Below are 228892 nucleotides of genomic sequence, written 5' to 3' on the forward strand. Positions count from 1 at the left end.
TGGGCGCCGGCCGCGCCGGTCTGCGGCACGAAGCTCGCCTGGCCCGCATCCGGGTCGGTCACATCCAGCTTGCCGCCGGTCGAGGTCAGCTTGTCCTCGGTCACCGCGCCCTGAGAGGCTCCGGCGATGATTGCTCGATCGTCGGTGCCCATTACGTTTACGACCAGTTGGTGGCTCGTTCCATCAACGCTGTGTATTGTGAATGTTTCGCGCTCGGTCTGCCCGGAAACCAGCGCCTGAACCGAGGGAGAGGCGTTTTCGAGCCTGTAAGTCCAACGACCCGACGCATCGATCTGCAAGCTACCGAAGCTTCCAGTCAAAGATGTGGGTTGAAAATGTGCTTCGCCCGGATCCGGATCGACGATCGTCAGCGCGCCGGACACCGTCAGAACACGATCCTCGGACGTCGTTCCGGTATCCGTTCCCGAGATCCTGGCTGCGTCGGGTTGTGGCAACACATTGAAAGGCAGCTGAACCTGTGCGGAGTGACCGTTTGGATCAACGACCGTTGCGGTTAGGTGCCCTGATCCGAACCAGTCGGTCGGCGGAGTCATGGTCAGGTTCTTAAGGTCGGTGCCGGGACCAAGGATCCACGTCCCACCCGGACCTGCGTGCCCTTGGTTCATGATCGTTCCGGGGGGCAACCCACCGATGGTCACGGTGGAGCCACCCTGCGTGTTGTTGCCGTTCACCACCGAGATCAGGACCGGCACAGGGTGGCCTTCCTTACCACCGGGGATCAACCCGGCGATGGCAGGCCCACTGGGCTGACCACCCGTCACGATGTGGCTTGGCGTCTGTCCCGAAGCGTTACCGCCACCGCCGATTGAACCGCCAGTTGAAACGGAGGGAATGATCACATGTCCGACATTTTGACCTGTGCCAATTCCCGGCAAAGCATGAGTGAAGTCGGGATGTCCTGCACCAGATTTCTGGATATGAGTTGGGGGCAACGGGGCCAGGCCGGACGAGGCCAACCAGTCGGAGCCGGACTCCGCCCCCGGACGACCCGGCTCGGAATGCAACTCGGAAAGGTCGGCGCCCATATGGCGTGCCAGGGCCGGCGCGGAGACCATCAACTGCCGGTTGCCGGAACCGCCGCCACCTTGCTCTACGCCATCCGGCGCCGCATGGGCGCCTTCGTCCTGTACATCCGGAAGATCGCTCGTGTCGGTCACAACCCAGGCAAAAACCTCTTCGGACAACTCGTCTCTGGGATCCGCGGTCGAGCGGGAGGGTTGGGATTTGCTCGGGCTCTGATCGGACATCGCGTCTCTCCTCACCTCTCAGTCAATGCCAGGTCGAGATTGGTGTAGATGGGTTTCCAGACATACTGAAACACGGTCTTGGCACCGGTCTTGATATCGGCCTCGCCGGTCATTCCGGCGATCAATGTAAGTCCGTCCTCTGCATCGCGGAAATGGTCGCTGTCCAGCTGCACAAGGACTTCGTAAAATGCTGTTCCTCGCTCATCGACTGATGTTGTTGGCGAAACTTCCTCGACCTTGCCGGGCAATGCGCCGAAGCGACTGTAATCGAAGCTGTCAATTTTCAATCGAACGGGTTGCCCGACTGAAACGAAGCCGACATCGCGCGGCGACAAGCGACCGCTGAAACGATAGCCGCCATCGGCGGGGACAATTGTGACGACCATTCCGCCGGGATCGATGACATCGCCGATCGTGTCGTCGGGGATCGACTGGACTACCCCGGAAACGGGCGACCGGATCTCTGTCTCCGCGACACGGCTCTGAAGGCCGGCCGCTTCGGCCTGCAGTGCACGCCGCTGGGAATCCGCTTCGGCAATCCGGCTACGGGCCTTGGCATACTCATCCAGTTCGACCTGTGTCAGAGACGCCTGCAGCTCGGTAATCTCGGCCTCGGCAATGGTTCGCCGACCGGCGAGCTGGGCAAGTTCGAATCGATACTGCGCTTCTTGCTCGCGCAGTTCCGCGAGCTTTGCGCGTCCGCTCAGTCCCCGATCCCGCAGGTCCTGTTGAACGGCACGCTCCTCCTCGGTGACTGCGATCTGTTGAATGAGTTGGGGGCGTTCTTCATCGATGGCTGCAATCTCGGCGCGGTTTTCTTCGATCTGCGACTGGATCACTGAGCGTTCGGCGCGAATGAAGGCACGAGTTGCCGCAAGTGCAGCCGTTTCGCGTTCCACGAGGTCATTGAAATCTTCGGCATGGGCCGAGAAATTCGGTTCCCGCCCCTCTGCAAGCGCGAGAAGCCGCTCGATTTCAAGCGACAATCCCGCAATACGCGCTTCAGCCGCCCGGAGTGCCGATTGTGCCTCCGCCTGATCCAGAAGCGCCACGATCTCGTTCGCTTCCACCATCTGACCTCGCGTCACCCGCAGCTCGGCCAGTTGACCTCCGTGCCGGCTTTCAACCCGCTTCACCTGCGCGATGGGTTCGATTTCCCCGCGCGCCTTGGAGATCTCGTCCACCGGCGTGTAGACCATCCAGATCACCAGTGCGGTCAGACCGAGCAAAACGACAATCGCCGCACGACGCATCCAGACGAAGGTCGACGTATCGTAAAGGTCGAAAGGTTGATCTCCGCGATTTTCACCCATCGCTCTTCTCCTCCGTCGAAGCTTCTGCTTCTGGCTTTTCTGTCTGAACGGGCCCGCAATAGACGACGTTGCCGGCGTCCAGAACGATAGCGATATCGGCATGCGCCGCGAGTTCCGTGTCGTGGGTTGCAAGGAAGATCGTAGCCTTGCCGCGCGTTTCGTCGATGAACTTCGCGATCTCGGTCACAGCGTCCTTACCACTCGCGGCAAGCGGATCATCGAGAACGAAGAAACTGCTGTCATGTCCGACAATTGCGGACCACGCTATACGTTCTATCTTGGCTTCCGCGGAAAACCCAGCGCCGGGCTCCGTTCCACTTTGATCCAGCCAAAAGCGCTTGTCACCACCGACGTAGGCGCATCGTGCGTCGATCTCGTCGGGATCATATTGGGACATCTGACGCCCGTTTAGTGTCAGGTTTCCGGATTGCGGGCTGAAATGCCCTGCCACGAGCTGCAACAAGGTCGATTTGCCCGACCCGTTCGGTCCCATCACAACGACGACGCTGCCGGCGGGCACATCGAATGTTACGCCGGTCACGGCAGGTGGCTGACCGGCTTCGTAGCGGTAGAACAACCCCTGAGCGGCCACAGCGGGCGCCTCAGGTTCAAGCGCGATTTGGAGATGAGCCTCTTGGCCTATCGTTGGCGCGCGGAGTTGTGTCTCAAGAGAGTTCCAGCCGTTGCGGATTGCTTTAAGTCGCGGGATCGCAAGGAACAGCGATTGCGCTGGACCGGTGATGCGCCAAGTCAGCAACATTGTTCCGATCAGTGTTCCTGGTGACAAATGGCCCTTCAGCGCGAGATCGATTCCTACGACCAGTGTTACGAGCGCGGTGCCGGATCCAAGCGTGGTCGCGATTGCAGACTGGGAGCCAATCTTTGTCATCGAACGGTGCGTGTCGCGCGCACTTGAGCGCAAGGCTGCATCGAACCGCTGAAGCCATTTCTCGCCCAACCCGGCGCGTTGAATAGCGCCGTTGGCGTCGACCAATTCCCCAATCATCTGCGTGCGCCTCATGGATTGGCGGGCGGCAAACGGGTCCCTACTGCCGGTTCCAGCGTTCATCAACAAACCGAAACCAAAAAACATCAGGAGGTAGATCGCGGGAATGATCGCCATGCCTCCGCCAACAATCACCAAAGCGGCAAAGGTCAACAGGATAAACGGTGCATCATAAATCGCCGTGATATTCGGGGAGGCGAACAGGTCAGCGGCGCGTTCACCTTGTCGGACCTTCATGACAATCGCACTGCCCGAGTTGCCGGCCGCGTTCGATACAGGCGAGCGGAGCGCCTTGCCGGCCAGCAATGTCGAAATTTGTCCAGAAAGCGAGGCGTATTCTGCGGCAGCAAAACCGGACCTGACGCGGCGCATTGCCAGCATCGTGATCAAAACAATCACTGCACCCGATAACAAGGCCGGAAGCGAGTCGACGGCGCCGCCTCCCAGTACCCGATCATACACCGTCATGGTGAAGAAGGGCACCGCAAGAGCGCATAGGTTAATGACCAGAGATTGCCACGAGACATGCACAAAGGCATCACGCGCGCGAGACAAGATATTGGAATAGGTGACCTTGGCGGCTTCGGCTTCGGGGAGCACACGCAGATACAGAAGCGGCCCCTCAAGTGATAGATTTTGAACAGCTTTGTCGCCCTCTCGGAACGAAGCGAGATCACCATCACGTCTTACGACGCCAAACCAGTTGGTGCCGTCTGTTGCAATCAGCGCGCCGTCGTGTCCGTCGCTCCAGGATGCCGGAACGCGCTTGTGAATTGAAGCGTGAAGCCCAATTAGGTTACCTGCTCGCGCCATATCGGACAGCGATGACGAGAAACCTCCGAATGCCGCCTCTACCGCCTGATCGGAGTGGCGCCCGTCTAGATATTTGAGAACGGTTTGGAGGAAGTTGGCGGCTGCTGACATTACTCGACCCCCTCGATCCAGTTTTTCGGGTTTTCGAGTCGCTTGGCATCTTCAAGACCGGCGAGAAGCTCTTCAGACGATGTCTGTAAGAGTATCTTGAAATCAATTGCGCGGGACAGCAGGAACTCCGACAGGTTCCTCACCGTATCGACATCGAGCAGCGCTTCGGGTGACTCGATAATGACCAGCCCGGGGCTGCCCGCGAATGCCTGTACAATCGCGGCGCGCTTGGTGGCGCCATCCGAAAGTGGCCGGCCGGAAGATGCGAGCACCGTGTCGTAGCCATGGGGAAGTCGACAAACGACGTTGTCCAGTCCGATCTCGCGCGACAGGGACAGTGCTTCTGGCTCTAGATCCTTGTCCAAGCGGGACAGGCAATCCATGAGCCTACCAGCCAACAGCCGTGGCCGAGCAGATACGATCCGAACTGTCTCCGAGTCCGACAGGTCGCAGGGCAAGTGGTCGACTATGGCTTCCAGCTTTTCAGACACCGTTTGATGCGGTGAAGCTTCGAGCACCCAGATGCCACCGCCAGTCGAGTTCAGGTATTCGGTCGTACGGTGCGACGGCTGACGCTCGCTCTCTCCACTGTTTTCAAGGATCGCCTTCGACTGCTCCGCCGCGACAGCGGCGGGCTGGGCACGCAGGCCCGTCGCCGCAACACCTATAAGCTGTGATGCCGCCCGAGAGCCAAGCAACGTGCAGGCGGCAAGCCCGCCGGTTGTCATCTGCCCTGCGAGCACCTCTACGGCGCCCAACCAGACAACGCCGACCGTCGAGATCAACGCGCCACTCTGCAAGAGGTCAAATTGAAAACTGCTGATGTTCTGCGTCGTTCTGTTTGCTTTCAACTGGACAGAGCGATCGTGAGTCAAACGGGCAAATGTCGAGCCGAGGCTGATCAGCGTCGTCGTGTTTGAGGAAGTGTTAGCGAGCGCCGTGACACTGGCCTCGTACTTTGCGCCCGACAGCAGTTCCTGCTGCAGGGCAGATCGATTCCGCGGCGCAACCACAAGGAACGCGATCACCGAAACGGCAGCGACCAACAAGGGCGCGGCGACAACGATTCCGCCGAGATAGGCGACCAGAGCGAGGAAAACGATCGAGAAAGGCGCATCGTATCGGGCCAGCATTGTTTGACCGACACTCTCATCACGCGCCTTGGCGGGGGCGGAAGCAAGCAAAAGAGCATCCTCCCGGCTGTGATGGCCTTTAAGAAGTTGTCGAGCGGTATGAGACCAAAGCCTGTGTTCTTCCAGTGCCGACCACCGAGCAAACACGCCGGACCTTACATATCGAAGCATTCCCGAAAACACCAACGCGACAACAACTGCCGAGAAAATGACGATTGCAGATCCGGCTGCCTGATTCGGCAAAATCCGGTCGTAGACCTGCAGGAGAGCCAAAGGAAGCGCCAACGCAAGTGCGTTGATTCCCAAAGAGACAAGGCACACAAAAACCCGCGAGTTTGACTTCATAGCGGGAGCGCGATTGGTTCGCTTACTTTGATATGCCGTGTTGGTACTCATTGGCTTTTTGATCAGATCTCAAAAAAAGATTTACCTAAACGTATCTTGAGAAAAAAAGGAATCAACCGGAGAACGCGGTTGGGCGAAGATACCAGTCCAATGCTCGGTCGCTTTTTCTTACGAGCTTTTTCTGCAGGAACGCCAGAAGAAGACTGCGGTGGGGCCGGGGTCTGACTTGCAGGTGCAGAAGTCGACGGCAAAGTGACGCTAGTCGATGCGAACAAAACAGAAATCAATCTGCAGAATTTTGAAACTGCGCTATTAGTTCGGCTGGTTCTTAAAGTCAGGTTCTAACTACTGCATTGGGTCATTTTGCGTGTCGAATAGTGCTGATACCAAGTGTAGATAACAACTTGATCGACCCCAATGCGAACCGAAAGTCAGACTATTGTTGGAACGTCCGATCGGCCTCGAGAGCCATACGTTCTCTATGTATTCCGAAGCCTCTTTCTCTATTTGATTATTTTGAACAGGAGAAGGTACTGGGGCCTTCCCTTCATTGCTTATACCGGCTCCCAAGTCCCTCAGCACCCATGCCAGATTTCGGCTAAAACCCCCACATGCGGCCAGTTCTCAAGTTAAACTCTTCTCCCACAGAGATGGTGCCGAAAATCGGATGTTTGCGCCTCGAAACTAACTCTATGTGGAAGTTTCCGGCCCCTTCTTGACCCACTCGGATCAGATCAAAGCAATTGCAAAAATTGACGTAAAGGGCCAACGAATATGGTGCTGGCTGCAATAACGCGGATCATGTCTTTCTTTTCAGTTTTCTCACTGAAGTCTGATATTCAATACGAGTGCTTTGAGCCGATAACATTGCGGTTACCCAGACTAAGGGTCATCGATCCTGCAGGACAATATCCCATCGCGCTGGTTCGTTGGGGTCTTGTGCCTCGATAAATGCGTAGTGGGTTTTGTTCCAAGGAAGCACCCGGTTGGTCAGGTTGTCCAACACATAATCTCCTTTGGATGTCCTAACGACTAGTACCGCATGCCCTTCGCGGTGAAGATCCAACACGGTAGCGAGAAGTAAGTGATCCGGAGAGATGCCCAATTTCTGAAGCTCTACCTTCTTGAGCATCGCGATGTCTTCGCAATCTCCGCCTAAGTGCGAGGGCAGTGCCCACTTTTCAAGAACGTGATACTGGCTCTTGTCAGACACCTCTGGAGTTTTTTGGTTAATGCTTTGATTTACTTTTTTTATCTTCTTCCATTCAGCATCGGTAATCTGATGAGGGTTCGGTGATTTTTGACAAATTGGCGGATAGCTCGAGCAAACACTTTCAAACCCTTTTGGCGCCGGCCATTCTCGACCCAAGTGCATGATTGTGTCCGCAATAGATGTAGTCGAAAGGGTACAAAGAACACCACAAAGACCAGCCAAAAAATCTAACCGCATAGTCATTTTTGACGATTCTTCCTCAAAATATCCAAACCAGTTTATGTCCGGCGAAAGCGCAAAATCAAATCTTGATCATCGGAAACTTCGATCTTGAAAGCGTTTGGTGATCGAATCCCAAGACAAAAGCAGACTGCACCACAGAACTTATCTGAAGGAAACCGCCAAGATAGCTGGGCACAGTTGCATCGCCTGAAATGAACGGCTGCTTAACCTGCCCACCTGATGGATTAATGCTCTCCCGTCTAAGTTCACGCACTGCGGCATCGGAAGGGTTGGCAATTGGCCGCTTGTGGGCAGTTTGCGTCACCTAGTGTAGTTCGACTGAATGGCAGCTTTGTCCGCATAGTGGTCGTTCATGACTTTTCAGCGAACGTCTGCATCAAGCTCAAAACGGACACGGATGAACGATTACCTTGCCACTGTCCGAGGTTTTGTATTCGGGGAAAATCAAATTTTTTTCGGAGGATTGACGGGCTGCGGGGGTGCCAAGCTCCACTCGCCCCCCGTGTTTTTGTCGGGGTGGGGGGGGGTATTTTCGGGATTATGCCCGGCCTGACAAAATCCACCCCGACGCCTACATTTCGATCAACGAAGCCTCACTGCATGCTGGTACCAAGTCTATCTCATTGTGTATCCTGATCGCCGTTGGTTTCGGGTTTCGCGGGTTGGATGACGCAGGCCACGTCTCGAGTAATCTCAATACGTCAGCGGCGCAGTAGCACTTTACGCCATTTCGCTGGATACACTCATGGTAGTCTGCCCTGACATATCTCCGGCCACGGCGCTTGCCTTCTAGAATGCGGATTAGGAGAACAGGTTGCAGGTCGTAACGCCAGCGGATGTCACAGGCCGCTCAGGCATGGATGTCCCTGCCGAGGCTACTGAACGCGAGTGTGGTGACTGCCACGGCGGCGGGATCACCATCCAGAAAATCGAGTATGAGGGGTGTCGCTTCAATGGTGACGACACCGGGCTTGCAGGCCTGTGCGGCGCGCTTCCTGCGCTCATGCGGTTCATGACGAAACCCCCGCGGGGCGGGTGTCCAGCCGTACGGGCCGGAAACGATCCTCAAATAGCGGGCGTTTCCGGCCCTCAACCGAAATACGGCCTGTTATTGGCCGAGAAAGGCTTTTTGGGGGTTTTCCCCAGATTTGGCGACTTTTTCACCCGATTTTCCCCAGATTTGGCGAATTTCCCGGTTTTCACGCTCGGGTGTGTGGATGTGGGGACGGCGGGGACGGATTTCCTTTACCCTTTGCCCTTGGGCGTTTTTAAACACATGAAACAGTAAAATGTGCACAATTTACACCTGTATATAAAGGGTAAAGCAAACCCGTCCCCACGCACATCCCCGAGAGACATCCCGAGGCACCTCTACCCCCTTATTCGACATGTTCATTTGCGTAGTTTCACCCCTGCCGCACCTCGGACGCGCCCGTCAAAATTTCGGGCGCGTTTGCCGACCTTCGTTTTCGTCACCTTCCGGTAGTTTTTGCGCCAGAACCGCCGCTCAAATGTTTTCTGTGTGAACTCCCCGACATCGTTTTCGTCCGCGAAATCTTCGAAGTCCTCGAACATCTCGTGCATGGCCAGTTTGTCCTCCGGGTTGCCGGTGATCTCGACGCGCTCCGCCACCCACATGCCGATGGGGTCGAGGTGGATGGTGGCGCGTCTGCCAATCTCAACGCTTGTATCGACCCGCGTGAAGTGCATTCCCTGCTCCCCAAGCCGGTCCATGCCGTCCAGCGCCCAATTCAACCACGCGGCGGGTTGGCTCCATATTTTGTCGAGCAGTCTGGCGTCCTCTTTCCCCAGCCACGACCCAAGCGTTTCGATGAAGTGAAACCGCGTGTAGAGCGCGCCGTCGAAGTCCTCCAACCATGGGACCGAGTTCGACATGATGAGGAACCTCGTGTCGAGTTTCCCGTGCCACGGGGTTTTGTATTTCCGTGGCACCTCAACCCAATCCTCGCCAATGACGCTGAGCAGCGTCTCCGCGACGGCGGCTTTATCGGTGTTCTTGCCGACCCTCATGTCCGGCATGATGCACACCGGCTTATCCAGTAGCCCCTCACGCCCGAATTGGCCCCCCATCGTCCGCGCACTCATGGACGCCATATTTCCCCCCAGCAGTGCTGCCAGAACACGCCCGTAGGTGCCTTTACCCGAGCGGGGTGGGCCTATGATCATCAGCGCCTTCTGTGCGTCTGTGCGGCCTGTCAGGAAATATCCTGTGAACTCCTGCAACAACGGGATTTGATCCACTCCGAACGCCTCCATGAGCCACGGCCCCGCCGGGGTGTCCATGAGGTCGGGCGCGTTCTGGTCACAATCCGCGTCCACATATTGCAGGTTGAACAGCGTCGGCGTATGCGGGTGTAGTGTCCGCGTTCCGAGGTCCAGAATGCCGTTCTTGACGGACAGGGGGTGCGCGGCAGGTTTCGTCCGTGTCAGCCACCCGGTGCTGTTTGCCCCCTGGTAAAGGGTCAGGGCTTTCAGAGCGGCCATGACCTCCTCCACGAGCCTGATTGTCGGTTTGACGGGGCCGAAACCCTTGTTGGTGGCCTCGAAACACTCCTCGGCGAGCCACAGCCGCAGGTCATGTTTCAGTTCGTTGGTGTCGGTGGGTGTCCAATGCGTGGTTTGCCACTCGTAGAAAACATCGCGCCAAAACACGAGTTTCCACCCCTTGGGGTGTTGGAACATCGCGCCAAGGAACTGTTCGGCGGTCGCCTCCTTGTCCTCGGTATCAACGCGCACCGTGCGCCCGCGCCAGACGCCGCTCTCGCGCGTTGCCTCTGCCTCGGCCTCAGCGGCGTCGTCAGCCTCAGCGCGTCTTGCGTCGGTGATCAGCTGGCGCAAGTCTGTCACGCGCTGCGGATATCCCCGGTCCTTGCACTCCCGGCTCAGGTTTTGGATCGCGGGTTCGATTTCGACCGTGCGTTCGATGCGGGCGACCCGCAGGATTTCTGCTTCAAGCCATGCGGCGTTGTTGGTGTCATTCAGCATGACCGAAAATCCTTCTCATTGCTTTCGTGGAGAGGGCGCTGGGAGCGAGGCGCGGACGCCGAATATCCCCAAGCACCAGAACCTCGGGGGCTCCCTGCCGCACCAGTTCCGTGCGGTAGTCACGGCTCCTGCGGTTTTTGCAGTGGCCATGAAAACATTTGAACGACCGCAGCCCATCCGCCTTGTTCGGGGGGTGGTAATAGGTGCCGGTCTCGTCCTGCCCCGTGTGCTCGTGAACAAACGGACACACGATGGGCACCCAGCCATCCCTCAAGGGAGCACCCAGAACGCGACCCTGAGCGCCCAACCACAACAGCAGGGGGTCGTCACTCTGAACGTCCACAGGGACGCCCTTGCGCCCATACACGGAGCGCGTGACGGTCTTTTCCACCACGGGCACTTGGAATGCCTTCTCGACCAGCACGTCCGGATTGAAACGCCGGGAAAAATCCGCGTAGACGATGCGCGCCGCGTGGGTCTTTTTCGGCGGGACGGACCCCGGCAACCGGAATATCCGGGTGCGGTCCACCGCCGCGGGGTCGGTCAGCCCACCCTCTTTCGCGCTATGCAATATCGTCGCCACAAGGCTCGGGTCGCGTTCAATCCGGTTCAGGGCGTACACCCACTGGGTGGAGCCGGGTTTGGTCTCCATGATGAACGTGGGCTTGACGGGCGGCTCCTTGATCCGGAAGCCGTTCTTCACCTCGCCCACGTCGTCCAGGCCGATCAGCGTCGTCCCAGTCCAGCGTTCCTTGCGCCGCCGGAAGTCACCCGCCGTGGCTGGCGTGTTGAACTCGAACAGGTGGAGCGCGTAATGCGTTTCACCCTCGGTCACCTCGGTGAAGGGCCATGGGCGGGCGACATATGCGCCGCCCTCGTACTGCGTGCCGATGCACACGCTCTCGGTCGGCCCTATCGGGTAGACCGACCGTGTGAACAGGGTTTTCAGGAACTTCTGAATTTCAGAACGCTGCATTACAAACCCCCTTTGTCGCGGGGTTGCGACGCGCTTCACTCGGACCCGTCGAGGCACTTACGTGATCGACGGTACATTGAGTGGGCGTCGTCCTTTTGGGCGGCGCTTATTCGTTCGTGCGACACGGTGGCACCCCCTTCGCATCTTTGAGCGGTCGGATGGTGAGCCGAGGCATGGGCAGTTTGAGGCGGCGCGCGACTTCACGCAGCCCTGCGGCCTCGCTATCGCTGTGGACGACAAGCGCGCACTTGAGCATGTTCGCGGCCTTGATGTGTTCGGCGAGATCAAGATCACGCGGCATGGTCATCCCTCCCAAACGTGTTGAGTGAGCGCGCACCCTCGACATCAACGCGGCGCTGGGCCTCGGCGAACAGGGCGCGTGTGTCGTATGTGGCTCGGCCATTCAGGTGGATTACAGGCAAGTCCCACCGCTCGAGGGAACGGGGCGAGGTTTCAAACCCAGCCATGGCCAGCAGTTTGGCCCCGCGCTTACGGGATACGCGCTCAGGGCATGGGTCGGGGAGGGGCAGGATATAAGCGCTCATGCAGCCACCCCTTTCGATTTCGGTGTGGCGTTGGGCTCATTGTTCTCGGGAATGTCGCCCGGTTGAATCCTGTTCCGCTCTTTGAACGCAACGATGCTCTCGCCCTCTATCAGGGTGAGGCCGTTGCGGCTGTAGGCCAGCAGTTCGCCCCGATTGATGAGGCGGTAAATCGTGGACGGATTACAGCGGGTCAGGGCCGCAGCCTCAACCACTGTACAGTCCGCCATGGGATGAAAGGAATAGGAGGCGTCCCGGCTAGGAACCTTGTTGCGGGTCTCGCTCCACGTTCGTTTGGGCATAGGGTGTCACCTTGTTCAAGACATTGGTGACACCCCATAAAAAGGACATATTCGCAGAAAGATACAGCTGACTTCGACAGGCCTTAGGCCCGTCGAAGAAATCTACTTGAGGGACTGCTTAAATGCCCGCCACTTACCTTTTTCGCTACCCGCTCGGGCTGCATCCGGCGATGCGCCCAGCGCGAGGGCGTCATAATAATGCCCCAAACGTTCGCGTTGGCGTTCCGATAGATTCGTCTCACTCGCTGCCTTGTTGGTGGCGTCAGCCCTACTCAACGTGTCGAACGTTTGGTCAACGATGGCGAAAGCTTTTTCTATCTTGTCTGCGGCCTCACGTTTGTTTTTTAGCGCCCCTGTGGAGCGCATCCGCTGCCTGACGATGGGTGCCGCCTCCTCATGGGCGCTGCGCGCAAACGTATAGGCCGCATTCGCTTCGATGTAATCCTCTCGGGGGTCAGACCCGTCGAGGTTCAGCAGACGCAGCGCAGCGAAGTCCAGCGCACTCACCTCACCCGGTGGCAGCGCCGCCAGCCGTTCGGCTTCCTCGCGGCTCACTTTCAGGCGGCTCATGATTTCGGCGGCGATGTCGACGCGCTGGGCGTTGGGTTTCGGCTTGGTCATGACCAGCCCCCCAGCCCGACAACCGTCTTTCGCTCGGCCTGTGGGTCTATGATGCTGGCAAGGAGGCGACCCCAGGCCATCATGACGGCGGCTTGTTCCCTGCGCCGTTCCGCGCGCTGATAGACGCCCAGAACCCCGCCGCGTGTGCCGCTCTGCATGTGGTTCAGAACCGCATCCACAACACTCTCAGGGAAGCTGGCCCCACTCTCGCCCAACAGGCTGGCGAATGTGCGGCGCAGGTCATGAATGGTCCAGTCGGTGACGCTCGGCGTTCCCTCGTGGATGATGCGGTTCAGGTTCGACTGGCTAGCAAACACGCGCCCCGACCGGTTTGGGAACACCGGCCCCTTGGGGTTGGCCTCCCGGCGACGTTCGAGGATTTCGCACGCCTGTGGTGGCAACGCAAAGCGGTGTTCCACCCCGTTCTTGGTCGAGGTGTCAGGCTGGGTCCATTCGGTCAGGTCCGCGTCCATCTGGTCCCATGTCAGGGCCAGCCCCTCGCTGATACGGCACGGGACGCAGATCATGAAGCGCAGGAAGTCACGGCGCACCGGGTCGAGGTTCTCAGCCTCGTGCCAGAGCGTGTGCAGTTCCTCGGCGCTCAGGACACGCGCGCGGGACGCACCCGTGGCAGGACGCTCCACCATCAGGGCGATGTTGCCGTCGATCATCTCCTCGGCCACGGCGTAGTCGAGGAACCGTTTGATGGCGAGGTAGCGAATATTCCAGTTCGTCCCGACACGGTTTCTGAATAGGGCGCGCAGCGGCTTGATGGTGATGCAGTCGGGTGTAAGGTCCATCACGCCCAGCGCGCTCAGGACATGCTCGGCACCGCGCCGGATTGAACCCACGTAAGCCTCGTCCAGTTTTCGACCCTTGCGGGCCTTGGAACGGCGCTCGGCGAAATCGGCCATAAACGGTTCTATTAGTGTGCGGCACGTCTTTTGTGCCTGTCGTTCGGCCACGCGCTGGGCGGTCTCGCGGCGTTGGTCCTCAACTGGGTCCGCACCACCACGCACCGCAGCCTTGGCGGTTACGGCGGCGGCTCTGGCCTCCTCAAGGGTCAGTTCCGCATGGTTGCCGAGGGTGAGGGTGCGGGTGGGGTAGCGTTTGCCGTCTGGGCGGGTGCCGCGCGGCTTATACTGAAAGCGCCACGCCTCGCTGCGCTTGTTCACAGCCAGCGCAAGGCCCTCCACCTGCGCGTCTCTCAATATGATGGGTGTGGGCGCACCAGCCTCACGTTTCCGCACGGCGGCGGCAAAGGTTTTCTTGTTAATCGTCATGGCGTCATCCTCGGTACATCATTCAGGTGCGGACACTATGCGGACAATATATGCGGACATTAGCGGAAATCAACGCGCGGCCTGCGGAAGTTATGGGCTTGTTAGAACCTTTTGATTGTTGGCTTTTTCGACTTTGGGTGCAGGGGCTTACGAGGTGTGGTGCATATGATCGGCTTCCACATGCCCTTCCCCGCAGCCGGGTTTGTCGAAACCCGCGGCGACGGGTTCCGCTTTGTCCCCGTCAGCTATCAGATGATGGGCTAACCCCTAATATCCGGGATCTGGCCGCACCTTTGAGCCGTCTGTAAACCGAGACAGACGGAATGCGGCCGGATCCACACATGGGGCGGCCCCGGTCACAAGATCGGCCATCAACCGCCCCGCCCCCGGTCCAATCCCAAATCCGTGCCCCGAGAACCCTGTGGCGATGAACATTCCGGGCATCTCATCAACGGTCGACATGACCGGAATTGCATCTGGGGTCACGTCAATCATGCCCGCCCAGCTTTGAACGATCTCTGCCTGTTTCAACGCAGGTACGCTTTGGCTGGCCCGTGACCAGACCTGTCTTAGAACTTTGCCGGATGGCTCGGGATCCAGAACGCGGCAATGTTCGAACGGAGTGACATCTGTGGGCAGCCATCTGCGGTCCTGTTGAGCCTCAGCCGCCCATCGTTTGGAAAAGCGAAACCGCAGCGACCGCCACTCCTGCCTGTAGGCCGGTAGAAAGCGCCGCGCCAATCGAAAACTGTCAGGCACGATATCGACTGTGTTTTCATGCCCCGAGGCTATCGTGTAGCCCCCGTCCGCGCGTTTTCTTATGGCGAAGTCATCAGACCACAGGGCGGTTTCAAGTCCGTCAGCAGGCGACGTGCGCAGCACCGTGTTCAACACCTTAAGCTGCGGCAGGTCGATCCCCGCGTTTCCGGCAAATAGGCGCGACCAGGCACCTCCGGCCAGCACGACATGTGCGCAGGCCACGCGCCCCCTTTCGGTGAAAACCCCTGCAACACGACCGGCTTGAACATCGACGCTGCGCACCGCGCAGTTGGTCATCACTGAAGCACCCCGGTCGCGGGCAGCTTCGGCTATTGCGGGCGCGGCCCATTGCGGCTCGGCACGGCCGTCCTGCGGCATATGCAGGGCCCATTCCAATTCTGTGGTACACCCCGGCAAAAGCTGTTGCAGCTCTGCGCCTGACACCATTCTTGCACCGGTCTGCAACCCGTCCACGTGATCCAGCCAGCGTTCAAGATTGCGCCGATCTCGGTCCCCCGATGCGCCAAACAAAATACCTGAACGGGTAAACCCTGTTTTTCGGCCAAGCCTTCGGTCCAGATCATCCCACAGACGCTGAGACTCGATCATCAGCGGAATTTCACGGGGGTCCCGCAGCCCCAATCGAACCCACCCCCAATTGCGAGAGCTCTGTTCGCCTGCAATATGTCCCTTTTCGCAAAGCAACACGGACAGGCCGCGTTCCGACAATTCCAAAGCAGTCGCAGAGCCGATAATCCCGCCTCCGACGACAACGACATCCACAGCTTTGGGTAGGCTCAGATCAGGCTCGACTGGGGTTGGTTTTGGGCCGGGCATATACCGCTCATTATTCATTGCTCCGACCGCAATGAATGCCCGTCAATCGTGCCGAAGCAATACGACCGAAGTCGTGTTTGACACTATTTTGATGATATGTGGCCGCCGCGCACGCTTCACGACAGGTCGCGTCCAATTGGCTTAGGCAGCGCCGACCAGTTCGGCCCATTTCTGGCGCAGGGTCGAAGTGAATCCGATAACCGTTTCCGAGGGTTCCTCGACCGTTGCATCGTCGACGTCCAGTTCCTCGGCTTCAGCAGCATCCACGCGTTTGGGTTCAACTGCCCGAGGAGAGGTCTCCTCGCTCAGGAGGTCGGCAATGACAGAGTCAATCTTGGCCTCGTCCAGCGCTTGCCCTTTGGATTCCATCGACTTCCACGGCAACGGCGAGTGGAGAGGTTTATCGTATTCCTCACGCATAATCGTACCAAACCATTACAACCAAAACCCAGATCAGTGTTCCGCATTCGACCAGAAAGCTGTCAAAGGCCCGTGGCCCCGTGCAATGCGTCACACCCGCCCCACATGAGGCGATAATTCAACAAAACTATGGCGAAAAGATGTCAGCGCATCAAGCAGACGCCCGCATTCCCAACGGAAACGGCCTCATACCCGCGGGATGTGGAAACAGTTCGATGAAAGAGGGGATTTTGCATCCGAATATGGGGTGCAGCGTGACCCAGAGTGCCCTTAAGACCGGTCGCGCCAACGGTTCACGATTGGGTATCTGCGGTCCAACCAAAAGGCGCGGCTGGTCAAACGCGTTCCCGGAGCGGACTGGAAGCGTTTGTATTCGCTGATATAGATCAGATGTTCGATCCGGCGCGCGATGTCGCCATCGAAACCGGCCGCAATGCAATCTGCAATCGACCCCTCCTGATCCACCAGAATATCCAAAATCGCGTCCAAAACAGGATAGTCCGGCAAGCTGTCGCTATCCTTCTGATCCTCGCGCAGTTCCGCACTGGGGGGTTTGTCAATCACGGATGGCCGGATCACCTCGCCCGACGGACCCGACATCCAGTCACGGTGATTGGCGTTGCGCCAGCGACATGTCTCGAACACACGCGTTTTGTACAGGTCCTTGATGGGGTTATAGCCCCCGTTCATGTCGCCGTAGATCGTGGCATATCCAACGGCAACTTCGGACTTGTTGCCAGTGGTCAGCAGCATCTCGCCAAATTTGTTCGAGATCGCCATCAACAGCAACCCGCGCAACCGGGACTGGATGTTCTCTTCCGTCAGGTCGGCCTCGCGGCCGGTAAATAGCGGCGCCAGCGTTTCCGTCACCGCCGCCCGGCTGTCCGAGATTGGCACATAGTCATAATGAACACCCAGCGCCTTGGCGACGGCCTCGGCATCGTCCAGAGACTCCTGACTGGTATATTCCGAGGGCAGCATCACGCAACGGACGTTCTCGGCACCTATCGCATCTACAGCGATCGCCGCAACAAGGGCTGAGTCGACACCCCCCGACAAGCCCAACAGCGCTTTCTTAAAGCCTGTTTTTCTCATGTAGTCGCGCAGCGATTGAACCATTGCGCGATAGTCTTGTTCCCATTCATCAGGCTGCGGCGCAGTATCGGCAGGTACGATCCGCCACCCTTCATCGCCGCGCTCAAGATCAATATGGCGAATGGCTTCATCAAAGACAGGCAGTCTGAAAGCCAGCGTGCCGTCCGGGTTCAGGCCGAACGTGCCGCCGTCAAAAACCTGATCATCCTGTCCGCCGACCATATTGAGGTAAATCAGCGGCAATCCCGTTTCGACGACGCGCGCAACCATGTGATTCAGGCGCACATCGTATTTGTTGCGAAAATATGGGGACCCGTTCGGGACAAGCAGAAATTCGGCCCCTGTCTCCTCCAGCGTTTCGGCAACATCCGGATGCCAACTGTCTTCACAGATCGGGCTGCCTATTCGCGTATTGCCGACGGAGTAAGGACCACCGAGCGGCCCGGAATCGTACAACCGGACTTCGTCAAAGACGGTCTCGTTGGGCAGGTGATGTTTCAACACCTTGCTGCCGATCCTTCCGTTCTTGAGGATCAGGTAGGCGTTGAAAAGGTTGTCCCCCTCGACCCAAGGTCCACCGATGGCAATCGCCGGACCGTCGGCACATTTGACGGCCAATTCCTCAACAGCAGCCATGGCAGCCTGATGAAACGCGGGCCTCATCACCAAATCCTGCGTATTATAGCCGGTGATGAACATCTCAGGCAGTGCAACCATGTCGGCCCCTGCCCCACGCGCATTTTCCCACGCGGCGATTGCCTTGGCAGCATTGCCCTCAATATCCCCCACAACAGGATTGAGTTGCGCCAGAGTGATGCGGAAACGGTCGGCCATGCTGCCCTCTTGCCCTCGTCTTGTCTAATGCCATTTAACAGATCGCACCGCGAGGAAAAGACAAATGCGGCAAAAGCCGTTGCCCTGCCCCCATCGGTATCTTAGTTTTGCGCAAAAGGACGATAACCGGGCAGGCTGAACAACCATGAACGCATTCCGCACTTCGATTGCCGCAACTGCGATGGCTTTGATGACACTGTCCGCTGCCGCGCAGGATGGCCAGGTGATTATCGCGGATGATGAGGTTGGCGGTGTTTACGAAGGCACTTTCCTGAATGGTTTGCGCCATGGCATCGGGACCTATCGCCTGCCAAACGGATTCGAATATTCCGGCGAATGGGCCGAAGGCGAGATTCAGGGCAAGGGCGTTGCGCGATACGTAAATGGCTCGATCTATGAAGGCATGTTCGCGAAGGGCCAGCCTGAGGGTCAGGGAAAAATCATCTATCCCGACGGCGGCAGCTATGTGGGCGAATGGGCCAACGGATCAATTAACGGCAACGGCATTGCGACTTATGCGAATGGCGCGATCTACGAAGGCGGGTTCAAAGACGCCCGCTATCACGGCAAGGGCGTTCTGACGGACCCGAGCGGCTATGTGTATGACGGCGATTGGGTGGACGGGCTCAAGCAGGGCAAGGCAAAGATCACTTCAGCGCAGGGCAGCCTGTATGAAGGCGACGTCCAGAACGGTCAACGCCACGGTCAGGGCACGCTGACCATTCCCGATGGCATGACATATACGGGTGACTGGACCGAAGACCGCATGACCGGCAAGGGTCGGTTGCTGCAGGCAAACGGGGACCTTTATGAAGGTGATCTTGTCGACGGTCAGCGCCAGGGAAAGGGCAAGGCAACCTATGCCAATGGCGCGACATACGACGGCGATTACCTTGACGATCGGCGCCACGGAAAGGGGCGTTTTCTGGGAACCGACGGGTTCGAGTACAACGGTGACTGGGCGGATGGCCAGATCGAAGGGTTTGGTGAGCTGACCTATCCGGACGGCTCGACCTATGTGGGAGATTTCAGCGCGGACCTGCCGCATGGCAAGGGGATGCATACCTATTCCGATGGAATCATTTACGAAGGCGACTGGATCGCTGGGGTGTTTGAAGGAAACGGCAAGGCAACCTATCCAAATGGCGCGGTCTATTCGGGACAGTTCAAGAACGGTCTCAGCCAAGGAACGGGCGTTCTGACTTTTGCCAACGGATACCGGTACGAAGGCGACTGGGCCGAGGGCGCGCGGCAGGGAAAAGGAAAGGCCAGCTTTCCCGACGGCACCGTGTATGACGGCGAGTTTTCCGACGGAAAACGCCACGGACAGGGCACCATCACAACACCGCGCGGCTTCACCTATACCGGCGGATGGGTCGACGGCAAAATCAGCGGCACCGGGGTCGCAACCTATGCCACCGGGGATGTGTACGAAGGTGGATTTCTGGACAACAAGCGCCACGGTGACGGCACCATTCGCTACGCCAATGGTCAGGAAGAATCCGGTGTCTGGGAAAACGGAGTGCTTCCAGAAGAAAACGTGGCAGAGCCCGAAGAAACACCTTCTGCTGAGACCCCCGAAGTGGACGCGCCCACGGCTGACTGAGCATCAGTCACCACGGCACGGTCTCTCCTTTCCAATCAAAAAATTCGCCTGTCTGGGCCGGGGTAAGGCGGTCAATGACGCCCAACAAGTTCTTGGCGGCCTGCTCTGGCGCCACAGTAGGATGGCGTCCGGCATATTTCCGGGTAAAGCCGGTGCGAACAGTCCCGGGATGCAAGGCAACGCAAATGGATTGCGGATGAGTGCGCGCCAATTCTATCGCCGAAGTGCGCACGATCTGGTTCAGGGCAGCCTTGGCTGCGCGATAGCTGATCCAGCCACCCAGACGGTTATCGCCGATCGACCCCACTCGGGCAGACAGGACCGCGACGACACATTGCCTGTCGCGCGACAACAACCTGTGTGCATGGCCAAGTACCAGCGCCGGTCCGACCGCGTTCAGTGCAAATTGATCCATCATGGCGGGGGCCGAAACTGACTTGATCGTCTTTTCCGGCTCTGCTCCGTTGATCTCCAGCGCGCCAGAGGCAATCAAGATCATGTCGAAGGGGCCATTCAGCTTACCCAACCCACGACTCACACTGTCGGGGTCCGCCAGATCAAACCGATCCACGGACCGGGACAAGGTCGTTACAGCAGCAGAGCGTTGGCGCAGGTGTTGTGACAAAGCGCTGCCAATTCCGCCTGATGCGCCGATGACAAGAGCTGACTTCATCATCAGTGACCTAGCTGTCAGGTTGCTTGGATCAACCGGACAGAAAAAGAAAACCTTCCGGCTACGATACGCAAATTCGTTCTTTTCATTCCCGGCATGGGTTGTATAACCTCAATCCCATGATCAACCGCGCAGATATCCTTGTTGCCGACACCGCCACCCGCGGTGCGTCACTGCGTGGCCTACTGATCCTAATCCGCCTCTGAGCGTGCCATCCGGCGCGCCCGCTCAGAGGAGGACGCCCGCGCGCCATAGGCTTTAGGACAGAAGAAGAAAGAGATTCCCATGACCAACGTGACCGACCAAAACCGCGTCTTGATCTTTGACACCACTTTGCGCGACGGCGAACAAAGCCCCGGCGCAACCATGACCCATAACGAAAAGCTCGAGATTGCCGAACTGCTGGACGAGATGGGCGTCGACATCATCGAGGCCGGTTTTCCGATCGCCTCAGAGGGTGACTTCAAGGCCGTCAGCGAGATAGCCGAGCGGTCGAAAAACAGCCGCATCTGCGGTCTGGCCCGCGCCAATTTCGCAGACATCGACCGCTGCTGGGAGGCTGTGAAACACGCCGAGAAGAACCGGATTCACACCTTTATCGGCACCTCGCCCCTGCACCGCGCCATTCCGAACCTGACGATGGACGAGATGGCCGACAAGATTCACGAAACGGTCAGCCATGCGCGTAACCTGTGCGAAAACGTGCAATGGTCGCCGATGGACGCGACGCGGACAGAATGGGATTACCTCTGCCGCGTGATCGAGATTGCGATCAAGGCCGGGGCCACCACGATCAATATCCCTGATACCGTGGGCTATACCGCTCCGGTCGAAAGCGCGGACTTGATCAAGCGCCTGATCGAGACCGTACCGGGCGCGGATGAGGTGGTGTTTGCCACCCATTGCCACAATGACCTTGGCATGGCGACCGCGAACTCTCTGGCCGCAGTCGCAGGCGGGGCGCGTCAGATCGAGTGCACCATCAACGGTCTGGGTGAACGCGCGGGCAACACCGCGTTGGAAGAGGTCGTGATGGCCTTGCGGACTCGCAATGACATCATGCCTTGGACCACGGGTATCGACACCACCAAGATCATGCATATCTCGCGCCGGGTGGCGACTGTGGCGGGCTTCCCGGTGCAGTTCAACAAGGCCATCGTCGGCAAGAACGCGTTTGCCCATGAAAGCGGCATCCATCAGGACGGGATGCTGAAGAACCGCGAAAACTTCGAAATCATGCGCCCCGAGGATATCGGCCTGTCCGGGACGTCCCTGCCGCTGGGCAAGCATTCGGGGCGCGCCGCGTTGCGCGACAAGCTGGAGACGCTGGGCTATGAGGTTGGCGACAACCAGTTGCGCGACATTTTCGTGCGCTTCAAAGACTTGGCCGACCGCAAGAAAGAGGTGTTCGACGACGACCTCATCGCCCTGATGACACTGGATGATGCGGATGATTACCTTCAGCTGGTGTCCATGAAAGTCACCTGCGGCACCGGCGGTCAGGCGGAATCGACGGTCGAGCTGGAAATGGACGGCAAGGACATCATCGCGACGGAACATGGCGACGGCCCGGTGGACGCGACCTTCAAGGCGATCCGGTCGATCTATCCCAACAAGGCGCATTTGCAGCTTTATCAGGTTCACGCGGTGACCGAAGGCACCGACGCGCAAGCGACCGTGTCCGTGCGGCTGGAAGAAGATGGCATGATCGCAACGGGCCAATCGGCGAATACCGACACGGTCGTCGCCTCTGCCAAGGCCTATATCCACGCGCTGAACCGGTTGATCATGCGACGCGAAAAGGCAGGCCCCGGCGCGGACGCCCGCGAAATCAGCTACAAAGATCTGACGTAAACTGGACGGCCCGCACAAGCGGGCCGTTTTTCGTTTGGCCGCTCAGGACAAACCGGCGATTTCCAAGCCCCGAACGAAATGGTGCAGGTCGTCTTCCTTGGAATAGTGCAGGGTAGCGACGATATCCTCGATACTGACATCAGGTTGCGCGGCGAGGACGGCCTCCGCATGCTCGCGCGCTTTGTCATCATTTCCAAGCCAGGCATGACAGGCCGCGACATAAGCGTTCTGAACCATGTCCAGGGTCGGCAAGCGACCGAAATCGTCAAGCGCCTGTTGATAGTTTCTGGCGCAGAACCGGGCCTTTCCCAGATGGCTCCAGAACCGGGCCGGATGATGCGGGTTCAGGCGCATGGCTTTCTGTATCCATTCGGCCCCTTCTTCTGGTCGTCCTGACCAGGTCAATAATTCTCCCATCTGGACAACGACGAGGTCGTAATTGGGGTTCAGCGACAACGCTCTTTCCTGATGGTAGCGCGCGCGCCCAAGGTTATTTCGCAAAATCTCGACCGCCGCCATCAGACGATGCACGTCAGCATCGTTGTCATCCAGAGACGCTGCCTTGAGGATCGCCTCTTCGCACTCAGCCAGCATCATTTCGCGGTCGTCGCACCAGCCATACCCCCAGGCCTGTCCGCGAATACAACCGCTCCAGGCGTGGGCATGCGCATAGTCCGGGTCCAGCTTGATTGCCCGGTCGATCAGCTCGGTCGCCTCGACATTCGCTTCGCGGGTGCTGCGATGGTGCAGTACCTTGGCCGCCAGAACGCATTCATACGCTGCAAAACTGGACGGCTTCTTGCGTGTCAGGCCCTCTTGCTGCGAGGCTTCGATCCGCCCCGGCAAAGTGGCCACCACCGCCGAAATCACTTCGTCCTGAATCGCGAATATGTCGTCCAGATCCCGGTCGTATTTCTCGGCCCAGACATGCCCGTCATTGTCGCTGTCGATAAGCTGAACGGTGACCCGCACCCGATTTCCGGCCTTTCGTACACTGCCCTCTACAATATATTGCGCGCCCAGTTTTTCGCCGACCTCTCTTACATTCACGGCTTGGCCTTTGTAGACAAAACTGGAATTGCGGGAAATGACGAACAGCTCGTGCCTGCGGCTAAGCTCGGTCAACAGGTCTTCGGTCAGACCATCGGCAAAGAACTCCTGCTCTGTGTCACCGCTCATGTTGGCAAAGGGTAGCACAGCGATCGAAGGCTTCACGACCTTGGTATCTGTCTCCTCCGCCTGATCGACCTCATCAACGGGCGCGTCCAATTCGACACGGTACGCGTGGACGGGTTGCGACAGGTTCTTGAGTTCAAGATTGCCCAGATCGTGGTAGTGCAGTTCAAGACGGCTGGACACCTGATCATGAACTGCGCCCGAAATCACCACGTCCCCAGCGCGGGCGGACTGCTCCAACCGAGCAGCGATGTTCACGCCGCTGCCAAAGATATCCCCGTCCTCGAAAATGATCTCGTCCAGATTGATGCCTATCCGAAACTGTATGCGCTGGTCCTTTGGAACATCTGCATTTCGCCGCAGCATCCGGTTCTGAACCTCGACCGCACAGGTGACCGCGTCGCTGGCGCTGGAAAATTCGACCAGCATCCCATCACCTGTGGTCTTGATGATCGTTCCCCGGTTCTTGTCGATGGCTGGGTCTATCAGTTCAATACGGTGCGTGCGCAACCGCGCCAGCGTGCCTTGTTCATCGGATTCCATCAAACGGCTGTACCCGACCATGTCGGCAGCCAGAACCGTAGCAAGTCGGCGATCCATGGCGCCCCTCCTCGCCGGAATTCTAGAGCCGAAAACCCTATTCTCATAAGGAAATTTCAAAAAACACCCAGTGCGTGTATATGGCAGCCACCAATGCGACCGACGCATGTATTCAGGCGTCTTCAAGCCCGGCAAAGAGTGAATCCAGAAGGCGGGTTTCCTCATCAAACCCAAATGGCGCGTTCACAACGAACATTCCGGAACCGATCATGCGGTGCCCTTCACGCGCGGCGGGAAACCGGACTTCATGACATTGGGCTTTCGGCAGGTTCTGTTTTGCAAGCGCCTCAACCATCGCTTTGTGCCGCCCATCCGACAGGATCGGATACCACAGCGCGATTACACCCACGTTCCACTTGCGGTGTAGTTTGGACATGATCCCGGGCAAGCGATCATATTCCGACTTCACCTCATAGCTTGGGTCGATCAGCAGCATCCCTCGGCGCGGTGTGGGTGGCAGCAACGACTGCGCCAGCTCGTACCCGTCCTGCCTGTAAACCTTTGCCCCGTATGCAGACATCGCCATCGACAGCGCCGCGTTTTCCTGTGGGTGCAACTCGGCAAAATGCAGACTATCCTGTTCGCGCAGCAGGCTGGCCGCAATCAGGGGCGAACCGGCATAGCTGTTCTCGCCGTGGCGCGCCCGGACACTGCTCAGCGCCTTTGACAGGGGATGATCCGGGCTGAACCATCCTTCGCGCCGCGCCCGTTCGATCCCGGCTGCGGCCTCGCCGGTCCGCACAGCCTCGGCCGCGTCCAACTGATACAACCCACGGCCCGAATGCGTCTCGAGATAGGTCAGCGGCTTGTCCTTGCGGGTCAGATATTCCAGCATCCATGCCAACAAAGCGTGCTTTTGCACATCAGCCAGATTTCCGGCGTGGTAAATGTGTTGATATGAGAGCATGATGCCTTCTAAAGTCCCTCTCAATAAGGCGGAAAGGTGCTGATTGACGCGGAATCAGCCCTTTTACCGGACGAGATGGCACCCTATAAGACATCCGTCCCGGAACCGTCGAGTCGCGGGCAGTAGAAATTCTGACGAACGGGATCAGTGAACACATGGGAATCTTTGGCAATCTGGGCGGCTTGTTCACAGCGGACATGGCCATTGACCTTGGGACAGCGAACACGCTGGTTTATGTCAAAGGGCGCGGTGTGATCCTGTCGGAACCTTCAGTGGTTGCCTATCACGTCAAGGACGGTGTCAAAAAGGTTCTGGCCGTGGGTGAGGACGCCAAGCTGATGCTGGGTCGTACACCGGGGTCCATCGAAGCGATCCGCCCGATGCGCGAGGGCGTCATCGCGGATTTCGACACCGCAGAGGAGATGATCAAGCACTTCATCCGCAAGGTGCATAAACGCTCGACCTTCTCGAAACCCAAGATCATCGTCTGCGTGCCTCATGGTGCTACACCCGTTGAAAAACGCGCGATCCGTCAGTCGGTTCTGTCCGCAGGCGCGCGCCGCGCCGGTCTGATTGCCGAACCGATTGCAGCCGCCATTGGTGCCGGGATGCCAATCACCGATCCGACCGGCAACATGGTCGTCGACATCGGTGGCGGCACCACCGAAGTTGCCGTTCTGTCGCTGGGCGACATCGTCTACGCGCGCTCGGTGCGTGTGGGTGGCGACCGCATGGATGAGGCGATCATCTCGTATCTGCGCCGCCAGCAGAACCTGCTGGTCGGTGAATCCACCGCTGAACGGATCAAGACCACCATCGGCACCGCGCGGATGCCCGACGATGGCCGTGGCCAGTCGATGCATATCCGGGGCCGTGACCTGTTGAACGGTGTGCCCAAAGAAATCGAGATCAGCCAGGCGCAGGTCGCCGAAGCTCTGTCCGAGCCGGTCCAACAGATTTGCGAGGCGGTGATGACCGCGTTGGAAACCACGCCGCCCGATCTGGCCGCAGATATCGTGGATCGCGGCGTGATGCTGACCGGCGGCGGCGCGCTGCTGGGCGATCTGGACCTTGCGCTGCGCGAACAGACGGGTCTGGCCGTGTCGATTGCCGATGAAAGCCTGAACTGTGTGGCTTTGGGCACCGGCAAGGCGCTGGAATACGAAAAACAACTGCGCCACGCGATTGACTACGAAAGCTAAGGCGCGCACCCTTTCGGGGTGAAAACTCGGGCAAGAGCAGCACGGGAAGGTAACCTGTGGCAAAGGACCGATCACAGCGCGACGAATACACAACTCCCTTGCGCCGCCTGCTGTTGGGGATCGTGGTTCTGTGTCTGCTGGGCATCTTTCTGGTCTGGCGCATTGACAGTCCGCGGGTCGAGCGGTTCCGCGCACAGGTCGTAGACACCGTCGTACCCTCAATGGAATGGGCCATGGTTCCCGTCACGGCAGTCGTGAACCTTGTGCGCGATTTTCAAAGCTATCAACGGCTGAGTGAGCAAAATCAGGAATTGCGCAGCGAATTGCGCCTGATGCGCGCGTGGAAAGAAGCGGCCCTTCAGCTTGAACAGGAAAACGCGCGCCTTCTTGACCTCAACAATGTGCGGCTTGATCCGCGCCTGACTTATATCACCGGCGTCGTAATGGCGGACAGCGGCTCGCCCTTCCGTCAGTCGGTTTTGCTGAATGTGGGTGAGCGGGACGGGATTATGGACGGTTGGGCCACGATGGACGGGATCGGCGTGGTAGGGCGCATCTCGGGCGTTGGCCCGGACACGGCGCGGGTGATCCTGATGACCGATGCCTCCAGCGCGATACCTGCAACGATTCAGCCCTCTGGTCAGACCGCTCTGATTGCGGGGGATAACACACCCTCTCCGGCGGTCGAGTTTCTTGAAAACCGCGAACTGGTGCGTCCCGGTGACCGGGTTGTCACATCGGGCGATGGCGGCGTTTTCCCGGGTGGTTTGTTGATCGGCCAGATCACGGCGGATCCCGGTGGGCGTCTGCGGGTTCGATTGTCGGCTGACTTCGAAAGGCTCGAGTTTCTGCGGGTACTTCGATTTCATTCTGCACCCCCGATTGAGGATTCCGGCGATATCGTCGGCCCAAGACGACCCGAAACAGCCGTAGCACCGGCCGAGGTCGGCGATGGATAGGCAGGTCTCGCAGCTTTGGACAAAACGGGCGCTGTACCTGTTTCTGGCCTTTCTGATCATGTTTCTGCATCTATTGCCGCTGGACACACAGCCAGGGCGCTGGCCATTTCCGGACCTGCTGATCGCCTTGACTTTCGCATGGGTTTTGCGGCGGCCAGAATATGTTCCGATCCCCTTGATCGCGATCGTGATGCTGCTGGCGGACCTGTTGTTGCAGCGTCCCCCTGGGTTACTGGCTGCGCTTGTCGTTCTGGGGGCATCCTATTTGCGTTCGGCTGCGCCCGGCATGCGCGATGCCGGATTTTTTGCCGAATGGACAACCGCAGCCGTCGCGATCACGGCCGTTTTTGTGCTGAACCGGATAATTCTTGCTATTCTAACCGTGCAACAAGCAGCATTAGGGCCGATGGTGATACAAGTGGTTCTGACAATTGCAGTATATCCGCTGATCGTTCTGCTCAGCCAGAGCGGATTCGGCGTTCGACGCGCCTCGGCGGTGGATTCCGCGGCAACGGGGCTTCGGTCATGAAACAGCGCAAGACCAAATCGCAGGGGCTTGCCTATAAACGCCTGCCACGTCGCGCGGTGATCCTGGGCGGATTGCAGGCGGCTTTCATAGGTGGGCTGGCGGCCCGAATGCGGTTCATGCAGGTGGATCAGGCAGACGAATACCGTCTGCTGGCGGAAGAAAACCGCATCAATATCCGACTTATCCCCCCAACACGCGGGCGGATCTATGACCGCAACGGACAAATCATAGGACAGAACTCACCATCCTATCGGATCGTGATGGTCCGAGAGGACGCGGGCGATGTAGATGCTGTTATCTCCAAGCTGTCCGATCTGATCCCATTGACCGATGATGAGATCGAACGCGCCAAGACCGAGATGCGGCGGTCCGCCCCGTTCCTTCCGGTAACGCTGGCGGATCAGGTGACGTGGGAAGATATTTCAAAGGTCGCGGTCAACGCCCCTGCCCTGCCCGGTGTCACCCCCGAAGTAGGCATGACCCGCCAGTACCCAAGATACGAAGACTTTGCGCATGTCGTTGGGTATGTCGGCCCGGTCAGCGACTATGACCTCAGCCAGATCGAGGATCCCGAGCCAGTTCTTCGCATTCCCCGTTTCCAAATCGGCAAGGTCGGTCTGGAAGCCAAGCAGGAAGGCACCTTGCGCGGCAAAGCGGGTGCCAAACGGGTCGAGGTCAACGCCACGGGCCGTGTGATGCGGGAATTGGACAGGCAAGAAGGTGAGGCCGGTGCCGATCTTCAACTCTCCGTCGACGCAGACCTGCAACAATACGCGCAGGCACGTTTGGCCGGGGAAAGTGCCGCCGCCGTCGTGATTGATTGCGAGACCGGGGATATCCGTGCCATCAGCTCAGCCCCCAGTTTCGATCCAAACCTGTTCGTGCGCGGCATCTCGGTCGCGGATTATCGGACGCTGACTCAGGACAACTACCGCCCGCTGGCCAACAAGACGGTGCAGGGCACTTACCCTCCCGGTTCGACCTTCAAGATGATCACCGCAATGGCCGCGCTTGAGGCCGGGGTGATCGGTCCGTCGAACACCGTGTATTGCCCCGGTCACCTGAAAGTCGGTAGCCGCAGATTCCACTGCTGGAAGCGCGGCGGCCACGGAACCGTCGATCTGGAAACATCGCTCAAACGCAGTTGCGATGTTTACTACTATGACGTGGCATTGCGCACAGGCATCGACAATATCTCGGACATGGCGCGCATTTTCGGGCTGGGCGTGAAGCACGACATACCGATGTCCGCCGTTGCCGCAGGGCTTGCGCCGAACCAGGAATGGAAACAGCGCGTGCACGGTCAGGACTGGCTGGTGGGCGACACAGCGAATGCCTCGATCGGGCAGGGTTTCATGCTGGCATCACCGCTGCAACTGGCGGTCATGACGGCGCGGATCGCCACGGGGCGCGCTGTCTCGCCGCGTCTGGTGCGGTCGGTGAACGGGGTCGAGGAACCCTCGGGCGCAGGTGAGCCTTTGGCGGTGAACCCAAACAACCTTGAACAGGTGCGCAAGGCGATGTTCTCGGTCTCGAACGACCGGCGTGGAACGGCCTATCGCAGCCGGATTATCGCCGATGACTTCCGCATGGCTGGGAAAACCGGGACCAGCCAGGTGCGCAACATCACCAAGGCCGAGCGCGCTGCTGGCGTCATCCGCAACGAAGACTTGCCATGGGAACGCCGCGACCACGCGCTGTTTGTCAGCTTTGCGCCCTATGACAATCCTAAATATGCCGTTGCCGTCGTCGTGGAACACGGTGGCGGGGGCTCGAAGGCGGCCGCGCCGGTTGCGCGGGATATCATGCTTCAGGCCCTTTACAACGGCACTCCTCCACTGGAAGCCTACCCGGTGGCCGATCGCGACCGCATCAAGGAACAGCAAAAACGGCTTGAGGGCGACCGCCGCCCCAAAGCGCGTCCGTCCGAAAAGGACCGCGCATGAGCTATCTAGAATACGCGGTCAAATCCACACCATCAGGGTTTCGCAAATTTCTGTACATGAACTGGCCACTGACCCTGTTGCTCATCAGCACAGCCAGCGCCGGGTTCCTGATGCTGTTTTCGGTTGCCGGTGGGTCTTGGACACCTTGGGCCGAACCTCAGATGGAGCGGTTCGGCCTTGGCCTAGCGGTCATGTTCATCGTGGCTCTTGTACCGATCTGGTTCTGGCGCAACATGTCAGTGGTGGCCTATCTGGGCTCAATCGCTTTGCTGGTATTCGTGGAACTGTTCGGCACCGTGGGGATGGGCGCACAGCGATGGATCGACCTTGGATTCATGCGGCTGCAACCCTCCGAAGTCATGAAAGTGACCTTGGTGATGCTGCTGGCGTCTTACTATGACTGGCTGCCATCGCACAAAACCTCCCGGCCGGTTTGGGTCATCATTCCCGTCATCCTGATCTTGATTCCCACCTTTATGGTGCTGCGCCAACCCGACCTTGGCACCTCGATCCTGCTGCTGGCCGCCGGGGGTGGCCTGATGTTTCTGGCGGGCGTCCACTGGGCCTATTTCGCTGCGGTGATCGCGGCGGGCGTCGGTCTGATTGCCACCGTGTTCAACAGCCGTGGAACGGAATGGCAGCTTCTGAAAGACTATCAATTCCGCCGTATCGACACGTTTCTCGACCCGTCTACCGACCCGCTGGGTGCGGGCTACCACATCACGCAGTCTAAAATCGCTTTGGGCTCTGGGGGATGGAATGGGCGCGGCTTCATGCAGGGCACCCAGTCGCGGCTGAACTTTCTGCCGGAAAAACACACCGACTTCATCTTTACCACGCTGGCCGAAGAGTTCGGCTTTGTTGGCGGCATCACACTTCTGACCCTGTACGGGCTGATCCTGATCTTTTGCATGGTCACGGCGCTGTCGACGAAAGACAGGTTTTCCTCGTTGGTGACACTCGGGATTGCGTTGAACTTCTTCCTGTTTTTTGCCGTGAACATGTCGATGGTTATGGGCCTCGCCCCGGTTGTGGGAGTACCCCTGCCAATGGTCAGCTATGGCGGATCGGCCATGCTGGTTCTGATGGCGGCTTTCGGCATTGTCCAAAGCGCCCATATCCACCGTCCCCGGTGATCTGAAAGGCCCCCAATGTCCGTGAACGTCCTGTTTTCCGCACGCCCCGAGCTTTGGCCGGTATATCAGCCTTTGTTGTCAAAGGGTCTGACTGAGGCCGGTCTGAACTTCCGACTGGCAACCGACATCGAGCCGGATCAGGTAGATTATATCGTCTACGCCCCAAATGGCGGTCTTCTGGATTTCACGCCGTACACGCGCCTGAAAGCCGTCCTCAGCCTATGGGCCGGGGTCGAAAAGATCGCGGGAAATGAAACCCTGACCGTTCCTCTGGCTCGGATGGTAGATCACGGGCTGACGCAAGGCATGACCGAATGGGTGGTGGGGCATGTTCTGCGCTATCATCTGGGGACGGATCAGCACATCACTGTTCAAGATGGCGTATGGACACCGGACGCCCCGCCACTGGCGCCCGAGCGACGAGTCTGCATTCTGGGCCTTGGAGCGTTGGGCGAGGCCGCAGCACGCGCCCTTTCCGCGCTTGGCTTTGATGTCACGGGCTGGAGCCGCACCGCCAAGGACATTCCGGGTGTAAGGTGCCTACATGGTGACGCAGGGCTGCGTTCTGCCCTATCACACGCCGAAATTGTCGTGCTGCTCTTGCCGGATACGCCTGCGACCGCAAACACGCTGAACGCCGAAACGTTGGCCCTGCTGCCGAAAGGCGCACGCGTCATCAATCCCGGCCGGGGACCCCTGATAGACGACGACGCGCTGTTGTCGGCCCTGAGCTCTGGCCAGATCGGGCATGCGACGCTGGACGTGTTTCGAGTGGAACCCCTGCCCGCCGATCACCCCTATTGGGCGCACCCCAATGTGACGGTCACACCACACATCGCATCGGAAACCCGCCCGGCCACGGCCGCGCAGGTCATTTGCGACAACATCGTCCGAGGTGAGGCTGGTGAAGCCCTGCTGCACATCGTAAACCGCGATCTGGGATACTGATCAGGCCGCGATCAGGCCACGCCCTTTCAGCAGTGCCTCAACCCCCGGCAACCGGCCCCGGAAGGCCAGATACAGGTCTTCGGCCTCGCGCGAGCCACCGGTGGACAGGATGTTCTCCTCCAGCGCTTTGGCGCGTTCTGGGTCAAAGGCGCCTCCGGCCTCTTCAAAGGCGGCGAAGGCGTCGGCGTCCATGACCTCGGACCACATATAGCTGTAATAGCCCGCGCTATAGCCGTCGCTCGCAAACACGTGCGCGAAATGCGGCGTCGCGTGACGCATCCCGATGGCGGGCGGCATTCCCAGGCCCTCCAGCACTTGTGCCTGTTTCTCCATCGGATCGGCGGGGGCCGCACCGTCGTGGAATTCCAGATCGACAAGCGCCGAAGCGACATATTCGACCGTCTGGAACCCCTGATCGAAGTTGGCGGCCTTCAGCACCTTTTCCAACATATCCTGCGGCATCGGCGCGCCGGTGTCGGCATGGGTAGCGAACTCGGCCAAAACTTCGGGCACTTCCAGCCAGTGTTCGTACAATTGGCTGGGCAGTTCCACGAAATCACGCGCCACGGATGTGCCCGAGATGCTCTCGTAAGTCACATCCGACAAAATCTGATGCAGCGCATGACCGAATTCATGAAACAGTGTCCGCGCATCATCATAGGACAGCAGCGCCGGGTCACCCTTGGCGAAGTTACAGACATTGATCACGACCGGAGCCTGCGCCTTGGGGAATTTCGCCTGCCCCCGCATCGCGCTGCACCACGCCCCGGATCGTTTGGACCCGCGCGCAAAGTAATCCCCGATGAACACCGCGATATGCTGGCCTTTGCGCGTGACCTCCCACGCGCGGCAATCAGGGTGGTAGAGGGGCACGTCCAGCGGCGCGAACTCCAACCCGAACAGACGGTTGGCGCAGGCAAAGGCGGCCTCGATCATCCGGTCCAGTTGCAGGTAGGGTTTCAGCGCCGCCTCATCCAGATCATGCTCGGCCTTACGGCGTTTTTCAGCGTAGTAGCGCCAGTCCCACGCGGCCAGAGGGCCGTTGACCCCATCCGCCTGCATCATCTGCGTCAGAATCTCGGCATCCGCATCGGCGCGGGCCTTGGCGGGTTCCCAGACCTGCATCAGCAGGTCCCGCACCTTGTCGGGGCTGCGGGCCATTTCGGTTTCCAGCTTGTAGGCGGCGAAATTGTCATAGCCCAGCAGCTTGGCGCGTTCTTCGCGCAGAGAAAGGATTTCGGCGGCGATCTCGCGGTTATCCGTCTCACCCCCGTTGGCACCACGCGCGGTCCAGGCCTTATACGCCACCTCACGCAGATCGCGGCGGGGCGAGAATTGCAGAAATGGCACGATGATCGACCGCGAAAGGTTCACAACCGGACCGTCTGCGCCCTTTTCCTGCCCGGCGGCGCGGGCGGCATCCACGACGAAATCGGGCAGGCCGTCCAGATCATCCTCGGACAGAGTCATGAACCAATCACGCTCATCCGCCAGCAAGTTCTGGGTGAAGGATGTGCCCAGCGAGGCCAGCCGCGCCTTGATTTCCTGCATCCGCGCGTCCGCATCCCCTGTCAGCGCCGCACCCGCGCGTACGAACCCGCGATGAGTCAACATCAGCACCCGCGCCTGTTCGTCGCTCAGGTCCAAATCATCCTTGCGCGCCCACAGATCGGCCACCCGCTGAAACAGCGCCTTGTTCGACGAAATGCCCGAGAAATGGGCCGCCAGCTTGGGTGAGAAGTCGCGTTGCAGCTCTTCACGCGCGGGGTTGCTGTCGGCACCGGCGACGGTGAAGAAGACGGACAGGACCTTGTCCAACTGCTCACCCGCGGCCTCAAGTGTCTCGACCGTGTTGGCAAATGTGGGCGCGTCGGGGTTGCTTGCAATCGCGTCGATCTGAGCGTTGTGGGCCTTTAGCGCCGCATCCAGCGCAGGGGCGAAATCGGTGTCGGCAATCGTGTCGAATGGCGCGATTTCAAACGGTGTGGTCCAGTCGGACAGGATCGGGTTGGTCATGAAACACTCCTTTGCCCACAACCTAGGAACGCAAGGGGGAATGATCCAGTGCGCGCGGTCACTTACCGCAAACCGGGCAATCGGCGCGGCGCGACAGGGTGATCTTGCGGCTTTCCCCATAAAGCGCGTCGTAGATCAGCATCTCACCGCGCAGGGCCTGCCCCGCGCCGGTGATCACTTTGATCGCCTCAACCGCCATCATCGAGCCCACAACACCGGGCAGAGGGCCAATCACCCCAGCTTCGGCGCAGGACGGAGCCAGTCCGGGGGCCGGGGCCTCGGGGAAGATACACTGATAGCAGGGCGCGTCATGGGCCGGATCAAAGACGCTCAGTTGCCCTTCCCATTGCGACAACGCACCCGAGATCAGCGGTTTGCCCAGCGCGACAGCAGCGCGGTTGGCCAAATAGCGGGTGTCGAAATTGTCGGTGCCATCAAGGATCAGATCGAAATCGGCAAACAGGTCTGCGGCGATCTCATCGGTCAAGCGGCGGTGATAAGGCAGGACGATCACGTTGGGGTTCTGCGCCTGCATCGCTTGCTGCGCCGAGAACACCTTGGGCATCCCGATATCCGCGTCGCGGTGTATGACCTGACGTTGCAGATTGGCATTTTCGACCTCATCATCGTCGATCACGCCAATTGTCCCGACCCCGGCTGCGGCCAGGTATTGCAGCGCAGGCGCGCCTAGCCCACCGGCACCTATCACCAGAACCCGCGCCTGTTTCATCCTTTTCTGACCCGGCCCGCCTAGCTCCCGCAAAACGATATGGCGGGCGTAGCGTTCCAGCTCGGTCTCAGAGAATTGGTCGGATGGCATGGTGGGCTCCTTGACGGCGGGCGCTGCGCGGTTTCGCAACGCTTTCAGCACCTTTCCGTAAACCAGAACCAGAACTGCGAAACCACCCAGTATGAGCCACATGGCGGCAGAACCGCCTGTTGCCGCGCGTAGAGGGTGACCGTCGGGCAGCACCAACTGGGCCGTAATGACCCCCAGCAGCAACACTGCAACCGAAGCCAGACGCGCCGTGCGGGACACTCCGGCCAGATAGCCGATGCCCCACAGCCCAGCGGCCAGAATGAAAACCAGCAGCATCAGCCGCGCCCGGTCGAGCCAAACCCGCCCGCACCGCGTTCGGTGTCGCTGAGTGTTTCGACCGCCTCAAAAGTGGCCTGCACCACCGGGGCCACGATCAGTTGGGCGATGCGTTCGCCATGCGTAATCTCGAACGCCTCTTGTCCGGCATTCAGCACAATCACCCCCAAAGGACCGCGATAGTCACTGTCAATCGTGCCCGGTGTGTTTGGCAGCGTGATGCCATGTTTCAAGGCAAGCCCGGACCGGGGGCGCACCTGCACCTCAAATCCCTGTGGGATTTCGATCCGCAATCCTGTTGGAACCAGCGCCCGTTCGCCCGGCTGCAACGTCACCGACACACCGTCCGGCAGATTAGCCCGCACATCCGCGCCCGCCGCCCCCGCCGATTCATAAGAGGGCAAGGGCACCGAGGGGTCCGCTCCGTCCTCGCGGATCACACGAATTGCAACCATCTGAGTTCCTTTTGCTTAGCGGTTCAGGGCATCTGCGATTTTTTCGGCCAATTGTTTGGCGACGGCGTCCTTGCCCATCCGGGGCCATTCTTCGGCGCCCTGATCCGAGATCAGGATGACCGCGTTTTCAGACCCGCCCATGATCCCCGTCGCGGGGCTGACGTCGTTGGCAACGATCCAATCACACCCTTTGCGTTTGCGTTTGGCCGTCGCGTGTTCAACCACGTCGTCCGTTTCAGCGGCAAACCCAACAACCAACGGGGGGCGTCCCTCCGTCATCTGAGCAACCCTTTTCAGGATGTCCGGGTTCACGGCAAACTCCAGCGCGGGGATACCGTCACGGGTCTTTTTCAGCTTCCGATCCGAGGCACTGGCTACGCGCCAGTCCGCCACCGCAGCCGCAAAAACTCCGGCGTCCACGGGCAGCGCAGCGTCCACGGCATCAGACATCTCCTGGGCAGTCTCTACGGACACGACCTGCACCCCCTCGGGGGTCGGCACATCGGCGGGTCCGGTCACAAAGATCACTTCTGCGCCCAGAGCGGCCAGCGCACGCGCCACGGCAGTGCCCTGCGCCCCCGAAGACCGGTTGGCGATATAGCGAACCGGATCAATCGGCTCATGCGTCGGGCCAGAGGTTACGAGTACGCGTTTCCCTAAAAGCGGGCCATCACCAAGCTGCACCTCAATCGCGGCAACGATTTCCAATGGCTCGGACATGCGACCGGGGCCATATTCCCCGCACGCCATGTCGCCTTCATTCGGGCCAACAAAGCCGACCCCATCAGATTTCAGGGTTTGCAGGTTGCGCTGCGTCGCGGGGTGGTCCCACATGCGCACATTCATGGCAGGGGCGCACAAAACCGGCGTGTCGGTTGCCATCAACAGGGTCGAGGCCAGATCATTGGCCAGCCCACTCGCCATCTTTCCCATCAAATCCGCCGTGGCTGGCGCAACAACAATCAGGTCCGCCGACCGGGACAACTGGATATGCCCCATCTCGGCTTCATCCGTCAGGTCAAACAGATCGCGATACACCTTTTCCCCGGCAAGTGCGGAAACGGACAGGGGCGTTACAAATTCTTCTGCCGCGCGCGTCAGAACAGGCGTCACAGACGCGCCGCGTTCCTTCAACCGTCGGATCAGGTCCAGCGATTTATAGGCCGCGATCCCTCCGCCAATTATCAGCAGAATGCGTTTCGATGCCAGCATGTTGTGCCCTTCCCATTCCGGTCGGCCCCGACATTAGGCAAGGCCGTCGAACAGTTCCAGCGGTTAATTCTGCGTCTCGAACGCAAGGCAGGGGTCTTCCCGTTCGACCGAAGGGCTGTCGATCACCGCATCGAATTCACCTTCGATGCTGCCGTCCTCGGACTGTCCCAGGACGAACACCTTCAGCCCCGGACGCAGGCGCGACAAAAAGGTCGGGATGCCCCAGTCCTTGCGCGCGTGACCATTGCCCGTGATCACAGCAACCGGGCCACCGGTTTCATCCATCGCGCGCAGGATAGCGCGGGTCAGAACGGCATCACGCAGGCGCTGAATGGCAACCATTTGCGGCAGCGCGCTTTCGGGAATGGCATCGCAATGCGCGGCAAGCTGATCGGCCTCACGCGCCATCTGCTCGGCGGCTGACAACGGGACCGTCAGACCATATCGCGCCGCATCCGCTCCCAATGCTGTCGCGGCCCCACGCTCCATCGCGGCGCGAGCTGCAGCACGCGGGACCATCGCACCATAGACCGGCGCGTCCGTTGCCTGAAAAACGGGATAATACATGCTCAGCGGTGGCCAGCCGGATTCGGCCCAACGCAGGATTCGCGACAGCTCCTCTGGGTTAGACGCCGCTTTCTGCGCAAGTCGCTGTGCCCCCTCCTCGGTCACCATTTCCCAAACCACAGCCGAGGGCGAGACGATCTTCAACGCCTCGGTCTGCACCATGTGGTGTTGGGGATTGTCGTGGATTTCACCAAGGATAACCACGTCCGCAGACCGCATCGCGGCCGCAACATCGTCTGGAATATCTTGATCGGCCCGGCCCTGACTGACCGTAACCATCAATGCACACAGCAGAATCGCAATCTGTTTCATGCGATGAAGTGTTGCACCTCGCGCGATTGCGCTTCAAGGTTCTTGCGCATTTTCACAAATGCCGCCGCTTCCAACTGGCGCACGCGTTCCTTGGACAAGCCAAGTTCCTGACCAAGACTCTCAAGCGTCCGCGCAGGTTCGCGCAGTTTGCGTTCGCGAACAATGAACCGCTCGCGCTCGTTAAGCGCCTGCATAGCGACAACCAGCCATTCGCGCAGCTGTTCCATGTCGTGGGTGTTTTCGACAGTCTCGGCTGCCTGTTCGCGATCGTCTTCCAGCGCATCAATCCATTCACGCCCATCTTCATCGGCAGACTGCACCGCATTCAGCGAGAAATCGGATCCGGACAGCCGCCCTTCCATCATCTCGACATCGCGCAGCGGCACGCCGATCTCGGCGGCAATCATCTGATGCAACTGGTGGCGATCCAACTGCATTCCCTCAGTCGCGGCTTCCCGTTCCAAGCGTGCCTGAACACGGCGCATATTGAAGAACAGCGATTTTTGCGACGAGGTCGAGCCCGTCCGAACCATCGACCAGTTCCGCATGACATAGTCCTGAATGCTGGCCTTGATCCACCAGACGGCATAGGTGGAAAAGCGCACGCCGCGATCCGGGTCGAACTTGTCGGCCGCTTTCATAAGGCCAAGCCCGGCCTCCTGGATCAGGTCATTCATCGGCGCGCCGTACCGTTTGAACTTGGCCGCCATCGAGATTGCCAGCCGCATATAGGCTGTGATCAGCCGGTGCAGCGCCTGTTCATCGCGATTGTCGCGCCATGCATAGGCGAGTTTCAATTCGGTTTCCGCGTCCAGCAATTCTGCCTTCATTGCCTGGCGCGACATTGAAAAATCGTTTGAATTGTCCAGTGCCATGGAAATCTCCCCTTTTCACAGGCGCAGCCCGGCCTTGCCTTGCCGACTCATGGTCGATACGCAGAACAAAACCGGGTGGATCACAAGGAAGGTAAGAATAGTGTATCCGGATTTAACCTTTGTGATAGGGGGCGCGGCCTCGGGGAAATCGGCATTTGCCGAGCAACTCGTTGTTTCATCAGGTAAAAACAGAATTTACCTTGCGACATCACAAGTGTTTGATGACGAGATGCGCCTAAAGATTGATCGCCATGTCGCGCAGCGCGGCCCAGATTGGTCAACGATCGAGGCACCGCTGGACCTTGAACCCGCCTTGTCGGGTCTGACCAAAGACGATGTGTGCCTGATAGATTGCGCAACACTGTGGCTGACCAACCATATGCTGGCCGAAAACGATCTGGCGCAGGCCCAGACCACCCTTTTGAACGCGCTCGCCGCCTGTAATGCCCCGGTCGTTGTTGTTTCCAACGAAGTGGGTCAGGGCATCGTACCCGAAAACGCCCTGTCCCGCCGCTTTCGCGAGGCGCAGGGGCGGCTGAATATCGCGCTGGCGGCTCAGGCTGACCTGGTGGTTCAGGTTCAGGTCGGTCTGCCGCTGGTCCTGAAAGGGCAGTTGCCATGACCCGCCTGCATCTCGTCCGGCATGGACCCACCCATGCGAAAACCATGGTCGGTTGGTCCGACTTGCCTGCCGACCTCAGCGATACGGCTGCTGTGGCGCGGCTGCATGACCATTTGCCACCCGAGTCACTGGTGATTTCCTCGGACCTGTCCCGCGCGGTCGATACGGCTTCGGCAATACAGGGCACACGCGCGCGATTGCCCCATCACCCCGACCTGCGGGAAATCAATTTCGGCACGTGGGAGCTGCGCGGGTTCAAGGATATCGAGGCCGACGACCCCGAACTGGCCTTTGCCTACTGGGACAGCCCCGGCGACGTGCGCCCGCCCGAAGGCGAAAGCTGGAATGAAGTACGGGCGCGCGTGGATGCCGTGGTTGACGAATTGATCACCCGGCACGCAGGGCGAGATCTGGTCATTGTCGCGCATTTCGGGGTCATTCTGACCCAAGTGCAGCGCGCGTTGAATGTAACCGCACAAGAGGCGTTCAGCCACAAGATCGACAACCTGTCCGTCACGGACCTGACCCATCACGGTGATGGATGGTCGGTTGGGCGGATCAATCACCTCCCGTGATCTATACCCGCACAAATGACTGATTTACGGATGGGTTTTCACGCGCCATCCTGAGGTCATGACCTATGATCTGTTTATCGGGGACCGCCTGTTTTCCAGTTGGTCCATGCGCGGCTGGCTGATTCTGGAAAAGTTCGGCCTGCCTTATCGAACGTATATGATCGGCCTTTATTCAGGCACAATGGCCGAGGATATGAAACCGCTTGCGCCAGCGCGCCTTGTGCCTGCGCTGCGCCTGCCAGACGGCACTGTTGTGGGTGAAAGCCTCGCCATGGCCGAAACGCTGGCCGAGCGACACCCAGAGGCCGGTCTGTGGCCCAAAGACCCATCAGCCCGCGCAACGGCACGGTGGCTGTGCGCAGAAATGGTGGCTGGGTTCACTGCCCTGCGCGGGGAATGCCCGATGCAACTCAAGCAGTGTTGGCAGGGGTTCAAGCCATCCTCAGAAACCGTGGACGATCTGGAGCGGATCGAAACGCTTTGGCACCACGCGCGTGATGTGTCCGGGGCGAAGACCGGTCCGTTGTTCGGTGCCTATTCTATGGCCGATGTGTTCTATACCCCGGTCGCAGCGCGCATCATCGGGTACGGGTTGCCCGTTTCTGACGCCAACCAGCAGTATTGTCTGGACCTTCTTTCTGACCCAACCGTCCGGCAATGGCGCGCGATGGGGCTGACAGTGAGTTACACGCCCTTTCCTTACCCGCAGGATCTTGCGTCGCAGCCGTGGCCAGTTGGCGGGCGCGCTGAAGCAAGCCCCGTCTCAGGAACCAATTCGATTAACGACGCTTGCCCTTACTCTGGCAAACCGGTCACGCATGTTCTTGAGTTGAATGAACAACGCTGGGGTTTCTGTAATGCGTTCTGCCGCGACAAAACCGTTGCAGATCCGGGAGCTTGGCCAAAATTCACCGCGATGGTAGCCAGCGTTAACGATTCCTAAACCGCCCGCGTGCCAGCAACGACCTGTTAACCAAAAAGGTCGTTCATGGTCGCCCGCTCACATACCGTCGCTTTCCAAGGGGTCGAGGCCCGCCCGGTCGAGGTGCAATGCGCCGTCTCACCGGGCCTGCCCGCCTTTTCCATCGTCGGCCTGCCCGACAAAGCCGTGTCCGAGGCCCGCGACCGCGTGCGCAGCGCGCTCAGTTCCATGGCCATCGCGCTGCCGTCCAAACGCATCACCATCAACCTCTCGCCCGCCGACCTGCCGAAAGAGGGCAGCCATTTCGACCTGCCCATCGCCGTAGCACTTCTATCGGCGCTGGAAATCATCCCGCCCGACGCCGCCGAAGGCGCGGTGTCGCTGGGTGAGTTGTCGCTGGACGGATCGCTGGTTCCCGTCGTCGGCGCTCTGCCCGCCGCCATGACCGCCGCCGCCGAAGACCGAACGCTGCTTTGCCCCAAAGCCTCTAGCGCCGAGGCCGCTTGGGTCGACGCCACGCAGGTCATAGGGGCCGGATCGTTGGGGGATGTGGTGCGACATTTCTCAGGCCAGGCCCCCTTGTCCGCCGCTCAACCCGGCGAGGTCAGCCTTGCGCCCAGCGCCCGGGACTTGCGCGATGTGAAAGGGCAGGAACGGGCCAAGCGCGCGCTAGAGATCGCCGCCGCCGGGCGGCACCACCTGATCATGATCGGCACGCCGGGGTCGGGGAAATCCATGCTGGCCGCACGTTTGCCGGGTATCCTGCCGCCGCTGACCCCGACCGAGGCGCTGGAAACTTCGATGATCCAATCGCTGTGCGGCTTGCTGGACGAAGGGGGCATCAGCCGTACCCGTCCGTTTCGGGAACCGCACCACACCGCGTCGATGGCTGCGATCGTTGGTGGTGGAAAGGGCGCGAAACCGGGGGAAATATCCTTGGCTCACAACGGTGTGCTGTTCATGGACGAATTCCCAGAGTTTCCGCGCACGGTTCTGGAAACCCTGCGCCAACCGATTGAGACGGGCGAGGTCATAGTGGCCCGCGCCAATGCCCATGTGAAATATCCCTGCCGCTTCATGCTGGTGGCCGCCGCCAACCCCTGCAAATGCGGCTACCTGACCGACCCCGCCCGCGCCTGTTCCCGCGCGCCGGTCTGTGGCGAAGACTATCTCGGCCGCATTTCGGGCCCGCTGATGGACAGGTTCGATCTGCGCCTCGAAGTGCCGCCAGTCGGCTTTACCGACCTTGATCTGCCCCCATCTGGCGACAGCTCTGCCACTGTTGCCACGCGCGTGGAACAGGCACGCGCTGTTCAGGCGAAGCGGTTTGAGGGCACATCGACCCATCAGAACGCGGATGTGGAAGGTGCTGTGCTGGAAGAAATCGCAGCGCCCGACGCCGAAGGCAAAGAGTTGCTGCTGAAAGCCGCCGAACGTTTCGGCCTGTCCGCGCGCGCCTTTCACCGTATTTTGCGGGTGGCGCGCACGATTGCCGATCTGGACGCGGCGCCGGATGTAAGACGGCCCCATGTGGCAGAGGCGCTGAGCTTTCGCGTCAGCGCGCAGGCCGCGTCTTAGACCTTGGCCTCAATCGCCTGCCAGATTTTTTCGGCGATGTTCACGCCGTCAAATCGCTCCAGTTCCTGAATGCCGGTGGGCGAGGTCACGTTGATTTCGGTCAGGTAATCTCCGATCACGTCGATCCCGACGAAAATCTGACCTTTTTCCCTGAGCAAGGGGCCGATGGCGGCGCAAATTTCAAGATCGCGCTCGGACAGACCGATCTTTTCGGGACGCCCGCCGACATGCATGTTGGACCGGGTTTCGCCTGCCGCCGGGACACGGTTAATCGCGCCAACCGGCTCTCCGTCCACCAGAATGACGCGCTTGTCGCCATTGCTGACGTCAGGCAGAAATTTCTGCACGATCAGCGGCTCACGCGAGAACCCCGTGAACAGCTCATGCAGCGAGGTCAGGTTGCGGTCATTCGCATCCAACCGGAACACGCCCGCACCACCATTGCCATAAAGCGGCTTGAGGATGATATCGCCGTGCTTTTCCTTGAACGCCTTGATGGTTTGCAAGTCGCGCGCGATGGTTGTGGGCGGGGTCAGGTCCGGGAAATCCAGCACCAGCAGTTTCTCGGGATAGTTCCGCACCCAAAACGGATCATTGACCACCGATGTCTGCCCTTTGAGTCGATCCAGCAAATGCGTCGAGGTGATGTAGTGCATGTCGAACGGCGGGTCCTGCCGTAGCCAGACAACGTCGAACTCGGCCAGATCAACCTCACGCTCGGGCCCCAGTTCAGCCGGGTTGCCGGCAACGCGCTGCACCGTCATGTCCTGACCACGCGCCGTTATACGACCTTCCTGATAGGCCAGTTGGTCCGGCCCGTAGAAAAACAGGGAATGGCCGCGCTTTTGCGCCTCTTCCGCAAGGCGGAATGAACTGTCGGCATTGATATCCACGGCCCCGATCGGGTCCATCTGAAAGGCGATTTTCATGGCGTGTCCCTCAGTTTCACGCCAGATACATGGCCCAGCGCGCCCAAGGGTTCAATGGGTGTCAGTCCTGACCAAAGGCGTTTTCGATGATTTGAACAGCGCCCGAGGCATCCACAAGCGCCGCATCAAACCGAACATTGGTGAGTTGCCCACCCGGTTCATTCTCCAGAAATTGCGCGGCAGAGGCGCAAATGCGGCTCATCTGTCGGCGATTGATCCGAGCGGCCGCCATTTCAAAGCTTTGGCTTTTCTTGACCTCGACGAAAACCAGCCCTTCGGCATCTCTGGCGATCAGGTCAACTTCACCGCCCGCGCCACGCCAACGACGATGCAGGATGGTGAACCCCCGACGCGCGTAATCCGCCGCCACCTGCGATTCCGCTGCCTGCCCTGCGTGATAAGACACCGAGCTTTGAACGGATCGTCTGGACATCTCATCCCTTTCCCAGCTTAAATGCCTTCTGGTAGATCGGTCGGCGTGGCAACTTGTACATTTCAGATACAAGATCAGCAGCATCGCGCACCGAATGCGTCTCCAAGGCACGTTTCAATGCCTCTTCTACGTCAGATTCGTTAACAGATTCCGAATGGCTGCGATCCACCAGCAGAACAATTTCACCTTTGACGGTTTGCCCCGCGATCTCGGCCGAAAGCGCGCTTAACGTGCCGCGCCGAACCTCTTCGAACTTCTTGGTTAGTTCGCGGCACATTGCGGCCTGCCTGTCCCCCCCTAGAACATCGGCAAGATCCGTCAGACACGCAGCGACACGTTTGGGCGATTCGTAGAACACGAGCGTTCCGGGCACATCCCTCAATGCTTCGATACGCGTTCGCCGCGCACCCGACGCATTCGGCAGGAACCCGGCGAAAAAGAACGCATCTGTCGGCAAGCCTGCAAGGGTCAGGGCCATCAACGCGGCCGAAGGCCCCGGTGCGCAGGTCACCATATGACCGGCCTCAGCCGCCTGTTTTCCCAGATCATACCCCGGATCGGCGATCAGCGGCATCCCGGCCTCGGACGCATAAACCACCGACTGACCATCCTGCAGAGCGTCCAGTATCTTGCCCCGGGCACCTGCGCCACTGTGATCGTGATAGGCCAGTATGCGACGCCCGTCCAAGGGAACGCCGTGGATCTCCATCAGCCGTCGCAGGCTGCGCGTGTCCTCGGCCGCGATCATGTCAGCCGAAGCCAGCAGGTCCAACGCCCTGAGCGTAATATCGCGCGCCGTTCCGATCGGAGTGGCAACAAAATACAGGCCCGCGCCCAATCTGACTTTTTGGTGATTCAAAGCTGGACCCTCACAGCGTGACGTTTATTATCGCGGCCTAACAGACTTGCGGTACTCCAAGCCGCCGGGACAGGGAGTTTTCATTTAGATGTTTATCGTTTGCAAGCCCGTTCGCAAACTGGCGAAAACCGCCGTCGTATTGGCAACTGCCGCATTTCTGGCCGCCTGTGAAGCAGGTAACCTGGGCGGCGGGCCATCAATCAATACATCCGCGCCTGTTCCCGTTGCCCTTCTGGTGCCCGCAGGGTCGCCACAATCCGGTGACGCAGCGCTGGCACGCAGCCTTGAAAACGCCGCGCGCCTTGCAATGGCCGACCTGCAAAACGTGACCATTGATCTGCGGGTCTACGACACTCAAGGCAGTTCCAACACCGCCGCCGAGGTCGCGCAACGCGCCGTGGCGGACGGGGCGAAAATCATCCTTGGCCCCGTTTACGCGCAGGCGGCAAATTCTGCCGGGCTTGCAGTCTTGAACAATAACGTCAACGTGCTGTCTTTCTCGAACAACACCAGCATCGCGGGCGGGAATGTCTTTGTCCTGGGTCCGACATTCCAGAATACGGCCAATCGCCTGGTAAATTACGCTGGGTCGCAGGGAAAAACCGGGGCCGTGATCGTCCACAGCAATGACGCTGCGGGTCAGCTTGGTCAGTCTGCGATCGCCAACGCGCTCAGCAGCAGCCGGTTGAACAACGCCGGAACGGTCGCCTATGACCGCTCGCAGCAAGGCGTCATCAACTCTGTGCCCACGATCAAGGCTACGGTCGATGCGTCCGGTGCGGATTCCCTGTTCCTGACAGCAACCACTGCGGGCGCATTGCCGCTGTATTCGCAATTGCTGCCCGAAGCGGGTGTTTCTCCTGCAACGACGCAGTTTATTGGCCTGACGCGGTGGGATATCCCGGCTCAAACGCTCGAACTGCCGGGTGTGCAAGGGGGCTGGTTTGCCCTGCCCGATCCGTCCAAGGCGCAAGCCTATCGCCAGCGTTACAACAACACCTATGGCGAAGCGCCGCATCCGATCAGCGGGTTGGCCTATGACGGCATCGCGGCCATCGCTGCTTTGGTCAGCCAGGGTAAATCGGATGCGCTGACGGCGTCGGCGCTGACACAAAATGCCGGATTCCAAGGGGTTGGCGGAATTTTCCGCCTGCGCTCGGACGGTACGAACGAACGCGGTCTGGCTGTCGCCACGATCCAGAATAAACAGGTAGTAGTGATTGACTCCGCCCCACAAAGCTTCTCTGGCGCTGGCTTCTGATCGGCCCGCGCTGACCCTTGTTCCGCGCGGCGAACTGATATGCCCGGCCGATGACATTTTCGACAGTGCCACTGTTTTGGCGCAGCTGTCGGAAGCCTTCGAAAAGACAACGGATAACGCCGCACGGCGCAATGAAACCGTGCGGATATTGCGTGACGCCCAAAAAGCCGGGCGTCAGGCCATTGCCGATGCATTTGCCAAACGACCTTTCGATGCACGCCCGCTGACCCATTCCTACACCTACCTGACCGATGGGCTGGTCTGTACGGCCATGCAGGTGGCCAGTCTGGACCTGCACCCACTGGCCACTCCGACGCAGGGTGAAAAAATCGCTGTTCTGGCGGTGGGCGGATATGGGCGCGGGGAAATGGCGCCTGCCTCCGACGTCGATCTTCTGTTCCTGACCCCCTACAAGATTACCGCCTGGGCCGAGAGCGTGATCGAGTCCATGCTCTACATCCTGTGGGATTTGCGTCTCAAGGTCGGACATTCTTCGCGCACCATCAAAGACTGCCTGCGGCTTGGCGGCGATGATTTTACCATTCGTACCGCGATGCTGGAACAGCGTTATCTGGCGGGGGACGCAACACTTGCCAACGACCTGAAGAAACGACTGCGCGACGACCTGTTCAAAGGCAGCGAGCGCGCCTTCATCGAGGCGAAGCTGCAGGAACGTGACGAGCGGCACAAAAAGCAGGGCCAGCGCTATATGGTCGAGCCCAACGTCAAAGAAGGCAAGGGCGGGCTTCGGGATCTTCAGTCTCTGTATTGGATCGCAAAGTACATCTATGGCGTACAGGACGTGGCCGAACTGGTGCCCCTTGGCCTGTTCACGCCGGACGAGTTCGCCACCTTCGTTCAGGCCGAGGATTTTCTTTGGGCGGTTCGTTCGCACCTGCATCTGGTGACGGGCCGCGCCACGGAACAACTGACTTTCGATCTTCAGGTCGAAGTGGCCGATCGCATGGGCTACGAGGACCGGGCCGGACGCCGCGGCGTCGAAGTGTTTATGCAGCGCTATTTCCGCGAGGCCACGAAAGTCGGGGAACTTACGCGAATTTTCCTGACCAAACTGGAAGCGAGCCATATGAAGGGCGCGGCTTTGCTCGAACGCATTCTGCGCCGCCGTCCTAGGGTCAAACCCGGTTTTCGCGTCGTTCATGGTCGTCTGGATGTTGCTGACCCGGATCAGTTCCTCACCGACAAGCTGAACCTGCTGCGCCTCTTCGAAGAGGGATTGCGCACCGGAATGCTGATCCATCCCGACGCGATGCGACTGGTTACCGCCAACTTGCATCTGATCGACGAAGACATGCGCGAGAACAAGGAAGCGCAGCGTATTTTCCTTGATCTGATGCTGAAGCACGGCAACCCTGAACGGGCCCTGCGCCGGATGAACGAGTTGGGGGTTCTGTCTGCGTTCCTGCCGGAATTCGAACACATCGTCGCGATGATGCAGTTCAACATGTATCACAGCTATACGGTGGACGAGCACACCATCCAGTGCATCGTCAACCTTGCCCAGATCGAACGCGGTGAGTTGGTGGAATCCCTGCCCTTGGCCTCGTCAATCCTGAAAGAGGGCGTCAATCGCAAGGTCCTGTATGTGGCGCTGCTGCTGCATGACATTGCCAAGGGGCGGCCCGAAGATCATTCCATCCTGGGGGCCCAGATTGCCCGCAAGGTCGCGCCCCGTCTGGGGCTGAACAAGAAGGATGCGGAAACCGTCGAATGGCTGGTGCGGTATCACCTGCTGATGTCGGATATGGCGCAGAAACGCGACATCTCGGACCCGCGCACGGTGCGGGACTTTGCCAAGGCAGTGAAAACGGTCAAGCGGCTCGACCTGCTGACAGTGCTGACAGTCTGCGATATCCGCGGTGTCGGGCCGGATACCTGGAACAACTGGAAGGCAACCCTGCTGCGCGCCCTGCATGCCGAAACAAAACGTGCCCTTGAGACAGGGATGGAAGACCTCAACCGTGCCAATCGCGGGGCCGGTGCCAAGAAAGCGTTGCGCGCAAAACTGGCCGGATGGTCCAAGGGTGATCTCAAGACCGAAACCGCCCGGCACTATGACCCCTATTGGCAAGGTCTGCACCTTTCAACGCATGTCGAGTTCGCCGAGATGCTGCGGGACCTTGATCGCAGCAGGGATTCAGGCGCGATGGAAATTCGCCTGCACCCGGACGAGGACCGCGACGCAACGCGCGCCTGTTTTGCCATGGGCGACCATCCCGGCATCTTTGCGCGTATCGCTGGAGCTCTGGCCTTGGTCGGTGCAAACGTGGTGGATGCGCGCAGCTATACCACCAAGGACGGATATGTGACCGACGCCTTCTGGATTCAGGATGCCGATGGGCACCCGTTCGAGTCCGGTCGGTTGCCACGCCTGACGCAGATGATCCACAAGACGCTCAAAGGTGAAGTGGTCGCGCGGGACGCCCTGAAAACCCGCGACAAGATCAAGAAGCGTGAGCGCGCGTTCAACGTGCCCACCCATATCATCTTCGACAATGACGGGTCCGAGATTTACACCATCATCGAGGTTGATACCCGCGACCGCCCCGGCTTGCTGTATGATCTGGCGCGTACACTGGCCGCAGCCAATGTTTATGTGGCAAACGCCGTGATCGCGACCTATGGCGAACAGGTGGTTGATACCTTCTATGTCAAAGACATGTTCGGGCTGAAATACCACTCGGAAGGCAAGCAGCGCACGCTGGAGGCCAAGCTGCGCAAAGCCATCACCGAGGGCGCCGAGCGCGCGGCCTCATGAAGCAGATCCGGCTGTTTTCGGGCCTGTTCACGGTCGGGTTCTGGACTCTGGCCAGCCGGATATTGGGGTTCCTGCGTGAAATTTTACTCACGGCCTATATCGGGCCGGGACCCGTGATGGACGCGTTTGTCGCCGCCTTTCGACTGCCAAACATGTTCCGCCGTTTCTTTGCCGAGGGTGCGTTCAACGCGGCGTTTGTGCCGATGTTCTCGAAACGACTGGAAGGCGAGGAAGACGCACAAGGCTTTGCGCAGGATGCCTTCAACCTTCTGGCCGCAGCGGTGTTGGCATTGGTCGGGCTCGCCATGGTTTTCATGCCTGCTCTGGTCTGGGTCACGGCCGAGGGGTTTTATGGTGACGAGCGGTTCGACCTGGCGGTCGACTATGGCTATGTCCTGTTCCCGTATATCCTGTTCATGTCGCTGGCCGCGTTGTTTTCGGGCGTTCTGAACGCCACAGGCCGGTTTGCGGCTGCGGCGGCCGCGCCGGTGCTTCTTAATGTCTTTGCCTGTACCGCTCTGATCGCCGGGGCCATGTCCGGTGGGGAGGTGATCCGCTGGCTGATCGCCGTAATCCCGCTGGCCGGTATCGCGCAACTTGCGTTGGTCTGGGTCGCGACCGAGCGCGCCGGGGTCCGCATCCGCCCCGGCCTGCCCAAGCTCAGCCCGGAAATGCGGCGCATGGTGCGCATCGCCGTTCCCGCAGCGCTCGCCATGGGGGTGACGCAGGTCAATCTTGTGGTCGGCCAGCTTGTGGCGTCCAAGACCGAAAAGGCCGTTAGTTGGCTGTTTGCAGCCGATCGCCTGTACCAACTGCCCTTGGGTGTCGTCGGTATCGCTGTTGGCATTGTCCTTCTGCCTGACTTGTCCCGACGGCTACGCGCCGACGACAAGGACGGCGCGCGCAACGCGTTTTCGCGCGCGGGAGAGTTCACGCTGCTGCTGACGATCCCTTCGACAGTAGCCTTCGTGATCATTCCGAATCCGTTGGTCTCGGTCCTGTTCGAACGCGGCCAATTCAGCGCCGAAGACACGGCGGCAACTGCGCTTGCAGTTGCGATTTACGGAATTGGCTTGCCCGCCTTCATGCTACAAAAGCTGCTGCAACCCTTGTTCTTTGCACGCGAGGATACCCGGTCACCCTTTCACTATGCTGTGGTCGCCATGATCATCAACGCTGGGCTGGCCTTTGGGCTGTATCCGGTGGTGGGATGGATTGCGCCTGCGATCGCAGCCTCAGCCGCAGGCTGGGCCATGGTTGGGTTGCTGATCATCGGGGCACGGCGCATGGGGGAAGAAGCCCGGTTTGACGACCGTTTCAAACATCGCGCGTGGCGCATCATGGCGGCGTCTGCCGGGATGGGGGTTGTTCTTTTCGCCGCCATTCACCTGTTCGGCTGGGCGTTCCACGTACCCGGCTGGCGGTATCTTGCATTGATGCTGCTGATCTTGGTGGCCGCCGTCACATACTTCCTTCTTGGCCACCTGATGGGCGCCTTCAAGGTGTCCGAGTTCAAGACGGCTCTGCGCCGATCGTGATCAATCCCGCCGGATGCGGCCCACGATCCGGGCCCAGCCGCCCGGAGCCAGAAAGAACGACAGGCCAAAACCGGTGACAAACCCACCCAGATCAGCGACCCAATCCAATGTCCCGCCGAAAAGAAGACCAAACAGCAACTGAATGCCCATCAACACCGCAATCAGGCTGAAAGCGCGCGACTGGTTCTCTCCGACCAGTGACAGCTTTCGCCACAAAATCCACGTGAACGCACCGATCAGGCCGTAGACCGGAGGGAAACCTCCGACCAGCGGATATTGCGGATCAAGCGGCACAGCATAGATCAGCGCGCCACCTATGCCAGACAGCACAAAGATCACCAGCATCTGCACGCTGCCAAACACTTCGGCCACCATCTTTCCCATGGCCAGCACAAAGACACAGACAAACACGGCCTGCGTGAAATTGGCCGACACGAACGGATAGGTCACAAACCGGATCAAATGCTCGAACGGCCACCGGCCATTCTCAACCATCCAGTCAAAGATGTCCGGCGAAAACGAATAGTGCTGTAGCGCGTCCAGTCGCCAACCAACAGCAGACGGCCCTCCGACCAGCCCGCGCGAGCCAAGCGTAAAGATCAGCTCGATCCCGAAGATGAACAGAACCAACGCCACCACAACGGGCGGCAGAGGGTTCACGGCAGGTGTATAATGCTCACTGCTCATTGGGCTGGCCTTTCGCGGCTGTTGACGTCCCTTGGCCTCATGGGTAAGCGACGGGGGCTGATTTTTCCAGACGGGAGTTCCCTTCGATGACCGACACCCAGTTCACACCGCGCGTGTTTTCCGGCATCCAGCCGTCGGGGAACCTGCACCTTGGCAACTACCTGGGTGCGCTCAAGCGGTTCGTGGATATGCAGGGCGACGATTTTGAGACCATCTATTGCATGGTCGATCTGCACGCGATCACCGTCTGGCAGGACCCCGCCCGCCTGCGCGAAAAGACCCGCGAGGTCTGCGCCGGTTTCATCGCCGCTGGTCTGGACCCGGAAAAATCCATCCTGTTCAATCAAAGCCAAGTGCCCGAGCACACGCAACTGGCCTGGATTTTCAACTGTATCGCCCGGATGGGCTGGATGCAGCGGATGACGCAGTTCAAGGATAAGGCCGGCAAGAATGCTCAGAATGCCTCACTGGGTCTGTTTGCTTATCCGGCGCTGATGGCCGCGGACATCCTGACCTACCACGCGACGCATGTGCCGGTGGGTGAGGATCAGAAACAGCATCTGGAACTGACCCGCGACATCGCCATCAAGTTCAACCATGACTATGGCGTAGAGTTCTTCCCTGTCACCGAACCCGTCATCGGCGGCCCTGCCCCACGCGTGATGAACCTGCGGGACGGGTTGCGCAAGATGTCGTCCTCGGACCCGTCGGACATGACGCGGATCAACATGACCGATGACGCTGACGCCATTGCCAAGAAGATCCGCAAGGCCAAGACCGACCCGGATGCCCTGCCCTCGGAAGTTGACGGCCTGTCTGACCGTCCCGAGGCGCGCAATCTGGTGAATATATACGCCGCGCTCAGCGATCAGACCGCCGAGCAGGTTCTGACTGAGGTTGGCGGCAAACAGTTTGGCGAGTTCAAACCCATGCTGGCGGAACTGGCCGTATCGAAGCTGGCCCCAATCTCGTCCGAAATGGCGCGTCTGATGGGGGAAGAGGCCGAGATTGATCGCATTCTGGCCAATGGTGCCGAAAAAGCACGTGCGATTGCGGCCCCGATCCTGCAACAGACCTACGACATCGTGGGCATGGTCGGCGCAAAACAGGGCTGATTGCGCTGGACGTTGCCGTTACGTCTTCCTAGGTTTGCGCAAAGCTTAGGAGGGCGTCATGGCAGTCGGCAAAAACATCCGCACCTATTTTGAAGGTCAATGGCATGACGGGGACGCGCCGATCATGCGCGCGGCTGATCATGGTGCGTGGCTGGGATCGTCCGTCTTTGACGGCGCGCGGTATTTCGATGGGCTGGCCCCCGACCTAAAGGCCCATTGCGCCCGCGTGAACCGCTCAGCCGAGGCGCTGATGCTGACGCCGACGGTTACCACAGATCAGATGGTCGAAATCGTGCGCGAGGGTCTTGAAAGCTATGCGCCCGACTCTGCCGTCTATATCCGCCCGATGTATTGGGGCATCGACGGGGACGCGACCGCGATTGTGCCGCAGGAAAACAGCACCGGCTTTGCCATCTGTCTGGAAGAAATTCCGATGGCGCCCGAGACGGCCTCGGCCACGCTGGGATACACGCGCTTCCGCCGCCCGGTTCTGGAATCGGCAGTGGTAAACGCCAAGGCGGGCTGCCTTTACCCCAACAATGCGCGGATGCTGCAAGAGGTCCGGTCCAAGGGTTTTGCAAATGCTCTGGTGGCTGACGCGCTTGGGCATGTGGCCGAAACCGCCACTGCCAATATCTTCATGGTTCGTGACGGCGAGGTCTTCACCCCCACCCCCAACGGCACTTTCCTTGCCGGGATCACGCGCGCGCGCCACATCGAAAACCTGCGCGCTGATGGCGTGACCGTGCACGAATCCGTCCTGACCTTTGATGATTTCCATAAGGCTGACGAAGTCTTCATGACCGGCAACATGAGCAAGATCACCCCGGTCACAGCATTGGAGGACACGCAATATCAGGTCGGGCCCATCGCCCAGCGTGCGCGCGAGCTCTATTGGGATTGGGCGGCCAGCACGCGATAGCCATCGGTTGCCAGCGCGCATCAGGTCGGGCATGATCGCCCGAAATGAATGAGGACCCCCATGCGTAAGTTCCTGGTCGTACTGGATGACAGCCGCGAATGCCTGAACGCTATGCGGTTTGCCGCGATGCGCGCGGCCCATACGGGCGGTGGCGTGACGATCCTGTCGGTTATTCCCCCAGACGAGTTCAACCACTGGATCGGCGTGGCCGAGGTAATGCGCGAGGAAGCCCGTGAACGCATCCACGCCCATTACGAGGTTTTCGCCAAGTGGATGCGCGACAAACAGGGCGTCGACCCCGAACTGGCCATTCGCGAGGGCGATCCTGTGCCGCAGATCATCGAACATGTGCAATCCGATCCCGAAATCGGGGTGCTGGTGCTGGGTGCCGGGGTCGAAAAGAAAGGTCCCGGGCCGTTGGTAACCCAACTCACCAAGAATTCGGGCAGCCTGCCCATCCCGATCACGATTGTTCCCGGTGATCTGAGCAAGGAAAAGCTGGAAGAAATCACCTAAGGCCCGATCATGCCGCGCAGCATTCAGTTCTGGTTCGAATACGCTTCGACTTATTCTTACCTCAGCGCGATGCGTGTCGAAGACATTGCAGCGGACCATGGGGTTACCGTCGAATGGCAGCCTTTTCTGCTGGGGCCGATTTTCGCGGCACAGGGATGGGACAATTCTCCGTTCAACCTGTATCCGGCCAAAGGTCGTTACATGTGGCGTGACATGGAACGACTGACGGCGCAGCGAAACTTGCCCTTCCAGAGACCCGATCCGTTTCCGCAGAACGGTCTGAAGGCGGCGCGGCTGACGCTGGCCATCGAAGATCATGGACAAAGGGCCGCGTTCAGCCGCGCAGTTTATTCGGCAGAGTTTGCAAACGGGCAAGACATCGCGGACGACACTGTTCTGCTTGCATGCCTTGCAGAGGCTGGATTGGCGCAGGATCTGCTCGCCAAAACGCAGGACCCTTCGGTCAAGGCCGCGCTGGTGACACAGACAAAAACGGCGCAGGATAATGGGCTGTTTGGCGCTCCCAGCTTTCTAGTGGGTGGCGAACTGTTTTGGGGAGATGATCGGCTGGAGGACGCGATAAAACTGGCGGCAACAATTTAGAACGGTTCCAAATCTTGACTTCCCGCGCGCGGACCCGCATATCAGAGACAACTGAAACGGAGCCGCGCCATGTTCATCCAGACCGAATCCACGCCGAACCCTGCAACGCTGAAATTCCTGCCCGGTCAGACCGTGCTGGAGGCTGGCACCGCAGATTTTCCAACAGCGGAAGCGGCAGAAAAATCGCCTCTGGCGAGCCGTATCTTTACGGTAGATGGCGTAACCGGCGTTTTCTTTGGCAATGATTTCGTGACTGTCACCAAATCGGATGACGTCCAGTGGGATCATATCAAACCGGCCATTCTCGGCGCGGTCATGCAGCACTATCAATCCGGTCAGCCGGTCATGGCGTCGGACGCGACCACAGCTTCTGGCCATGCGGAACACACCGGCGAAGATGCCGAAGTCGTAAATCAGATCAAAGACCTTCTGGACAGCCGCGTTCGCCCTGCCGTGGCGCAGGACGGCGGCGACATTACCTTCCATGGCTTTGACCGGGGCGTGGTCTATTTGCACATGCAAGGGGCCTGCGCGGGCTGCCCGTCCTCGACCCTGACGTTGAAAATGGGGATCGAGAACCTTCTGCGCCACTACATCCCCGAAGTGACCGAGGTTCGCCCCGTTGCCGTCTGACCCGATCATTCTGGCTTTCGATACATCGGCCGCGCATTGCGCGGCCGCTTTGTTGCAGGGCAACCATATTGTCGTGTCAAAGGTCGAAGCCATGACCCGTGGTCAGGCCGAACGCCTCATGCCCTTGCTGGAAGAGGTACTTGCAGAAGTCGGGCGCTCATGGAGCGATCTGTCTGCGATTGGGGTCGGGATAGGACCGGGCAATTTCACTGGTATTCGTATTTCGGTTTCCGCTGCGCGAGGGCTGGCCCTTGGTCTTGGCGTTCCCGCCGTTGGCGTGTCGGGGTTTGAAGCCCTATCCGCAGATTTTCAGGACAGAATTCCAGCGATCCGCGCACCGCGCGAGCAAGTGTATGTTTCAACCCGGGAAGCCGGTCCAGTGTTGCAGTCACTGGAATACGCAGAATCACTCGGGCCGCTGGTTTTCAATGATGACCCGGATCAGCAGGTCTGGGCCATCGCGCGCATCGCGGCACAACGGTGGCGCACCGTGACTGAACCCCCGGCACCTCTGTACATAAGGCCAGCCGATGCCGCCCCTTCAAGGGACGTGCCACCGGTATTGCTGGACGAATGACGCCGGAAGAGTTGGCCGAAACACACGCGGCGGCCTTCACGCAATCCCGCCCTTGGAGTGCTGCTGAATTTGCCGACCTTCTGTCAAACAGGTTCACGCATGTTGTTGGAAACGCAAGATCATTCGCATTGTTTCAGGTGATCGCGGATGAGGCGGAATTGATCACCATTGCAACGCATCCCACGCTGCAACGTCAGGGGCTGGCAAAACTGCGCATGGCCGAATGGCAGTCCAAAGCCAAAAAATTAGGCGCGTCCCGGGCATTTCTGGAAGTGGCCAGGAACAACATTCCTGCGATCGCATTATACGAACAGATCGGCTACCGCCCCTGCGGGGTGCGCAAAGGGTATTACCAGCAGGAAAACAAAGGAAAAATTGACGCCGTTGTCATGGAAATCGCCCTGACCTGACCTCGGGCTACAAATTTTTTCGACCAGATGGTCAAAAATCTATTGACCACGGCTGTTGCAAACGGCCTTAATTCCCGCCATCACAAGAGTTATGCTCGCTCATAGTGGGTAAACGGGGCTAATTTGGCCCCGACCGACAATAACCAACGGGAGTATGAAATGAGCCTGATGAAATCCTTGATGGGCGCTGCCGCCGCTGTCGCGCTGACGGCGGGTGCTGCAATGGCTGAACCTGCCTTGATCTTCGATCTGGGTGGCAAGTTCGACAAATCGTTCAACGAAGCCGCCCATAATGGCGCGCAGCGTTGGGCCAACAAGACCGGCGGCACGTACCGCGAGATCGAGCTTCAGTCCGAAGCACAGCGTGAACAAGCATTGCGCCGCTTTGCCGAAGCGGGTGCGAACCCGATCATCACCATGGGCTTTGCGATGGCCGATCCGCTTTCTGCGGTTGCAGGCGACTATCCGGACACCAAGTTCGTTGCTGTTGATGTGAACTGGCTGGATGCACCGAATATTCGTCAGGTCAGCTTTGCCGAGCACGAGGGCTCTTATCTGGTTGGCATGATGGCGGCCATGGCGTCTGAATCCGGCACCGTTGGTTTCATCGGTGGCATGGATATCCCGCTGATCCGTCACTTTGGCTGTGGCTATGCGCAAGGTGCCAAAGCTGTGAACCCTGATATCGAAGTGGTTGCAAACATGACCGGCACCACCCCGGCCGCATGGAATGACCCGGTGAAGGGCTCGGAACTGACCAAGGCGCAGATCAGCCAAGGCGCTGACGTGATCTACGCGGCCGCAGGCGGTACCGGCGTCGGCGTTCTGCAAACCGCCGCCGATGAAGGTATCCTGTCGATCGGCGTGGACAGCAACCAGAACCACCTGCACCCGGGCAAAGTTCTGACTTCGATGCTGAAACGTGTGGACGTTGCGGTTTATGACGCGATGACCGCAGGCGAAAACGTCGAAACCGGCGTGTTCACCATGGGCCTTGCCGAAGAAGGTGTTGGTGTTGCCATGGACGATAACAACAAGGAACTGGTCTCGGCGCAGATGGCGGATGCTGTCGAAGCCGCGCGCAAGGGCATCATTGATGGCGACATCAATGTGGTTGCGTATTACGAGAACGACAGCTGCCCGGCACTGCAGTTCTGATATCGCGCGAGGCGGGGGCTGGCCTCCGCCTCGCACCCACTTTGCCGCGTTGTGCATCGCGGCCCTTCGGCAACCCAAGGACAAGACATGACCGTCCCCGCCATTGAGCTCAAAGGGATTTCCAAAGCCTTTGGGCCGGTTCAGGCCAATAAAGACATCTCGATCAGCGTTGCCCCCGGTACGATCCACGGGATCATCGGAGAAAACGGTGCGGGCAAATCCACACTGATGAGCATCCTCTACGGCTTTTACAAAGCCGATAAGGGCGAAATCTGGATCAACGGAAACAAGACCGACATCCCGGATAGTCAGGCAGCGATCGCAGCCGGCATCGGGATGGTGTTCCAGCATTTCAAGCTGGTCGAAAACTTCACCGTTCTGGAAAACATCGTTCTGGGGGCCGAGGATGGCGGGCTGTTGGCCCCGTCACTGTCAAAGGCGCGCAAGGAATTGAAAGCGCTGGAAGAAGAGTATGAGCTGTTCGTGGACCCTGACAAACGCATCGACGAGATTGGTGTGGGCATGCAGCAGCGTGTGGAAATCCTCAAGGCCCTGTATCGCCGGGCCGAAATTCTGATCCTTGATGAGCCGACCGGCGTGCTGACGCCTGCCGAAGCCGATCAGTTGTTCCGCATCCTTGACCGCCTGCGCGCCGAGGGTAAGACCATTATCCTGATCACCCACAAGCTGCGCGAGATCATGGAAGCAACCGACACCGTGTCGGTGATGCGGCGCGGTCAGATGACGGCGACTGTCAATACGGCCGAGACGAACCCACAGGAACTGGCCGAGCTGATGGTGGGCCGCAAGGTCCTGTTGCAGGTCGACAAGGTGCCCGCACAGCCGGGCAAGCCCATTCTGGAAATCGAAAACCTGCGGGTCGTCGATGAGGCCGGCGTCGAACGCGTTAAAGGCATTGATCTGACCGTGCGCGCAGGCGAGATCGTCGGGATTGCGGGTGTCGCCGGAAATGGTCAGTCAGAGTTGTTGGAAGTGCTGGGCGGGATGCGCCCCGGCCTTGGTTCGATCAAGCTGAATGGCTCTCCGCTGGCGCTGAGCGGCGCTGGATCGGACGGGCAGGCCCGGCGCGCGCAACATATCGCACATGTGCCCGAGGACCGTCAGCGCGAAGGTTTGATCATGGACTTCCACGCGTGGGAAAACGTGGCTTTCGGCTATCACCGGGACCCGGCGTATAAGCGCGGCATTTTCATGGACAACGCTGCCCTGCGCGCAGATACCGAGCGTAAGATCGAAAAATTTGACGTCCGCCCGCCGGATGGCTGGCTGGCCGCCAAGAATTTCTCTGGTGGGAACCAGCAAAAGATCGTCGTCGCGCGCGAGATTGAGCGGAACCCCGACCTGTTGCTGGTTGGTCAGCCCACGCGCGGTGTGGACATCGGCGCGATCGAGTTCATTCACAAACAGATCGTTGCCCTGCGCGATCAGGGAAAGGCAATCCTGCTGGTTTCGGTCGAACTGGAAGAGATCTTCTCGCTGTCCGACCGGATCGCGGTGATGTTCGACGGACATATCATGGGAGAGCGCCTGCCCCATGAAACGGACGAAAAAGAGCTGGGCCTGCTGATGGCCGGTGTTGCGGGAGAGGCCGCGTAATATGGATAAAATGCCCAAATGGGCCGACGTCATTCTGATCCCGCTGATCAGTCTGATACTGGCCGCAATCCTGTCGGCGCTGGTCATCCTCGCCATCGGAGAAAACCCTCTCGAGGCTGTGAACCTGATGGTTACCGGCGCGCTGGGATCCACCTATGGCTGGGGCTACACCCTGTATTACGCCACCAACTTCATGTTCACCGGTTTGGCCGTTGCCGTCGCCTTTCACGCGCGGATGTTCAACATCGGGGGCGAGGGGCAAGCCATGCTGGGCGGCTTGGGTGTCGCCATGGTCTGTCTATATATTGACTGGCCACATTGGAGCATTGCGTTGCTGGCGGCCTGTGTCGGCTCGGCGCTGTTTGGCGCGATGTGGGCTGCAATTCCGGCCTATTTGCAGGCAAAGCGCGGCAGCCATATCGTGATCACCACGATCATGTTCAACTTCATCGCCGCTGCGTTTCTGAACTATATGCTGGTCAACGTGATGCGTCCGCAGGGCTCGCAAGACCCCGCGACCGCGCGCTTTCCGGAAACCGTGCATCTGCCGACCTTCCAGTCGATGTTCTCGACCGCCGAGAATGCCCTGTTCCGCGGCGCGCCTGCGAATATCTCGTTCTTTGTGGCTTTGATCGCCTGTGTCGTGGTCTGGGCGCTGATCTGGCGTACAAGGCTGGGGTACGAAATCCGCGCCTACGGCCATTCCGAAACCGGTGCTGTCTATGCCGGGATTTCACCCGTGCGGATCACCATCATCGCGATGCTGATTTCGGGCGCGCTGGCTGGGATGATGGCCATCAACAACGTAATGGGCGAAGCCGAACGGTTGGTTCTAAACTCGACCGAAGGCGCTGGCTTTATCGGCATCGCTGTGGCCCTGATGGGTCGGTCACACCCGTTTGGTGTTTTCCTGGCCGCGATCCTGTTCGGTTTTCTGTATCAGGGCGGCGCTGAACTGGCCCTGTGGACCTCGATCCCGCGTGAGCTGATTGTCGTCATTCAGGCCCTTGTGATCCTGTTCACCGGAGCATTGGACAACATGGTTCGGATGCCGCTTGAAAAGCTGTTCCTCAGCCTGCGGAAAGGAGCACAGTGATGGAGTTCTTCGTAACGCTCATCCAGGTCCTTGATTCCACCATCCGACTGGCGACGCCGCTGCTGCTGGCGTGTCTGGCAGGGCTCTATTCCGAACGGGCGGGTATTTTTGACATCGGTCTGGAAGGCAAGATGCTGATGGCGGCCTTCTTCTCGGCTGCGGTGGCTGCTGTAACCGGCTCGGTCTGGCTGGGCCTTCTGGCGGGGATCGGGGCATCGCTGATCCTGTCGGCGCTGCATGGCGTGGCCTCAATCACGTTCCGGGGCAATCAGCTTATTTCGGGGGTCGCCATCAACTTTCTGGCGTCGGGACTGACTGTGCTGATCGCCCAAAGCTGGTTTCAACAGGGCGGCCGCACCCCGTCGCTGTTCGGCGGCGGCCGTTTTGAGCCGATCAATTTCCCCTTCGCAAACGCCCTGAGCGGCGTTCCCATAATCGGGCCTATCTATTCCGAACTGCTGTCGGGGCACTCCATTCTGGTTTACGTGGCCTTCCTGATGGTCCCCGCGACATGGTGGATTCTGTATCGCACCCGGTTTGGCCTGCGCCTGCGTGCTGTTGGTGAAAACCCTGCGGCGGTGGATACGGCCGGAGTTTCCGTTGTTGGCCTTCGTTTCGCGGCCGTGGCCATCTGCGGTGTATTGTGTGGCATAGCCGGAGCGTATCTGGCCACCGCCCTGCAAGCCGGGTTCGTCAAAGAGATGACGGCCGGGCGCGGCTTCATTGCACTGGCTGCGTTGATCTTTGCGAAATGGCGCCCCTGGCACGCGATGTGGGCCTGCCTGTTGTTCGGCCTGCTGCAAGCCGTCGCGCTGCGGTTCCAGAATATCGACCTTGGCGGTGTTGTCATTCCGGTACAGGTCATGGACGCCCTGCCCTACATCCTGACCGTGGTCATTCTGGCCGGGTTCGTGGGCAAAGCAATCCCGCCGCGCGCCGGTGGCGAACCTTATGTGAAAGAGCGCTGATAAGTCCAGATATGGACATGTTTCAGTCCTGTTCGCTGCAGAGCGGCATGCAGAGTTGATTTTGCATGCCGCAAAGGTTCTAAAGAGGTATGCGTGTGTTTCCTGTGATATCCGACCCCGAAAAAAGACTCGCCGGGGTCCCTCAAGCACTGAAACGCAATTGGGATAAGGCGGTATCGCAATTTCCTTTGCATATCCCCGACGCTTTGATTGGGAGAATCACAACCGGTTCGCCCAGGCTCTTCGCTGCCCCGGAATGCATCAAAGCACAGCCAGTCTTTTTTCGCCGGACCGTATCGCCGCGCGCGATGCGTCCAGCCTCAATTGTTAAATAGTCATGCAGATTTATCTTCCAATCGCCGAAGTCTCCGTGAACGCCTTTCTGTTGCTGGGGCTGGGCGGGATGGTTGGCATTCTGTCGGGCATGTTTGGTGTCGGCGGCGGTTTTCTGATGACACCGCTGTTGTTCTTTATCGGAATTCCCCCGGCCGTGGCCGTGGCGACGGAAGCCAACCAGATCGTTGCCTCTTCATTTTCCGGCGTTCTGGCGCATTTCCGACGAAGAACCGTGGACTTCAAAATGGGCACGGTCCTTTTGACAGGGGGATTGATCGGCGCGGCGCTTGGGGTGGTCGTTTTCAACTATCTCAAAAGTCTGGGCCAGGTCGATTTGCTGGTGACGCTGTGCTACGTCGTCTTCCTTGGCGTTGTCGGCAGCCTGATGTTCATCGAAAGCCTGAATGCGCTGCGTAAGTCCAAGAAAGGCGGCAGCGCCCCTGCAACCCGACGTCAGCGCGGCTGGATTCACGCGATGCCGTTCAAGATGCGGTTCCGCACCTCGGGCCTGTATATCTCGGTTATCCCGCCCGTGCTGGTCGGCCTTTGTGTCGGCGTTCTGTCCGCGATCATGGGCGTTGGCGGCGGATTTATCATGGTCCCCGCAATGATCTATCTGCTGGGAATGCCCACAAAGGTCGTTGTTGGAACGTCGCTGTTCCAGATCATCTTTGTGACCGGCTTTACCACCATGCTGCATGCGACCACCAACTATACGGTGGATATCGTACTGGCCGTCCTGCTTTTGGTTGGCGGGGTTGTCGGCGCGCAAATCGGAACGGTGATCGGATCACGGATGCCTGCGGAACAGTTGCGCGTGCTTCTGGCGGCGCTGGTTCTGGTCGTTTGCGGCAAACTGGCCCTGGACTTGCTGATCGAACCCTCCGAGCTTTACTCGCTTGGCACTGAGGGGGGCCACTGATCATGCTGAAGCGCCTGATCCTGCTTTTTGCGTTATGCGTCAGCCCTGCGTTTGCCGAAGATGAGCAGGTGGTGCTTGGCCTAAGCCATGACCGCGTGGCCATCACTGCCACATTTGATGGCTCCGAAATCCTGATCTTTGGCGCGGTCAAGCGCGAGACACCGATCCCCTCAGGCCCGCCGCTGGAGGTCATCGTGGCCGTTGCTGGCCCCTCAAGCCCTGTCATGGTCAGGCGCAAGGAACGCAAGCTGGGGATTTGGGTAAACACCGACAGCGTTCTGGTTGACCTTGCGCCCAGCTTCTATGCCGTTGCCACCAGTGCGCCGCTTAAGGAAATTCTGTCAGATACCGAGGATCTGCGGTACAGAATTTCAATTGAACGCGCCATCCGCTCGGTTGGAGCAGCGATGCATATCCGCAGCGCACAGGACTTTGCCGATGCCGTCGTCCGTATCCGCGAAGATGAAGGGCTTTACTCAATCCGCGAGGACACAGTAGCCGTGGACGAGCAAACCCTGTTTCGAACGTCGATCGCAATGCCTGCCGACCTGACCGAAGGTGACTATACCGCGCGCATTTTCCTCACACGGGATGGCAGCGTGATTTCACAGTTCGAAACCACGATCGACGTCCGTAAAGTCGGTCTGGAGCGGTTCCTTTACAACATGTCTCGCCAGCAACCGGTTTGGTACGGGCTAATGTCGCTGGTGATCGCCATTGCTGCGGGCTGGGGCGCATCTACCGCTTTCCGTTTGCTGCGTGAGAACTGAAGCCTACCCGCGACCAATATAGGGCATGGTTGTCGCCATCACGGTCATGAACTGGACATTGGCCTCAGCCGGCAGAGAGGCCATGTGAAACACGGACCGGGCCGCGTCTTCAACCGCCATGGTTGGATCGGGTTGCTCACCCGCCGCGATCGCAGTGTCGACCAATCCCTGCACCATCTGCGTCCGCGCGTTGCCGATATCAATTTGGCCGCAGGCAATCCCGAAGTCACGCCCGTCTAAAGACAAGCTACGGGTCAGGCCCGTGATTGCATGTTTCGTCGCCGAATAATGGACCGAGTTCGGACGCGGCACATGCGCTGCAATCGAGCCGTTATTGATGATGCGTCCGCCCTGTGGCGATTGGTGCCGCATGATCCGAAACGCTTCGCGTGCTGACAGAAACATCCCATTCAGGTTGACGTTGACGCTTTGGTACCAATCCTCCAGCGCGATTTCGTCAATCGTTCCGCCGGGCGCAAAAATTCCCGCATTGTTGAACAGCACATCCAATCGTCCGGCCTTGTCCAGAAAGTGGTTGAACGCGCTCGAAACGGCCTCGGGCTCGGTCACATCCGCTGGCAAGGGAACAGCGTTGGATCGGCCAGTGGCCATCGCCTCCAAAGTGTCCGCGCTGCGCGCCAAAAGCCCAACAGTCCATCCCTCATCCAGAAAAAGCTCGGCCGTCGCGCGCCCAATGCCCGCGCTGGCCCCTGTGACAATGATCGTCTTCATGTTTCTTCTGCCTCCAATGTCAGCGAGGCCGCCGGATGCGCACGCAGATCATCCACCCGCAGCGGGTGGGTGGGTTTGGCCAAGCGGTTGCGCACCACCCAGATCAACCTCTCCTGCGCGCGCGTGATGGCCACGTATGCCAGCCGCTTCCACAACGGCTGCCCGGCCTCTGTCCGCCCCATCCGGGCCGCTGCATAGATGTCGGGCGCAAAAACCTGAACCGTGTCCCATTGCGACCCCTGCGCCTTGTGGATCGTTACGGCTGCGCCGTGCAGAAAGGTTGCGCCCATTCGCGCGGCATAAGGGATGAAAGGTTCTTCCTCATCCGGCATCTCAATTTTGACAATCGACGCAGCGCTGACCTGCGGGTCTTCGGCACCCATGACGTGCAACCGGGAAAACCCCGGCTTACGCCCCGGCCCCAGATAGATGACCTGCGCCCCCTTGATCAGCCCGCGCGCCTCAAGATCAAGACGCTTTTTGCGATGTTTCAAAGGCAACTCGATCCCATCGCAGATCAGCGGCTCACCCTCCAGTAACTCGGTATCAGGTGCACCGTGGACATGCCTGAACGCTTGTATCAGACGGATACGCGTCGCATTGCGCCAGACCAGAACGGGGCTTCGGGCCATCAGATCAACTTCGACTCTTTGCCCCCAGACAACGCGGTCGTCCCGTTGGGCGGTCTGTTCGACCAGACGTTCGAAATCCTCAAAACCCATCTGCGGGTCGGCCAGCGCATGAGCGAGGTCCAGAATAGGGTTATCCGCCGTCTGTCTGTGAACCCGGTGCAAAATCTGCTTTCGCGGCTCCGGCAGCGCGTCAAACACCATGCTGCCGGACTGATTGACCGGGGCCAACTGAGCGGGATCACCGAACAGTAGCAGCGTGGGGAAAATCTCCTGCAGGTCCTCGAACTGGCGATCATCCAGCATCGAGGCCTCGTCCACGAACCCGATATCAAGAGGTTCATCCCGACGTTTCCAACCCGTTATGAAATCGGACCCGCGCAACCCCGCAGCCGCCAAAGCACCGGGGATGGATTTGTTGTTCTGATAAAACGCAGCCGCGCGGTCCAGCGCTTCGTCCGTCAGCCCTTCGATCTCGGGCCGGTCATCATTGCCTGCCAACCACTCGGCAATGCGTTCGTATTCCGGGTCATATACCGGCGTATAGAGGATACGATGGATCGTCGTCGCAGGCACCCCGCGCAGACGCAACACGCTTGCTGCCTTGTTGGTCGGCGCAAGGATGGCCAAGCTGCGCTTTTCGCGGGCTTTGCGGCTTTCGAAATCGCCCGAGACAACCTGAACACCCGTTTCCGCAAGGGACTTGTAAAGCTCTGCCAATAAAAGGGTTTTCCCAGATCCCGCTTTGCCGATGACCGCCATGACACCAGATTTCCCGTTGCCCGGAAGCTTCAACAGGGCATCGTCGTCCAGATCCACTCCGGCGGATTTCAGCATCTCGGCGATGCTGTCATAGGCGGCGGCCTGATCGTCAGAGAAGGTCACGGGGGGCAAAGACATGGCGCGACCCTACAGGGCCACGCCAGCTATCACCAGATACGGAATGACGTTTTCGCGCGCTTCAGGCGGACAAGGCAAACCGGTGTTGCCGCCCGGTCCCGAACGCGGTTTTGAACCACAGCCGGGACAATTCACGCGGGATACCCGCGCGCTCTGCAACCCGATAGCAGTCTTCAGCCGAATAGGGCCACAGCCCGACAGAAATCTGGTCGCGACCTTTACCTTCGGACCCCAGCACGATTGGCGACGACCCGATGAGGCGATAAATCCGGATCATCCGCGCGTCAAAGACACCTGCGATGTGAGTCAGGCCGAACCCTTCCATGATCTCACCTCCGCTCAGCATAATTGCCCCAGCGGTATGAGGGCTGGCGGTCCGGGACAGGCAAAAGCGCGTCACTTCCCAGATCACGGGGCTGTTGATCGGCTCACCCCCTGTCAGATGTCCGAAAACCTCATTTACCATGACCCGGCCTGTTGTCGGCAGAACCCGCATGGACCCGCCATGGCTGCCGTCCTCCTCCTCCCAGATGACGTAGAGCGGGTTCAGATCATCGTATTGATCTCGCTCCTCTCCGTTTTCATTGACGTGAACATCCCAGCCCAGCCGGGTTTTGAACTGATCGGCGCGATCGCGGAACATTCCATCGGCCAGCTTCGGAAACTTGTGCAATTCATCTGCGAACAAATAGCGCAACATGACTTTTTCCCCTTGTCGTCCTGTGCAGGAACGAAGGGGGTACAAAGTCGTGGTTAATTTCCCGTTCGAGGAGCGCCTGACCGTTAAACCACTATTAATCCTCGGCTGAGTGCGGTGGCGATGGCGTGGGTGGTGTTCTGCGCTCCAAGCTTGGCCCGCGCACTCTCGATGTAGACGCGCAGCGTATGCTCTGAGATCGACAGGGAATGGGCCACCTGCGCCCGGTTATAGCCCAGCGCCAGCAAGGTCATGGCATCCACTTCTCGGGGCGACAATCCGCGCGGCGCGTCCGGCTGCCTGTCACTTTCGAACTCCAGCGCCTTGCGATTGAAAAAATGCGCGATCAGGATCAGCTCGCGGCCATGGGTTTCCATAAAACCTTTCCAGGTTTCATCGTCGCAAGAGTGATTCACTGTAAACAGGGCGAATTGCCCGTTCGGACCGCGGATTGGGATCGAATAGCCCTGGTTGCCTACCCCGTGTTCCAGGGCATCTTTATAGAAGTTCTTCGCGACCTTTCCCGACCAATCCAATGTCTTCCAATCGACGGGATGGAATCTTTGGAAGCACCCCAAGATCACGGGGTCAATTCGGTGGTAGTTTTTCTCTCGGTATCTTTCGGCCCAGCTATCAGGATATGTTGTATAGCCGTATTGATCACCAGCGCCGTCAACCCAATGGTAAATGATATGTTCGATCTGTAGCCTGTCGCGAAGCCGAACGGCGACATCGCCAAGTTCGTCAAGCGTGCTGGTGTTTTCCAAGTCCTCCAGAACCTGGCTCAAATCGAGTTGTATTCCCATCCGCGGGTGCCCGTGCCTCATTGCTTACGGACGCAATCTCGGCTGCGGCGATCAGTTTGGTGTCATCCAACTGCTCGGCAAGCGCGGTCAAACCGTTCTCAACCGCAAAGGCGTTGAGGTCCGACAAAACGTCCAGTATCCACTCATTTCTCGCCATCTAGGGTCGCTCCGAAAGGGTTAACGAAGGGTTAACACAACTATAGCATGTGGGAGGTTTTTGCCCTATTCACCGGTTTCTACTCCCCAAAAATAGCGGGCAACGCTTCGGCAACCCCTTGAAACCACTAAGTTGGGCAAGAAAAGAAAGCGCCCGCGAACCGAAACAACGATTCGCGGGCGATATTGTTTGGGGGTCAGCCGGTTTAGCTGCGTGCGTCCAGAACCTCTTCCAGTGTACGCATTCCTGTCCGTGGTGCCTGAACCAGAACAGACATGTTGCCGGGCTTATGCTCGTTCCGCATCATCTTCATGTGCGCTTCGGGCAGCTCGTTCCACGAGAACACTTCCGACATGCAGGGGTCCAGACGACGCTCGACCATCAACTGGTTCGCGGCTGACGCCTGTTTCAGATGCGCAAAGTGTGAACCCTGAAGACGCTTCTGATGCATCCACATGTAGCGCACATCGAAGGTCAGGTTATAACCAGTGGTGCCGGCGCAGATCACGACCATGCCGCCCTTTTTCACCACGAAGGTCGACACCGGGAAAGTGCTTTCACCGGGGTGTTCGAAAACCATGTCGACGTTCACGCCCTTGCCGGTGATATCCCAAATCGCCTTGCCGAATTTGCGGGCTTCTTTGAACCACTCGGCATATTCCGGCGTGTTCACCGTGGGCAGTTGACCCCAGCAGTTGAAGTCCTTGCGGTTCAGAACGCCCTTGGCGCCCAGACCCATGACGAAGTCACGCTTGCTTTCGTCCGAGATCACGCCGATCGCGTTTGCGCCTGCGGTGTTGATCAGCTGGATCGCGTAAGAGCCCAGACCGCCCGAAGCACCCCAGACCAGTACGTTCTGGCCGGGCTTCAGGTCATGCGGTTCGTGCCCGAACAGCATGCGGTAGGCAGTGGCCAGCGTCAGCGTGTAACACGCGCTTTCTTCCCAGGTCAGATGCTTGGGGCGCGGCATCAACTGTTGCGCCTGCACGTTAGTGAACTGCGCGAACGATCCGTCCGGCGTCTCATAGCCCCAGATACGCTGGCTGTCCGAATACATCGGGTCGCCACCGTTACACGCTTCGTCGTCACCATCATCCTGGTTGCAGTGGATCACGACCTCGTCGCCCACTTTCCAGCGCTTAACCTTATCACCAATGGCCCAGACGATGCCCGACGCATCGGAACCGGCGATATGGAAAGGCTGGCCGTGGCCGTCAAACGGGCTGATCGGCTTGCCCAGCGACGCCCAGACGCCGTTATAGTTCACGCCGGCGGCCATCACCAGAACCAGCACCTCGTGGCTGTCCAGCTTGGGAACATCAACCACTTCAAGCTGCATCGCCGTGTCAGGCTCACCATGACGCTCACGGCGGATCGCCCACGCATACATTTTCTTTGGAACAAATCCCATCGGAGGGATTTCGCCCATCTCATAGAGGTCTTTTTCCGGCGCGTCGTAGGACGCGATACCGCTGTCGGTGTCCAGAGCCATGTTGGCCTCCTATTATTGTAACCTTTTCGCCGCGATGCAGAATCGCGTGCATTAACAGATGAGATATTTGGCCTTGAGCAACATTGCAATAGAATTTGCATCCATTTTGTAATTTTATGACCCAGCGGATGCAGAAATTTCCTTCGCAATCGCAGCATTCATAGCTTCGGCGTCGATGGGCGCGGACGCCGCATAATAGTTCAACAGGTCAACCCTTTGGCCGGATTGAGATATTTTCCCATCCACCTGTTTCAGGATACGCCTCTGGACGAGCTGATCCAAAGCTTGCGTGATGGCGGTGTCCTCGGGGGCCACCAAAGTTCCGTCACGTCGCATGAGTTCGGACACGAGGATGCGCACCTCATCTTCCAGCAGTTCCCCGCGCTCGTGAATCAGTTTGCAGATGGCGGGCAGGGGAACCAAAGGAATCGCGTCGCGAATTTGGCCCATCAAAGCGCGGGCAAGGTCTGTCATGACATCCCGGTCCTGATCCGATCGGAAGTCGCGCAAAGAAATCGGCTGACCATACCGGACCGAGGCCAGACCGAAACGCGTATACCGGCCGATCAGCTTTCGACCGATTTGTTTCAGAATCCAGCCGGTGATCACCCCGATCCGGGCACGAAAGCGCCGCTCGCTTCCCAAGGCCGCTTTGGTGAGGATCGTATCCTCCAGCACCCGGTCGTAATTCAGTGCGACTGGAACAAAGACGACGTCTTTCCCTTCTGGTCGGGTGCCATCGAGGATGTATTTCAAAAGCCCCAGCTTCGGACGCCCCAGTGCACCGGTCAGACTTAAACCGCCTTCCGGGAACATGGCCTGCGTGACGCCAGCTTCGGTCGCATGCCGCACATAGCAGGCCAGCACCTGACGGTAGAGTTCACTCCCCGACCGGCGCCGAATAAAATAGGCCCCCATTGCCCGGATCAAGCGGCTAAGCGGCCAGACCCGCGCCCACTCTCCAACTGCGTAGGACAGGGCAGAATGCTGAGCCGCCAGATACGTCACCAGAACATAATCCATATTGCTTCGGTGATTCATCACAAACACAACGGTCGCGTCGGGATCAATGTTCTTGATGGCCGCCTCGTCCTGATAGCTGAGGCGCACATCATAGAACGCGTTGCTCAGCATCCGCGCCAATCGGATAGCAAAGCTGAAATAGGCCACCGCCGAAAAGGATGGCACGATCTCACGCGCATATTTTCGCGCCTGTTCGAACGCGACCGCCTCGGGGACACCTGTTTCACGCGAATGATCCTGCACCGCCTGCCCCACCTGAGGGTCGTAGATCAGGCGTTGAATCATGTCATGGCGTTCGGCCAGCTTGAAGGGCTGGATCGGTCGCTGCAGCCGTTCGTTCAGGCGCTTGACCGCACGTTCCAGACGACGCCGAAAAAACCACCGCACGGATGGGAACAGAAAATGCGAAGCCAGTGTGACCGCGGCAAACACCAGGATCAGCAAGAATAGCCAAAGCGGAAGCTCGACGGTCTGAGTCATGCGCGCACCCTGCCAGCAAACGTAGCGTCCTACAATCAGAAGAACCTCGAATGCCGCGACGCAGCGAATTGACATATCCCGAAAATTGCGCTTTAGAACCCAAGGACGTAATTTTCTTACCCACCTGTGATACGAGGCACGCTATGACGCAGACGCAGAAAGATCGCCCCTGGCTCATCCGAACCTATGCCGGTCATTCCACCGCCAAAGCATCGAACGCGTTGTATCGTGGGAACCTCGCCAAGGGTCAGACCGGGCTTTCGGTGGCTTTCGATCTGCCGACGCAAACCGGGTATGACAGCGACCACACTCTGGCACGCGGCGAGGTCGGCAAGGTGGGTGTGCCGATCAGCCATCTGGGGGACATGCGGGTTCTGTTCGATCAGATCCCGCTAGAGCAGATGAACACCTCGATGACCATCAACGCGACTGCGCCGTGGTTGCTGGCGCTGTATATTGCAGTGGCCGAGGAACAGGGCGCAGATGTGTCCAAGCTGCAAGGGACCGTTCAGAACGATCTGATCAAGGAATACCTGAGCCGCGGCACTTATGTTTGCCCGCCCAAACCGTCGCTCAAGATGATCGCGGATGTGGCCGAATATTGCTATTCCAACGTGCCTAAATGGAACCCGATGAACGTGTGTTCCTATCACCTGCAAGAAGCGGGCGCGACACCCGAACAAGAGCTGGCCTATGCGCTGGCCACCGCCATCGCCGTTCTGGACGAGCTCCGCCCACGCGTTCCGGCCGAGGATTTCCCGGCCCTTTGCGGTCGGATTTCCTTCTTCGTGAACGCAGGCATCCGCTTTGTGACCGAGATGTGCAAGATGCGCGCTTTTGTGGACCTGTGGGATGAGATTCTGCAGGACCGTTACGGTGTCGAAAACCCCAAGTTCCGCCGCTTCCGCTATGGCGTGCAGGTGAACTCTTTGGGCCTGACGGAACAGCAGCCAGAGAATAACGTCTACCGTATTCTGATTGAGATGCTGGCTGTGACGCTGTCAAAAAAGGCTCGCGCTCGCGCTGTGCAGCTACCTGCATGGAATGAGGCGCTGGGTCTGCCCCGCCCGTGGGATCAGCAATGGTCCATGCGGATGCAGCAAATTCTGGCCTATGAAACCGACCTGCTGGAATATGAAGACCTGTTCGAGGGCAACCCCGCCGTCGACGCCAAGGTGGAAGAGTTGAAAGAAGGCGCGCGCGCTGAGTTGGCCAACCTGGATTCGATGGGGGGTGCGGTTGCGTCGATCGAGTACATGAAGTCTCGCCTCGTCGATTCCAACGCCGAACGCCTGAACCGGATTGAGCGTAACGAAACCGTTGTGGTCGGCGTGAACAAATGGACCGATGGCGAGGCTTCCCCGCTTCAGACCGAGGATGGCGGCATCATGGTTGTCGATCCGGCGGTTGAGCAGGAACAGATCGACCGCCTGAACGAATGGCGCACCCAACGCGACGAGGCGGCCGTCACCGCAGCCCTCGCCGCCCTGCGCACCGCGGCGCAGACCGGAGCCAACGTCATGGAGCCGTCGATCGCTGCCGCCAAAGCGGGTGTCACCACGGGTGAGTGGGCCGAAGAAATGCGCAAGGTCTATGGCACCTATCGAGGGCCGACCGGGGTTTCGGGGTCTGTCTCCAATAAGACTGAAGGACTTGATGACCTGCGTGCCGCTGTTGACGCGGTCAGTGACCAGTTGGGGCGCCGTCTGAAGTTCCTTGTCGGCAAGCCGGGTCTGGACGGTCATTCCAATGGGGCCGAGCAAATCGCCTTCCGTGCACGCGATTGCGGCATGGATATCAGCTATGAAGGCATCCGTCTGACACCAGAGGAAATCGTGTCAGCGGCATCCGAGGACAAAGCGCATGTCATTGGGTTGTCGATCCTGTCGGGCAGCCACATCCCGTTGGTTCAGGACGTCATGACCCGACTGCAAGAAGCTGGCCTGACGGACATTCCGGTTGTTGTGGGCGGGATCATTCCTGATGAAGATGCGGCAAAACTAAAAGCGATGGGCGTCGCGAAAATCTACACACCAAAGAATTTCGAGCTGAATACGATAATGGGCGACATTATCACTCTGGCTGATCCGCAAAATTTGGCGGCGGAATAACGAACCCTCTCGTTTCTTTTATCGGCATGCCTATTCCCTTTGGTAAAGGGGACAGGTAAAACCCATGTCTGCACTAAATGTATGCCTTTAGGGAGGCTGCCCATTTGGGCTTGGCATGGAGAAAAAATATGGCAATTGATCTGGAGGAGATGTCGCGCAAGGAATTAATGAAACTGCGCGATCAGATCGAAAAAGCGCTTAAGAAAGCGGAAATGCGGGAGCGACAAGAAGCGTTGAAGGCGGCTGAACAGGCCGCGGCTCAATACGGATTCTCTTTGTCTGAATTGGCTGCGGAAGGCGCAGCGTCTGGAAAAGGGTTCAAAGCTAAGGCCAAGTACCGCAACCCCACCGACCCCTCGCAAACCTGGTCTGGTCGAGGGCGCAAGCCGCAGTGGATACACGACGCGCTCAAGTCTGGCGCAAGTATCTCGGACCTGGAAATCTGATTGGAATTTAATAGAAATGACGATTCATATTGGCGCCGAAAAAGGCGATATCGCAGAAACTGTTTTATTGCCGGGTGATCCGTATCGGGCAAAATGGGCCGCTGAAACATTTTTGGATGACGCGAAACAAGTCAATAATGTGCGCGGCATGCTGGGATTTACCGGAACCTGGAAAGGGAACCCGGTTTCGATTCAGGGCAGCGGAATGGGAATGCCCTCCTTGTCGATTTACGCGAATGAGTTAATTCGCGATTTCGGTGCAAAAACTCTGATCCGGATCGGATCGTGCGGGGGAATGCAGGACAGTGTCAAAGTCCGTGACGTTATCCTGGCGATGACCTCAACAACGCTGAGCACTCCGTCGCGCGGGATCATAAAAGAACTCAACTTTGCCCCCTGTGCGGATTGGGGTCTGCTGCAAGCAGCAGCCCAAGCTGCCGAGGCTAGTGGCACGACGACCCATATCGGGGGGATCTATTCCTCTGACGTGTTTTATGATGAGCGGCCTGACCTGAACGAACAGATGGTCCGCCACGGAATCCTTGGTGTCGAAATGGAAGCGGCCGAGCTGTATATTCTGGCCGCGCGGCACAAGTGCCGGGCCTTGGCCGTTCTGACCGTATCCGACCATTTGCTGACGGGCGAGGCCCTGCCCGCTTCCGAGCGGGAAAGCAGCTTTGGCGATATGGTTGAAATCGCGTTGCGGGCTGCGTTTCCGAACGCCGCTTGAACCGGGAAGGGGCGCTTAGGGTGCCCTTTCTTACTTCCTCAGGCAGGTTTTTGGGGTATCTGCCCCATCCTGCTGCGCGCCGCAAAAGGCACAGATCCAGACACCTTCCTTTCGGTGCTGACGCCATCGGCAGTCTCGTGTCAAAGATGATGTTCGTGACCGCCAGATGAAATACGCAAAAACGCCAGCGGCCAGCAAAAGCAACAGAATGGGCATGCTTATGCATTGCCCAATCTATGCATGAGTTCAAGCGGCGTTCGCGTATTCGAACAGGTCTGGTTCATGGGCGTCAGGCGCGACAGGTTCTGGCGTGTAATAGGCCCAAGCCTGTTCCAGCGCCTCAAGCGCTTCGTCTGCTTTGGTTTTTAGGTTTTGATCCTGCACCGGAGCGATCCCCTTTGTTGGTTGAATCACTCCTCCCTGCTTACAAAATAGTACTAAACTGAGGCGGTCGCATCGCCTTGTTTTGCAATCTTGCCATGCACTTGCCGCAAGGCGGCAAGTACTGAATTTACAAGGGTCGCTTAAACCGCGCGGTCGACCATCATTTTCTTGATCTCAGCAATCGCCTTGGCCGGGTTCAGACCTTTGGGGCAGGTCTTGGCGCAGTTCATGATGGTGTGGCAACGGTACAGCTTGAACGGATCTTCCAATTCATCCAAACGCTCACCCGTTGCCTCATCCCGGCTGTCGATGATCCAGCGATAAGCATGCAGCAACGCGGCGGGGCCAAGGTAACGGTCGCCGTTCCACCAGTAGCTAGGGCATGAGGTCGAGCAGCTTGCGCACATCACGCATTCATACAGACCATCCAGCTTTTTGCGGTCTTCGATGGACTGTTTCCATTCCTTCGCAGGCCGGTTGGTCTTGGTTTCCAGCCACGGCATAATGGAAGCGTGCTGCGCGTAGAAATGCGTCAGGTCGGGGATCAGGTCCTTGACCACCGGCATGTGCGGCAGCGGATAGATCTTCACGTCGCCCTTGATCTCATCCATGCCATAGATGCAGGCCAGCGTGTTGATCCCGTCGATATTCATCGCGCACGAACCACAAATCCCCTCGCGACAAGACCGGCGGAAGGTCAGTGTGGGATCAATCTCGTTCTTGATCTTGATCAGCGCGTCCAGAACCATCGGCCCGCAGCTGTCCATATCGACGAAATACGTATCGACACGCGGGTTCTGGCCGTCATCCGGGTTCCAGCGATAGATCTGGAACTTGCGCACATTGCTTGCGCCTTCGGGCTTTGGCCATGTCTTACCGGTGGTGATCCGGGAATTCTTGGGGAGGGTCAGTTGTACCATAAGTTCCTCTCCTTAGAACGTCCGCGCCTTGGGCGCGATTTTCTTCAGGCTGATGCCGCCTTCATCCTCGGTGGTCAGAGGATCGACGATAACAGGGCGATAGCTGAGGTCGACCTTGTTGCCCTCGACCCGGCTGACGGTGTGGACGCGCCAGTTTTCATCGTCGCGTTCGGTGAAGTCCTCATGCGCGTGCGCACCACGGGATTCCTTACGCGCCTCGGCCCCTACGATCGTGGCCAGCGCGCTTGGCATCAGGTTGGTGAGTTCCAGCGACTCCATCAGATCGCTGTTCCAGACCAGCGAGCGGTCGGAGACCTTGAGGTCATCCATCTTGGCAGCGATCGCGGTCATTTTCTCGACGCCTTCCGCCATTGTTTTCGACGTGCGGAACACGGCTGCGTCGGCCTGCATGGTTTTCTGCATCTCAAGCCGCAGATCAGCCGTCGGGATTGACCCGCTGGCGTTGCGAACAGCATCAAACCGGTCAAATGCCTTATCGACCGAAGCCTGATTCAGCACCGGGTTCGGCGCGTCGGCATCGACAACCTTACCTGCCCGGATCGCAGCCGCGCGGCCAAACACCACGAGGTCGATCAAAGAGTTAGACCCAAGACGGTTCGCGCCGTGGACCGAGGCGCATCCGGCCTCACCAACGGCCATCAGACCCGGCACAACTGCGGTCGGATCATCAGCGGTCGGGTTCAGAACTTCGCCCCAATAGTTCGTCGGGATACCGCCCATGTTGTAGTGGACGGTCGGCAGAACCGGGATCGGCTCTTTGGTAACGTCGACGCCGGCAAAAACGCGGGCCGATTCCGAGATACCCGGCAGACGCTCGGCCAGCGCTTCGGCTGGCAGGTGGCTGAGGTTCAGGTGAATGTGGTCGCCATTGTCACCATGGCCACGCCCCTCGCGGATCTCCATCGTCATCGAACGGCTGACATAATCTCGCGGCGCCAGGTCTTTGTACTGGGGCGCATAACGCTCCATGAACCGTTCGCCTTCCGAGTTGGTCAGGTATCCGCCCTCACCCCGTGCGCCTTCGGTGATCAGGCAGCCCGAACCGTAGATGCCGGTCGGGTGGAACTGTACGAACTCCATATCCTGCAGGGCCAGGCCCGCACGGGCCACCATGCCGCCACCGTCGCCGGTGCAGGTATGGGCCGAGGTTGCGCTGAAATAGGCGCGGCCATAGCCGCCGGTCGCCAGCACCACCATCTTGGCGTTGAAGACATGCATCGTGCCATCGTCCAGCTTCCAGCAGACGACGCCCTGACATTGCCCGTCATCGGACATGATCAGGTCGATGGCGAAATACTCGATATAGAACTCGGCGTTGTTCTTCAGCGACTGACCATAGAGCGTGTGCAGGATCGCGTGACCCGTCCGGTCGGCGGCGGCACAGGTGCGCTGCACCGCTGGGCCTTCGCCAAACTCGGTCGTGTGGCCCCCGAAGGGTCGCTGGTAAATCTTACCTTCTTCGGTGCGGCTGAACGGAACGCCGTAATGTTCCAACTCATAAACCGCCTTTGGTGCCTCACGCGCCAGATACTCCATGGCGTCGGTATCGCCCAGCCAGTCCGATCCCTTGACGGTGTCATACATGTGCCACTGCCAGTGATCCGGTCCCATGTTCGACAGGGACGCGGCAATGCCGCCCTGCGCCGCAACCGTGTGCGAGCGGGTCGGGAAAACCTTGGTGACACACGCGGTGCGCAGGCCCTGCTCGGCCATGCCCAGAGTGGCGCGCAAACCAGCGCCGCCGGCGCCGACAACAACCACGTCATATTCGTGTGTTTCGTATTCGTATGCAGCTGTCATTTGTTCTTATCCCTACCGCGCGTCACAGCGCCAGCTTCACGAGGGCAAACAGCCCCGCAGCCATCAAAGTGTATCCAAAAGCTGCGACTGCCAGCAGGCTCAGCTTTTCCGCGACGCCGTGCACATAGTCCTCAATCGCCACCTGCGCTTCGCGGACAAGGTGGATGATCACGACAACCAGCGTCAGCCCCGTCACGATCGCCGGGAACGGACGGCTGTAATAGGCCAAAACCTCTTCGTAGGTTCCGCCCAGCCCATTTGCGAAAGTGAACACAAACAGCGGCACAAGGAACACCAATGCCGTCGAACTGGCCATCATTTGCCAGTGGTGATGTGTCCCCTGCCGGCCTGCACCTGTGCCCTGCGCACGTTTGCGGTCTGTCAGATAACTCATGGTGTCCCCCTTAAACCGCAATCGCTGTGATGAACGAAAGAACGGTGGCCAGCACCAGCATGCCGATCCCCAGCTTTTCCGAAATGTTGACGTCCACGCAATACCCCAGATCCCAGATCACGTGGCGCAACCGTCCAAGCATGTGATAGAAAATCGCCCAGGTCGCACCAAACATGGCCAGATCGCCCAGCCAGCTTCTCATCAAGCCATCAATAAAGGTGAATGCGGTCTCTGACGTTGCGGCTGCCAGCAGCCACCACACAACAAAGAAAGACATCGCCAAGGCTACGATTCCAGTGATCCGCACCAAAATCGAGGTCGCGGACGTCAGCTGAGGACGATAAATCGTAAGATGTGGTGAAAGAGGGCGATTGCCCCGATTTACATCGGCCATGTTGGATTGGCTCCTTTTCGGTTGCTTCCGAAGGTTTTACTGTTTTTTGCCAGCCTGTCACGCGCTGCAACTGCAAAAAAGCTCATATTTGGCGCAAAATGGTGGATAATTTGAAATTGTGATCACACAAAATAATGACGTGATCACAAATGAAATCACAGCTTCCCGATGTTAGCGCCTTCAACTCCGAATCTGACATGAAGCTACTCCAGTTCAGCAGTTTGCTGCGTGACTTCGCGCAGCAACTTCTTGCGAATTCGCTCAGGGTAATCTTCGAAACCAGCCGCTGAAACAACAAATGCGCCTTCGCCGACAATGACATTCTCAAAGAAATATGCGGTCAGGTCCGGTTCGGTTTCCTCGATGGCTATCGCGTTCACTGTCACGCCGCGGCTGCGCAAAACGCCGTGGATTTCCGTCGGTTCGACCCCTTCGTTTGAAATCCCGTCGCCCGAAATATCAATCAAGTGCCTTTTGCATTCGGAAACCCTATCGAAACTGGTCAGTGTCATTTCTAACGCTTCGCCAATCGCCGTTGAAAAGTTGCGCCACACACGCGGGTCTGACGCCACCTGTCCGGCAAAAGCGTCCAGCGTTTCAAAACTGTCAATTCGGGTCCAAGGTATCGTCACTTTCTGACGCGATGCGCCAGTCCACTGCACCAGCATCAGGCGCGCGTCGCCGCGAACCAATGCCTCGGACACAATGGGATCGCGCAATCCAGCCGCCAGGCCGTCCATCTGGATGCGATACTCCGTAGAATCGACAGACCCCGAGACGTCCACAGCCAAAGCCAAGGCCAGATCACAAGCCAAAGCAGGCGGGGTCAGACAGACACAAACAGCAAACGAACGAAACAGGAGCATGATCGCAGCCTAGCACGTTTGGACAAGGCTGCGATCACATGAATGTGGGCAGTCTGATCAGACGGGCATCAACGCCCAATAGTCCAGATCAAGGAGGATGTTCGGCATATACCGACCATCTTCGTTCTTAAGCTCAAAGGGTTCTCCACCTTTGGTGGCCACCAGACGCAGACGTATCGCCCCGACTCCGGGAACATCAGTCTCGGCTTTGTCCAGAACCTCGGACCACGCCTTGATCGTATCGCCCGAGAAACACGGGTTGGCATGCGCACCACCATTCAGGCCCACCACCATCTGCGCATTGGCCAGACCGTTGAACGACAGCGTCCGCGCCATCGAGATCACGTGTCCGCCATAGATCAACCGCCCTTCGGGGCGGAAGGTCAGGTCGAAATGCACCTTGGCAGTGTTCTGCCACAGACGCGTGGCCAGCATATGCTCGGCCTCTTCGACAGTGACACCATCCACGTGGTCGATCTTTTCGCCGATCTCGTAATCGCCCCAGCGATGCGCCTCGCCCGACTGCGTGAAATCGTAGGTCGAGAAATCCAACCCCTGCGGAATGACCAGATCACCGGGCTCCAACGTCTTTTTCAACTGCGGTACAACCGCATCAGGCGCAGGGGCATCCAGGTTCGATTTGCGCACCATCACCCAGCGGACATATTCCATGACCGCCTCGTCGCGCTGGTTCAGACCACGGGTGCGCACGTAAACCACCCCGGTCTTCCCGTTCGAGTTCTGCTTGACCCCGATCACCTCGGATTCCGATCGCAGCGTGTCACCTGCGTAAACTGGCTTCAGCCAGCGCCCCTCGGCATATCCCAGATTGGCCACCGCGTTCAGCGACACATCCGGCACCGTCTTGCCAAACACCACATGAAACGCTGCCAGATCATCCAGCGGGCTTTGCGGCAGGCCGCAATTCCGGGCGAACTCATCCGAAGAATAGAGCGCATGACGCGCGGGATAGAGCGCGTGATACATCGCGCGTTCCCCATCGGTTACGGTGCGTGGCACCGCATGGCGCAACACCTGCCCGACGGAATAATCCTCGAAATAGCGGCCCGGATTGGTTTTTGCCATTATTGCTGCCCCAGTTTCATTTCGGGTGAATAGTCGGCCGCGACATCTTTGGTCACGGCCTGCGCACAGCGCATCACGCTGTTTGCGGCGTCATAGGCATAGGACGGGTCGCCATACAGCTCCCACCCCTTGGCCAGCGCGTCGGACACCTTGTGGCAAAAGGCCGAGGTGTCCTCTTCAGTCAGCAGACGATAGAGTTTTGCCATCCCCAGCCCCTCACGATCCAAAGGGCGACGGACCGACCAGCCCGTGAATATAGCCGATCACGACCAACAGCACGATCGAGGCCACAAAGAACATCGCGTCCTTGCCATAGGTCCCGGGTTCGCCCGGTGTCCAATCGGGTTCGGCGCGATTGATGACCACGACTTCGGCCAGTGCCCACAGGAACAGCCCGCCGAACAGGATGATCGAGGCCAAATCGCCATTCACCAGCAAATGCGCAAAGGCCCAGGCGCGGAAACCGGCCAGTTGCGGGTGGCGCATCTTGTTCAGCAGACGGCCCTTTTTACCGGCGGGGCTCATCATGAAGATGGCGATCAGAACCAGCAGGTTGTTGATATGGATCATGAAAGAGGGCGGCGCCCAGACATAGATGAAATCGGTCATGCGATAGCCGAAGATCATCAGCAAGATCGCCGCCACCAGCGCCAGCGCCACCGCGCCCTTGCCGCCATTGCCCATCGCCGCGCGCTGCGCTGGCATCACACGTTTGAACAGATGCGCGGCCCACCAAAGCGCCACGCCGAGGATCAGAAGAACAAAGCCCATGCTGGCTTACCCCGCTTGCAAAATTGAGATTGCCTCAGCTTTTGCCAGAATTTCACGGGCGGTTGCAACGTGCAGATTTTCAACGATCTTGCCATCGACCACAGCGACGCCCTGTCCTTGCGCTTCGATCTCTTCAAAAGCTGCAATCTGACGTTGGGCCAGGTCGATTTCCGCATCCGACGGCGCAAAGGCCGCGTTGGTGATTTCGACTTGCGCAGGGTGGATCAGGGTCTTGCCGTCAAAGCCCATATCGCGGCCTTGGGTACATTCTGCGGCCAGACCTTCGTCATCCTTGAAAGCGTTATAGACACCATCCACGATGATCAGCCCCTCGGCCTTGGCTGCCAGCAGGCACAGGCCCAGAGAGGTCATCAGCGGCAGACGATCAGGGCGGAAGCGTGTCTGCAATTCCTTGGCCAGATCATTGGTACCCATCACGAACCCTGCCATCAGCGGATGCGCCGCAATCTCGGCCGCGTTCAGCATTCCGCGCGGGGTCTCCATCATCGCCCAGATCGGGATATCTCCGGTGATCGCGGCCAGCGCGTCCACATCAGCGGCTGAATTGACCTTGGGCAACAGAACCACATCAGCATCCATGTCCCGCACGGCCTCGGCATCGGCGCGGCCCCATTCGGTATCCAGCCCGTTGATCCGCACGATCTTGACACGCGCGCCATATCCACCCGCGGCCAGCGCCGCCTTGAGCGTTTCGCGCGCGTTCTCTTTTTCATCGGCGGCGACGGCATCTTCCAGATCAAAGATGATCGCGTCCACCGGCAGGGTGCGCGCCTTGTCCAGCGCCCGGTCACGCGAGCCGGGAATATACAGAACAGAACGATAGGGGCGCTGGCGGGGGTCCATTGGCCTCTCCCTTGTGAAATAAAGTTGCGCGGAATGGGGCATTTTTTGTCGGAAAGTTCAAGGGCAAAATCGCCGCATTGCAGCATTCGAGACGCAACGTGCGTTTGCTTAACCAGATTTCGGTCACTCGCCCGCACCCTTTCTGGCAGATGGAATCGAAAGGGTGCGAGAATGAAAAAGACGCTAATCAAGATGACGATGGGGCTGGGCATCATGGTTCTGGCCGCCCAGCAGCTTCAGGCGCAAAGCTGCGCGCCCCGCAAGGATGTGATCAAGCGGCTGGCCGAAACCTATGGCGAAACGCGACGCGGCATCGGTATTGCCCGGCAGGGTTCTGTTATGGAGGTCTATGCCTCGGACACGAGCGGGAGCTGGACGATCACAGTAACATTGCCGGACGGGATGACCTGCCTGATCGCCTCGGGTCAGTCCTATGAGGATATGGCCGAGGCGCTGCCACCCAACGTCTAAACCAAAGCGTCCCAGATCAGTTTACTGCCCGTCAGGGTCAGCAGCACATAAGCAATCCCAAAGAACAAGCGCTCGGACAGCATGAAATGCGCCCGGACGCCCAGCCACGCGCCAAGAATGGCGAAGGGCGCCAGCAGTACGTCCGCCAGCGCCGTGTGCCATGTGAACAGGCCGAGATAGGCAAAGGGCACGAATTTCACCGCGTTGATAACCCAGAACACCAATACGGTGCTGGCTTGGAACTCTGTCTTCGACAGGCGTTGCGACAACAGGTAGACGGCAGCGGGCGGGCCGCCTGCATGACTTACGAAGCTGGTGAACCCCGCAACCAACCCTGCGAACAACCCGGCTGAGGGCGGGAGCCGATTGGCAAAGCCGCGAATCCAGCCCCTGCTTTGCCCCACATGCCAAATCACGAACCCGACCGAGATGCCCCCGATCAGCAGGCGCAGCAGGTCGTCATCCGTCACACGGTACAGCCACGCACCCAGCGCGATGCCCGGCACAGCGCCAAGGATCAGCAAGCGCGAATCCGGCCAGCTCCAGCGTTTCCAATAGGGTTTCAGCGTCGCCACGTCGATCACCATCAGGATGGGCAGCATCAGGGCCAGTGCCTGTCCGGGTGTCAGGATCAGCGCCAGAATCGACGAGGACGCAAAGGCCACGCCCGACCCGAACCCGCCTTTGGAAATGCCCGCAAAGATCACCGCAGGGATCGCCACCGCAAAAAACAAAAAATTTAACTCAAACATGCGGCGGTTCCAAAAAAGCGTATCTCAAAGGCCGTTTAGCGCAACCAAAGCGACCCAGCAACGGTATGCGGTTGTATGCCACGTCGTGAAACCCTTGCGTATTGCCGCTTTAGCGACTAGCACAACCGCGATTTCAAAATCCATCGGAGATATTCCACATGGCCAGACCCAAGATCGCGCTGATCGGCGCAGGTCAGATCGGCGGCACGCTCGCCCACCTCGCTGCAATGAAAGAACTGGGTGATGTCGTCCTGTTTGACATCGCCGAAGGCACACCGGAAGGCAAGGCGCTGGACATCGCCGAATCCGGCCCCTCTGAAGGGTTTGACGCCAAGCTGAAGGGCACCCAGTCCTACGAAGACATCGCGGGTGCTGATGTCTGCATCGTGACCGCCGGTGTCCCCCGCAAACCGGGCATGAGCCGCGATGATCTGCTGGGCATCAACCTGAAGGTCATGAAATCGGTCGGTGAAGGCATCGCCGCCAACGCGCCCGACGCGTTCGTCATCTGTATCACCAACCCGCTGGACGCAATGGTCTGGGCGCTGCGTGAATTCTCGGGCCTGCCCCACAACAAAGTCTGCGGCATGGCTGGCGTTCTGGATTCGGGCCGTTTCGCCCACTTCCTGTCGGAAGAGTTCAACGTGTCCATGCGCGACGTCACCGCGTTCGTTCTGGGCGGCCACGGCGACACGATGGTGCCGTCGGTGCGGTACTCGACCGTTGCCGGTATCCCGCTGCCCGATCTGGTCGAGATGGGCTGGACCACGCAGGAAAAACTGGACGCCATCGTTCAACGTACTCGTGATGGCGGTGCCGAAATCGTTGGCCTGCTGAAAACCGGTTCGGCCTTCTATGCTCCGGCAACATCGGCGATCGAAATGGCCGAAGCCTATCTGAAAGACCAAAAGCGCGTCCTGCCCTGCGCCGCCTATTGCAACGGCGAATTGGGTGTTGACGGTATGTATGTCGGCGTTCCCACCGTAATCGGCGCCGGTGGTATCGAGAGGGTGGTCGACATCAAGCTCAACGAAGAAGAGCAAGCCGGTTTCGACAACTCGGTCAACGCCGTGAAGGGCCTGATCGAGGCGTGCAAGGGCATCGACAGCTCGCTGGCCTGATTTCAGCCTTTTTAGACATTCCAAACCGGCCCACAAATTGGGCCGGTTTTCTTTTGCGGCGGCCACTTGATCTGCAATACTTGCGGGAAGCGTATTAGCGCAAACACCTCAAACACCTTTTTTGAATGTGTTTTCCAAGGCCCTTTACGATCTGTCGAATCATAAATTCATCTTTCGGCATTTTGTGATCACACCCCAAAATAGTGTGATCACAAACAGTAAAAATCTCTGTGAAAAAGGGCTGTGACAACAAAAAAGCCTTTAAATTTACCCCTTGGACATTTCTATAACGAAGTAATCGTAGTCAAACGGGACAGTTTCGATGAACATTCACGAATATCAGGCCAAGGCTCTTCTTCGCAGCTATGGCGCTCCGGTCTCCGAAGGTCGCGCGGTTCTGCGCGCCGAGGAAGCCAAAACCGCAGCCGGTGAACTGGACGGCCCCCTTTGGGTCGTCAAGGCACAGATCCACGCAGGTGGCCGCGGCAAGGGCTCGTTCAAAGAGGCCGACGCTGGTGAAAAGGGCGGTGTTCGTCTGACCAAATCGGTTGAAGAGGCAGCCGAAGAAGCCAAGAAGATGCTGGGCCGCACGCTGGTCACGCATCAGACCGGTCCTGCAGGCAAGCAGGTCAACCGCATCTATATCGAGGCTGGCTCGGGCATCGAGCGTGAATTGTATCTGGCCCTGCTGGTGGACCGCCAGACCAGCCGTATCTCGTTCGTCTGCTCGACCGAAGGCGGCATGGATATCGAGGAAGTGGCCGCTGAGACACCCGAGAAAATCCTGTCCTTCTCGGTTGACCCTGCAACTGGCTATCAAGCCTATCACGGCCGCCGCATCGCCTTCTCGCTGGGTCTGCAAGGCGCGCAGGTCAAGCAATGCGTGCGTCTGATGGGTCAGCTCTACCAGGCCTTCGTCGAGAAGGACATGGAGATGCTGGAGATCAACCCGCTGATCGTGGCCGAAGGCGGCGACCTCAAGGTGCTGGACGCCAAGCTGGGCTTTGACGGCAACGCGGTTTACCGCCACCCCGACATCGCCGAACTGCGCGACGAGACCGAGGAAGACCCCAAGGAACTCGAAGCCTCCAAGTACGACCTGAACTACATCGCGCTGGATGGTGAGATCGGCTGCATGGTGAACGGCGCAGGTCTGGCGATGGCCACGATGGACATCATCAAGCTGTACGGCGCCGAGCCTGCCAACTTCCTCGACGTCGGCGGTGGCGCGACCAAAGAGAAAGTGACCGAGGCGTTCAAGATCATCACCTCGGACCCGAACGTCAAAGGCATTCTGGTCAACATCTTCGGCGGCATCATGCGCTGTGACGTCATCGCCGAAGGCGTTGTCGCTGCGGTGAAGGAGGTCGGCTTGCAAGTTCCGCTGGTCGTGCGTCTGGAAGGCACAAATGTCGAGAAAGGCAAAGAGATCATCAACACCTCGGGCCTGGACGTGATCGCGGCGGACAACCTGAAAGACGGTGCCGAGAAGATCGTGAAGGCGGTTAAAGGCTGATTGTCATCTCGTAGGGCGGGCTTCAGCCCGCCTTTCCCAAGATTTCGGCGGGTCAAAACCCGCCCCACAAAGGAGAACGCCAGATGGCAGTCCTCATCGACGAAAATACCAAAGTGATCTGTCAGGGCTTTACCGGCTCGCAGGGCACATTCCACTCTGAACAGGCCATCGCCTATGGCACCAAGATGGTCGGCGGCGTGACCCCCGGCAAGGGCGGGATGACGCATCTTGACCTACCCGTGTTCAACTCGGTCCACGAGGCCAAGCATGTGACCGAAGCCAATGCCTCGGTGATCTATGTTCCGCCGCCCTTTGCGGCCGACTCGATCCTTGAAGCGATTGATGCCGAGATGGAAGTGATCGTCTGCATCACCGAAGGCATCCCGGTTCTGGATATGATGAAGGTCAAGCGCGCGCTGGAAGGTTCAAGCTCGCGCCTGATCGGGCCGAACTGCCCCGGTGTCATCACGCCCGACGCCTGCAAGATCGGCATCATGCCCGGCCACATTCATAAGCGCGGCTCGGTCGGTGTTGTGTCGCGTTCGGGCACCCTGACCTATGAGGCCGTCAAGCAGACCACCGATGTGGGTTTGGGCCAGTCCACCTGCGTCGGCATCGGCGGCGACCCGATCAAAGGCACCGAGCATATCGACGTGCTGGAATGGTTCCTGGCGGATGACGAAACCCATTCGATCATCATGATCGGTGAGATCGGTGGCTCGGCCGAGGAAGAAGCCGCGCAGTTCCTGGCGGATGAGGCCAAGAAGGGCCGCAAAAAGCCCGTCGCGGGCTTCATCGCAGGCCGCACGGCCCCTCCGGGTCGTCGTATGGGTCACGCAGGCGCGATCGTCGCCGGTGGCAAAGGCGGTGCAGAAGACAAGATCGAAGCCATGCGCTCGGCTGGTATCGTTGTGGCAGAAAGCCCCGCGACGCTGGGTGAGGCCGTGCTGGAAGCGATTGGGTAAGATGGAACAGGCGCTGATCTCAGAACTGAGGGCAGCGCCCGACCCGAGGGTGGGCGAGAAGCGCCCGCCCTGGGGGGCGGGTCGGGCGCTGCCCGGCGGTGCCCGCCGTGCGATTCCGTTGATTTTGCTGTCTTGTATGGGAACAGCCGCTGCATCCCAAAGCTCTGATATTGTTCCGATGGATCAATTCATTGTTCGCGCCATTCCTGGCCTTAATGGTGCCGAAACAGATATACTAGAGAACGACAAAATCGCTTTCACCTATCTTGGTATCCGGGTTGACGATGACGAAATGCGTGCAGCCGCCGAGTTGTGGTGTTCACAGTTTGACGCAAAAGCACGTTTGGTTTCAGACGTGACAGTGGGACGTTCCTACTGGTTGCTCGAACGTCGTCAAACTACGTTTGACTGCACCCGTGTGAACTGAAGAGGAGGAAGAGTTTAAATCGCCATGACCTTCTCTGACGCCATCCGCACCTGTTTCTCAAAGTTCTTCACTTTCTCGGGCCGTGCCTCGCGGCCTGAATACTGGTTCTTTTTCCTCTTCATCGTGATCTGGAATATCATTGCCGGGATCATTGACTGGCAGTTCTTTACTCAGGTCACCACGACGGAGACGGACACGACGAAATCCGTCGCCGCCACCTCAAGCCAGCCGGTGCAGTCGATCGTCGGCGTAATCGTCTTTTTCCCGCATCTGGCGGTCGCATGGCGCCGGATGCATGACACCGGGCGCAGCGGGCTTTATGCGCTGCTGCCGATCCTGCTGATCCTCGGAGCCGCCGCAGTTCTGATTTTTGGCATTGGTCTTGCGTCCAGTTTCCAGCACGGTGGCAATCTGGACATCCTGTTTACCCGCGCCACTTTGCTGGTCGTCATTCCGACGCTGCTGGTTCTGGTGGTGTCGCCTCTCCTGGTGCTGTGGTGGCTGACCCGCCCCAGTCAGCCGGGCACAAATCAATACGGTCCCAACCCATATGAGGTAACCCAATGACCGAACACTCGCCCAACTCTGCCTTTCATGCCTCAAGCTTTATGCAAGGGCATAATGCCGAATATCTGGAGCAGCTTTATGCTCAGTACACAAAGGACCCCAGCGCGGTAGACGCGGCCTGGGCCGAGTTCTTCAAGGCCATGGGCGACGCGACGCCGGACGTCCAGAAAGAAGCCGAAGGGCCATCATGGGCGCGGACCGACTGGCCGCCGATGCCGGCGGATGATCTGACCGGTGCCCTGACGGGGGAATGGGCCGAGATTGACGCAAAAGCGGCGGGCAAAAAGATCAAGGACAAGGCGGCAGCCAAGGGCGTTGAGGTCAGCGACGACCAGATCAAGCGCGCCGTTCTGGACAGTTTGCGGGCGTTGATGCTGATCCGGGCCTACCGGATCCGGGGCCATCTGGCCGCCAATCTGGACCCGCTGGGGATGCGGGCGGCCAGCACCCATCCGGAACTGGACCCCAAGACATATGGGTTCACCGAGGCCGACATGGACCGGCCGATCTTTATCGACAACGTGTTGGGTCTGCAGATGGCCTCGATGCGGCAGATCGTCGATATCGTGAAGCGGACCTATTGCGGCACCTTCGCGCTGCAATACATGCATATTTCCGACCCTGAACAGGCCGCGTGGCTGAAGGAACGGATCGAAGGCTATGGCAAGGAAATCGCCTTTACCAAAGAAGGCCGCAAGGCGATCCTGAACAAGATGGTCGAGGCCGAGGGGTTCGAGAAATTCCTGCATGTCAAGTACATGGGCACCAAACGGTTCGGTCTGGACGGGGGCGAGGCCCTGATCCCCGCGATGGAGCAGATCATCAAGCGTGGCGGTGCGCTGGGTGTGCGTGACATCGTGATCGGCATGCCGCATCGGGGCCGTCTGAACATTCTGGCCAACGTGATGCGCAAACCCTATCGCGCGATCTTCAACGAATTCCAGGGCGGAAGCTTTAAGCCCGAGGACGTGGATGGATCGGGTGATGTGAAATACCACCTTGGTGCCTCCAGCGACCGGGAGTTTGACGGCAACAGCGTTCACCTGTCACTGACAGCGAACCCATCGCATCTTGAGGCGGTGAACCCAGTTGTTCTGGGTAAGGTGCGCGCCAAACAGGACCAGTTGAAAGACACCGAGCGCACGTCGGTGATGGGTATCCTGCTGCACGGCGACGCGGCTTTTGCCGGTCAGGGTGTCGTGGCCGAAGGGTTCGGTCTGTCTGGTCTGCGCGGTCACAAGACCGGCGGCACCATGCATATCGTGGTAAACAACCAGATCGGCTTTACCACCGCGCCGCATTTCAGCCGCTCCAGCCCGTATCCAACGGATATTGCGCTGATGGTCGAAGCACCGATCTTCCACGTGAACGGTGACGACCCCGAGGCCGTGGTACACGCCGCCAAGGTCGCCACTGAATTCCGCCAGAAGTTCCGCAAGGACGTGGTCATCGACATCTTCTGCTATCGCCGGTTTGGTCACAACGAGGGCGATGAGCCCATGTTCACCAACCCGATCATGTACAAGAAGATCAAAACGCATAAGACCACGCTGTCTCTGTACACCGAGCGTCTGGTCAAGGACGGCCTGATCCCTGAGGGTGAGATCGAGGATATGAAAGCCGCTTTCCAGGCCCATCTGAATGATGAGTTTGAGGCCGGAAAAGACTACAAACCCAACAAGGCCGATTGGCTGGACGGGCGCTGGTCGCATCTGGACAAGAACAAAGAAGAATATGTGCGCGGCGACACCGCGATCACGCCCGAGACGATGGCAGAGATCGGAAATGCTCTGACCCATGCGCCCGCGGATATCGCCGTTCACAAGACGGTGGCGCGGTTGCTCGATCACAAGAAACAGATGTTCGACAATGGCAAAGGCTTCGACTGGGCAACGGGTGAAGCGCTGGCTTTCGGGTCCCTGCTGACCGAAGGTTACCCGGTGCGTCTGTCCGGTCAGGACGCGACGCGCGGCACATTCAGCCAGCGTCACTCTGGCTTTGTGCACCAAGAGACTGAGGAACGGTATTACCCGCTGAACAATATCCGCGCGGGCCAGTCGCACTATGAAGTGATCGACTCGATGCTGTCCGAATACGCGGTGCTGGGCTTTGAATACGGCTACTCGCTGGCCGAGCCCAACGCCCTGACCCTGTGGGAGGCGCAGTTTGGCGATTTTGCCAACGGCGCGCAGATCATGTTCGACCAGTTCATCAGTTCGGGTGAATCGAAATGGCTGCGGATGTCCGGGCTGGTGACGCTGCTGCCGCACGGGTTTGAAGGTCAGGGGCCGGAGCACTCATCCGCGCGGCTTGAACGGTTCCTGCAAATGTGCGGTCAGGACAACTGGATCGTGGCGAACTGCACGACGCCCGCGAACTATTTTCACATTCTGCGCCGTCAGTTGCACCGGACTTTCCGCAAACCGCTGATCCTCGTGACGCCCAAATCGCTGCTGCGCCACAAACTGGCCGTCAGCACGACCGAGGACTTCACCACCGGGTCCAGCTTCCACCGGGTCCTTTGGGATGACGCGCAACGCGGGAATTCCGACACCAAGCTGGTCGTAGACAAAAAGATCAAACGGGTCGTTCTGTGTTCCGGCAAGGTCTATTTCGACCTGTTGGAGGAGCGCGACGCACGCGGAATCGACGATGTCTATCTGCTGCGCATCGAACAGTACTACCCCTTCCCCGCGCATTCGCTGATCAACGAGCTTGAGCGCTTCAAAGGGGCCGAGATGGTCTGGTGTCAGGAAGAACCCAAGAACCAGGGGGCCTGGACCTTTATCGAGCCGAATATCGAATGGGTTCTGACTCGGATCGGTGCCAAGCACACACGGCCACGCTATGTCGGCCGCGCAACGTCGGCCTCGCCCGCGACGGGTCTGGCCAGCCAACACAAAGCCCAACAAGAAGCGCTGGTGAACGAAGCGCTGAGCATTGAAGGAAAATAAGCAATGTCCATTGAAGTTCGTGTTCCCACGCTGGGCGAGTCGGTCACTGAGGCAACGGTTGCAACCTGGTTCAAAAAACCGGGCGACGCAGTGGCTGTGGATGAGATGCTGTGCGAGTTGGAGACTGACAAGGTCACCGTCGAAGTCCCCTCTCCGGCCGCTGGCGTGATGGGTGAGATCGTTGCAGCCGAAGGCGAAACCGTCGGCGTTGACGCTCTGCTGGCGACGATCGCAGCAGGCGAAGGCGCGGCCCCGGCTCCGGCGGCGACCCCAAGCCCTGCCCCGGCAGCAGCGCCCGCAGCGTCGGGTGGCAGCGTGGACGTGATGGTTCCGACGCTCGGCGAATCCGTCACCGAAGCAACGGTGTCCACTTGGTTCAAACAAGTCGGCGACAGCGTCGCGCAGGACGAAATGCTGTGCGAGCTTGAAACCGACAAGGTCTCGGTCGAGGTTCCGGCCCCGGCCGCTGGTGTATTGGCCGAGATCGTGGCGCCCGAGGGCACCACCGTCGACGCAACCGCAAAGCTGGCCGTGATTTCCGGCGCGGCAGCAGGGGCAGCCCCGGCACCATCCGCACAGGCTGCAGCGCCTGCTGCGGGAACCGGTGATGGCGGCGGCAAGGATGTCGCCAACGCACCATCCGCTGAAAAAGCAATGGCCGAAGCAGGGCTGTCGGCAGATCAGGTCACTGGAACCGGGCGCGATGGCCGCATCATGAAAGAGGACGTCGCAAACGCAGTTGCGGCGGCGGCTACAGCGCCAGCGCCTGCGGCGGCTGCGCCTGCCCCCGCTGCTCAGGCGCCACGCGCGCCTGTTGCCGCAGAGGATGCCGGACGCGAAGAACGCGTTCGCATGACCCGTCTGCGCCAGACCATCGCCAAGCGCCTGAAAGACGCGCAGAACACCGCCGCAATCCTGACCACCTATAACGAGGTGGACATGACCGAAGTGATGGCCCTGCGCAGCCAGTACAAGGACCAGTTCGAGAAGAAGCATGGCGTCCGTCTGGGCTTTATGTCCTTCTTCACCAAAGCCTGCTGCCATGCACTGAAGGAAGTGCCCGAGGTGAACGCCGAGATCGACGGCACGGACATCGTCTATAAGAACTTCGTCCACATGGGCGTGGCTGCGGGTACACCGCAGGGTCTGGTGGTTCCGGTCATTCGGGACGCGGACAGCATGTCCTTCGCCGATATCGAAAAGGCGATCGCTGAAAAAGGCCGACGCGCCCGTGACGGCAAACTTAGCATGGCCGAAATGCAGGGCGGCACCTTCACCATCTCGAATGGCGGGGTCTATGGTTCGCTGATGTCTTCGCCGATCCTGAACCCGCCGCAGTCCGGCATTCTGGGTATGCACAAGATTCAGGACCGGCCTATGGTCATCAATGGTGAAATCAAGATCCGTCCAATGATGTATCTGGCGCTGTCCTACGATCACCGGATCGTGGACGGCAAAGGCGCGGTCACCTTTCTTGTCCGCGTGAAAGAGGCGTTGGAAGATCCGCGCCGCCTGCTGATGGATCTGTAATCATGGCGACTCATGTTTTGTGGCAGGCTGACGTGGCCGATTTCGACGCTTGGCTGACCGTGTTTCGTGAAGACGAGCCCGCGCGCAAGGCGGCCGGCATTCATGACCTGCATGTCTGGCGCGACCCGGATCAGCCCGACCACGCCATCGCAATGTTCGAGGTGCGCGATCTGGACAAGGCCCGCAGCTTTCTGGAATCGCAGGAATTGGCGATGCACCATGAGCGCGGCGGCGTGGCCCATATCCAGGTGAAACTGTTAGAGCCGGTCTGACGAAAACACTCCGTGTGCGGGGCATGCCTTGCACACGGATGCGCACATGCGCGTGACACCCGCCTGCTTTCGCCCTCTGTGGATGCTAGTCGCAAGACCCGTCTCTGATTGAAAAAAGGATACCCACGATGTCTTCCGAGCTTTCGATTCTTGCGCTTTATGGCCTGTTGGTCATGATCGTCGTTCTGGTAAACATCCTGACGGCGATGTCTCAGGTGGGTCTGATGACCCTCGGTGGCGCACGCGATGACATGCCGCCGCTCACCGGCGTTGCCGGACGTGTCGAACGCGCGCTTGCCAATTCGGTTGTGGCACTGGCCCTGTTCGCCCCTGCCGTTCTGATCCTGTCTGCCAAGGATGCCTTCACCGGCGGCACTTTGCTGGCCGCCCAGATTTTCCTGATCGCACGGATCGCCTTTGTGCCGATCTATGCCTTCGCCATCCCCGTTCCGTTCCTGCGCACTACAGTTTGGGTGGTAGGTTTCATCGCAACGGCTTATCTTTATCTGCAAGCTCTCTAGAGCCTGACCAGCCGCGCCGTGGAAAGGCGCGGCCAAGACACACCAAGGAGTGCCCTGAATGTCCAGCTATGACGTCATCGTAATCGGAGCCGGTCCCGGCGGCTATGTCTGCGCCATCCGCTGCGCCCAGCTGGGTCTGAAAACCGCCGTTGTCGAAGGGCGTGAGACGCTGGGCGGCACCTGCCTGAATGTGGGCTGTATCCCCTCGAAGGCGTTGCTGCATGCCAGCCACCAATTGCACGAGGCCGAGCATAACTTTGCCAAGATGGGCCTGAAAGGGAAAAGCCCTTCGGTCGATTGGAAGCAGATGCAGGCCTACAAGGATGAGGTGATCGACGGCAACACCAAGGGCATCGAGTTTCTGTTCAAGAAGAACAAGATCGACTGGCTGAAAGGCTGGGGTTCGATCCCCGCCGCCGGTCAGGTCAAGGTCGGGGACGAGGTCCACGAGGCCAAGAGTATCATCATCGCGTCGGGGTCCGAGCCGTCTTCACTGCCCGGTGTCGAAATAGACGAGAAGGTCGTCGTGACTTCGACCGGTGCGCTGTCGCTGGGTAAGATCCCGAAAAAGATGGTCGTGATTGGCGCGGGTGTGATCGGGCTGGAACTGGGTTCGGTTTATCAGCGTTTGGGCGCCGAGGTGACGGTGATCGAATTCCTCGACGTGGTCACGCCGGGTATGGACCCCGAGGTGCAAAAGACCTTCCAGCGTATCCTCAAGAAGCAAGGTCTGAAATTCGTCATGGGGGCTGCGGTGCAAAAGACCGAGGCCACCAAAACCAAGGCCAAGGTCACCTACAAGCTGCGCAAAGACGACAGCGAGCATGTGATCGACGCCGATACCGTGCTGGTCGCCACCGGGCGCAAGCCGTTCTCGGACGGGTTGGGGCTTGAAGCTCTGGGTGTTGAGATGACTCCCCGCGGGCAGATCAAGGTCGGCGCCGACTGGCAAACCAACGTGCCGGGGATTTACGCCATTGGTGACGTGACCGAAGGCCCGATGCTGGCGCATAAGGCCGAGGATGAAGGCATGGCCGCCGCCGAACAGGTTGCAGGCAAACATGGCCATGTGAACTACGGCGTTATTCCGGGTGTTATCTATACCTGGCCCGAGGTCGCAAATGTGGGCGAAACCGAAGCCACGCTGAAAGAACAGGGCCGCGCTTACAAGGTCGGCAAGTTCATGTTCATGGGCAATGGCCGCGCCAAGGCAAACTTTGCCGCAGACGGGTTTGTCAAAATCCTCGCCGACAAGGACACCGACCGCATTCTGGGCGCGCATATCATCGGCCCCGCCGCTGGGGATTTGATCCACGAAGTCTGCGTCGCAATGGAGTTCGGTGCGTCAGCCGAAGATCTGGCCCTGACCTGTCACGCCCACCCGACCTATTCTGAGGCGGTGCGCGAGGCTGCACTGGCCTGCGGAGACGGCCCAATCCATAGCTGATCTTTCAGCACTCAAAACATCAAAGGCGGGCCAAAGTGCCCGCCTTTTTTATTCCGCGACTCTGCCATAGTTTTGCTCTCGCTAAAGTTGATCACGGATGTGTGACCGCTGGACCTGTATCAGCGGCCAAGAGCAAACAGTTATTTTGAGGCAGATATGAGATTTCTTTCCCTATGCGCCGCGGCGCTGATTTTCACGGTATTCTTTGGACAAGAAGCACAGGCCGGGCGTGCTGGTGGTGTCTGGGGTACATCGGAACAGATGACCCTGATCACCCCAACCGATATTGAAGACAATGCCGGTCAAAAACTATCGCTGTGCCATCTGACCAAGAAGACGCACATCATGTTTGCCGGTGTGTGGCGCAGTTCCATCGGATACGTGATGGCGCCGAATAAATGCGACAGCGACAGTTATTACAACATGCCCGCAGACAAGTTGGAGCTTGGCAAGGCGCTGGGTGACTTTCCGTCGGATCTGCCCGCTCAGCCCAAAATGTCACGCGCTGACATGGTGTCCGGCTTCTGGGGGCTGGGCGCGATTGCGGTTCTGCTAATTCTGGCCGGAGTGAAGAAGGCAGGGCAATCCAAGCGTGCAAAACAACGCTATGCGGAAATGGGCACGGCGAACCCCGCAGCGTTGCAGGCAATGGATGCGATGTGTCACGCTGCAAAAGCGGACGGCTCGCTTGATGCTGCAGAAATTACGATGATGGCCAATATCGCCAAGCAGATGACGGGTGAGACCTTCGATGAATCCCGCATTCGCCGCATCTATAACATGGCCGAGGCCAAACCAACGGATGCGCAGTTTGCGGCATTTGGCCGGGGTTTGACCGCCGATCAGAAACGCATGGTCATGCAAGCCACGCTGATGATCGTGGGCGCTGATGGCGATCTGGACAAGGCTGAAACAGTGTTTATTCACAAATTAGCCAAGGGTCTCAGCATCAGTGTGGACGAGGTCAAGGCGATGTTCCAGCACATGGCCGGGCAACCCGCCTGACCTGCGCATTTACCACATCGTTTTCGCGGCGCGCGCTCCCCATTCCTGATCATAGCGCGCGCCGCCTTCTTCTCCGTTCGAGGCCTCGGCCAGAATTTCGCCGATCGTGGGAAGGTTGGCGCTTTCGTCACCGCTGCTCCAAGTGCGCGCCCGCATAAGCGCGCGGGCGCATTGTGTATAGACCTCGGCGATGTCGACAACGATCACCGTCGCTGGACGTTTACCGTTTTTCTCAAACCGCTCCGTCAGAGCCTTATCTGCTGTCAGTCGGGCCGAGCCGTTCACGCGCACGACATTGTTTGATCCCGGCACCATGAACATCATGGATACGCGCGGGTCGCGCACGATGTTGCGCAGACTGTCCAGCCGGTTGTTGCCCCTCCAGTCGGGCATCGCCAGCGTCCTGTTGTCCAGCTCCAGAACCACGGGCCCGTCATCCCCGCGCGGGCTGCCATCCACACCTTCCGGACCGACCGTGCTTAGGACGCATAAGCGCGACGCCATGATCCATTCTCGGTACAACGGCGTCAGCCGATCCGCCACTTTGCGCAGCGATGGCGCGCCCGGAGTACCGTAGAGGCTTTCGAGCGTTTCTATGTCCTCAATGAACTCCATCTGGATCAAACCCCACTTCCCGCATCAATGCGTCTGACCGAGTCTCGATTACCTCTTCCAACCGGCTCAGAAACGCCTCCCGCTCGACGCCCGGCTCGATCGGATCCAGGAAATCGACAATCGCCAGACCGGGTTTCCGCATCACCCCGGTCCGAGGCCAGAAAACCCCGGCATTGGTCGCCACCGGAACACAGGCAAAGCCCAGCCCTTCGTACAGCACTGCGGCGCCAACCTTATAGGGTTTCCGCGCACCCGGGGCGACACGCGTGCCCTGCGGGTAGATGACCAGTTGACCTGGTTCGGCAAACTCTTTCGCGACGTCCTTGACCATCTTGGCCACCGCAGCGCCTTTCTTGCCGCGATCCACAGGGATGCACCCAAGCCGACGGGCATAAAGACCAATGATCGGTGTCCACAGCAATTCCCGCTTCATGATAAACTTCCCATGCGGGATCGCGTTGAAGATTATCATGATATCCAGAAATGACTGATGCTTGGCCCCGATCACCACTTCATCGACAGGCACCGCACCGCGGACTTCGCAGCGAATACCAACCATCCAACGCGCCAGCCACATCGTTGTGCGGGCATATAGTTTGCAGGCTTTCAACGCGCCTTGCTTGGTGAACAGGGCGTAAGGCGCAAAGACGATACCCAGCACAAACATCCACGCATAGATCACGATCATGAAGATCAAAGACCGAATCCATTGTATCGCATCAGTCATCACGAAAGCTCCGTCAGTTTGCGGTTTGCCGCGGTCCAGGTGGCCAGAAACGCAACTGCAGCACCCATAAGGGGGATGAGCAGGGGCAGAAACCAACCCAGCCCCTGAAACCCGAGACCGGTCAGGAACCCACCCTCATCCGAGGCTTCGGGCAGCAGCAAGACCCCTGTCATCCCAAGCACCACCCCGACCAACGCACCAAAGAAGGCGCGATACGTAAAGCGGCGCACGAACGCATTTGCGATGAACCTGTCCTGCGCCCCCACAAGACGCAGAACTTCGATGATCTGCGCGTTGGCCGCAAGCGAGGCATTCGCGGCCAAGGTGATCATTGCTGCCGTCGCGCCTCCGATCAGCAGGATAGAGATCCACCCCAACCGTCGCAGCGACATGGCCGCTTCGACCAGCGGCTCGCGCCAGCGGGTATGGTCGTCCAGCACAGCACCGGGCACCTCGGCGCCCAGCCGCAAGCGAAGGCCGGTCGCATCCAGCCCCGGATCACCTTCAACGATTTCAATGAGTTGCGGGACGGGCAGCGTGTCCAGCGGAAGGTCCGAACCGAACCACGGTGACAGCAGCGCCAGTTGTTCTTCCGATGTCAAAGCGCGCGCCGATGCCACTCCGGGCGTTTGCGACAGCACCGTCAGCGCGGCCTTGGTTTGCGCGGCAAGCTGATCAGAAGGGGCATTGATGCGCAGCGTGGCGGCCCCTGCCAACTCGGTCGCCCAACGGTCAGCAAGCCGCCCCGACGCCAGTGACAAGGCCAGCGCAAACACGGCAAGGAACGCCATCGCGCCGGAAACGAACAATGTAAGCTGCGCCGTGTACCCCGTTGGGGGAACCACGCGATCGGCCCGCTTGTCCCGTTTCAGCAGATTGCGGATGGTGCCCTCGCTCATAGATCTGCTCCGGCCAGTTGGACCTGTCGTTGCGAGATGCGCAGAACACGCGCCTGTACCTGACTTTTGGCCGCACGGATGAGGCTCAGGTCATGGGTGGCGATCAAGACGGTTTTTCCCATCTTGTTCAGTTCCACCAACAGGCGCAGCAGACGCTGAGACATCTCCCAATCGACGTTACCGGTGGGTTCGTCCGCCAGAACTACATCCGGCGATAGGATCACTGCTCGGGCCAGGGCTGCGCGTTGGCGTTCGCCGCCGGACAGTTCAGGCGGGACCGCCTCCTGCCGCGTGCCAAGCCCGACCCAATTCAACAACTCGGTCAGGTCCTGCTGCTGCGCGGATTCGGCGCGCCCCGACACCATCAGCGGCAGGGCCACGTTCTCGGCCAATGTCATGTGATCCAGAAACCGGCAATCCTGATGCACGACACCGATCCGACGGCGCAGCAACGCCATCTGATCACGGTCCAGCGTGGCGACATCCTGTTCAAATGCCTTAAGCTGGCCTGAGGTCGGCAACAACGCGCCATAGCAGAGTTTCAGAAGGGTCGTCTTGCCAGCCCCCGACGGCCCGGTCAAAAAATGGAACGAGCCCGGACTCAACTGCAACGAGACATCGCTCAGCAAAGCTCCACCACCATAGGTATAGCTGACGTTTTCCAGCTCGATCACAGGCGCCCCCCCGGTTATTCTGTTGTTCTTCTTGCCCGAGCACGGTGACGGTTTCAATGCCTGCACCGGGTCGAATTGGTGACACTTGCGGCGTGAAACCGAAAACACTCTTTGCTGTCAGGTCTTAACGGAATATCATTCCTGAAAAAACTATCATCAGGTCAATACTATGGCCGGGAGTCAGCATGCGTCTTACCTGTCCGAATTGCGGTGCCCAATACGAGGTGCCAGACGAGGTCATCCCTTCGGAGGGGCGTGACGTTCAATGCTCCAACTGCGAAAAGACATGGTTCCAACCCAAACACCCCCAGCCAGCGGCCACGCCGGAACCAACTGAACCCAAAGCCGAAGCGGTTGAGCAAACCCCGGCTGAACCCGCGCCCGAACCACCGCAGGAACCCGCAGCGGAACCCGAGCCGGAAACACCCAAGGCCGAAGCCAAGGCGCCTGAGGAGTCTGCCTCGGGCAACGTCGATCCGGCTGTCGCCAACATCCTGAAAGAAGAAGCCGCGCGTGAGGCTGATCTGCGTGCAAAAGAAGCCGAAACTCTGGAGACGCAACCCGATTTGGCCCTGGACGCGCCACCAGAGCCAGAGCCAGAGCAGGCGATCAAGGAACTGACGGCACGGGAAACGGCTGAAGATGCCGGTCAGAAAGACGCGCTTCCCGATGTCGAGGCAATTAATTCCTCGCTACGCAGCGAAGAACCAGCCCCGAAGAAGAGAAAAAAGAAAAAGAAAGAAGAAGTGGAGCTTCTGCCGCGCAAATCTGGCGGTGGATTCCGGCGCGGGTTCCTGCTGATGATCATCCTCGGCGTTATCCTGTTCCTGGTTTATGGAAACGCGCAACGGATTTCCGAGGCCGTACCGCAGGCTGATCCTGTGCTGGATGGATACGTGACACTTGTTGACCAAGCGCGCGTTTGGCTTGAGGCACAGACCGGGGCCAAGACACCGCAAAACTGACCCGTTGGGTCAGAACCGCTCCAGCAATCGCTTGAGATATTCCAGTTCGATCTGTGGCCGGTCCGATTCTCCGGTCCGGCGGCGGATTTCGTCCAGTAGTTCGCGCGCCCGGCGATAGACGTCTTCGCCCTGTAGCAGGTTATCATCCGTCGAAATCGTCCCGGACGCACCCGGGCTACGGCCCAAAGGATCACGGTTATTGGCCTGCATATCGCCTTCCTGCGCGCCTTGACCGGGCTGGTTCTGCTGGTTTTGGGCCAGCGCCTCACCCAGTGAACGCATGCCTTCGCGCAGGGCTTCCATCGCCTCGGACTGGCGGTCAATCGCCTCGGCCAGATCGTCACCGCGCAACGCTTGCTCTGCCTCGTCCATGGCGCGGCCTGCACGACCCAGCGCGTCACGTGCCGCTTCGCCCTCGGGCGTTCCCGCGCCGGGCAGGTTCTGTTGCTGACGGCCCAACTCATCGCGCAGGGCCTGCTGCCGGTCAGCCAGCGATCCATCCCCCTGCTGGCCCTCTCCGGCCTGATCCGAACCCTGACCCTGACCGCCTTGACCTTCGTGGCTGTCACCACGGCCCTGACCACCATTCCGGCCTTCATTGCCCTGGTTCTCACCTGCTTGTGCGCCGGGATTGAACTGTTCCTGCAGATCGCGGAAGGCCTGATCACTCAGCCCCTGTTGTTCGCGCAGCGTTTCGGCCAGACCTTCCATCGCCTGCTGGCCTTCGGACTGCTGTCCCTGACCCTGACCTTGCGTGATGCGCATGTTCTCCATCATCTGCTGGAACTCTTCCAACGCCTGCTGCGCCTCGGCCATACGGCCCTGTTCCATCAGTTCCTGAATACGGTCCATCATGCGTTGCAGGTCGTCCTGCGTCATTTGCATGGTTTCACCGTTCTGGCCTTGCTGACCTTCCTCACCTCTATTTTCCTGCGCCAGCCGCTGAAGCTGCCGCATATAATCCTGCGTGGCCTCGCGCAGCTCTTGCATCAGTTCGGCGATTTCTTCATCGGTCGCGCCGTTCTGCATCGCTTCGGTCAGGCGTTCTTGTGCGCGTCGCATGCGTTCCAACGCATCCGCCAGCGTCCCTTCCTCGATCAACACCGCCAGATCCCAAAGGGACTGGGCGATCTCAGCCTGTTGTTTCGGCTTCAGACCGTAGTCGGTGAAGGTCTCAAGCCGCCGAAGGGTCACACGCAACCGCAGATAGGCCGTATCAGAACGGAACACGTCTTCGGGCAAATGGGACACCGCCCGCAAAAGCTGCGCAACGCGCGGGGCGTTCTCACGTGTCCACAACAGGTCGCGCCGCTGTTCGATAATCGCTGCCGCCAATGGGTCAAAAAAGCGACGGGCAGGCAGCGCCGTCATATACGGCTCGGACTGCGTTTCCTGATCTGCGGCATCGCGTGCGGTCAGAGTGATTTTGACAGGCAGATGCGCCCAAGGGTGTTCCGAGAAATCTTCGATGAAGTCCTCGATAAAGTCGGTGCGATCCCCGGTAATCGGCATCGGCAGTTCTACAGAAATGATGTCGCGTGGCTCTGGCTCGGGCGTCAGACCGTAACGGCGGTCGACAGAGGCGAGATCAAGCTCAATGGTGGCCGAACCGGATTGAACGCCATAGTCATCGCCAGCCGCGAAGGGCAATTTCATCTGCCCGCCAGCTTCGGCCTCGGCAATATCTGCAACAGCAATCTCGGGCGGTGTATCCGCTATGATATCCAGCGTCCAGTCTCGCCCCGAAGGGCCATCAATCCGCAATAACCCGGATCGGTCCGCAACGAATTCCTGTTCCGGCGCAGTTGCACCTTCTGTGCCCAGCGGAGTAGTTGTTTCAGTCAGGCTGTGCGCGCCGACCTCGCCATAAAAGCGGAGCGTCACACGGCTGCCCTGCGGGATCGACAGCGTGGGGTCGGACTGATCGGCCAGATAGAGCGTCGGCAGTCCAGTGTATCTTGGCGGCTCAACCCAGCCTTCCCAACTGGGCCCCTGCCCTGCTATCGCGGCCCCCGGTGTCATCTCGGCCACCGATCCGATGCGCCAGAACGACCCGAACAAGGCGGCGATCACCAAAGCCAGCAATGCCGAATAGCGCAAGGCATAAGGATCACGATCCGCAAGGCGCAAATTCGGTTTCACCGGCTCGGCCTCTGCCGCACGCTGGGCCATCCGTTTTTGGTGCGCGTGCCACAGTGCGACGGACTCTGCATCCATCGCGCCAATAGCCTGACTGTCCATAAGCGCCTGAATTGGTCGACCCGGAAGGGTCTCATCCAGACGCATCAACGCTTCGGCCCGGGACGGCAGGTGGAATCGCCTTGCCCCCAGCGCCAGCGCAGCCAAAAGGCCCAGAACGGAAAGTGATCCGACGATCCAGACTGTTTCAACCGTCACAAGATCTTGCAGGCCCAGCATCAACGCGGCCAGAATTGTCATAAGTATCGAGAAAAACGGCCAGAAATCACGCCAAACCCGCTCGGCCAGCATCCCTGCATGCGTTAGCCACAGGGACAGTCTTGGAATCGGTAAGGTCGGTCTTGTGCGCAAGGCGGGCCTCCGTCAGCGGGCCCGCGCGCCTATCGCGTCAAAGCCACTCTGGTATGGTATCGCGGTTTATGATTTCGTCAAAGCTCGGGCGTTCACGAATTACGGCGAATTGATCGCCATGCACCAGAACTTCGGGGATCAGAGGGCGCGTATTGTATTCGCTGGCCATCACCGCGCCATAGGCCCCGGCGCTGCGGAAGGCGACCAGATCGCCCGGCGCAAGCGGTGGCATGTCGCGCTGCTTGGCGAATGTATCACCGGTCTCGCAAACGGGTCCAACGATATCATAGGGTTGCTGGTCCACACCCGGCGCGGGTTCGTGAACGGCGACGATATCGTGATGTGCCTCGTACATTGCCGGGCGGATCAGGTCGTTCATGGCCCCGTCGAGGATCAGGAAATCGCGGCCTTCGCCCGATTTCACGTAAATCACCTTACTGACCATCAGCCCCGCATTGCCCGCGATCAGGCGGCCCGGCTCGATTTCGATCTCACACCCCAGATGGCCCAGCGTTTTCTGGATCAGCGCGCCGTATTCCACCGGCAACGGCGGCGCGTCATTGGCGCGGGTGTAGGGGATGCCCAGACCGCCGCCCAGATCGAGTCGGCGGATATTGTGGCCCTCGGCGCGCAACTGTTCGGTCAGTTCGGCAACCTTGGTATAGGCCAGCTCGAACGGCTCCAGCTCGGTCAGTTGCGAGCCGATATGGACGTCGATGCCAATCACCTCCAGCCCCGGCAGGGTGGCGGCATGGGCATACACCTCGGAGGCGCGGGCGATCGGGATACCAAACTTGTTTTCCGACTTGCCGGTGGCGATCTTGGCGTGGGTCTTGGCGTCGACATCCGGGTTCACCCGCACGGTGATCGGTGCAACCACGCCCAGTTCCAGCGCGATGGCGTTGATCACCTCCATCTCGGGCTCGGATTCCACGTTGAATTGGCGAATGCCTCCGGTCAGCGCGGTGCGAATCTCATCCGCTGTCTTGCCAACGCCCGAGAATACGATCTTGTCGCCTGGAACGCCTGCGGCCTTGGCCCGCAAATATTCCCCGCCCGAGACCACGTCCATGCCCGCACCCGCCTGCGCCAGCGTCTTCAGGATCGCCTGATTGCTGGCCGCTTTCATCGCATAGCAAACAAGGTGCTCCATCCCATCCAGCGCGTCATCGAACAGCTTGAAATGCCGCAGCAGGGTGGCTGTAGAATAGACATAGAACGGGGTTCCGACCGCGGCTGCGATTTCGGAAATGGGGACATCCTCGGCGTAAAGCGCGCCGTCGCGGTAGAGAAAGTGATCCATGACAGCGCGCTTAGACCAAAAAGGGCGCGCGGATCAATGGATTCTGCGCGCGCCTTTGCGTTGCGTTAGTTGGATGTTGAAACGCCGACCCGCCCATAGCCGGAAATCTTGATCCCTGACCCGCCCGAATTGGTCTCGGGCTCTGGACGAGGGCTGTACGAAGGATCACATGCCGCAAGTACTGCAAGCGACAGGATCAGGCCAAAAGTTCTCATTTGTATCTCTTCGGTGTTGAGGCGCCTTTGCGCGGGCTACCGGGTGCAAATGGGCGCGACGACAGAGAATTGCAATCTCAGGACATCAGCGGCCCAGATAAATCCCCAACCCGCCGCGTTGCAGGCCAATTCCGCCACCCACATGCGTGCCGCTGCTGCCGACGCCGATGCTGGCATTCATCGTCGGCTGAATCGGTTCGCCATCCGCGCCGCACCCGGCCAGTACCGCTCCGAGCGAGACCAAAAGCAAAACTCGCATGAACTGCATTACACCAGCGCCTTCCACCGCTTGATCTGGGCACGCACCTGATCCGGTGCCGTGCCGCCGTAGGACTGGCGCGAGTTTACCGAATTTTCGACGGTAAGGACAGAATAGACATCGTCGGTGATATCGCCATGGACCGATTGCATGTCTTCCAGCGTCAGATCGGGCAGGTCGCAGCCCTTGCTTTCCGCCTTCGCAACCAACGATCCGGTGACATGATGTGCATCGCGGAACGGCAGCCCCAGCACCCGCACCAGCCAATCGGCCAGATCGGTCGCCGTCGAGAAACCTGACCCCGCCGCCGCCGCCAGACTGTCGCGGTTGGCGGTCATGTCCTTGACCATGCCTTCCATCGCGGCCAGAGCCAGCATCCAGTTATCGGCGGCGTCAAAGACCTGTTCCTTGTCTTCCTGCATGTCTTTGGAATAGGCCAGCGGCAGACCCTTCATCACCATCATCAGCGCGGTATTTGCGCCGTAGATACGGCCAACTTTGGCGCGGATCAGCTCGGCCGCGTCGGGGTTTTTCTTCTGCGGCATGATAGACGAGCCGGTCGAGAACCGATCCGACAGCGTCACAAACCGGAACTGGGCCGAGGACCAGATCACCAGTTCTTCGGCAAAGCGCGAGAGGTGCACAGCGCAGATCGAGGCGGTGGACAGAAATTCCAGCGCGAAATCGCGGTCACTGACCGCATCCAGAGAGTTGGCAGCGGGACGGTCAAAGCCCAGCGCCTCAGCGGTCATGTCCCGATCAATCGGGAAGGACGTCCCCGCCAGCGCTGCAGCCCCCAAGGGGGATTCGTTCATCCGGGCGCGCGCATCACGGACGCGGGACAGATCGCGGCCAAACATCTCGACATAGGCCATCATGTGGTGGCCCCAAGTGACCGGCTGCGCCGTTTGCAGATGGGTGAAACCGGGCATGACCCAATCGGCCCCGGCCTCGGCCTGCGCCAACAAAGCGCGGATCAGGGCCAGAAGGCCGGTTTCCGCCGCGTCGAACTGATCACGCACCCACAATTTGAAGTCGGTCGCCACTTGGTCATTGCGCGAACGGCCTGTGTGCAAACGGCCTGCGGGTTCTCCGATCACCTCTTTCAGGCGCGCCTCGACATTCATATGAATATCTTCCAGTGCCGTCGAAAACTGAAACGAACCGGACTGGATTTCTGACAAAACGGTGAGCAGCCCTTCCCGAATAGCCTCAGCGTCATTATCACTTATGACGCCTGTGGCCGCTAACATGGCGGCATGGGCGCGCGAGCCTGCAATGTCTTGGGCTGCCATCCGCTGATCGAACCCGATCGAGGCATTGATTGCCTCCATGATCGCGTCTGGACCGGCGGCAAAGCGGCCGCCCCACATCTGGTTCGAGGATTGATCGGTCATGTAAGAAAACCCGGAGTTGATATGCGCCTATTTCGTCTGATCCCCCTTTATATGGCCCTTGCGCTGGGTGCAAATGCGGCTTTGGCCGCGGATGTTGAAACTCTGAAGCCGCTCCGCGACGGCACGCTGAATCGGCTGATCCTGCACAAAGAACCCAAACCCAAAGCCCCGGTCGAATTCCAGCTTGAAGATGATGGCGGCCCCGCAACGCTGGCGGATTACAAAGGCAAGTATGTTCTGGTGAATTTCTGGGCCACATGGTGCGCGCCTTGCCGGAAGGAAATGCCCCAGATCGCCGAGCTGCAGGAAGAGTTCGGTGGCGACAAGTTCGAGGTGGTCACGCTCGCCACAGGCCGCAACTCCGCCGCAGGGATCAAGAAGTTCTTCGAGGAAAACGGCATCGAAAACCTGCCGCGCCATCAGGATGCGGGGTCGGCCGTCGCGCGTGAGTTCGGCGTGATTGCCTTGCCGATTACCGTGATTCTCGACCCCAACGGCGACGAGATCGCCCGGCTGATCGGAGACGCCGAGTGGAATTCGGACAGCGCCAAAGCCATTATTGGCGCGCTTGTTGGCGCGGAAAGCTAGGCCCAACGCATCACAGTCCATTCTGTGCTACACTAAGACCGGCCCCAACGGGCCGGTTTTCGTTTGTAACCTGCAGAAAGGGAGACGGCGATGAAACCGGTAGTCTTACTGATCGGCCGTTTGCCAAATGTGATTGGTGATGTCGCACGGCAATTGGATCATATGCCCATTCAATGGCTCGGCGCGCATGATCAGGATGAAGTCAGGCGGCAACTGGACGCCGAACCACAGATAGCCTGCGCCATAATCGGGGCAGGGCTGGACGACAGAATACGCGGCGAAATGGTCGGAATTATTGCGTCACGCAGGCCGGACATTTGTATCCACCTCAAAGATCGCGCATCCGGCCCCGATGGGCTGGTTCCGTTCGTCAGACGGGTGGTTCAACATGAAGTCTTGACCGACGTCCCGGCAAGCTGACGCCACGCCACCTTTGACAGATTCCGCCGGGATTTGCACTCTGCGCGTCGGGAGGACGGCTATGCCGCTTGAATTACTGCTGGTTCTGGTGGTTGGAGGAATCGCCGGGATCACACTAATGATGCATCTCGCGGGCAAGTCCCGCGTGCGCGTACTGACGCCGGAAAGCGCGCGGTCGGAATGGCTGCGCCATGTGCCGGACGATGACATCATAGATGTGACGGTGGCCCATGACGGCCACAGCGCGCTGATCCGCACCCGCTCTGGGAACGGGCTGGTGTGGTCCTTTGGCGCGGACACTGTGGCCCGTCATCTTCTCGACTTTGACTGGCTGGACCATCCGGACGGGTTTGAAGTCTATTTTCACGAATTCGGAACGCCCAAAGTCCTTGTCCGCCTTGACGAATTCGAACGCCAGCACTGGCAGCACCTGTTGGAGCCTGCATGACCGATCAAGTTACATTTCCAGACGCCGTGCAATGGGCCATTCCCTTTTTCATTGCCGCCATTCTGGTCGAGTTCATTTGGATCGCCGTGAAAGGAAAAGGCGGCCGATACGAGACCCGGGATTCCGTCACTTCGCTGATCATGGGGGCGGGCAATATCGCCTCGGATCTCATGGTGGGGTTCCTGATCTGGGCCGGGTTCATGTGGCTGTGGCAAATCACTCCGCTCAATCTGGGCACGTCGATCCCTGTGGTTTTCCTGTGCTTTGTGCTGGATGATTTCCGATACTACTGGGTGCACCGTTTCGGACATCGCATCCGTTGGGTCTGGGCCAGCCATGTGAACCACCACAGCTCGCAGCATTACAACCTGACCACCGCGTTGCGACAGACCTGGACCTATTCATTTACCTTCATGATGGTCGTCCGCTCACCTTTGATCCTGCTGGGGTTCCACCCTGCAATGGTATTGTTCTGCGGCGGTGTAAACCTTGTCTACCAGTTCTGGATTCACACCGAAGCCATCAAGAAAATGCCCCGCTGGTTCGAGGCCGTGATGAACACCCCCAGCCATCACCGCGCCCATCATGGCCGCAACGCGCGCTATCTCGACTGCAATTATGCAGGCACGTTCATCGTCTGGGACAAATTGTTCGGAACCTTCGTCCCCGAGCAGGAAGACGACAAAGTCGACTATGGCTTGGTAAACAACATCGGCACCTTCAACCCGCTGCGGGTCGCCTTCCACGAATGGGTCGGTATCTGGCGGGACGCCACCCAACCGGGCCTGACAGTCCGGCAACGGCTGGCCTATTGCTTCGCGCCTCCGGGCTACAGCCATGATGGAAGCCGGGACAGCTCGGAACAGATCAAAGCCAAGCACATTGCCCGCCATCCTGAAGATCGCGGTTCGCCCGGATTTGAACAATTCGAATCAGAATTGCCCAATTCACAGGCAAAGCGCGCCTGACACGGCCATCCGGTTTATGTCTGATCTTGAAATGTGATGCGCGCAATCCATATCAACGGGATGCGCGGCACACACAGCAGGAGGCAGATCATGACCCGATTTATGACCGTATCGACCATTTTGGGTCTGGCAGGTTTGCTGCTTGCAATGATCACCGCTCTGACTGGAACTGCGCCCTCGCTCATTGCACTTGGGTTTTCCATGATGGCTCTTGGCTTTGCCGGAGCCGTGATAGGGGCCGCTGCATCCATTGGGCGGGCTTGGGAAACGGCGCGCTAAGACTGTCGCACTGATCCTTCCCATCCTCTATTAACCGCAAATTCACGAGTTTGCCTTGAAATCGAAACCTGACCGATGGCGGCAGGGATTGGCGGACTCATGCAGGACAAAACACTGGCAGACATGCCCGAGGGGTCGGAAAACCCCTTGAATGCGGCTGTGACCTCGCGCGATGCGACGGCGGTGCAAATGGCGTCCGAGGCCGTAAAGCACAAACAATGCAAACTGGCCTTCCAACCCGTCATGCAGGCCAGCCCCCCGCACGGCGTCGCATTTTATGAGGCGTTCATCAGGGTTCTGGACGAAACAGGCCGGGTCATTCCGGCGCGTGAATTCATGCCGCAACTGGACAACACCCCAATCGGCCGTGAGGTGGACTGCGTCGCGCTTGAGATGGGGTTGCGCACGCTGGCCCGGAACCCTGACATTCGAATGTCGGTGAACATGTCTGCACGCTCGATCGGATATGCGCGATGGTCCCGCGTGATGGAGAGGTTTCTCAAGAAAGACGCGAGCATCGGAGAGCGTTTGATTCTGGAGATTTCGGAAAGCTCGGCCATGACCCTGCCCGACCTTGTGGTCGATTTCATGGACCGCATGCAGCCGCGCGGGGTTGCGTTTGCACTGGATGATTTCGGTGCCAGTAATTTCAGCTTTCGTCACTTCCGCGAGTTCCTGTTCGACGCGGCCAAAATAGATGGCCAGTTTGTCCGGGGCATCAGCAACAACCCCGACAATCAGGCGCTTGTGCGCGCGCTGATCGCCGTCGCGCGCGAGTTTGAAATTCTGGTCACCGCCGAATCGGTTGAAACCCGGGAAGACGCGGAATTCCTGATCGACAGCGGTGTTGACTGCCTTCAGGGTTTTTTGTTCGGCGCGCCTTCGGTCAAGGCACCATGGAAGGCGGAAAAAACCTCTAAAACAGCAAGTTAACCAGGGACAACCCGTCCAATCCCCGCCTGAGACAAGCTGCCCATTGCTGCAACTGCAGCATTGCGCTATTCCAAGTGCAGTTGGAGCGGGGGATCATGAGGCGCTCTTATTGACAGGGGGCACCCCTGCGACCTGCGCCGTCACGTTTCCCACAGGACCTTGACGGTAAAGGATTGTCTAAATGACCAACGTAGTAATCGCATCCGCAGCACGCACAGGCGTCGGCAGCTTTGGCGGATCATTCGCCAACACCCCTGCACATGACCTCGGCACGGCAGTTCTTGAGGCCGTGGTTGAGCGTGCCGGAATCGAAAAAGGCGAAGTCAGCGAAACCATCATGGGTCAGGTACTGACCGCCGCTCAGGGTCAGAACCCCGCGCGTCAGGCGCATATCAATGCCGGTCTGCCCAAGGAAAGCGCCGCCTGGGGCATCAACCAGGTCTGCGGCTCGGGCCTGCGGGCGGTTGCGCTGGGTGCGCAGCACATCCAGCTGGGTGACGCCGATATCGTTGCCGCCGGTGGTCAGGAAAACATGACAATGTCCCCCCACGCCGCCGCCCTGCGCGCAGGTCACAAGATGGGCGACATGAAATATATCGACACGATGATCCGCGACGGTCTGTGGGATGCGTTCAACGGCTATCACATGGGTCAGACTGCGGAAAACGTGGCCGAGCAATGGCAGATCAGCCGCGACATGCAGGACGAATTTGCAGTTGCCAGCCAGAACAAGGCCGAGGCCGCGCAAAAGGCCGGCAAGTTCGCCGATGAGATCACCCCCTTCCCCATCAAGACCCGCAAGGGCGACATCGTGATGGATAGCGACGAATACATCCGCCACGGCGCAACGATGGAGGCGATGGCCAAACTGCGCCCCGCCTTCGCCAAGGATGGCTCGGTCACGGCTGCGAACGCCTCCGGTCTGAACGATGGCGCTGCGGCGACCCTGCTGATGTCGGCCGAAAACGCCGAAAAGCGCGGGATTGAGCCTCTGGCCCGCATCGCGTCATACGCAACCGTTGGTCTGGACCCGTCGATCATGGGCGTGGGCCCGATCTATGCCTCGCGCAAGGCGCTGGAAAAGGCGGGCTGGTCGGTCAACGATCTGGATCTGGTTGAGGCCAACGAAGCCTTCGCCGCACAAGCCTGCGCCGTGAACAAGGATATGGGCTGGGATCCGTCGATCGTAAACGTGAACGGCGGGGCCATTTCCATCGGCCACCCGATCGGCGCGTCGGGCTGCCGGGTTCTGAACACGCTTCTGTTCGAAATGAAACGCCGCGACGCGAAAAAGGGTCTTGCCACTCTCTGCATCGGTGGCGGCATGGGCGTCGCCCTCTGCGTGGAGCGCGACTAAGTGGCGTGAAATCCGAATATCAGAGGGCGTCCAATGGGCGCCCTTTTTTGTGACACTGGGGTCTACCCCACAGATGCGACGATATTACCGTACGGAATTTCGAAATTCAGGGCGAAATAATATTGCGCAAGATCACCTCTCAAAGTAACAGCATTACCAAGACGATATGAATTGGAGGAGTCCTAAATGGCACGTACAGCACTCGTCACCGGCGGTTCCCGCGGCATCGGCGCAGCAATTTCCAAGGCGCTCAAGGCCGAAGGATACAATGTTGCGGCCACCTATGCCGGCAATGATGAAGCCGCCGCAAAGTTCACCGAAGAAACCGGTATCGCCACGTACAAGTGGAATGTTGCCGACTATGACGAGTCCAAGGCCGGAATCGAAAAGGTCGAGGCAGAGGTTGGCCCCATCGACATCGTGGTCGCCAACGCGGGCATCACCAAGGACGCGCCGTTCCACAAGATGACCCCGGAACAGTGGCATCAGGTGATCGACACCAACCTGACCGGCGTGTTTAACACCGTGCATCCTGTCTGGCCCGGCATGCGTGAGCGTAAGTTCGGCCGCGTGATCGTCATCAGTTCGATCAACGGTCAGAAAGGCCAGTTCGCACAGGTGAACTATGCCGCGACCAAGGCGGGCGATCTGGGCATTGTGAAATCGCTGGCGCAGGAAGGTGCCCGCGCAGGCATCACCGCAAACGCGATCTGCCCCGGTTATATCGCGACCGAGATGGTTATGGCTGTGCCAGAAAAGGTGCGTGATTCCATCGTTGCGCAAATCCCGGCTGGTCGCCTGGGTGAGCCCGAGGAAATCGCGCGTTGCGTTGCGTTCCTGGCGTCGGACGAGTCTCAATTCATCAACGGCTCGACCATTTCGGCCAATGGTGGACAGTTTTTCGTCTAAGCCGGACACAGAAAACGAAAACGGGCCGGTCTTTTCAGACCGGCCCTTCTTTTATCCCGTAAGGACGCGCGCGCTGCGTTCAGCGGGAACCAAAAAGCCAGTTCAGGGCCTGTTTAAGCATCTGGCCGCGTTCAGCATGGGCCCGCTGAAAGGCGCGGGCGGCTGCGGGGTTTGTCGTCATCTCGATCATGGCAGTCATCCTTTCAGTTCAGCTTTGTTTGACTTGCACTCAATATGCGCCTTATCAATGATGGCGACAAACGAGCTTTCTGCAGGTTTCAGTTAAGAATTTCTTATGCTATGAGCGACTACCTTCCCCCGCTGACCGCATTGCGTGCCTTTGACGCCGCCGCGCGCCACATGTCGTTTGCGAAGGCGGCTGAAGAACTGCACGTAACACCTGCGGCCCTGTCCTTTCAGATCAAATCGCTTGAGGAACATCTGGGCCGACCGCTGTTTCACCGCCTGAACCGCGCCGTCGAACTGACCGAGGCCGGGCGCGCACTGGCACCCGGCGCAGCCGAAGGGTTTGCTGCATTACAGGCTGCTTGGCAGGCGGCCCGACGGCAGGGAAACGATACCAGCCTGACCGTGACTGCGGGCCCGGCCTTGACCGCCAAGTGGCTTGCCCCCCGCCTTTATGAATTCGCGCGGGCGCATCCCGAGATTGACCTCAAGTTCTCGGCCACCTTGCGCAATATGGATCTGGAACGCGACGATGTAGATGTGGCGATCCGGTTTGGTTATGGCGATGACGAGGGTCTGTATTCCCTGCCCGTGCGCAAAGAGTGGCTGACACCGGTCATGACCCCTGAATTGGCCGAACGGTATTCAACCCCCAACAGCCTAAGGGACGCGCCGCTGATCTTCGACGACTCGATTGCGTTTCTCCAACCGCCCAGCGACTGGCCTGCATGGTTTCGGGCGGTCGGCGTGAATTTCGCGCCCACCCACGGCGCGCATTTTTCGAATGCGGACCATGCGATCGACGCAGCAGTTGCCGGGGTTGGCGTTGTGCTTGGACGCCGCGCGATGATACTCAAGGACCTGACCGAGGGGCGCTTGGTCGCGCCGTTCAAAACCGCCATCGAAACACGGGGGCGGTTTCGGTTCCTATGCCTGCCGGGTGCCGAGAACCGACCCCAGATCGCTGCCTTCCGCGATTGGTTCATGGACGAGATTGAAAAAACCGCGCATATCTCGGATGAATTCGAAATCATCCCGGCGGAAGAGGTCCCCGCCCCATGACAAGAACCCGAGCAACGGGGATCGGATTTATCGCGGTCCTGCTATGGTCTTTGCTGGCCTTGTTCACAGTAGGATCCGCACCCACCCCGCCACTTCTCTTGAACGCCATTTGCTTTTCAATCGGTGGCACGCTTGGGCTGATCTGGACCTGGGCAAATGGTGGCTTGGCGCAGCTTCGAACAGTGCGCTGGACAACCTACCTGTTCGGTACGGTCGGGCTGTTTGGCTACCACGCGTTGTATTTCACGGCGTTGCGCATGGCTCCAGCGGCCGAGGCTGGCTTGATCGCCTATCTCTGGCCTTTGCTGATTGTCCTCTTTTCCGGGCTGCTGCCGGGCGAGAACCTGCGTCTGGGGCATCTGTTCGGCGCCTGTCTGGGGTTCGCCGGGGCTGCTGTGATCATAGCTGGAGGCGGAAGTACCGGATTCCAATCGGATCACTTGCCGGGATATGGGCTGGCCCTGCTGTGTGCGCTGACATGGTCCGGCTATTCGGTGCTGTCCCGGCGCTTGGGCGACACGCCGACAAGTTCGGTTGCCGTGTTCTGCGTCGCCACGGCCATAGCATCCGCTGCGTTGCACATAGCCGTTGAAGACACAGTGTGGCCGGACACCGCAACAAGCTGGGTATCCGTTCTGGCCTTGGGTCTGGGGCCGGTGGGACTGGCGTTTTATGTCTGGGATATCGGGGTCAAACAAGGCGACATCCAAATTTTGGGCACGGCATCCTACGCGGCACCCTTGTTGTCTACGCTTGTTTTGGTTGTGGCCGGGATCGCGGCCCCCTCGTGGGGACTGGCGATCGCGGCCGTTTTAATTACGGGCGGCGCGACAATCGCGGCCCGCGCCAGTATGAGCGGTTAACTGGACAGGCGCTCGATCTCTTCTTTCAGTTTCAGCTTCTGTTTCTTGAGTTGAGCGATATGGAGATCATCGATGCCTGGCGAGCGTTGGGCTTGTTCTACTTCGAGACCGAGAGTTTCGTGCTTTTTCTTCAGTTCCGTCAGATGTGCGCTCACGCTCATGGCGATACTCCTTTGTTGGTGTCTCAGGTTTACGTAAGAAGTTGACCACATCGTTTCCAGCCTGTCACGCTGCAGACGCACAGAATCTGTAATAAATCCGACAAATTCGGCTGGTTAATGCCTATCACTCCGGGAAACACGCCAGCGCAGCCCCGTCGCGCAGCACGGCGGATACGTGCGGGGTATAGCTTTCCCCGTCTTTTTCGTGGCGCTCTCCTGCGTGCAAAATCAGGGGTGCGTGCAGTTGAAACGCCGCGCGCCCCTCTTTTCTGGCCCGCAGAATCATCAGCTCGGCCTTGCGCCCGGATCGGGCTGCCAGCGGCACTACTTCGATTGATCCCAGCCGCCCTGAACAAGAGATCAGCATGTCCGGCAACCGATCCGCTTTTTGGATCATGTGCAGGTAACCCTTCGGTGCAAGGCGTTTGGCCGCAACGTCAAACCAGTGGTCCAGCGGCGTATCCTCACCAAGTGCGACGCTTCGTCCCTGATCCATAGACGGGCTATGCGCCCCTGACCGGTAATAGGGCGGATTGGCGATCACGTAATCAAACTGACGCTGTTTCAAGCCCGGCGGCAACGCGGTCAAGTCCGCCTGAATGACCTCCAGCCCCGCAGCGTTTTCAGCAGCGTTCCGACGTGCCAGATCAGCATATGGTGCTTGCAGTTCAACCCCAACGGCCTGCAATCCTGGCACGCGCGTCATCAGTGACAGCACGGCTGCCCCAGCCCCACAGCCCAATTCCAGCACGCTTTGGCCCCGTTTTGCCGGGACAGAGGCGGCCAGCAGGATCGGGTCCACCCCGGCGCGATAGCCACTGCGGGGTTGCCACAGGCGCATACGACCACCCAAAAAGTCATTCAGGGTCAGGTCATCATCGTCAAACCGGGTCATCGGCCCAGCGGGATTTCGTTGTCACGCATCACGCGCTCGGCCAGGGTCAGGTCATCGGCCCGGACCATCAGGCGACGGGGGAAAATTCCTATGCCGCCTTCGAGGATGCTCATATTTACGTCCATCTGAAAGCAGTCTATATCCTCGCCTTCAAGAAGGGCGGATGCAAACGCCAGGATCGTTGGATCGGTGCTGCGCAAAAGTTCTTTCATGGGGATGGATGTAAGGGCAAGGTACGGCAGAAGTCGAGCCTTGTATCAGGAGTGTGATGACGATCGGCACGGTCTCAAAACCGCATGAGCGGCTGGCGGAAATTCTCGCGGGTGAAATGGACTCAGTGAATGAGCTGATCCGAACCCGCATGGCGTCCGAGCACGCCCCGCGCATCCCGGAAGTAACGGCGCATCTCGTCGAGGCGGGCGGCAAGCGCTTGCGCCCGATGCTGACCTTGGCCGCAGCGCAACTGTTTGGCTATCAGGGCAGCCACCATGTGCGTCTGGCCGCGACTGTCGAATTCATCCATACCGCCACCTTGCTGCACGACGATGTCGTAGACGAAAGCGGCCAGCGACGCGGGCGTCCCACGGCAAACCTTTTGTGGGACAACAAATCCAGCGTTTTGGTGGGCGATTACCTGTTCTCTCGCAGCTTCCAGTTGATGGTCGAGACAGGATCGCTGCGCGTGCTTGATATCCTGGCAAACGCATCGGCCACGATAGCCGAAGGTGAAGTCCTGCAAATGACAGCGGCCACCGATCTGGGCACCAACGAAGCGATCTATCTGCAGGTTGTGCGGGGCAAGACGGCGGCATTGTTTTCGGCCGCGACCGAAGTCGGCGGCGTCATCGCCGGCGCGACCGAAGAGCAGGTTCAAGCCCTTTATGACTACGGCGACGCGCTGGGTATCGCCTTTCAGATCGCGGATGACCTGTTGGATTATCAGGGCGACAGCGCTGCGACGGGCAAGAATGTCGGTGACGATTTCCGCGAACGGAAGCTGACCCTGCCGGTTATCAAGGCCGTCACGCAAGCAACCCCGGAAGAACACGCGTTCTGGGAGCGCACGATTGGCCGTGGCCGTCAGGAAGAAGGCGATCTGGACCACGCACTGGGTTTGATGGCGAAATACGGCACGCTGGACGCCACGCGGTCGGACGCGCTGGGATGGGCGAACAAGGCCAAAGCGTCGCTCGACATGCTTCCCGACCATGAAGTTCGCACGTTGCTGCGCGATCTGGCAGATTACGTGGTGTCTCGCCTCAATTGAGCTGAACCGCGCGACACCACCAGTCGGGATGGGCTGCGCCAATTTCGTAGGCTGCGAAATGGGCGGCCTTCATGCTGGGGTAGAGCGCAAAACACGTCGATCCCGACCCTGACATCCGAACAAGCAGAGCGTCCTTGGTGGCGCCAAGTTCGTCCAGCACCCGACCAACGTCGGGCGCAAGACCCTTGGTCGGACCCTCAAGATCGTTTCGTTGACCCCGCAACCATGCGGCGCAGTCGTCAGGAGCAGTAAAAGTCGGAATATCGTCCGGCATGGGGCCATTTTCGCGACTGTCCAGCGCCGAGAATACAGCCCCCGTCGGAACCTCAACGCCCGGATTGACCAGAAGGGCTGGCAAGGGCGGCAAAACAACCGGTGTCAGCCCGTCGCCAATACTCCGCATTCGGCTTGCCTGCGCAGCCATGCAGACGGGGATGTCCGCCCCAAGTGACAAGGCAATCTCATCGGGAATGGTGCCCCCCTGATCTGCAACCATGCGCAAAGTTGCCGCCGCATCCGATGATCCGCCACCGATCCCGCCACCGTGCGGCAGCGCTTTGTTCAGGTCGATATGCCCTGCCCAACCTGCAGCCTCGGCTGCTTTCCAGACCAGATTACGATCATCCGCAGGAACCCCTGCCGCGTGCTCACCCGAAACCGTGATCGACAGGTGATCACCCGGAGTGAAGCGCAGCGTGTCGCCCACATCCGCAAAAACCACCAGTGAATCCAGCAGGTGGTACCCATCGGCTCGTCGGCCGGTCACATGCAGGGTCAGGTTGATCTTGGCGGGCGCGAAACCCTCAGCCTTCATTTGCGACCTTCAAAGGGTCAGCCCCCTCTTCGGCCAGAACTGCATCCAGCCCGACCTCAATCTTGCGACGAATTCTTTCCGGGTCGGCTTCGCCATCGGTGTCATCGGGGTCGATGAAGGACAGGGCGCGTTTCCATTGGAACTCGGCCTCGCGCGCGCGCCCGACCGCCCAGTAGACATCCCCCAGATGGTCGTTCACCACGGGATCCACCGGCATCAACTCAACGGCGCGCTCCATATGCTCAACCGCTTCGTCGTAGCGCCCCAGACGGAACAGAACCCAACCTAGGCTATCCACGATGTAGCCGCTGTCAGGCCGCGCAGCGACAGCGCGCTCGATCATGTTCAAGGCTTCGTCCAGCTTTTCGCGCCGTTCAACCAGCGAATACCCCAGATAGTTCAGTACCTGCGGCTGATCCGGGTTCAATTCCAGCGCTTGGCGGAAATCGGCCTCGGCCTGATCCCAGTTCTTGAGCCGTTCGTGCGAGATGCCTCGGGCGTAGTAGAGAAACCAGTTTCCCCCGACACCGCCTCCAATCAGTTCGATGGCCTTGTCATAGGTTTCCACGGCAGAGGCGTAGTTTTCCTGCCGTCGCTGAAGATCGGCCAGTGCGACATGCACGCTGGGCAGGTTCGGGCTTTGCGCGGCAAGGGTCTGCAAGACTTCGGCGGCCGCATCGGTTTTGCCCGCGCGTCCAAGAACCTCGGCACGGCCCAACTCGGCGGCATGGTAGTCACTGCTTTCGGCTGGCACCTTGCGGTAAGCTTCAACCGCCAGATCATATTGCTCGAGCTCATCCAGCAGTTCTGCGCTTAACAAAATTGCATCCACGTGGTCAGGCCGCAGGAATGTTGCAATTTGCGCGTAAAGCAGAACGTAATTCTCGGCCGCTTCGGTGCTCAGCGCAGCCCCCACGGAAAAGAACACTTCTGCCATGCCATCCTGCGCCGTTCGCACATGCGTGAACGGAAGGGTTTCATCCGCTGTCAGACGCGCTTCGTAGTTTTCGATGGATGGATCGCTGCCCGCGGCGAAAACGTCATCCAGAAAAGCCAGCGCATCCTGATTGCGATCAAGCTGTGAAAGCACCTCAACCCGCGCCAGTGCCGCGCGGCGGGTGAATTTGGCAACTGCCCCATCATCGGCTGCAAAAATCGCCTCAGCGCCTTCGAAATCCCCGACCGAGGCCAATGCCAGCGCCTTGTGGTAAAGCGCAAATTCCCGCAGCCCTTCCTGCGTTGCCACCTGATCGAACTGTTCCATCGCCTTTGTCATGGACCCCTGACCGATGTGGGCCCATCCAAGCATCAGACCATCGACCAACGGTCCGACACCCTGCGTTTCAGGATCAAGCGCCAGCAGTTCATCCAGCTTGTCATCGGCAACAAGGTTGGCGGCGATAACCATCCGAGCCGCCTGACTGGGAAGCTCCATTTCCACAACTGTGCGGGCCACGGGCAGGGCGCGTCGCAATTCACCCAGCGAAAGCCTGGCAACGACGACACTTTCCAGCAGCTTGTGATTTTCGGGATCAGCACGCAGAGCCTGCGCATAGTATCGCTCGGCTGCGGTATAATCGTTTTGGAAAATCGCCTGACGCCCGGCCAGGTACGACCCGGACCCGGTATCCGAAAAAGCCGGAAACGTGACTGACGAAGAAAGCAGCGCAACCAGCGCTGCGCGACGGAGGAGGGAAGCCACCAAAATCCTGCCTTGCTATTGTTTACTGCCTAACAAGCTAGGACTTTGGCCGGTAAGAGGCAATGGCAGAGCCTTCACGACCCTGCCAGTGCCCGTGTTTTCGCTTACATGTTGGGATAGTTCGGTCCGTCACCGCCCTGTGGCGTGGTCCAGGTGATGTTCTGGCTGGGATCCTTGATATCGCAGGTCTTGCAGTGAACACAGTTCTGGAAGTTGATGACGAATCGCGGTCCGTTCTCATCCTCGACCATTTCGTAAACCCCGGCCGGGCAGTAGCGCTGCGCCGGTTCGTCGAATTTGGGCAGGTTGACATTGACCGGGATCGACGGGTCGGACAGCCGCAGGTGGCAAGGCTGACTTTCCTCGTGGTTGGTCATCGCAAACGAGACGTTGGTCAAGCGGTCGAACGACAGCACACCATCGGGCTTGGGATAGTCGATCGGCGTGTGCTTGCTGGCCTCTTCGGTCGCTTCGGCGTCGTTCTTGCCGTGACCCAGAGTTCCGAACAGCGAGAAGCCCAGCGTGTTGGTCCACATGTCCAGACCACCAAAGGCAAGCGACGCTGTCAGGCCCCATTTCGACCACATCGGTTTGACGTTGCGCACCTTCTTCAGATCGCTGCCGATGGCACCGTCGCGCACGTCGGTTTCGTATGCCGTCAGCTCATCACCCGCACGGTCGGCCTTGATCGCGTCGAACGCGGCCTCGGCTGCGGCTTTGCCCGACAGCATCGCGTTGTGGTTGCCCTTGATGCGCGGCACGTTGACCATGCCCGCCGAACAGCCCAGCAGGGCCACACCCGGCGCGACCAGTTTCGGCATCGACTGATAGCCGCCCTCGGTGATCGCACGCGCGCCATAGGCCACGCGCTTGCCGCCTTTCAGCAGCTCGGCCACCATCGGATGATGCTTGAAGCGCTGGAATTCCATGTAGGGATAGAGGTGCGGGTTTTTGTAGTTCAGGTGCACCACGAAGCCGACATAGACCTGATTGTTTTCCAGGTGATAGATGAACGACCCACCACCTGCGTTGCTGCCCAAGGGCCAGCCCATCGTGTGCGTGACCGAGCCTTCCTTGTGCTTGGCCGGGTCGATCTCCCAGATTTCTTTCATGCCGACACCGTATTTCTGCGGCTCTTTCCCGGCTTGCAGGTCGTACTTGGCGATCACTTCCTTGGACAGTGAGCCCCGGACACCTTCCGACAGGAAGACGTACTTGCCGTGCAGTTCCATCCCTGGCTCTGTGTTGGGTCCGTAAGAGCCATCGGCCTCCAGACCGAAGACACCGGCGACCACGCCTTTGACTTCGCCGTTCTCGCCATAGACCAGCTCGGAACAGGCCATGCCGGGGAAGATTTCCACGCCCAGTTCTTCGGCTTGTTCAGCCATCCAGCGGCAGACATTGCCCATCGAGACGATGTAATTGCCGTGGTTGTTCATCAGCGGCGGCAACGGCCAGTTGGGGATGCGGATCTGTCCCGCCTCGCCCAGCATGTAGAAATTGTCCTCTTCGACCGGGGTGTTCAGAGGCGCGCCCTTTTCCTTCCAGTCCGGGATCAGCGCGTCCAGACCACACGGGTCCAGAACAGCGCCGGACAGGATGTGCGCGCCCACTTCCGAGCCCTTTTCCAGAACCACAACATTCAGGTCCGCATCCAGCTGTTTCAAACGAATGGCCGCCGACAGGCCCGCAGGACCTGCACCCACGATCACCACATCGTATTCCATCGCTTCGCGTTCAATCTCGGCCATCGCGGGCTCCTTAGCTAACTTTCCGAATTGGCGCTTTCACTGCGTGGTCTGCGCAATTTTGTTTCACGGGTGATTACATGGTCACGAAGACCTTGGTCAATCAAAACACGGCGTAACATTGCTGCAATGCGGCAGTTATTCCTCAGGAGCGTCACCCATCAGGTACCTGGGACCGCTACCATAGGACTTGGCGCGATCGTCTGGGTTGTAAAGCGCACATTTCGGCAGGCTCAGGCAACCGCAACCGATACAGCCGTCCAGATTGTCGCGCAGTCGTGTCAGCGTCTCGATTCGCTGATCCAGATGGGTCCGCAACCCGACACTGATCCTCTGCCAATCCTTGGGGGTTGGGGTTCGGTTGCCCGGCAAACCCGACAACACCTCGCGAATTTCGGGCAGGGTCAGGCCGAACTGTTGTGCGATCATAACAAAACTTAACCGCCGGATATCGGCACGCTGATAGCGCCTTTGCCCGCCCGCATTGCGCCACGGTGTGATCAGCCCCTGCGCCTCATAGTAGCGAATGGCCGACACCGCCAATCCTGTGCGCCGGGCCAAAGCTCCAATTGCAAGCCCCTCAGAAATCGCCATTTTGCCCTCATTAATATCTTGACCTAAAGTTAGGTTTAGAAATTACGGTGAGTCGGGACAAGCCTCAAAATGAAAAGGAGATCCCATGATGGCGACGCTTGAACACACAAACTTCACGGTCCGCGACCCGCAGGCCTCGGCCAAATGGATGCAGAACGTCTTTGGCTGGAAAACCCGCTGGGAAGGACCGGCCATCGCAGGCGGCTATACGGTTCATGTGGGCGGCGCGCATACCTATCTGGCGCTATACGCACCTAACGAGCCGAAACCGGCGAATGAAAGCGGCCATCACATAATAGGGGCACTGAACCATGTCGGTGTTCTTGTCGAAGATATCGACGCCACCGAAGCCAAGGTCATCAAAGCCGGGTTCACGCCAAAGTCGCATGCGGATTACGAACCCGGCAAACGGTTCTACTTTGACGACGAAAACGGCATCGAATTCGAAGTCATTAGCTACGACTAGGCTGTAATCCGCAGGTTGGGCGGCTTCGCCCCCTTGCATTTCCCGCGCCATTTGGGTCAGGTATTCGACGACCCATCACTTCGCCCCGACGCTTGTCTCATGCGGCGGGGCGAAACAATTTTATGCGTGGACGAAAAGAACATGGAAAAAATTCCGATGACGCCCGCGGGCAATGCCGCGCTCGAGGCGGAACTGAAAAACCTCAAGTCGGTCGAGCGTCCGGCGATCATCGAGGCCATCGCCACGGCCCGCGAGCTGGGCGATCTGAAGGAAAACGCCGAATACCATTCGGCCCGTGAAAAGCAGGGTTTTATCGAAGGCCGCATCAAAGAGCTGGAGAGCATCCTGTCGCTGGCCGATGTGATCGACCCGGCCAAACTGTCGGGCGCGATCAAGTTCGGTGCAAAAGTCACACTGGTCGATGAAGACACGGATGAGGAAAAGACCTGGCAGATCGTGGGTGAGTATGAGGCCAATATTGAAAACGGCCTGCTCAACATCAAATCCCCCATCGCCCGCGCCCTGATCGGCAAGGATGAGGGTGACAGCGTCGAAGTCCGCACCCCCGGCGGTGTGCGCTCTTACGAGATTCTGAATATCGAATACGCCTGACCGGAGCGGTAACCATGTCCGAGCCCACGCCAGAGCAGGAAGCCGAGCGGCCGACCGCACTGGGCATTTATGACAAGCCCGCAACGCCGTCGGTGACCGAAATCGAGATTGCCGCGATCGCGCTCAGTGTGATCTGGCTGATCGTATCGGTCGTGTTTCTGGTCCTGCCCGGCAAGGTGGAAGGCGGCAGCTTTGTCGTCACTTTGCTGGCTGTCTTCATGCCTGTCGCGATGATCTGGGTTGCGGCCACGTCCATGCGTGCCAGCCGGGTCATGCGCGAGGAAAGCGCCCGGCTGCAAACCGCCATTGACGCGATCCGGCAGACCTATGTGGTGCAGCAACAGCGTGCCGCCAGCGGGTATGAACCCGCCGTTACCAAGAAACTGGATGAAATCGCTCAGACCGCGAAAAAGACCGAAAGCGCCCTGGCAACTTTTTCGACCCAACGCACCGAACCCGTGCGCAGTGCGATCAACAGCGAAACCGGGGATCAGACCTCGCTGGAACTGGGCACACAGGCCGAAGACATTGCGCCACGGCTCAGTACCGATGTCTTTATTCGCGCGCTGAATTTCCCCGAAACACAGGAAGACACCGAAGGCTTCGACGCCCTGCGACTGGCCCTGAAGGATCGGAAAGCGGCACAGTTGGTGCAGGCGTCTCAGGATGTTCTGACTCTGCTCAGTCAGGAAGGTATCTACATGGATGACCTGCGCCCTGACATGGCGCGGCCAGAGATATGGCGGCAGTTCGCCCAAGGGGGGCGCGGTCGCGCAATCGCGGCATTGGGTGGAATTCGCGATCGGTCGTCCCTTGCCCTGACTGCGGCGCGCATGAAGCAGGACCCGATTTTCCGGGACGCGGCACATCATTTCCTGCGTCGGTTCGATCACATGATTGTCGAGTTTGAACCGGATGCCAGCGATGCCGACCTGACCGCGCTTGGCGATACGCGAACCGCGCGAGCTTTCATGCTGTTGGGTCGCGTGGCTGGTACGTTCGACTAAAGCCCAAAACTGCCATAGGGAATAAATCGCACGATGTCGCCCGGCTGAATGTGGCGGGCGCCATCCTCGATCTCGACCAGACCCTCCGCCCAACTCAGCCCGCTGATCCGACCGGACCCTTCTGAAGCAAAGACCTCGACCCGGCCATCGCGGACGCGACCGCGCAGATATTCCCGCCGTCCGGGTTTCTTGCGCTTTTCAAACGCGGCAGGCAGGTCAAAGCCCTGCGGCGTCGACCAGCCCTCGCCCGCCAAAAGACCAAGCGCTGGGCGCGCAAAAATCAGCGTGCAAACCAATGCCGCCACGGGATTACCCGGCAGGCCAAAAACCGGGGTTTCATTCCACATCCCAAGCGCCAGAGGGCGGCCCGGCTTCAAGGCAATCCGCCACTCCTGCATCGCACCGGCCTGTTTCAACAAGGCAGATACGTGATCTTCGTCCCCCGCCGATGCCCCGCCACTTGTCAGGATCACATCCGATTGCGCGGCGGCAAGGTCCAACCGGTCTCGCAGGGCTGCACGGTTATCCGGGACACGCCCCAGATCGACCGTTTCAAATCCCATTTTCCCAATCATCGACAACAGCATCGGTCGGTTGGCATCATAAATCTGACCCGGCGCCGCAACGCCTCCAGGTTCAATCAATTCGTCTCCTGTCGACAGAACAGCAACGCGCAGCCTGCGGCGGACCGGCACCTCGGCACTCCCCGTCGCCGACAGAAGCGCGAGGTCTGCCGGGGTCAACTGTCGCCCGGCGTTCAGAACCGTATCACCCTCGGTCACGTCCTCTCCGGCGCGGCGCGCGTTTGCCCCTGTCTTGAGCGGGCCGTGAAAGGCGATATGGCCGTCCTGAACGGTCACATCTTCCTCAAGAACGACGGTGTCCACGCCCTTAGGCAAGGCGGCGCCCGTCAAAACGCGCAGGGCATGGCCCGAGGCCACCCGCCCGTCAAAGGGTATCCCTGCTGCGGCACGTCCATCTTGCAGCGGCATCACCTGCGGCCCGTCCGGGGCAGGACCGGAAAACCCATACCCATCCACGGCGGAATTCGGCTGCGGCGGGTTTGAACGCAGCGCCTGAATATCCTCGGCCAGAATGCGCCCCTCAGAGTCCGAGATCGGCACCACCTCGGGCCCGGTCACCGCAGTCAGCCTGTCTCGTAACAGGGCCAAGGCATCGTCCACAGGTGTCCAGTTCACTCCTGCAGGCAGTGCAAAACAATCGTTGCTCAGTGGTGGCGGTGCGATGTTCGGTTTGCTCATAACCCGACTTCCTGCAGTATAAAATCCGCGATGGCCTTTGTGTCGTTCAGGTCGAAAACGGGCACTTTCAGGTCCAGCGGCGTGTCGCTGGCCACGGCGCGGATCGTGTCATTGTCATGCGCCAACAAACTGTTCCCCGCTTCGGCCCTGAACGCTTCGACCTTGGGGTGAGTTTCGCGTTTGAAGCCTTCGATCAGGACCAGATCAACCGGATTCAGGCGGGTCAGAAGAGCTTGCAAGGACGGCTCCGGCGCACCGCGCAGTTCCTGCATGATGGCGATCCGCTGGCCCGAGGCCAGCAGAACCTCGCTGGCTCCGGCTTTGCGGTGACGATAACTGTCCGTGCCCTTCTGATCGACATCGACGCTGTGATGCGCGTGTTTGACAGTAGACACGGAAAATCCGCGCCCGCTGATTTCCGCGACCAGACGTTCCATCAGCCCGGTTTTACCTGCGTTCTTCCAGCCGGTGACGCCGTAGATCCTCATGCCTGCTCCAGCAGTTCTTCGGCCCGTGCCAGATCGTCGGGCGTGTTGACGTTGAAGAAAGGGTCAAACGGATCCACTGGAAACAACGCCTCGCGCCCCGCGTGCTGATCCGTCCACAGGACAACCTTGCGCAAGCCACCGTTCAGAGCCGCCCGCAAGTCGTGGCGCAGCGCCACGGGCCACAGTCCGAATGTCGGGTGTCGATTGACCTTTCTACCACCGCCGGACTTGAGGGCCTGATCGCTAACGCGCGGCGTGGTTGCAAGAACCAGCGGGTTGTCCTGCCCCTGCGCAGCCGCCGTCAGGCGCGCGACCAGATCGCGCGGAAAGAACGGCGTGTCCGCGGCTGCCGTGACGATACACTCGGCACCCCGGTCAGCCGCCCAGTCGAGCCCGGCCAGAACACCGGCAAGTGGGCCTGCAAAGCCTTCGATCGTGTCGGGAACAATGGGCAGCTCATACCCGTCAAACCGGGCTGGATCGTCATTGGCGTTCAGTGCCAGATCAGCCACCTGCGGGCGCAGGCGGTCAATTACATGATCCAGAAGTCTTTTGTCGCCGATTTTCAGCAGGCCTTTGTCCCCACCCCCCATCCGGGTGGCCAGACCGCCTGCGAGGATAACGCCGAGAGGTTTGTTCATTCCTGTACCTGATTGGGATCAGTCGCTTGCAACCTTGTAGAACGAACTCAATTCAATTGGAACGCGGTTGGATAGAGGTTGTGCAGAACAAATAGCCACATGATCAGCGTTCCCACCGACAAAAACGACGTTGCAGAAACGATATGCGCGGCCAGTTGCGGTTCCTGATCGTAGTGTTTGGCCAGCAGAAAGATGTTCTTGGCCGTCGGAACCGCCGCCGAAACCGTTGCGGCGATTGTCCAAAGCGGATCCAGACCAATCAGATGCGCCGCCAACAGCACCAGCCCGGGCGCAGCGATCAGCTTGACCAGCGTCAGAAACAGGATCAAAGGCCCCGTCTGAATAATCGTCCGCACGCTGGTCGTGAAGCCAATGGCAAACAGTGCAACCGCGGCCAAGGCTTGGCTCAGAAGTTCGAGGTAATCGGACACCGAATCCGAAAACCCGATCCCGGTGAAGGAATACGCGACCCCCAGCAGAGTCGCTGCGATGATTGGGTTCTTCAGCACATTCATGAGAATCTTGTAGAGTGGCGTCTTGGAACTGGCCTTGTGTCCAGCCGTGCTCTCCAGAACGGTCGTCATGACCAAAAGCAATAAGGCGACAACCAAATTCGCCAGCACAGCCGGTAGCGCGCCCTTGGCTCCGAAAATCGCGTGCAGAACAGGCAACGCGACCAAGGCCGTATTCGATGCAACCCCGGCAAAGGCCGCGACCGTGGCCGAGCCGGTCTCAAATCCCGTGAAACTTTTCAGGCCTGCAAAAAGCAGCACGAACAAAATCAGCAACGTCCCGCCATAAGACAGGTAGAACCCGTAATTCAGAAGGTTCTGAAACTCCTCCTGCCCGATCAGATAGAACATAATGGCCGGGATCAGGACATAAACCGCAAACTGCACAAGCGCGTCAGACGTGTCCTGGCCCAAAAGGTTGGTCCAGGAAAATACGTATCCGGTCAGGATGACCGCGAAAACCGGCGCGATAAGATTGATCAGTTCCATGTTGCCATCAGGCGGGAATTTACCTGCGCTCCTGTTTGTCCTACCCCATATTAGGGCATATCTGTCGGAATTCGCAGAATTATTTTGCAAAGGGTCTAATCTAGCCCAGTGCGCTTTTCCGTTTGTGCTTTTTCTCTTCAACCGGAACGGTTGCCGGGTCCACGTCCCGCACCAGCCGATCCTCACCCGCCAGACACACAAACCTCTGCCCCCGCATCCGGCCAATCAGCGTCAACCCAACCTCACGCGCGATCTCTACGCCCCAGGCCGTGAAACCCGAACGGGATGCCAAAACTGGAATACCCATCATCGCCGTCTTGATCACCATTTCCGAGGTCAGACGGCCAGTGGTGTACAGAATCTTGTCATCTGCCGTTTCGCCCTCGGACAGCATCCAACCGGCGATCTTGTCGACCGCGTTATGACGACCCACGTCCTCCATATAGACCAGCGGCCGGTTTTCCCGGCACAACACCGTGCCGTGGATCGCGCCCGCCTCAAGATAGAGCGAGGGCGTGCGATTGATCTTGGCGGCCAGATCATAAAGCCACGATGTGCGCACGGTGACCTGCGGCAAGCGCACGTCTTCGAGACCCTCCATCATATCTCCAAAGACGGTTCCAACAGCGCAGCCACTGGTTCGGGTCTTTTTCTTGAGCTTATCCTCATAAGACGTCTCGCGCGCCGTGCGGACAACGACGGTTTCCAGATCGTCATCATAATCGACACGGGTAATCTGGTCGTCGGACAGCAGCATGCCCTGATTGCGCAGAAAACCCAGCGCCAGATATTCGGGGTAATCGCCAATGGTCATGGCGGTCACGATTTCCTGTGAGTTCAGGAAAATCGTCAACGGACGTTCTTCAACAACTGAAATCTGGCTGGCCTCGCCATTCTGATCCACGCCTTCGACGGCACGGGTCAGGCGGGCCGCTTTCGGGTCGGGGGCGATGATGTAGTCTGACAGGTTCTCTTCCGTGGCCAATTGCAACCCTTTCCCAAGACCGCTACTGCTGCGATCAACACCATAGGATTTAGCCATGGCAGACACCACATCCAAGTCATACTTCTGGAAAGGGTTTCGCGACGGGACCCCGTTTATCTTTGTTGCGATCCCGTTCGGCACGCTGTTCGGCGTGTTTGCGACCGAAGCAGGCTTGAACATCGTCCAGACGATGGCGTTCACCTCCACCGTTTTTGCCGGGGCCGCCCAGTTTGCCGCCCTGCAACTGTTGAAGGACCAGACGCCCACTGCGATCATTCTGGTATCCGCCTTGGCGGTGAACCTGCGCATGGCGATGTACTCGGCCTCACTGACCCCGTATCTGGGTGCGGCCCCGATGTGGCAGCGCGCTTGCGCGGCCTATCTGACTGTTGACCAATCCTATGCCAGTTCGATCGTTCAGTTCGAGAAAGAGCCGAACATGACCGTCCCGCAACGGATGGCCTATTTCGTCGGCTCGGTCACGCCGATCACACCTCTTTGGATACTGGCAACCTATCTCGGCGCGGTTCTTGGCACGCGCATCCCGGAAAGCTGGGCGCTGGATTTCGCCCTGCCGATCACATTTCTGGCGATGATCGGCCCGATGATGCGCACCCTGCCCCATGTGGTGGCGGCACTTGTGGCGATCATCGTGTCCCTGCTGACGGTGGCGATTCCGTTTAATCTGGGCCTGCTGATCGCCGGGTGCGCTGGCATGATCGCGGGCGCGCAGGCCGAATTGATGGCCGAACGCAGAAAGGCCGCCGCATGATACAGCCTGATCCGGTCACGATCTGGACCATCATCATCGGGCTGGCCGTCGGCAGCTATGCCCTGCGCTTTGTCTTTATCGGCCTGGTCGGAGATCGTCCGATGCCGCCATGGTTGCTGCGCCATCTGCGCTATACGGCTGTGGCAATCATTCCTGCGCTGATCGCGCCGTTGGTCGTCTGGCCCACAGCGACAGGCGGTCAACCCGACGCACCGCGCATGGCGGCGGCGACTGTGGCCATAACTGTCGGACTATTCTCCAAGAACGTGATCGCGGCCATCTTCAGCGGGGCCGCAACGCTTTACGGGCTGCTCTACCTATTGGGCTGAGTCAGCCTCCAACTGGTTCAAACGCGCATTGTTGAAGGCGAGACCGGTTTGAAGATCGGCGTCGTCATTTTCCCGGTATTCAGCGGTTTGAACGCCCGGTAGCTGGGCAAACTGGTCCGACAGCTTGACGGGATAGAACGTGGTTTCGATCTGCTCGAACCCCGGCACCTGTTGCAACAACTGGGCGGTCGAATTGGCGCAGAACGCACCCGCCACCGGCCCCGACTGCTTGGCAAGCTGCAGGGCAATCTCGGCCTGCTGGGGGGTCACTTCGACGGTTTGGATGCGCGCATAATGTGTTTCGCGCGCGTGGCTACTGCGATAGGCGCGTTCCACGTTTGGGGTAATGCCGTACAGGACGTCGTCCTTGATCGGCACCACATCCGCCCGGAATGAACCGGCGGGGTCAAAGATCACCCTTTCGCTGCCGCTGATCATCAGCGACGTATGGGCACCCGAACCCGTCCGGGTGCTGATCATTGTATAAAGGGTCAGGGTCGACGGCCCCGGATCACGATAGGACCGCGCCGAAATCTCTGTCAGATCCGCCTGAGGGCGCTGAGACCCGGCACAGCCCGCAACTGTCGCTGCCAACAGGCAGGCAATCAAAATCCTGATCACGGCCAACCCCGTATTTCGGATTTAAGCGGCAAAGACCGCCAGGAAAAGGCAGAGGAAGGCGATGGCAACCACACACCATGTGGTGGCCTTGATGAACCCGTTGAAGGTTTTGGTTTGGACGGTGATGTCCATTTCGCCGTGCTTGTGTTCAGCCATGATTGTCAGAATCCCAATTCGCGTGTTTGAGATGTTGGATAATCGAAAATCCCGGGCCTGTCACCACGTCATTCGCGCGCAGGGGTCAGGGGTGGAAACACCGAACATCCCGGATAGCCAAACCCCCAGCGCCACGGAAGCCCGGAACAGGGACCTCCGCCAAATCGGACCGCTGCGTGCATTGCCTCGGCGGTCACGGAATGCGCCAGACGAATCTGTTCGGGCGTCATATCATAGCGCAGCGCGTAATCCTCGGCGTGGTCTTCTCCGTGCCGTTTGACACAGGCACGCAGGGCACCGTCGGCGGACACGCGTGCTTGGAAACTGTCCTCGGCCGTAAGCGCGCCACCGGCATTGTGATAGGCGCGGTCGTGGGTGACACAGCACCCCTCCCATGGCGGGTGGGCTTCGTAGAGCGCGCGGAACTTGGGAAACGTATCGGCAACGAAACGCCAGCTTGCCGACAGACCGCCCGAACAGCCGTCTGTTTCAAACGGCGTCAGCGCCTCCTCATCCAGTTGCGCGACCAAGGCGCGATGCGCGGGCATTTCGATGCTGCGCAGGACATCCTGCGACTGCGCAGGTGATGCGATCAGCCCTAGCGCAACAATCAGGTTACGGGCTGTCATCTCGCATCGCCTCTGTGTCCACCGACAGGCCAAACGCGTTGGCCAGCCACAGCACCAACCGCTCACCCGGTCCCATTTCGGCGCGCACGCGCAGAACTTCGTTTGCCATAGCGGGGCGGTCCGTGATCAGCCCGTCCACGCCCATCGACGCCATCGCAGACATCTGTAGTGGATCATTGACCGTCCAGACATAGATGTCCTTGCCTGCCGCCTGAACCGAACGTACCAGCCCCGGTGTTGCCATCGCAGCATTTACCGCGACAAAGTCCCCTTCGAGCCCTGACAGATCCCCAATTGCGGTGGCCGCGAGAACCCCGGCGCGCCAATCCGGGCGCAGTTTCTTCATCTTTTGCACGGCCGGATATTTCAGCGACATCGTGGCAATGTCGTCCTGCATCTCGAATTCCTCGACCAAGGCCGCCACGCGGTTTTCCAGATCAACGTCGTGGCCATAATATTTCAACTCGATGATGACCTTCGCCTTGCCCTTGGCCGCAGCCAATACATCGCGCAGCGTCGGGGTGCGCTCATCGGCATATTCGGGATCAAACCAACTGCCGATGTCGATCTCGGCAATTTCGTCCATCGTCACGTCCCAAACCTTGGTGGGGACGCTCGCAAGTTTCATGAAATCGCTATCATGGGCAACGATTACCACATCATCCGCAGTTTCCTGCACGTCGATCTCGACCCAGTCGGCGCCGTCTTCGATCGCTTTCAGAACCGCCGCCATCGTGTTTTCGGGTCGCAAGGCCGCGGCCCCGCGATGGCCTATGACCTCGGCCCGGTCTGGGGCCTGTACCTGCTCCAACAGATGCTGCCCAAACCACAGACCGATCAGCACCGCGACGACAGCACCGCCGACGGCGGTGAATAGCGGCACCCGCAGGCTGCCCGGCTCGGGATGTGGTTGCTCTTCCGTTTTGATTTCAAAGAACCTGTCCAGAACCACGGCCAAAGCGCCCAGCGCGGTCGCTGCCAAAACCAGCCCTGCCAGCGACCACACTCCGGCAATCACCAAGCTGTAGGTCAGCGCCACACGCAGGTTCGAGCTGTCCTGAAGCGGCATGATAGCGAACAGCAGCCCCGCAACCCATGCAATCAGTGTCGCAATCAGCAACCGCATTATCAGCCACACCGCAAGTTCGATCTTTAGCTGACCCCGTTTCCCCTCCATCCTTTCGGTGCTGAGGGCGAAGGTCTCAGCCGGGCGCACCTGCTCGAACAGAACCAAATGCAGCGACAAAGCCCATCCCGATAACCTGCGGATCAAAACCCAGGCCATGACCAACAAAACGGCCCCGATCAGAACCACGGCCACCCAGAAGGAGGGCGGTTTGAAGGTCAGGTAGTAGTTGATGTCATATTCCGTCAGCGTCCACCAAGCGATCAGGGCAGACACCGCCGCGAAGGGCAAAATCAACAGCAAAACCCTTAGAACAAACCGCACCGCAAAACCAAACAGCGCGGGAAGGCGCGACAAAATCAGACCGATGGCGGCACTTCCTGCGCGCCACGGGTCGGACTCCCCCATGCGCAGCGATCCCGCCATGACGGAAAACACGAACACTTCGGCCAGCAGGAACAGGCTCAGAACGGCGACAGCGACCAGGAACCCGGCCGGAGACAGCACGAAAGCCGCGATGTCCTGATCCGTCAGCGCCGTCTGGCTGGAGAGTGACACTGCAAGGTTCGCGGCAATCGCCAGCCCCGGCGTGATCAGCGCGATCAACAGCAGGCGCACCACGATATAGATCGGAACAAACACGCGGCGGCGGGCCCACGCGCCTTTGTAGGCATTTGTAACGGCTGAGAAACTTGTCACCTGACGTCCCCCTGAATGATCCCCTCATTCAAGGCCGCGCCGTCGCGAATTGCAAGTCAGGCGATCAGCTTTCTTCCAGATTAGCCGCCAGCCGGAACCCGATGCGATTTGCGGGTTTGTCTTCGACCGATTTTGGCAGGGCGCGCAGCATCACGTTCAATTGGCTCACATGCTGCACAAGCTGGGTTCGCGCGCCCGTCGCGTCCGAGCCGTAGAAGGTTATGACATCGGGGTCGAAAAATCCCATCCCCTCGATCCGCATGACGCCTGCGTCACCGCCGGTGAAACCCATCGCGATCTCGTGGTCGCTGTCCAATGTCTGTTCAAAGTTCTGGATGTACAGGATCAGACGTTCATAGGCCCATTGCGCCGGGCTTTTGGTTTCAACCGGTGCCTTCAGCGGGTCGGGCAGGTCTTTTGCACCGGATTTCGCGTTGGGGTTGGCATGCACCTCGTAACACCGGGGAAGGGCTGCGGATTCCGCTGCTTCGGCTGAGGTTTCGATCTTGTCCATGCCTTTACCCTTTGCGCTGAAACTCCCACGCCCCGTCCGCGCGGCGCGTCCGGGTGACAGCACCAATGTGGTAAAGATGGTTGAGATGTGCAACCGACTCGACCAAGGCCAGCCCGTACTCGCCCTCGCCAATCTTGCGTTTGAACAGCGGGACAAAACAATCGGCGGCGGTTTTGGGCGTATCCAGATAGTCTTGCAGGCGATCCAGCGCGCTGTGGTGATTTTCGATCAATTGCTTCATCCGCAACGGCAACCCGGTGAAGGGCAGCTTGTGCCCACCCAGCGCCAGTTGATCGGGCCGGGCCAGACCTTGCAGACGCTCGCACGCCTCTAGCCATTCAGCGACCGGGTCGGCCATCGGTTCGGTGACAAAGACGCCAAGGTTGGGGCTGATCGAACTGAGGATCTGGTCCCCGGTAATTACCAGATTGTCGTCGCGGCTCCAGAATGTGGCATGTTCGGGCGCGTGGCCATTGCCCATATGAACGACCCAGTCGCGACCACCCATGCGGATCACGCCATCCTGCTTGATCCGGGTAAAGCCCAGCGGCATCGGATAAACCGTGTCGCAATAGTTGAAGGGCCGTTCGGTCATGCGCTTGGCCAGAATTTCAGGCGCCATGCCTGCGCTGCGATAGTAATCCAGCGTTTCCTGAGGCCAGGTTTCTTGCACATCCAGCGTCAGCATTCGCGCAAACAGCCAGGCGGTGCGGGTCGTGATCAGTTCCACGCCGTATTCGGACTGGAACCACCCCGCATTGCCGATGTGGTCCGGGTGGTGATGGGTGACCACCACACGCTTGACCGGCTTGCCCGCCAAGGGACCGGCCATCAGACCTTCCCAGATGGCACGGGTCTTCTTCGATGAAAACCCCGTGTCGATCAACGTCCACCCGTCGCCGTCATCCAGCGCATAGACATTGACGTGATCCAGCGCCATGGGCAGAGGCAAGCGTATCCACAGCACGCCCTCGGCGACCTCAATCGCTTGGCCCTGGGCCGGAGGCTCGGGCCATGGATAGCGGATCGCCAGAGGGGTATCGCCGTCCATCAGGCTGCCAGCTCGTCAGCGCTCAGGGCATAGACATCGTCCGCCCCGTTCTGCGCCTGTGCCAGAAGACCGGCAAATTCTGGCAGCAGCGCATTGATGTAATAGCGCGCCAGCTTAAAGCGGGGGCCCTCCGGTTCCGCCAGAGCCGCCTTGAGGTGATAGTGACCACCCAGAACACGCGCGAAGGCGTGCAGATAGGGCACCGCACCGGCAAAACGCGTATTCATGTCGGTCTGCGACACAAGCCATTCGGTGGCTTCACGCAGGCTTTCGGTGGCTTCCCAGACAGGTCCGGCCAGTTCAGGCATGGTCGCGCGCGCTTTTTCAGCGTGATCTTCAATCTCGTCCAGAAGGCGTCCGGCCGCTTCGCCACCGTCCATCATCTTGCGTGCTACAAGGTCCATTGCCTGAATGCCGTTGGTGCCTTCATAGATCGCGGTTACACGGACATCGCGGTAAAACTGGGCAGCGCCGGTTTCTTCAATGAAACCCATGCCGCCATGCACCTGAACGCCGGTTTCCGAGACGCGCATTCCGGTTTCCGTGCCAAACGCCTTGCAGATCGGTGTCAGCAACGCGGCCCGTGCGCTCCATTCCGCGTCGCCAGTGGCATTGGCCATGTCGATTGCAGCGGCATTCGCCAGCATGATCGAGCGCGCGGCAAAGGTATCGGCACGCATCGCCATCAACATCCGGCGCACATCGGCGTGGTCGATAATGGTTCCGGACGGCGTTTTGCCCTGCTTACGCTCCAGCGCATATTGCACAGCATGCTGATAGGCACCTTCCGCCGCGCCGACACCCTGACCGCCGACGCCCAGACGCGCGTTGTTCATCATGGTGAACATCGCGGCCATACCGCCGTGTTCCTTGCCCACAAGCCAGCCCTTGGCACCGTCATACTGCATCACGCAGGTCGGCGAGCCGTGCAGACCCATCTTATGTTCCAGTGAGACCACTTTCAGGTCATTGGCCACACCGGGATTGCCATTCTCGTCCGGAATGTATTTGGGCACCAGGAACAGAGAAATGCCTTTCGTGCCCGGCACACCATCAGGCAGACGCGCCAGGACCAGATGGCAGATGTTTTCAGCAAAATCGTTGTCGCCCCAAGAGATATAGATCTTCTGGCCCGACACCGCATAGGTACCGTCGCCATTGGGTTCCGCCTTTGAGGTCAGCGCGCCAACGTCCGAACCGGCCTGCGGCTCGGTCAGGTTCATGGTGCCCGACCATTCGCCCGAGATCATCTTGGGCAGGTAGAGGTCTTTCAACGCGTCACTGGCGTGATGTTCCAGCGCCTCGATCTGGCCCTGTGTCATCAAAGGAGCCAGTTGCAGCGACAGGCAGGCTGCGCTCATCATCTCGTTGACAGCCGTGGTCAGCGTCATCGGCAGGCCCATTCCACCGTATTCGGGATCGGCGCTCATTCCGATCCAACCGCCTTCGGCAATCGCTTTCCAGCCTTCCGCGTAACCCGGCGAAGTGCGCAGCACGCCGTTTTCCAGACGCGCGGGTTCCAGATCGCCGGGGCGTTGAAGCGGCGCCATAATCTCTTCGCACATCTTCCCGGCCTCGGTCAGGATGGCGCTGACAACATCCTCGCTGGCTTCTGAGAATTTTTCGGTCGCAGCGATCTGGTCAAACCCGATCGCGTTACGGAGCAAAAATTCATAGTCGGCAATTGGCGCGCGGTACGGCATGTCTTCCCTCGGAGTTGTTTCGTTCGGTTTAATATGGCGGGGTTGGAATTTCCACCGCCGACCTATATGCATCTGGGTTTGAACGATTACGTAGCTTTACCAATGTTTCACGCAATCAAAACGCGGCGTCACCGCCAATGAGTCCTAACGGCACACGGGAATATACTGCGACCCCCAGCGGAATCGCGCAGGCTGCGGACCTGCTGCGGCAGGGCCTGCTGGTCGCCTTTCCGACCGAGACGGTTTACGGGCTGGGCGGGGATGCCCGCAATGGCGAGGCTGTCGCAGGCATTTACGCCGCCAAGGGTCGCCCCAGTTTCAATCCGCTGATCGCACATGTCGCCTCTGTCGAAGCCGCGCAACGGTTTGTCGAATGGTCTGATCTGGCAGACAAGCTTGCTCGGGCGTTCTGGCCCGGACCCCTGACACTGGTGCTGCCTTTGCGCGCGGGGCATGGCATCTCTTCGCTGGTGACCGCCGGGTTGGACACTTTGGCGGTGCGCGTTCCGGCGCATCCCACGGCACGCGCGCTGCTGGGCGCATTTGACGGGCCGGTCGCGGCACCTTCGGCCAATCCGTCTGGTCAGATCAGCCCGACCACGGCCGACCACGTGCGGGCCGGGCTGGACGGTCGCATTGCCGCCATTCTGGACGACGGGCCCTGCGGTGTCGGACTGGAATCCACCATCGTCGGATTGGCTGGCTCTCCTGCCCTGCTCCGCCCCGGCGGAGTGGCACTGGAACAAATCGAAGACGTTCTGAACACTCAACTGCATCTCCACCTGCCGGGGGACCCGCTATCCGCGCCGGGTCAACTGCAGTCGCACTATGCCCCGGACGCACCTGTGCGACTGAACGTAAGCGAGACACAGGGCGACGAAGTTCTGCTGGGGTTTGGACCGGTCGATTGCGATTTGAATTTATCACCGGATGGAAATCTGACGCAGGCAGCGGCCAATCTGTTTGCCGCACTGCACAGCCTGAACGACACGGGCCGGCCCATCGCTGTGTCACCAATCCCCGATCACGGGTTGGGGGTGGCCATCAATGATCGCCTCCGCCGCGCTGCTGCGCCGCGCGATAGCTGATCAGGCGCGCCCAGCACTGGCCGACAAAGTCAGGGGGTCCACACCCAGCGTTGCAAGCGCGGCCTCCCATTTTTCATCATCGGGAACGTCGAAAACCAGCCGCGACGACGCCTCGGCCGTCAGCCAACCGTTGCGCGCGATCTCATCCTCAAGCTGCCCCGGACCCCAGCCCGAATAGCCCAGCGCCAGCGTGGAATTCAAAGGCCCCTTCCCCGAAGCCAGATCCTCAAGCACGTCCAACGTGGCGGTCATGCTGAAATCATCCGAAATTTTCATCGAATGCAGGTTGGCGTCGTAATCCGAACTGTGCAGCACAAATCCGCGGGACATCTCGACCGGGCCGCCGAAATGGACCAGACGTTCGCCCACGATCGGGACCTCACAGGCGATATTGAGCTGTTCAAGCAGGGCTTTGATCCGCAGGTCCGACGGTTTGTTCACAATCAGCCCCATGGCCCCATCTTCCCCATGGCTGCACATATAGACCACCGAATGATCAAAGCGCGGATCCCCCATGCCGGGCATGGCAATCAACAGTTTTCCGGTCAGGTCCATAAGATGACATCTCTTGCTGAGTACCCTTCAACAATGACCTTGGGGGGGTTGGATTGGCAAGGGATCAACGCAGATTTCCGCAGATTTCGTTCTGGTGACCGGAACGTGACTTGGATTCTGGCCCAACTCCGCGCATGTATTGGATATGAAAGTAAACCGGTCATTACCTGCGGTCGCATTGACCCTGAGCCTCATGACATCCGGGCCAGCATTGGCTCAGGTCACGGGGTCGGTGGTCGAACTGGACGTGCTGGATGGGGGGCGCACCGCGCAGGGCACCTATCTGGGGGCCATGCGTGTGACCTTGCAGGAGGGGTGGAAAACCTACTGGCGCGCGCCCGGAGATGCCGGAATCCCGCCTCAATTCAACTGGAGCGGCTCGGACAATGTGGGTGACATATCCTTTACCTGGCCTGCGCCCTCGGTTTTCGATCAGAACGGTCTGAAGTCCATCGGGTATCAGGATCAACTGGTTCTTCCCGTTGAAATCACCCCGAAGAATGCTGCTAAACCGGTCCGCTTGCGCGGAACAATGGATTTAGGCGTCTGCAAGGATGTGTGTATCCCCGAGCAGTTGAACTTTGATCACACGCTGAATGCCGATGCAGGCCGCAATCCCGCGATCGCCGCCGCGCTTGCACAGCGCCCGTTTTCCGCGAAAGAGGCGCGCGTGGCGCACACCAGTTGCCGCCTGACACCCACATCGGACGGAATGCAGATCGAGGCCCGCGTCACCATGCCCTCGGCCGGAGGACGTGAGATCGCCGTGATCGAACCCGGCAACCCGATGCTATGGGCCTCGCCCCCGGAAACGGAACGCCAGGGTGACACGCTGGTTGCCACGTCCGAGGTGCTCAGCGAGTCCGGCGGTCCCTTTGCGCTGGACCGGTCCGAGATTCGGATTACCGTTTTGGGCGCAAGCCACGCGGTTGATATTCAGGGGTGCAGCGCAGGCTGACAGGCATGACGCAAGCTCCTAAAATCGGCGCATTGGCCGTCGTCATCCATAACGAACAGGTTCTCTTGGTCCAGCGCAGCAAACAGCCCGATGCTGGACTTTGGGGTTTTCCCGGCGGCCATGTGGAATGGGGCGAAACTGTTTTGCAGGCCGCGCAACGGGAATTGCGCGAAGAAACCTCGGTCATTGCCGAGCCTTTGCGATATCTGGACAATCTGGACCTTCTTCGCCGGGACGCGCAGGGCGCGGTGCTGTCGCATTACCTGCTGGTTGGCGTCGCCTGCGCATACCGATCTGGAACCCCTATGGCCGCAGATGACGCGCTGGATGCGCGCTGGTTTCCTTTGGACCAAATCCGGCGCGGCGATCTGGCCATGAGCGACCGGGTGTCTGATTTGCTGGAAACCGCGCTAAACCGCGTTTAGGTCGGTCGACCTTTCAGACGCACATAGAGCAGGCTGGACAATGTGACGGAAAGCAGAAGGATCAGCATCGCCCCGGCAAAGAAAGCGCCAAGCCCCATCTGCAATACGGCGAGCCCATCCTCACCGGCATAAAGTCCCGACAGCGGTCCAAACGGTGCGCCCGTCGCGGCAGGCAGAACCATTGTCACACCGAGCCACAGCAACATGAACAGCCCCGTCACGGTCAGCGCACCGCGCACGACACGATCCGGCGCGCGTAGTCCCCGGCGCATGGCGGTCATCGGGCGGGACAGATCATTCAGAATGGCCAGCAGCGCAGGCACCAGCAGCAGAACCAGCAACATGCCAAAGGCCAACCCGTAGACCAGAGTAATGACCGTCGGCTTGAGGAATTGCGCCTGTTGCGACCCTTCATACAAAAGCGGCGTAAGCCCCAGAACGGTGGTCAACGTCGTCAGCATCACCGGCCGCAAACGGTCTGCCGTTCCTTCAATGATCGAAGGCACAAGCCCACGTTCTTGCCGATAGGCGTCAATGGTCGTCACCAGAACAATCGAGTCGTTGATGATGATCCCTGTCATTCCCAACAACCCCACTACGGTGAACATGCTCAGCGGCACGTCCCAGACATAGTGCCCCCAGATCGTTCCGACCAAGCCAAACGGTATGATCGCCATAACGACCAAAGGCCGTGTCCAGCTGGCGAAGACCCAAGCCAAAACCAGGTAAATCCCGGTCAGGCACAGGATCAGGCCGGTCCGCGCCTCGGACAGGAATTCATCCTCCTGTTCGCTCAGGCCTGCCATCGTCCATTCGATCTGACGTTCCGAGGCGATGCCGGGCAGAATTTCTTCCTGCATCGCGCGGGCGATTTCTGCGGCTTGGGCAGGGTCATCCTCGGAAATATCACCATAGACCGAAACCACCCGCAGGCCGTTCTCGCGCCGCACCGTCGAGAACCCGGATTTCCGTTGAACAGACACGATATCGGCCAAGGGGACATAAACGCCGTCCGGGGTGCGCATCAGCGTTCGTTCAAGGAAATCGGCGGTCAGTTCCCCCTCGGGAAGTTCCACGCGAATTTCGGCGCTTCGGGGGCCGTCGGGGAAGGTCGCGGCCTCAATCCCGTTCAACCGGTCACGCAGAACCCGTCCCAGCGTTTCGATCCGGAAACCCAGCGCCTGCCCCTGCGCCGTGAGGTCCAGAATGAACTCTTCCTTGTCATAGGCCAGATTATCCTCAAGGGCCGAAACTTCGGGGTATTTCGAAAGTTCGGACTGAAGATCCTCGGACGCGGATTTGAGCGTATTTACGTCCGCGCCATAAAGCTGAACGTCAATTGCATCGCCGCCGGGACCGGACCGCCAACCCCGGAAGCTGAGGATTTCCACCTTGGGATGGCGCGGAACAAAGTCCTGTAGTTCGCCCACAAATTCAAAGCTGGAATAGGGGCGCAGATCGGCGTCGATCAATTCTATGGAAATCCCGCCCAACAGGTCCGAGTCCTTGCCATCCGCCGCCGACAACCCGCGCCCTGCCGTGCCGCCCACTTCGCCCAGCACATATTCGATGGGGTTGCGTCCGTGGCGTTCTTCGTAAATTTCGCCCAGTTCCTCGGCTGCGCGCTGGATCTGCTGCATCATGGCCAGCGTATCTGCGCGGGTCGCGCCCTCGACCATAATGAAATTGCCGGTGATCGAGCCGCGCTCGGGCGCGTTGAAGAACCGCCAGTTCACATCGCCGCGAATAAAAAGCGCGATCTGGCTAGCCAGAAATACGATCATGACCGCAACGACGACATACCGCGCCCAGATTGCCCAGGCGATCAAGGGTCGGAACAAAGTGTCCCGAACCCAGCGGAACCCACGATTGACCACCCGGTTGGGCAAATCATACCAATGCTCTTTGGCCGAATGCGCGATTGCATGGGCCATGTGATTGGGCAGGATCAGAAAACACTCGATCAGCGAGGCGATCAGAACAGCAATGACAGTAAAGGGGATGTCGCGGATCAATTCTCCGAACCGCCCGCCTATGGCAGTCAGCCCGAAAAAGGCGATCACCGTCGTCAGGGTTGCGGCAAAGACCGGCATTGCCATACGCCGCGCTGCGCGCTCGGCCGCGATCATCGGGGCCTCGCCCAGCCTTCGCGCCCGGAAATCCGCGTGTTCACCAACAACGATCGCATCGTCGACAACGATGCCCAGCGTAATGATCAGCCCGAACAACGAGACCATGTTGATCGAAAGCCCGCCGATATACATGAAGGCGATGGCCGCTGACATGGCCACCGGAATACCCGCCGCGACCCAAAAGGCGATGCGCGCGTTCAGAAACAGGAACAGCAGGCAGACGACCAGCCCCAGCCCGACAAGCCCGTTGTCGATCAGAATATCCAGACGGTTGGTAATCGCCTGCGCCCGTGTGCGGATCAACTCAACCGTCACGCCTTCGGGCAGGCTGGCCTGCATCTCGGCGACCACATCTTCGACGGTATGCTGAATCTCAATGGCATCCCCGAGGTTCGAGCGGTCGACCCGCACAGACATGGCCGGGTTTTCGCCCACGTAATAGCTTCGGTTCCGGTTGACGCCCTCCACCCGGATCAGGGCGACATCGCCAATCAGAAGTTTTGAGCCGTCCTCGAAATTGCGCAGCGGAATGCCTTCGATTTCCTCAGGTGTCCGCTTTTCGGTGCCGGTTCGAATACGCGCATTGGCCCCACTCACGTCGCCTGCTGGATTGGCCGTGACTTCGGCGGCGATGGCCGAGGCGATTTCGGACAGGGTAATATCATTAGCAATAAGCTGCGCGGTTGGAACTTCGACCACGATGCGAGGCGCTGCAAGGCCACGGATCGTCGTCCTTGTCACACCCACTGCGAACAGGCGGTTGATCAATTCGTCCGTGAATTTCGCCAGATTGTCAGGCGCGACCGGACCTGTGACCACCACGTCGGTGACACGGTCCCGCCACGCGCCGCGGCGTATGGTCGGCTCATCCGCATCTTCCGGCAGGTTGGTCACGCCGTCGACGGCAGTCCTGACATCCTCGACCGCGCGAGACATGTCCCAGTTGGGCTCGAACTCCATCCGGATATTGGCGCGCCCCTCGCGCGAGGTGGTTTCGGTGCTGGCCACCCCCTCGACCGCCAACAGCGCAGGTTCGAGAAGTTGAACGATGCCATTATCCACGTCTTCGGGACCGGCACCGTCCCACGCGACGTTCACATCGACGCGCTCAAGGATGACATCGGGAAAAAACTGCGCGCGCATGTTCGGGATGGCCGCTGCGCCCAGAACAAGCATGACAAGCAACAAAAGATTGGCGACCGTCCTGTGCCGGGTAAAGTAGCTGAGAACGCCGCCTGCCGCACCGGGGATGTCGCGCATCATCGGGCCTTACCCCCCTGCCCGGTTTTCCAGACGCCGCACAAGCGACGCTGGCACTTTCGCCTCACGCAACTGTCCCAGAACGCGGTCTTTCACCGCATCCGGCATTTTTTTGCTGGCCTCGACCTGCGCCATGAACCGTGTACGTTGCTCTTCGGTCAGTTCGACCATGTCGGCCAACGCGCCCGCATTGGCCTCAACCCGCAGGGGACGCACCCGGACACCCGCCCCCAGCAGAGGCGTTCTGCCGACCACTACCTCGCGGCCTTCCAGCCCCTCACCGCGTAGCAGGACTTCATCTCCCTGACGGCGAATAAGCTGCACAGGCAGCGCCTCAAGCCGATCCCCATCGCCCAGAACCAAAACCGTGCCGACCGCATCCAGAACGGACGAGGGCAGGCGCACGACGTTGTCCAACGGTTGTTCCTCGACAGTCACCGTCACGAAATCTCCGGGCTTGAATCCGGATGCATCGTCCAGACGGGCATAGATCAATCGTCCGGTCTGCCCTTCACCCGCCGAACCGCTGTCGCGGCTGATGCGCCCTTGCGCCATCAGGTCGGTGCCCGTCACCTCAAGCGATACAGTAACCGGCGCGTTGATCAATGCGCCCTGCGCATCCAGCAGACGCACATATTGCGCAGTCGAGACGCGGAACGCGACCTCCAGCGCATTCGGGTCGACCAGTTCGGCCAGCTTTTCATTGGCGGACACCAAGCGGCCTTCAACCAGCGTCACATCCGTCAGCGTACCGCCAAACCGCGCCTTTACTGTCATGTCATCCAGATCGCGCTCGGCGGCCTCCAGCGCGATACGCGCACGCGCCAGCAGGGTGGTCGCCTGATCCACGCGCGATTCCGCCTGCGCCAGTGCAATCCGCCGCGCCAGAACCGACTGCTGGGCAGAGGCCTCGGCCAGTTCAGCCTCTTCCACGGCGGCCGGGGTTCCGACGCCCCGGCTTTGCAGGTCTTTCTGGCGCTGCAAGGCACGACCGCGCAGACCGGCCTGCGCTTCGGCCGAATTCAATTCATCCTGCGCCAGCAGCAAAGACCGTTCGGCATCACGCTCCTCGAACTGGGCATCCAGAAGATCGGATTTGGCACGATCCAGTGCAGATTGCGCATCGGCGGGGTCAAGTTCGACCAACACTTCGCCTTGAGTCACCACGCCGCCATCCTCGAAATCTTCGGACAGGGACATCACCCGCCCCCCCAAGGCGGCGCGAAGTTCCAGCCGTCTGCGACTTTGCACTTCGCCGAAGGCTTCCAGGTAAGGGGTGACGGTCGTAAGCTCGGCAGGCTGGACGGACACGGCAAACACACGTTCGCGCGCCTGCGGAGCTTCATCGTCGCGCGTCAGCACATCCTGAACAGCGCCCGAGATCATTTGAACAGCCAAAAACAGCAGGGCCAGCGTCAGAAACGCCAGAAAAACACCGACAAGGCTCTGCCGTAGAAATCGCATTCACTTTAACCCCGGTTGCATCAGGCTGCCATGTGCAAAAGGTAGCTGGGCTGTCGAAATTGCCAAGCTACAAAGCACGTTAAACGCTTAAACGTGTGAACAGTTTACTTCCGTCGCAGATGTTCGTCCAATCTGGGCATTATTTCCACGAAATTGCAGGGCCGGTGCCGGTAATCGAACTGTTTTTCCAAAATCCCATCCCACGCATCCTTGCACGCGCCGGGGCTGCCGGGCAGCGCAAACAGATAGGTTCCTCCGGCTACGCCACCCGTTGCGCGGGACTGCACCGCTGAAGTGCCGATTTTCTCCATCGACACAATGGTGAAAACGGTACCAAACGCGTCGATCTCTTTTTCATAGACGTCGCGATGCGCCTCGACCGTTACATCGCGCCCGGTCAGCCCGGTGCCGCCGGTCGAAATCACGACGTCGATTTCCGGGTCCGCGATCCAACTCTGTAATTGCGCAGTAATCTCGGCACGCTCATCCCGGATGATCTTGCGATCCGCGACTGTATGGCCAGCCCGTTCGATTCTGTCGACAAGCGTCTGGCCCGAGCGATCTTCCTCCAGCGCGCGCGTATCCGATACGGTCAAAACGGCGATCCGAACGGGGATGAAATCCAAGGTTTCGTCAATGCGCGACATTCAGCGTCAGGCCCTTTCCATGATGGCTAGTCGAATGGCAAGGGCCGTGAAAATACCGCCCGTCACCCATCCCATGATACGAGAGGCGCGCGGGTTCGAGATCAGCACCCGCCCCGCGCCGCCCGCAAAAATTCCAACCATCCCGTTCACCACGAAACCGCCCAACGCGATGATCACGCCCAAGATCAGGAATTGCGGCAGGATCGGCCCGATGGCCGGGTTCACGAATTGCGGGATAAAGGCCAGCACGAACAGAATGACCTTGGGATTGGTCAGGTTCACGACCAGCCCGTCCCGAAACGCGTATCGCGTTGGTTTGGCGGGCTTGTCGTCTGAGACTGCGCCGTAACGGATCGCTCCCCAGGCCAGATACATCAGATAAGCGACGCCCATCCAGCGGATCACATCGAACAGCCACGGCAGGGTGGATACGGCGGCACCCAAGCCGAGCCCAGCCAGCAACACGTGCACCATCAGCCCCGCAGACACCCCGGCACTGGCGATCAGGGCAGGTTTCGCACCTGACCGCAGCCCCTGCCCGAAACAGAACATCATGTCGGCCCCCGGCGTAAAGTTCAGCGCCATAGCCGCCGGAATGAACGCCAGCAACGTCACCGTTTCGATCATGTGGTCACCTCAAACCAGTTCACTTTGGGGCCGAGATTGGCGATCTGCGTGCGCCCGATGGTGCCGCGATAGCCCCAACTGTCATGGATATGACCATGCAGCGAGTAGTGCGGCTGCAAGCGTTCTATCGCATCGCGCACGGCCACGGACCCCACCGCATCACCCATTGACGTCGTATCGCCATACCCTTTGGGCGGGGAATGCGTGATCAGGATATCAGCGGCATCGCAACGTTCCAGCAATTCGGCGGCTTCTGATTCCGAAAGGTCACAGGACCACTCTCCAAACGGCGTGACGGGAACACCGTATCCAAGGCCGAATAGACGGAGGCCATCCACAGTCATCCCCGAGCCGTGCAGAATGTGGACACCCTCGGGCGCGGCATCCGTCAACTCTCCGGCGCTTTCCGCGTTTCCGGGGGTCAGGACAAGGGGGGCGGATATTTCCGATAGCATCGCCATCGCCTCATCCAGACCCTGTCGCATGTTGCAATAATCTCCGGCACCGATCACCAGATCAGCCTCGGCGCTGGCGGCGGCAATCTCGGCCGCGCGGTTGCGCGCCATATGCAGGTCCGAAAACGCAAGAATTCGCATCACGTGCCCTCCAGCCAGGCTTTCAGCTCCAGCAAGTCCGCCCAGGCTTGCCGTTTCAACTGCGGCTGACGCAGCAGGTAGGCCGGGTGGAACATCGGAAGCACCGGCAGGTCAAACCCCTGATCCCACTTGCCGCGCAGCCGGGTGACCCCGCGTTTACCCAGCACCGCCTGACAACTGATATTGCCCATGACCACCAGAACGTCCGGCTTGGCGAGCGCCACGTGGCGTTCCAGAAACGGCTGCATCATACCGATTTCCTGAGGGTTCGGGTCGCGGTTCTGGGGCGGGCGCCAAGGCAGAACATTGGTGATATAGACGTTTTCCGAACGATCCAGATCAATCGTGGCCAGCATCCGGTCCAGCAACTGGCCCGCTCGACCCACGAAGGGCTTGCCCTCGCGGTCTTCTTCGCGGCCCGGCGCTTCTCCGACGATCATCACCCGTGCACCCTGTGTGCCATCGGCAAAGACCAGTTGGCGCGCCCCGCGTTTCAGATCACAATGCTCGAACGCCTCCATCGTGCTGCGCAACTGATCCAACGACCATGCGCCGGCGGCAGCGGCCTTGGCAACAGCAACCGGGTCCACCTGTTTCGGTTTCTCTGGCGCGGCTTGGGCCGGTTTGGGCTTTTTGGCCTTGGGCGCAGTGTCCGGCAACACATAGCGATCCATCGGAGCATCCCCGATCGCTTCTGTTGCGCCCAACTCGACCTGCCATTCCAGCAAAGCCCGCGCCGTGTGATAGTCCAAAGCCGATTCCATACCCCTCAATCTAACCACCTTTTGACCGAGGGAAAGCGAATAGCACTTGATCGGATGGCCTGTCCCGCCCAGCATTGCTGCATTCATGTTGGTCCTATTACGATTCCTTGCCATTGCACTGTTGCTGATCCCCCTCGGCGACCCCGGTTTCGCGCAGCTTCAAAACCGGGGCGGTCTGTACGACAGGAACACCTTTCCTAACCGGGGCGGCATCTATGAGCGGAACAATCAATGCCCCGGCGGTCAGTTCAAATGCGGTGCGCGCTGCTGTTCCGGCGGGCAAAGATGCAGTTTCGACGGCCACTGCATTCCTCTGGGCGGCACCTATTGCGGCGGTGGTCGTACATGCGGCCCGTTCGAGCGCTGCGTTGCAGGCGGCAGATGCGCACCACGAGGGGTAAACAAATGCCGGTCGCGCCTTGATTGTCCGGGTGGCAGCTTTTGCAATGCCCGAGGTGAGTGCGAGCGGACCACACCCGACATTCAGCCCCTGCCCTCGCTAAAATGCGATGATGGGCGCACCTGCGATTCAGGGTCGGCCTGTCTGCCGGGTGGGGGATGTTCGCGCCCCGGCTGGTTTTTCTGCGAAAAAACCGGGTCGCAGTGCCGTCCCGGGTTCAAGTGTTCCAGAAATCAGGGCTGTGTCCCGGTCAAGGCCGTGGACTGTGGCTATGGCAAATGGTGCAAACCCGGTGAACAGTGCCTGCCCGACGGCGGGTGCGAGAAACTGCCCGAAGGGTCCGATCCTTAGGTTGCCTTGCCTCGCACAGCTACTTATAAGCGGCTCGATTGTCAGACAGGAGCCCGCCCATGCGTTTCGCCCATCGTCACCTTCTTGGCATCGAGCATCTGTCGCAATCCGATATTACCGCCATTCTTGATCTGGCCGAAAAATACGTCGATCTGAATCGCCAGTCGGCCAAGCGCTCGGATGTGCTGTCGGGGCTGACACAGATCAACATGTTCTTTGAAAACTCGACCCGCACGCAAGCCAGCTTTGAAATCGCGGGCAAGCGGCTGGGTGCGGATGTAATGAACATGGCGATGCAGGCCAGTTCGATCAAAAAGGGTGAGACGCTGATCGACACGGCGATGACGCTGAACGCGATGCACCCCGATCTGCTGGTGGTGCGGCACCCACATTCCGGCGCGGTCGATCTGCTGGCGCAGAAGGTCAATTGCGCCGTGCTGAACGCGGGCGACGGGCGGCATGAACACCCCACGCAGGCTTTGCTGGACGCGCTGACCATCCGCCGCGCCAAGGGCCGTCTGCACCGGCTGAACATTGCAATCTGCGGGGACGTGGCGCATTCGCGCGTGGCCCGGTCGAACCTGATCCTGCTGGGCAAGATGGAAAACCGCATCCGGCTCATCGGCCCACCGACCCTGGTGCCCGGTCAATTCGCTGACTTCGGGGCTGAAATCTACGACGACATGAACGAGGGCCTGAAAGACGTCGACGTCGTCATGATGCTGCGCCTTCAGAAAGAGCGGATGGATGGCGGCTTCATCCCCTCGGAACGCGAATACTATCACCGCTATGGGCTGGATGCCGCGAAACTGGCGCAGGCCAAGCCGGACGCCATCGTCATGCACCCCGGCCCGATGAATCGCGGCGTGGAAATCGACGGCACGCTGGCCGATGACATCAACCGCTCGGTCATTCAGGAACAGGTCGAGATGGGCGTCGCCGTCCGCATGGCCGCGATGGAGCTGCTGGCCCGCAACCAGCGCGAGGCCGCATGAACGATCTGACCGTTGCCCCCCACGAACACGGCGTGATCCGCCTGTTCACGCTGGACATGCGCCCCGAAGAGGCGAAGTTTCTGCGTGAGCCCGGCGCGGCCGATCAGGTTCTGGGGGTGAAAGGGCTGGACCCCGAACAGATCGACATTTTCCCGGTCGCCGACCTCGAAGACCTCGGGCTTTATGGCTATCTCAACGAGGGGTGCGGGGTATCGGAAGATCAGTTGAACCGCACGGCTCTTGAGGCGGTTGAGGGCTGGGTCATGGCCGTTCGCAGCGCAACGTTCGGTGGAAACGCCGCTGAACTGCAACCCGACCCAAGGCTGCACCTCATCGGGCTGTTCACGGAAGAAACAACAAATTGGACCGGCGGTGCCCTTGCATCCGAAAGCGCCAAGCCGTTTTCGGCCCCGCAGACAACTGCGGCTGACGACACGCCGCGCCGTGTCGGGTCTGCTGTCCTGGCGCTTGTGATCCTGTTTTTGATCGGGGGTGCTCTTTGGCTGATCCTGTGACCTTCACCGCCGACAAAAGCGCCTATATCCGCACCAACACATGGCTGGCCGCCTGTGCCATGGCGGGTGCAATGGTCGTGCTCTGGCTGGTCGGAAATCCTTACATCTGGACCGGAGCGCCCGCGGGCCTTGCCGCGGTTGGTGTCCGCGCATGGTATCTGGCCTCGGAAGAACTGACCAACACGTGGCAGATGTCCGAGACCGCCCTGACAGGTCCCGGCCCACGCAACGTACCGCTAAACCAGATCGAGGCGGTCAATATCATGGGCAGCTTCGTTCAAATCGTCACCAAGGGCGGCGACAAGCACCTGATCAAGTATCAGGCCAACCCCGCCGCCACCAAAGCCGCAATCGAAAGGGCTATCAGATGACGGCTGTGGATGACGATTGGTGGCGTGAGAAAGTACCAGAGACAGAAAAGATCCTGTGGCACGGGCAACCTTACCAGGGGTACTTTCCGCCCCGGTACGGATGGATCTACAAAGCAGCCATTGTTCTGTTCGTCTCCGTTTGGGCTGGAAGCCCATGGATCATCGACACCGCTGAGGATTTTTGGAAACTCCTGATCGCTACGTTAACTTGTCCTTTTGCCGTCTACGCGGATCGCTTTGTTCGAGCAAATCGCGTTTATGTTGTAACGTCTCAAAATGCTTGGCAGTCAAACCGGCATAACAAGTCAAAAAAACTGAAAGTCGACCGGTTTCAGGACTTTTATGCCAGCCAACAGGCAGTGTCATTCGCTCGACACCCCTTTTTCTCATTTGACCACCTGCCCGACCCGGACGCCGCCATGGCAGCCCTGACCAAAGCCCGAGAGGCCCATACATGACCGACCAGATTTTCACCAACGCCCGCCTGATCGACCCCGAGGCCGGGACGGACTTGCTGGGCTGGCTGCACGTTACCGATGGCCGGATTGCCGCGCGTGGTGAAGGCGAGGCCCCATCCACCGACGCGCAGGTGATCGACTGCGGCGGGCATTGTCTGGCCCCCGGTATCGTCGATATCGGCGTCAAGGTGTGCGAGCCGGGCGAGCGGCACAAGGAAAGCTATAAATCCGCAGGTCTGGCCGCCGCTGCGGGGGGCGTGACCACCATCGTCACCCGGCCCGACACTCTGCCTGCCGTAGATACACCCGAAACGCTGGAATTCGCCACGCGCCGCGCACAGGCGGATGCTCCGGTCAACGTCCTGCCGATGGCGGCCCTGACCAAAGGGCGCGAAGGGCGCGAGATGACCGAGATCGGCTTTCTGCAAGACGCAGGTGCTGTCGCCTTTACCGATTGCGACCATGTGATCGCCAATACCAAAGTGTTTTCGCGCGCGCTGACCTATGCGAAATCCTGCGGCGCGCTGGTGATTGCGCATCCACAGGAACCGGGCCTCAGCGCCGGGGCTGCCGTCACCAGCGGCAAGTTCGCCGCCCTGCGCGGCTTGCCCGCCGTTTCCCCCATGGCCGAGCGGATGGGGCTGGACCGCGACATCGCCCTGCTTGAGATGACAGGGGCCGCCTATCACGCCGACCAGATCACCACCGCCCGCGCGCTGCCCGCGTTGGAACGCGCCAAGCGGAACGGGTTGGATATCACCGCCGGCACCTCGATCCACCACCTGACGCTGAATGAACTGGACGTGGCCGACTATCGCACCTTCTTCAAGGTCAAGCCGCCGCTGCGGTCCGAGGATGATCGGCAATCCGTAATCGAAGCGGTGCGAACCGGGCTGATCGACACGATCAGTTCGATGCACACCCCGCAGGACGAGGAAAGCAAACGCCTGCCGTTTGAAGAGGCGGCATCCGGCGCAGTGGCGCTGGAGACCCTGCTGCCTGCCGCGCTGCGCCTGTATCACGCCGAACAACTGGACCTGCCGACCCTGTTCCGGGCCATGTCCCTGAATCCGGCGAAACGGCTGGGGCTGGACTCCGGTCGTTTGACCGAGGGCGCACCTGCCGATCTGGTGCTGTTCGACCCGGATGTGCCCTTTGTGCTGGACCGGTTCAGCCTGCGATCAAAGTCACAGAACACACCGTTTGACGGCCAGCGGATGCAGGGTAAGGTCACCGCAACCTATGTCGCAGGACAAGAAGTATACCGGAGACCCTGATGCCCCCATTTGACAGTTCGATGACCCAATTGCTGCTGTGGGCCGTGCTTGGGTACCTGATGGGGTCTATCCCGTTCGGGATGATCATCGCCAAGGTCATGGGCCTGGGCAACCTGCGCAACATCGGGTCCGGCAATATTGGCGCGACCAACGTGCTGCGCACCGGGAACAAACGCGCCGCTGCACTAACGCTGATCTTCGACGCAGCCAAAGGTGCGGTCGCCGTCCTGCTGGCCCGTAGTCTGGCCGGAGAAGACGCAGCCCAGGTCGCAGCGCTGGCCGCCTTTCTGGGTCACTGCTTCCCGATCTGGCTGGGGTTCAAGGGCGGCAAGGGTGTCGCCACCTTTCTTGGGATTTGGCTGGCCCTCGACTGGCGCGTTGGCGTGGCGTGCTGCCTGACATGGTTGGTTGCAGCCGCGATCTGGCGGATCTCGTCGCTGGGCGCGCTTGCAGCGGCAGCGCTGTCGACCATTTGGGTCATGATCCTGACGGACACCACGACATTCGTGCTCGGCGCGATCCTGACTTTGCTGGTTTACTGGCGGCACAGCGCAAATGTGGCGCGCATTCGCGCCGGAACTGAACCCAAAATCGGGCAGTCTTGACCGCCCCGGACGCGTTTCTATCCGCATTTTTCGACATTCCCATCGGAACGTCGACCGGATGGTACAACGGTCGCCGCTATATTACCTGCCGCACAGAATTGGCGGGGGGCAAATCCCAAAAGCTGGTTGCGCAGGAATTAGGCGGCCAAGATTACATCAGCCTGAACCTTTACCTGACGTCTAACAGCGGAGCAGTGCTGCACCCGTGTGAAATGCCCGTGCAAAAAGTGGTCGATTTCGTGACCGCCTTTGAACCGGAACCTGCGCAAATTTGAACAGCTCATCTTCATCCAAGCACAATCACAATTGATTGTTTTGAACGTGATGCACCGGCTGCCCACTTCGGGGTCGTGACGGCCAATTCCCGACCGCACGGAACAAAATCTCAAGGGTTGCCCAGGCACAATTGCGGTGCCGTCCGGTGGCTCGTTCACGAAAGGTGAAAACAATGAACAAGATCAAATCCCTCATCGGCGGCGTAGCGCTGTCCGTCGCAGTCGCAAGCACAGCTCTGGCCGCTGGTGTTGAACTGAACGCAAGCTCGACCGGCCTGGCACTGCAGGGTTACGACCCGGTTGCCTACTTCACTGTTGGCGAAGCCACCAAGGGTGACTACCGCATCACCACGCTGCACAACGATGCGCTGTACCGCTTCGCATCGGAAGAAAACAAAGTTGCCTTTGAAGAAAACCCCGAAGCGTACCTGCCCGCATATGGCGGCTACTGCGCCTTCGGCACCGCAATGGGCTTCAAGTTTGACGGTGACCCGAACTACTGGAAAATCGTTGACAACAAACTGTACCTGAACCTGTCGGCTGACATTCAGGAACGCTGGGAAGGCGACATCCCGGGCTTTAACGAGCGCGCAGACGCCAACTGGAAAGACATCGCAAGCAAGACTCCGGCCGAGCTGCAAGCGCAGTAAGCCGATCCTTGTGGAAATAAGACCGGCGGCAGAAATGCCGCCGGTTTTCTTTTTGACTGCGGTTGCCGCCTACAATTCCAGCACCGTGCTGCCAGTGGTCTGGCGCGCTTCAAGCGCACGATGGGCATCCGCCACCTGCTCTAGCGGGAAACGCTGATCTATATGTATCTTGACCTCATTGCCCGCGACCTTGCCGAACAAGCGCCGGGCCATAGCCTGACAAGCGGCATGATCGGCAATATGGGTGAACAAGGTCGGCCGGGTGATTTGAAGCGACCCTTTCTTGCCAAGGATTCCGATATCCATCAGCGGCACCGGACCTGACGCATTTCCAAACGAAATCATCATCCCCAGCGGCCTGAGGCAATCCAGCGACCCGTTGAACGTATCGGCCCCAATCGAGTCCATCACCACATCCACGCCTTTGCCGCCGGTAATCTCGGCCACGCGGTTCGCGAAGTTTTCCGTCCGGTAATTGATGCAATGGGTGGCACCGTTGAACTGCGCCAGGCTGCATTTCTCATCCGTCCCTGCGGTCCCGATCAGCTTGATGCCCTCGGACTTGGCCCATTGGCAGGCGATCAGGCCCACTCCCCCGGCTGCCGCGTGAAACAGAACGGTGTCACCACGTTTCAGCGGCGTTGTTCGGTGGAACAGATACTCAACCGTCATACCCTTGAGCATCATTGCCGCCGCCGCATCGAACGAGATTTCATCAGGCAGCGGACAGACCTGAGCCGCAGGCATCACGCGCGCTTCGCAATAGGCCCCTGCTGGCGCCGCGGCATAGGCAGCACGTTGGCCGGGTTCCAGATGGGTCACACCGTCGCCAACCGCGTCGATCACCCCCGCGGCCTCCATGCCCAGAGCGTGCGGCAGCTCCATCTGATACAGCCCTGTGCGCTGGTAGACGTCGATGAAATTCAATCCGCAGGCCTGATGGCGAATACGTACTTCTCCGGGTCCCGGTTCACCAAGGGGGCGGTCTTCGATCTTTAGAACCTCAGGGCCGCCGTGTTCGTGAATAACGACGGTTCGTGCCGTTTGATGCATGCTGAACCTCCTGTTGTCTGCCGCCAAGCTAACACGCCTGCGACACATAACAATCGGCACAATACCGCGAGGAACCGCCAAAACGGAAAAAATTGTGTTATACTGGTGCCTAAGCGTTGCCGGCTGGTCCGGCCAAAGGCAACTTTCGCCGGATCATCTCTGCTGCGTTCACATGCAAACCTGAGGGGATGACGATGGCCAAGACTATTGGAAATCCGATCAGCTGGGCAGCCCGCAACATTGGTGCAACCGGTGATCATATCGCAGAAAGCGTGACCCGTATCGGCAGTTCGGACACGCGACAATTACCACAGGTTCAAACCCTCGCCCTAAGCGATCTTTGGGCATGCCTGCGCGCAGGTTCGGAAGATTTCATGGAAACCCGGGCAGACGCGATTTTCGTCGTACTGATCTACCCGATCGCGGGGCTTTTGATGTTCGGCTTCGGACTGAACAGGAACATGGTCCCGTTGCTGGCCCCGCTGATCGCAGGGTTCGCCCTTGTCGGACCAGTGGCTGCCGTGGGCCTTTATGAAATCAGCCGCAAACGCGAACAGGGGGCCGAAGCCCATTGGCTGGATGCGTTCGGCGTTTTCCGCTCGCCTTCATTCGGGGCGATTTTGGCTCTGGGTTTCTACCTGGTCATGCTGCTGCTGATCTGGCTGATGGTCGCACAAAGCATTTATGTCCAAACCCTGGGACCCGACTTGCCAACATCCCTGGGAGCGTTCCTGACCGAGGTCTTCACGACCCGCGCAGGCTGGACGATGATCCTGTTTGGCAATGCAATCGGGTTCCTGTTTGCCCTGATCGCATTGGCCATCAGCGTGGTCAGCTTTCCATTGCTCTTGGACCGCAAGGTCGGTGTGCCGGTGGCTGTGGTGACATCGGTGCGGGTGCTGCGACACAATCCCGGAGTCATTCTGACGTGGGGACTGATCGTCGCCACCTCTTTGATTCTGGGCGCAATTCCGATGTTGCTTGGGCTGATCGTGGTCATTCCGGTTCTGGGCCACGCCACATGGCATCTGTATCGCCGTGCCGTGGCCTGAACCTGTTGGTTGGCGCTTAGCCGACTTTCAGAACGATCTTACCGATATGGCCTGAGCTTTCCATTCGGGCGTGGGCTGCCGCTGCATCGGCCAGTTCGAATTCGCTGTCCATCACAGGTGCCACTTTGCCGGCTTCAAGCAGAGGCCAGACAGCCTCGCGCAGGTCCTGCGCGATCTTCGCCTTGGCCAGATCGGATTGCGGCCGCAAGGTGCTGCCGGTCAGGGTCAGGCGTTTCACCATCATCATGGCAAAGTTCAATTCGACCACCGGCCCCTGCAAAAAGGCGATCTGAACCAGCCGCCCGTCCTCGGCCAGCGCTTTGACGTTTCGCGGAATGTAGTCGCCCCCGACCATGTCGAGGATCAAGTTTGCTCCGCCTTCGGCCCGCATCGCCGCCACGAAATCTTCATCGCGGTAATTGATCGCTTTTTCCGCGCCCAGTTTCTCGCAGGCTGCGCATTTCTCGGGCGATCCTGCGGTTGCAAAAACCCGCGCGCCAAAAGCATGTGCCAACTGGATCGCCGTTGTCCCGATACCGCTGGAGCCGCCATGGACCAGAAACCGCTCACCCGCTTTCAGGCCGCCGCGGGTAAAGACGTTTGACCAGACCGTAAAAAAGGTTTCGGGCAGGCAGGCGGCCTCTTTCAAACCCATGCCTGCGGGAACCGGCAAGCAATGCGCGGCAGGTGTAGCGACGTATTCGGCATAGCCACCCCCCGGCAAGAGCGCGCAGACATTGTCGCCCACCGACACCCCTTCGACACCGGCTCCGACGGCTACGACTTCGCCGGATGCCTCAAGCCCGGGCAGATCGCTGGCGCCCGGGGGCGGATCATAAGCCCCCGCCCGTTGCAGCGCGTCGGGGCGATTCACACCCGCATAAGCCACTTTCAGGACAACCTGACCGGCCTGTGCCTCGGGCACTGGACGTTCGGTCAACTGCAGAACATCCGGGCCGCCGGGCTTGGTGATTTCAACGGCGCGCATCATTTGGGTCATGGGCAAATCTCCTTTGCCCAATGCCTAGCAGCCAAATAACGAAAGGCCCAGACGCTTACTTGCGCGGGTTCAGCATTCCCGGCAGATCGGCGTTCACTTTCATCGGAGCCTTCACCTGACCCGCCAGCCAGTTTGGAACCGCCAGAAACGGCCTGAACAAAGGGTTCCCGTTCACCTGCGCCTTGATCTTTTCGAATTGCATGACGTTGTCGATGCGGCGGTCCAGAAATTCCCACGTTTTCTGATGGTCCGGCGAATCATCGCCCAGCCAGAACAACACGGTCGAGGAATAGACCCCCGACAGGGTTGCGCGCTTGGTGTACCAATTCACGTCATCGGATGTATCGCCCAGCGTGTCCCAGATCAGATCGCAGGTCTGCCACAGCGCTTTCGCCCCATCCGCCGCGTGCATCGGCAGCGAAAACAGCGTCATCCCGCGACGCACCAGCTCCTTGTCATCAACCGCCTGAAGACGGAACCGAACAGCGGTGGCAATACGGTCCCGAAACTTCAGATCGTTCAAATCCTCGGTTTTCAGGCGCTCCACCATCGTCGCGTCCCCCCGCGCGTGAAACGCCAGCGCCAGATCGACCGCACCGCGCGGACAGATGGCGCGCGCCAGTGCGTCGTCCATATCGCAATCGGCTATGGCCATGCGGAAGCTGGTTTCAGACCAGCCGTCAAAGGGCACATGGCCCAACATCGCATCCAAAAGCTGGGTTTTGGCGTCTTCATAAGTGGTGGTCATGGCGGTTCTCCGGGTTCTTGCACCAGTACTAGACAAGTTAGAGGCGCTTTGCTATACGGCCACTTCCTGCAATTTCCTTGCAACTCTATCTAGAAAGGTGGTGACAACCACATGCAGGTTAGTGTTCGCGACAATAACGTCGATCAGGCGCTTCGTGCCCTGAAGAAAAAGCTGCAGCGCGAAGGCGTGTTCCGTGAAATGAAGCTGAAGCAACATTTCGAGAAACCGTCCGAGAAAAAAGCGCGCGAGAAAGCTGAAGCGATCCGCCGTGCCCGTAAACTGGCACGCAAGAAAGCCCAGCGCGAAGGTTTGCTCTAAGCGCAGCCCGAAAAGTGGGAACCGGTTTTCGGGCCAAGCTGCGCGAAATGAGGAACCCCGCTCGTCCAGCTTTGGATGACACTATTTGACGACCCCCGAGGCCCCGCCCGGGGGTTTGTCGTTTCAGGGCCAAAGAAAAACGCCCCCGAACATCAGGGGCGTCGTCATCAATAAATCTTGGGAACGTGCAACTCATCCGGCAGGATGCGACGTTCATATTCCGGGTTGTACTTGCGATCCGGCAGATTGACCTTTTCCTGCGGTACGTCCGTATATGGGATCTTGGTCAGCAGATGTTCGATACAGTTCAGGCGCTCGCGCTTTTTGTCGTTGCCTTCGACGATATACCACGGCGCTTCGGGAATATTGGTGCGGAACAACATATCCTCTTTGGCCTTGGTGTAGGCTTCCCACCGGATACGGGATTCCAGATCCATCGGAGACAGCTTCCACTGCTTCATCGGATCGTGGATACGCATGAGGAATCGCAACTGCTGTTCCTCGTCGGTGATCGAGAACCAGTATTTCAGCAGGATAATCCCCGAGCGGACCAACATCCGTTCAAACTCGGGAACGTCCTGAAAGAACTGCCCAACCTGATCCTCGCTGGCAAAGCCCATGACCCGCTCGACGCCCGCGCGGTTATACCATGACCGGTCGAACAGAACGATCTCACCCGCCGCAGGCAGGTGCGGAACATAGCGTTGGAAATACCATTGGCTTTGCTCGCGGCGGCTGGGCGCGGGCAAAGCCACAACCCGCGCGACCCGAGGGTTCAGACGTTGGGTGATCCGCTTGATCACCCCCCCTTTACCGGCGCTGTCGCGGCCTTCGAACAGAATGCAGACCTTGGCCCCGGTGTGCTGCACCCAATCCTGAACCTTGATCAACTCGGCCTGTAGACGCAACAGGTTGCGGAAATAGACCTTGCGGTCCAGCATCTCGGGGTGCTGATCCTTATAGATCTTGCGGATTTCCATCGACAGCATGGGCTCGCTGAATTCGATTTCGAAATCTTCGTCCAGCGTGTCTTCCAACTCGGCTTCCAGCCAGTCTTTGGGGGCATCGTTGTTTTCGTAAACCAAGGCCTGTTCCTTATCTCATATCGGGCTCGGACCGTACCGGGCGAGTGTAAACGCCTGATGTCATCAGAAAAATTGATGAAGGCCCTTTACCTAAGCTTAACCGTCCTGAGCGGCAAGGTCACTGCGACACGAGAAAACACCCAATTCATAGCTTTTTGCAGTGGCCGCACCGGGTGGATACGCGCGGCAGAAATACCGCATTGCCAAAAGGTTGGCACTGATGCCTTGCATTGGACAGCGACCTGAACGCATCTATACCTGCATCCATTCAGTGAAAGTGCCGTGACACATTTTGCATCTCTTCTACCGGCAATTTGGCCCTGGCTGATACTCGCGACGGCGCAGGTTGTCGCGGTCGCCGGCAAGAGGATGCTCGGTCTTGCTCTGCTCACCCTGTTTGGCGCGGCGTCTCTGTCGATCGGGTTGGTCACCCCTGTCGCAGTTAGCATAGCCCTTGCGGGCCTTGGCTGCGCGGCGGTCTTACCTCGGTTAACCGGGTATTCTGAAATTATCGGGCATATCGCCTTGATCTTGTGGGCCATCGCCTTGGGCGCGCATCTGGTGCCGGGTTTCCACAACCTGCTTGTTCTGGATCAGGTCCAATCGGGACCGGACAGTACAGCGTTCAGTATGTACCTGAACCTGGACAAGCCCCTTGTTCTGTTCGCGGTTCTTCTGGCCTGGCCCAGCATGAACACGCCCCTCGCCCGGTTGCGTCGTCTGCCCTTAGTCGTCGGCCTATTACTTTTGCCCCTTCTGTTCGCACTTGGCCTTGCGACAGGCGCAGTTCGGCCCGAGATCGGCCTGCCCGAATGGTGGCTCGTATTTGCGATCTCAAACCTGCTGCTCACCTGCCTGACGGAAGAGGCCTTCTTTCGCGGCTATCTGCAATCCATGATTTCATCAAAACTCGGGGCGGCCTTGGGAATCGCCGCCGCAAGCGTTCTGTTTGGTCTGGTGCACTTGCCGGGCGGCGTGGCTTTGGTCACGTTTGCCTCTATCCTCGGGGTGGCGTGCGGGCTTGGCTATTATGCAACCGGCCGGCTTTGGGTTCCCACGCTGATGCACTTTGCGTTCAATGCAGCGCATCTGGCCTTTTTCACCTATCCCGGCCCGGCCTAACTTACACGGGCAAAGCAGTGGTCTTGAACACCGTCCGCAGCGCAAAAGAGCTTTGCATCTGCGCCACCCCCGGCAGCCGCGACAGGTATTGGCGGTGAATGCGCGCAAAATCTTCGGTGTTTTCCGCCACAACCTTCAGAATATAGTCCGCTGTTCCCGCCATAAGATGACACTCAAGAACATCCGGAATCCGTGCAACGGCCTTTTCGAATGCATCCAGAACCTCTTCGGCCTGACCCTGCAACGTGATCTCGACAAAGACGGTCGTCGGCACCTTCATCTTGCGCGCATCCAGCAAGGCGACATAGTCCCTGATATACCCCTCAGACTCGAGCCGCTGCACGCGACGATGACAGGCCGAGGGCGACAGATTGGCCTGTTCGGACAGCTCGGCGTTGGACATCCTGCCGTTCCTTTGCAACGCGGCGAGAATCTTTCGATCTGTCGTATCAAGGCTCATAGGCGCAATCCTTTTGCAGATTGTGGCCATGTTATCGAAGAATCTTCGGAAGAAAAGCGCCGAGACAGGCAGAGTTTCACAGAAATTGCGTTTGGATCTGCCTATATTTTAGGCAGTTTATAAACGGAGAGGCCAAATGAAAATCGGTTGCCCCAAGGAAATTAAGCCGCAGGAGTTCCGCGTCGGCATGACACCCAACGCCGCGCAAGAAGCCGTTGCCAGAGGCCACGAGGTGCTCATCGAAACCGGAGCGGGGCACGGTTCGGGGTTTGAAAACGCAGACTATATCGCGGCCGGAGCAACGATCGTCGAAACAGCAGCCGAGGTTTTTGCCACGGCGGACATGATTGTCAAAGTGAAGGAACCGCAGGCCGTCGAGCGCAAGATGCTGCGCGAAGGTCAGTTGCTGTTTACCTACCTGCACCTTGCCCCCGATCCGGATCAGACGCATGACCTGCTTGCTTCGGGATGTACGGCCATTGCTTACGAAACTGTGACCGATGCCAACGGCGGCCTGCCTTTACTGGCACCGATGTCCGAGGTCGCAGGTCGCCTTGCGCCGCAAGTCGGTTCGTGGACCCTCCAGAAGGCCAATGGCGGGCGCGGTGTGCTGATGGGCGGCGTTCCCGGTGTTGGGCCAGCGAAAGTTGTGGTCATCGGTGGCGGCGTCGTGGGGACTCACGCCGCTCAGATCGCTGCGGGCATGGGCGCGGATGTCACCGTGCTGGACCGCTCTCTGCCGCGCTTGCGCTACCTCGACGATGTGTTCGGGAACAGGTTCAAGAACCAGTACTCGACGGCTGGTGCCACAGCTGAACTGATTCAGACCGCAGACATGGTTATCGGTGCTGTTCTGATCCCCGGGGCCGCTGCGCCTAAACTGGTAACGCGCGCGCAGCTCTCCACGATGAAACCCGGCGCGGTCCTGGTGGACGTCGCCATTGACCAGGGCGGATGTTTCGAGACCTCAAAAGCCACAACCCATGCCGACCCGATCTATGAGGTCGATGGCATCATGCACTACTGCGTGGCCAATATGCCCGGCGCGGTTGCACGGACTTCGACGATTGCTTTGGGGAACGCGACGATGCCCTTCCTGTTGGCGCTGGCCGACAAGGGCTGGAAACAGGCCTGTCAGGATGACCCGCACCTGCTGGCCGGGCTGAATGTGCACGCTGGTCAATTGACCTACTACGCGGTCGGCAAGGCGCTGGGAATCGACGTCGTCTCACCAAATGTGGTGATCAAGTCCTGAACCCTCCCGCCCCTGAAAGCGCCCTCTGCCGAGGGCGTTTACAGCGTTGGGCCAAGCGCTGCGCCCATGGCGCAGCGCGGTCGGGATTGTCGGACCGGCCTTTCAAAAAAGAGCAGCGCCGCGCCAAAGGCGCGGCGCCCGGCCCAACCGGAGGAGGGCATTTCAATGCCCGACCGACGGGCGGGAGCATTTACGCCTGTTTGTGAATCTCCACCGAATGCGGATATGGAATCGACACGCCCTTGGCGTCGAAGGCTTCCTTGATCGCCTTGGTCAACTCGAACTTTACGTCCCAGTAATCGGCGTTTGCGCACCACAACCGTGCGGTCAGATCAACCGAGCTGTCGCCCAGATTGGTCACGCGCACCCAAGGCTCGGGATCGCTCAGAATGCGGCTATCCGCCTGCGCGACACTCAGGATGATCTTCATCGCCTCATCCGCGCTATCGCCATAGTCGATCCCAAACACCAAATCGACACGCCGCGTATCATGCGCCGAATAGTTCGAGATGATCGACCCCCAGGACTGACCATTGGGGACAATGATCTGCACGTTGTCAGGCGTCACAAGCTCGGTCGTGAACAGGTTCAGGTCCTTCACGGTCCCGGACGTCCCGCCAATGTCGACATACTGACCCAGCTTGTAGGGGCGGAACACCACCAGCATCACCCCGGCGGCAAGATCGCTCAGCGTTCCCTGAAGCGCCAAACCGATGGCGAGCGACGCGGCACCCAGAATGGCGACGACACTTGTCGCCTCGATCCCGAAAATGCCCAGAACGGCGACCAGAACCATGGCCAGTATCGCCCATTTCACAAGGCTGGCGACAAAATTCCCAAGCGTCTGATCTATGTTCGGCGTTGCATTGATCCGGCGGCGAACCACGCCGCTGATCGCTCCGGCCACGATCCACCCAAGGATCAGAACAATCAGTGCTTTCACAGCGTTCACGATTAGGGGGGCAAACGCACCCACCTGAGTCACGACCTCATCCACGCGCTTCTCCTTTCCGATTTACTCCCGACCCGCAACCGCTGCGCGGGATTGCGGAAGTTTGAGCGATAACGGGGCTTTGGTCTAGGTGTGAGATCCAGACCTTTTCCCCGTTGTTCCAGAATACACAGCCGCTGACCGGACATGCACACCCTCACCACTGGAAGGATCGCCCAACCGTGCTTACCTGTTCCAGACCGTCTGAAAGGAACCAACCATGCTGGATACCACTTCGCACCCGATTACAGCCCGCTGGCCTGCCAGCAGCCCCGAAAAGATCCAACTCTATTCCTATCCTACGCCCAACGGTGTCAAAGCCTCGATCATGCTGGAAGAGACAGGCCTGCCCTATGAGCCGCATCTGGTCACGCTGGCCGACAAGGATGTCAAAAGCCCCGAGTTCCTTTCGCTGAACCCCAACAACAAGATCCCCGCCATCATCGACCCAAATGGCCCGGATGGGGAACCGCTGGCGCTTTTTGAAAGCGGTGCGATCCTGCTGTATCTGGCCGAAAAAAGCGGCAAGCTGCTGGGATCAACGCCTGCCGACAAACATCGTGTCACCCAGTGGCTGATGTTTCAGATGGGCGGTCTGGGACCGATGTTCGGACAGTTGGGCTATTTCCACAAATTCGCCGGGAAAGAGATCGAAGACCCGCGCCCCCGCGAACGGTACATCGCCGAAGCGAAGCGGTTGCTGAATGTCCTGAACACTCAGCTCAACGGTCAGGACTGGATCGCCGGAGAGTACTCGATCGCCGATATTGCCATCGTTCCATGGCTGCGCGGTCTGGACTATTACGGCGTCAAGGAAATCGTGGGGTGGGACGATTTCGCGAACCTTCAACCCTATGTCGACCGGTTCCTTGCACGACCCGCCGTACAGCGCGGCCTGCGTATTCCGGCGACAGAGTAAACCGGGTGGGGTGAGGCCCCGCCTCACCCCGCACCCTTAGCCGGGAAGTTTACCCGTCAAAACGTAACGCAGCACGTCGACGACTTGTGCGGGTTGCTCGGCAACGGCCAGCGCTGCGGCGTCCACCTCTTTCAGGGCGTGCTGGTGATCGGGTCCGTGCAATACGATCAGGGACTTGCCCAGAGCCGCCGCATAGCCTGCGTCGAATGCCGCGTTCCACTGCTTGTACTTCTCGCCAAACCGCACGACGACAACGTCAGCATCGGCGATCCCTTTGCGGGTGCGAATGGCGTTAACCATCGCGCCCTTATGGTCGTGCCAGTATTTGTTCGGCTCGGCGCCCAGAATGGCCACTCCGCAATCGTCGCTGGCGTCGTGATCTGTCACGGGGCTGTTGAACGTAATATTCAACCCTTGTGCGCCTTCGATGATCTGTTCACGCCAGTCAGTGTGAATCTCTCCGGACAGGTAAACGCTCAGGCTCATGGAACTCTCCTTGCTGGTTGGCGCGCCCAAAGGCGCGCCTCGAAACTCGATTGCAGACAGGCTTAACCGCGCAGCGTCCCGCCGGTCGCCTTGGTGACCTTGGCGATAATCTTCTGGGCAGCCGCCTCGATATCTTCTTCCTTGAGCGTCTTATCCGTCGGCTGAAGGCGAACAGTGATGGCGAGGGATTTCTTGCCCTCACCGACGCTGCCGCCGATGAATTCGTCAAAGACGCGGACATCTTCAATCAACGCCTTATCCGCACCTGCCGCTGCATTGACCAAGGTCAGCGCCTCGACACTTTCGTCCACGACAAAGGCAAAATCCCGCTCGACCGCTTGCAGGTCACGCAGTTCCAATGCGGCTCGGGTCGCGCCGGATTTGCGGGGCAGAGGCACCTCGTCCGGCCAGATGGTAAAGGCCATCGCCGGGCCCTTGATGTCCATCGACTGCAGGATGCGCGGGTGCAGTTCACCAAATACGCCCAGCACCTTCTTCGGACCCAGGCAGATTTTACCGTGACGCCCCGGATGCCACCACGCATCACCGTCGCGCAGAACCTGAACTTTGGCGGGGGCACCAATGGCTGCGAGCACAGCCTCGACATCTGCTTTGACGTCGAACAGGTCGACGGGGCGCGACGCACCGTGCACATCCTTGGGACCATCACGACCGACCAGCAGGCCGGAAATCTGCGTTTTCTGATCGCCCGGCTCGCCATCATGGAAGACAGGGCCGACCTCAAACAGGGCCACATCTGCATATCCGCGCGCCTGATTGCGCGCCGCAGCCTGCAACAGACCGGGCAGAAGGTCGGGGCGCATATGGCTCATTTCCGAGGAGATCGGGTTTTCCAACTGCGTCGCCTCATCACCGCCACCAAACAGCGCAGCCGACGCCTGATCAATGAACGTGTAGGACACGCACTCATTATACCCCAAGGCCGCGCAGGTACGGCGCGCCATGGATTGACGGCGCTGCGTTGGCGTCATCACCGGTTTCGGGATACCGTCCGTGATACGCGGCAGCGGCTTGCCTTTCAGCTTGGTCAGGGACGCGATCCGCGCGACCTCTTCCACCAGATCGGCCTCACCCATGATATCCGGGCGCCAACTGGGGACATGGGCCATCTCGCCTTCCAGACGGAATCCCAGACGGGTCAGGGTCTGGCGCTGTTCGCTTTCGGGAATATCCATCCCGACCAGCGACTGCACACGCGCCGCATCCAGCTTGTAAGCTCGGGCGTGGTTCGGTGCTTTGCCCGCTTCGACAACGGACGAGACCTCACCCCCGCAGATATCCAGAATCATCTGCGTTGCCTGCTCCAACCCTTCGCGGGTGTAGTCCGGGTCAACGCCACGCTCGAACCGATACCGCGCGTCGGAATTGATCTTGAGCGCACGACCGGTCAGTGCGATCTGCACATGATCCCAGAACGCACTTTCGAGGAAGACATTCACCGTCTCCCCGGTGCAACCGGTCTCCTCGCCACCCATGATACCGGCGATGGATTCGGGGCCGTTGTCGTCCGAAATCACCATCATGCCGGGTTGCAGGGCGTATTCCTTTTCGTCCAGCGCCACCAGCGTTTCACCACCTTTGGCACGATGAACATGCAGGTTGCCTTGCACCTTATCGGCGTCAAACACATGCAGTGGGCGGTTCTGGTCAAAGGTCATATAGTTGGTGATATCCACCAGAGCCGAAATGGGCCGCAGTCCAATCGCCTTCAACTGATCCTGCAACCACTGCGGGCTTGGGCCGTTCTTGACCCCGCGGATCACCCGCCCGGTGAAGTGCGGCGCGCCGTCCAGCGTGTCTTCGTCAATCGTCACCTTGATCGGGCTTTCAAAGTCGCCGGGAACAGGCGCGTAGTCACGCCGCTTCAGCGTCCCCACACCCCGCGCGGCCAGATCGCGCGCAATCCCCGCCACGCCCAGCGCATCGGGGCGGTTCGGCGTGATCGCGATCTCGATCATCGGATCGACCTTCGAAGGCTCATTCTCGGCCAGCCAGTCCACGAAACGGTCGCCAACCTCGCCCGAGGGCAGCTCGATAATGCCGTCATGCTCGTCCGACAGCTCCAGCTCGCGCTCGGATGCCATCATGCCATAGCTTTCGACGCCGCGGATCTTGCCGACGCTGATGGTGATATCCAGACCGGGGATATACATGCCCGGCTTGCAGACCACGACCGTGATCCCTTCGCGCGCGTTGGGGGCACCGCAGATGATCTGCAAATCACCCTCATCCGTCTCAACCGTGCAAACACGCAGCTTGTCGGCGTCGGGGTGTTTCTCGGCATGCTTCACATGGCCCAGCGTAAAGCCCGCCAGCCGGTCCGCCGGGTTCACGATCTCTTCGACCTCTAGCCCGAGGTCAGTCAGCGCCTCAGCGATCTCATCCACCGACGCATCGGTATCGAGGTGGTCTTTCAGCCAGGAAAGAGTGAATTTCATCGGTCGTCATCCGCCAGTCATCTTGGGTCAGACCGCATGTAGCGGATATTGCACACAGGGGAAAGAGGCCGTTCGCCTAGTCGTCGGCAACCGTGTTCGAAACACTGTCCGACCCGGCAAACACCGCCAGAATACGCGCAATACCGTCGCCCGTGTTCACCCCTGAATGGGTCGAGCGGAAGGCTTCGACAAAGGCATCCCCGGTTTTGTAGACCCGCGTGCCCGCTGCGCCGTAATCCACGGTAATCTCGCCCTCAAGCACATAGGCCGCCAGCGGTGCGTCATGGCGGTGCGCGCCCGTATCCTGACCCGGTTGCATGGTCACGATGGCCATAGTGATCTCGGCCTGTCCTGCCGGGTATTCCAGCGCCTCACCGATGACAGATGTGTCGGTCTGCAACAACAGCTCGACCGGCGGATAGGTGTCCTTGGCAAAGGCAGGGGTGGCAGCAAGCAGCGCGGCCAGCAGCAGGGGTTTCACAGATAGCCTCCTGTAATGGTGAGCGGCGTCAGAGGAACGCGCGCCGCCAGTGATGTCAACGGTCAGGGATAGGCGGGGGTTTTGCCCATCAACTCGTCCAGCTGCCAGCCAATCCAGCCATGCGGGATGAAGTGACCGCCGGGATGGGTGTCCAGCACCACCTGCCCTTGCGCGCAATCGGTCCATTCCGTGCGGCTGAGCGTCAGGAACGGCTTCACGCTCCAATCCCCGCGCGGGATCGCGCCGTTGCAATTGTATTTCTCGCGCCACAGCGCCACCGGATAGGTCGTGTCCCCATCGGGGCCAAGCGGGAAATCCATGACCGTATCATCCAAGCCATGCACGTGCCGCACCTCACGCGGGGCTTCGGGGCAGGTTTCCGTCTGACGGATCGAGCCGGCAACAGCCAGCAGCGCCGCCATGTCATTGCCCGACTGACACACAAAGCGCCACGCCATCGCGCCGCCATAGGAATAGCCCGAGACATAGATGCGGTCCGAGTCGACCGGATAGCGATTGGCAACATCCTCTAGCACCCGATCGGCAAAGGGCACATCCCCGGTATCCGCCGACCAGAAATTCCAGCTTTTGCCCAACCCGTTCGGGGCCACCAGCAACACGCCACGCAGTTTCGTGGCCCCTGCGATCCGTTCATGGTTCACCACCACAGTGCCCTGCCGCGACCATCCGTGAAAATGCAGCAGCACCGGCAAAGGGCTTTCCCCGTCCCACCCATCCGGTTCCAACACATGATACGAGCGGTCCCCGACCTCACAGGCCGTATCGCCGTGGCAATCGGATTTCCACGGCCCCATGGCGAGTGCCGGGGTTGCGGTCATCAAGAGGAAAAGCAGTCGATAGATCATAGGCCAGAGCCTAATCACCTGACGCAGCGTGTCACATAAAATATTGGTGTAGGCCGGGCTTCAGCCCGGCACCCGACGCATGGCGGGCTCAAGCCCGCCCTACGACTAACGGAACGCCAAGCCGCGCTATCGCCAGACCGCGGGGTGGCGATCCAAGGGAGGTGTTGGGCACTTTATGCCAGCCAAATCCGAATATCGTTCGAGCGTTGCACTGGCGGAAACAAATCGCCAGCCCGTGCGAGCGGTCTGGCGATAGCGCGGCGGCCTATCGGTCTTGATTTCGCGCTTTTTGTCTCACTCATTCGTATCGCGCAAAACTTGATACCTAATTTGCTAGACCAAAAAACTGCATAACAATAACGGTCAGAACTGCTGCTACTATAGGGAAAACCACCGAAGTTATGGCCTTGTCCGTCCATCTACACAAGACTCTACGCGCCCTAAAGTACCAAGTGTTTTTTCTATGAAACTCAAGCTGCTCGTGACCGAGTGGCAGCAATTCTAAGCTCATGGCAGTTTCGCCAATCGGCGATACTTTGATAAATCCACGGCGCTCGATCTGCTGAATATGGTAGCAGAAACTCTCCCACATTGCCGCAACTTCTTCTTTGTCGCGGCTTTCAAATCCAAATTGCGTTAGAAACTCAGGGAAGTCTGTACCAAAACCTTCACCGTCATCGTCTCTTTCGATCACCTCAAGAATCAATTTCTCTTGGGAAATCTGATATTTCACCGAGACAAACCACCATGCAGGTTCGGCATATCCAGCGCGGCGAACCCGTAGTGCCGCAGCCACCGCAGGTCGCTGTCAAAGAACGCCCGCAAATCCGGGATACCGTATTTCAGCATCGCCAAACGGTCGATGCCGATCCCGAACGCGAAGCCCTGATAGACTTCGGGGTCGATGCCACCGGCGGCGATCACCTTGGGGTGGACCATGCCGGAACCCAGAATCTCCATCCAGTCGTCGCCCTCGCCGATCTTTAGCTGGCCATTGTCCCAGGAACAGCGGATATCGACCTCGGCCGACGGCTCGGTGAAAGGGAAGTGTGAGGCGCGGAAGCGCAGTTCGACATCGTCGACCTCGAAGAACGCCTTCACGAACTCTTCCAGAACCCATTTCAGGTTCGCCATCGAAATATCCTTGTCGATGGCCAGACCTTCGACCTGATGGAACATCGGCGTGTGGGTCTGATCATAATCGGCGCGATACACGCCACCCGGACAGATCACGCGGATCGGCGCGCCTTGCAGTTCCATCGAGCGGATCTGCACCGGAGACGTATGCGTCCGCAGCACATGCGGCGGGCGATTGTCACCCTCGGCGCGGTGCATATAGAACGTATCCATCTCGGCCCGTGCAGGGTGGTGGCCGGGGATGTTCAGAGCGTCGAAATTGTACCAGTCGTCTTCAATGCGCGGCCCTTCAGCCACCGAAAAGCCCAACTCGGCAAAGATCGCGGTCAGTTCCTCGGTCGCCTGACTGACCGGGTGGATCGACCCCTGACGGCGCGCGCGGGTCGGCAGGGTGACGTCCAGCCACTCGGTCCGCAGACGCTCATCCAGCGCGGCATCAGCCAAAGCCGCCTTTTTCGCGGACAGGGCCGAGTTGATCTCATCTTTAAGAGCGTTCAGCGCGGGGCCTGCGACCTGGCGTTCCTCGGGCGTCATTTTGCCCAGCTCGCGCATCTTCAGCGCGACCTCGCCTTTTTTGCCCACGGCCGCGACGCGGATCGCCTCAAGCGCGTTCTCGTCGCCTGCCTCGGCGATCTGTCCCAGATATTTTGCCTTAAGATCGTCCATGACGCTTCCTGAACCTGGCCCCTGACTGATGTTCAGGACCTGCTATCACAGCGGCGCGCGAAAGCAAGAGGGGGCCGTTGCGCTTTCAAATTGACCGAAGCGCGATTGCCTCGGCCTTGCGCTTTACCGGGCGCGAGGTCGGACCATAGCTGTCAGGACGGTCGCGCAATTCGGGAAACAGGGCGAACAACTCCTCCGCCGTGTCAGCGCCAAGCCCTTTCAGCCCCTCACCCCCCGGAAAAAAACTCTCGGAGATCAGGCCAGAGGTTGTGACAAGCTGATGGCGATCAAACATAACATGCACATAGCGCACGATATCGCAGGGCGCGGATACGATCATCGTGCCATTGGTCAGCGCATCGGCGGCGATCAGAACGTCGTCTTCGCCAAACAGCAATTGCGCCTGCCAGCCAGAGATCAGCAACCGATGTTGCGGCGATACAAGGATGTCGCGCTGCGCCCCCAGGGTACCGGCCCGAATTCGAACGGGGGCAAACCGCCCGACGCCCCGGACCGTGCGCCCTCCGACCCACCGCACCGGGCATGCGCCGTCATCCATCGTCAAAACCAAATCCCCCGGCCGCAGCGTTTCAACCCGCCGTGGGCCATCAGGCGTATCCATCAGCGTTCCCGCCGCGAAACAGGCCGCACCGCTGTCGCCCGGCGAAAGCGGCGCATTGACCTGCGTATCAGGGTCAGGCTGATTAAACTGTATAGAGGTCGTCGTCTGGCCCGGGTTTGTCAAAACCGGCAGGTTTTCCGAGGTCGCCCCGGCAGCGGCCCCGTCCAAAGCCAGAATATTCTGCGTCCCGCCGCCGATATCATAGAAGTCGATCACTTCGTTCGTTGCGGTGTTGGTGAGCGCGTAAGCCTCAAAATTGTTTGGGCCACCACCGTTGGGATCGGTCAGCAGGATCGGGAAATCGTCCGCCGAGATCACAAAGACCTGCTCGCCATTGTCGGGATCGGTAAAGACCTGAACTGACGGGTCATCGAGCGGAATTTCTATGCCGACCGTGCCGTTGGCCTGATAGAAGGATACCGTGAAATCCGACGGATCTTCGGACGGGCTGAGCGAGACTTCCAGAAACTCGGACACGCCTGTTTGCGCGGCATACGCGTTTGAATAGTGCAGTTCACTGATACGAGCCATAGGTCCACCGACACCCAAAAGTTTGTCGGGACTATATCCGCAAAACCGAAAACCGAACCTTAAGACGCATGAAATTGCGGCAAGGGATCACCCATTTGCAACAATCCAGCCGTCGGTGCGCCAGAAATCAATAGCTATATTCGGGATAAATCCGGGTCAGATCGCCGTTCCAATCGCCGTTATAGTGATCGAGCAACTCATCGGCGGGAACCTTGCCCGTTTCGATGCTGTCCTTCAGAGCGTTCAGGAAATGCGTCTCATCGGGGACCAGCCCGCCAGCGCCGGGCATGGCGCGGGATTTCAGGCCAGCTTCGGCAATCGAAACAACTTCGCGCGCAAGGTCGTGCATGTTGATATTGCCAACCTGTGCCTGCAATCCGTCTTTGGCTGCTTCAACACGCAGCGCCTCGCGGGTGTCGGCATCCCAGCCTTTGACCAGATCCCACGCCGCATCCAGCGCGCCCTGATCATAGGTCAGACCCACCCAGAAGGCAGGCAATGCGCATAGCCGACGCCACGGGCCTCCGTCCGCGCCGCGCATCTCCATGTATTTCTTGATGCGGGCTTCGGGGAAGGCGGTGGTCAGGTGGTCGGCCCAATCGCTGAGCGTCGGCGTTTCACCGGGCAGCGCAGGCAGTTTGCCTTGCAGGAAGTCGCGGAAGGACATGCCCAAAGCGTTGATATATTGACCGTCGCGATAGACGAAATACATCGGCACATCAAGCGCATATTGCACATAGCGTTCAAATCCAAAGCCCTCTTCGAACACGAAAGGCAGCATTCCTGTGCGCGCATCGTCCAGATGCCGCCAGATATGGCTGCGCCAGCTTTTCTGGCCGTTGGGCTTGCCCTCGAAGAACGGCGAATTGGCAAACAGCGCCGTGGCGACGGGCTGCAAAGCCAGCGCCACGCGCAGTTTCTGCACCATATCGGCCTCGGACCCAAAGTCGATATTGACCTGAACCGTGCAAGTGCGCCGCATCATGGCGCGGCCCATGGTGCCAACCTCTTCCATATAGTCGTTCATCAGCCGGTATCGGCCCTTGGGCATCAGCGGCATTTCGTCATGGGTCCAGATCGGAGCCGCCCCTAGACCGATGAAGCCCACACCGATCTCATCGGCGATGTCCTTCACCTCGCGCAGGTGAGTGTTCACCTCATCACAGGTTTCGTGGATCGTCTCAAGCGGGGCCCCTGACAATTCCAGCGCACCGCCAGGTTCAAGGCTGACATTCGCGCCGTCTTTTTCCAAACCGATCAGGTTGCCACTTTCGCGCACCTCGCCCCAGCCGTGGCGATCGCGCAGACCTTCCAACACAGCCACGATCGAGCGTTTGCCCTCGAACGGCAACGGCTTCAGCGTGTCCTTGCAATAGCCGAACTTCTCATGCTCGGTCCCGATGCGCCAATCGGCTTTGGGCTTGCAGCCCGATTCCAGATATTCGGCAAGTTGCTCGTGGCGTTCGATCGGCCCGCCGCCGGACTGGGGGATGGACATGAACCGCTCTCCGATCCTGATGTGTCTGTCTTTGGGTCAGTCGTGGGGGGAAATGCCGCCAGTGTCAATGCAGCCGCAGATGTGGCGGGCGCGTCGGGTTCCGCTCCCATATGACCACAGGATGCACGCCGCGGCCGTTCAGTTCCGCCAGCATTGCTTCGGTTTTGAGCCCCGGCAAGGCCGAGAAAACGTCGAACAACGCCTCAGCCCCTTCCGCATTCACAGGAATGTGAAGCGTTGGCTGGCCCGGCTGGTCCAGAACCCAATGCGCGGGGTTCGAGGTTGGATCCAACGCCAGCCGTTCGATCTCACGTGCCGCAACGATGCCCCCATCCAACGGGCCGAAATAGGTAATCTGGCCTTCGTCGATTGTGACAACACCCGGTCCGCCCGCCCCGGTTCTGAACCGGGCCCGCTGAATTCCGATCACCGTCAACGCCGCGGCAGCGATCACCAACACCCATCCCAGCCAGCCCAGCAGACCTCCGGGGCCACTGATCCAACTGAGGCCAACCAACAGCACCACACCGGCTGCCAGTACCTCGCGCCAGCGCCACAGGGTCAGTTTGGCTTCGGGTCGGATGAAACTCATGCCGGGTCCTTTGGGTTCTTGAACAGGATCAGGGAATACTGACCTGCGGGTTTAAATCCGATTGCGATATAAGCACGCGCAGCGGAATCGGAAGCCGCAAACAGAACCGCGCGGGATGCGCCCGCCGCCCGAGCCTCAAGCAAGTGCAGCGCGACAGCCAGTTTCGCATAGCTGCGTCCACGCAAGGCAGGCGGGGTGTACACACCGCCAATTTGCACCACTTCGGGCAGTCGTGCGTTGAACCCTGTCATCCCCACAGGCTGACCAGAAACCAGCAAAGCCCGGTGAGAATCGCGTTCAACATAGGTGGCTATATCTTTCTTTGACTGGCTTCGCGCGCGGTCGGCGTCGAAATCCATCGCTTCGGTCAGGTAGCTCTGGCGCCAGCCCTCGGCAATCTCACGGTCCACATCATCCAGCGGCACCAGCGTGGCATCGGATGTATCAGGCACGACAATCTGGTTCAGATCCAGCGTGAAGCCCGGCTCGTCACTGTTCAGGGTCGCAGGCCGATCATCCCACCCCGCCAGATGCATGAACCGGCGAGCCTGCGACGCCTCGGCCGCCAGACCGAACAACGCGCGGCCCCGGATCAACTGGATCGCTTCCGTAAGCTCGGCATCGCTGCAATCAGGGCATTGCGGCAGCACCATACCCTCGTTTGTGATGGCAAGAATGGCGCGCGGACCATCGCCCAATGTCCAGACATTCACCGCGCGCGGATCACGCCCCCGCAAACCGAAGTCACGCAAATTGGCCAGAGGAAACATCGACGTCTGAATGTGTTCGGACAGAAACCGGTCGATCTTTGGCAGGTCCCCTTCCCGCGCTTGCTGCCACGTCACGTCCAATCCCCCAACGCCTGCTGCCATATGGTCAGCGCCGCAACCGCTGCGGTATCCGCCCGCAGGATGCGCGGACCCAGACTGACCACATGCGCAAATGGCAACCCGGACAGGCGCGCGCGTTCCCGATCCGAAAACCCGCCTTCGGGCCCGATGAGGATGGCCCAGGGCTGATCCTTTTCGTGTGCAGCCAAACGCAGGGCCGACCCCACCTCGGCCTCATCACAGAACATCAACTGGCGACCGTCAGGCCATGTATCCAGCACCCGGTCCAGCCGTTGCAGATCGGCGACTTCGGGCACGTAGGTCCCACCGCACTGTTCCGCCGCCTCGATCGCATGGGCCTGCAGGCGGTCCTGTCGGATGCGTTCGGAATTGGTGAATTCGGTCTGGACGGGCAGGATACGCGCCGCTCCCATCTCGGCCGCTTTTTCAACGATGAAATCTGTGCGCGCCTTTTTAATCGGAGCGAATAGCAGCCACAGATCGGGCGGCAACTGCAGGGGCTTGGTCTGCTCAAGACAGCTCAGCACCCCGCCGCGTTTTCCGGCTTGCGCGACCTCGGCCAGCCACTCTCCATCGCGGCCATTGAACAGGGCCACGTGGCCGCCCACGGCCAGACGCATGACGCCAAACAGGTAATGCGCCTGCTCGCGCGTCAAATCAACGGATTGCCCCGGACCCAAAGGGTGCTCTACATACAGTCTGATCTTTGCACTCATGAGACGTTACATATGCAAGGCAACGCCCCAACACCAGACGGTCAGGTCGCCGATGCGGTATCCGGCAACTGGGTCGATACACACGCGCCCGCTTTCACTCGGCCATACCTGCGCCTGAGCCGAGCAGACCGGCCCATCGGCACTTGGCTTTTGCTGATTCCCTGCTGGTGGGGTCTGGCGCTGGCGATCCTGAGCGACGGCAATCCGCGCTGGGAGGACCTGTGGATCGCTGTCGGCTGTGCCATAGGCGCGTTCCTGATGCGCGGCGCGGGCTGCACATGGAACGACATTACCGACCGAGAATTCGATGCTCAGGTCGAACGCACCCGGTCCCGGCCGATCCCGTCGGGTCAGGTCAGCGTGCGGCAGGCAACGCTCTGGATGGTGCTGCAATGCCTTCTGGCGTTGGTGATTCTGCTGACCTTCAACCGGGCCGCCATTGCAATGGGCGTGCTCTCTCTGCTGCCTGTAACGATCTACCCTTTCGCAAAACGCTTCACATGGTGGCCACAGGTGTTTCTGGGCCTGGCGTTCAACTGGGGCATCCTTCTGACATGGGCCGCGCATACTGGAACGGTCAGCATCCCCGCAATCATCCTGTATCTGGCGGGTATCGCGTGGACCTTGTTCTATGACACGATCTATGCCCATCAGGACGCCGAAGATGACGAGCTGATCGGTATCAAATCCACCGCCCGATTGTTCGGGGAAGATACGGCAAAATGGCTGAAATACTTCCTTGTGGCGACCGTTGGGTTGATGGGCCTTGCGATCATCGACGCGGCAACGGCACAGGCGTCAACGCTGGCCCTGTTCGTGGCTCTTGCAGGCCCCTGGGCGATGGGCTGGCACATGGCATGGCAGTTGCGCGGGTTGGACACGGATGACAACGCCAAACTGCTTCAACTGTTCCGGGCCAATCGGGACACCGGCCTTATTCCGCTGATCTTCCTTGGCGTCGCGCTGCTGGTCTGATTGCACCTCGGCGCGGGCCTCTGTAAGAGTTCTGCTCAATCACCCGAGGAGTCGATTATCCGCACATGCGCCTGCCCTATTTCATCGCCGTTGCCCTGATTTTCCTCGTGTCAGCCGGAATATCCCTGCTGGCGGCCAGTTACGCGGTGACAAAGGTCGAAGAGGCCTCTGAGTTCGCAGTACGGCGTGCGCTGGACCTAAAGGGCCATGACTGGGCCGAGGTTGAATCCGATGGTCTGCGGGTCATCCTGACCGGAACCGCACAGGATGAGGCCACTCGGTTCAACGCACTGACGGCGGCTGGAACCGAAGTTGATACATCCCGCGTCATTGACGAGATGCAGGTTGAAGCGACACGTCAACTGGCGCCACCGCGCTTTTCGGCAGAAATCTTGCGCAACGACAGCGGCATTTCGGTTATTGGCCTCATTCCGGCCAGCCAGGACCGGGGCGCGCTGGTTGATCGGCTGCGCGATCTGGACGGCAGCAAAGTTTCGGACCTGATGGAAACGGCAGATTATCCAAAGCCGAAAGGCTGGGAAGACGCGTTAAACTATGCGGTTGAGGCGCTGGCCCGATTGCCGCGCGCCAAAATCTCGGCCAGCCCCGGCCTGGTTAAAATAACGGCCATCGCAGACAGCCAGCAGGAAAAAGAGCAACTGGAACAGGATCTGACCCGGGCAGCGCCGCCCAGCTTGCGCATCGGGCTGTCGATTTCGGCCCCAAGGCCGGTGATTACGCCCTTCACCCTGCGCTACTTGATTGACGAAACCGGCGGGGCCTTTGATGCGTGTTCGGCGCAGGACGAAGAGGCGCGCGACACCATAATCGAAGCGGCGCAAGGCGCAGGTCTGACAGGCCCCTATTCCTGCACGATCGGATTGGGTGTGCCGTCTCCGCGCTGGCCCGAGGCTGCCTCCCTGGGCATTCGCGCACTGGCGGAAATTGGACACGGGTCAATCACCATTTCGGATGCCGATGTGACATTGGTGGCCGCAGAAGGCACCAATGCCGCGCTTTTCGACCGGGTCGTGGGAGAGCTTGAGACCGCTCTGCCCGGCGTTTTCGCGTTGCATGCTGTCTTGCCGGAACCAACAGAGGACGCACCCGCAGGACCGACAGAGTTTTCCGCAACACGCAGCCCCGAGGGTCTGGTCCAGATACGCGGCCGTTTGGGGGATGAAGCGGTGCGCGATATGGTCGACAGCTTTGCTCGGGCGGCTTTTGGGTCCGAGCAGGTGTATACCGCCACCCGAATTGCCCCCGATCTACCGTCAGATTGGCCCGTGCGCGTTCTGGCCGGGCTCGAGGCCCTGTCCCACCTTCACAACGGCGCGCTGACAGTGACGCCGGATGATGTCGTCCTAAGCGGCATCAGCCACGATCCCGAGTCCAAGGCCCGCATCGCCGGTCTGTTGTCTGAAAAACTGGGGGACGCGCAGGATTATACCCTGTCCATCACCTATCAAGCCCCTCCCGAGCCTGAAGACACGCTGCCAGACCCCGAAATGTGTGAAGAGCGGATCGCTGAAATTCAGGCCACGACCAAAATTGCATTCGAGCCGGGCTCGGCCACGGTTGCTTCGGATTCGCGCGATACGGTGAACCAAATTGCGGATATTTTGCGAGAGTGCGGCCCGATCCGGATGGAGATTCAGGGCCACACCGACAGTCAGGGCCGTGAAGAGATGAACCAGCAACTCAGCCAGGCGCGGGCGCAGTCCATCCTGAACGAATTGCGCGGCCGCCGGATTCCAACCGGTAGCTACTCAGCCGTCGGCTATGGTGAAACCCAGCCCATCGCAGATAACGGCACCGAAGAAGGCCGTGAGGAAAACCGCCGGATCGAATTCCGACTGATCCGGCCCGAACCTGTCGCCAATTCCGAAACCGGGCTTGAGGCGATGGAAGCCACGACTGGCAACTCGGAAGACGCCCAGCCAGAGGCCGAAGATACCGGCGCAGAGGAACAGTAAGTTGAACAGAATCGAATTCATCATCGCCACCGCCGTCATCCTGTTCGCGGCTTTCTGCATGGGCTGGTTCGCCAACTGGCTTGCCCACCGCCTGTCCCGCGTGCGCCAAAGCGATGTGGCCGATCTGGACCGCATGAGCCAGGAATTGCACGAAGCCGAAGAAACCCGCGATCAGGCGATCACCTACCTGCAGCAGCGTGAGGCGGAACTGACCAACCAACTGACACAGGCCGAGGCGGAACTGTCCGCAGCCATGGATGGCCTGCGCGCAGCACGTCAGGAGGCCGAGGAATTGCGGGGCCGCATCAACAACGCGGACTGAGCTACCACCGGGTCAGCGCGTCTTCGTCTTCGTCCTTGGCGGACACCCAATCGGCCCCGTCCGAAGTGATTTCTTTTTTCCAGAACGGCGCGCGGGATTTGAGATAGTCCATCAGGAACTCCGCCGCCTCGAACGCATCCTTGCGGTGCGGCGCGGCCGTCGCCACCATCATGATCCGGTCGCCCGGCGCCAGCCGCCCGTGGCGGTGGATCACCAGGACATCCCCCAGGGACCAGCGGTTTTGCGCCTCTTCCGCGATCTTGGTCAGGGCCCGTTCCGTCATGCCGGGATAGTGTTCGATCTCCATGACATCCAGATCGCCCGAGGCCAGATCACGCACAACGCCGGTAAAGGTCACGATCGCCCCGTTTGCAGCATCACTGGCGGCAAAGGCATTGGCTACGGCCCCCAGATCAAACGCCTCTTCCTGAACCACGATACGCATGGGTCAGCCGCCGGTCATGGGCGGAAAGAACGCCACTTCACGAACCCCGGCAAGCGGCGCGTCAAAATCCGAAAGCTCCTGATCAAGCGCCACGCGCAGGGCTGACAGATCGGCAAAAGCAGCGGCATAGCGGTCTTCGCGCGCGGTCAGCTCCGCGACCAGTTCCGACACGGTTGCAGCCTGCGTTTCGACCTTTTCCTTCGGCAGGCCGATACGTTCGCGCACCCAGGCGAAATACAACACGTCCATCGCTTAGCTCTCCTTCAGATGGGGCATGGCTTTACGTAGGTAGTCATAGCCTGTGATCAATGTCAGGGTCGCTGCGATCCACAGCAGCCACAATCCGATCCGGCCCGACCAGAACATCCCTTCGAGGTGCCAGCGGATATTGTTTATATCGTCAACCTGCCCCGTCAGAACCTGATCAATGGTCGTCGGATCCATTCCGAACGTGGACATCACAAAGTTGTGCTCGAAAATGCCCTGCGAAAACAGGACGGCGATCGCAACCATCTGCGCGGTGGTCTTCCACTTGGCCAGCTTGGTCACTTTCAGCGTCCCGGCCACGTCGCCCAGATATTCGCGCAGGCCCGAGACAAAAACTTCGCGGAACAGTATCACCGTTGCAGGCAACACCAACCACGGTGTCCAGTGCTCGGTCGAGTATCCAACAAGGATCATCAGCGCGATTACCACCATTGCCTTGTCAGCAATCGGGTCCAGCATCGCGCCCATCTTGGTTTCCTGTTTCCACGCCCGCGCCAGATAGCCGTCGAACCAATCAGTGATCGCGGCAGACAGGAACAGGATCAGGGCGAACCAATCCGCATAAGGTCGGGTGAAATACAGAAACATTACGGCCAGACCGGGGGCCGCAAGCAGGCGAAGAACGGTCAGAATATTGGGCAGGTTCCACTTCATGACCCGACCCTACATCGCCGGTTCGGGACATAAAAGGCAGGCCGTTAAAAAACTCACCCAGCACAGTCAGTTGCGCCACTGGTGGTCAAAGGGTCGCAAGCCCCAGATCCCAGCAAGATACCACTTGGCGCGCAAGGTCTTTGCGGTCAGATTGGCGGACGGTTCCGACTGGGTGATTTTGCAAGACATGACGATTCAAATTCAAACCGACCCGCGGTCAAACCTGATTGGCAGTGCGTGGATGATTGCGGCCATGGGCCTTTTCGCGCTGGAGGATGCGCTGCTCAAAGGGGCGTCTGCCACGATTCCGATCTGGCAGGTGCTGGTTCTGTTCGGCACAGGCGGGACGCTTGTTTTTGCTCTTGTGGCGGGTCTTCGGGGTGAACGGTTGTTTCACCCCGATGTGCTGTCGCGCCCGATGAAAGTGCGGGTCTTCTTTGAAATCTTCGGACGGCTGTTCTATGTGCTGGCAATCACTCTGACGCCTTTGTCGGCGGCCACCGTGATACTGCAGGCCACACCGCTTGTCGTGGTTGCAGGCGCCGCCTTGTTTTTTGGCGAAACTGTCGGCTGGCGCCGTTGGAGCGCCATCTTGATCGGTCTGATCGGCGTGATGGTCATTCTTCAACCGACCGGAGACAGCTTCTCGGCCCTGTCCATCCTCGCCGTGCTGGGCATGCTGGGATTTGCCGGGCGCGATCTGGCCAGCCGCGCGGCCCCGGCCACGCTTGGGACCGCCGTTTTGGGCTTTTACGGCTTCCTTTGCATCATCGTAGCCGGAATTGCCTATCGGTTCTGGGAGGTCGCACCGGCGGAACCCCTGTCGGCAAACACAGCTATGCTTATGGCAGGCGCCGTCTTGATGGGCACAGCCGCCTACGCGTCTTTGATGAAAGCGATGCGCACGGGCGAAGTCTCATCCGTCACGCCGTTCAGGTATTCCCGTTTGCTGTTCGGGATCGGTCTGGGCGTGCTGGTCTTCAATGAGCGTCTGGACCAGACCATGTGGATCGGCAGCGCGCTTATCGTGGCCTCGGGGTTGTATATCCTTTGGCGCGGGCGACAAACCTAACCCTTGTCGTGAAAGAAGTCGTAAACCTTCTGCGCCAGCCCTGCCGAGATCCCCTCAACTGCTTTCAGATCCGCCAGATTAGCCCGGCTGACGGCCTTGGCACTGCCAAAATGGGCCAGTAGCGCACGTTTGCGGGCCGCCCCCACGCCGGGAATTTCATCCAGCGGTGTTGCCCCCACAGCCTTGGCCCGTTTCGCGCGATGGGTGCCGATGGCGAACCTGTGCGCCTCATCCCGCAGGCGCTGGATGAAATACAGCACCGGATCATTGCGTTTCAGCGCAAAGGCACGCTGGCCGATGCGGTGAAATTCCTCTTTCCCGTGGTCGCGGTCGACACCTTTGGCGACGCCGACCATCGGGATATCTTCGACGCCATGCTGGGCCATGATCTCATGCACCGCACTCACCTGCCCTGCGCCACCGTCGATCAGCAGCAGGTCGGGCCACATGCCCTTGTCGCGATCCGGGTCTTCTTTCAGCAGGCGGGTAAAGCGGCGGGTCAGGACCTCTTTCATCATGCCAAAGTCGTCCCCGGGGGTCAGATCCTCGCCCCGGATGTTGAACTTGCGATAGGCGTTTTTCATGAACCCCTCGGGGCCTGCCACGATCATGCCACCCACCGCGTTGGTGCCCTGAATATGCGAGTTATCGTAAACCTCGATCCGCTCGGGCGGGGTGTCCAGATCGAACGCCTCAGCCACGCCACGCAACAGCTTGGCCTGTGTTGCGCTTTCCGACATGCGCCGCGCCAGCGACTCGCGGGCGTTTCGCAGGGCCCCGGCGACCAGTTCCTGTTTCTCACCGCGTTGGGGCACAAGGATTTCAACCTTGCGCCCGGCTTTTTCCGACAGCGCGTCCTGCATCAGATCGGCATTCTCGATCCCATCGGACAGGATCAACTGACGGGGCGGTTCCTTGTTGTCGTAGAACTGACCAAGGAAAGCCTCCATCACCTCGGCCGCTGACACATCCGCCCCGACCCGAGGGTAGAAATCCTTGTTTCCCCAGTTCTGGTTAGCGCGGATAAAGAACACCTGCACACAGGCTTGCCCACTATCCATATAAAGGCCGATCACATCCGCTTCGGTTACGCCGCGTGGATTGATGCCTTGGGACGTCTGCACCTGCGTCAGCGCCCGGATGCGGTCGCGCAAGCTGGCGGCGCGTTCGAACTCCATCGTCTCGGACGCGGCCATCATCTGTTGAGCCAGCTCTTCCTGCACCTTGGTCGAGCGGCCCGACAGGAACCGTTCCGCATCCTTGACGCTTTCGCCGTAATCGCTTTCCGAGATCAGCCCGACGCACGGCCCAGAACAGCGTTTGATCTGATAGAGCAGGCAAGGCCGCGTCCGACTGTCGAACATGGAATCCGAGCAGTTGCGCAGCAGGAACGCCTTTTGCAACTGGTTCAGCGTCCGGTTCACCGCGCCCGCGCTGGCGAAAGGCCCGAAATAGGCACCCTTTTCCTTCTTGGCCCCGCGATGTTTCTTGATCTGCGGAAACCCGTGGTCCTTGGCGACCAGAATATTCGGAAAGCTCTTATCGTCGCGCAGCAGCACGTTGTACTTGGGCTTGAGCTGCTTGATCAGGTTCTGCTCCAGCAGCAGCGCCTCGGTCTCGGTCCGGGTGGTCAGAAACATCATCGAGGCGGTCGCGGCGATCATCTTCTCGATCCGCCCGGAATGACCGGGCCGCGTATAATTCGACACCCGCGCCTTGAGGTTCCGCGCCTTGCCCACGTACAGAACCCGGCTGTCCGCATCCAACATCCTGTAAACGCCCGGAGAACTGTCCAGCGTTTTCACATAGCGCTGTATACATTTGTATCCGGTGACTTGGCCGTCGGGGTTCGATTCGTTCTGGGTGGTCATGAGTCCGAAATATGATTCCCTGACCATGGCTGCAATCTTAAGCCCCTCAATTCAAGAGAAAACAAATCCACGGTTTCTGTGGATAACTATGCAGATAAGTTTCTGAGGATCTCGATTTTCCCTTGATTCATTAAGGATTCCTTGATTTGCACAAAAAATAGGCGATATATTAACCTGTTGTTTTTAAATGTTATTTTTTCATGCACATGACAAGTGTATGAAAAAAAAGACAATTTTGTAACGCGCTGGTAACGGAAATGAGAGCGGTGCAAAACTTGAGGCAAAGATGCCTATTCAACCCCCAAAACGTCCGGAGTCTGCCACCCAAGATGCTGCCCGCCATCGACGCATAATAGCTGACCGGTCACGGCATGTGCGTCCAGAAAATACCCAAGTGCCGCAGTGATATCTGACGGGTTTGCACCGCGTTCAAGCACGGTATTAGCGCGTTGCGCCTTGAAGTGATCTTTGCTTTGCCTGTGGCCCTGCATCGTCGGGCCGGGGCCGATGGCATTGACGCGGATTGCAGGGGTCAGCGCCTGCGCCGCCGTGCGGGTCAGCGCCCAAAGACCCATCTTGGCAATGGTGTAGGACATGAACTCGGGCGTCAGTTTGCGCACGCGCATATCGACCATGTTGACGATCAGCCCGACCGCAACGGGTTCGCCTGCGTCGTCAGTATCCGGTTCCAAATCCTGCTCTGCCATCGCCTGTGTCAGAACGAAAGGCGCGCGCAGATTGCTGTCCAGGTGCCGGTCCCAGCTTTCGCGGGTCGCCGTTTGGATGTTGTCATATTCGAAGATCGAGGCGTTATTGACCAAACAGGTAATGGGCCCGCCCAAAGCCTCGGCCGCGCGCGGCAGAAGGGTCTGAACCTGCGCCTCGTCCAGCAGGTCGGCCTGCAACGCGACCGCCTTGCGGCCCATGGCCTGAACCTCGGACACGACCTCGGTGGCAGGTCCTGCGGACGTCGCGTAATGCACGGCGACATCATACCCGCGTTGGGCCAGATACAGGGCCATTGCTCGGCCAAGACGAATTCCGGCACCGGTTACCAACGCTCGGGTCATAAGTGTTCCCTCTTGTTCAGGTCACGCCAACAGTGAGATGACGTAAACCGCATAGAGCAGAGTCAACAACAGGCCCCACCCTCGCGTGATGTCTTTTTTGAAGAACACAAACGGGATCAGCAACAGCGACGCGCCCAGCATGACCCACAGATCGAACTGCAGGAATTCCGGATCAACCGGAATAGGCCCGACCAGTGTGGCGATACCCACGATGGCCAACAGGTTGAACATGTTCGAACCGATCACGTTGCCCAACGCAACGTCCGCCTGACGGCGCAAGGCCGCCATGACGGTCGTTGCCAATTCCGGCAGCGAGGTCCCGACCGCCACCAGTGTCAGGCCGATCACGGTTTCGCTGACGCCATAGGTGCGTGCAATGACGGTCGCATTATCCACCAGCAGATGCGCGCCCATCGGCAACCCGATCAGACCCAGAACCAGATAGATCGAGATCTTCCAGTACGGCATATCCGGGTCGGCTTCTTCCAGCCCGTCAAGTTCCTCATCGTCGGCGCAGGCTTCGCCACAGGCCTTGCGATGCGCATGGGCTTCGCGGAACGCGTTCCACAGAACAAGACCCAGCGCGGCCAGCAGGATCGCCCCGCTGTACAGGTTGAATATACCGCAGAAGGCCAGCCCGATAAAAAGAACTGAGGCCAGCAACATGAAGACATAGTTCTTGCGGCTGTCGCACTCGCTTGTGTGCAGCGTCGCCAAGAGCGCCGGCAGGCCCAACACCAAAAGGATGTTGGCGGTGTTCGACCCCACCACATTCCCCAGCGCGATCCCCGGCGCATTTTCTTTGATGGCGCTGATCGCGATCAGAAGCTCGGGGGCCGAGGTGCCAAAGGCCACGATTGTCAGACTGACGATCAGCGCAGGCACACCCAGACGCAGGCTCAGGTTCACCGCGCCGCGCACCAGCGCATCACCCGCCAATAGCAGGATCAGCAGCCCGAGGCCGGAAAGCAGCCATGCCGTCATGTACGGCCTCCTTTTTCGCAGGCGCAGGGGCCTTTGCCGATCCTGAACCGCCCGCAGCGCGGACATCTGGAAGATTGCAACCTCTGCTGCCCCGGAAAGCGCAGCTTTCCGAACATTGCCAGGACACCCATAGCAATCAGAAAGAGGGTTACGATCTTGATAATCACGTTACAAACCGAAACGCGCGTAGGCCGCACGCTCCTCAAGTCCGGCAATCGCATCCTGCGCCAGTGACGCCCCGAACCGGGACCAGAAAGGCTTGCGGAGCCCGTAGCGGCGGAACTTTACCTTGTCGCCAAACCGCTCCTGCATCTTTGGCTTGAGGTGGGCGATACCGTCGATCAGCCCCAGATCCTGCGCGCGCTTGGCCAACCAGACCTCACCAGTGAACAGGTCCTCGTTTTCATCCAGCTTTGTGCCACGACGTGTTTTCACATGAGCGATGAAATTGTCGTGAATATCGGCCAGCAACCTTTCGAGCCGCGCAACATCCTCTTTCTTTTCCGGAGAGAACGGGTCCAGCATGGACTTAGATTGCCCGGCCGTATGGACACGACGTTCAATTCCCTGACGTTTCAGCAACACATGCGCCCCGAACCCAGACGAGATCACCCCGATCGAGCCAAGAACCGAGCTGTCGTCTGCGTAAATCTCATCTGCGGCCGCCGCCAGCCAATACCCACCCGAGGCCGCCACATCCTCGACAAACGCGATGACCGGCACATTCAGTTCGTCAGACAGCCGCCGTATGCGGGCGCCAATCAACGAGCTTTGAACCGGTGATCCTCCGGGCGAGTTGATCTCAAGCGCCACCGCAGAGGGCTTTCCTTTGCGAAAGGCTTTCTCAAGCACCGGGGCAAGCGAGGTATCAGACATCGACGCACGCCCGGCCATTCCGATGGCACCGGACAATCGCACAACGGCGACGCTGGGGTGTTTTTTGAGAAACGGCAGGCTGAGTTTCATGGATGCCGATGTAGAGTGCAGCCAACCGGTAAACAAGGGACCGCTGGGGCCTAATACGCGACGTGAACCAAATTCACACACATGACGGGCAAAAATGCAACGCCGCGGATCACCTAGCTGCGGATGCGCCAGCCTGTTTTGAAAATCCACCCGATGATGCCCAGACAGATGCCGGTGAAGACCAATATGGCCAAAAGGCTGAAGCCAATGGGAACATCAGCAAGCCCATAGAACGACCAGCGGAACCCGGAAATCAGATAGACCACCGGATTGAACAGGGTGATCGTCTGCCACACCGGGGGCAGCATCGAAATCGAATAGAACGTACCACCCAGAAAGATCAGCGGCGTCACCACCAATTGCGGGACCAGTGACATCTGTTCAAAATTGCTTGCCCAGATGCCGATAATGAACCCCAGCAACGAAAAGCTGAGGCAGGTCAGCACCAGAAACGATACCATCGCGAAAGGGTGCTCGATCCTTAGATCCACAAAGAACGTGGCAGTGATCAGGATCACCACCCCCACGAACAACGCCTTGGTCGCCGCCGCCCCGACATAGCCGATCACGATCTCGATAAAATTCACGGGGGCCGACAGCAATTCGTAAATCGTGCCCAGGAATTTGGGGAAATAAATGCCAAACGACGCGTTCGAGATCGACAGCATCACCACCGACAGCATGATCAGCCCCGGCACGATAAACGCACCATAGGACACGCCCTCGACCTCTTGGATGCGGCTGCCGATGGCGGTGCCGAACACCACGAAATACAGCGACGTGGACAGAACCGGAGACAGAAAGCTCTGCGCCAGTGTGCGGAAGAACCGGGCCATTTCAAACCGGTAAATGGCGGCGACGGCGGACCAGTTCATGCGGGGGCTCCGGACACTAGGTTGACAAAAATTTCCTCAAGGCTCGACTGCCGCGTCTGTACGTCGCGCAAAACCAATCCCGCCTGCGCCACGTCGTTCAGCAGCGTGGTAATGCCTGTCCGGTCGGCGTGGATATCATAGGTGTAGACCAGCGCGTCGCCGTTCCCGTTCAGGGTCAGATTATGCGCGGCCAGACTTTCGGGGATGGCTTGGATGGGTTCCGTCAGCATGACCTCGATCTGCTTTTTGCCCATCTGCGCCATCAGCGTGTCTTTGTCCTGCACCAGCAGCAACTCACCCTTGTCGATGACACCCACCCGGTCGGCGATAGCCTCGGCCTCTTCGATGTAATGCGTGGTCAGGATGATGGTGACGCCCGCCTGTTTCAGCTCGGCCACGATCTCCCACATGTCTTTGCGCAGCTCGACATCAACTCCGGCGGTTGGTTCGTCCAGAAACAGCACGCGCGGCTCATGGGCCAGCGCCTTGGCAATCAGCACCCGCCGCTTCATGCCGCCCGACAATTCCTTGATCGCGTTCTTGCGCTTGTCCCACAAAGATAGCTTGCGAAGGATCTCTTCGATCCGAGCACTATCAGCGCCATACCCGAACAACCCGCGCGAAAACCGCACCGTGTTCCAGACTTTCTCGAACGGCTCCAACGCGATCTCTTGCGGAACCAGCCCGATCATACGACGAGCGGCCCGAAACTCGGTCTGGATATCATGTCCGCCTACCGTCACTGACCCAGAGGTCGGGGTCGTGATCCCGCACACTGTGGAAATCAGAGTTGTCTTGCCCGCACCGTTTGGCCCCAGCAGCGCAAGGATTTCTCCTTCTTCAATATCCAAAGAGACGCCCTTCAGCGCCTCGAAACCATCGGCATAGGATTTGCGCAAGTCCCTGATGGACAGAATTGGTGCCATTCACTTTCCCCGTTCTGGCGGGGACATTACCCCGGCGCATCGGCACAGAACAGGCCCATTCCGCACAGGACCCTGCGCATTTTTGTAGGCGTCCAAGCGCTCAGGCAGGCCCGGCACTGCGCAATTCGGCTATTCGCTTCTGGATCAGCTCAACATGCAATCGGGCGTCGTATTGCCCTTGCCGATACGCAGCCGGCAACCGCAACGCAGCCAAACGCTCGTCCAGTTCACTCAAGTGCGTTTGCATCGCATCCAACTCGGAGTCGCTTGGGTCGTTGGCCAATTCCAACTCGATCTCGCGGATTTCGGGGTAGTGCTGCCAAACGCGCCAGCGCATCGCATAAGCATAGGCGAAGGGCAGCAGCCGCATCAACGGAACCACGATGAAGAAGAACGGCAGCAACAACAGCAATACCCGGTTGATCTGTGCGGCAATCCAATAAGGCAGCCAGTTATGCCAGGTGGACGGGCCATCAAGGATCAATTGTCGCGCGGTATTGCTGACATTCAGGCCAGTACCGTCAATGTTCGGGAAAACACCCGGGTCCGAGATGATGCCCCTTGCCTGATGCAACTCGATCGCTGCCATTGTCAGACGGTTGACCAAAGCCGGATGCAGATCGGGTCGCACAACCAACCGTGCCTCAATCGCTACCAACTCAACCGGGCGCGGCGGCAGCACGGGATCCAGAGACATCCCACCGGCTGGCACCGATACGACCGTCGCATAGGTCAGGCGTCTGGAAATTGCCTGTACATGGGCCAGATCCAACACGCGCAGCCCCGGCGATTCATAGGCCGCCTTTAGATAGGGCGCTTCTATCGGGGCCACATAGACCGCGATATCCAGATCACCCGCAAGCAGGGCAGCCGCAGCTGCGGCATAAGGGATTGAGAAATGTTCGTTTGCGTCCTCAGCCAGACCCACAGCGCGTTCAAGATCACGAAAAGCCGCCGCCGTTCCTGATCCCGGTGCGCCACTGTTAATCCGCAACCCGGACCATAGGGCCGGATTGCGCGGGATGGCTGCGTCTTTGTTCACCAGAAAAACAACAGGTTCAAAAAATACGGCACCGACAGCTTCGGCCCTGTTGGGGTCGACCTTGATTCCACCCTGCAGAAAAGCCGCGTCCACATCGCCATTGTTCAACAGATCGGCATTCTCAACCGAACCGGCCGTTTCAAGAATTTCAAGCCGGATGCCATCCCGCGCCAATATGCCCGCATAATCCTGCGCAACGGTTTCATAGGCTCCACCCGCCGGACCAGCGGCCAATACGATGGTTCCAGGGGGGTGCAGGCGCGACAGAACACCCGCCAGAACTGCCAGCGCAACCACGCTGCCGAATAGGATCCACAACCGCATCCGAGCCTCACTCCACTCCCCGCTGGAAACGCTAGTGGTCACGTAAGCATCTTGCAAGCCGCCAGAATCTGGCCTTGCAATTCCCGCAAAGCCTCGAAACCCTGCTCGAAAAGGAGGGGCGCAATGTTAAATGGAATCCGGATCATTGAAGTCGAGGGCTTGGGGCCCGGCCCGTTCGCGGCCATGTTGCTGGCCGACCTTGGCGCAGACGTCGTCACCATCCATCGCAAGGGCCAGCCCTTGACCCCCGGGATGCCCGAGACATCCGTGCTGGATCGCGGCAAACGGTCCATAGACCTGAACCTCAAGGACGACGCCGATCTTGAGATCGCCAGACGCCTGACCTCATCCGCCGACGCACTGATCGAAGGCTTCCGCCCCGGTGTGATGGAAAAGCTCGGCCTCGGACCCGAAACCTGCCACTCCCTCAACCCCAAATTGGTCTATGGCCGCATGACGGGCTGGGGACAGGACAGCCCCCTTTCAGACAGGGCAGGCCACGACCTGAACTATATCGCGATGTCCGGCGCGCTCTGGTACGCCTCGGCAGCAGGGCAGCCACCACAGACACCGGCAACATTGGTGGGTGATATTGGGGGCGGCGCGATGTACCTTGTCGCAGGCATATTGGCCGGCCTGATCAACGCGCAGCGCACCGGTCGGGGCACCGTCGTCGATGCCGCCATCTATGACGGCTCGGCGCATATGATGAACCTGCTCATGAGCATGCGTCAAACCGGCAACCTGTCGGAAACGCGGGGCCAAAGCCTGCTGGACGGCCCCCATTGGAGCCGCACCTATAGCTGCGCCGATGGCGGGTTCATCACCGTGCAATGCCTCGAGCCAAAATTCTACGCTGAGTTTCTCAAAACGCTGGGCCTGTCTCAGGATCCTGACTTCACTAAACAATACGACCCAAAACTGTGGCCGCTGCTCACAGCACGCCTAACCGAAATCTTCGTCCAACACCCCCGCGATCATTGGACGACACTTTTCCACGACACCGACGCCTGCGTCGCCCCTGTACTCAGTCCCGAACAGGCACAATCCCATCCCATGAACGATGCGCGCCAGACATGGCAGAACATAGACGGAACCCTCCAAGCCGCCCCCGCGCCGCGCTTTTCCAACCACGCATGGCGACCAAAACCCAGCCCATCGCGCGGCGAACACCGCTCAGAAATTCTGGACGAGCTCAACCCAAAGCGCTGATCCGCCCCTTCATCTGGCTAAAAATATCCCGGGGGATGAATTGGCCACAGGCCAAGAAGGGGGCTGGCCCCCTTCCATCAGCTTACCGCGACCGAACCGTGTCGATCATCAACTGCACGTTCTCAGGATCGGCATCCGGCGTAATCCCATGCCCAAGGTTGAAAATATGCGGCCCCTTGGAAAACGCCTCAACGATCTGCCGCGTCTCATCCACCAAAGCCTGCCCGCCCGTCACCATGTGGGACGAGGCCAGATTGCCCTGCACACAGCCATCCACTTGCACATTGGCCGCCGCCCAATCCGGCGCGACTGAGTTGTCCAGCGCCACGCAATCCACACCCGTGGCCTTGGCAAAGCCAACATAGCCGTCGCCAGCCTCACGCGGGAAGCCGATCACCGGAATACCCGGATGGCGCGCCTTGATTGCCTGAGTGATCACCCGGCAAGGCTCAACCGCATATTTCTGAAACGCCACACCCTTCAAAGATCCGGCCCAACTGTCAAAGATCTTGACCACCTCGGCCCCCGCCTCAATCTGGGCCGAGAGGTATTCGATCGTCGCCAGAGTGATCCGCTCCAACAGCGCCTCAAACAGCGCCACATTCCCCTCGCGCAGCGCATGGGCCGGGCCCTGATCCGGCGTACCGCGCCCGGCGATCATATAGGTGGCCACCGTCCACGGCGCGCCCGCGAAACCGATCAGCGTGGTCTCGGACGGCAATTCCCGTGACAGGATACGCACGGTTTCATAGACCGGCGACAAGGTCTCATGAATCGCATCCACGGGTTTCAGCGCATCAAACTCGGCCTGTTGGGTAATGGTCGACAGGCGCGGTCCCTCGCCGGTCACGAACCACAAATCCGCGCCCAGCGCCTGCGGCACCAGAAGAATGTCAGCAAACAGAATCGCCGCGTCGAACCCATAGCGGCGGATTGGCTGCAAGGTGACTTCGGCCGCCAATTCGGGGTTGTAACACAGCGACAGGAAATCCCCGGCCTGCGCCCGCGTCGCGCGATATTCGGGCAGATACCGCCCGGCCTGACGCATCATCCAGATCGGCGGCACATCCTGCACCTCACCCGCCAGCGCCCGCAGCAGTTTCTTTGTCTCGGCCATGTCCGCCCCCAATCATCAGGTTTGCGCCACGGGTCGGCCCTCAGTGGCAATTTGTCAAGCTCTGCCCCCATTGTCAGGGCAATGTGACGCGACTAAAGCTGTGCGCATGACACTGACCCTGCCCTCCCCCGACTCACCGCTCAAGATCGGCACCCGAGGATCGCCTCTGGCGCTGGCACAAGCCTATGAGACACGACAGCGACTGGGCGCGGCGTTTGACCTGCCGGAAGACGCATTCGAGATCGTGGTTATCAAGACCACCGGTGACAACCGGGCCATGATCGACGCGGACCGCCCGCTGAAAGAGATCGGCAACAAGGGCCTGTTCACCAAAGAAATCGAAGAGGCGATGCTACGCGGCGATATCGACATCGCGGTGCATTCCACCAAGGACATGCCGGTGGAACAGCCCACAGGTCTGGTGCTGGACACCTTCCTGCCGCGCGAGGATGTGCGGGACGCGTTCATCTCGCCCAGCCTCAGTTCAATTCACGACCTGCCTCAGGGCGCGACCGTCGGCACCTCGTCCCTGCGCCGCCGGGCGCAGTTGCTGAACCGCCGCCCCGACCTGAACGTGGTCGAGTTTCGCGGCAATGTGCAGACGCGACTGAAAAAACTGGCCGATGGCGTGGCTGATTGCACCTTTCTGGCCATGGCCGGTATCCGCCGCCTGAATATGGACGACGTCCCCGCCACCGCCATCGCGCCCGAGGACATGCTGCCCGCCATTGCGCAGGGCACCATCGGTATCGAACGCCGCAGCGACGATTCCCGCGCAGCTTGTATGCTCGAGGCGATCCACCACGCCGAAACCGGCCAGCGCCTGGCCTCGGAACGCGCACTGCTGGCTGCGCTGGACGGCTCGTGCGAGACGCCGATCGCTGGCCTCGCCGAAATACAGGACGGCCACCTGCGCCTGCGCGGTGAGGTTCTGCGCCCGGACGGGTCCGAGGCCATCTCGGAAGACATAACCGGCGCGGTTGCCGATGGGCCCGAGATGGGCCACGCCATGGCGGAAACGCTGCTGCAGAAGGCGGGTTCAGGCTTCTTTGACTGGAGAAGTTGAGAAAAAGTTGCGCAATGTGAACTACTTCACTGCTCGCATTTCGAAACGCTGCCAAGATAAAGATACACCGATTGAGACGCCGGGCTGCTCTCGAAAAAGTCGAAAGTTTGCAAGTCTGTCCGTATTTTTAAGTGGTATTCGAGGGGGCGAGGTGCAGCCCCGGGCATCCAATCAGTCAGGGCCGCTGTCATGAACTGGCAGCGGCCCGTTTCTTTGCCCAAACTGAATCCGTTCAGGCATTGGCAATCATCTGGACCGCTTTTTCAACCGCGTGCTTGGTCTGTTGCAGGTCCGCTTCCGTCACGGCCAAGGAAGGATAGAGCTTGCCCGGCGACTTGAAGATCCCGCTCGCCCTTAAGCTGTTGTTGTAAATCACGTTACGATGGGTATCGTCATGCTTGGCGCTGCGGTAATCGCGGCAATCGGCATCTGTGAAATAGATATCGAACAGGGTTTCATCACCGCAAATGCGATGCGGAATCCCGGCTTGGTTCAAAGCATCCACCTGCATCTGCTGAAGTGCTGCACCCGTTGCGCTCAATTGATCATAGACCCCGTCGCGCCGCAGAACCTCCATCGTCTTGAGGCCTGCAACCGAAGCCACCGGGTTTCCCGACAAGGTGCCAAGCTGCATCAGCCACCCGTCCTCGCCTACCTGATCTTTATCGAAATGCTTCATGATCTCGGCGCTTGCGCCCAAAGCGGCCAGAGGGAACCCTCCGCCGATGATCTTGCCCAGGGTGCAGATATCGGGTGTCACGCCGTATTTCTCTTGCGCACCGCCATAGGCCAAGCGGAACCCGGTAACGATCTCGTCAAAGATCAGCAGGACATTGTGCTTGTCACACAGGTCGCGCAGCCCTTGCAGGTAACCGGGCAAGGGCGGGATGATCCGCTGCAAGGGTTCAACCATGATCGCGGCAATATCGTCATGTTCGTTTAGCAGGGCTGCCACGGCCTCCAGATCGTTGAACGGTGCGATCAGCATCTGTTCGGCCACCCCCGCAGGTATCCCGGCGCTGTCGGGCACCGCTTGTGGAAAGTTCACCCTACGGCTGGGGGCGAGGCTCATTTGCGCCTCGGCGCTCATGCCGTGATAGCCGCCCTCGAATTTCAGGATCTTGTCGCGCCCGGTATGCGCACGGGCCAAACGGATGGCGTACATATCCGCCTCACCGCCCGAGGCGACAAACCGCACCTGTTCGCAACACGGCACGGCGTCGATGATCGCCTCGGCCAGTTCGATGCCTTTGGCGTTGTTGGCAAAGAAGGTCATGCCCTTGGGCAGTTGTTCCAGCACCGCCTCCATCACCTCGGGGTGGCCATGGCCCAGCAGCATGGGGCCGGATCCGATCAGATAGTCGACATATTCATTGCCGTCTTCATCCCAGACGCGGCTGCCTTCGCCACGGGCGATGATGATGCCGGGGTCGAAATTGCCAAATCCCCCGGCGGGCAGGACCTCATTCGCACGGGCTATCCATTCGGATTGGGTGTTGATCTTGAGCATCTCAGGCGATCTCCAATATTGGGGAACCAAGGATTTCCGGGTCAGGCGTCACGCCCAATCCGAGGCCTTCGGGCGGGCCGATGCGACCGTCTTTGCGGCTGGGCGCATCAGGGCAGAGGCGCGGGGCCACGTAAGAGGACAGGTCACAGGTGTTCATCAGGGATCCCTGCGGGGTCGAGGCGGCAAAATGCAACGACGCGGCGGTGACGATATCGGAGCCCCAAGTGCATTCGGCGCAAATCTCTGCCCCCAAATGCACAGTCAGATCGCGCGCGCGGCGCATGGCCGACAGTCCGCCGAATTTGGACAGTTTCAGCGCCACGGCGTCCATGCAGCCCAATTCATGCGCGCGCAGCAGCGAGGCCAGATCATGGGCGTTTTCGTCGATCTTCATCGGAAGGCCTGTGGCTTGCCGGACGGCAGCGCAATCCTCCAGCGTCTTGCAGGGCTGTTCCAACATCACATCCAGGTGCGCCACGGCGCGGCCCGTGCGGGTGGCTTGCAGGCGGGATGCGCCGCAGTTCCAGTCTCCGTAGACCAGCGGACCCGGCCCCACGACCTCGCGCACTTTGATCAGGCGTTCGGCATCGGCCTGCCAGTCAGCTTCGACGCCCAGCTTGACCTGAAACTGGCGGATACCGGTCTGATAGGCGGTTTGCGCGATGCGAGCCATCTCATCAGGGTCGATGCAGGTGATTGAATGATAGAGCGGCATGTCCTTGCGCGTGCGCCCGCCCAGCAATGCATAGACCGGCTGGCCCGTGGCCTGACCGAACAGATCCCAAAGCGCCAGATCAACGGCGGATTTGGCGTAGCGGTGGCCCTGTAGATAGCTGTCGAGCTTGCGCATGGGCGCATCGGCACCAAAAGGCGACACCCCGAGGATTTCCGGGGCCATTTCGGTGATCGCGGCCGGGACGCCATCGGCATAAGCGGGCAGGTAATGGGGAATCGGACAGACCTCGCCCCACCCTCTGAGCCCGGTATTCGTCTCAAGGCACAGGACATGGGTTTTGACCGTGGCGCAGGTTTTGCCCTCGGCCATGTGATAGGTTTCGTGGCTGGTGAGGTCGACGGACCAGAGGGTGATGGCGGTGATCTTCATTCCGGCCGTCCTTTGGGTGATGATGTGGTGCCGTTAGAGGGGCCAGCCCCTCTCTTGGCCTGCGGCCAATTCACGCCCCGGGATATTTTTAGCCAGATGAAGGGGCGGATCATCGCGGGGCCTCGTAGGTTGCGATTGGGGGGCCGAGCGCGTCTTCGTCGGGGTGGACGCCGAGGCCCGGAGTTTCGGGCAGGTGCAAGTGGCCGTTTGTGTTGCGGGGGCCGCGACCACTGGCAATGTCGACGGTGATCATGTCCTGACAGGCCCAGACTGCGTGGCAGTTTTCATCGGGGATCGTGGCGGCCAGATGCAGGGCCTCGGTATCGGCCAGAACGGAGCCCCCGGTTGCCATGACGAACATATCGATTCCATGGGCCAGCGCGATATCTCGCATCCGGGCCGCTTTGGTCAGGCCCCCGACGCGGTTGAGCTTGATGCCAAAGACCTCTGCCAAACCATCGCGGGCGATGCGGGTGGCGTCTTGCAGGGTGACGAGACTTTCGTCCACCGACACCGGAGAGGCGTGGCGGCCTGCGATGGCGGCGATGTCGTCGAGGGATTCGCAGGGTTGCTCGAACATGACCTGCAAAGGCTCGCAGGCTTTCATGACTCGCAGCGCCTGTTGCCGGGTCCAACCGCGATTTACGTCATAGAGGACAATTTCACCTGGGCGGCGAATGCTCTCTACATCTCGGACACGGGCAATGTCCCGTTCGACGTCTCCGCCGATTTTGACCGAGTGGGCGATGTAGCCGCGGCTGCGGTAACGGTCCATTACCTCGCGGGTTTCTTCGACCGTCTTGGCACCAACAGATGAGGCGATTGGGCGCGGTGTGCGCGAGCCGCCGCCCATCAGGTCAGCGATGGGCAGGCCCGCCGCCTGCCCTGCGATATCCCAGCAGGCCATGTCGATCGGGCTTTTGGCATAGAGGTGGCCTGGCAAAGCGGTGTCCATGGCGCGTTCGACCTCCAGCACGCGGCGCGGGTCGAGGCCCAGAATGAACGGGGCCATGGTTTCGATCCCGGCGCGGATACCCGGGCCGTGGGCGGGCACGTAGGTGTGGCCCCAGGGGGTGCCCTCACCCCACCCGATGAGGCCTGTATCGGTCTCGAGTTTCACAAGCGTCGCGTCCAGTGTTTCGAATTTTAGACGCCCGCCCGACAACCAATAGGGATGCTCGAGCGGTAGGTCGATCTGGTAGACCGTGATGGTTTTGATTTTCATGCGGCGTCCATCCGTGGCAATGCGTCCAACCCTTCGCCGCGCCACAGCACATAGGTCAAGATCGGGCTGTTGGTGGTTGTCATGGCGTGGCTTTGCCAACTGGCGTGCAGGCGGGTTTGGTTTGGGGTCAGGTCGGCCTCATTGTCCGGGACATGGAACCGTGCGCGACCTGCCGCGATCAGGTACAGTTCTTCGGCCCGATGGCTGTGCCAATCATAGGTCAACCCCTCGCCCCAAAAGGCCACATAGCCGCGCAGCTTCGTCGAATGGAAATGGCCCGTGGGACCAAACAGCTCGTAGTATCCATAGCGATTTAGGAAATCGGCGCCGACCTCGTCTTGGGTATAGGTCTGTTTCCAATCGGCCAGATGCACGGTTGCACGGATCGCTTCAGTCAGGGCTTGGGTCGGCCCCGCATCGGGCTGGATCGCCTGCACCAGGGGAACCGCCGGGATCGCGTTTGGCGGCAAATCAGTCGCACGCAGGTCGTCCGGCCAATCTCCGAACGCGGCCAAGTCAGGATGCGTTTGGTGCAACTCTTGGGCGGCTTTGAGGACATCCTCCAACGTCATGGGATCACCACTATGTTTCCGGTGTGTTGCTTGGCGATAAAGGCCGCTTGTGCCTCGCGCAGCTCCTCCAGCGGATAGGTCGCAGCAAGGGCCGGTTTGATCTGACCTGCCTCGATATATTTCACGAGGTTCAGCATCACCTGCGGGTCGATGACGGTCGAGCCGGTGAAAGTCAGGTCGCGCAGATAGAAGGTGCGCAGGTCGAACTCGACCATCGGCCCTGCGATGGCACCGGAACAGGTATACCGCCCGCCCCGTTCAAGGACGTCGATCAGGGTCGGCCAATAAGGGCCGCCGACCACATCTGCGACCACAGTGATTTTTTCACCCCCCAGTGCTGCGCGCAGGTTATCGGGCGCGCGCGGCAGGATCATGTCCGGGCCAAGTTGCGCAACATCGGCGTGTTTCGCCTCGGACGCCAGCGCAATCACCCGCGCGCCGCGCCGTTTGGCCAGTTGCACCAAGGCGCCGCCGACCCCGCCCGAGGCTCCGGGCACCAGAACCGTGTCTTTCTCGGTGACATTGGCGCGGGTCAGCATCCCTTCGGCGGTTGAGTAGGAGCAAGAAAACGTCGCCAGTTCCGCATCCGACAAATCAGAGGTAATCGGCACTGCATTCACGGCCAGAGTGGTGGCATATTCGGCAAACCCTCCGTCCCGTTCCGAGCCGTAGTAGCCGGTTTTGTCCTTGTTTCCGGGGTCATCCGGATCGCGTAGCCAGCCGTCCGTGATGACGCGCTGACCGATACGGGCGGGGTCGACGCCTGCACCCACGGCGACGATATAGCCACAGATATCAGCCCCCTGGATGCGCGGGAAAGTGATCGGGTTGCCGCCCCAGGTGGGGTCTTCCTCACCCACCTCGTCAAACGCGCCTCCGGTGGTCGCGTCGGTGACTGTCTTGGAATACCAGCCCGACCGCGTATTGACGTCCGTGTTGTTCAGGCCGCAAGCGGCGACCTTGATCAGCACTTCATTGGCCGCGGGTTCGGGGCGGGGCCAGTCTTTGTGCAGAACCATTTGCTCCAGACCTCCGTGGCCCATCGTAACCATGGCTTTCATTGTATCGGGCAGGGTCATTGCGCGGCCTCCAGTACAGCGTCAGTGCGTGGCAGCAGGCTTTGTGGATCGTAAGCCGGTTCGCCCAACACGCGGGCCGCGCGGGGTTGACCGTGGATCACGACCTGCAATGCGGTGCCGGGCGTGGCGGCCTCGGGCTTGATATAGGCACAGGCGAGGATCTTGCCGACCGTGTGCCCAAAGGCCACCGATGCGGTCGAGCCGACGACGCGGCCATCCAGCATGACCGCCTCACCGCCGTGGCCGTCGATCTCACCATCCGGTTCGATTTCCAGATAGGCGCAAATCCACGGAAGGTCGGTGTTCAGGGTCTTGTCCTTGCCCAGATAGTCCTTGTCGGTGCGGGCAAAGCGCAGCACGTCCGCCTCGACCAGTGTCACTTCATTGGTCAGTTCACCCGCACCTTTAAAGCCTTTCTCCATCCGCATCACGTTCATGGCAAAGCTGCCATAGTCGGCGATGCCATGCGGTTCTCCGGCGGCCCAAAGCGCCGAGTAAACGTCCAAACAGGCTGCGTTTCGCATGTGCAACTCCCAGCCCAGTTCCCCGGCATAAGACATGCGGAACGCCCAGACCTTGTGACCCGCGATGTCGATTTCCTGCGCCGAGAGCCAGCGGAACCCGGCATTGGTCAGATCGGCATCGGTGCATCGCGCCAGCACGTCCCGCGACCGGGGGCCGTTCAGGGACAAGGCCGACCAGTCCTCGGACAAAGCGGTGATCTGAACATCCTCATCCGCCCGCTGTTGCGTCAGGTGATCCAGCAGGCGTTGCTCGAAGAACGCCGCGCAGACCAGATAGAAGCGGTCTTCGGCCATGCGGACAATTGTTGTCTCCAACTCGATCCGACCACGGCGGTTCAGCATATGGGTCAGCGTGATTGAGCCGAGTTTTTGCGGCATCCGGTTGGCGGTCAGCCGGTCCAATAGGGCGTAGGCGTCCGGGCCGGAGACTTCGACCTTGGTAAACGCCGTCACATCCATAATGCCCACGCGTTCGCGCACTGCTTTGACCTCGGCGGCGACCATGTCGTCGGCAGGAGTGCGGCGGAAGGAATAGTGGTCGCGCTGTTCAACCCCATCGCGGGCGAACCAACGGGGGCGTTCGAACCCATAGACTTCCTCATGCACCGCGCCCTTGGATTTCAGCAACTCATACAGGGGCGATGGCTTGATCGGACGCCCTTCGAGACGGTTGAAATGCGGAAAGGGGATTTCGTGGCGCAGGCAGTAGTCTTCCTCGGCCTTTATCACCTGCCAGTCCTTGGTGGCATAGCTACCGAATCGGCGCGGATCGAATTCCCGCATCGAGATATCGGCCGCCCCATGCACCATCCAGCGCGCCAGTTCACGCGTCAGGCCCGGCCCCCAGCCGATCCCGATTTGCGTCCCGCAGCAGCACCAATAGTTCCGCACGCCCGGCGCAGGCCCAATCAAAGGGTTGCCGTCCGGCGGATGCGAAATTGCCCCATGCACGTCACGCTGAATGCCCAGTTCAGCAAAGATCGGCATCCGGTTCAGGCTTTCTTCCAGCCAAGGCATCACCCGGTCGTAGTCGGCATCGAACAGCCAATTTTCGTATTCCCACGGGCAATGATCATGCCAGACCGAGTTGGGGTTTTCCTTCTCGTAGATCCCGATCAGGCCACGGTTTTGCTCCATGCGGATATAGCCCGAAACCTTGCGGTCATCGCGGATCACCGGCAGTTCGGTGTCCAGGTTCTGAAACTCAGGCACCGGCTCGGTCACGAAGTAATGGTGCGTCATCGAGGTCATCGGCAGTTGCAGCCCCGACCATTCGCCCATCTGCCGCGCATAGGTGCCGCCCGCGTTCACCACATGCTCGCACGTGATGGTGCCCATTTCGGTCTCAACCACCCACGCGCCATTCTCGGCCTGCGTGATGTTGGTGGCGCGGCAGTTGCGGAAGATGCGCACACCTTTCTGGCGCGCACCTGCGGCCATCGCCATGGTCACGTTGGTCGGGTCCACATGGCCGTCGTCGGGTGTATGCAGCGCGCCCAACACGCCGTCGAGATTGTAGAACGGGTGCAGTTCGGCCACCTTCTCAGGGCCGACCAGTTCGATGTTGAAGCCCAGCGACCGACCCACCGAGAGGGTGTGGCGCAGCCAGTCCATCTCATCCTCGGTATAAGCCAGACGGAACGAGCCGCAGCCATGCCATGTCACCGACTGGCCGGTTTCCGCCTCCAGCGCGCCGGAATAGAGACCGATGTTGTAGTCCACGCATTTGCCCAACCCAAAGCTCGAGGTCGAATGCGTGATCTGCCCAGCTGCGTGCCACGTGCTGCCGCTGGTCAGTTCCGCCTTTTCTAGCAGGACGGTTTCATCGCCCCACCCTTCATGCGCCAGATGATAGGCCAGACCGACCCCCATGACGCCGCCTCCGACGATGACCACGCGGGCTTGGGTGGGCAATTTCTTCTCGGACATGACATTTCCTCTTCCCGAGTCGCTTTTCTGCTCGACAGGCTAATTCCACATTTGTACCATCGTCAATCATGAATGACACAAATGTATCATCAATCGTTCTCGACCGCCTGACCGAGGAATGGGAGGCCCTGACGCCCGAGGCCCAGAAAGCCGCGCGTTATGTGTTGGAAAACCCCACGGATGTTGGGGTTTCGACCGTGCGCGAGATCGCCGAGGCGGCAAAAGTAAAGCCCAACACTTTTGTCCGCATGGCGCGGCAAGTCGGCTTCGAAGGGTATGAGGATTTCCGAGCACCGTTCCGCGACGCGATTCGACAGGGCGGCGTGTCCTTCCCCGATCGCGCCCGCTGGCTACAGGATATCGGCAAGTCAGGCGAGTTGGGCGGGCTTTATGCCGATATGGTCGGGGCCGCGATCCGCAATATCGAAGAGACCTTTGCCGGGATCGACGCCGCCAGCCTGAAGGCGGCCGCCGAGGATATCTGGACCTGCCGCCAGATCTTCACGCTGGGCGTGGGCGTGAACAACGCGAACGCACGCAACTTTACCTATCTGGCGTCGACGGGGATGAAGCAGTTCCATGCCATCCCCCGCCCCGGCTCAACCCCGGTGGACGATCTGGCCTGGGCGGATGAGCAGGACGTGCTGATCGCCATCACCTGCCACCCTTACCGAACCGAGGTAATCGACGCGATCAAACTGGCTCGGCAACAGGGAATGACTGTCGTGGGGATCTCGGACAGCCCGGCCAGCCCGGTGATCCTGAACGCGCAGCACGGCTTTGTCGTGGCCGCCGATACACCGCAATTCTTCCCCTCCTCCGTCTCGACCATCGCTTTGCTGGAAACGCTGCTATCCTTCGTGGTGGCCGTCTCCAGCGATGAAATCGTTGAGCGGGTGGAGCGGTTTCACCAACGCAGACACCACCTTGGCCTCTACGCGGAGGAGCCTGAATGAACGCCCCCCTGACCCACTCACTGGACGCGCGATACTATACAGACCCCGCGATTTTCGCGCAGGAAATGCAGGGGCTTCTGGCCCGAACCTGGCAATTCGCAGGCCACGTGGCGCAGGTGCGCGAAGCAGGAGATTACTTTGCGTTCGAGATCGCGGGGCAAAACCTGTTCTGCATTCGGGGCCGCGACGGGGAAATCCGCACATTCTACAATGTGTGCCAACACCGCGCCCATGAGATGGTCAGCGGCGCGGGCAACACCCGCGTGGTCGTCTGCCCCTATCATTCCTGGACCTATGAACTGACAGGCCATTTGCGGGCCGGGCCGAATATCAAGTCGGTTCCCGGTTTCGACCGCAGCGCGATCTGCCTGACCTCGGTGCGAACCGAAGTGTTCAACGGCTTCATCTTCGTCAACCTCGACGATGACGCAGCGCCCATGGATGACTGGTATCCCGGCGTGCGCGCGGAAATCCGTGCCTTCGTCCCTCACATCGACGATCTGGAGCCGCTGGAATGGGTGGAAATCCAAGAAAACTGCAACTGGAAGGTCAGTATCGAGAATTACTCGGAATGCTATCACTGCCCGACCAACCACCCGACCTTTGCCGAGGGTGTCGTCAAGCCCGAGACCTATGACATTCAGCCCGACGCCAGTGGCGGCTATGTCCTGCGGCACACGACCGAGTGTCAGAGCCTCGACAAGATGACCTATCCCATCGACATGTCCGTACCGCACGCGGGCGATTATCAGTCGTGGTTCCTGTGGCCGATGTTCTCATTCCAATGCTATCCCGGCAACGTGCTGAACACCTATCACTGGCGTGCGCATGACGCCGATCACTGCACCGTCTGGCGCGGCTGGTACACCGAGGGCGGATCCGAAAGCGCGGTGATCCGGCAACTTGCCGTGCAAGACCGTGAAACCACCGTCGAAGAAGATATCCGTCTGGTCGAATCCGTCCATCGCGGCCTGAAATCCCGCGGCTATCGTCCCGGACCATTGGTCTTGGACCCCGGTTGTGGTGTGATGTCGGAACACTCGATCGCCCGGCTGCAGCAATGGATGCGCGAGGCGGTGGACTGACGTCCTGCGCAAGCGACCGAGACCCGAAAAGCAGAGGAAAACATGGCAGATATTTTCGACGAAGACCTGTTCCTGAAAGGGTTGGAACAACGCAAGAGCACTCTGGGCGCGGAATATGTCGAGAAGAATCTGGCCGCAGCCGATGACTTCACCCGCCCGTTTCAAGAGGCCATGACTGCATGGTGCTGGGGCTTTGGCTGGGGCGATGATGTGATCGACGCCAAAACTCGGTCGATGATGAACCTGTCGATGATCGGCGCATTGGGCAAAATGCATGAATGGGAAATTCACTGCAAAGGCGCGATCAACAATGGCGTAACCCCCGAAGAAATCCGTGCCATCATCCATGTGATCGGTATCTATTGCGGCGTTCCGCAGGCGTTGGAATGCTTCCGCGTCGCGCGCAAGGTTCTGGGATACACATGACCGACCTGACGCGCGGCAGGTCCGGCACAATTCACCGGGTCACGACGACCCCGTGCTTAAACTGCCGGTAATGCCAGCCTCGCAAAAACTTAGCAGGTTCTCGATCATGTCCTCTGCCTCGGGCCCACCGTCGGAACCGGACAGGGCTGATATACGCCAATCGGACGTACACAAGGCCAGCATCGCCGAGACCGCATAGACCAGCGACGCGGACACTCGGTTTGGGTCAGCGTTGGGGAACCGCGCACACAAGGCCTGAACCGCAAAGGATGCGGCTGGATCGAAATGCACCTTTGCCAGCGCCCGCCAGCGCGTATCCGCAGAAACCATCGCCACGATACGCGCATAAGCCAGCCATTGCGGATCACCGCCGAACGCGCGCGTGATCAGCGGCAGCATATAGGCCGCGACAAAATCCCTGACCTGCCAATCCTGACCCTCCAGCGCCTTGATCGCAGCAAGGCGTTCTTCGGACAGAACAGAGGCACGGCGCGCGACGATCCGTTCAAACAACTCGTCTTTCGGGCCGCCGTGAAAATTCACGTTCGCCTTCTGAACCTGCGCCCGTTCCGCGATGTCCCGAATCGATGCGCCCTCGAATCCCCGTTCGGAAAAAACCTGCTCGGCCGCGTCCAGGATTCGCTCTCGCGCAGCTACGGATCGCTGCGACGGCGCTCTTTTTCTTTCTTTTACAGCGTGTTGTGACATCTCAAAAATCAGTTTGCCTTATTTAGAACGATCGTTCAAGGTAAATGACGTCGCAGGAGGAGAGACGCATGGAGCAGGTGCAGTTTGGAGCGGGCCAACCGGTTAAGGTGAAGGCCCGCCCGGAAGATAGTTTTGCACTTATCGGGGCCGGGCCCATGGGTCTTGCGATGGCAAAAACGCTGATCGAGCAGGGCGTGCCGTTTCAAGGATTTGAACTGGCAGATGATGTGGGTGGTCTGTGGAACATTGATGCACCTCGGTCCACGATGTACGAGACCGCCCACCTCATTTCTTCGAAACGCATGACCGAATTCGCGGATTTCCCGATGCTTGAGGAAACGGCCGAATATCCGTCGCACCGCGAATTGAAGACCTATTTTCAGGACTTCGCCACCGCGTTCGATTTGTATCAACACTTCCATTTCGGGGCCGAGGTCCTAAGCACCACGCCGCCGGACAAAGGCGGGTGGGAGGTCCGCTGGCGCGACGCGTCCGGCGCCGAGCAGACTCAACAATTCGCGGGCGTTCTGATTGCGAACGGCACCTTGTCGGAACCCAACATGCCTGAGTTTGAAGGCACGTTTACCGGCGAGTTCATGCATGCGTCGCAGTACCGTTATCCAACGCAATTTGCGGGCAAAAGGGTTCTTGTCGTCGGTGCAGGAAACTCGGGCTGTGATATTGCCGTGGATGCGATCCACCATGGCGTATCCTGCGACATTTCCATGCGTCGCGGGTACTACTTCGTTCCAAAATACGTCTTCGGCAAACCCGCTGACACGATGGGCGGGAAAATTCGCCTTCCGATGTGGTTGAAACGCAAGGTGGATGGCGCAATTCTAAAGTGGTTTGTGGGGAACCCTCAGAAATACGGGTTTCCAAAACCGGATTACGAGCTGTACGAGTCCCACCCCGTCGTGAATTCGCTGATCCTGTTTCACGCGGGGCACGGCGACCTGACAGTCCGCCCTGACATTGCGAGATTTGATGGCAAAACCGTCCACTTCCGTGATGGCAGTTCGGCCGAGTACGACATGGTTCTGGCGGCGACCGGCTACAAGCTGCACTATCCGTTCATCGACAAGTCGCTTCTGAACTGGAAAGGGGATGCGCCGCATCTTTACCTGAACTGCATGCATCCTGAACGGGATGACGTGTTCGTGCTGGGCATGGTCGAAGCATCCGGGCTGGGCTGGCAGGGCCGACACGAGCAGGCCGAAATGATCGCCAGATATATCTCCGGTCTGCGATCTGGAAACACGGCAGCAAAGGCGATCCGCGCGACCAAGGCCGAAGGGTTCGAGCGGGCAACAGGCGGTATGAACTATATCGACCTGCCCCGCATGGCCTATTACGTCGACAAGGCAACCTATCGACGCGAGGTGACGGGCCAGATCGCAGCGCTCAGGGCGGCAGAAAAATGAACGGGATCGACCAAGTCACACTGAACTTTGATGCAGGCAACCTGAGGCTTTTGAACGCCATCCTTGCCGTTGTCATGTTTTCAATCGCGCTGGACCTTCGGCTTGATGACTTTCGGCGGGTGGCGCGGGGACCCAAACCCCTGATCGTCGGGCTGACTTCGCAGTTCATCATATTGCCAGCCCTGACCTTCCTGATGATCGTCGCGTTGAAGCCCATACCCTCGGTCGCGATGGGGCTTATTCTTGTTGCGGCCTGTCCCGGTGGGAACATCTCGAATTTCATGACCCATCGCGCAAAGGGAAATGTCGCGCTATCCGTGTCGATGACGGCTTTCGCAACCGTCGCAGCGATCATCATCACACCTGCAAACATCGCGTTTTGGGGCAACCTCTATGGTCCGACCCGGGAAATCCTGCAACGCACGGAAATTGACCCGGTCGCGGTGGCAACCACCGTGACGTTCATGCTGATCCTGCCGCTGATCCTGGGAATGCTGGTCAATGCACGCTTTACACGGTTCGCTGATCGCATTCGCCGCCCTATGCAGTGGCTGTCCATGGGCATCTTCGTTGCCTTCATCGTCGTGGCGCTTGCCGCGAACTGGGACAGCTTCCTTCAGTTTGCCGGGGCGATCGTTGGGCTGGTCATCCTTCACAATGCGCTGGCCTTTCTGGGCGGCTACTTCACCGCCACCGCAGCCGGCCTGTCCGAGCGCGATCGCCGTTCCGTTACAATCGAGACCGGAATTCAGAACTCGGGGCTGGGGCTGATCCTGATCTTCGCCTTCTTCGGCGGCTTGGGCGGTATGGCCGTCGCCGCGGCCCTGTGGGGGATCTGGCACGCGATATCGGGCATCGCCCTTGCCGCGTTTTTTGCCAGGCGAGAGATACCGCAATGAGCCGGATTCTGATCACAGGTGCTGCCGGAGCCATCGGAACGGCGTTGCTGCGCCGTCTTGGGTGCCATTCCGATATTGAGGTCATCGCGACTGATATTCGGGAACCGTTGGACCTGCCAGCAAACACGCGGTTTACGAAAATGGACGTGACGGGAAGCGATCCGCAAACCGTCATCCTTGAAGAACGTCCTGACACGATTGTTCACCTTGCGTCGATCGTGACACCCGGACCGGACTCGACCCGCGAGTTGGAATACAGGGTCGATGTCGAAGGCACGCGCAATGTGCTGGATGCAGCCATCGGCGCAGGCACCCGGCGGTTGGTGGTGACGTCGTCAGGGGCGGCTTATGGCTATCACCCGGACAACCCCATTCCACTGAAAGAAACCGATGCGATCCGTGGCAATCACGAGTTCGCCTATTCCTGGCACAAACGTCTGGTCGAAGAGATGCTGGCCGAAGCCAGAGACACCGCGCCAGATCTGGAACAAGTCGTCCTGCGCGTCGGCACGGTACTTGGTGCAAGCATCGAAAACCAAATCACCGCCCTGTTCCGCAAACCCCGGCTTTTGGGTCTGAAAGGGTCGGACAGCCCCTTTGTCTTTGTCTGGGACAAGGATTTGGCGGAAATCCTGCTGCGGGCGTCCACGGATGGGCCTGCAGGTATCTTCAACGTATCCGGCACCGGATCGCTGACCGTCACCCAGATCGCTGCAGCGATGGGAAAGTCGGTTCGATGGGTGCGGCCCGGATTGGTTAAAGCTGCCCTGACACTTGCGCGTCCTCTTGGTCTGTCGCGCTATGGTCCCGAGCAGGTGCGTTTTCTGCTGTACCGCCCTGTGCTGGATAATTCCGCGCTGAGGACAGGCTTCGGATATGAGCCCGAGCTTTCAAGTGCAGAAGCATTTCAACGCTGGTGGGAGGTCGCCCGATGACGCAAACCGCAGTGATCACCGGCGGCACGGGCGGATTGGGCAGAGCCCTGTCTGCGGCGTTGCGCGCGCAAGGGTGGCACACCGTGCTTATTGATCTACCGGGGCCCGAGTTGGACTCTTTTGCCCGTGTGGACGGCGTCACCACATTTGCCTGCGATCTGACCCAGCCGGACCAGATCAAGGAGACCTGCGCCCGGGTCATTAAATCCTGCACGTCGATTGATCTGGTGATTTACAACGCGGGCGTTTCGCAGATCTCTGCCTTCGCCGAATGCGACATGGCCTCGCACCGAAATCTGTTCGAGATCAATTACTTCGCAGCGGTCGACTGTGCCAAACAGTTTCTGCATCCCTTGCGGCATTCCAAGGGAACCCACCTGGCCATATCCTCGGTTGCCGGGTTTGCGCCGCTTTTTCACCGCACCGCCTATGCCGCCAGCAAACACGCGTTGGAAGGGTTCTTCAAATCGCTCAGCGCAGAAGAAATCCCGCATGGCGTAAATGTCAGCATCGCGGCACCCTCGTTTGTGGCCACCAACATCGGTCGGCCCGGTGCAACACAGGATGGGTTCGTCAGGCCCGGCTCAGCCTCGGACGGCGTTGACTATATGGAGCCCGAAGACGCGGCCCGTGTCATCCTGCGCGGCTATGCCCGAGGCAAGCGCTTTATCCCTGTCGGCCGCGTGGCGCGGCTGGCCAATATCGTGAACCGCCTTGCGCCGGGGATTTACTTTTCACAGATGTTGCGCACGATTGCCAAGGACCAACCGTCCTGATCCGACGCGCGTGGCTTCAGCTTTCGATTTTGCCGTCACCGGACATCAATATCGCGATGGATTTCGTGGCGGGGATGTTGGACATCACGATCATAATGCAAACTGTTATCGGGACGCTCATCAAGGCCCCGGCGACGCCCCAGATTGCCGTCCAGAACGTAAGCGCCAGAATAACCATGAAGGGCGACAAATTCAGGCTTCGCCCCAGAAGCATGGGTTCCAGAATATTTCCAACAGAAAACTGGACCGCGCCACACCCGCCCAACACGATCAAAAGCGGGATGACTTCTTCAAATTGAACCAGCGCCACCACTGTCGGCAGTGCCACGCCGATAATCGAGCCAACGGTTGGAATGAAGTTCAGTATGAAGGCGAGAACAGCCCATGTTTCCGCAAAATCCAACCCCACCAAAGCCATCACCAGATAACTTCCGAACCCTGTAAGCGCGCTGGCAAAGGTCTTGATGCCGACATATCGCTGAACGCTGGCGGATGTCCGATCCAGAATACGCCTTACTTTCTCGGCTGTTTCCTCATCTTTCACCGCCAGCTTGATCTTTGCACGCATCGGGGTGCGCTCGATCAGCATGAACGGGACATAGAGCAAAACCAGAAAGAACGCGCTGAGGAATGCACCGGCCGATCCGATCACTCCCTGCGCAAAACCCGACAGGTTGATTTGCTTCAACGCCTTGAGCGCGGCTGCATAGTTGTCTTGACCCACCAACGAAACCACGCGCGCCAGAATGCCGGTCAGTTTTTCTTCATAACGTGGGAAGGCTTGCGAGACTTCGCCTGCCTGACTGGACAAGATCGACAGCACAACGCCAACGCCCATTATCACCAGCGCAATGGCCGCCAGTTGCGCGATCCATTTGGGAATTGTTCTTCCCCAAAGCCTGACCCTGCCAATGTGGTCTGACGTGGCCGTCAGCAGAACGAACAATAGAACTGCAAAAGACAGCGGCACCAGAACCGAGGACGCAAGCACCAGCGACGCAATTAAGAAAAACAAAAGCGCGATCAGATGATACCAGAAAGCCAATCCCCGAAAGTAGGATGAGGTCTTGCCGGGTTGCTCGGTCTTATCCATACATGGGCTCCGTCCGCAGGCTGCCAGAACTTTATGACATTACGTTCGGATGTATTTGGCCTTTTCACGAGACATCTGACAAGTGCCCGGGCCACCGCACCTTTTTGCACATCAGCCTTTCACTGAGCAAAACTCGCGTTCAGTCGCCATGCGACGTCACCCTATCTTTGTAGCAGCGACCGAAAAGAAGGGGCGAAGGCGTGGGAACATGCGCTGTGTCAGGCGCATCAGGCGTTTTCCACGTATACCGCGATAGATGATTTCCTGTGTCTTCAGATCAAAATGTTCAAGAAATTCTGTGACATCGCGTGTCGTATATTCGCGAACATGTCCCATATGGCCCAATGTGCGCAGTTTGCTGAATTCCTCATAAGGATCGGGGCAGACAAACGCGCTTCGGTTCGACAGAACGAGATTTCGAATACCGGCAAGGCTCTGCAGGTTTGGGGTGGAAAGGAATAGTTGCCCGCCGGGTTTCAGCACGCGGGCCACTTCACTGATCGTGAAAATCGGATCAATACGCAGGTGTTCAAAAACCTCGTTGAAAATCACAACATCCGCGACGCCATCATCAAGCGGCACCGGGTCCCGCTCAATATTACACTTCAATATCTCAAGCGATCCGGTCGCTTCCGTGATCCGGTCGGGTTCAAGATCAAGACCAACAACCTTAAATCCCGCTGACTGCGCGGCGTGAGTCAACAGACAAGGTGCCGACCCGAATTCGACAACCATGGCACCCTCGGCCGCCCTTTCCCGAAGCATTCTCAGGTCGATCGCCAGCCTCTTTCTATGATTGCGGGTATATTGCGTGAACCAATCGCTGATCGCCTCTGACGGCCGCAATTTCTCATAGGCCGCATCTATCAGAGCAATATCTGCCTCGGTGAAATCTGGCTCAACTGATCGCTTCATGCGCCGAAAATCCTCCCGTTGGGCAATAGTCAGCTATCTCAGCTCGACCAGCCTGCGCCTCTCCTCAATTCCAGAAATCTGATATTCCAACAGGTGCATGGTGACCACCTGAATTACGACGCGCTTACCGAAATTTGACCGCCAGCTGCGCAGGATACACGTCGAAAACCCGCCAGAGCTTTGCATATGCGGCACCTGCACGGGCGGAAAAGGACGACAGCCCGGCTTACATTTGCTCTTCAAATTTTTAGATTTTTGCGCCGATTGGTGGCGGTGCTGTCAGACGAATTCGAACCAGTCTCAGTTGACTGCGTAAACCGGGATCCTATCTGGAACAAAGTTGACGCCACTCGGCGAGAGCGGCGGTGCGTGTCAACTTGAAGGTATCTCTGCTGGCGAGCGATCTTTCCTAATTGAAGTGGTTGTAGACGGAAGAATGAACGGCGGCGAATTTCTGCAGACTTCGCATACGCCGGAAACGTTGCATGGCGCGCTCGCGTCGTCGGAATGGGAGGTGTGAATTCTCGACGCGGTTGTTGAACCACCTGCCCGTCTTTTGTTTTTCGAGCGCGCCCATTTCTGTGAGCGCCGCCTTGTAGGAAGCGAAGCGATCTGTGACGATCTCTTCGGTGCAAACGGTCCGCTTCATCAATTTCTTGAGGAATTTCAGTGCTGCAGCCTTGTTTCGGCGTTTTGTGACAACGGCTTCCAGCACCTCACCTTCGTGATCAACGGCCCGCCAAAGATAATGCCGCTTGCCATTTACCTTTACGAAAACCTCGTCCACGTGCCACTTCCATTTAGAGAACGCGCGCAGTTGCTGGACTCGCTTCCGTCTGATCTCGGAGGCAAACATCGGGCCAAACCTGTTCCTCCAATATCGGACAGTTTCATGGCTCACGTCGATGCCACGCTCGTGCAGCAGGTCTTCGACTTTCCCAAGCGAGAGTTGAAACCGAATATACAGCATCACCGCAAGGCGGATGATCTCGGGACTGGTTTCAAAGTATTTGAAAGAGGCAGGTTTGGTCATGGACAAAAGCTACGCAACCGCCCTGCCCCGCTCAAGCAAAGTTTTTCTGACAAGACCCTACGACATCTCGTTTACGGCTATTTGCCGAGATCGCAGGATGAGTGTGTCCGATAAGTCTCTTGTTTGGCCATTCCAAAAGTTTGCGACACATCCAGTAGAAGTACACCGGGCAGCTCTACACTTACCGAACCATCAACCTGACTTAACCAACAATCCGGACACTGCATCAAACTCGAATGTGCTTCTGCGCTCATGCGGGTCGTACAGGTCAAAATCGGGCACAAGGTCACCGGTATCGCCATCCATCAAGAAACTTACATTCCCCAATTTTGCCTGCGTGACCATTGGCCCGCGAGACAGCGCGGGGGTCTGGTCGATCATACCTTTTGGCGCCCTGGAATTACCCTCGGCCGGTGTTGAGAATGGCAGGATCTGAGCGCTCATGATCTCGGTTTCTTCAGTGGCCGTTCGAACACCGGTAAACAGAACTTCTTCCATGACTTGGCTATCGCCATGTTCGTATCCCAGCAAATGACCGATTTCATGCACCATCGCCGAGAACAGATCCATCTCATCGTCGGTCAGGTCATCATCCGTGTCCGGTGTGGCATCGAAGAACCAGCCATGTCCGGCAGCATCCGCATCCACGGTGATAACGCCATCTGACGCCTGCGCAAGCGTCAGACCGTCAAGGTCTGCGACTACGACATCGACGGTTCGAAGCAATGCGGCAACCGATGGATCATAGGTCGACCACCAGTTCACAGCATCTTCAAAGGCCGCTTCTGCCTCGGACTGCGAAACTGTGTCACCGCCAGTTCCCATGGCAAACGCTGTCAGCGGCATTGCAACCGCACCAAAGTCGCCACTGACGTTCGGACTGGTCAGATCGTTGAACCCGCCTGCAGCGGCCGTAACGTTCACGTCACGCGGAGCGTTTCCTGTACCTGGCTGTGGATCGACCGGTGCACCGGTTTGATTGTTCCAATCCGCATCTTTCTGGGTCACCAAACCCAACTCGCCAAATGGCTCTCCATTGCGATTGCCGGTTCCCAATGTTTGGTCCGCACCGTCGGCTTCGGACAGGGCGTAAAGGAAGTCAGGCAGTTGCGGTGACAGCAAACGCGACACCGTCGGCTCGCCATACGCGCTGAACGGCAGGAAGTAGCTGTTGAATTCACCCGACCAGTCTATCAGACGGTCACCCCCGGTATTTCCGATCAGAATGTCCTGACCTGCACCCCCAAATGCGCGATCTTCATAGCCCGGGCTTGTATCAGTGGCCTGATTGTCCCCGTTCGTGCCCGAGGTCAGGTCATCATCCACATTCAACAAATCGCCGCCACGTCCACCATAAAGGTTATCGCGCCCAGTGCCGCCAACAAGCCAGTCATTGCCCAGATCGCCAAAGATGCGATCGTCACCGTCGGTATATACGGTTGCATCAACCAAAGAACGAGGGTCTTCCGGCCCTTCCAACGCGTTGTTGTTCAGGAAGAACTCGACATCTGCGCCGTCGACTTGCAACGTAATTTTGACCAGCGGGTTGTTTTCGTCAAACAACCAGAACTCTATGTCACCCGTGGCTTTGACGCCGTAGTCCAGAATATCCCCTGGCGCATACGGCCGCAGATATCCGGTGGCATAAACCGTCCCTGCTCTGTCAATGGCATAGCCAACGTCGATGGCTTCGGCACCCGATATGGCATCATCGCCTGCAGCCCCGTGCAGGAAATCATCGCCCAGACCACCGAATATGATGTCGTCAAAGCTGTCGTCGATAGTTGTCGGTTCGAACGGGGTGATGTTGACGCTTTTGTTCAACTCACCCGTGACGTTGATCACTGCATATTGGCCGTTCTGCCGGGTCGAGATCACTTCTTCACTGGTTGCCGAAATCCCGTACAGATCCTCGGCCGTTCCATTGCGCGAAGTGTAAATCCGACCGTCATCACCGATCACCCCGTCCACACCGGCACCACCGGATATCCAGTCATTGCCGGTGCCGCCTATCAGATCGTCATTCTGACGTTCCCCGAACAGGACATCGTTGCCCGACATGCCATAGGCTGTGTCATCTCCGTCTTCGCCGTGAATTTCGTCATTCCCGCCGATTGTACCGGATGCAGATGGATCACCTTCGGTATAGTCGAGGAATTCAACCGCGCGGGGCAGCAACCGAGTGGTCTCGCCATACGTATCATAGGCAAAGGTCAGATACTCTGCCGTAGCTGGCGCATTGGGACCATTTTCAGTTGTGTCTTCGACCAAGCGATAGATATTGCCGTTGTCGCCAACGATCACATCGCTGTCGCGGCCATGGATCTGAGCGTTTGACAGATCGTTCGTGCTGTCGCGATCAATCTGCGTTCCAGCGCCGCCAAAGATGAAATCATTGCCATCGGGGCGTTCCGCGGGATCGGTCAGACCATACAAATCCGATGACCCGCCGATGATGTCATCGCGGCCCAGATTGCCAAAGATCACATCCTCGCCTGCGTTCCCCTCGATGTAGTCATCGCCGTCGTTGGCTGCGTTCATGGCAGCGTTGACCTCGAAAGAGGTATCAATGTTCAGCAAACCGGTCGTCTCATCAACACCATCCAAAACGGATCCATCACGCTCTGCTCCAGCAGTGAAACCTGCGGCGATATCATCAAGATTGTCCGTTGGGATCAGCACGCTCATTTCATTGATCGCTGTGCCGTTGTTCACAGAAACGCCGCCAATACCGCCATCACCCTGAATCGTGTCATTTCCGAACTGGCCAAAAATAGTGTCGTCATCCGCGCCACCGGCGATGAAATCATCGCCATAAAGCGCCACGCTACCCATAGCCGATGCGGCAGCGTCAAGGATCAGGATCGTCTGTTCACTGATGCCGTCGGGATTGGACTGATACGTTGTTTCTACCAACACGCGGCCATCTTCGTCTCCGTCCTCACCGTAGATTTCGCCGGTGTTGGTCAATTCACGGAACCGGGGAGAAATCGCATCTGCCTTGCGGGTGATTTCAGCGTTGTCACCGGCAATCGCATCGGCGCCGCCGCCGCCATCAATCCGGTCCCCGCCGTCATGACCGCCGGCAACGTTATGCCCGCCGATCAGATCGTCATTGCCATAGCCGCCGTGAATAACGTCACCGCCCTGGCCACCCAGAATGATGTCGTCGCCATCACCCTCCCCGGGAAGCAAAACAAGACCATCATATGCCGGCGATCCGTCACCAAACAGGATATCGCCCGCTCCGGACATTTCCGTTGTAAAGATCGACGTAAACTCAAACGTCGGCGTTTTCGTATCAAGCGGCAGAGCATCGCCTGTGATGTAATTGTCTGGCGTCGCGTCCAGGCGACCAAAGTCACCAAAGATCAGATCATTTCCGGCCTCTCCGAATACCAGATCCATCTCAGCGCCGCCGATGGCGATATCGTTGCCGCCGCCCAGCAGAACGCTATCGCGACCGCCTTCTGCGTCATCGGTCGCATATATCGCCGTCCAACCGGTTGTTTCCCCGGTCAATACGCCATGATCGCCCAGAACGATGTCATTGCCTTCGGAGACATCGATCTCGTCCCCGGCATTGCCGCCCAAAACAATATCATCGTCGTTGCCGGTACGGATTCGATCAACGCCGCCAAGGGCGGGAACTGTTGTCAAAACGGCGATGACTTCGGCCGTGGTGTCAAGTCTGACAGTGCCTGCAAGCTGATCAATCTGACCCATATCGCCGAAAACAATGTTGGCACCTTCGCCGCCGTCGATTTCGTCATTGCCGGCTTCGTCCAGATTGACCACCGTGAGATCGCGCGCGTAGGTTGCAAAGTTGAACGCGTTGTCGCCGTAGATATGGTCTGCGCCATCTCCGGCGGTGATCGTGTCATTGCCGCGTCCGCCGGCGATGTGATCGCCAACCGAGCTGCCGGTCAGAATGTCGTCTCCGTCGCCGCCATCAATGGCGACCGTGAAAGTTGCGCCAGACGCGTCGATCGTGTCATTGCCGGGATTGACAAAGCCGATTGCGTCATCCGAAGGCACGCCGCGCGTCGCATCATAGCGTTCGGCGTCTTCTGATGTATCGCCAAAGATGACAACGCGTGCATCCGATCCATCCGTCGGGCTTGTGCCGTCCCGAACAGTGATGGTGTCGCCACCGCCTGCGCCATGGACGACGATCACGCCGCCATGATCGCCATCCGCCTGATGTCGGCCATCCACCAGGAACATGTCGTTGCCATCACCCAGCAGAACCTCGGCGATCTCAATATCACGGAAGCTGATCCCAATACGCATATCCAGACCCGTCAGCGAGGACCGTTCTTTTTCGATCTCGGGCGTCGTGTTGCTGAAAGTCAGGTTGCTGGATAGGACTGCATCAAGCCCTTTCAGATAACCCGTCTGATCTTCATCCGAACTGTCGTCATACAGGTTGATCGCATCAATGCTTTCAGTTTCATCGCTGCCGGTCGTCGAACTATCGGTATCGCCCGCGGGGATTCCACCCGCATCTTCATAGGGCAGTACCACTGCTTCGGTCAGCGAGAAATCCGAGCCGAATTCGACGCCGCCGATGATATCAATCTGCCCTTCGATTGCATTTGCAAGGTGCAGGTTTTGGCCGGCCGCCGTATCCGAGATTGTCCCATTCGCATCCAGGTTGCCGGACAGCTTGATCTCGACCCCTACATCCCAATTGTCGGCGGTAAAGACGATCGCCTTGACGGCAATCTGGTTTCCATCTGCGTCCGTCGTAAACTCGTCGACCAGCCGGTCATCTGTCAAATCAACGGTCGAAGCGGAAACGATGTCGACTTTTCCGCCCAGCAGCAGTTGCACCGAAACGGACTCTGTCGGAGCTTGCGTCAGTCGGATCGTATAGATGTCGTCGCGATCGGTCGCGGCGCTGTCGCCAATAATCAGGCGTGTGTCGCCATCGGTTTGTGAAACGAAAAGTCCCGCCTTGTCATCATCCTGTGCCAAGACGACCACTTCAGGCGTATCTGCACCGTTAAACAGTGTATCAGTGCTGACAATAGAATGCTGCACATAAATCCTGCGGTCATCTTCGACATCCGAATCCAGGGTCGCGCGTACAAAGACCGTCTTGTCCGTTTGCCAGTCGGTTTCATCGAAATCGACATTCAATGTCGTGTTCCACGTCGCCCCGTCCAGCGAGAACTCCAGATAGCCATCAAAGCCGGGCTCTTCAGCCACAACAACGGTCACGTCAGCGGTCGGCGCTTTGGTCAACCGAATTGTGTAGCTGTCATTAACTCCGTCCACGCCTTCCAGAACATGCGTCCCGCCGTCTGTTTCGACGATCTGCACGCCGCCGACATCGTCGTCCCTGACAAGAACCTCGATGCTGGAAATCGCCGCATCGTCGAATTTTGCGTCTGCGGATTGCGCATCATGCGCGATGAAGACCGAAGTCAAACCTTCCTGCACGATGTCGGACATAGCCCGTACTATGACGGATTTCGGTCCGGTTTCGCCTGCCGCGAATTCAAGAATCGAAGCCCGCGCCCAAGTACTTCCGCCATCCGTGCTGACTTCGATCGTCTGGGACCCCTCGTCTTCGACTTTCGTCCCAATAACATCGCTTGTTTCGGTGATATCGGTCAGTGTCCCGGACACGACTGTCAAGACGGTTCCTGACAGCGAAGCGATCTGATAATTTCCTGCATTCGTGCCCGAAACTACTTCAATAGTTTGACCAGCGGCAAAGCCCAAGGCAGCCCAGTCCGGGCCATCATTCGTGATGGTTCCCGCTGCGCTATCGAATGTCAAAAACAGGTCTTTGCCCTTGACTGTTGACGAGGCGAGGCTGGCGGAAATTGTGACATAGACGATTTCGCTGGATGCTGAGGTTAGCGAGATATCATAGCTGTCTATGCTAAGTGCATCGTCCTCAAATACGGATGTATCCGCGCCAGTTTTCGTCACTGTAATCGGGTTATCGACCGCATTTGCAACGGTCAGATCAATACCGACAGCCCCTGCATCCGAATATGCCATATCCGTGGTATTGAACCCGTGGTTCACCGAAGATCTGGCACCGTCAAGTTCCGAGGCCTGGATGGTTCCGGTAATATCTCCGGTCACGTTAAACGTATCTGATCCAAGCCCGCCAACGGCAATAGTCAGCACGTCCTTATTGGTACTTTGGATAAAGAACTTGTCATCGCCTTCAAGCCCGTCGACCTTGGCTACTTCTACGCCCGAGAATGTAACACTCAGACCTGCTCCAAAGATACCGTCGCGCGTGATCAGGAAGTTATCAGGCTGATTGGTGCCAACAACGATCACCTGATCAGTGCCATCGCCGCCCTCGATCGAAACCGGGGAATTGATGTTGTACTGGATAAAGTCTGACCCGACACCGCCGTCGATTTCGGTTATGTCAGTCCCCAGAACGAAGGCACGCACCACGAAATTGTCGTCACCGCCTTCGCCTTCAAGGCGAAGGTCCGCCTTGTTCGAGAAGACCGAGAAATCGTCATTACCTTCGCCACCGTAGATGACCATCGGCAGGGAAATGCCACGCGACAGGAAGCCGGAATCCAGCGGCTGAACTGCGATCGCGTCTTCGCCCACAAGGTTTCCATCAACATTCGGATCATGCCCGAAGACCTGACCGATCTGGAAAGCATCGGCCCCTAGACCGCCATCTATTGTAAACACGGCGCTCGTATCATCGACATAGAACGCATCATCGCCGTCAAAGGCGCGAACACGAACCCGTTCGTTCAAGTTGCCGTCATAGTCGATACGTTCATAGGTGCTGTTCAGGCCACTCATACCATCCTGCAGCAACGCCATGAAGTTTTCGCGGATCAAGAATATATCGGCGTTGTTGGTCAGCAAAACGTCCAGCTCGTCGACACCGGCGGTCAGATCGCCGGTATCTGCAATGGTCATCCGATAATCGGAGATACCAGTCAGGCTGATGTAATAATCATCCGAACCAGCACCACCATCCACGGTAATGTCACCGATGGCGATTTCCGTCGGCGTCGGCAAAAGCAACGCGCGGAACGTATCGTTTCCATCGCCCAACGACACATCAACCGATCCGTTGAGGTCAGCACCATCCAGTGTCACAAGATCATTTTGCGCACCTGTCGCCAGATTTATCATTGGCGCATCAAGCTCACCGTCAACGAACACGGTGTCGGTTCCAATGCCGCTGGTGATATCAAGCTCCGTCACAGCGCGCAGTTCGCCGTTTACCGTCAACTCGTCCGCACCAGACTGCAGGTCCAGATCGAATCGGCCAGTATCTGCATTAACCAGCCCACCAACCAAAACCCTGACTGTATCGTTTTGCGCGCCTGTATCGATCACCACATTGGCGCCCACCATGAGACCGGTGCTTTGCACGGCCAGCGTATCATCGCCGCCTTCGGTCTTCAGGATAAGATCGCCGCTCGCGTCAACGGTACCGCTGATCGTTACGGTATCTACACCAGACCCCGTATTGATGTCGATCTTGCCCCCAGTGGCTTGTACCAGCCCGGTCACTGTCAGCACATCTGCGCCACTGCCCAGCAACATGATCAGGTTACCATTGGTCGTCGTCAGCGAATTCCCCGCGACATCAACCGTATCGACGCCTGCCCCAGATGCGACAAGGACAGATTGCCCACTTGCGGTTCCATCAATATCCAAGAGGTTTGTGCCATTACCGAATTCAAAGTTCAGTGCCCCTGTCGCCGTAACCGACGCGTTGGCCTGAATGGTTGCCGTGTCGTCGCCGCTATCGCCAAGTCCGTCCATTGCGATCAGGGCGAGCCCTCCGGTCGCCGCCAGGCTACCGGAAACGATCAGATCGTCATTACCATCCTTCATCTGCACGACGGCTGAAACACCGTTTGCGGACCCGGCGATAGTCACATCATCTGCACCATCACCTGTATCGAATGTCAGAGCGGCACCTGTCGATTTCAGAATCCCGCCGAGGCTGACTGTGACAATATCATTGCCTTCTCCGGTGGACAGCATTACTGCACCACCGCCAGTGACACTTCCTGCTACGGTGACGGTATCCGCATCATCTCCGGTCAGGATCGAAACAGTACCATTAGCGCTGACGATACCGTTCAGTGACATAATTGTTCCCGCCCCATCGGGATCGGGCGTCCCAAAATCGCCGAACAACGAGATGTTGCCAGCCGATGACGTAATCGACGCGTTCGCACCCAAAGTCAGGTTATCGCCAGCCTGGATCGTTACGCCGGATGAACCCGACACCGTGTCAGAACCGGCCTGGACATAATCTTCGCCCGATGCGGAACTGTCGCGCACCTTCAATGCCAACACGCCAGCAGAGACGACCATCGCACCGGCATTCAGAGCCGCCGCAACTTCTTCGATGGTCGCGCCTGTGACCCCGTCCAAAGTGATCAATCCGCTGCTGGTGTAACTGGAATCGACCTCGACCCCGTTCGAAGCAACGCCAATGCTCCCGGATTTCGCCTCAAGGTCGATGGTGTTCGCTTCGATATCCACCACTGCATCATTGGCGTGGTCAAGAATGCTGCGTTCGGCCGTCAGCGTGACAACACCTTTGCGGGCTTCGATCTTGTTGATGACTATATCGCTGTTTGTGTCAATCGCCCGAAGCGTGACGTTGCCATCGCTGGACATCGCCGATGTGACATTCATATTCCCGTCGGTTTCATCCACCCAAACCGAATTTTTAGACGAAATGACAAGAGATGCGGAATCCACTTTCAGGGAATCCAAAGCCTCGCCCACAGCTCCGAGGTCCGAAATCAGCGTGACAATTCCGGGCGTATCTGAATAGATATCCAGCGACCCACCGGTCACGGAAATAATGTCCCCCGTCACCGAGCGCAGCGTTATATCTCCGTTCAGCGTACGGATCGTACCGATGCGGAAATCACCCGATGCCTCGTCAACGTCGATAAGACCTGTCACACGAATATCGACCCGACCGGTGTCGCTGCCGTCAATGTTCCCGGTCAGAGAAACATCGGTCATCACATTGCCAGCGCCCGATGTCGCCACCGAAACAGAGATATCACCCGCTGCCTTGATGCCGGTTACCGAAGTGTCGCCGGGTTTCCACGCAAGAATATCGGCGTCCGCATCGCTGGAACTAAAGGTGATCTGGCTGCGCTGAACCGTTGAGGAGGTATAGCTGTCACCAATCAACGTGTGTGCGGTGCCTTGGGCAAGGGTTTCGTCCAAGGCAATCGGTGTCGAACCGCCTTGTACAACAAGTTGGAACGTATCGTTTGTCACGTTGGCTACTTCGTAAGTCTGACCGGAGACCAGACCGCCAATATCGCCCGAAGGAGTCAGAGAGTGATCAGACGTAACCGCGACGATCGTATGAGAAGATCCATTTGCAACTGTGCCATCAAGGTCAATTGGATTGACGCCTGCTGGCGTTCCGTCGATATTGAACCCCGTGGCCGCGGCCCGAGATGCCGCAAGCTGAATCTGTGTATCCGAGATCACGATGACGTAATAGGTTACGGTACCGTCACTATTCAGTCCGCCGACATCCGTGCTGCCGCCGGTGCGGATGTATTGCACAGCCTGCCCGCTTGTGAACCCGTGCGCTGAGGCAAAAGTAATCATATCCGCAGGATCAGTCTGCGGCGCGGTCAGAGAATGATTTGTTCCCGTTGCGGCCATTTCGTCCAGATCAATCGCTTTGCCCTGATTGGCATCGGCCAGCGTTGCGGCCAGTTGAACAACGGTATTGCTGATCTCGATGACGTAATACGATGCACCGTCGACCAAACCGCCGATCGCGGTGTCCCCGCCGTGCGAGTAAATGACCACATCACCAGTGCTGAACCCGTGGGCACCTGAGGTCGTGATTGCATTGGGCGCGGTCGACGATACGATAGTCAAACTGTGGGAACCGCCCGCCATTCCTCCCTCGACGACAGCAGCCGAGCTTTCGTCTAGATCAATAGCGGTTCCATTGGTCGCGTCAGCATTTGACGTCGCCAATTTGATCGTGTCGCTGTCAACGAAAATTACATAATATGTCTGGCCCGAGACAAGACCGCCGACGCTTGTATTACCGCCGCCGCCGTTCGAATAAACAACGGCATCGCCCGTTGACAGGTTGTGAGCTGCGCCGAAGTCAATGCCGTCAGACACCACGCCCGCACCGACCGACCCGGTGAAGCTATGGCCAGAGCCGAACCCGATTTCCGGATCCAGCGCAATCGCTGTACCCGTCCCGGCATTCGTGGCATCGACCGCCAACTGGATTGTGTTGGCGTCTATGACAATCGCATAGTAGACACCGCCATCCATCAGGCTCGACGTTGTCGAGCCGACGGGCGCAAAGCCGTTTGCGTCATAGGTAATAGCCTCGGCATTTGCGAAATCATGGGCTTGAGCAAACCGAATGGTATCCTGCGAAGGTTTCTGGAGCATATGGTCCGTACCCGTCGCAACCGTTTCATTCAAATCAATCGCGGTGCCCGCAAGCGCATCGCCCCGGTTGGCGGCCAGTTTCAGCGTCGTATCCGACACGACAATCGCATAGTACCGAACCCCAGACGTCAGCCCGCCAATAGCAGTTGAGCCAGTGGAGTAAACAACAACATCACCGGTTTCATAACCATGGTTCGCGGTCAGCGTGATGATATCAGCCGCATCAACCGCATTTGCAGGATCGAAGGTGAATTCCGTTGTCGCGATTTCCACATCGATCCCGGGCGCGAAAACAGCCACCGCGGGCGATTCACCAATATTTGACTCCGGATTGAATTCCAAAACGGTCAAATCCGCTGAAACAGCTGTCGACGGATCGAACACGCTGCTGGGTGCAGCGGTTGTGATGGAACTGGGCGAGAACGTTTGCGCGGACTGCGCAGTATCAGCATCCAGCGTAATTTCCACACCCGAACCAGAAATGGCGTCGTCGTAGCTGACCGCCAATTTGATGGTGTTTGTTCCGGTTGAGATGACGAAATACGTTCCGCCATCGGTCAGTCCGCCAATCTCGGTACCCAGGTAAGCGTCCATGGAATTAGCGTCAGCCGAATAGATCACCGCCTGCCCTGTGGAAAGTCCATGGGCAACGCCAAAGTCGATTTCATCATTGGAAATTGTTAGACCCGGTTGGAAATTGATCGGGGTGCCGGCGCTGTAATTCGCCCGGTAAACCACCAGGTCGCCACTTTCGAACCCATGGTTTGTCGACGTGAAGGTATCGGTCGTCTGCGTGGTGGCATCAAAAGTGACCGTTGTGCCGCCGACCACGTCGATAACGCGCTGCGTGACACCAACCGACTGAATTGTCGAAGTTTGGCTAAGCGGTTGCAGGAAGGTCAGGTCCACGTCGCCCGAGGTGGATTCAACCTTTTCCATGTAAAGGGACAGATCGCGACTGTCGCGCTGAATGCCTGTGATCTCGACGTCAATGTCACCGGAGGCCACCGCCAGGAAAGTGGCATCCAACGGCGTCGCGCCGTCTGTGGCCTGAATCAACTCGACCCGGATGGCGCCAAAATCCACGGCGTTCTGACCATTTCCAACGGTTTTCGTCTCACCGATTTGCCCGTTGACCGCCAACAAGTTCAAACGACGTGTGTGCAATGTCGCATCATCGCCCGAAGTCATGAGGATGTCGCCATTTGCGGCGGTCACATTAGTCGTACCTCCGGGGTTTTCAACCGAGGCAGGCAACGGATCTAGAACAACGCCCCCAACGGTCTGTGTGACAATTGTATCCGCGCCTTTGAACAGGATGTCACCGGTTCCAGTCGCGGAAATATCAACGACGGAATCATCAAAATTCGTTTCGATCAGATACCCATCCGAGGCCGTCGCAAAAGTGGCCGACGTAAGCTGTGGAAAATCCGTCTGAATCGCCACGTCGATCGAAATATCGTTGACTGTTTGGTTCTTATTCCAAACAGAAATCCCTTGAATCACAAGATCGTAGTCACTCTCGTTGATGATCGTAACCGACTCGTAGGATTTCAGAAGGTTCACAATAACAGGCTCAGTACTTAGAATTTTGCTGGACCCACCGGTTGCGTTAAAGCGCAACGTACCCGTTGAAGTATTCCGAATGTCCGGGATAGTGACGGTTTCAGCAGCGTTATCAACACTGACGCCGGTTACATTTCCGGTCACAACGCCATTTTCATCAATGTGGATGAAAGGATTCAGTTCAGATCTGACATTGACGTCCGCGTTCCAGGTAATCGTGCTTTGTTTAACTTCGGAACCGCGGCGGAACGCATCGGAATCCGCCTGAATGACTTCTTCAACGAACTCGATGACGGGTTCGCAGACCTCATCCCCATCCGCCAAACCGAATGTGAAGATCTCGACCACCACTGAACAGGTCTCGCCGACGACCGTTGCGACCAGTTGGGTTACCGTTTCCGCATCTGTTTCCGCAACCCGGCTATAGTCGCCCGAGAACTGCTGGGTCTCGGCTACGACATCAATAAACCGCCCGGTTACAACCGCACCACTTTCGGCGGTAATGTTGGAATTGGCTCGGATGTCGGCCGTGGCATCGGATGTCAGGTTGCCTGAAGCACCCAAAATTGCTGTCAACGCATCCACATCCGTTTTCACGCCAAACTGTTTTGAGAACAAATCCACATTCTCTTCTGCATCAATCAGCGCATCAGCCCCGATGAAAACGAGTGTTTCGCTGCGAACGTCCCCGATGCTGTAGGCATCGACATTCCCACCGAGCGCAAAATCGACGTCGGAATCCGCCCGCGCCCGAATATCCAGACCATCATCCTTGGCATAGAATTCTACGTCCGTGGCGTAGACTTCCGAGTTGTCGTCGATACCAACCTTGTTCAACCCATCGGCCGCACCTGCCCCACCGGCATTGACCGTAGCGTTCCCTCGGATTGAGGTTACGGCACCTGCTGCGGTAATCTCCATTTCCGCATCAAGGTTCATTGCATTGTCAGTGAGCAGTTCGACCTTGGCAGTCCGCGCAGTATCTGAGCCGATCTGGTTATGTTTGCCGACAAATGCGAAAACGTCGTTTCTTGAAAGGGTGGTAGTCGCCGACCCAACCGAGGCCGCGCCCAATCCGTATGCTTCAGATTCTATGATCGCGTCCGCGTCGCTGTCGCTGTTGGCGCTGAAACGGAAAGTGCCTGAGATATTGAAGATTGATTTATCGGATGACGAGGCATCCTTGGTCGTCACTTCGGATTCATTGTCGATCAATGCGTTTGCAATCGGAATACCAACTCCTATAACGCCAGCAGCTAGATCATCGACCATTGCGTCCACGTTATTTCGTGTTTTTGTGGTCCCGGTCAGGGAAGCAGCCGTTATCACGACCCCTGCACCGATTGTGACTTTGGCATCTGTGATCTGCCGCGCATCGACCACCGTACCGGCACCGAAAGCAAGGGCCGCAGCAGATGATGACGTCGCTTCCGCGCTGACCTTATTGCTACTCTGAAGAGTGCCCGAGGCATTGTGGTTGGTGAAGGCTTCGAATTCGACGTCGTCCGCTACGATTTCGACATCGCTTTTCAGTTCAGTCGTGACGGTATTCGTCCAGATCGCAGTGGCATTGCTTGAAGAGATTGAGGCAAGACCCGAGACAGTTGTGCCCTGAAGGTCAGAAATCACATCTCCTGATGCGCGGGCACGCATCAGAACATCCCCACTTGCCGAGATATCTGTCCGGGCACCCAGCTCGGTTCTTACGGTCGATGTCGAGGTCGCAGTGGACGAATTCGCCGATACTGAGGCCGCAAGTGATGCGCCTATGACCGTGGCATCAGCGGTTACGCTGATTGTGCTGTCGGCGGTAATGTCCAGCGTACGAATTTTGTCGGCATCCGAACCCATCGTGACATCTGTGCCTGTAGAAGCGGTTGTTGAATGCGCGGCATTCGCTGTCGCAACCGAGATTCCCGCGCTGACCAAGCCAACTGACGCCTGCAACGTTTGGGCTGTGACACCAATATCGGCGTCGCTGTCGAGGATGACCCCACCTGCATCGACGATGTTGGTGTGGTTGCCAATATAGCTGGACTGGGCCGAATTACTGTCGACGAAGACCAACGCGCCACCGGCACCGACCAAGCCGGCCTGACCGGCAAAAGATGTGACTGTCGTGCGTTCGTAATAGTTGGCCCGTAACGTGATGTCGTCGCCAGACGACCCACCGGTTTCCAATCGCGCTCCGGATGCCGCGTTTGCACCGTCTTCCACATAGGCTTGCACATTGCTGGATACATTGACGACCGAAACGGACGCGCCAAAGCCCACAAGGCCAGCCGCCGCACCACCTGCCAGAACGTTTAGCTGAATATTTTCATCGGCTTCGACAACAATATCATTGCCAACATCAATATCCGCACCCGCGAGAATATAGGCAGACACACCTGGAGCAGATGTGGTGTCGCTAAATGAAATTGAAGGCGAAGAGCCCGAAAGCGCAGTCGAGGCTTTTCCCATCGCACCGGACATCAACGCGTCATTCTCGGGATCGGAATTGTCGCCAGACCCCGAACTGTTGTCGTCACCGTAATTCGAAAGGGTCGATGTCAGGTCGCTGGGAACCGCGTTGTCATTGGCTAGATCTTCCACGTCGTCCAGATCATCGCCGCTGACAACCGAGTCGTTATCTTCATTTGTTCGTCCGGTCACATCGCTTTCGCTGAAATCGCTGCCCACGGACCAAACCGAAACCGCGGCCGCGATCCCAGCAACCCCGACCGAAGCCGTCGCGGCGACGGACAGCAGGGTTTTTTCGGAATCGGCATCAATGACGACGCGGTCTTTGGCATTGACTTCACCGCCCACGAACGCGCTGACATCATTTCTAACAACGCCGATATCAACACCCGCACCGATTGAGCCACCAAGGCTGACAGACAGGCCTGCACCGATCGAGAAGAACTCGGACCGGTTCGTCGCACCCACAAAAACTTCCTGATTGGTGCTGGCGTTGGCTTGGTCGAGCGTGTTGATCTTGGTGTTGTTGGCAATACCCGCTGTCGTATCGCTGTCCACGATGATAACGGACACAGCCCCGGCCACGCCGACAAAGGAACCACCGGCCGCTGCAACGGCAAAACTGTCAATGATCTCGCTGCTATCAGCCGCAACGATAACACCCGTCAGGCTGGACGGTCTGCCGCTGTTCAGTGTATCCGGCAGATCCGCTCCGGTGTTACTTCCGGCCAGCGCATCAACCTCGGCATAGTCGCCGATATAGGCAACGGTATCTTTGGAAATCGTTGCCACTGTAAATCCGGCCCCAACACCGCCGCCGCCGATCCCGACGCCCAGTGCCCCGCCGATGTTGAGAATACTGGTGTCATCATCCGCGCTGACAATCACGTCATGCCCGGCCTTAATCGATGCACCGCTATTGTCGTTGTCGCCATCCTTGTCGATCCCGGTGTCGTTTCCTGCCGCATCCGGGGTATCGTCACGGACGTAGGCCTGCGTGGTTGACGTCAGATCGACATAAACACCTGCCAGCGCAACGCCGATACCGCCAGAGACGCCAACAGACGCCGCCGTGACCAAAATGTCCTGATCGCTTTCTGCAATCAGGCGCACGTCATGATCCGCATCGATATCTGTGTCGTCGCCAATAACGGCGCGTGTATCGAGCGACAGCACATTCACGGCCGCGCCGGCAGACACACCGCCCGCCAGCGAAACCGAAATCGGCGCCGCGATGAAAAACGCATGATAATCGTTCAACGCTGCGACATTCACGTTTCCAGACCCTGCGCCTCCTGACGCAGTTACGGTCGCGTTGTTGTCGATATAGGCGTGCGTGGCCACATCTCCGACAACCACAAGCGCCGCAACCTGCCCCGACACTGCGCCGCCACCGACGGCGACAATCAGGGCCTCAAACTCATCTGTATTGGTTGCCGTGACCGAGATCCCGTTTCGAGCTTCGTAATCGACATTCACGTTGCGATCTTTAAACAGCGATTCATTCGAGCTGTCTGCCGTGCCGTCGTCATTTTCGTCGCCCACGCTCAATCCCGAAGGAGGGGAAACTTCGTTTTCGTCGCTGGCGTCATCGTTCGAATAAGTGGCATCATCTAACCCAAGAGCGAATTGCCCGGTATCGCGCCCCGACGCTCCCCGAGCAATCACTGTTGCGTCGTCGCCGATATAGGCTTCTGTCAGCTTGTTGATGACGGAAACGCCTGCGGTTGCACCCACGGCTCCGCCAAGGCTTGCCGATACACCACCCACGAAGAAGTCCGCGTTAGTCGACTGATCCGCCGCCACAACAACGGTTCCTTCGGTAAAGATATCGGCATTTGCTCCGATAAATGCACGCGTGACAATCGGGTCGGTGCCGGATTCGCCAAACAGATAAACCCCGGCGGCACCGGCCAGACCAACCGTACCGCCCACCGCGACCGAGGCGGTCAGGGAAACGACATCTTCTTTGGAAACGGCCTGAACGGATATCAGGTCTCTTGCGTTTGCGTCGACCGAAGACAGTTCGGCTATGGTTGATTTATCAATAACGCCGACATCTGCGCCAGCGGTACCGCCGAACGTGCCGGAACCAGAAACACCACCGGCCGATCCGATGATTTCCGTCTGGTTATAGGCAAAAATGTTGATCCCCTGATCCACATTTGCGCCGCTATTGTTTTCATTGAGTTTGGTATTCGATGTAACGCGGGCCGCGACCGAGTCGTCAATTGTCGAAACCGTTGCTGAACCGGCGACTGCCGCAGAGCCACCGCCGGCGCCGCCGATGGCAATTGTTACCACGTCCAGTTCGGCCTCGGCTGTAACTGATATTCCGCGGAAAGTTGAATCTGTGAACCTTTGCCCGTCGCGCCCGACTTGAACAGTGTCAGCGCCAGAGTTACCCAGAGCGGTGACCTTGGCCGTGCCTTTGATTTCGGACCGAACCTCGCGGGCCGTTACGACTGTAGAATTGGAAACCCCCACACCTGCCGTGCCCGCAATGGCGACGGCACCGGCGATTGTTGTCAGGATCGCGTTGTTCTGCGACGCAAGGATGACATTGCCGTCGGCAACGATTTGGGCACTGCCGCCGATGACGGCTTCGGTTGTTGCCATATCCGCGGTCGTGCCGACCGAGTTGATTGCAACCGATCCGCCGAACGCGGCAGTCGATGCCCCAGCACCAGCGATAGCAACTGACAGGATGTAGCTGTCCGAGGTGGACGACATAATCACGTGACCATCTACATCGACATCCGCATCGCCATTAATTTTCGCGGACGTGTCGTTGGTGATCGTATTGACAGCCACTGATGCGCCGATGCCCGCGGCACCGCCGCTGATCCCGACGCCACCTGCCACCGAGCCGATAGCCGCGTTGTCATATGCGCTCAGATATACATCGCCGCCGGCATCAAGGCCATCCAGCAGCTTGCCTTCGATAAAGACTTGGGTGGTAACGTCGATTTCGTTTACGACGACGGCAACGCTGGCCGCCAAAGGTCCTGTCGCCGCCGATACGGCAGCCGCTACACCAATTATCTGCGTCCCCGAGAACCCTGAAAGCGAAACGTCGTTGTCGACATCCACGTCCGAGTTTTTGATGAAGGCACTTATACCTTTTTCACCGCTATCGAAATCCGAAATCAGGTTGACCCCGACCGAGGCTCCGATCCCGGCCTTGCCGCCAAATGCGACCGCGCCCGCGATCGAGAAAATCTCGCTTTCGTCGTAGGCCGTCAGGCTCAGGCTTCCACCGTCGACATTCGAGTCCACCACCCGCGACGAGGTCATCATATCGATGTCGTTGTAAGACACCTGCCCTGCGATCGAGAGTGAATTGGAAGACGTCGAAACTGCACCCGACACCCCAATCGACAAGATGCCGCTTGCCGATACGGCGTCCATGGTGATGGCACCGGTGCCGGTTTCCGCATCCGCATTGTCCATCATCGCCAGCGTGCGCAGATCAATGGTATTCTGGCTGTAGGCACCGGCAAGCGAGGCAGACGTACCTTGTGAAACGGTCACGGCAACCGAGCCCGAGAACGCCCAGATCGACGTATCGTTGGACGCGTCAATATCCAAAGAAGCCGCGTCTATATTTGCGTCGTGAACATAGGCCAGCGCTGTATCGCTTACGTTGTTGATCGACACATTGGCTGACACGCCCGCCCCGAATTTGGACCCGGTTCTACTATTGGTCTGCGCCCCCGGGTTTGTTGCGGAGTCGGCATCAGGGCTGGCGTCAGATTTGACCGAAGCTGAAATCGCCACTGCCACGATCAGGCCGGTGTTGATGGCCGACACCGAAACGTCGCCGACTGCGTCCACAGTTTGCGCAATGTTTGAAGGCGTGCTTGCCTGAGTGTCGTCGTCGACGCCGTCGATGCTTTCGGCAATATCGGCGTTTCCGATTACCGCGCGCGTGTCCCGGTTGATCGTATTGACCGAAACCGTCGCACCAACCCCCACACCGCTACCCAAGGATAACGCCCCGGTCAGCTGAATGAGTTGCGTGCTGTCAGTGGCAGAAACATTCAGGCTCTGATCGATATCCATCGAGGTCGGCGTAACGCTGGCCGAACCGATGGTAAGCTGTGCACCGGTTTCGACAACAGCATGCGTCGAGTTATCAAAGTTGAACACCGAAACGACGCCGTTAAAGCCGAAATTATCGGACTTTCCGCCCGACCCAGTGACCGAGATCGCCATGCCGCTGCTGTCCGCGACAACGTCCATCTTATCGGCATAAACAACCGCACCGCTGCGTACTTCGGCCGCAACTTCGTTGTCGTGCAGAATGACCAGAACAGTTATGCCAACGCCGCCCTTACCGCCGGACGACCCGACGCCCCCCAAGGTTGGATTGACATTGAATGTCGACGTCCCAGTGGAGGATCCGCCGGTGGAAATACTCGGCAGCGCAATATTACCCGCAAAGTGAACTGCGTCAGCAATGCTGGTGGCCGTGACCGTCACTGTCTGACCGCCGGTCCGTGCAACACCTGTCAGTACGCTGGTGTCCTGATTGATCTGGGCGTTGTCGCCGATCCAGGCCTTGGCGATGCTGTCAAGATCCAGAACTGTCACTGCAGCAGCAACGGCCAGACCGTCGGATGATGCCGTTGCCTGGCTCCAGCTGTCGACAAGACCGCCATTCACACCCAGGTTCGAGTTGAAATAGCCCGTCAGTTCCTCGATGACCGACACAATCGTCTCGGTTGCTCCAAAAGCACCAATGGATTCCCATTCGGTATCATCCGTGAAATCCTCGACGGAAAGGTTGATCGAGGCCCCCGGCGAACTGCCGATATAGCGGTAGAGCTCACCCTCTTCACCCTTGTCGTCTGGATGCTCCTGCGAAACGCGAACGATATCTTCGTCTTGAACAACCACCGATCCGTCGCGCGAGTAGTGATCGACATCCAGAAGGCCCAGATCTTCCCATGCGGTTGCATCGGTGAAATCCACTGCTGCAAAGCTGGCTACGTCAAGCGGATCAGAGCCGATATACCGATAAGCATGGTTTGCAGTGCCCAACCCGGGCGACGCCGGGTTTGCCCGGACGATGTCGAATTCCTGAAGCTGAACGTTAGTATCCGTCGTGTCGTAGTCGATATCCGGGTTGTTATCGAACGCGGTCGCCGCTTCGAAAAGATCGACCAGATATTGCGGTGTGTAATCATTGAGTGCTTCGGCAGAGACCGTCAGGGCCCCGGCCGCGTCTACAGCTGCGCCGTCGCCGATATGGGCCTGCGCATCGTTGACATATTCGCCCACCGCAACACCGGCAGACCCCCCAAATTTCGAGCCCGTAGCGCCTTCTGGTTTCGGAAACGCGACCGTTTCCTGCGTTGCCGAAGACGCCGCCGTAATGTCAGGACGATTTTCGACCCTTGCGCGCACCGTCACATCGCCGGTTTTTGCAACGACTTTTCCGGAACCCCCTGCTGCGTCACTATCACCAATTCTGGCTGACGCGACATTTTTGTCGATTTCAATCGCAACAGCAGCGCCGAAGTCAAAACTGCTGGTCAAACCGCCGGATCCCGAGTCGGCGGCATCGCTTGCCGCTCCGACCTTTTCTTTCAGCGTGTTGATTTTGCTTGATGTAATTGCGTTCTGCGAGTCTTTCAGCAAATCGCCTGTGCTGTCCGTTCCAACACCCGCAACTGCCGAAACTCCCGAAACAACGGAAGGAAGAATGAACAAGGCACTGGTGTCAATCGTGTCAGTCGAAGTCAGCGCTTCGACAACAACGTCCGTGCCTGCGCTCGCTGTACCATCCAGCCATGCGTTCGTTTCGCCATTCTCGACGTTGACGGCAACGCCAATGCCCAACGTGCCCTCAGAATCTGTACGCGAGCGGGCAAGTGTAACGTTTCGGTCCACCGTATCCGCTCGAACGGTCAGCAGGCCACCGGCGGTCAGCATGGCCGCGTCCGTGACCCAAGCCGTAGAATTGGATTCCAGCACAGTGACGGCAACGCCGATCGAGGCACCCTTAACCGCCACTGGGAAGTTGCCCGCGTCGCCGCGCGCATCCAGCGTATTGTCGGTTCCTGAACGGATATAGATATCACCGGATACGTTCACATCACCGGCAAAGGTCACATTCGCATTCGAATTGGCCACCGCGACGGCTACACCCAGACCCAATCCGATGGGGGCGGACGATGCTTCAACCTCGGCCTCAGCAATGGCAGAGAACGAGCCGCCGACAAAAGACGCCCCATCCGCAACGTCAATCGTGGCGGACGCATTTGAAATCGCCACACCACCGAAAAGCGAGAAGCCTTCAAGGCCAGTGACCAAGGATGTCACGCTGTCGAGAAAGAAATTCGGATCCAGATTTCCATCGGCATCGGCCTCGGGAATCTCACCATCCAGAAATACACGCGAGTTGTCGGCTAGCGCGTTCAGCTCCATCACGTCGCCGGTGATCTCTACCCCGGTTCCGATGATGATCGACACATCCGATGTGTCAATATCGGCAAATCCCTGAAAAGTTGATCCGCCGACCTGTTCGACCTTCAGCCGCACGTCTCCGGCGTCAAATGCGGTGGTCCCAACCTCGCCCGCCAACAGCTTGGAGTTGTCGTTGACGACTATGACCTCGGCAGCCTGACCGACGGATTGAATTGTGCCCAAAAAGGTCCAACGCGAGCTATCGGTGAAATCTTCGGAATTCAGGTCAACATCGCTATCCGTTGCAAGCTTGAATTCGTACAGACCGTCCACCATCCCGGCCCCCGCGAACCCGGTGATGAATGGATCAGGCAAATCGTCGGCATCACCCAGATCAAGCCATTTGGTTCCGTCGTTGAAATTTGCCGTTGTCAGGTCGAATGTCAGGTCGTCCGGACCAATATATTCATAGAGATGATCCAGAGTGCCCGGCGTATAATTTGAATAGATCGACAGGGGGTCGACGCCGAAGACATCCACATAGACTGTTTCGCCCATCAGCAATTCAAATGTGTTTGTTCCGGTTATGTCGAGGTCAAACAAACCGGCCTCGGCCGTGACATGATCAGCAAACGCGTTGTCGGTGAATCCCAGCAGCGTTTCGTCATCTTCGACACGCACAACATCGCCCTGCACCAGATCTTCGGTCAGGTCATGCGTGGTGTAGTTGATGTTCTGAGTGACAAAGAGCCCAAGAGATATATTGCCCGAATTTCCTACGGATTCGTCCCCTGCCAAATTCAGATCGCGCGTGTCGATCGTTACAGCCGAAAAATCGAGGGTGATTTTCAGCGATACACCACTGCCATCGGGATCATCAAATGTCAGGATATCGCCATCTTCGTACCCTTCACCGATATCCGTAATTCGGATAAACACATCACCGCTGTCGTCGGTATAGATGTCCGCCAGCAGCCCGGAACCGTCTGAGTCTGTTGTGGTATCGGATTTCTTCGCACTGTCCGGCGAAACTCCGGAATAGCTGTCACCGGTATCCCAGCCAGTACCCGCCTGCGAAATGGTATAGTCCCAGCCAACCGAAATAGTCTCGGCATTGGCGACAAGCGCCTGACCGGGCATCGTCAGATCATCACGGAAGATGATCATGTCGTTGCCTTCACCACCCTGCAAGGTCAGGTCGGATGTCAGATCCTGACCAAGATCACCGACAAACAGAACGTCGTCGCCGTCCCCCATATCGATGGTGATGCCGGATGAAGGCGCGTCGAAATGCAGGGATTCGAAACTTCCATCCAGCGGCACAAGCTCAAATTCGTTCGAAAACATGCCATTTGTGTTTTCGCGCAGTATGGCCTGATTATCTGAGTCAGTGGTGCCTGCGTCGCTGGTGTCAATTTCGATATTGATCAAGCCAGAGATGGCTGTGACTTCTACCGGCTCCAGGCCGTCAAATGCCAGAATATTACCATCAATGTCGAAGCTACCGGAGTGGGATCCGGTCGCAACATAGCTCAACGAGTCAATCTGTGACACGTCAATGGTCAGAACATCATAGCCGCCATCGCCGCCTTCAAGGCCACCGCTCAGGCTGCCTTGGTCAGACAAGGTGAAATGGTCGTCGGTCGTATCAGCCCCGATGATGGTTTCAACATCATCAAACGTGCCATCGACAACGCCATCAAGCGCGCCGGAATTTACACCGTCAATTGTCCAGTTCTGACTGCCCGCACCACCGTCCAGAACGAGTTCGTCATTTCCGACACCACCATCAAGTGAAATCGACGGAAGAGACTGATCGCCGAAGGACCCGACATCAATGCGGACACGGTCATCCCCCTCGCCCGTCAGAATTTGGATTTCACGAATACCGTCGAGTTCGGCAGTCTGGAGAACGTCGCCGCTGTCTTCATCAACGATTTCGATCATCGATACGCTGACGGCGTAATCTCCGATCGTATCAGCCTCTTCGATCAGGCGCACCAGCAGCGAATTGTCCAACTCGGCATCGGGGGTGCCGGTCAGATCAACTGCCATAATATCGGCGCTCAGCAGCAACCTCGGCTCAAGCGGTTCATAGATCAGGCGTGTTGCCGCATCGCGCGCGCAATGACGGCGGCGGCGTCTTTTATCGGCTGCGAAACCCCTTCTTAGCCTCCGGCCCCAACCCTCAGGTGAAGACGACGCACACGGCGCCTTGGCAGCAAACGGAAAAGACATATCTTCGGCCCCCCGACCCGAGCCCGCGCGAACGGGCTTACAAAAACACAGGGACGTTCAGGCGTAACGCCCCAAAAATCAGACCACTCAAATTCAGGTCTTCGATCTAATAAGAGTGCCGCTCGAGATGAATATGTAAGCGGCCTAAAGTCTTATTTTCGTTATTGTATGCTAGTTTTGCTTAAAAGGTTAAGTAATAGTTCACATTATTAAGCAAGCCTTTTCAAAGGCTTGCTGATTTTCGTTTTAAGAAAGACACGCAAAGTTGATTTACGCCGCAGCATCCGAATCAACCTGAACAGCCATCTGGGCAAGCGTGTTGAAGTTCGTAAGCGACATCAGATGGACGTACAAAAAGCCAAGCAATCCCCTGCGCCGCAGGTCCAGAAAGCTGTCATCTTCCAGACCGGCAAGGGCATCTTCGGTCGCCGCCAGAAAATCCGTGACAGCGGTTTTCTCAATCGGCCCAAGCGAGACGTCCGCCCTGCGTTTTGACAGCAATCCGTGTTCCTTCAATGCTTCACACAATTGCTGAGTCACGTTGTGCTGTCGCTGAAACGCAGTGCAAAACTCAAGCGCGCTGTTGGTGACGGCAGTCGCTTCACCATCGACAAATAGCGGCTCGCCGTCTTCCTCGGAAACGTGCTGACTGTCGCGGTCCACGCAAAGGATCAACCGATCGGCATCTGTGCTAGAAACGAACGCAAATGGATAGCGACGAATATAGGCGGGAATGTACACGCCTTCTTTCCAATTCCCGTCGGCATCCACAAACAGGTTTTCCCCGCTTCGTACCCCCATCAGGGCGATCGGAACGGCCTGGTTCGCTTCTGTAAACACGATTGGATAATGTTTGGCCGCATGCACAAATTCCGCGGCGGTGATCATGACACCTGTTGCTGTGCGGGCAAATCCGTACCCGGTGTCGTTTCTAAATTTCAGATCCCCGTGCTTGCGCGCATCCAGCGGTTCGGGGCT

211 protein-coding genes and 2 pseudogenes (1 of these 213 cut by a window edge) are annotated in these 228892 nt (G+C 59.0%); 92 read left to right on the plus strand and 121 right to left on the minus strand.

Annotation, left to right across the window (positions count from 1 at the left end; translation table 11 throughout):
- From ACR0MS_RS11470 to ACR0MS_RS11490, 5 genes are all read right to left on the minus strand, one after another.
- Positions 1-1268, minus strand: a 1268-nt coding sequence (locus ACR0MS_RS11470; RefSeq protein ID WP_480578933.1) for a VCBS domain-containing protein, incomplete at its 3' end; no start/stop codon positions are given.
- A gap of 11 nt (positions 1269-1279) precedes the next feature.
- The gene (locus tag ACR0MS_RS11475) at positions 1280-2581 is read right to left on the minus strand and encodes an HlyD family type I secretion periplasmic adaptor subunit (protein ID WP_480573218.1); all 1302 of its coding nucleotides are present in this window, start codon (positions 2579-2581) and stop codon (positions 1280-1282) included.
- Entirely contained in the window at positions 2574-4511 is a 1938-nt protein-coding gene (locus ACR0MS_RS11480; protein WP_170382241.1) for an ATP-binding cassette domain-containing protein, read from the minus strand. The genes ACR0MS_RS11475 and ACR0MS_RS11480 overlap by 8 nt, the downstream gene beginning before the upstream one ends.
- Positions 4511-6040, minus strand: coding sequence for an ATP-binding cassette domain-containing protein (locus ACR0MS_RS11485; RefSeq protein WP_480573214.1), 1530 nt, complete (start codon positions 6038-6040; stop codon positions 4511-4513). The genes ACR0MS_RS11480 and ACR0MS_RS11485 overlap by 1 nt, the downstream gene beginning before the upstream one ends.
- Before the next feature lie 838 nt (positions 6041-6878).
- On the minus strand, positions 6879-7364 hold the full coding sequence (locus ACR0MS_RS11490) for a transglutaminase-like cysteine peptidase (protein WP_170560174.1): 486 nt from the start codon (positions 7362-7364) through the stop codon (positions 6879-6881).
- An 895-nt stretch (positions 7365-8259) separates the two neighbouring features.
- Here ACR0MS_RS11490 and ACR0MS_RS11495 point away from each other — a divergent pair.
- Positions 8260-8733, plus strand: coding sequence for a hypothetical protein (locus ACR0MS_RS11495; protein WP_170756996.1), 474 nt, complete (start codon positions 8260-8262; stop codon positions 8731-8733).
- Between the two features lie 104 nt (positions 8734-8837).
- On the opposite strand, the gene ACR0MS_RS11500 is transcribed toward ACR0MS_RS11495, so the two are convergent.
- The 7 genes from ACR0MS_RS11500 to ACR0MS_RS11530 form a co-directional block, all read right to left on the minus strand.
- Positions 8838-10451 (minus strand): DUF5906 domain-containing protein, encoded by a 1614-nt coding sequence (locus ACR0MS_RS11500; protein ID WP_170756995.1) that lies wholly within the window; start codon positions 10449-10451, stop codon positions 8838-8840.
- On the minus strand, positions 10441-11427 hold the full coding sequence (locus tag ACR0MS_RS11505; RefSeq protein WP_170756994.1) for a hypothetical protein: 987 nt from the start codon (positions 11425-11427) through the stop codon (positions 10441-10443). Before ACR0MS_RS11505 ends, ACR0MS_RS11500 begins: the two co-directional genes overlap by 11 nt.
- A 106-nt stretch (positions 11428-11533) precedes the next feature.
- Positions 11534-11728 (minus strand): hypothetical protein, encoded by a 195-nt coding sequence (locus ACR0MS_RS11510; protein WP_170756993.1) that lies wholly within the window; start codon positions 11726-11728, stop codon positions 11534-11536.
- Positions 11718-11972, minus strand: coding sequence for a hypothetical protein (locus tag ACR0MS_RS11515; RefSeq protein WP_170756992.1), 255 nt, complete (start codon positions 11970-11972; stop codon positions 11718-11720). The genes ACR0MS_RS11510 and ACR0MS_RS11515 overlap by 11 nt, the downstream gene beginning before the upstream one ends.
- Positions 11969-12271, minus strand: a complete 303-nt coding sequence (locus ACR0MS_RS11520; protein ID WP_170756991.1) for a helix-turn-helix domain-containing protein — start codon at positions 12269-12271, stop codon at positions 11969-11971. The genes ACR0MS_RS11515 and ACR0MS_RS11520 overlap by 4 nt, the downstream gene beginning before the upstream one ends.
- Positions 12272-12373: 102 nt before the next feature.
- Positions 12374-12892 carry a hypothetical protein gene (locus ACR0MS_RS11525; RefSeq protein WP_170756990.1) on the minus strand — a complete coding sequence of 173 codons (519 nt, stop codon included), beginning with the start codon at positions 12890-12892 and terminating at the stop codon, positions 12374-12376.
- Positions 12889-14175, minus strand: coding sequence for a tyrosine-type recombinase/integrase (locus ACR0MS_RS11530; protein WP_480573210.1), 1287 nt, complete (start codon positions 14173-14175; stop codon positions 12889-12891). Before ACR0MS_RS11530 ends, ACR0MS_RS11525 begins: the two co-directional genes overlap by 4 nt.
- A gap of 159 nt (positions 14176-14334) precedes the next feature.
- Here ACR0MS_RS11530 and ACR0MS_RS11535 point away from each other — a divergent pair.
- A pseudogene (locus ACR0MS_RS11535) lies at positions 14335-14439 on the plus strand (MBL fold metallo-hydrolase); the annotation flags it as partial.
- Between the two features lie 3 nt (positions 14440-14442).
- Here ACR0MS_RS11535 and ACR0MS_RS11540 read toward each other — a convergent pair.
- The 3 genes from ACR0MS_RS11540 to ACR0MS_RS11550 form a co-directional block, all read right to left on the minus strand.
- Positions 14443-15771: an NAD(P)/FAD-dependent oxidoreductase gene (locus ACR0MS_RS11540; RefSeq protein ID WP_480573236.1), complete on the minus strand. Its 1329-nt coding sequence runs from the start codon at positions 15769-15771 to the stop codon at positions 14443-14445.
- A 141-nt stretch (positions 15772-15912) separates the two neighbouring features.
- Entirely contained in the window at positions 15913-16191 is a 279-nt protein-coding gene (locus ACR0MS_RS11545; protein ID WP_480573206.1) for a hypothetical protein, read from the minus strand.
- Positions 16192-16461: 270 nt separating this feature from the next.
- On the minus strand, positions 16462-18120 hold the full coding sequence (locus ACR0MS_RS11550; protein WP_480573203.1) for an NAD+ synthase: 1659 nt from the start codon (positions 18118-18120) through the stop codon (positions 16462-16464).
- Positions 18121-18265: 145 nt separating this feature from the next.
- Here ACR0MS_RS11550 and ACR0MS_RS11555 point away from each other — a divergent pair, with 145 nt between their 5' ends.
- Positions 18266-19726: an MORN repeat-containing protein gene (locus tag ACR0MS_RS11555; RefSeq protein ID WP_480573200.1), complete on the plus strand. Its 1461-nt coding sequence runs from the start codon at positions 18266-18268 to the stop codon at positions 19724-19726.
- 7 nt (positions 19727-19733) lie between these two features.
- Here ACR0MS_RS11555 and ACR0MS_RS11560 read toward each other — a convergent pair whose 3' ends face one another.
- Positions 19734-20399 (minus strand): SDR family NAD(P)-dependent oxidoreductase, encoded by a 666-nt coding sequence (locus tag ACR0MS_RS11560; RefSeq protein ID WP_480573197.1) that lies wholly within the window; start codon positions 20397-20399, stop codon positions 19734-19736.
- A 285-nt stretch (positions 20400-20684) separates the two neighbouring features.
- Here ACR0MS_RS11560 and ACR0MS_RS11565 point away from each other — a divergent pair, with 285 nt between their 5' ends.
- Complete coding sequence (locus tag ACR0MS_RS11565) at positions 20685-22253, plus strand: 2-isopropylmalate synthase (RefSeq protein WP_480573194.1); 1569 nt, start codon at positions 20685-20687, stop codon at positions 22251-22253.
- Positions 22254-22295: 42 nt separating this feature from the next.
- Here ACR0MS_RS11565 and ACR0MS_RS11570 read toward each other — a convergent pair whose 3' ends face one another.
- Together ACR0MS_RS11570 and ACR0MS_RS11575 are read right to left on the minus strand one after the other, a co-directional pair.
- Positions 22296-24029 (minus strand): adenylate/guanylate cyclase domain-containing protein, encoded by a 1734-nt coding sequence (locus tag ACR0MS_RS11570; protein ID WP_480573191.1) that lies wholly within the window; start codon positions 24027-24029, stop codon positions 22296-22298.
- 112 nt (positions 24030-24141) lie between these two features.
- Entirely contained in the window at positions 24142-24936 is a 795-nt protein-coding gene (locus tag ACR0MS_RS11575) for a 23S rRNA (adenine(2030)-N(6))-methyltransferase RlmJ (protein ID WP_480573188.1), read from the minus strand.
- Positions 24937-25091: 155 nt separating this feature from the next.
- Here ACR0MS_RS11575 and ACR0MS_RS11580 point away from each other — a divergent pair, with 155 nt between their 5' ends.
- The 6 genes from ACR0MS_RS11580 to ACR0MS_RS11605 are packed head-to-tail and all read left to right on the plus strand — an operon-like array spanning position 25092 to position 31656.
- Positions 25092-26138 (plus strand): rod shape-determining protein, encoded by a 1047-nt coding sequence (locus tag ACR0MS_RS11580; RefSeq protein ID WP_039523195.1) that lies wholly within the window; start codon positions 25092-25094, stop codon positions 26136-26138.
- A 56-nt stretch (positions 26139-26194) separates the two neighbouring features.
- Entirely contained in the window at positions 26195-27097 is a 903-nt protein-coding gene (gene mreC, locus ACR0MS_RS11585) for a rod shape-determining protein MreC (RefSeq protein WP_480573185.1), read from the plus strand.
- Positions 27090-27626 (plus strand): rod shape-determining protein MreD, encoded by a 537-nt coding sequence (locus tag ACR0MS_RS11590; protein WP_480573182.1) that lies wholly within the window; start codon positions 27090-27092, stop codon positions 27624-27626. Before mreC ends, ACR0MS_RS11590 begins: the two co-directional genes overlap by 8 nt.
- Positions 27623-29572 (plus strand): penicillin-binding protein 2, encoded by a 1950-nt coding sequence (gene mrdA / locus ACR0MS_RS11595; RefSeq protein ID WP_480573179.1) that lies wholly within the window; start codon positions 27623-27625, stop codon positions 29570-29572. The genes ACR0MS_RS11590 and mrdA overlap by 4 nt, the downstream gene beginning before the upstream one ends.
- Positions 29569-30708: a rod shape-determining protein RodA gene (gene rodA / locus ACR0MS_RS11600; RefSeq protein ID WP_480573176.1), complete on the plus strand. Its 1140-nt coding sequence runs from the start codon at positions 29569-29571 to the stop codon at positions 30706-30708. Before mrdA ends, rodA begins: the two co-directional genes overlap by 4 nt.
- A gap of 15 nt (positions 30709-30723) precedes the next feature.
- Positions 30724-31656 (plus strand): 2-hydroxyacid dehydrogenase, encoded by a 933-nt coding sequence (locus ACR0MS_RS11605; RefSeq protein WP_480573173.1) that lies wholly within the window; start codon positions 30724-30726, stop codon positions 31654-31656.
- On the opposite strand, the gene ACR0MS_RS11610 is transcribed toward ACR0MS_RS11605, so the two are convergent.
- The 6 genes from ACR0MS_RS11610 to ACR0MS_RS11635 form a co-directional block, all read right to left on the minus strand.
- Positions 31657-33672 (minus strand): M3 family metallopeptidase, encoded by a 2016-nt coding sequence (locus ACR0MS_RS11610; RefSeq protein ID WP_480573170.1) that lies wholly within the window; start codon positions 33670-33672, stop codon positions 31657-31659. It abuts the gene before it with no gap.
- Between the two features lie 58 nt (positions 33673-33730).
- Entirely contained in the window at positions 33731-34768 is a 1038-nt protein-coding gene (locus ACR0MS_RS11615) for a HesA/MoeB/ThiF family protein (protein WP_480573167.1), read from the minus strand.
- Positions 34768-35223, minus strand: a complete 456-nt coding sequence (gene dut / locus ACR0MS_RS11620) for a dUTP diphosphatase (protein WP_480573164.1) — start codon at positions 35221-35223, stop codon at positions 34768-34770. Before dut ends, ACR0MS_RS11615 begins: the two co-directional genes overlap by 1 nt.
- 15 nt (positions 35224-35238) lie before the next feature.
- Positions 35239-36435 carry a bifunctional phosphopantothenoylcysteine decarboxylase/phosphopantothenate--cysteine ligase CoaBC gene (coaBC, locus tag ACR0MS_RS11625; protein ID WP_480573161.1) on the minus strand — a complete coding sequence of 399 codons (1197 nt, stop codon included), beginning with the start codon at positions 36433-36435 and terminating at the stop codon, positions 35239-35241.
- Positions 36436-36498: 63 nt separating this feature from the next.
- The gene (locus ACR0MS_RS11630) at positions 36499-37314 is read right to left on the minus strand and encodes a ChaN family lipoprotein (protein WP_480573158.1); all 816 of its coding nucleotides are present in this window, start codon (positions 37312-37314) and stop codon (positions 36499-36501) included.
- A complete protein-coding gene (locus tag ACR0MS_RS11635; protein ID WP_480573155.1) occupies positions 37311-38189 on the minus strand; it encodes an RNA polymerase factor sigma-32 in 879 nt (292 codons plus the stop codon). The genes ACR0MS_RS11630 and ACR0MS_RS11635 overlap by 4 nt, the downstream gene beginning before the upstream one ends.
- A gap of 100 nt (positions 38190-38289) precedes the next feature.
- Here ACR0MS_RS11635 and cobU point away from each other — a divergent pair, with 100 nt between their 5' ends.
- From cobU to ACR0MS_RS11655, 4 genes are read left to right on the plus strand one after another with little or no spacing between them, the layout of a single operon-like run.
- A complete protein-coding gene (cobU, locus tag ACR0MS_RS11640; protein ID WP_480591264.1) occupies positions 38290-38811 on the plus strand; it encodes a bifunctional adenosylcobinamide kinase/adenosylcobinamide-phosphate guanylyltransferase in 522 nt (173 codons plus the stop codon).
- The gene (locus ACR0MS_RS11645) at positions 38808-39386 is read left to right on the plus strand and encodes a histidine phosphatase family protein (protein ID WP_480573149.1); all 579 of its coding nucleotides are present in this window, start codon (positions 38808-38810) and stop codon (positions 39384-39386) included. The genes cobU and ACR0MS_RS11645 overlap by 4 nt, the downstream gene beginning before the upstream one ends.
- Positions 39387-39444: 58 nt before the next feature.
- Entirely contained in the window at positions 39445-40329 is an 885-nt protein-coding gene (locus ACR0MS_RS11650) for a glutathione S-transferase (protein WP_480573146.1), read from the plus strand.
- A gap of 45 nt (positions 40330-40374) precedes the next feature.
- Positions 40375-41886 carry a YifB family Mg chelatase-like AAA ATPase gene (locus ACR0MS_RS11655; RefSeq protein WP_480573143.1) on the plus strand — a complete coding sequence of 504 codons (1512 nt, stop codon included), beginning with the start codon at positions 40375-40377 and terminating at the stop codon, positions 41884-41886.
- On the opposite strand, the gene gshB is transcribed toward ACR0MS_RS11655, so the two are convergent.
- From gshB to rsmI, 3 genes are all read right to left on the minus strand, one after another.
- Positions 41883-42815, minus strand: coding sequence for a glutathione synthase (gshB, locus tag ACR0MS_RS11660; RefSeq protein WP_480573140.1), 933 nt, complete (start codon positions 42813-42815; stop codon positions 41883-41885). The two genes, ACR0MS_RS11655 and gshB, sit on opposite strands and share 4 nt — an antisense overlap.
- 61 nt (positions 42816-42876) lie before the next feature.
- The gene (locus tag ACR0MS_RS11665; protein ID WP_480573137.1) at positions 42877-43248 is read right to left on the minus strand and encodes a YraN family protein; all 372 of its coding nucleotides are present in this window, start codon (positions 43246-43248) and stop codon (positions 42877-42879) included.
- Position 43249: 1 nt separating this feature from the next.
- Positions 43250-44107 (minus strand): 16S rRNA (cytidine(1402)-2'-O)-methyltransferase, encoded by an 858-nt coding sequence (gene rsmI, locus ACR0MS_RS11670; protein WP_480573134.1) that lies wholly within the window; start codon positions 44105-44107, stop codon positions 43250-43252.
- Between the two features lie 88 nt (positions 44108-44195).
- On the opposite strand from rsmI, the gene ACR0MS_RS11675 reads away from it, so the two are divergent.
- The 3 genes from ACR0MS_RS11675 to murJ are packed head-to-tail and all read left to right on the plus strand — an operon-like array spanning position 44196 to position 49685.
- Positions 44196-45368: a penicillin-binding protein activator gene (locus ACR0MS_RS11675; protein WP_480573131.1), complete on the plus strand. Its 1173-nt coding sequence runs from the start codon at positions 44196-44198 to the stop codon at positions 45366-45368.
- Entirely contained in the window at positions 45328-48147 is a 2820-nt protein-coding gene (locus ACR0MS_RS11680; protein ID WP_480573128.1) for a [protein-PII] uridylyltransferase, read from the plus strand. The genes ACR0MS_RS11675 and ACR0MS_RS11680 overlap by 41 nt, the downstream gene beginning before the upstream one ends.
- Positions 48144-49685, plus strand: coding sequence for a murein biosynthesis integral membrane protein MurJ (gene murJ, locus ACR0MS_RS11685; protein ID WP_480573125.1), 1542 nt, complete (start codon positions 48144-48146; stop codon positions 49683-49685). The genes ACR0MS_RS11680 and murJ overlap by 4 nt, the downstream gene beginning before the upstream one ends.
- Here murJ and ACR0MS_RS11690 read toward each other — a convergent pair whose 3' ends face one another.
- Positions 49686-50372 (minus strand): rhomboid family intramembrane serine protease, encoded by a 687-nt coding sequence (locus ACR0MS_RS11690; protein ID WP_480573122.1) that lies wholly within the window; start codon positions 50370-50372, stop codon positions 49686-49688.
- An 86-nt stretch (positions 50373-50458) separates the two neighbouring features.
- Between ACR0MS_RS11690 and trpS the strand changes: the two genes are divergently transcribed.
- The 13 genes from trpS to ACR0MS_RS11755 all read left to right on the plus strand — a co-directional run bounded on the left by trpS (position 50459) and on the right by ACR0MS_RS11755 (position 62015).
- Positions 50459-51487, plus strand: coding sequence for a tryptophan--tRNA ligase (trpS, locus tag ACR0MS_RS11695; RefSeq protein WP_480573119.1), 1029 nt, complete (start codon positions 50459-50461; stop codon positions 51485-51487).
- A 58-nt stretch (positions 51488-51545) separates the two neighbouring features.
- Positions 51546-52409 carry a branched-chain amino acid aminotransferase gene (locus ACR0MS_RS11700; RefSeq protein WP_480573116.1) on the plus strand — a complete coding sequence of 288 codons (864 nt, stop codon included), beginning with the start codon at positions 51546-51548 and terminating at the stop codon, positions 52407-52409.
- A 60-nt stretch (positions 52410-52469) separates the two neighbouring features.
- Complete coding sequence (locus ACR0MS_RS11705; RefSeq protein ID WP_209195306.1) at positions 52470-52925, plus strand: universal stress protein; 456 nt, start codon at positions 52470-52472, stop codon at positions 52923-52925.
- 9 nt (positions 52926-52934) lie between these two features.
- A complete protein-coding gene (locus ACR0MS_RS11710; protein WP_480573112.1) occupies positions 52935-53528 on the plus strand; it encodes a DsbA family protein in 594 nt (197 codons plus the stop codon).
- A 69-nt stretch (positions 53529-53597) separates the two neighbouring features.
- Positions 53598-54161: a NifU family protein gene (locus tag ACR0MS_RS11715; RefSeq protein WP_480573109.1), complete on the plus strand. Its 564-nt coding sequence runs from the start codon at positions 53598-53600 to the stop codon at positions 54159-54161.
- Entirely contained in the window at positions 54151-54738 is a 588-nt protein-coding gene (gene tsaB / locus ACR0MS_RS11720; RefSeq protein WP_480573106.1) for a tRNA (adenosine(37)-N6)-threonylcarbamoyltransferase complex dimerization subunit type 1 TsaB, read from the plus strand. The genes ACR0MS_RS11715 and tsaB overlap by 11 nt, the downstream gene beginning before the upstream one ends.
- Positions 54735-55148 carry a GNAT family N-acetyltransferase gene (locus tag ACR0MS_RS11725; protein WP_480573103.1) on the plus strand — a complete coding sequence of 138 codons (414 nt, stop codon included), beginning with the start codon at positions 54735-54737 and terminating at the stop codon, positions 55146-55148. Before tsaB ends, ACR0MS_RS11725 begins: the two co-directional genes overlap by 4 nt.
- Before the next feature lie 159 nt (positions 55149-55307).
- Complete coding sequence (locus ACR0MS_RS11730) at positions 55308-56306, plus strand: BMP family lipoprotein (RefSeq protein ID WP_480573100.1); 999 nt, start codon at positions 55308-55310, stop codon at positions 56304-56306.
- A gap of 87 nt (positions 56307-56393) precedes the next feature.
- The gene (locus ACR0MS_RS11735) at positions 56394-57923 is read left to right on the plus strand and encodes an ABC transporter ATP-binding protein (RefSeq protein ID WP_480573097.1); all 1530 of its coding nucleotides are present in this window, start codon (positions 56394-56396) and stop codon (positions 57921-57923) included.
- Position 57924: 1 nt separating this feature from the next.
- Entirely contained in the window at positions 57925-59019 is a 1095-nt protein-coding gene (locus ACR0MS_RS11740) for an ABC transporter permease (protein ID WP_480573094.1), read from the plus strand.
- Positions 59019-59987 carry an ABC transporter permease gene (locus ACR0MS_RS11745; protein WP_480573092.1) on the plus strand — a complete coding sequence of 323 codons (969 nt, stop codon included), beginning with the start codon at positions 59019-59021 and terminating at the stop codon, positions 59985-59987. The genes ACR0MS_RS11740 and ACR0MS_RS11745 overlap by 1 nt, the downstream gene beginning before the upstream one ends.
- Before the next feature lie 337 nt (positions 59988-60324).
- Complete coding sequence (locus ACR0MS_RS11750) at positions 60325-61245, plus strand: sulfite exporter TauE/SafE family protein (RefSeq protein ID WP_480573089.1); 921 nt, start codon at positions 60325-60327, stop codon at positions 61243-61245.
- A 2-nt stretch (positions 61246-61247) separates the two neighbouring features.
- Positions 61248-62015 carry a TIGR02186 family protein gene (locus tag ACR0MS_RS11755; protein ID WP_480573086.1) on the plus strand — a complete coding sequence of 256 codons (768 nt, stop codon included), beginning with the start codon at positions 61248-61250 and terminating at the stop codon, positions 62013-62015.
- A gap of 3 nt (positions 62016-62018) precedes the next feature.
- On the opposite strand, the gene ACR0MS_RS11760 is transcribed toward ACR0MS_RS11755, so the two are convergent.
- From ACR0MS_RS11760 to ACR0MS_RS11790, 7 genes are all read right to left on the minus strand, one after another.
- Positions 62019-62747, minus strand: a complete 729-nt coding sequence (locus ACR0MS_RS11760) for an SDR family oxidoreductase (protein ID WP_480573083.1) — start codon at positions 62745-62747, stop codon at positions 62019-62021.
- The gene (locus tag ACR0MS_RS11765; RefSeq protein ID WP_480573080.1) at positions 62744-64276 is read right to left on the minus strand and encodes an ATP-dependent DNA helicase; all 1533 of its coding nucleotides are present in this window, start codon (positions 64274-64276) and stop codon (positions 62744-62746) included. Before ACR0MS_RS11765 ends, ACR0MS_RS11760 begins: the two co-directional genes overlap by 4 nt.
- 61 nt (positions 64277-64337) lie before the next feature.
- Positions 64338-64976 (minus strand): acyl-homoserine-lactone synthase, encoded by a 639-nt coding sequence (locus tag ACR0MS_RS11770; RefSeq protein WP_480573077.1) that lies wholly within the window; start codon positions 64974-64976, stop codon positions 64338-64340.
- Positions 64977-65059: 83 nt separating this feature from the next.
- Positions 65060-65779 carry a helix-turn-helix transcriptional regulator gene (locus ACR0MS_RS11775; protein ID WP_480573074.1) on the minus strand — a complete coding sequence of 240 codons (720 nt, stop codon included), beginning with the start codon at positions 65777-65779 and terminating at the stop codon, positions 65060-65062.
- Positions 65718-65936, minus strand: coding sequence for a hypothetical protein (locus tag ACR0MS_RS11780; protein ID WP_480573072.1), 219 nt, complete (start codon positions 65934-65936; stop codon positions 65718-65720). Before ACR0MS_RS11780 ends, ACR0MS_RS11775 begins: the two co-directional genes overlap by 62 nt.
- A 205-nt stretch (positions 65937-66141) precedes the next feature.
- Complete coding sequence (gene ccrA, locus ACR0MS_RS11785) at positions 66142-67428, minus strand: crotonyl-CoA carboxylase/reductase (RefSeq protein ID WP_480573070.1); 1287 nt, start codon at positions 67426-67428, stop codon at positions 66142-66144.
- A 114-nt stretch (positions 67429-67542) separates the two neighbouring features.
- Complete coding sequence (locus ACR0MS_RS11790; RefSeq protein ID WP_480573067.1) at positions 67543-68931, minus strand: 1-acyl-sn-glycerol-3-phosphate acyltransferase; 1389 nt, start codon at positions 68929-68931, stop codon at positions 67543-67545.
- A 143-nt stretch (positions 68932-69074) separates the two neighbouring features.
- Here ACR0MS_RS11790 and ACR0MS_RS11795 point away from each other — a divergent pair, with 143 nt between their 5' ends.
- The 3 genes from ACR0MS_RS11795 to deoD all read left to right on the plus strand — a co-directional run bounded on the left by ACR0MS_RS11795 (position 69075) and on the right by deoD (position 72218).
- Positions 69075-71042 carry a protein meaA gene (locus ACR0MS_RS11795; protein WP_480573064.1) on the plus strand — a complete coding sequence of 656 codons (1968 nt, stop codon included), beginning with the start codon at positions 69075-69077 and terminating at the stop codon, positions 71040-71042.
- A 128-nt stretch (positions 71043-71170) separates the two neighbouring features.
- Positions 71171-71488, plus strand: a complete 318-nt coding sequence (locus tag ACR0MS_RS11800) for an H-NS histone family protein (protein ID WP_480573061.1) — start codon at positions 71171-71173, stop codon at positions 71486-71488.
- A 16-nt stretch (positions 71489-71504) separates the two neighbouring features.
- Positions 71505-72218, plus strand: a complete 714-nt coding sequence (deoD, locus tag ACR0MS_RS11805) for a purine-nucleoside phosphorylase (RefSeq protein WP_480573058.1) — start codon at positions 71505-71507, stop codon at positions 72216-72218.
- 246 nt (positions 72219-72464) lie between these two features.
- Here deoD and ACR0MS_RS11810 read toward each other — a convergent pair whose 3' ends face one another.
- The 10 genes from ACR0MS_RS11810 to ACR0MS_RS11855 all read right to left on the minus strand — a co-directional run bounded on the left by ACR0MS_RS11810 (position 72465) and on the right by ACR0MS_RS11855 (position 79718).
- Positions 72465-72632, minus strand: a complete 168-nt coding sequence (locus ACR0MS_RS11810) for a hypothetical protein (RefSeq protein WP_480573055.1) — start codon at positions 72630-72632, stop codon at positions 72465-72467.
- A 110-nt stretch (positions 72633-72742) separates the two neighbouring features.
- Positions 72743-73522: a succinate dehydrogenase iron-sulfur subunit gene (locus tag ACR0MS_RS11815; RefSeq protein ID WP_480573052.1), complete on the minus strand. Its 780-nt coding sequence runs from the start codon at positions 73520-73522 to the stop codon at positions 72743-72745.
- A gap of 12 nt (positions 73523-73534) precedes the next feature.
- Positions 73535-75343 (minus strand): succinate dehydrogenase flavoprotein subunit, encoded by a 1809-nt coding sequence (gene sdhA, locus ACR0MS_RS11820; RefSeq protein ID WP_480573049.1) that lies wholly within the window; start codon positions 75341-75343, stop codon positions 73535-73537.
- A 22-nt stretch (positions 75344-75365) separates the two neighbouring features.
- Positions 75366-75737 (minus strand): succinate dehydrogenase, hydrophobic membrane anchor protein, encoded by a 372-nt coding sequence (gene sdhD, locus ACR0MS_RS11825; protein WP_480573046.1) that lies wholly within the window; start codon positions 75735-75737, stop codon positions 75366-75368.
- Between the two features lie 10 nt (positions 75738-75747).
- On the minus strand, positions 75748-76131 hold the full coding sequence (gene sdhC / locus ACR0MS_RS11830; protein WP_480573043.1) for a succinate dehydrogenase, cytochrome b556 subunit: 384 nt from the start codon (positions 76129-76131) through the stop codon (positions 75748-75750).
- Between the two features lie 203 nt (positions 76132-76334).
- Entirely contained in the window at positions 76335-76997 is a 663-nt protein-coding gene (locus ACR0MS_RS11835) for a DUF1194 domain-containing protein (protein WP_480573040.1), read from the minus strand.
- 57 nt (positions 76998-77054) lie between these two features.
- Entirely contained in the window at positions 77055-78083 is a 1029-nt protein-coding gene (locus tag ACR0MS_RS11840) for a MaoC family dehydratase (RefSeq protein WP_480573037.1), read from the minus strand.
- Entirely contained in the window at positions 78083-78289 is a 207-nt protein-coding gene (locus tag ACR0MS_RS11845) for a DUF1737 domain-containing protein (RefSeq protein WP_480573035.1), read from the minus strand. The genes ACR0MS_RS11840 and ACR0MS_RS11845 overlap by 1 nt, the downstream gene beginning before the upstream one ends.
- A gap of 10 nt (positions 78290-78299) precedes the next feature.
- Entirely contained in the window at positions 78300-78854 is a 555-nt protein-coding gene (locus ACR0MS_RS11850; RefSeq protein WP_480573032.1) for an NnrU family protein, read from the minus strand.
- Positions 78855-78860: 6 nt separating this feature from the next.
- Positions 78861-79718 (minus strand): HpcH/HpaI aldolase/citrate lyase family protein, encoded by an 858-nt coding sequence (locus tag ACR0MS_RS11855; protein ID WP_480573029.1) that lies wholly within the window; start codon positions 79716-79718, stop codon positions 78861-78863.
- A gap of 171 nt (positions 79719-79889) precedes the next feature.
- Here ACR0MS_RS11855 and ACR0MS_RS11860 point away from each other — a divergent pair, with 171 nt between their 5' ends.
- Entirely contained in the window at positions 79890-80189 is a 300-nt protein-coding gene (locus ACR0MS_RS11860) for a hypothetical protein (RefSeq protein WP_480573026.1), read from the plus strand.
- Here the strand turns inward: ACR0MS_RS11860 and ACR0MS_RS11865 are convergent.
- On the minus strand, positions 80186-80941 hold the full coding sequence (locus ACR0MS_RS11865) for a sulfite exporter TauE/SafE family protein (protein ID WP_480573023.1): 756 nt from the start codon (positions 80939-80941) through the stop codon (positions 80186-80188). The two genes, ACR0MS_RS11860 and ACR0MS_RS11865, sit on opposite strands and share 4 nt — an antisense overlap.
- A 158-nt stretch (positions 80942-81099) precedes the next feature.
- On the opposite strand from ACR0MS_RS11865, the gene mdh reads away from it, so the two are divergent.
- From mdh to ACR0MS_RS11920, 11 genes are all read left to right on the plus strand, one after another.
- Positions 81100-82062 (plus strand): malate dehydrogenase, encoded by a 963-nt coding sequence (gene mdh, locus ACR0MS_RS11870; protein ID WP_170353522.1) that lies wholly within the window; start codon positions 81100-81102, stop codon positions 82060-82062.
- A gap of 322 nt (positions 82063-82384) precedes the next feature.
- On the plus strand, positions 82385-83578 hold the full coding sequence (sucC, locus tag ACR0MS_RS11875) for an ADP-forming succinate--CoA ligase subunit beta (protein ID WP_480573020.1): 1194 nt from the start codon (positions 82385-82387) through the stop codon (positions 83576-83578).
- A gap of 83 nt (positions 83579-83661) precedes the next feature.
- A complete protein-coding gene (sucD, locus tag ACR0MS_RS11880; RefSeq protein ID WP_480573017.1) occupies positions 83662-84543 on the plus strand; it encodes a succinate--CoA ligase subunit alpha in 882 nt (293 codons plus the stop codon).
- 1 nt (position 84544) lies between these two features.
- Complete coding sequence (locus ACR0MS_RS11885; RefSeq protein WP_480573014.1) at positions 84545-84970, plus strand: hypothetical protein; 426 nt, start codon at positions 84545-84547, stop codon at positions 84968-84970.
- Between the two features lie 24 nt (positions 84971-84994).
- Positions 84995-85537 (plus strand): DUF805 domain-containing protein, encoded by a 543-nt coding sequence (locus ACR0MS_RS11890; protein ID WP_480573011.1) that lies wholly within the window; start codon positions 84995-84997, stop codon positions 85535-85537.
- The gene (locus ACR0MS_RS11895; RefSeq protein WP_480573008.1) at positions 85534-88491 is read left to right on the plus strand and encodes a 2-oxoglutarate dehydrogenase E1 component; all 2958 of its coding nucleotides are present in this window, start codon (positions 85534-85536) and stop codon (positions 88489-88491) included. The genes ACR0MS_RS11890 and ACR0MS_RS11895 overlap by 4 nt, the downstream gene beginning before the upstream one ends.
- A 3-nt stretch (positions 88492-88494) precedes the next feature.
- Positions 88495-90021, plus strand: coding sequence for a 2-oxoglutarate dehydrogenase complex dihydrolipoyllysine-residue succinyltransferase (odhB, locus tag ACR0MS_RS11900; protein ID WP_480573005.1), 1527 nt, complete (start codon positions 88495-88497; stop codon positions 90019-90021).
- A 2-nt stretch (positions 90022-90023) separates the two neighbouring features.
- Positions 90024-90293 (plus strand): hypothetical protein, encoded by a 270-nt coding sequence (locus ACR0MS_RS11905; protein ID WP_480573002.1) that lies wholly within the window; start codon positions 90024-90026, stop codon positions 90291-90293.
- Between the two features lie 128 nt (positions 90294-90421).
- On the plus strand, positions 90422-90814 hold the full coding sequence (locus tag ACR0MS_RS11910; RefSeq protein ID WP_480572999.1) for an MAPEG family protein: 393 nt from the start codon (positions 90422-90424) through the stop codon (positions 90812-90814).
- A gap of 58 nt (positions 90815-90872) precedes the next feature.
- Positions 90873-92261: a dihydrolipoyl dehydrogenase gene (lpdA, locus tag ACR0MS_RS11915; RefSeq protein ID WP_480572996.1), complete on the plus strand. Its 1389-nt coding sequence runs from the start codon at positions 90873-90875 to the stop codon at positions 92259-92261.
- A 156-nt stretch (positions 92262-92417) separates the two neighbouring features.
- A complete protein-coding gene (locus ACR0MS_RS11920) occupies positions 92418-93266 on the plus strand; it encodes a tellurite resistance TerB family protein (protein WP_480572993.1) in 849 nt (282 codons plus the stop codon).
- A gap of 9 nt (positions 93267-93275) precedes the next feature.
- On the opposite strand, the gene ACR0MS_RS11925 is transcribed toward ACR0MS_RS11920, so the two are convergent.
- Genes ACR0MS_RS11925 through ACR0MS_RS11940 form a run of 4 tightly spaced genes read right to left on the minus strand, consistent with a single transcriptional unit; the run spans position 93276 to position 96181 of the window.
- Positions 93276-93881, minus strand: a complete 606-nt coding sequence (locus ACR0MS_RS11925; protein WP_480572990.1) for a pyridoxamine 5'-phosphate oxidase family protein — start codon at positions 93879-93881, stop codon at positions 93276-93278.
- On the minus strand, positions 93868-94608 hold the full coding sequence (locus ACR0MS_RS11930) for a lysophospholipid acyltransferase family protein (protein WP_480572987.1): 741 nt from the start codon (positions 94606-94608) through the stop codon (positions 93868-93870). The genes ACR0MS_RS11925 and ACR0MS_RS11930 overlap by 14 nt, the downstream gene beginning before the upstream one ends.
- The gene (locus tag ACR0MS_RS11935) at positions 94608-95507 is read right to left on the minus strand and encodes a cell division protein FtsX (protein WP_480572984.1); all 900 of its coding nucleotides are present in this window, start codon (positions 95505-95507) and stop codon (positions 94608-94610) included. The genes ACR0MS_RS11930 and ACR0MS_RS11935 overlap by 1 nt, the downstream gene beginning before the upstream one ends.
- Positions 95504-96181 (minus strand): cell division ATP-binding protein FtsE, encoded by a 678-nt coding sequence (locus ACR0MS_RS11940; RefSeq protein WP_480572981.1) that lies wholly within the window; start codon positions 96179-96181, stop codon positions 95504-95506. Before ACR0MS_RS11940 ends, ACR0MS_RS11935 begins: the two co-directional genes overlap by 4 nt.
- Before the next feature lie 185 nt (positions 96182-96366).
- Between ACR0MS_RS11940 and ACR0MS_RS11945 the strand changes: the two genes are divergently transcribed.
- Positions 96367-97146: a zinc-ribbon domain-containing protein gene (locus tag ACR0MS_RS11945; protein WP_480572978.1), complete on the plus strand. Its 780-nt coding sequence runs from the start codon at positions 96367-96369 to the stop codon at positions 97144-97146.
- Positions 97147-97155: 9 nt separating this feature from the next.
- Here the strand turns inward: ACR0MS_RS11945 and ACR0MS_RS11950 are convergent, their stop codons facing one another.
- From ACR0MS_RS11950 to argH, 5 genes are all read right to left on the minus strand, one after another.
- Positions 97156-99696, minus strand: coding sequence for a TIGR02302 family protein (locus ACR0MS_RS11950; protein WP_480572975.1), 2541 nt, complete (start codon positions 99694-99696; stop codon positions 97156-97158).
- 37 nt (positions 99697-99733) lie between these two features.
- A complete protein-coding gene (gene lysA, locus ACR0MS_RS11955) occupies positions 99734-100999 on the minus strand; it encodes a diaminopimelate decarboxylase (protein ID WP_480572972.1) in 1266 nt (421 codons plus the stop codon).
- A gap of 65 nt (positions 101000-101064) precedes the next feature.
- The gene (locus ACR0MS_RS11960; RefSeq protein WP_480572969.1) at positions 101065-101214 is read right to left on the minus strand and encodes a hypothetical protein; all 150 of its coding nucleotides are present in this window, start codon (positions 101212-101214) and stop codon (positions 101065-101067) included.
- Positions 101215-101299: 85 nt separating this feature from the next.
- Entirely contained in the window at positions 101300-101482 is a 183-nt protein-coding gene (locus tag ACR0MS_RS11965; RefSeq protein ID WP_480572966.1) for an argininosuccinate lyase, read from the minus strand.
- The gene (gene argH, locus ACR0MS_RS11970) at positions 101482-102870 is read right to left on the minus strand and encodes an argininosuccinate lyase (RefSeq protein WP_480572963.1); all 1389 of its coding nucleotides are present in this window, start codon (positions 102868-102870) and stop codon (positions 101482-101484) included. The genes ACR0MS_RS11965 and argH overlap by 1 nt, the downstream gene beginning before the upstream one ends.
- Positions 102871-102891: 21 nt before the next feature.
- Between argH and ACR0MS_RS11975 the strand changes: the two genes are divergently transcribed.
- The 10 genes from ACR0MS_RS11975 to yddG all read left to right on the plus strand — a co-directional run bounded on the left by ACR0MS_RS11975 (position 102892) and on the right by yddG (position 110883).
- Positions 102892-103458, plus strand: coding sequence for a TlpA disulfide reductase family protein (locus ACR0MS_RS11975; RefSeq protein WP_480572960.1), 567 nt, complete (start codon positions 102892-102894; stop codon positions 103456-103458).
- Positions 103459-103548: 90 nt separating this feature from the next.
- Complete coding sequence (locus tag ACR0MS_RS11980; protein ID WP_480572957.1) at positions 103549-103878, plus strand: hypothetical protein; 330 nt, start codon at positions 103549-103551, stop codon at positions 103876-103878.
- Between the two features lie 61 nt (positions 103879-103939).
- Positions 103940-104326, plus strand: coding sequence for a hypothetical protein (locus ACR0MS_RS11985; protein ID WP_480572954.1), 387 nt, complete (start codon positions 103940-103942; stop codon positions 104324-104326).
- The gene (locus ACR0MS_RS11990) at positions 104323-105294 is read left to right on the plus strand and encodes a sterol desaturase family protein (RefSeq protein WP_480572951.1); all 972 of its coding nucleotides are present in this window, start codon (positions 104323-104325) and stop codon (positions 105292-105294) included. The genes ACR0MS_RS11985 and ACR0MS_RS11990 overlap by 4 nt, the downstream gene beginning before the upstream one ends.
- 90 nt (positions 105295-105384) lie before the next feature.
- On the plus strand, positions 105385-105573 hold the full coding sequence (locus ACR0MS_RS11995; protein WP_480572948.1) for a hypothetical protein: 189 nt from the start codon (positions 105385-105387) through the stop codon (positions 105571-105573).
- 99 nt (positions 105574-105672) lie between these two features.
- Positions 105673-106506 carry an EAL domain-containing protein gene (locus ACR0MS_RS12000; RefSeq protein WP_480572945.1) on the plus strand — a complete coding sequence of 278 codons (834 nt, stop codon included), beginning with the start codon at positions 105673-105675 and terminating at the stop codon, positions 106504-106506.
- Between the two features lie 181 nt (positions 106507-106687).
- Positions 106688-107863 carry an acetyl-CoA C-acetyltransferase gene (locus ACR0MS_RS12005; RefSeq protein ID WP_480572942.1) on the plus strand — a complete coding sequence of 392 codons (1176 nt, stop codon included), beginning with the start codon at positions 106688-106690 and terminating at the stop codon, positions 107861-107863.
- 186 nt (positions 107864-108049) lie between these two features.
- Positions 108050-108772: an acetoacetyl-CoA reductase gene (gene phbB, locus ACR0MS_RS12010; RefSeq protein WP_480572939.1), complete on the plus strand. Its 723-nt coding sequence runs from the start codon at positions 108050-108052 to the stop codon at positions 108770-108772.
- A gap of 300 nt (positions 108773-109072) precedes the next feature.
- On the plus strand, positions 109073-110020 hold the full coding sequence (locus ACR0MS_RS12015) for a transcriptional regulator GcvA (RefSeq protein WP_480572936.1): 948 nt from the start codon (positions 109073-109075) through the stop codon (positions 110018-110020).
- The gene (gene yddG / locus ACR0MS_RS12020) at positions 110017-110883 is read left to right on the plus strand and encodes an aromatic amino acid exporter YddG (protein ID WP_480572933.1); all 867 of its coding nucleotides are present in this window, start codon (positions 110017-110019) and stop codon (positions 110881-110883) included. Before ACR0MS_RS12015 ends, yddG begins: the two co-directional genes overlap by 4 nt.
- Here the strand turns inward: yddG and ACR0MS_RS12025 are convergent.
- The 3 genes from ACR0MS_RS12025 to ACR0MS_RS12035 form a co-directional block, all read right to left on the minus strand.
- A complete protein-coding gene (locus ACR0MS_RS12025; RefSeq protein ID WP_170563647.1) occupies positions 110880-111044 on the minus strand; it encodes a YdcH family protein in 165 nt (54 codons plus the stop codon). The two genes, yddG and ACR0MS_RS12025, sit on opposite strands and share 4 nt — an antisense overlap.
- A gap of 124 nt (positions 111045-111168) precedes the next feature.
- Positions 111169-111939: a tRNA1(Val) (adenine(37)-N6)-methyltransferase gene (locus tag ACR0MS_RS12030; protein WP_480572930.1), complete on the minus strand. Its 771-nt coding sequence runs from the start codon at positions 111937-111939 to the stop codon at positions 111169-111171.
- Positions 111936-112151 carry a putative signal transducing protein gene (locus ACR0MS_RS12035; RefSeq protein WP_480572927.1) on the minus strand — a complete coding sequence of 72 codons (216 nt, stop codon included), beginning with the start codon at positions 112149-112151 and terminating at the stop codon, positions 111936-111938. Before ACR0MS_RS12035 ends, ACR0MS_RS12030 begins: the two co-directional genes overlap by 4 nt.
- A gap of 56 nt (positions 112152-112207) precedes the next feature.
- Between ACR0MS_RS12035 and ACR0MS_RS12040 the strand changes: the two genes are divergently transcribed.
- Positions 112208-113206: a polyprenyl synthetase family protein gene (locus tag ACR0MS_RS12040; protein ID WP_480572924.1), complete on the plus strand. Its 999-nt coding sequence runs from the start codon at positions 112208-112210 to the stop codon at positions 113204-113206.
- On the opposite strand, the gene ACR0MS_RS12045 is transcribed toward ACR0MS_RS12040, so the two are convergent.
- The 4 genes from ACR0MS_RS12045 to soxR all read right to left on the minus strand — a co-directional run bounded on the left by ACR0MS_RS12045 (position 113199) and on the right by soxR (position 118064).
- The gene (locus ACR0MS_RS12045) at positions 113199-114020 is read right to left on the minus strand and encodes a 4-(cytidine 5'-diphospho)-2-C-methyl-D-erythritol kinase (RefSeq protein WP_480572921.1); all 822 of its coding nucleotides are present in this window, start codon (positions 114018-114020) and stop codon (positions 113199-113201) included. The two genes, ACR0MS_RS12040 and ACR0MS_RS12045, sit on opposite strands and share 8 nt — an antisense overlap.
- Positions 114010-115725: a tetratricopeptide repeat protein gene (locus ACR0MS_RS12050; protein WP_480572918.1), complete on the minus strand. Its 1716-nt coding sequence runs from the start codon at positions 115723-115725 to the stop codon at positions 114010-114012. The genes ACR0MS_RS12045 and ACR0MS_RS12050 overlap by 11 nt, the downstream gene beginning before the upstream one ends.
- Before the next feature lie 101 nt (positions 115726-115826).
- A complete protein-coding gene (locus ACR0MS_RS12055) occupies positions 115827-117473 on the minus strand; it encodes an electron transfer flavoprotein-ubiquinone oxidoreductase (RefSeq protein WP_480572915.1) in 1647 nt (548 codons plus the stop codon).
- A 135-nt stretch (positions 117474-117608) separates the two neighbouring features.
- Positions 117609-118064: a redox-sensitive transcriptional activator SoxR gene (gene soxR, locus ACR0MS_RS12060; RefSeq protein ID WP_480572912.1), complete on the minus strand. Its 456-nt coding sequence runs from the start codon at positions 118062-118064 to the stop codon at positions 117609-117611.
- An 85-nt stretch (positions 118065-118149) separates the two neighbouring features.
- Between soxR and ACR0MS_RS12065 the strand changes: the two genes are divergently transcribed.
- The 3 genes from ACR0MS_RS12065 to ACR0MS_RS12075 all read left to right on the plus strand — a co-directional run bounded on the left by ACR0MS_RS12065 (position 118150) and on the right by ACR0MS_RS12075 (position 120149).
- Positions 118150-118530, plus strand: a complete 381-nt coding sequence (locus tag ACR0MS_RS12065; RefSeq protein WP_480572909.1) for a VOC family protein — start codon at positions 118150-118152, stop codon at positions 118528-118530.
- 141 nt (positions 118531-118671) lie between these two features.
- Positions 118672-119142: a transcription elongation factor GreA gene (gene greA, locus ACR0MS_RS12070; RefSeq protein WP_171122645.1), complete on the plus strand. Its 471-nt coding sequence runs from the start codon at positions 118672-118674 to the stop codon at positions 119140-119142.
- A gap of 14 nt (positions 119143-119156) precedes the next feature.
- Positions 119157-120149, plus strand: a complete 993-nt coding sequence (locus ACR0MS_RS12075; protein ID WP_480572906.1) for a hypothetical protein — start codon at positions 119157-119159, stop codon at positions 120147-120149.
- Here ACR0MS_RS12075 and ACR0MS_RS12080 read toward each other — a convergent pair.
- The 5 genes from ACR0MS_RS12080 to ACR0MS_RS12100 form a co-directional block, all read right to left on the minus strand.
- The gene (locus ACR0MS_RS12080; protein WP_480572904.1) at positions 120146-121411 is read right to left on the minus strand and encodes a molybdopterin-binding protein; all 1266 of its coding nucleotides are present in this window, start codon (positions 121409-121411) and stop codon (positions 120146-120148) included. The two genes, ACR0MS_RS12075 and ACR0MS_RS12080, sit on opposite strands and share 4 nt — an antisense overlap.
- Positions 121408-121899 carry a molybdopterin-guanine dinucleotide biosynthesis protein B gene (mobB, locus tag ACR0MS_RS12085; protein ID WP_480572901.1) on the minus strand — a complete coding sequence of 164 codons (492 nt, stop codon included), beginning with the start codon at positions 121897-121899 and terminating at the stop codon, positions 121408-121410. The genes ACR0MS_RS12080 and mobB overlap by 4 nt, the downstream gene beginning before the upstream one ends.
- Positions 121896-122540: a molybdenum cofactor guanylyltransferase MobA gene (gene mobA / locus ACR0MS_RS12090; RefSeq protein ID WP_480572898.1), complete on the minus strand. Its 645-nt coding sequence runs from the start codon at positions 122538-122540 to the stop codon at positions 121896-121898. The genes mobB and mobA overlap by 4 nt, the downstream gene beginning before the upstream one ends.
- 47 nt (positions 122541-122587) lie before the next feature.
- Positions 122588-123541, minus strand: a complete 954-nt coding sequence (locus ACR0MS_RS12095; RefSeq protein ID WP_480572895.1) for an AEC family transporter — start codon at positions 123539-123541, stop codon at positions 122588-122590.
- Positions 123542-123641: 100 nt separating this feature from the next.
- Positions 123642-124583, minus strand: a complete 942-nt coding sequence (locus tag ACR0MS_RS12100; protein WP_480572892.1) for a formate dehydrogenase accessory sulfurtransferase FdhD — start codon at positions 124581-124583, stop codon at positions 123642-123644.
- Between ACR0MS_RS12100 and ACR0MS_RS12105 the strand changes: the two genes are divergently transcribed.
- Together ACR0MS_RS12105 and ACR0MS_RS12110 are read left to right on the plus strand one after the other, a co-directional pair.
- On the plus strand, positions 124582-125298 hold the full coding sequence (locus ACR0MS_RS12105; protein ID WP_480572889.1) for an AzlC family ABC transporter permease: 717 nt from the start codon (positions 124582-124584) through the stop codon (positions 125296-125298). The two genes, ACR0MS_RS12100 and ACR0MS_RS12105, sit on opposite strands and share 2 nt — an antisense overlap.
- A complete protein-coding gene (locus ACR0MS_RS12110; protein ID WP_480572886.1) occupies positions 125295-125627 on the plus strand; it encodes an AzlD domain-containing protein in 333 nt (110 codons plus the stop codon). The genes ACR0MS_RS12105 and ACR0MS_RS12110 overlap by 4 nt, the downstream gene beginning before the upstream one ends.
- Here ACR0MS_RS12110 and ACR0MS_RS12115 read toward each other — a convergent pair.
- The 7 genes from ACR0MS_RS12115 to ACR0MS_RS12145 all read right to left on the minus strand — a co-directional run bounded on the left by ACR0MS_RS12115 (position 125616) and on the right by ACR0MS_RS12145 (position 132126).
- Positions 125616-126248 (minus strand): hypothetical protein, encoded by a 633-nt coding sequence (locus ACR0MS_RS12115; RefSeq protein WP_480572883.1) that lies wholly within the window; start codon positions 126246-126248, stop codon positions 125616-125618. The two genes, ACR0MS_RS12110 and ACR0MS_RS12115, sit on opposite strands and share 12 nt — an antisense overlap.
- A 21-nt stretch (positions 126249-126269) precedes the next feature.
- Complete coding sequence (locus ACR0MS_RS12120) at positions 126270-126404, minus strand: aa3-type cytochrome c oxidase subunit IV (RefSeq protein ID WP_171122663.1); 135 nt, start codon at positions 126402-126404, stop codon at positions 126270-126272.
- Between the two features lie 68 nt (positions 126405-126472).
- The gene (locus ACR0MS_RS12125; RefSeq protein WP_480572880.1) at positions 126473-127033 is read right to left on the minus strand and encodes a hypothetical protein; all 561 of its coding nucleotides are present in this window, start codon (positions 127031-127033) and stop codon (positions 126473-126475) included.
- The gene (locus tag ACR0MS_RS12130; RefSeq protein ID WP_480572877.1) at positions 127020-128858 is read right to left on the minus strand and encodes a glycerophosphodiester phosphodiesterase family protein; all 1839 of its coding nucleotides are present in this window, start codon (positions 128856-128858) and stop codon (positions 127020-127022) included. The genes ACR0MS_RS12125 and ACR0MS_RS12130 overlap by 14 nt, the downstream gene beginning before the upstream one ends.
- Before the next feature lie 64 nt (positions 128859-128922).
- The gene (locus ACR0MS_RS12135; protein WP_480572874.1) at positions 128923-129372 is read right to left on the minus strand and encodes a DUF6173 family protein; all 450 of its coding nucleotides are present in this window, start codon (positions 129370-129372) and stop codon (positions 128923-128925) included.
- 4 nt (positions 129373-129376) lie between these two features.
- The gene (locus ACR0MS_RS12140; protein ID WP_480572871.1) at positions 129377-130423 is read right to left on the minus strand and encodes an MBL fold metallo-hydrolase; all 1047 of its coding nucleotides are present in this window, start codon (positions 130421-130423) and stop codon (positions 129377-129379) included.
- On the minus strand, positions 130423-132126 hold the full coding sequence (locus ACR0MS_RS12145) for an acyl-CoA dehydrogenase (protein WP_480572868.1): 1704 nt from the start codon (positions 132124-132126) through the stop codon (positions 130423-130425). The genes ACR0MS_RS12140 and ACR0MS_RS12145 overlap by 1 nt, the downstream gene beginning before the upstream one ends.
- Before the next feature lie 137 nt (positions 132127-132263).
- Between ACR0MS_RS12145 and ACR0MS_RS12150 the strand changes: the two genes are divergently transcribed.
- Positions 132264-133214 carry an L-threonylcarbamoyladenylate synthase gene (locus tag ACR0MS_RS12150; RefSeq protein ID WP_480572865.1) on the plus strand — a complete coding sequence of 317 codons (951 nt, stop codon included), beginning with the start codon at positions 132264-132266 and terminating at the stop codon, positions 133212-133214.
- Here ACR0MS_RS12150 and ACR0MS_RS12155 read toward each other — a convergent pair whose 3' ends face one another.
- The gene (locus tag ACR0MS_RS12155; protein ID WP_480572862.1) at positions 133215-133769 is read right to left on the minus strand and encodes a YqgE/AlgH family protein; all 555 of its coding nucleotides are present in this window, start codon (positions 133767-133769) and stop codon (positions 133215-133217) included.
- A 145-nt stretch (positions 133770-133914) separates the two neighbouring features.
- Between ACR0MS_RS12155 and ACR0MS_RS12160 the strand changes: the two genes are divergently transcribed.
- Together ACR0MS_RS12160 and ACR0MS_RS12165 are read left to right on the plus strand one after the other, a co-directional pair.
- Complete coding sequence (locus tag ACR0MS_RS12160) at positions 133915-134727, plus strand: protein-disulfide reductase DsbD domain-containing protein (RefSeq protein ID WP_480572859.1); 813 nt, start codon at positions 133915-133917, stop codon at positions 134725-134727.
- Positions 134728-134732: 5 nt separating this feature from the next.
- Positions 134733-135152 carry an NUDIX hydrolase gene (locus ACR0MS_RS12165; RefSeq protein WP_480572856.1) on the plus strand — a complete coding sequence of 140 codons (420 nt, stop codon included), beginning with the start codon at positions 134733-134735 and terminating at the stop codon, positions 135150-135152.
- Here ACR0MS_RS12165 and ACR0MS_RS12170 read toward each other — a convergent pair.
- The 6 genes from ACR0MS_RS12170 to ACR0MS_RS12195 all read right to left on the minus strand — a co-directional run bounded on the left by ACR0MS_RS12170 (position 135149) and on the right by ACR0MS_RS12195 (position 142642).
- The gene (locus tag ACR0MS_RS12170) at positions 135149-138547 is read right to left on the minus strand and encodes an efflux RND transporter permease subunit (RefSeq protein WP_480572853.1); all 3399 of its coding nucleotides are present in this window, start codon (positions 138545-138547) and stop codon (positions 135149-135151) included. The genes ACR0MS_RS12165 and ACR0MS_RS12170 overlap by 4 nt on opposite strands.
- Positions 138548-138553: 6 nt before the next feature.
- Positions 138554-140008: an efflux RND transporter periplasmic adaptor subunit gene (locus ACR0MS_RS12175; RefSeq protein WP_480572850.1), complete on the minus strand. Its 1455-nt coding sequence runs from the start codon at positions 140006-140008 to the stop codon at positions 138554-138556.
- Between the two features lie 104 nt (positions 140009-140112).
- Positions 140113-140655 carry a molybdenum cofactor biosynthesis protein B gene (moaB, locus tag ACR0MS_RS12180; RefSeq protein ID WP_480572847.1) on the minus strand — a complete coding sequence of 181 codons (543 nt, stop codon included), beginning with the start codon at positions 140653-140655 and terminating at the stop codon, positions 140113-140115.
- 6 nt (positions 140656-140661) lie between these two features.
- The gene (locus ACR0MS_RS12185) at positions 140662-141282 is read right to left on the minus strand and encodes a LysE family translocator (RefSeq protein WP_480572844.1); all 621 of its coding nucleotides are present in this window, start codon (positions 141280-141282) and stop codon (positions 140662-140664) included.
- Complete coding sequence (locus ACR0MS_RS12190) at positions 141279-141878, minus strand: metallophosphoesterase family protein (protein WP_480573233.1); 600 nt, start codon at positions 141876-141878, stop codon at positions 141279-141281. The genes ACR0MS_RS12185 and ACR0MS_RS12190 overlap by 4 nt, the downstream gene beginning before the upstream one ends.
- Entirely contained in the window at positions 141878-142642 is a 765-nt protein-coding gene (locus ACR0MS_RS12195; RefSeq protein ID WP_480573230.1) for a uracil-DNA glycosylase, read from the minus strand. The genes ACR0MS_RS12190 and ACR0MS_RS12195 overlap by 1 nt, the downstream gene beginning before the upstream one ends.
- A gap of 215 nt (positions 142643-142857) precedes the next feature.
- On the opposite strand from ACR0MS_RS12195, the gene ACR0MS_RS12200 reads away from it, so the two are divergent.
- The 9 genes from ACR0MS_RS12200 (at position 142858) to ACR0MS_RS12240 (ending at position 148539) form a co-directional block, all read left to right on the plus strand.
- Positions 142858-143043 (plus strand): hypothetical protein, encoded by a 186-nt coding sequence (locus tag ACR0MS_RS12200; protein WP_480572841.1) that lies wholly within the window; start codon positions 142858-142860, stop codon positions 143041-143043.
- Positions 143044-143452: 409 nt separating this feature from the next.
- Positions 143453-144388, plus strand: a complete 936-nt coding sequence (locus ACR0MS_RS12205) for an aspartate carbamoyltransferase catalytic subunit (protein ID WP_480572838.1) — start codon at positions 143453-143455, stop codon at positions 144386-144388.
- A complete protein-coding gene (locus ACR0MS_RS12210) occupies positions 144385-144903 on the plus strand; it encodes a hypothetical protein (protein ID WP_480572835.1) in 519 nt (172 codons plus the stop codon). The genes ACR0MS_RS12205 and ACR0MS_RS12210 overlap by 4 nt, the downstream gene beginning before the upstream one ends.
- Positions 144888-145274 carry a hypothetical protein gene (locus ACR0MS_RS12215; protein ID WP_480572832.1) on the plus strand — a complete coding sequence of 129 codons (387 nt, stop codon included), beginning with the start codon at positions 144888-144890 and terminating at the stop codon, positions 145272-145274. Before ACR0MS_RS12210 ends, ACR0MS_RS12215 begins: the two co-directional genes overlap by 16 nt.
- On the plus strand, positions 145271-145732 hold the full coding sequence (locus ACR0MS_RS12220) for a hypothetical protein (RefSeq protein ID WP_480572829.1): 462 nt from the start codon (positions 145271-145273) through the stop codon (positions 145730-145732). The genes ACR0MS_RS12215 and ACR0MS_RS12220 overlap by 4 nt, the downstream gene beginning before the upstream one ends.
- Positions 145729-147009, plus strand: coding sequence for a dihydroorotase (gene pyrC / locus ACR0MS_RS12225; protein WP_480572826.1), 1281 nt, complete (start codon positions 145729-145731; stop codon positions 147007-147009). The genes ACR0MS_RS12220 and pyrC overlap by 4 nt, the downstream gene beginning before the upstream one ends.
- Entirely contained in the window at positions 147009-147614 is a 606-nt protein-coding gene (gene plsY, locus ACR0MS_RS12230) for a glycerol-3-phosphate 1-O-acyltransferase PlsY (RefSeq protein WP_480572823.1), read from the plus strand. Before pyrC ends, plsY begins: the two co-directional genes overlap by 1 nt.
- Positions 147611-147889, plus strand: a complete 279-nt coding sequence (locus tag ACR0MS_RS12235) for a hypothetical protein (protein ID WP_480572821.1) — start codon at positions 147611-147613, stop codon at positions 147887-147889. The genes plsY and ACR0MS_RS12235 overlap by 4 nt, the downstream gene beginning before the upstream one ends.
- Before the next feature lie 173 nt (positions 147890-148062).
- Positions 148063-148539 carry a YHS domain-containing (seleno)protein gene (locus tag ACR0MS_RS12240; RefSeq protein WP_480572819.1) on the plus strand — a complete coding sequence of 159 codons (477 nt, stop codon included), beginning with the start codon at positions 148063-148065 and terminating at the stop codon, positions 148537-148539.
- Positions 148540-148608: 69 nt separating this feature from the next.
- Here ACR0MS_RS12240 and ACR0MS_RS12245 read toward each other — a convergent pair whose 3' ends face one another.
- On the minus strand, positions 148609-149592 hold the full coding sequence (locus ACR0MS_RS12245; protein WP_480572817.1) for a quinone oxidoreductase family protein: 984 nt from the start codon (positions 149590-149592) through the stop codon (positions 148609-148611).
- A gap of 194 nt (positions 149593-149786) precedes the next feature.
- On the opposite strand from ACR0MS_RS12245, the gene ACR0MS_RS12250 reads away from it, so the two are divergent.
- Positions 149787-150644, plus strand: a complete 858-nt coding sequence (locus ACR0MS_RS12250) for a DUF2189 domain-containing protein (RefSeq protein WP_480572815.1) — start codon at positions 149787-149789, stop codon at positions 150642-150644.
- Positions 150645-150660: 16 nt separating this feature from the next.
- On the opposite strand, the gene ACR0MS_RS12255 is transcribed toward ACR0MS_RS12250, so the two are convergent.
- Positions 150661-151644 carry an NAD(P)H-quinone oxidoreductase gene (locus tag ACR0MS_RS12255; protein ID WP_480572813.1) on the minus strand — a complete coding sequence of 328 codons (984 nt, stop codon included), beginning with the start codon at positions 151642-151644 and terminating at the stop codon, positions 150661-150663.
- A 55-nt stretch (positions 151645-151699) separates the two neighbouring features.
- Complete coding sequence (locus ACR0MS_RS12260; RefSeq protein ID WP_480572811.1) at positions 151700-152392, minus strand: COQ9 family protein; 693 nt, start codon at positions 152390-152392, stop codon at positions 151700-151702.
- Between the two features lie 111 nt (positions 152393-152503).
- On the opposite strand from ACR0MS_RS12260, the gene rpsU reads away from it, so the two are divergent.
- Positions 152504-152710 (plus strand): 30S ribosomal protein S21, encoded by a 207-nt coding sequence (rpsU, locus tag ACR0MS_RS12265; protein ID WP_005614280.1) that lies wholly within the window; start codon positions 152504-152506, stop codon positions 152708-152710.
- 167 nt (positions 152711-152877) lie between these two features.
- Here rpsU and ppk2 read toward each other — a convergent pair whose 3' ends face one another.
- A complete protein-coding gene (gene ppk2 / locus ACR0MS_RS12270; RefSeq protein ID WP_480572809.1) occupies positions 152878-153795 on the minus strand; it encodes a polyphosphate kinase 2 in 918 nt (305 codons plus the stop codon).
- A 369-nt stretch (positions 153796-154164) separates the two neighbouring features.
- Between ppk2 and ACR0MS_RS12275 the strand changes: the two genes are divergently transcribed.
- Positions 154165-154917, plus strand: a complete 753-nt coding sequence (locus ACR0MS_RS12275; protein ID WP_480572807.1) for a CPBP family intramembrane glutamic endopeptidase — start codon at positions 154165-154167, stop codon at positions 154915-154917.
- Position 154918: 1 nt separating this feature from the next.
- Here the strand turns inward: ACR0MS_RS12275 and ACR0MS_RS12280 are convergent, their stop codons facing one another.
- The gene (locus ACR0MS_RS12280; protein WP_180884984.1) at positions 154919-155377 is read right to left on the minus strand and encodes an Lrp/AsnC family transcriptional regulator; all 459 of its coding nucleotides are present in this window, start codon (positions 155375-155377) and stop codon (positions 154919-154921) included.
- A gap of 136 nt (positions 155378-155513) precedes the next feature.
- Here ACR0MS_RS12280 and ald point away from each other — a divergent pair, with 136 nt between their 5' ends.
- The gene (ald, locus tag ACR0MS_RS12285; RefSeq protein ID WP_480572805.1) at positions 155514-156632 is read left to right on the plus strand and encodes an alanine dehydrogenase; all 1119 of its coding nucleotides are present in this window, start codon (positions 155514-155516) and stop codon (positions 156630-156632) included.
- 190 nt (positions 156633-156822) lie between these two features.
- Here ald and ACR0MS_RS12290 read toward each other — a convergent pair whose 3' ends face one another.
- Positions 156823-157629: a mechanosensitive ion channel family protein gene (locus ACR0MS_RS12290; protein ID WP_480572803.1), complete on the minus strand. Its 807-nt coding sequence runs from the start codon at positions 157627-157629 to the stop codon at positions 156823-156825.
- A gap of 214 nt (positions 157630-157843) precedes the next feature.
- Between ACR0MS_RS12290 and ACR0MS_RS12295 the strand changes: the two genes are divergently transcribed.
- Entirely contained in the window at positions 157844-158542 is a 699-nt protein-coding gene (locus ACR0MS_RS12295) for a glutathione S-transferase N-terminal domain-containing protein (RefSeq protein ID WP_170415157.1), read from the plus strand.
- 36 nt (positions 158543-158578) lie between these two features.
- Here the strand turns inward: ACR0MS_RS12295 and ACR0MS_RS12300 are convergent, their stop codons facing one another.
- From ACR0MS_RS12300 to ACR0MS_RS12350, 11 genes are all read right to left on the minus strand, one after another.
- Positions 158579-159028 carry a YtoQ family protein gene (locus ACR0MS_RS12300; protein WP_480572801.1) on the minus strand — a complete coding sequence of 150 codons (450 nt, stop codon included), beginning with the start codon at positions 159026-159028 and terminating at the stop codon, positions 158579-158581.
- A 62-nt stretch (positions 159029-159090) separates the two neighbouring features.
- Positions 159091-161487, minus strand: coding sequence for a phenylalanine--tRNA ligase subunit beta (gene pheT / locus ACR0MS_RS12305; protein WP_480572799.1), 2397 nt, complete (start codon positions 161485-161487; stop codon positions 159091-159093).
- Positions 161488-161563: 76 nt separating this feature from the next.
- A complete protein-coding gene (locus ACR0MS_RS12310) occupies positions 161564-161968 on the minus strand; it encodes a cupin domain-containing protein (protein ID WP_480572797.1) in 405 nt (134 codons plus the stop codon).
- Between the two features lie 62 nt (positions 161969-162030).
- On the minus strand, positions 162031-162834 hold the full coding sequence (locus ACR0MS_RS12315) for a CE1 family esterase (RefSeq protein ID WP_480572795.1): 804 nt from the start codon (positions 162832-162834) through the stop codon (positions 162031-162033).
- A gap of 325 nt (positions 162835-163159) precedes the next feature.
- Positions 163160-163567: a hypothetical protein gene (locus ACR0MS_RS12320; protein WP_480572793.1), complete on the minus strand. Its 408-nt coding sequence runs from the start codon at positions 163565-163567 to the stop codon at positions 163160-163162.
- Positions 163564-164637: a phenylalanine--tRNA ligase subunit alpha gene (pheS, locus tag ACR0MS_RS12325; protein ID WP_171239937.1), complete on the minus strand. Its 1074-nt coding sequence runs from the start codon at positions 164635-164637 to the stop codon at positions 163564-163566. The genes ACR0MS_RS12320 and pheS overlap by 4 nt, the downstream gene beginning before the upstream one ends.
- An 85-nt stretch (positions 164638-164722) precedes the next feature.
- A complete protein-coding gene (locus ACR0MS_RS12330; RefSeq protein ID WP_480572790.1) occupies positions 164723-165790 on the minus strand; it encodes a Hint domain-containing protein in 1068 nt (355 codons plus the stop codon).
- A gap of 127 nt (positions 165791-165917) precedes the next feature.
- Positions 165918-167288, minus strand: coding sequence for a glutamate--cysteine ligase (locus ACR0MS_RS12335; RefSeq protein ID WP_480572788.1), 1371 nt, complete (start codon positions 167286-167288; stop codon positions 165918-165920).
- 64 nt (positions 167289-167352) lie between these two features.
- Positions 167353-167880 carry a hypothetical protein gene (locus ACR0MS_RS12340; RefSeq protein ID WP_480572786.1) on the minus strand — a complete coding sequence of 176 codons (528 nt, stop codon included), beginning with the start codon at positions 167878-167880 and terminating at the stop codon, positions 167353-167355.
- Complete coding sequence (locus tag ACR0MS_RS12345) at positions 167877-168752, minus strand: GNAT family N-acetyltransferase (protein WP_480572784.1); 876 nt, start codon at positions 168750-168752, stop codon at positions 167877-167879. The genes ACR0MS_RS12340 and ACR0MS_RS12345 overlap by 4 nt, the downstream gene beginning before the upstream one ends.
- Positions 168722-169447 (minus strand): 16S rRNA (uracil(1498)-N(3))-methyltransferase, encoded by a 726-nt coding sequence (locus tag ACR0MS_RS12350; protein WP_480572782.1) that lies wholly within the window; start codon positions 169445-169447, stop codon positions 168722-168724. Before ACR0MS_RS12350 ends, ACR0MS_RS12345 begins: the two co-directional genes overlap by 31 nt.
- A gap of 12 nt (positions 169448-169459) precedes the next feature.
- On the opposite strand from ACR0MS_RS12350, the gene ubiA reads away from it, so the two are divergent.
- The 3 genes from ubiA (at position 169460) to ACR0MS_RS12365 (ending at position 172720) form a co-directional block, all read left to right on the plus strand.
- Positions 169460-170422 (plus strand): 4-hydroxybenzoate octaprenyltransferase, encoded by a 963-nt coding sequence (gene ubiA / locus ACR0MS_RS12355; protein WP_480572780.1) that lies wholly within the window; start codon positions 169460-169462, stop codon positions 170420-170422.
- A 65-nt stretch (positions 170423-170487) separates the two neighbouring features.
- Complete coding sequence (locus tag ACR0MS_RS12360; RefSeq protein ID WP_480572778.1) at positions 170488-172398, plus strand: OmpA family protein; 1911 nt, start codon at positions 170488-170490, stop codon at positions 172396-172398.
- A gap of 1 nt (position 172399) precedes the next feature.
- Positions 172400-172720 (plus strand): hypothetical protein, encoded by a 321-nt coding sequence (locus tag ACR0MS_RS12365; RefSeq protein ID WP_170387322.1) that lies wholly within the window; start codon positions 172400-172402, stop codon positions 172718-172720.
- A 1-nt stretch (position 172721) separates the two neighbouring features.
- Here ACR0MS_RS12365 and ACR0MS_RS12370 read toward each other — a convergent pair whose 3' ends face one another.
- Genes ACR0MS_RS12370 through pgsA form a run of 3 tightly spaced genes read right to left on the minus strand, consistent with a single transcriptional unit; the run spans position 172722 to position 174086 of the window.
- Positions 172722-173165: a molybdenum cofactor biosynthesis protein MoaE gene (locus tag ACR0MS_RS12370; RefSeq protein ID WP_480572776.1), complete on the minus strand. Its 444-nt coding sequence runs from the start codon at positions 173163-173165 to the stop codon at positions 172722-172724.
- 3 nt (positions 173166-173168) lie between these two features.
- Positions 173169-173414 (minus strand): molybdopterin converting factor subunit 1, encoded by a 246-nt coding sequence (gene moaD / locus ACR0MS_RS12375; RefSeq protein WP_480572774.1) that lies wholly within the window; start codon positions 173412-173414, stop codon positions 173169-173171.
- A 3-nt stretch (positions 173415-173417) separates the two neighbouring features.
- Complete coding sequence (pgsA, locus tag ACR0MS_RS12380; RefSeq protein WP_480572772.1) at positions 173418-174086, minus strand: CDP-diacylglycerol--glycerol-3-phosphate 3-phosphatidyltransferase; 669 nt, start codon at positions 174084-174086, stop codon at positions 173418-173420.
- Between the two features lie 187 nt (positions 174087-174273).
- Here pgsA and ACR0MS_RS12385 point away from each other — a divergent pair, with 187 nt between their 5' ends.
- Positions 174274-175158, plus strand: coding sequence for a DMT family transporter (locus ACR0MS_RS12385; protein ID WP_480573227.1), 885 nt, complete (start codon positions 174274-174276; stop codon positions 175156-175158).
- Here the strand turns inward: ACR0MS_RS12385 and uvrC are convergent.
- From uvrC to ACR0MS_RS12420, 7 genes are all read right to left on the minus strand, one after another.
- Positions 175155-177029, minus strand: a complete 1875-nt coding sequence (gene uvrC, locus ACR0MS_RS12390; RefSeq protein ID WP_480573224.1) for an excinuclease ABC subunit UvrC — start codon at positions 177027-177029, stop codon at positions 175155-175157. The genes ACR0MS_RS12385 and uvrC overlap by 4 nt on opposite strands.
- Before the next feature lie 290 nt (positions 177030-177319).
- A complete protein-coding gene (locus ACR0MS_RS12395) occupies positions 177320-178099 on the minus strand; it encodes an SDR family oxidoreductase (protein ID WP_480572770.1) in 780 nt (259 codons plus the stop codon).
- A gap of 21 nt (positions 178100-178120) precedes the next feature.
- The gene (locus ACR0MS_RS12400; protein ID WP_480572768.1) at positions 178121-179083 is read right to left on the minus strand and encodes a calcium/sodium antiporter; all 963 of its coding nucleotides are present in this window, start codon (positions 179081-179083) and stop codon (positions 178121-178123) included.
- A 168-nt stretch (positions 179084-179251) separates the two neighbouring features.
- Positions 179252-180049 (minus strand): S49 family peptidase, encoded by a 798-nt coding sequence (locus tag ACR0MS_RS12405; protein ID WP_480572765.1) that lies wholly within the window; start codon positions 180047-180049, stop codon positions 179252-179254.
- Between the two features lie 113 nt (positions 180050-180162).
- Positions 180163-180924: an ABC transporter permease gene (locus ACR0MS_RS12410; RefSeq protein ID WP_480572763.1), complete on the minus strand. Its 762-nt coding sequence runs from the start codon at positions 180922-180924 to the stop codon at positions 180163-180165.
- Positions 180921-181850, minus strand: a complete 930-nt coding sequence (locus ACR0MS_RS12415) for an ABC transporter ATP-binding protein (protein ID WP_480572761.1) — start codon at positions 181848-181850, stop codon at positions 180921-180923. Before ACR0MS_RS12415 ends, ACR0MS_RS12410 begins: the two co-directional genes overlap by 4 nt.
- A 100-nt stretch (positions 181851-181950) precedes the next feature.
- Positions 181951-183216 (minus strand): TAXI family TRAP transporter solute-binding subunit, encoded by a 1266-nt coding sequence (locus ACR0MS_RS12420; protein ID WP_480572759.1) that lies wholly within the window; start codon positions 183214-183216, stop codon positions 181951-181953.
- A gap of 123 nt (positions 183217-183339) precedes the next feature.
- Between ACR0MS_RS12420 and ACR0MS_RS12425 the strand changes: the two genes are divergently transcribed.
- Complete coding sequence (locus ACR0MS_RS12425; protein WP_480572757.1) at positions 183340-184428, plus strand: CaiB/BaiF CoA transferase family protein; 1089 nt, start codon at positions 183340-183342, stop codon at positions 184426-184428.
- An 82-nt stretch (positions 184429-184510) separates the two neighbouring features.
- Here the strand turns inward: ACR0MS_RS12425 and hemE are convergent, their stop codons facing one another.
- Positions 184511-185545, minus strand: coding sequence for a uroporphyrinogen decarboxylase (hemE, locus tag ACR0MS_RS12430; RefSeq protein ID WP_480572755.1), 1035 nt, complete (start codon positions 185543-185545; stop codon positions 184511-184513).
- A gap of 106 nt (positions 185546-185651) precedes the next feature.
- Here hemE and hemC point away from each other — a divergent pair, with 106 nt between their 5' ends.
- Positions 185652-186611 carry a hydroxymethylbilane synthase gene (hemC, locus tag ACR0MS_RS12435; RefSeq protein WP_480572753.1) on the plus strand — a complete coding sequence of 320 codons (960 nt, stop codon included), beginning with the start codon at positions 185652-185654 and terminating at the stop codon, positions 186609-186611.
- A 232-nt stretch (positions 186612-186843) separates the two neighbouring features.
- Here hemC and ACR0MS_RS12440 read toward each other — a convergent pair whose 3' ends face one another.
- The 6 genes from ACR0MS_RS12440 to ACR0MS_RS12465 form a co-directional block, all read right to left on the minus strand.
- Positions 186844-188121, minus strand: a complete 1278-nt coding sequence (locus ACR0MS_RS12440) for an aspartate aminotransferase family protein (protein ID WP_480572751.1) — start codon at positions 188119-188121, stop codon at positions 186844-186846.
- A gap of 1 nt (position 188122) precedes the next feature.
- Positions 188123-189226 (minus strand): mandelate racemase/muconate lactonizing enzyme family protein, encoded by a 1104-nt coding sequence (locus ACR0MS_RS12445; RefSeq protein ID WP_480572749.1) that lies wholly within the window; start codon positions 189224-189226, stop codon positions 188123-188125.
- 109 nt (positions 189227-189335) lie between these two features.
- Complete coding sequence (locus ACR0MS_RS12450) at positions 189336-190451, minus strand: mandelate racemase/muconate lactonizing enzyme family protein (RefSeq protein ID WP_480572747.1); 1116 nt, start codon at positions 190449-190451, stop codon at positions 189336-189338.
- Complete coding sequence (locus tag ACR0MS_RS12455) at positions 190448-191023, minus strand: dimethylsulfonioproprionate lyase family protein (protein WP_480572745.1); 576 nt, start codon at positions 191021-191023, stop codon at positions 190448-190450. Before ACR0MS_RS12455 ends, ACR0MS_RS12450 begins: the two co-directional genes overlap by 4 nt.
- Complete coding sequence (locus ACR0MS_RS12460) at positions 191020-192102, minus strand: alcohol dehydrogenase family protein (RefSeq protein ID WP_480572743.1); 1083 nt, start codon at positions 192100-192102, stop codon at positions 191020-191022. The genes ACR0MS_RS12455 and ACR0MS_RS12460 overlap by 4 nt, the downstream gene beginning before the upstream one ends.
- Complete coding sequence (locus tag ACR0MS_RS12465) at positions 192099-194555, minus strand: FAD-dependent oxidoreductase (protein ID WP_480572741.1); 2457 nt, start codon at positions 194553-194555, stop codon at positions 192099-192101. The genes ACR0MS_RS12460 and ACR0MS_RS12465 overlap by 4 nt, the downstream gene beginning before the upstream one ends.
- 68 nt (positions 194556-194623) lie before the next feature.
- Here ACR0MS_RS12465 and ACR0MS_RS12470 point away from each other — a divergent pair, with 68 nt between their 5' ends.
- The 3 genes from ACR0MS_RS12470 to ACR0MS_RS12480 are packed head-to-tail and all read left to right on the plus strand — an operon-like array spanning position 194624 to position 197022.
- On the plus strand, positions 194624-195511 hold the full coding sequence (locus tag ACR0MS_RS12470; RefSeq protein WP_480572739.1) for a MurR/RpiR family transcriptional regulator: 888 nt from the start codon (positions 194624-194626) through the stop codon (positions 195509-195511).
- Positions 195508-196596 (plus strand): aromatic ring-hydroxylating oxygenase subunit alpha, encoded by a 1089-nt coding sequence (locus tag ACR0MS_RS12475; protein ID WP_480572737.1) that lies wholly within the window; start codon positions 195508-195510, stop codon positions 196594-196596. The genes ACR0MS_RS12470 and ACR0MS_RS12475 overlap by 4 nt, the downstream gene beginning before the upstream one ends.
- Before the next feature lie 42 nt (positions 196597-196638).
- Positions 196639-197022, plus strand: coding sequence for a carboxymuconolactone decarboxylase family protein (locus ACR0MS_RS12480; RefSeq protein ID WP_170696669.1), 384 nt, complete (start codon positions 196639-196641; stop codon positions 197020-197022).
- Positions 197023-197061: 39 nt separating this feature from the next.
- Here the strand turns inward: ACR0MS_RS12480 and ACR0MS_RS12485 are convergent, their stop codons facing one another.
- Entirely contained in the window at positions 197062-197730 is a 669-nt protein-coding gene (locus ACR0MS_RS12485) for a TetR/AcrR family transcriptional regulator (RefSeq protein WP_480572735.1), read from the minus strand.
- Between the two features lie 68 nt (positions 197731-197798).
- On the opposite strand from ACR0MS_RS12485, the gene ACR0MS_RS12490 reads away from it, so the two are divergent.
- From ACR0MS_RS12490 to ACR0MS_RS12505, 4 genes are read left to right on the plus strand one after another with little or no spacing between them, the layout of a single operon-like run.
- On the plus strand, positions 197799-199154 hold the full coding sequence (locus ACR0MS_RS12490; RefSeq protein ID WP_480572733.1) for a flavin-containing monooxygenase: 1356 nt from the start codon (positions 197799-197801) through the stop codon (positions 199152-199154).
- Entirely contained in the window at positions 199151-200053 is a 903-nt protein-coding gene (locus ACR0MS_RS12495; protein ID WP_480572731.1) for a bile acid:sodium symporter family protein, read from the plus strand. Before ACR0MS_RS12490 ends, ACR0MS_RS12495 begins: the two co-directional genes overlap by 4 nt.
- The gene (locus tag ACR0MS_RS12500; protein WP_480572729.1) at positions 200050-200988 is read left to right on the plus strand and encodes an SDR family oxidoreductase; all 939 of its coding nucleotides are present in this window, start codon (positions 200050-200052) and stop codon (positions 200986-200988) included. Before ACR0MS_RS12495 ends, ACR0MS_RS12500 begins: the two co-directional genes overlap by 4 nt.
- Entirely contained in the window at positions 200985-201764 is a 780-nt protein-coding gene (locus ACR0MS_RS12505) for an SDR family NAD(P)-dependent oxidoreductase (protein ID WP_480572727.1), read from the plus strand. Before ACR0MS_RS12500 ends, ACR0MS_RS12505 begins: the two co-directional genes overlap by 4 nt.
- Positions 201765-201780: 16 nt before the next feature.
- Here ACR0MS_RS12505 and ACR0MS_RS12510 read toward each other — a convergent pair whose 3' ends face one another.
- From ACR0MS_RS12510 to ACR0MS_RS12530, 5 genes and pseudogenes are all read right to left on the minus strand, one after another.
- On the minus strand, positions 201781-202857 hold the full coding sequence (locus ACR0MS_RS12510; protein ID WP_480572725.1) for an AI-2E family transporter: 1077 nt from the start codon (positions 202855-202857) through the stop codon (positions 201781-201783).
- A gap of 156 nt (positions 202858-203013) precedes the next feature.
- Positions 203014-203772: a class I SAM-dependent methyltransferase gene (locus tag ACR0MS_RS12515; protein ID WP_480572723.1), complete on the minus strand. Its 759-nt coding sequence runs from the start codon at positions 203770-203772 to the stop codon at positions 203014-203016.
- A gap of 325 nt (positions 203773-204097) precedes the next feature.
- Positions 204098-204805: pseudogene (locus tag ACR0MS_RS12520) on the minus strand (IS6 family transposase).
- A 192-nt stretch (positions 204806-204997) separates the two neighbouring features.
- Entirely contained in the window at positions 204998-227914 is a 22917-nt protein-coding gene (locus ACR0MS_RS12525; protein WP_480572721.1) for an LEPR-XLL domain-containing protein, read from the minus strand.
- A gap of 270 nt (positions 227915-228184) precedes the next feature.
- On the minus strand, positions 228185-228892 hold the 3' portion of the coding sequence (locus tag ACR0MS_RS12530; RefSeq protein ID WP_170621118.1) for a SapC family protein. The gene runs 48 nt beyond the window's last position; only the last 708 of its 756 coding nucleotides appear in the window; the start codon falls outside the window, past its right edge; it ends in the stop codon at positions 228185-228187.

This window comes from Ruegeria sp. CJ2 (assembly GCF_056536745.1).

Excerpts from the sequence above, each read along its gene's own strand:
- ACR0MS_RS12450 (WP_480572747.1), bottom strand. The coding sequence starts at position 190,451 with ATGAAAATCAAAACCATCACGGTCTACCAGATCGACCTACCGCTCGAG.
- pyrC (WP_480572826.1), top strand. The coding sequence starts at position 145,729 with ATGACCGACCAGATTTTCACCAACGCCCGCCTGATCGACCCCGAGGCC.
- sucC (WP_480573020.1), top strand. The coding sequence starts at position 82,385 with ATGAACATTCACGAATATCAGGCCAAGGCTCTTCTTCGCAGCTATGGC.
- ACR0MS_RS11700 (WP_480573116.1), top strand. The coding sequence starts at position 51,546 with ATGGCAGTCGGCAAAAACATCCGCACCTATTTTGAAGGTCAATGGCAT.
- ACR0MS_RS12025 (WP_170563647.1), bottom strand. The coding sequence starts at position 111,044 with ATGAGCGTGAGCGCACATCTGACGGAACTGAAGAAAAAGCACGAAACT.
- ACR0MS_RS11760 (WP_480573083.1), bottom strand. The coding sequence starts at position 62,747 with ATGAAGACGATCATTGTCACAGGGGCCAGCGCGGGCATTGGGCGCGCG.
- sucD (WP_480573017.1), top strand. The coding sequence starts at position 83,662 with ATGGCAGTCCTCATCGACGAAAATACCAAAGTGATCTGTCAGGGCTTT.
- ACR0MS_RS12120 (WP_171122663.1), bottom strand. The coding sequence starts at position 126,404 with ATGGCTGAACACAAGCACGGCGAAATGGACATCACCGTCCAAACCAAA.
- ACR0MS_RS11725 (WP_480573103.1), top strand. The coding sequence starts at position 54,735 with ATGACGCCGGAAGAGTTGGCCGAAACACACGCGGCGGCCTTCACGCAA.
- odhB (WP_480573005.1), top strand. The coding sequence starts at position 88,495 with ATGTCCATTGAAGTTCGTGTTCCCACGCTGGGCGAGTCGGTCACTGAG.
- ACR0MS_RS11935 (WP_480572984.1), bottom strand. The coding sequence starts at position 95,507 with ATGAGCGAGGGCACCATCCGCAATCTGCTGAAACGGGACAAGCGGGCC.
- ACR0MS_RS12175 (WP_480572850.1), bottom strand. The coding sequence starts at position 140,008 with ATGCGATTTCTACGGCAGAGCCTTGTCGGTGTTTTTCTGGCGTTTCTG.
- ACR0MS_RS11860 (WP_480573026.1), top strand. The coding sequence starts at position 79,890 with ATGAAAAAGACGCTAATCAAGATGACGATGGGGCTGGGCATCATGGTT.
- ACR0MS_RS12445 (WP_480572749.1), bottom strand. The coding sequence starts at position 189,226 with ATGAAGATCACCGCCATCACCCTCTGGTCCGTCGACCTCACCAGCCAC.
- ACR0MS_RS12350 (WP_480572782.1), bottom strand. The coding sequence starts at position 169,447 with ATGAGTGCAAAGATCAGACTGTATGTAGAGCACCCTTTGGGTCCGGGG.
- greA (WP_171122645.1), top strand. The coding sequence starts at position 118,672 with ATGGAAAAAATTCCGATGACGCCCGCGGGCAATGCCGCGCTCGAGGCG.
- sdhA (WP_480573049.1), bottom strand. The coding sequence starts at position 75,343 with ATGACAGCTGCATACGAATACGAAACACACGAATATGACGTGGTTGTT.
- ACR0MS_RS12420 (WP_480572759.1), bottom strand. The coding sequence starts at position 183,216 with ATGCGGTTGTGGATCCTATTCGGCAGCGTGGTTGCGCTGGCAGTTCTG.
- ACR0MS_RS11650 (WP_480573146.1), top strand. The coding sequence starts at position 39,445 with ATGACCTATGATCTGTTTATCGGGGACCGCCTGTTTTCCAGTTGGTCC.
- ACR0MS_RS11985 (WP_480572954.1), top strand. The coding sequence starts at position 103,940 with ATGCCGCTTGAATTACTGCTGGTTCTGGTGGTTGGAGGAATCGCCGGG.
- ACR0MS_RS12075 (WP_480572906.1), top strand. The coding sequence starts at position 119,157 with ATGTCCGAGCCCACGCCAGAGCAGGAAGCCGAGCGGCCGACCGCACTG.
- ACR0MS_RS11835 (WP_480573040.1), bottom strand. The coding sequence starts at position 76,997 with ATGCTCCTGTTTCGTTCGTTTGCTGTTTGTGTCTGTCTGACCCCGCCT.
- mdh (WP_170353522.1), top strand. The coding sequence starts at position 81,100 with ATGGCCAGACCCAAGATCGCGCTGATCGGCGCAGGTCAGATCGGCGGC.
- ACR0MS_RS11980 (WP_480572957.1), top strand. The coding sequence starts at position 103,549 with ATGAAACCGGTAGTCTTACTGATCGGCCGTTTGCCAAATGTGATTGGT.
- ACR0MS_RS12340 (WP_480572786.1), bottom strand. The coding sequence starts at position 167,880 with ATGAGTTTCATCCGACCCGAAGCCAAACTGACCCTGTGGCGCTGGCGC.
- ACR0MS_RS11755 (WP_480573086.1), top strand. The coding sequence starts at position 61,248 with ATGCTGAAGCGCCTGATCCTGCTTTTTGCGTTATGCGTCAGCCCTGCG.
- ACR0MS_RS11580 (WP_039523195.1), top strand. The coding sequence starts at position 25,092 with ATGGGAATCTTTGGCAATCTGGGCGGCTTGTTCACAGCGGACATGGCC.
- ACR0MS_RS11740 (WP_480573094.1), top strand. The coding sequence starts at position 57,925 with ATGGATAAAATGCCCAAATGGGCCGACGTCATTCTGATCCCGCTGATC.
- ACR0MS_RS12095 (WP_480572895.1), bottom strand. The coding sequence starts at position 123,541 with ATGGAACTGATCAATCTTATCGCGCCGGTTTTCGCGGTCATCCTGACC.
- ACR0MS_RS11770 (WP_480573077.1), bottom strand. The coding sequence starts at position 64,976 with ATGTTGCGCTATTTGTTCGCAGATGAATTGCACAAGTTTCCGAAGCTG.
- ACR0MS_RS12335 (WP_480572788.1), bottom strand. The coding sequence starts at position 167,288 with ATGTCCATCCCCCAGTCCGGCGGCGGGCCGATCGAACGCCACGAGCAA.
- ACR0MS_RS12205 (WP_480572838.1), top strand. The coding sequence starts at position 143,453 with ATGCGTTTCGCCCATCGTCACCTTCTTGGCATCGAGCATCTGTCGCAA.
- ACR0MS_RS11675 (WP_480573131.1), top strand. The coding sequence starts at position 44,196 with ATGTTTATCGTTTGCAAGCCCGTTCGCAAACTGGCGAAAACCGCCGTC.
- ACR0MS_RS12405 (WP_480572765.1), bottom strand. The coding sequence starts at position 180,049 with ATGAAACTCAGCCTGCCGTTTCTCAAAAAACACCCCAGCGTCGCCGTT.
- ACR0MS_RS12465 (WP_480572741.1), bottom strand. The coding sequence starts at position 194,555 with ATGTCCGAGAAGAAATTGCCCACCCAAGCCCGCGTGGTCATCGTCGGA.
- ACR0MS_RS12505 (WP_480572727.1), top strand. The coding sequence starts at position 200,985 with ATGACGCAAACCGCAGTGATCACCGGCGGCACGGGCGGATTGGGCAGA.
- ACR0MS_RS11565 (WP_480573194.1), top strand. The coding sequence starts at position 20,685 with ATGACCAACGTGACCGACCAAAACCGCGTCTTGATCTTTGACACCACT.
- ACR0MS_RS11735 (WP_480573097.1), top strand. The coding sequence starts at position 56,394 with ATGACCGTCCCCGCCATTGAGCTCAAAGGGATTTCCAAAGCCTTTGGG.
- ACR0MS_RS11845 (WP_480573035.1), bottom strand. The coding sequence starts at position 78,289 with ATGGCAAAACTCTATCGTCTGCTGACTGAAGAGGACACCTCGGCCTTT.
- ACR0MS_RS11925 (WP_480572990.1), bottom strand. The coding sequence starts at position 93,881 with ATGGAGTTCATTGAGGACATAGAAACGCTCGAAAGCCTCTACGGTACT.
- deoD (WP_480573058.1), top strand. The coding sequence starts at position 71,505 with ATGACGATTCATATTGGCGCCGAAAAAGGCGATATCGCAGAAACTGTT.
- ACR0MS_RS11575 (WP_480573188.1), bottom strand. The coding sequence starts at position 24,936 with ATGCTCTCATATCAACACATTTACCACGCCGGAAATCTGGCTGATGTG.
- uvrC (WP_480573224.1), bottom strand. The coding sequence starts at position 177,029 with ATGACCACCCAGAACGAATCGAACCCCGACGGCCAAGTCACCGGATAC.
- ACR0MS_RS11930 (WP_480572987.1), bottom strand. The coding sequence starts at position 94,608 with ATGACTGATGCGATACAATGGATTCGGTCTTTGATCTTCATGATCGTG.
- ACR0MS_RS12015 (WP_480572936.1), top strand. The coding sequence starts at position 109,073 with ATGAGCGACTACCTTCCCCCGCTGACCGCATTGCGTGCCTTTGACGCC.
- ACR0MS_RS12035 (WP_480572927.1), bottom strand. The coding sequence starts at position 112,151 with ATGAAAGAACTTTTGCGCAGCACCGATCCAACGATCCTGGCGTTTGCA.
- ACR0MS_RS12500 (WP_480572729.1), top strand. The coding sequence starts at position 200,050 with ATGAGCCGGATTCTGATCACAGGTGCTGCCGGAGCCATCGGAACGGCG.
- ACR0MS_RS12185 (WP_480572844.1), bottom strand. The coding sequence starts at position 141,282 with ATGATCGAAACGGTGACGTTGCTGGCGTTCATTCCGGCGGCTATGGCG.
- gshB (WP_480573140.1), bottom strand. The coding sequence starts at position 42,815 with ATGAAAATCGCCTTTCAGATGGACCCGATCGGGGCCGTGGATATCAAT.
- ACR0MS_RS11635 (WP_480573155.1), bottom strand. The coding sequence starts at position 38,189 with ATGGCACTGGACAATTCAAACGATTTTTCAATGTCGCGCCAGGCAATG.
- ACR0MS_RS11530 (WP_480573210.1), bottom strand. The coding sequence starts at position 14,175 with ATGACGATTAACAAGAAAACCTTTGCCGCCGCCGTGCGGAAACGTGAG.
- ACR0MS_RS11910 (WP_480572999.1), top strand. The coding sequence starts at position 90,422 with ATGTCTTCCGAGCTTTCGATTCTTGCGCTTTATGGCCTGTTGGTCATG.
- ACR0MS_RS12040 (WP_480572924.1), top strand. The coding sequence starts at position 112,208 with ATGACGATCGGCACGGTCTCAAAACCGCATGAGCGGCTGGCGGAAATT.
- ACR0MS_RS11655 (WP_480573143.1), top strand. The coding sequence starts at position 40,375 with ATGGTCGCCCGCTCACATACCGTCGCTTTCCAAGGGGTCGAGGCCCGC.
- ACR0MS_RS12165 (WP_480572856.1), top strand. The coding sequence starts at position 134,733 with ATGACGCAAGCTCCTAAAATCGGCGCATTGGCCGTCGTCATCCATAAC.
- ACR0MS_RS12170 (WP_480572853.1), bottom strand. The coding sequence starts at position 138,547 with ATGATGCGCGACATCCCCGGTGCGGCAGGCGGCGTTCTCAGCTACTTT.
- ACR0MS_RS11920 (WP_480572993.1), top strand. The coding sequence starts at position 92,418 with ATGAGATTTCTTTCCCTATGCGCCGCGGCGCTGATTTTCACGGTATTC.
- ACR0MS_RS12245 (WP_480572817.1), bottom strand. The coding sequence starts at position 149,592 with ATGCATCAAACGGCACGAACCGTCGTTATTCACGAACACGGCGGCCCT.
- sdhC (WP_480573043.1), bottom strand. The coding sequence starts at position 76,131 with ATGGCCGATGTAAATCGGGGCAATCGCCCTCTTTCACCACATCTTACG.
- ACR0MS_RS12135 (WP_480572874.1), bottom strand. The coding sequence starts at position 129,372 with ATGGACAAGATCGAAACCTCAGCCGAAGCAGCGGAATCCGCAGCCCTT.
- ACR0MS_RS11485 (WP_480573214.1), bottom strand. The coding sequence starts at position 6,040 with ATGAGTACCAACACGGCATATCAAAGTAAGCGAACCAATCGCGCTCCC.
- ACR0MS_RS12525 (WP_480572721.1), bottom strand. The coding sequence starts at position 227,914 with ATGTCTTTTCCGTTTGCTGCCAAGGCGCCGTGTGCGTCGTCTTCACCT.
- ACR0MS_RS12000 (WP_480572945.1), top strand. The coding sequence starts at position 105,673 with ATGCAGGACAAAACACTGGCAGACATGCCCGAGGGGTCGGAAAACCCC.
- ACR0MS_RS11840 (WP_480573037.1), bottom strand. The coding sequence starts at position 78,083 with ATGGCAAAAACCAATCCGGGCCGCTATTTCGAGGATTATTCCGTCGGG.
- ACR0MS_RS11550 (WP_480573203.1), bottom strand. The coding sequence starts at position 18,120 with ATGGCCGACCGTTTCCGCATCACTCTGGCGCAACTCAATCCTGTTGTG.
- ACR0MS_RS12425 (WP_480572757.1), top strand. The coding sequence starts at position 183,340 with ATGTTAAATGGAATCCGGATCATTGAAGTCGAGGGCTTGGGGCCCGGC.
- ACR0MS_RS12415 (WP_480572761.1), bottom strand. The coding sequence starts at position 181,850 with ATGGCACCAATTCTGTCCATCAGGGACTTGCGCAAATCCTATGCCGAT.
- ACR0MS_RS12150 (WP_480572865.1), top strand. The coding sequence starts at position 132,264 with ATGAGTCCTAACGGCACACGGGAATATACTGCGACCCCCAGCGGAATC.
- moaB (WP_480572847.1), bottom strand. The coding sequence starts at position 140,655 with ATGTCGCGCATTGACGAAACCTTGGATTTCATCCCCGTTCGGATCGCC.
- ACR0MS_RS11520 (WP_170756991.1), bottom strand. The coding sequence starts at position 12,271 with ATGCCCAAACGAACGTGGAGCGAGACCCGCAACAAGGTTCCTAGCCGG.
- ACR0MS_RS11850 (WP_480573032.1), bottom strand. The coding sequence starts at position 78,854 with ATGGGCTTTGTTCTTCTGATCCTCGGCGTGGCGCTTTGGTGGGCCGCG.
- ACR0MS_RS12345 (WP_480572784.1), bottom strand. The coding sequence starts at position 168,752 with ATGGCAGCAGGCGTTGGGGGATTGGACGTGACGTGGCAGCAAGCGCGG.
- ACR0MS_RS12210 (WP_480572835.1), top strand. The coding sequence starts at position 144,385 with ATGAACGATCTGACCGTTGCCCCCCACGAACACGGCGTGATCCGCCTG.
- ACR0MS_RS11610 (WP_480573170.1), bottom strand. The coding sequence starts at position 33,672 with ATGACCAACCCGATCCTGTCCGACTGGACCACACCGTTTGAAATCGCG.
- ACR0MS_RS12160 (WP_480572859.1), top strand. The coding sequence starts at position 133,915 with ATGAAAGTAAACCGGTCATTACCTGCGGTCGCATTGACCCTGAGCCTC.
- ACR0MS_RS11775 (WP_480573074.1), bottom strand. The coding sequence starts at position 65,779 with ATGGGAATACAACTCGATTTGAGCCAGGTTCTGGAGGACTTGGAAAAC.
- ACR0MS_RS11630 (WP_480573158.1), bottom strand. The coding sequence starts at position 37,314 with ATGAAACAGATTGCGATTCTGCTGTGTGCATTGATGGTTACGGTCAGT.
- ACR0MS_RS11690 (WP_480573122.1), bottom strand. The coding sequence starts at position 50,372 with ATGAGCAGTGAGCATTATACACCTGCCGTGAACCCTCTGCCGCCCGTT.
- ACR0MS_RS12195 (WP_480573230.1), bottom strand. The coding sequence starts at position 142,642 with ATGGAATCGGCTTTGGACTATCACACGGCGCGGGCTTTGCTGGAATGG.
- ACR0MS_RS11605 (WP_480573173.1), top strand. The coding sequence starts at position 30,724 with ATGTCCGTGAACGTCCTGTTTTCCGCACGCCCCGAGCTTTGGCCGGTA.
- ACR0MS_RS12510 (WP_480572725.1), bottom strand. The coding sequence starts at position 202,857 with ATGGATAAGACCGAGCAACCCGGCAAGACCTCATCCTACTTTCGGGGA.
- pgsA (WP_480572772.1), bottom strand. The coding sequence starts at position 174,086 with ATGAAGTGGAACCTGCCCAATATTCTGACCGTTCTTCGCCTGCTTGCG.
- hemC (WP_480572753.1), top strand. The coding sequence starts at position 185,652 with ATGACACTGACCCTGCCCTCCCCCGACTCACCGCTCAAGATCGGCACC.
- ACR0MS_RS11990 (WP_480572951.1), top strand. The coding sequence starts at position 104,323 with ATGACCGATCAAGTTACATTTCCAGACGCCGTGCAATGGGCCATTCCC.
- ACR0MS_RS12490 (WP_480572733.1), top strand. The coding sequence starts at position 197,799 with ATGGAGCAGGTGCAGTTTGGAGCGGGCCAACCGGTTAAGGTGAAGGCC.
- ACR0MS_RS11800 (WP_480573061.1), top strand. The coding sequence starts at position 71,171 with ATGGCAATTGATCTGGAGGAGATGTCGCGCAAGGAATTAATGAAACTG.
- ACR0MS_RS12515 (WP_480572723.1), bottom strand. The coding sequence starts at position 203,772 with ATGAAGCGATCAGTTGAGCCAGATTTCACCGAGGCAGATATTGCTCTG.
- ACR0MS_RS12480 (WP_170696669.1), top strand. The coding sequence starts at position 196,639 with ATGGCAGATATTTTCGACGAAGACCTGTTCCTGAAAGGGTTGGAACAA.
- ACR0MS_RS11555 (WP_480573200.1), top strand. The coding sequence starts at position 18,266 with ATGAACGCATTCCGCACTTCGATTGCCGCAACTGCGATGGCTTTGATG.
- ACR0MS_RS12045 (WP_480572921.1), bottom strand. The coding sequence starts at position 114,020 with ATGAAGGCTGAGGGTTTCGCGCCCGCCAAGATCAACCTGACCCTGCAT.
- mobA (WP_480572898.1), bottom strand. The coding sequence starts at position 122,540 with ATGAACAAACCTCTCGGCGTTATCCTCGCAGGCGGTCTGGCCACCCGG.
- ACR0MS_RS11505 (WP_170756994.1), bottom strand. The coding sequence starts at position 11,427 with ATGCAGCGTTCTGAAATTCAGAAGTTCCTGAAAACCCTGTTCACACGG.
- ACR0MS_RS11745 (WP_480573092.1), top strand. The coding sequence starts at position 59,019 with ATGGAGTTCTTCGTAACGCTCATCCAGGTCCTTGATTCCACCATCCGA.
- ACR0MS_RS12280 (WP_180884984.1), bottom strand. The coding sequence starts at position 155,377 with ATGAGCCTTGATACGACAGATCGAAAGATTCTCGCCGCGTTGCAAAGG.
- ACR0MS_RS12295 (WP_170415157.1), top strand. The coding sequence starts at position 157,844 with ATGCTGGATACCACTTCGCACCCGATTACAGCCCGCTGGCCTGCCAGC.
- ACR0MS_RS12200 (WP_480572841.1), top strand. The coding sequence starts at position 142,858 with ATGAGCGGAACAATCAATGCCCCGGCGGTCAGTTCAAATGCGGTGCGC.
- ACR0MS_RS11965 (WP_480572966.1), bottom strand. The coding sequence starts at position 101,482 with ATGCAGTTCATGCGAGTTTTGCTTTTGGTCTCGCTCGGAGCGGTACTG.
- ACR0MS_RS11995 (WP_480572948.1), top strand. The coding sequence starts at position 105,385 with ATGACCCGATTTATGACCGTATCGACCATTTTGGGTCTGGCAGGTTTG.
- ACR0MS_RS11885 (WP_480573014.1), top strand. The coding sequence starts at position 84,545 with ATGGAACAGGCGCTGATCTCAGAACTGAGGGCAGCGCCCGACCCGAGG.
- yddG (WP_480572933.1), top strand. The coding sequence starts at position 110,017 with ATGACAAGAACCCGAGCAACGGGGATCGGATTTATCGCGGTCCTGCTA.
- ACR0MS_RS11475 (WP_480573218.1), bottom strand. The coding sequence starts at position 2,581 with ATGGGTGAAAATCGCGGAGATCAACCTTTCGACCTTTACGATACGTCG.
- lysA (WP_480572972.1), bottom strand. The coding sequence starts at position 100,999 with ATGGATCACTTTCTCTACCGCGACGGCGCGCTTTACGCCGAGGATGTC.
- ACR0MS_RS12190 (WP_480573233.1), bottom strand. The coding sequence starts at position 141,878 with ATGCGAATTCTTGCGTTTTCGGACCTGCATATGGCGCGCAACCGCGCG.
- rodA (WP_480573176.1), top strand. The coding sequence starts at position 29,569 with ATGAGCTATCTAGAATACGCGGTCAAATCCACACCATCAGGGTTTCGC.
- ACR0MS_RS11815 (WP_480573052.1), bottom strand. The coding sequence starts at position 73,522 with ATGGTACAACTGACCCTCCCCAAGAATTCCCGGATCACCACCGGTAAG.
- ACR0MS_RS11480 (WP_170382241.1), bottom strand. The coding sequence starts at position 4,511 with ATGTCAGCAGCCGCCAACTTCCTCCAAACCGTTCTCAAATATCTAGAC.
- ACR0MS_RS12255 (WP_480572813.1), bottom strand. The coding sequence starts at position 151,644 with ATGACCCAAATGATGCGCGCCGTTGAAATCACCAAGCCCGGCGGCCCG.
- ACR0MS_RS11545 (WP_480573206.1), bottom strand. The coding sequence starts at position 16,191 with ATGCGTGAGGAATACGATAAACCTCTCCACTCGCCGTTGCCGTGGAAG.
- mobB (WP_480572901.1), bottom strand. The coding sequence starts at position 121,899 with ATGAGGATCTACGGCGTCACCGGCTGGAAGAACGCAGGTAAAACCGGG.
- ACR0MS_RS11855 (WP_480573029.1), bottom strand. The coding sequence starts at position 79,718 with ATGGACCCCCGCCAGCGCCCCTATCGTTCTGTTCTGTATATTCCCGGC.
- rpsU (WP_005614280.1), top strand. The coding sequence starts at position 152,504 with ATGCAGGTTAGTGTTCGCGACAATAACGTCGATCAGGCGCTTCGTGCC.
- ACR0MS_RS11750 (WP_480573089.1), top strand. The coding sequence starts at position 60,325 with ATGCAGATTTATCTTCCAATCGCCGAAGTCTCCGTGAACGCCTTTCTG.
- ACR0MS_RS12410 (WP_480572763.1), bottom strand. The coding sequence starts at position 180,924 with ATGAACTGGTCCGCCGTCGCCGCCATTTACCGGTTTGAAATGGCCCGG.
- ACR0MS_RS12105 (WP_480572889.1), top strand. The coding sequence starts at position 124,582 with ATGGCAGACACCACATCCAAGTCATACTTCTGGAAAGGGTTTCGCGAC.
- ACR0MS_RS11540 (WP_480573236.1), bottom strand. The coding sequence starts at position 15,771 with ATGCCCGGCCCAAAACCAACCCCAGTCGAGCCTGATCTGAGCCTACCC.
- ACR0MS_RS11515 (WP_170756992.1), bottom strand. The coding sequence starts at position 11,972 with ATGAGCGCTTATATCCTGCCCCTCCCCGACCCATGCCCTGAGCGCGTA.
- soxR (WP_480572912.1), bottom strand. The coding sequence starts at position 118,064 with ATGGCGATTTCTGAGGGGCTTGCAATTGGAGCTTTGGCCCGGCGCACA.
- pheS (WP_171239937.1), bottom strand. The coding sequence starts at position 164,637 with ATGGACGATCTTAAGGCAAAATATCTGGGACAGATCGCCGAGGCAGGC.
- ACR0MS_RS12455 (WP_480572745.1), bottom strand. The coding sequence starts at position 191,023 with ATGACGTTGGAGGATGTCCTCAAAGCCGCCCAAGAGTTGCACCAAACG.
- ACR0MS_RS12155 (WP_480572862.1), bottom strand. The coding sequence starts at position 133,769 with ATGGACCTGACCGGAAAACTGTTGATTGCCATGCCCGGCATGGGGGAT.
- pheT (WP_480572799.1), bottom strand. The coding sequence starts at position 161,487 with ATGAAATTCACTCTTTCCTGGCTGAAAGACCACCTCGATACCGATGCG.
- coaBC (WP_480573161.1), bottom strand. The coding sequence starts at position 36,435 with ATGCTGGCATCGAAACGCATTCTGCTGATAATTGGCGGAGGGATCGCG.
- ACR0MS_RS11490 (WP_170560174.1), bottom strand. The coding sequence starts at position 7,364 with ATGCACTTGGGTCGAGAATGGCCGGCGCCAAAAGGGTTTGAAAGTGTT.
- ACR0MS_RS12275 (WP_480572807.1), top strand. The coding sequence starts at position 154,165 with ATGCTCGGTCTTGCTCTGCTCACCCTGTTTGGCGCGGCGTCTCTGTCG.
- ACR0MS_RS12080 (WP_480572904.1), bottom strand. The coding sequence starts at position 121,411 with ATGAGCAAACCGAACATCGCACCGCCACCACTGAGCAACGATTGTTTT.
- ACR0MS_RS12395 (WP_480572770.1), bottom strand. The coding sequence starts at position 178,099 with ATGACCCGAGCGTTGGTAACCGGTGCCGGAATTCGTCTTGGCCGAGCA.
- ccrA (WP_480573070.1), bottom strand. The coding sequence starts at position 67,428 with ATGGCTCTGGACACCGACAGCGGTATCGCGTCCTACGACGCGCCGGAA.
- ACR0MS_RS12030 (WP_480572930.1), bottom strand. The coding sequence starts at position 111,939 with ATGACCCGGTTTGACGATGATGACCTGACCCTGAATGACTTTTTGGGT.
- ACR0MS_RS12400 (WP_480572768.1), bottom strand. The coding sequence starts at position 179,083 with ATGACGGCATGGCTGCTTTCCGGCCTCGGGCTGCTGATCCTGCTATTG.
- ACR0MS_RS12065 (WP_480572909.1), top strand. The coding sequence starts at position 118,150 with ATGATGGCGACGCTTGAACACACAAACTTCACGGTCCGCGACCCGCAG.
- mrdA (WP_480573179.1), top strand. The coding sequence starts at position 27,623 with ATGAAACAGCGCAAGACCAAATCGCAGGGGCTTGCCTATAAACGCCTG.
- ACR0MS_RS11865 (WP_480573023.1), bottom strand. The coding sequence starts at position 80,941 with ATGTTTGAGTTAAATTTTTTGTTTTTTGCGGTGGCGATCCCTGCGGTG.
- trpS (WP_480573119.1), top strand. The coding sequence starts at position 50,459 with ATGACCGACACCCAGTTCACACCGCGCGTGTTTTCCGGCATCCAGCCG.
- murJ (WP_480573125.1), top strand. The coding sequence starts at position 48,144 with ATGAAGCAGATCCGGCTGTTTTCGGGCCTGTTCACGGTCGGGTTCTGG.
- ACR0MS_RS11590 (WP_480573182.1), top strand. The coding sequence starts at position 27,090 with ATGGATAGGCAGGTCTCGCAGCTTTGGACAAAACGGGCGCTGTACCTG.
- ACR0MS_RS11615 (WP_480573167.1), bottom strand. The coding sequence starts at position 34,768 with ATGCTGCTGGTTTTCATTCTGGCCGCTGGGCTGTGGGGCATCGGCTAT.
- ACR0MS_RS12370 (WP_480572776.1), bottom strand. The coding sequence starts at position 173,165 with ATGCGTATCGTGGTTCAGGAAGAGGCGTTTGATCTGGGGGCCGTAGCC.
- ACR0MS_RS12475 (WP_480572737.1), top strand. The coding sequence starts at position 195,508 with ATGAACGCCCCCCTGACCCACTCACTGGACGCGCGATACTATACAGAC.
- ACR0MS_RS11510 (WP_170756993.1), bottom strand. The coding sequence starts at position 11,728 with ATGCCGCGTGATCTTGATCTCGCCGAACACATCAAGGCCGCGAACATG.
- ACR0MS_RS12055 (WP_480572915.1), bottom strand. The coding sequence starts at position 117,473 with ATGGCCGAGATTGAACGCGAAGCGATGGAATACGATGTGGTGATCGTG.
- ACR0MS_RS12315 (WP_480572795.1), bottom strand. The coding sequence starts at position 162,834 with ATGATCTATCGACTGCTTTTCCTCTTGATGACCGCAACCCCGGCACTC.
- ACR0MS_RS12220 (WP_480572829.1), top strand. The coding sequence starts at position 145,271 with ATGACGGCTGTGGATGACGATTGGTGGCGTGAGAAAGTACCAGAGACA.
- ACR0MS_RS11905 (WP_480573002.1), top strand. The coding sequence starts at position 90,024 with ATGGCGACTCATGTTTTGTGGCAGGCTGACGTGGCCGATTTCGACGCT.
- ACR0MS_RS11795 (WP_480573064.1), top strand. The coding sequence starts at position 69,075 with ATGACGCAGACGCAGAAAGATCGCCCCTGGCTCATCCGAACCTATGCC.
- ACR0MS_RS11560 (WP_480573197.1), bottom strand. The coding sequence starts at position 20,399 with ATGAAGTCAGCTCTTGTCATCGGCGCATCAGGCGGAATTGGCAGCGCT.
- ACR0MS_RS11710 (WP_480573112.1), top strand. The coding sequence starts at position 52,935 with ATGCCGCGCAGCATTCAGTTCTGGTTCGAATACGCTTCGACTTATTCT.
- ACR0MS_RS11960 (WP_480572969.1), bottom strand. The coding sequence starts at position 101,214 with ATGAGAACTTTTGGCCTGATCCTGTCGCTTGCAGTACTTGCGGCATGT.
- ACR0MS_RS11500 (WP_170756995.1), bottom strand. The coding sequence starts at position 10,451 with ATGCTGAATGACACCAACAACGCCGCATGGCTTGAAGCAGAAATCCTG.
- ACR0MS_RS11705 (WP_209195306.1), top strand. The coding sequence starts at position 52,470 with ATGCGTAAGTTCCTGGTCGTACTGGATGACAGCCGCGAATGCCTGAAC.
- ACR0MS_RS12250 (WP_480572815.1), top strand. The coding sequence starts at position 149,787 with ATGGCCAAGACTATTGGAAATCCGATCAGCTGGGCAGCCCGCAACATT.
- ubiA (WP_480572780.1), top strand. The coding sequence starts at position 169,460 with ATGCAAGGCAACGCCCCAACACCAGACGGTCAGGTCGCCGATGCGGTA.
- ACR0MS_RS12125 (WP_480572880.1), bottom strand. The coding sequence starts at position 127,033 with ATGACAGCCCGTAACCTGATTGTTGCGCTAGGGCTGATCGCATCACCT.
- ACR0MS_RS12100 (WP_480572892.1), bottom strand. The coding sequence starts at position 124,583 with ATGGCTAAATCCTATGGTGTTGATCGCAGCAGTAGCGGTCTTGGGAAA.
- ACR0MS_RS12470 (WP_480572739.1), top strand. The coding sequence starts at position 194,624 with ATGAATGACACAAATGTATCATCAATCGTTCTCGACCGCCTGACCGAG.
- ACR0MS_RS11665 (WP_480573137.1), bottom strand. The coding sequence starts at position 43,248 with ATGTCCAGACGATCCGTTCAAAGCTCGGTGTCTTATCACGCAGGGCAG.
- ACR0MS_RS12440 (WP_480572751.1), bottom strand. The coding sequence starts at position 188,121 with ATGCTCAAGATCAACACCCAATCCGAATGGATAGCCCGTGCGAATGAG.
- ACR0MS_RS11790 (WP_480573067.1), bottom strand. The coding sequence starts at position 68,931 with ATGACTCAGACCGTCGAGCTTCCGCTTTGGCTATTCTTGCTGATCCTG.
- ACR0MS_RS12330 (WP_480572790.1), bottom strand. The coding sequence starts at position 165,790 with ATGGCTCGTATCAGTGAACTGCACTATTCAAACGCGTATGCCGCGCAA.
- plsY (WP_480572823.1), top strand. The coding sequence starts at position 147,009 with ATGCCCCCATTTGACAGTTCGATGACCCAATTGCTGCTGTGGGCCGTG.
- ACR0MS_RS12300 (WP_480572801.1), bottom strand. The coding sequence starts at position 159,028 with ATGAGCCTGAGCGTTTACCTGTCCGGAGAGATTCACACTGACTGGCGT.
- ACR0MS_RS11715 (WP_480573109.1), top strand. The coding sequence starts at position 53,598 with ATGTTCATCCAGACCGAATCCACGCCGAACCCTGCAACGCTGAAATTC.
- ACR0MS_RS11765 (WP_480573080.1), bottom strand. The coding sequence starts at position 64,276 with ATGTCTTTGCCCCCCGTGACCTTCTCTGACGATCAGGCCGCCGCCTAT.
- ACR0MS_RS12110 (WP_480572886.1), top strand. The coding sequence starts at position 125,295 with ATGATACAGCCTGATCCGGTCACGATCTGGACCATCATCATCGGGCTG.
- ACR0MS_RS12240 (WP_480572819.1), top strand. The coding sequence starts at position 148,063 with ATGAACAAGATCAAATCCCTCATCGGCGGCGTAGCGCTGTCCGTCGCA.
- ACR0MS_RS11890 (WP_480573011.1), top strand. The coding sequence starts at position 84,995 with ATGACCTTCTCTGACGCCATCCGCACCTGTTTCTCAAAGTTCTTCACT.
- ACR0MS_RS12005 (WP_480572942.1), top strand. The coding sequence starts at position 106,688 with ATGACCAACGTAGTAATCGCATCCGCAGCACGCACAGGCGTCGGCAGC.
- ACR0MS_RS11780 (WP_480573072.1), bottom strand. The coding sequence starts at position 65,936 with ATGGCGAGAAATGAGTGGATACTGGACGTTTTGTCGGACCTCAACGCC.
- lpdA (WP_480572996.1), top strand. The coding sequence starts at position 90,873 with ATGTCCAGCTATGACGTCATCGTAATCGGAGCCGGTCCCGGCGGCTAT.
- ACR0MS_RS12495 (WP_480572731.1), top strand. The coding sequence starts at position 199,151 with ATGAACGGGATCGACCAAGTCACACTGAACTTTGATGCAGGCAACCTG.
- ACR0MS_RS11895 (WP_480573008.1), top strand. The coding sequence starts at position 85,534 with ATGACCGAACACTCGCCCAACTCTGCCTTTCATGCCTCAAGCTTTATG.
- ACR0MS_RS12145 (WP_480572868.1), bottom strand. The coding sequence starts at position 132,126 with ATGCCGTACCGCGCGCCAATTGCCGACTATGAATTTTTGCTCCGTAAC.
- moaD (WP_480572774.1), bottom strand. The coding sequence starts at position 173,414 with ATGGACGTGTTGTATTTCGCCTGGGTGCGCGAACGTATCGGCCTGCCG.
- argH (WP_480572963.1), bottom strand. The coding sequence starts at position 102,870 with ATGACCGATCAATCCTCGAACCAGATGTGGGGCGGCCGCTTTGCCGCC.
- ACR0MS_RS12140 (WP_480572871.1), bottom strand. The coding sequence starts at position 130,423 with ATGGACGGCGATACCCCTCTGGCGATCCGCTATCCATGGCCCGAGCCT.
- phbB (WP_480572939.1), top strand. The coding sequence starts at position 108,050 with ATGGCACGTACAGCACTCGTCACCGGCGGTTCCCGCGGCATCGGCGCA.
- ACR0MS_RS12460 (WP_480572743.1), bottom strand. The coding sequence starts at position 192,102 with ATGACCCTGCCCGATACAATGAAAGCCATGGTTACGATGGGCCACGGA.
- ACR0MS_RS12260 (WP_480572811.1), bottom strand. The coding sequence starts at position 152,392 with ATGACCACCACTTATGAAGACGCCAAAACCCAGCTTTTGGATGCGATG.
- dut (WP_480573164.1), bottom strand. The coding sequence starts at position 35,223 with ATGGTTGCAATTCGTGTGATCCGCGAGGACGGAGCGGACCCCTCGGTG.
- ACR0MS_RS11525 (WP_170756990.1), bottom strand. The coding sequence starts at position 12,892 with ATGACCAAGCCGAAACCCAACGCCCAGCGCGTCGACATCGCCGCCGAA.
- ACR0MS_RS12385 (WP_480573227.1), top strand. The coding sequence starts at position 174,274 with ATGACGATTCAAATTCAAACCGACCCGCGGTCAAACCTGATTGGCAGT.
- ACR0MS_RS11645 (WP_480573149.1), top strand. The coding sequence starts at position 38,808 with ATGACCCGCCTGCATCTCGTCCGGCATGGACCCACCCATGCGAAAACC.
- hemE (WP_480572755.1), bottom strand. The coding sequence starts at position 185,545 with ATGGCCGAGACAAAGAAACTGCTGCGGGCGCTGGCGGGTGAGGTGCAG.
- ACR0MS_RS12360 (WP_480572778.1), top strand. The coding sequence starts at position 170,488 with ATGCGCCTGCCCTATTTCATCGCCGTTGCCCTGATTTTCCTCGTGTCA.
- ACR0MS_RS11730 (WP_480573100.1), top strand. The coding sequence starts at position 55,308 with ATGAGCCTGATGAAATCCTTGATGGGCGCTGCCGCCGCTGTCGCGCTG.
- ald (WP_480572805.1), top strand. The coding sequence starts at position 155,514 with ATGAAAATCGGTTGCCCCAAGGAAATTAAGCCGCAGGAGTTCCGCGTC.
- ACR0MS_RS12485 (WP_480572735.1), bottom strand. The coding sequence starts at position 197,730 with ATGTCACAACACGCTGTAAAAGAAAGAAAAAGAGCGCCGTCGCAGCGA.
- sdhD (WP_480573046.1), bottom strand. The coding sequence starts at position 75,737 with ATGAGTTATCTGACAGACCGCAAACGTGCGCAGGGCACAGGTGCAGGC.
- ACR0MS_RS11945 (WP_480572978.1), top strand. The coding sequence starts at position 96,367 with ATGCGTCTTACCTGTCCGAATTGCGGTGCCCAATACGAGGTGCCAGAC.
- ACR0MS_RS11570 (WP_480573191.1), bottom strand. The coding sequence starts at position 24,029 with ATGGATCGCCGACTTGCTACGGTTCTGGCTGCCGACATGGTCGGGTAC.
- ACR0MS_RS11975 (WP_480572960.1), top strand. The coding sequence starts at position 102,892 with ATGCGCCTATTTCGTCTGATCCCCCTTTATATGGCCCTTGCGCTGGGT.